Origin of the sequence: Burkholderia lata, from assembly GCF_902499335.1 — a bacterium.
Lineage (GTDB): Bacteria > Pseudomonadota > Gammaproteobacteria > Burkholderiales > Burkholderiaceae > Burkholderia > Burkholderia lata_B.
Window position 1 is genome coordinate 1 of record NZ_CABVQK010000018.1, and the last position, 199,376, is coordinate 199,376.

Here is a 199,376-nt window from a genome sequence, read left to right on the forward strand (position 1 = left end):
ATTCCCGTGTGAAAGTAGGTAATCGTCAGGCTCCCTAAGCCAAGAACCCCCGCCCGAAAGGCGGGGGTTTTTGCATTGGCGCGGCGGAAATGTGCGTGGGATCGGGGTGGGCGGCCTGGCTGGAACTGGGCGCCGAATGTGCCAATTTAGGCGCTCGCCGTTCTCGAGCGATCCGCAGCTCTGCGCCGCTGATCAACCCGATCGAGCCGGCCCCGCGCTGACAGCTTGCGCTGACTGGAACCCACATTCAAACATCCATCCCCGCTGCTGACGACAATGACGGCCAGGTGGAGTAGCGACTCCATCAATACCTGACTACCTCTCGACGCAGATTTGAGCGTCGAGGTACGTGGGCCCGGTGTGGCATCGTCGGCCACCCGATTGCCGGCTATCGGGCACCGTTCGTTGGCGTATTGAGCTCATCTCCGGTCAAAAATCACCATTGCAATTCCGCGCCTATCGGGCATGTTTCACCGCTTCCGTCATCACGTGAGCCGTCAGCATGATCTGGCAACAGGTCGCGTCTATCGGATGTTTTGGCGTGTTCTTGCCTCGAGGGGTGGACGACCGTTGTCCATCGATCGTGCCAAGTGGGATATCACCCGGGATGGCATCGTGTAGTCATCCCGAGATTTATGAATCTCAATTCGTCGCATCTTCGCTCAAGTCAACCTGCGCGAGGAGGCGGGCGTGTGGAACCCGCCGGATGGAGAGGATCGGTGCGTAGCGCGAACCGGGTGCCTGCGAGTCCATGAACCGGATAGCCTCAGAAATCCGCGCTGTTCCTTTTGACGAGCACGGGCTGTCCGTCGCGCAACACATAGATTTCTTCAATGAGTGAATAGGCGGTGCCGCCAAAGCAGTCTCGCCCTTCGCCCATTAACGCAAAGCGCGTGCCACCGGCGTTGACGCCGGTCGATCGCACCGCGCATGCGGTACTCGGATCGCCGAGTGCGGAGCCGTCGCCAGGCGGAAACCGGCGCGTCGTGTTCCGCCCGTGATCTCGGGTTAGCACGACCAACGCAGGGCAACGACCGGTAGACACCGAAGGCTGGCTGTCGCACGCCAGATTTCCGGCGTCTTCGAGTGGGTGCGCTGCGGAGAACGCGCCGGCGTCGAATCCTACGCAGGTATTGGTGCCCAGCTGCACGAGGTGGGCATCGTACGGGCATACGGGATGTCGCGTGTATGCCGCGGATTCGCTGCGATAGGCCGACCAGATGCTGACGTTGGTCGGCTTGCACGACGGCGAGGTGCAGTGGGCGGCGCACTGCAGAATATTTGCCGAGATTGCTTCGACAAGCCTGCGCGGCAGCCCGGGGCGGGGCCGCATGTCGTCGCCAAGTAGTGGTTGCAATACGTCGATGCAGGCTGGGCTGCCGGATTCATTTGGCGATGTGTCATCGCCGGCGCTAGCGCCGACGAGGTACATGGAAGCATCGCTGAGCAGCCACGCATAGGCGATCGCATCCTGGCTCCACGGGTGCGCCGCGGTCGAACCGATATCCGCCGAACCGAGGCACCCCGCATCGAGCGCGGGCTTCAATCGGCTGTATGCGGCGAGCGATGCGGTTGCCGCTGCGCGTCCTGGGGCATGGCTGTCAGCCAGAGCCTGCTGGCGGACCCTGGCGATTGTGCTCGAGCGACACCGGGTGTCTGCCGGACCGGCGCCATGAGCGGTCAAAGTCATGAAGGCCATCAACAGGACGAGCAGGCGCATGAGGATCCGAACCAGAGGCGGGTAGGTAGCCCGGGATGGTATCGTGCCTGTCGCTGAAGTCGACAAAGGTCGGGCCGCATCCACGATTTCCCGTCGGAAGCGTCGGTCGAAGATCGGATGCAGTTGCCGGAGCGCGCGCGAAAGCCTTGTCACGGACATCGCCTGCGAATCGGTCCCGATACCCGTGATGCTGAAAATGGCGCCTTGCGAGATATCGGAAACAGACGAATGAACCCGCCCGGCACGAAATTTGCGGAAATTTTCGTTTACCCGCTTGGCAGAGTGCTAAAGAGGTCGTATGATGGCGGTCTTTCGTTTTCAGCGTAGATGCAGATCGACGTTGAGGGCGGAGTCTGACGAAGATGTGGCACTGATCGGTAGCACCCATGCTTGCCTTAGCCGGGCAAGGGCGGGAGATCGGTGGTCAAGACAGCGTCGGGAAGAGAGTGAAAATAATCTTCCGGATGTGCTTGACAGGAGTGCGATGCACCCCCATAATCGTCAGTTCTCTACGGAGGGGTGCCCGAGTGGCTAAAGGGGGCAGACTGTAAATCTGTTGGCTTACGCCTACGTTGGTTCGAATCCAACCTCCTCCACCAAGATTATCAGCGCAGTGAGCGGTAAGGAATCGTTTGTGGCCCGTGCGGGTGTAGCTCAATGGTAGAGCAGAAGCCTTCCAAGCTTACGACGAGGGTTCGATTCCCTTCACCCGCTCCAGACCGCGAAGTTGAAGCGTAAAGCGCCCATGTGGCTCAGTGGTAGAGCACTCCCTTGGTAAGGGAGAGGTCGGCAGTTCGATCCTGCCCATGGGCACCAGCAGTACAAAGTCAGTGTCTTGTTTGCGCGCGGCGCAACCTGTGAAATTCCTTTTGGGAGTCGAAAATGGCCAAGGGTAAATTCGAGCGGACCAAGCCGCACGTGAACGTTGGTACGATTGGTCACGTTGACCACGGCAAGACGACGCTGACGGCAGCGATCACGACGGTTCTGACGAAGAAGTTCGGCGGCGAAGCGAAGGCATACGACCAGATCGACGCGGCACCGGAAGAAAAGGCGCGCGGCATCACGATCAACACGGCACACGTCGAGTACGAAACGGCTAACCGCCACTACGCACACGTCGACTGCCCGGGCCACGCTGACTATGTGAAGAACATGATCACGGGCGCAGCGCAGATGGACGGCGCGATCCTGGTTTGCTCGGCAGCAGACGGCCCGATGCCGCAAACGCGTGAGCACATCCTGCTGGCGCGTCAGGTTGGCGTTCCGTACATCATCGTGTTCCTGAACAAGTGCGACATGGTGGACGACGCAGAACTGCTCGAGCTGGTCGAGATGGAAGTTCGCGAACTCCTGTCGAAGTACGACTTCCCGGGCGACGACACGCCGATCGTGAAGGGTTCGGCAAAGCTGGCGCTGGAAGGCGACACGGGCGAGCTGGGCGAAGTGGCGATCATGAGCCTGGCCGACGCGCTGGACACGTACATCCCGACGCCGGAGCGTGCAGTTGACGGCGCGTTCCTGATGCCGGTGGAAGACGTGTTCTCGATCTCGGGCCGTGGTACGGTTGTGACGGGTCGCGTTGAGCGCGGCATCGTGAAGGTCGGCGAAGAAATCGAAATCGTCGGTATCAAGCCGACGGTGAAGACGACCTGCACGGGCGTTGAAATGTTCCGCAAGCTGCTGGACCAAGGTCAAGCAGGCGACAACGTTGGTATCCTGCTGCGCGGCACGAAGCGTGAAGACGTGGAGCGTGGCCAGGTTCTGGCGAAGCCGGGTTCGATCACGCCGCACACGCACTTCACGGCTGAAGTGTACGTGCTGAGCAAGGACGAAGGCGGCCGTCACACGCCGTTCTTCAACAACTACCGTCCGCAGTTCTACTTCCGTACGACGGACGTGACGGGCTCGATCGAGCTGCCGAAGGACAAGGAAATGGTGATGCCGGGCGACAACGTGTCGATCACGGTGAAGCTGATCGCTCCGATCGCGATGGAAGAAGGTCTGCGCTTCGCAATCCGCGAAGGCGGCCGTACCGTCGGCGCCGGCGTCGTCGCCAAGATCATCGAGTAAGCCAGTTATTCGTTGATCGACAGTTTTGGGGCTGGTGACAGCCAGCCCCAACATGGTTTAGGGGTATAGCTCAACTGGCAGAGCGTCGGTCTCCAAAACCGAAGGTTGGGGGTTCGATTCCCTCTGCCCCTGCCAAAAAATAGCCACGTGTCCTACGTGGCATTTGTTTTAAGGTGTTATGGCGAATCCATCCGTCGAAACTGTAAATACCTCCGGCGATAAGCTGATGCTGGCCCTGGGCGTATTGCTGGTCTTGGCCGGATTCGTGGGCTTCTTCTGGCTGGCCAATCAGCAGTGGTATGTCCGCGGTGCCGCGTTGGCGGTAGGTATCATCGCCGGCGTGGCCGTCGGGCTGATGTCCGCACCTGGCAAGAGCCTCATCGCGTTTGCCAAGGATTCGTACAAGGAAGTCCGGAAGGTCGTTTGGCCCACCCGCAAGGAAGCAACGCAAACCACACTCGTCGTGTTCGGTTTCGTGCTCGTGATGGCGATTTTCCTCTGGTTGAGTGACAAATCGATCGAATGGGTGATTTTCTCGGCGATTCTGGGTTGGAAATGATATGAGCGATACTCCGGCATCCCCGAGCGGAAAGCGTTGGTACGTCGTGCACGCCTACTCCGGTATGGAGAAGAGCGTGCAGCGCGCGCTTCAAGAGCGCATCGAACGTGCTGGCATGCAGGATAAATTCGGTCAGATCCTGGTTCCGACCGAGGAAGTGGTCGAAGTCAAAGGCGGCCACAAGGCTGTGACCGAGCGTCGTTTCTTCCCCGGCTACGTGCTGGTGGAAATGGAAATGACGGACGAAACGTGGCACCTCGTGAAGAACACCGCGAAGGTCACCGGTTTCGTTGGCGGTGCGCGTAACCGCCCAACCCCGATTTCCCCGAAGGAAGTCGAGAAGATCATGTCGCAGATGCAGGAAGGCGTGGAAAAGCCGCGCCCGAAGACCCTGTTCGAAGTCGGCGAGATGGTGCGCGTCAAGGAAGGCCCGTTCACGGACTTCAATGGCACCGTCGAAGAAGTCAACTACGAAAAATCGCGCGTGCGTGTGTCGGTCACCATCTTTGGCCGATCCACACCGGTCGAACTCGAGTTCGGCCAGGTCGAAAAAGTTTGATCCCGATTCGGTGGGCAGCCTCGGCTGCCCACCTTCGCGCTTACGGCCCGCGTCATGGCCGTTGAGGAGCGTCAGTAGCCAGCGGCGAAAGCGCGTTACTACTCACCGAACGCCTCCCCTGGCGTTCCAATGAGGTTCACAAATGGCAAAGAAGATTATCGGCTTTATCAAGCTGCAGATCCCTGCAGGTAAAGCCAACCCGTCGCCGCCGGTCGGTCCGGCACTGGGCCAGCGCGGCCTGAACATCATGGAGTTCTGCAAGGCGTTCAACGCGCAGACTCAAGGCATGGAGCCGGGTCTGCCGGTGCCGGTGGTCATCACGGCATTCGCTGACAAGAGCTTCACGTTCGTGATGAAGACGCCGCCGGCGACCGTCCTGATCAAGAAGGCGGCGAAGGTGGACAAGGGCTCGAGCAAGCCGCACACCGACAAGGTCGGTTCGATCACGCGCGCTCAAGCTGAAGAAATCGCGAAGACCAAGATGCCGGACCTTACGGCAGCTGATCTGGACGCAGCCGTTCGCACCATCGCTGGTAGCGCACGCTCGATGGGCATCACTGTGGAGGGCGTGTAAATGGCTAAGATCTCCAAGCGCCGTCAGGCATTTGCCGCCAAGGTTGATCGTCAGAAGCTGTACGCGATCGAAGACGCACTGAGCCTCGTGAAGGAATGCGCGAGCGCGAAGTTCGACGAGTCGATCGACGTTGCAGTCCAGCTCGGCATCGATGCGAAGAAGTCGGACCAGGTCGTTCGTGGTTCGGTCGTTCTGCCAGCAGGTACGGGCAAGTCGGTTCGCGTTGCCGTGTTCGCGCAAGGCGAGAAGGCTGAGCAAGCTCGTGCAGCAGGCGCGGAAATCGTCGGTATGGAAGACCTGGCAGAGCAGATCAAGGCTGGCCAGATGGACTTCGACATCGTGATCGCTTCGCCGGACACGATGCGTATCGTCGGTACGCTCGGCCAGATCCTCGGCCCGCGCGGCCTGATGCCGAACCCGAAGGTCGGTACGGTCACGCCGGACGTCGCAACCGCCGTCAAGAACGCGAAGGCTGGTCAGGTGCAATTCCGTGTCGACAAGGCCGGTATCATCCACGCGACCATCGGCCGTGCATCGTTCGAGTCGACCGCACTGCGTTCGAACCTGTCGGCGCTGGTCGAAGCGCTGCAGAAGGCAAAGCCGGCAACGAGCAAGGGCATCTACCTGCGCAAGATCGCACTGTCGAGCACGATGGGCGTCGGCGTGCGTGTTGACCAGGCTACGCTGGCAGCACAGTAAGCAAGTATTCGGGCCGCTTCGTTCGCGAAGCGGCCTACATGGGCTTTGGGCGGTTGTTCGTGCAACAGGGCGGGCAACCGGTTATCAAAGACCGTTGGTGGGGCGCAGCAGTCAGGTGATCCCTTAATTCAAGCCAACGCAGATGGCGAACCCGAAAAAGTTTTGCAGTGGTGAAGCCGCAGGCCGTGAAGCGATTCCCGGCGTGAGGTGGAAATACTCCTAACGAGGTCGGACGCCGTTGTTGAACGAGGTACGCGAGGTTTCGTGCCGAACGTATCGTTTCTGGAGGCTAACCGTGCCGCTTAATAGAGAAGACAAGCAAGCCGTCGTCGCTGAGGTTTCCGCGCAAGTCGCGAAGGCCCAGACCGTTGTGCTGGCTGAGTATCGTGGAATTGCGGTTGGCGATCTGACCAAGCTGCGCGCGAAAGCGCGTGAGCAACAGGTTTACCTGCGCGTGTTGAAGAACACGCTGGCGCGTCGCGCTGTTGAAGGTACGCCGTTTGCTCCGCTGGCAGAGCAGATGACTGGCCCGTTGATCTACGGCATCTCGGAAGATGCAATTGCTGCTGCTAAGGTCGTCAACGACTTCAGCAAGAGCAATGACAAGTTGGTCATCAAGGCTGGTTCGTTCGATGGCAAGGTGATGGACAAGGCTGGCGTGCAAGCGCTGGCAAGCATCCCGAGCCGCGAAGAACTGCTCTCGAAGCTGCTGTTCGTTATGCAATCGCCTGTTTCGAGCTTCGCGCGCGCTCTGGCCGCGCTGGCCGAGAAGAAGCAAGCGGAAGCTGCGTAATCGAGCGTGCATCAGCGTCATTGATCGCTGGCTGTATCCGAATTCAATTTAGGAGTATTTCAAATGGCAATCGCAAAAGAAGACATCCTGGCAGCAGTCGAAGGGATGACCGTTCTGGAACTGAACGAACTGGTCAAGGCGTTCGAAGAGAAGTTTGGCGTGTCGGCAGCTGCAGTGGCAGTCGCTGGCCCGGCAGGCGGCGGCGCTGCTGCTGCTGCTGAAGAGCAGACCGAATTCACGGTCATGCTGCTCGAAGCAGGCGGCAACAAGGTTGCAGTCATCAAGGCAGTTCGCGAACTGACGGGCCTGGGCCTGAAGGAAGCGAAGGACCTGGTTGACGGCGCACCGAAGCCCGTCAAGGAAGCAGTGCCGAAGGCTGCTGCTGACGAAGCCAAGAAGAAGCTGGAAGACGCAGGCGCGAAGGCCGAAATCAAGTAAGTTTCGGCTCGTTGCGCGAAGGCTGGCGGTATTTTCACCGCCGGCCTTTTTGTGCTTTGTGGGGACGTTATTCTGGCACTCATTCGGGAGCCCGAATAATCGGCCCCAGAAGCCAAAGAAAACCGCCTGATCGTTGTCATTGGTCACGAATGGCGGTTCTCTTTGTCTTCTGAAGCGACTGCAGAAGGCAAGTTTGGTCGGGTAGCGGGCAACACAGGCATCCGCTGCCGTCAGCCAGCGGTTGGTAGCGGCCAACCACCAAGCTTCTCGGCTCGTTCAAGCCGTCGAACGGCCATCGGGTCTCAGTCGGTGAACACTCGGGTTTGAAACGTCAAGGTATTCCGCCTCGATAGCACCCGCCGTGATTCGGAGATCGTATGCAATATTCCTTCACCGAGAAGAAGCGCATTCGCAAGAGTTTCGCGAAGCGCCCCATCGTTCACCAAGTTCCGTTCTTGCTGGCTACCCAGCTTGAATCATTCAGCACGTTTCTGCAAGCCGATGTGCCGGCCACACAACGCAAGCCTGAAGGTTTGCAGGCCGCGTTCACATCGGTATTTCCCATTGTTTCGCACAACGGTTTCGCGCGCCTTGAGTTCGTGAGCTATGCGCTGTCCTCGCCGGCATTCAACATCAAGGAATGCCAGCAGCGTGGCCTGACGTACTGCTCCGCGCTGCGCGCGAAGGTCCGCCTTGTCATCCTCGACAAGGAATCGCCGAACAAGCCGGTCGTCAAGGAAGTGAAAGAGCAGGAAGTGTACATGGGCGAAATGCCGCTCATGACGCCGACGGGCTCGTTCGTCATCAACGGCACCGAGCGTGTCATCGTCTCGCAGCTGCACCGTTCGCCGGGCGTGTTCTTCGAACACGACAAGGGCAAGACGCACAGCTCGGGCAAGCTGCTGTTCTCGGCACGGATCATTCCGTACCGCGGCTCGTGGCTCGACTTCGAATTCGATCCGAAGGACATCCTGTACTTCCGCGTCGACCGTCGCCGCAAGATGCCGGTCACGATCCTGCTGAAGGCCATCGGCCTCACGCCGGAACAGATCCTCGCGAACTTCTTCGTGTTCGACAACTTCACGCTGATGGACGAAGGCGCACAACTCGAGTTCGTGCCCGAGCGCCTGCGTGGTGAAGTCGCGCGTTTCGACATCACGGATCGTGATGGCAAGGTCATCGTCCAGAAGGACAAGCGGATCAACGCGAAGCACATTCGCGACCTCGAAGCCGCCAAGACCAAGTTCATCTCGGTGCCGGAAGACTATCTGCTCGGCCGCGTGCTGGCGAAGAACGTCGTCGATGGCGATACCGGCGAAGTGATCGCGAGCGCGAACGACGAAGTCACGGAAAGCGTGCTCGAGAAGCTGCGCGAAGCGGGCATCAAGGACATCCAGACGCTCTACACGAACGACCTGGACCAGGGCCCGTACATCTCGTCGACGCTGCGTGTCGACGAAACGACCGACAGGACGGCCGCGCGCATCGCGATCTACCGCATGATGCGTCCGGGCGAGCCGCCGACCGAAGAAGCGGTCGAGGCACTGTTCAATCGTCTGTTCTACAGCGAAGAAGCGTACGACCTGTCGAAGGTCGGCCGTATGAAGTTCAATCGCCGCGTCAGCCGTGACGAGATCACCGGCCCGATGACGCTGCAGGACGACGACATCCTCGCGACGATCAAGATCCTCGTCGAGCTGCGCAACGGCAAGGGCGAAGTGGACGACATCGACCACCTCGGCAATCGTCGCGTGCGTTGCGTCGGCGAACTGGCGGAAAACCAGTTCCGCGCAGGTCTCGTGCGTGTCGAGCGCGCGGTCAAGGAACGCCTCGGCCAGGCCGAAAGCGAAAACCTGATGCCGCACGACCTGATCAACTCGAAGCCGATTTCGTCGGCGATCCGCGAGTTCTTCGGTTCGTCGCAGCTGTCGCAGTTCATGGACCAGACCAACCCGCTGTCGGAAATCACGCACAAGCGCCGTGTTTCCGCACTGGGCCCGGGCGGTCTGACGCGTGAACGCGCAGGCTTCGAAGTTCGTGACGTGCACCCGACCCACTATGGCCGCGTGTGCCCGATCGAAACGCCGGAAGGTCCGAACATCGGTCTGATCAACTCGCTCGCACTGTATGCGCACCTGAACGAGTACGGCTTCCTCGAGACGCCGTACCGCAAGGTCGTGGACAGCAAGGTGACCGACCAGATCGACTACCTGTCGGCGATCGAAGAAGGCCGCTACATGATCGCGCAGGCGAACGCCGCGATCGACGAGAACGGCCAGCTGATCGACGAACTCGTGTCGTCGCGTGAAGCCGGCGAAACGATGATGGTCACGCCGGACCGCATCCAGTACATGGACGTTGCGCCGTCGCAGATCGTGTCGGTTGCAGCTTCGCTGATTCCGTTCCTTGAACACGATGACGCGAACCGTGCACTGATGGGTTCGAACATGCAGCGTCAGGCCGTGCCGTGTCTGCGTCCGGAAAAGCCGGTCGTCGGTACGGGCATCGAGCGCACCTGCGCGGTCGACTCGGGTACGACGGTTCAGGCGTTCCGCGGCGGCGTCGTCGACTATGTCGACGCAGGCCGTATCGTGATTCGCGTGAACGACGACGAAGCGGTCGCAGGTGAAGTCGGTGTCGACATCTACAACCTGATCAAGTACACGCGTTCGAACCAGAACACGAACATCAACCAGCGTCCGATCGTGAAGATGGGCGACAAGGTCTCGCGCGGCGACGTGCTGGCCGACGGCGCCTCGACGGACCTGGGCGAGCTCGCGCTCGGCCAGAACATGCTGATCGCGTTCATGCCGTGGAACGGCTACAACTTCGAAGACTCGATCCTGATCTCGGAGAAGGTCGTTGCGGACGATCGCTACACGTCGATCCACATCGAAGAGCTGAACGTCGTTGCACGTGACACGAAGCTCGGGCCGGAAGAAATCACGCGCGACATCTCGAACCTGGCTGAAGTCCAGCTCGGCCGTCTCGACGAATCGGGCATCGTGTACATCGGTGCGGAAGTCGAAGCGGGCGACGTGATGGTCGGCAAGGTCACGCCGAAGGGCGAGACCCAGCTGACGCCGGAAGAGAAGCTGCTGCGCGCGATCTTCGGCGAGAAGGCTTCGGACGTGAAGGACACGTCGCTGCGCGTGCCGTCGGGCATGAGCGGCACCGTGATCGACGTCCAGGTGTTCACGCGTGAAGGCATCCAGCGTGACAAGCGTGCGCAACAGATCATCGACGACGAACTGAAGCGTTACCGTCTCGACCTGAACGACCAGCTGCGCATCGTGGAAGGCGACGCGTTCCAGCGTCTCGCACGCATGCTCGTGGGCAAGGTCGCGAACGGCGGTCCGAAGAAGCTCGCGAAGGGTACGAAGATCGACCAGGCTTACCTGGAAGACCTCGACCACTACCACTGGTTCGACATCCGTCTCGCGGACGACGAAGCAGCGGCGCAGCTCGAAGCGATCAAGAACTCGATCGAAGAAAAGCGTCACCAGTTCGACCTCGCGTTCGAAGAGAAGCGCAAGAAGCTCACGCAAGGCGACGAACTGCCGCCGGGCGTGCTGAAGATGGTCAAGGTGTACCTCGCGGTCAAGCGTCGCCTGCAGCCTGGCGACAAGATGGCAGGCCGTCACGGTAACAAGGGTGTCGTGTCGAAGATCGTCCCGATCGAAGACATGCCGTACATGGCCGATGGCCGTCCGGCAGACGTCGTGCTGAACCCGCTGGGCGTTCCGTCGCGGATGAACGTGGGTCAGGTTCTGGAAGTGCACCTCGGCTGGGCCGCGAAGGGCCTCGGCTGGCGTATCGGCGAAATGCTGCAGCGTCAGACGAAGATCGAGGAACTGCGCGTGTTCCTGACGAAGATCTACAACGACTCGGGCCGCCAGGAAGATCTGGAAAGCTTCACCGACGACGAGATCCTCGAACTCGCGAAGAACCTGCGCGAAGGCGTGCCGTTCGCAACGCCGGTGTTCGACGGTGCGACCGAGGAAGAAATGGGCAAGATGCTCGACCTCGCGTTCCCGGACGACATCGCGGAACAGCTCGGCATGAACCCGTCGAAGAACCAGGTCCGTCTGTACGACGGCCGCACGGGTGAAATGTTCGAACGTCGCGTGACGCTTGGCTACATGCACTACCTGAAGCTGCACCACTTGGTCGACGACAAGATGCACGCGCGTTCGACCGGCCCGTACTCGCTCGTCACGCAGCAGCCGCTGGGTGGTAAGGCGCAGTTCGGTGGCCAGCGTTTCGGTGAAATGGAAGTGTGGGCACTCGAAGCGTACGGCGCCTCCTACGTGCTGCAGGAAATGCTGACGGTGAAGTCGGACGACGTGAACGGCCGTACCAAGGTTTATGAAAACCTGGTCAAGGGCGATCACGTGATCGATGCAGGCATGCCGGAATCCTTCAACGTGCTCGTGAAGGAAATCCGCTCGCTCGGTATCGATATCGATCTCGACCGCAATTAATCGGACTACGGAGAGAAAGCAATGAAAGCTCTGCTCGATCTATTCAAGCAAGTCCAACAGGAAGAAGTTTTCGACGCGATCAAGATCGGTCTGGCCTCGCCGGACAAGATCCGTTCGTGGTCGTTCGGCGAAGTGAAGAAGCCGGAGACCATCAACTACCGTACGTTCAAGCCGGAACGCGATGGTCTCTTCTGCGCGAAGATCTTCGGGCCGATCAAGGACTACGAGTGCCTGTGCGGCAAGTACAAGCGTCTGAAGCACCGCGGCGTGATCTGCGAGAAGTGCGGCGTCGAAGTGACGCTGGCGAAGGTGCGCCGTGAACGGATGGGCCACATCGAACTGGCCTCGCCGGTCGCGCACATCTGGTTCCTGAAGTCGCTGCCGTCGCGTCTGGGCATGGTGCTCGACATGACGCTGCGCGACATCGAACGCGTGCTGTACTTCGAAGCCTATGTGGTGATCGAACCGGGCATGACGCCGCTGAAGGCGCGGCAGATCATGACCGAAGAGGATTACTACAACAAGGTCGAGGAATACGGCGACGAATTCCGTGCCGAAATGGGCGCGGAAGGCGTGCGTGAACTGCTGCGTGCGATCAACATCGACGAGCAGGTCGAGACGCTGCGCACCGAGCTGAAGAACACCGGCTCGGAAGCGAAGATCAAGAAGTACGCGAAGCGCCTGAAGGTCCTCGAGGCATTCCAGCGCTCGGGCATCAAGCCCGAGTGGATGATCCTCGAAGTGCTGCCGGTGCTGCCGCCGGAACTGCGTCCGCTCGTGCCGCTGGACGGCGGCCGTTTCGCGACGTCGGACCTGAACGACCTGTATCGCCGCGTGATCAACCGTAACAACCGGTTGAAGCGTCTGCTCGAGCTGAAGGCGCCTGAGATCATCGTCCGCAACGAAAAGCGGATGCTGCAGGAAGCCGTCGACTCGCTGCTCGACAACGGTCGTCGCGGCAAGGCGATGACGGGCGCGAACAAGCGTCCGCTGAAGTCGCTTGCCGACATGATCAAGGGTAAGGGCGGCCGTTTCCGTCAGAACCTGCTGGGCAAGCGCGTCGACTACTCGGGCCGTTCGGTCATCGTGGTCGGCCCGACGCTGAAGCTGCACCAGTGCGGTCTGCCGAAGCTGATGGCGCTCGAGCTGTTCAAGCCGTTCATCTTCAACAAGCTGGAAGTGATGGGCGTCGCGACGACCATCAAGGCTGCGAAGAAGGAAGTCGAGAACCAGACGCCGGTGGTGTGGGACATCCTCGAAGAGGTGATCCGCGAGCACCCGGTGATGCTGAACCGTGCGCCGACGCTGCACCGTCTCGGTATCCAGGCGTTCGAGCCGGTGCTGATCGAAGGTAAGGCAATTCAGCTGCACCCGCTCGTCTGCGCGGCGTTCAACGCCGACTTCGACGGTGACCAGATGGCCGTTCACGTGCCGCTGTCGCTCGAAGCGCAGATGGAAGCGCGTACGCTGATGCTGGCGTCGAACAACGTGCTGTTCCCGGCCAACGGCGATCCGTCGATCGTGCCGTCGCAGGATATCGTGCTGGGTCTGTACTACGCGACCCGCGAAGCGGTCAACGGCAAGGGCGAAGGCCTGTCGTTCACGGGCGTGTCGGAAGCAATCCGCGCGTACGAGAACAAGGAAGTCGAGCTCGCATCGCGCGTCAACGTGCGGATCACCGAAATGGTCCGCAACGAAGACACGTCGGAAGGCGCGCCGGAATTCGTGCCGAAGATCTCGCTGTACGCGACGACCGTCGGCCGCGCGATCCTGTCGGAGATCCTGCCGCACGGCCTGCCGTTCTCGGTGCTGAACAAGCCGCTGAAGAAGAAGGAAATCTCGCGCCTGATCAACACGGCGTTCCGCAAGTGCGGTCTGCGCGCGACGGTGGTGTTTGCCGACCAGCTGATGCAGTCGGGTTTCCGTCTTGCGACGCGCGCCGGCATCTCGATCTGCGTGGACGACATGCTCGTGCCGCCGCAGAAGGAAACGATCGTCGGCGACGCCGCGAAGAAGGTGAAGGAGTACGACCGTCAGTACATGTCGGGTCTCGTCACCGCGCAGGAACGCTACAACAACGTGGTCGACATCTGGTCGGCAACGTCGGAAGCGGTCGGCAAGGCGATGATGGAGCAGCTGTCGACGGAGCCGGTGACGGACCGCGACGGCAAGGAAACGCGCCAGGAGTCGTTCAACTCGATCTACATGATGGCCGACTCGGGCGCCCGGGGTTCGGCGGTTCAGATTCGTCAGCTGGCCGGTATGCGTGGCCTGATGGCGAAGCCGGACGGCTCGATTATCGAGACGCCGATTACCGCGAACTTCCGCGAAGGTCTGAACGTGTTGCAGTACTTCATCTCGACCCACGGTGCACGTAAGGGTCTGGCTGATACGGCACTGAAGACCGCGAACTCGGGTTACCTGACGCGTCGTCTCGTCGACGTCACGCAGGATCTGGTCGTGGTGGAAGACGATTGTGGCACGTCGAACGGCGTGGCGATGAAGGCGCTGGTCGAAGGCGGTGAAGTCGTCGAAGCGCTGCGCGACCGTATCCTCGGCCGCGTCGCGGTCGCGGACGTCGTGAACCCGGAAACGCAGGAAACGGTGTACGAATCGGGCACGCTGCTCGACGAAACGGCGGTCGAGGAAATCGAACGCCTCGGCATCGACGAAGTGCGCGTGCGCACGCCGCTGACCTGCGAAACGCGTTACGGCCTGTGCGCGGCCTGCTACGGCCGTGACCTCGGCCGCGGCTCGCTCGTGAACGTCGGCGAAGCAGTCGGCGTGATCGCGGCACAGTCGATCGGTGAACCGGGCACGCAGCTGACGATGCGTACGTTCCACATCGGTGGTGCGGCATCGCGTGCGGCAGTGGCTTCGTCGGTCGAAGCGAAGAGCAACGGTATCGTGCGCTTCACGGCGACGATGCGCTACGTCACGAACGCGAAGGGCGAGCAGATCGTCATTTCCCGTTCGGGCGAAGCGATGATCACCGACGACTTCGGTCGCGAGCGCGAGCGTCACAAAGTGCCGTACGGCGCGACGCTGCTGCAGCTCGACGGCGTGACGATCAAGGCAGGCACGCAGCTCGCCACGTGGGATCCGCTGACGCGTCCGATCATCACCGAGTACGGTGGTACGGTGAAGTTCGAGAACGTCGAGGAAGGCGTGACCGTCGCGAAGCAGATCGACGACGTGACCGGCCTGTCGACGCTGGTCGTGATCGACGTGAAGCGTCGTGGCTCGCAGGCTTCGAAGAGCGTGCGTCCGCAGGTCAAGCTGCTCGACGCGAACGGCGACGAAGTGAAGATTCCGGGCACGGAGCACGCAGTGCAGATCGGCTTCCAGGTCGGCGCACTGATCACCGTGAAGGATGGCCAGCAGGTGCAGGTCGGTGAAGTGCTCGCACGTATCCCGACGGAAGCGCAGAAGACGCGTGACATTACCGGCGGTCTGCCGCGGGTGGCGGAACTGTTCGAAGCGCGTTCGCCGAAGGATGCCGGCATTCTCGCGGAAGTCACCGGTACGACGTCGTTCGGTAAGGACACGAAGGGCAAGCAGCGTCTCGTCATCACGGATCTCGAGGGCAACCAGCACGAGTTCCTGATCGCGAAGGAAAAGCAGGTTCTGGTTCACGATGCTCAGGTCGTCAACAAGGGCGAAATGATCGTGGACGGTCCGGCCGATCCGCACGACATCCTGCGTCTGCAGGGTATCGAGGCGCTGTCGCGCTACATCGTCGACGAAGTGCAGGACGTGTATCGTCTGCAGGGCGTGAAGATCAACGACAAGCACATCGAGGTGATCGTTCGCCAGATGCTGCGTCGTGTGCAGATCACCGACAACGGCGATACGCGCTTCATCCCGGGCGAACAGGTCGAACGTTCCGACATGCTGGACGAGAACGATCGCATGATCGCCGAGGACAAGCGTCCGGCTTCGTACGACAACGTGCTGCTCGGTATCACGAAGGCATCGCTGTCGACCGACTCGTTCATCTCCGCGGCATCGTTCCAGGAAACGACCCGCGTGCTGACCGAAGCGGCGATCATGGGCAAGCGCGACGATCTGCGTGGCCTGAAGGAAAACGTGATCGTCGGCCGTCTGATTCCGGCCGGTACGGGTCTCGCGTTCCATAAGGCACGCAAGGCGAAGGAATCGTCGGATCGCGAGCGTTTCGACCAGATCGCAGCGGAAGAATCGTTCGACTTCGGCACGCCGAGCGCGCCGGCAGAAGAGCCGCAGCAACACCCGGCAGCCGAGTAAGTGCGGGCGGCGCGAGCCGCCACGCCTTACCTTGCTGTCACCGAAACCGCCCGGTTCCGCCGGGCGGTTTTTTTTCATCTGTCGTTCGCGCACATGACGGGCCTGCCGTGCAGCCGCCGCAGGCCCGTCATGCGCGCGAACGAATCCTGGCCGATCGGCCAAAACCGCACGATTCGCCACGCGTCGAGCGAGCGGGTTGTTAAAATTGCGGTCATCGTTTAGCCGTCCCAGCCCTCATTCATGTCCCGCGCCCTCGAAATCCTCGACGAAGTATTTGGTTATCCCGCATTTCGCGGCCAGCAGGGCGAGATCGTCGAACACGTCGCCGGCGGCGGCGATTGCCTCGTGCTGATGCCGACCGGCGGCGGCAAGTCGCTGTGCTACCAGATCCCGGCGCTGCTGCGCCGCGAGGCCGGGCAGGGCGCGGGCATCGTCGTGTCGCCGTTGATCGCGCTGATGCAGGACCAGGTCGCCGCACTGAGCGAAGTGGGCGTGCGCGCGGCATACCTGAATTCGACGCTGTCGGGCGCCGAGGCCGCGGCGACCGAGCGCGCGCTGCGCGAAGGCGAAATCGACCTGCTGTATGTCGCGCCGGAACGGCTGATGACGGGGCGCTTTCTCGACCTGCTCGAGCGCGCGAAGATCGGCCTGTTCGCGATCGACGAAGCGCACTGCGTGTCGCAATGGGGGCACGATTTCCGCCCGGAATACATCCAGCTGTCGGTGCTGCACGAGCGGTTTCCGTCGGTGCCGCGCGTCGCGCTGACCGCCACGGCCGATGCGATCACGCGCGACGAGATCATCCACCGTCTCGCGCTCGACGACGCGCGCGTGTTCGTGTCGAGCTTCGACCGCCCGAACATCCGCTACCGGATCGTCGAAAAGGACAACGCGCGTTCGCAGCTGCTCGATTTCATCCGCGCCGAACACACGAATGCCGACGGTACGACGGATGCGGGCGTCGTCTATTGCCTGTCGCGCCGCAAGGTCGAGGAAACGGCCGAATGGCTGAAGGCGCAGGGCGTGCGCGCGCTGCCGTATCACGCGGGGATGGAGTTCGAGGTGCGGCAGAAGCACCAGGAAATGTTCCAGCGCGAGGAAGGCATCGTGATGTGCGCGACGATCGCGTTCGGCATGGGCATCGACAAGCCGGATGTGCGCTTCGTCGCGCACCTGGATCTGCCGAAGAGCGTCGAAGGTTACTACCAGGAAACGGGCCGCGCCGGCCGCGACGGGATGCCCGCGAATGCGTGGATGGCGTACGGTCTCGGCGACGTCGTCCAGCAGCGCAAGATGATCGACGAGTCCGATGCGGACGACGCGCACAAGCGCGTCCAGACGTCGAAGCTCGACGCGCTGCTCGGGCTGTGCGAGACGATCTCGTGCCGCCGCGTGCGGCTGCTGAACTACTTCGGCGAGGAGAGCAAGCCGTGCGGCAACTGCGACACGTGCCTCGAGCCGCCCGATTCGTGGGACGCCACGCGTGAGGCGCAGATGGCGCTGTCCTGCGTGTTCCGCGCGCAGCGCGCGAGCGGCTTCAATTTCGGCTCGAGCCATCTGATCGAGATCCTGCGCGGCGGGCGCACCGAGAAGGTGTTGCAGCGCGGCCACGACCAGCTCACGACCTTCGGGATCGGCGCGTCGCTGTCGGAGCCCGAGTGGCGCGCGATTTTCCGGCAGCTCGTCGCGTACGGCTACCTGGCCGTCGATCATGGCGGCTTCGGCGCGCTCGTGCTGACCGAGGCCGCGAAGCCCGTGCTGAAGAACGAGGAGAAGGTCACGCTGCGCCGCTACGTGAAGCCGCAGCGCACGCGCCAGTCGTCGAGCCGCAGCGGTACGCGCGTCGATCCGACGGCCGGCATGGGCACGCGTGAGCGCGCGCGATGGGATGCACTGCGCGCATGGCGAGCGGAAACCGCGAAGACGGACGGCGTGCCGGCCTACGTGATCTTCCACGACGCGACGCTCGCCGAGATCGCACGCAACGCGCCGGAGACGATCGACGACCTGCGCCATATCCCCGGCATGGGCGTGCGCAAGCTGGAGCGCTTCGGCGACGAGATCATCGACGTCGTCGAGTCGGCCTGACACAGGCGTTCCGACCCTTCCGGTAAACCACGCGTCTGACCGGCGAATCACGCAAGCCGTTGACTTAGTTGGTATTTCCGGAATATCATGCTGGGTTCCGGTATTCGGCGGGCCGAGTTGCGTTCGAAAGTTCGCCCCGTTTCGCCGGTTCGGAAGTCAACTGTGCGCCGATTCTCGCTTTGCCCGAAATCGATGCGCAGATTTTGTTCAATTTCAGGAATAAACAATGCCAACCATCAACCAACTGGTTCGCAAAGGCCGTCAGTCGGAAACGACGAAGAGCAAGAGCCCGGCCCTGCAGGACTGCCCCCAGCGTCGCGGCGTGTGCACCCGTGTGTACACGACGACGCCGAAGAAGCCGAACTCGGCACTCCGTAAGGTCGCCAAGGTTCGTCTGACGAACGGCTTCGAAGTGATTTCGTACATCGGCGGTGAAGGCCACAACCTGCAGGAACACTCGGTTGTGCTGATCCGCGGCGGCCGTGTGAAAGACTTGCCGGGTGTGCGTTACCACATGGTTCGCGGCTCGCTGGATACCCAGGGCGTCAAGGACCGTAAGCAAGCGCGCTCGAAGTACGGCGCGAAGCGTGCAAAGGCTGCCAAGTAAGCAGTTTTTGATCAGGGATCGCCGTAGGGCGGTCAAGGCGGGAGTGCCGGATTGCCGGTGCTGTCGAGTAAGTGGTCACCCGGCCAAGCTGGTTAGTCGTGAAGATGTGATCGGGTTTGTTGGTGGCCGCGGAGCTGGAACCAGCTCCAACTGAACAAGTAAAGGAAGAATCATGCCGCGTCGTCGCGAAGTCCCCAAGCGGGAAGTGTTGCCGGATCCGAAGTTCGGTAACGTTGATGTAGCCAAGTTCATGAACATGCTGATGCTGTCCGGCAAGAAGTCGGTCGCAGAGCGCATCGTTTATGGCGCATTCGAACAAATCCAGACCAAGGGTGGCAAGGACCCGCTGGAAGTGTTCACGGTTGCGCTCAACAACGTCAAGCCGGTGGTCGAAGTGAAGAGCCGTCGCGTTGGTGGTGCCAACTATCAAGTTCCGGTCGAAGTGCGCCCGTCGCGTCGTATGGCATTGGCGATGCGCTGGCTGCGTGAGGCTGCGAAGAAGCGTAGCGAGAAGTCGATGGCCCTGCGCCTGGCAGGTGAACTCTCCGAAGCGGCCGAAGGCCGTGGCGGCGCGATGAAGAAGCGCGACGAAGTTCACCGCATGGCAGAAGCCAACCGCGCGTTCTCGCATTTCCGTTTCTAAGCGCCTGGCTGGGCTTTTAGCGGAAATAAATTCCGGGCGGGTGCGCTTTTCAGGCGCCTCGCCCGTTTGTGTTGAAGCATGATGCAGCTGGGCTGCATCGTGTCATCCCAGTAGAGGATCAAAGTGGCTCGCAAGACTCCTATCGAGCGCTACCGCAATATCGGTATTAGCGCTCACATCGACGCCGGCAAAACGACGACGACCGAGCGCATTCTGTTTTACACCGGTGTGAACCACAAGATCGGTGAAGTCCACGACGGCGCAGCCACGATGGACTGGATGGAGCAGGAACAGGAGCGTGGCATCACGATCACGTCCGCTGCTACCACCGCCTTCTGGAAGGGCATGGCCGGCGACCGTCCGGAACACCGTATCAACATCATCGACACCCCGGGCCACGTCGACTTCACGATTGAAGTTGAGCGCTCGATGCGCGTGCTCGACGGCGCATGCATGGTGTATTGCGCAGTGGGCGGCGTGCAGCCGCAGTCGGAAACGGTGTGGCGCCAGGCGAACAAGTACAAGGTGCCCCGTCTCGCGTTCGTCAACAAGATGGACCGTACCGGCGCGAACTTCTTCAAGGTCTACGACCAGCTCCGTCTGCGCCTGAAGGCGAACCCGGTTCCGGTCGTGGTGCCGATCGGTGCGGAAGAAGGCTTCAAGGGTGTCGTCGACCTGATCAAGATGAAGGCGATCATTTGGGACGAGGCATCGCAAGGTACCAAGTTCGACTACGTGGACATCCCGGCGGAACTCGTCGACACGTGCAATGAATGGCGTGAAAAGATGGTCGAAGCGGCTGCCGAGTCGAGCGAAGAGCTGATGAATCAGTATCTCGAAGCGGGCGACCTGGCCGAAGCCGAGATCTTGAAGGGTCTGCGTGACCGTACGATCGCGTGCGAAATTCAGCCGATGCTGTGCGGTACCGCATTCAAGAACAAGGGCGTGCAGCGTATGCTCGACGCCGTGATCGATTTCCTGCCGTCGCCGATCGACATCCCGCCGGTTACGGGTGAACTCGAAAATGGCGAGAAGACGGAACGCCGTGCGTCCGACGACGAGAAGTTCTCGGCACTCGCGTTCAAGATCATGACCGACCCGTTCGTCGGCCAGCTGATCTTCTTCCGCGTCTACTCGGGCGTCGTCAATTCGGGCGACACGCTGCTCAATGCGACCAAGGACAAGAAGGAACGTCTCGGCCGTATTCTGCAGATGCACGCGAACCAGCGCGAAGAAATCAAGGAAGTTCGCGCAGGCGACATCGCTGCTGCGGTCGGCCTGAAGGAAGCGACCACGGGCGACACGCTGTGCGATCCGGCACATCCGATCGTGCTCGAACGCATGATTTTCCCGGAGCCGGTGATTTCGCAGGCCGTCGAGCCGAAGACGAAGGCTGACCAGGAAAAGATGGGCCTGGCGCTCAACCGTCTCGCTCAGGAAGATCCGTCGTTCCGCGTGCAGACCGACGAAGAATCGGGTCAAACCATCATTTCGGGCATGGGCGAGCTCCACCTCGAAATTCTGGTCGACCGGATGAAGCGCGAATTCGGCGTGGAAGCGACCGTCGGCAAGCCGCAGGTGGCATACCGCGAAACCATTCGCAAGTCGGCCGCGGACGTCGAAGGCAAGTTCGTCAAGCAGTCGGGTGGTCGTGGTCAGTACGGCCATGCGGTCATTACGCTCGAGCGCAGCGAACTGGGCAAGGGCTACGAGTTCGTCGACGCGATCAAGGGCGGCGTGATTCCGCGTGAATACATCCCGTCGGTTGACAAGGGTATCCAGGAAACGCTGAAGAGCGGCGTGCTGGCTGGCTTCCCGGTTGTCGACGTGAAGGTCACGCTGACGTTCGGTTCGTACCACGACGTCGACTCGAACGAAAATGCGTTCCGCATGGCCGGTTCGATGGCGTTCAAGGAAGCGATGCGTCGTGCGGATCCGGTTCTGCTCGAGCCGATGATGGCCGTGGAAGTGGAAACGCCGGAAGACTTCATGGGTAACGTGATGGGCGACCTGTCGGGTCGTCGCGGCATCATCCAGGGCATGGACGACATGGTTGGCGGCGGCAAGATCGTGCGCGCCGAAGTGCCGCTGTCGGAAATGTTCGGCTACTCGACGTCGCTGCGTTCGCTGACGCAGGGTCGCGCAACGTACACGATGGAATTCAAGCACTACGCTGAAGCTCCGAAGAACGTTGCAGAAGCGATCATCAGCGCGAAGACGAAGTAATTCGTTATCACAATCGATTATTTTTGAAAGAAGAGAATCATGGCAAAAGGTAAATTCGAGCGGACCAAGCCGCACGTGAACGTTGGTACGATTGGTCACGTTGACCACGGCAAGACGACGCTGACGGCAGCGATCACGACGGTTCTGACGAAGAAGTTCGGCGGCGAAGCGAAGGCATACGACCAGATCGACGCGGCACCGGAAGAAAAGGCGCGCGGCATCACGATCAACACGGCACACGTCGAGTACGAAACGGCTAACCGCCACTACGCACACGTCGACTGCCCGGGCCACGCTGACTATGTGAAGAACATGATCACGGGCGCAGCGCAGATGGACGGCGCGATCCTGGTTTGCTCGGCAGCAGACGGCCCGATGCCGCAAACGCGTGAGCACATCCTGCTGGCGCGTCAGGTTGGCGTTCCGTACATCATCGTGTTCCTGAACAAGTGCGACATGGTGGACGACGCAGAACTGCTCGAGCTGGTCGAGATGGAAGTTCGCGAACTCCTGTCGAAGTACGACTTCCCGGGCGACGACACGCCGATCGTGAAGGGTTCGGCAAAGCTGGCGCTGGAAGGCGACACGGGCGAGCTGGGCGAAGTGGCGATCATGAGCCATGCCGACGCGCTGGACACGTACATCCAGACGCCGGAGCGTGCAGTTGACGGCGCGTTCCTGATGCCGGTGGAAGACGTGTTCTCGATCTCGGGCCTTGGTAGGGGTGTGACGGGTCGCGTTGAGCGCGGCATCGTGAAGGTCGGCGAAGAAATCGAAATCGTCGGTATCAAGCCGACGGTGAAGACGACCTGCACGGGCGTTGAAATGTTCCGCAAGCTGCTGGACCAAGGTCAAGCAGGCGACAACGTTGGTATCCTGCTGCGCGGCACGAAGCGTGAAGACGTGGAGCGTGGCCAGGTTCTGGCGAAGCCGGGTTCGATCACGCCGCACACGCACTTCACGGCTGAAGTGTACGTGCTGAGCAAGGACGAAGGCGGCCGTCACACGCCGTTCTTCAACAACTACCGTCCGCAGTTCTACTTCCGTACGACGGACGTGACGGGCTCGATCGAGCTGCCGAAGGACAAGGAAATGGTGATGCCGGGCGACAACGTGTCGATCACGGTGAAGCTGATCGCTCCGATCGCGATGGAAGAAGGTCTGCGCTTCGCAATCCGCGAAGGCGGCCGTACCGTCGGCGCCGGCGTCGTCGCCAAGATCATCGAGTAATATCGACGATCCGCGGATCCCTACGGGGTCCGCGATTCCGCGGTATGCAGTCCGTACCGTCGAAACCGGGTGTCCAGCTTGCGCTGGCACCCGGTTTTGTTTTTCCGCCACGCCGAAGCGCGGGGCGAGAAGTTCGCGCCATCGCTCCAGAATTTCGTGTAGAATCGCGGGCTTAGCAGTGGAAGTACCGTCCGGAACCTGATGTCTCGCTCCCCGCAGGCGTCATGTTTCACGTTCTTTTAGTGTTCGGCGATGCAACATCGCCTCGCTCTTTCCAGGGAATTGTCATGCAGCAACAGAAAATCCGCATTCGCCTGAAGGCTTTCGACTATCGTCTGATCGATCAATCGGCTGCCGAAATCGTCGATACCGCAAAGCGGACTGGCGCAATCGTCCGTGGCCCGGTGCCGCTGCCGACGCGCATTCAGCGTTTTGACATCCTGCGTTCGCCGCACGTCAACAAGACGTCGCGCGATCAGCTCGAAATCCGTACCCACCAGCGCCTGATGGACATCGTCGATCCGACCGACAAGACGGTTGACGCGCTGATGAAGCTCGATCTGCCGGCTGGCGTCGACGTGGAAATCAAGCTGCAGTAAGGCTTCCAGCGCCAATCGGCTTGTCGGGCGGCGCTAAGTCTTTGATTGCTTGCGGAAAACGCGAGGGCGGGCTATAATGCTTGGCTTTTCGCGTATTCGCGTAAAAAAGTTGGGCCTTGCGTGCCCGGCATTTTGTAAATCAGCCCCGACCAATCGCAGTCGGGAATGGAGAAAATGATGAGCCTTGGACTCGTAGGTCGCAAGGTTGGCATGACCCGTATCTTCACGGCGGAAGGGGATTCGATTCCCGTCACCGTGCTGGACGTGTCGGACAACCGCGTGACGCAGATCAAGACTGTTGAAACCGACGGCTACACGGCCGTGCAGGTTGCATTCGGCTCCCGTCGTGCCTCGCGCGTGACGAAGCCGCTGGCAGGTCATCTCGCCAAAGCCGGTGTTGAAGCCGGTGAAATCCTCAAGGAATTCCGCATTGACGCGGCCAAGGCAGCTGAGCTGTCGAATGGCGCCGTGGTCGGTGCTGATCTTTTCGAAGTGGGCCAGAAGGTCGACGTGCAAGGCGTGTCGATCGGTAAGGGCTACGCCGGTACGATCAAGCGTTACAACTTCTCCTCCGGCCGTGCTACGCACGGTAACTCGCGCTCGCACAACGTGCCGGGCTCGATCGGTATGGCGCAGGATCCGGGTCGTGTTTTCCCGGGTAAACGCATGACGGGTCACATGGGTGACGTGACGGTGACGGTGCAGAACCTCGAAATCGCTCGTATCGACGCAGAGCGCAAGCTGCTGCTCGTGAAGGGTGCGATTCCGGGCGCGAAGGGCGGCAAGGTCTTCGTGACGCCGGCCGTCAAGACCAAGGGGGCGAAATAATGGAACTCAAGCTCCTGAACGAAAATGGTCAGGAAGGTGCAGTGGTCAACGCATCGGACGTCGTGTTCGGTCGTGACTACAACGAAGCACTGATCCACCAGGTCGTCGTCGCTTACCAGGCGAATGCTCGCCAGGGTAACCGCGCACAGAAGGACCGTGAGCAAGTCAAGCACACGACGAAGAAGCCGTGGCGCCAGAAGGGTACGGGCCGCGCTCGTGCCGGTATGTCGTCGAGCCCGTTGTGGCGTGGCGGTGGTCGTATCTTCCCGAATTCGCCGGAAGAAAACTTCTCGCACAAGGTCAACAAGAAGATGCATCGCGCAGGTCTCTGCTCGATCTTCTCGCAGCTGGCCCGTGAAGGCCGTCTGTCGGTCGTCGAGGACATCATCCTCGAAGCGCCGAAGACCAAGCTGCTGGCCGAAAAATTCAAGACCATGGGTCTCGACTCCGTGCTGATCATTACGGATACGGTCGACGAGAACCTGTACCTGGCTTCGCGCAACCTGCCGCACGTGGCGATTGTCGAGCCGCGCTACGCTGACCCGCTGTCGCTGATCTACTTCAAGAAAGTGCTGGTCACGAAGGCTGCGGTCGCCCAGATCGAGGAGTTGCTGTCATGAGCGAGATTCGCAAGAACGATCATCGTTTGATGCAGGTCCTGCTCGCGCCGGTGATCTCGGAAAAGGCGACGCTGGTTGCCGACAAGAACGAGCAAGTCGTGTTCGAAGTCGCACCGGATGCCACGAAGCAGGAAGTGAAGGCAGCTGTCGAGCTGCTGTTCAAGGTTGAAGTTGATTCCGTCAACGTGCTGGTTCAGAAGGGCAAGCAAAAGCGCTTTGGCCGTTCGATGGGCCGCCGCAAGGACGTGAAGAAGGCGTACGTTTGCCTGAAGCCCGGCCAGGAAATCAACTTTGAAGCGGAGGCCAAGTAATCATGGCAATCGTTAAAGTTAAGCCGACATCGCCGGGTCGCCGCGCGATGGTCAAGGTGGTCAACAAGAACCTGCACCAGGGCAAGCCGTTCGCGGCACTGCTCGACTCGCAGAGCTCGACCGCCGGCCGTAACAACAACGGTCGTATCACCACGCGTCACAAGGGTGGTGGTCACAAGCAACACTATCGTATCGTCGATTTCCGTCGCACGAAGGATGGCATCCCGGCAAAGGTCGAGCGTCTCGAGTACGACCCGAACCGTAGCGCGAACATCGCGCTGGTGCTCTACGCAGACGGCGAACGTCGCTACATCATCGCCCCGAAGGGCCTGACGGTCGGCCAACAGCTGATGTCGGGTTCGGAAGCGCCGATCCGTGCAGGCAACACGCTGCCGATCCGCAACATTCCGGTCGGTACGACGATCCACTGCATCGAGATGCTGCCGGGCAAGGGCGCGCAAATGGCGCGTTCGGCTGGTACGTCGGCCATGCTGCTCGCACGTGAAGGCGTCTACGCGCAGGTTCGTCTGCGTTCGGGCGAAATCCGCCGCGTGCACATCGAGTGCCGTGCAACGATCGGTGAAGTCGGCAACGAAGAGCATAGCCTGCGCCAGATCGGCAAGGCTGGCGCGAACCGCTGGCGCGGTATCCGCCCGACGGTGCGTGGCGTTGCGATGAACCCGGTTGATCACCCGCACGGTGGTGGTGAGGGCAAGACGGCTGCAGGTCGCGATCCGGTTAGCCCGTGGGGTACGCCGGCTAAGGGTTATCGCACCCGTAGCAACAAGCGCACGACGACGATGATCGTCCAGCGCCGTCACAAGCGTTAAGGAGTAGGCAATGGCACGTTCTGTTAAAAAAGGTCCGTTCTGCGACGCCCATTTGCTGAAGAAAGTTGAGGCGGCTGCAGCTTCGCGCGACAAAAAGCCGATCAAGACCTGGTCGCGTCGCTCGACGATTCTGCCGGATTTCATCGGCCTGACGATCGCTGTTCACAACGGCCGTCAACACGTTCCGGTGTACATCTCGGAAAACATGGTCGGCCACAAGCTTGGCGAGTTCGCACTGACCCGTACGTTCAAGGGTCACGCAGCCGACAAGAAGGCCAAGAAATAAGGGGCAATCAAGATGGAAGTGAAAGCAATTCATCGCGGTGCCCGCATCTCGGCGCAGAAAACGCGCCTTGTGGCTGACCAGATCCGCGGTTTGCCGGTCGACAAGGCGCTGAACGTTCTGACGTTCTCGCCGAAGAAAGCGGCTGGCATCGTGAAGAAGGTTGTGCTGTCGGCAATCGCGAATGCGGAGCACAACGAAGGCGCCGATATCGACGAGCTCAAGATCAAGAGCATCTACGTCGACAAGGCTGCATCGCTCAAGCGTTTCACCGCGCGCGCCAAGGGCCGCGGTAACCGCATCGAGAAGCAATCCTGTCACATCACTGTGACGGTCGGGAATTAAGGAGCCATACGATGGGACAGAAAATTCATCCGACTGGCTTCCGCCTGGCTGTCAGCCGCAATTGGGCTTCGCGTTGGTACGCGAACAACAACAATTTCGCGGCGATGCTGCAGGAAGACATCGGTGTTCGTGAATACCTGAAGAAGAAGCTGAAGAACGCTTCGGTCGGTCGGGTCGTCATCGAGCGTCCGGCGAAGAACGCGCGCATCACGATTTACAGCTCGCGTCCGGGTGTGGTCATCGGCAAGAAGGGCGAGGATATCGAGCAGCTGAAGACGGAACTGCAACGCCGCATGGGCGTTCCGGTTCACGTCAACATCGAAGAAATCCGCAAGCCGGAAACCGATGCTCAGCTGATCGCTGACTCGATCACGCAACAGCTCGAGCGCCGGATCATGTTCCGTCGCGCGATGAAGCGTGCGATGCAGAACGCGATGCGTCTGGGTGCCCAGGGCATCAAGATCATGAGCGCGGGCCGTCTGAACGGTATCGAAATCGCTCGTACGGAGTGGTATCGCGAAGGTCGCGTGCCCCTTCACACGCTGCGTGCCGATATCGACTACGCGACCTCGGAAGCGAAGACGACTTACGGGATCATCGGCGTCAAGGTGTGGGTTTACAAGGGCGATACGCTCGGCCGCAACGACGCACCGGTGGTGGAAGAAGTAGCCGAAGACAAGCGTCCGCGTCGCAATGCGCGTCCGGGCGACCGTCGTCCGCGCCGTGACGGCGAAGGCGGCGCTCCGGGTGCTCGTCGTGGCGCACCGCGCCGTGGCGCCGGCAAGCCCGAAGACGGCAAGACTGGAGAATAACGATGCTGCAACCGAAACGCAGAAAGTATCGTAAAGAGCAGAAGGGTCGTAACACCGGCAAGGCGACGCGCGGCAACGCAGTGTCGTTCGGTGAATTCGGCCTGAAGGCTATCGGTCGCGGTCGTTTGACCGCACGCCAGATTGAAGCGGCGCGTCGTGCAATGACGCGTCACATCAAGCGTGGCGGCCGCATCTGGATCCGGATCTTCCCGGACAAGCCGATTTCGCAGAAGCCGGCCGAAGTACGTATGGGTAACGGTAAGGGTAACCCGGAGTACTACGTCGCCGAGATTCAGCCGGGCAAGATGCTCTATGAAATGGACGGCGTAACCGAAGAACTGGCACGCGAAGCGTTCCGTCTGGCTGCAGCCAAGCTGCCGCTGAAGACGGCGTTCATCGTGCGCCAGCTCGGCGCCTAAGGAGAAAATATGAAGGCTTCCGAACTTCTCCAGAAAGACCAGGCCGCGCTCAACAAGGAGCTGGCGGACCTGCTGAAGGCGCAATTCGGCCTGCGCATGCAACTCGCGACCCAGCAGCTCACGAACACGAGCCAGCTGAAGAAGGTTCGTCGCGACATCGCACGTGTGCGGACCGTCATGACTCAGAAGGCGAACCAGAAATGAACGATAGCGTGAAAACCTCGCTGAAGCGGACGCTGGTCGGTCGGGTCGTCAGCAACAAGATGGACAAGACCGTCACCGTGCTGATCGAGCACCGCGTCAAGCACCCGATCTACGGCAAGTATGTCGTGCGCTCGAAGAAGTACCACGCGCATGATGAAGCGAACACCTACAACGAAGGCGATCTCGTCGAAATCCAGGAAACTCGTCCTGTTTCGAAGACGAAGGCCTGGACGGTGTCGCGCCTCGTCGAAGCAGCTCGCGTCATCTAAGCGGGTAGCGCAGTAGGCAGTAACAGGCACTTCTCCGCGAAGTGCTTGAAATCGCAAAGTATTTGCTTGCGTGACCAGGATTATTTGTTATAATCCTGGTCTTCCCTCTTTATGGGAGCCCCGTCGCGGGCGAAGTTGGTGGGGGAAGCGGACTGGCGCCTGCCTGTCCGAAAGATTCACCGAATTGCGATGGCGGGTTTCGTTTGCCGTCGCTGCTGTTCCAACCCAAGCAGCCGATTGGCTGACGGGACCAAGACTGACCGAATGCATCATGGTGGTGCATCCGGATTAAGTTGGGAAAGACAAACCATGATCCAGACCGAATCTCGGCTCGAAGTAGCCGACAACACGGGTGCACGTGAAGTCCTGTGCATCAAGGTGCTCGGCGGCTCGAAGCGTCGTTATGCCGGCATTGGCGACATCATCAAGGTGAGCGTCAAAGAGGCAACGCCGCGCGGGCGCGTGAAGAAAGGCGAAATTTACAACGCCGTGGTGGTCCGCACCGCCAAGGGCGTGCGCCGTCAAGACGGCTCGCTGATCAAGTTCGACGGCAACGCCGCTGTGCTTTTGAATAACAAGCTCGAGCCGATCGGCACCCGTATTTTCGGGCCGGTGACGCGTGAGCTGCGTAGCGAACGATTCATGAAGATCGTTTCGCTGGCGCCGGAAGTGCTGTAAGGAGTCGCGATGAACAAGATTCGCAAAGGTGACGAAGTCATCGTCGTCACTGGCAAGGACAAGGGCAAGCGCGGCGTCGTGCTGGCTGTCGGTGCAGAACATGTGACGGTTGAAGGTGTCAACCTCGTCAAGAAGCATGTGAAGCCGAACCCGATGAAGGGTACGACGGGCGGCGTGGAAGCGAAGACGATGCCCCTGCATATTTCGAACGTCGCACTGGTCGACGCGAATGGCAAGGCGTCGCGTGTTGGCATCAAGGTCGAGGAAGGCAAGAAGGTTCGCTTCCTGAAGACGACCGGTGCTGTACTGAGCGCCTGACGCAGCGGAGTAAAAAATGGCTCGTTTTCAAGAGTTTTACAAAGAAAAGGTTGTGCCCGGCCTGATCGAGAAGTTCGGTTACAAGTCGGTCATGGAAGTGCCGCGCATCACCAAGATCACGCTGAACATGGGTCTTGGCGAAGCGATCGCTGACAAGAAGATCATCGAGAACGCCGTTGGCGACCTCACGAAGATCGCTGGTCAGAAGCCGGTCGTGACGAAGGCACGCAAGGCAATCGCAGGCTTCAAGATCCGCCAGGGTTACCCGATCGGCGCGATGGTGACGCTGCGTGGCCAAGCGATGTACGAATTCCTCGACCGTTTCGTGACGGTTGCGCTGCCCCGCGTGCGTGACTTCCGCGGTGTGTCGGGTCGTGCTTTCGATGGCCGTGGCAACTACAACATCGGTGTGAAAGAGCAGATCATTTTCCCCGAAATCGACTACGACAAGATCGACGCACTGCGTGGGCTGAACATCAGCATCACGACGACTGCGAAGACCGACGACGAAGCAAAGGCTCTGCTCGCCAGCTTCAAGTTCCCGTTCAGAAACTGAGGTTACCGTGGCTAAACTGGCACTGATCGAACGTGAAAAGAAGCGCGCCCGCCTGGTCGCGAAGTTCGCAGCAAAGCGCGATGCGCTGAAGGCGATCGTCGAAGACCAAAGCAAGTCGGAAGAAGAGCGCTACGAAGCACGCCTTGAGCTGCAGCAACTGCCCCGCAACGCAAACCCGACCCGCCAGCGTAACCGCTGCGCGATCACGGGCCGTCCGCGTGGCACGTTCCGTAAATTCGGCCTCGCGCGTAACAAGATTCGTGAAATCGCATTCCGTGGCGAGATTCCTGGCCTGACCAAGGCGAGCTGGTAATAGGAGAAACGTAAATGAGCATGAGTGATCCTATCGCCGATATGCTGACTCGCATCCGCAACGGGCAGATGGTCGAGAAGGTATCGGTGTCGATGCCCTCGTCGAAAGTCAAGGTTGCAATCGCGCAAGTCCTGAAAGACGAAGGCTATATCGACGATTTCGCCGTTAAGGCGGAAGGTGCGAAGTCCGAACTGAATATCGCGCTGAAGTACTACGCTGGCCGTCCGGTCATCGAACGCATCGAACGCGTGTCGAAGCCTGGCCTGCGCGTGTACCGCGGCCGTAACGACATTCCGCAGGTCATGAATGGCCTCGGTGTGGCAATCGTGTCGACGCCGAAGGGCGTGATGACCGACCGCAAGGCGCGCGCTACCGGCGTCGGCGGCGAAGTCATCTGCTACGTCGCTTAAAGCCGAGGAGAGAGAAACATGTCTCGAGTAGGTAAGAGCCCGATCGCGCTGCAAGGCGCGGAAGTCAAGCTGGCCGACGGCGCAATCACCGTCAAGGGCCCGCTGGGCACCATCACGCAAGCGATCAATCCGCTCGTGAACGTGGCGAACAACGACGGCACGCTGAACCTGTCGCCGGTGAACGAAAGCCGCGAAGCAAATGCACTGTCGGGCACGATGCGCGCGATTATCGCGAATGCCGTGCACGGCGTGACCAAGGGTTTCGAGCGCAAGCTGACGCTGGTTGGCGTCGGTTATCGTGCGCAAGCGCAAGGCGACAAGCTGAACCTGTCGCTGGGTTTCTCGCACCCCGTGGTGCACCAGATGCCGGAAGGCGTCAAGGCAGAAACCCCGACGCAAACCGAAATCGTGATCAAGGGGATCAACAAGCAACAAGTCGGTCAAGTGGCTGCGGAAGTCCGCGGTTACCGTCCGCCGGAGCCCTACAAGGGCAAGGGCGTGCGCTATTCCGACGAGGTTGTGATCCTCAAAGAAACGAAGAAGAAGTAAGGGTGCGCAATCATGGATAAGACTCAATCTCGCCTGCGCCGCGCTCGCCAGACGCGTATCAAGATCGCTGAGCTGCAGGTCGCGCGTCTCGCCGTGCATCGCACGAACACGCACATCTACGCTCAAGTGTTCTCGCCCTGCGGCACCAAGGTGCTCGCCAGCGCGTCGACGCTCGAAGCTGAAGTGCGCGCTGAACTGGCCGACAAGTCGGGCAAGGGCGGCAACGTTAATGCCGCGACGCTGATCGGCAAGCGTATTGCCGAGAAGGCAAAGGCTGCCGGCATCGAATCCGTCGCCTTCGACCGCTCGGGCTTCCGCTACCACGGCCGCGTCAAGGCGCTGGCTGAGGCAGCTCGCGAAGCTGGGCTCAAGTTCTAAGGAAGGAATTCGTCATGGCAAAGATGCAAGCGAAAGTTCAGGCTGACGAGCGCGACGACGGCCTTCGTGAAAAGATGATTTCGGTCAATCGCGTGACCAAGGTCGTGAAGGGTGGCCGTATTCTCGGCTTCGCCGCACTGACCGTGGTTGGCGACGGTGATGGCCGCATCGGTATGGGCAAGGGCAAGGCGAAGGAAGTGCCGGTCGCTGTCCAGAAGGCAATGGAACAAGCTCGTCGCAACATGTTCAAGGTGCCGCTCAAGAACGGCACGTTGCAACACGAAGTGCACGGCAAGCATGGCGCATCCGCTGTCCTCCTCGCTCCGGCGAAGGCAGGTACGGGCGTGATCGCCGGCGGCCCGATGCGCGCAGTGTTCGACGTGATGGGCGTTCAGAACGTCGTGGCAAAGAGCCACGGTTCGACGAACCCGTACAACCTCGTTCGCGCCACGCTGGACGGTCTGCGCAAGCAGTCCACCCCGGCAGACATCGCGGCGAAGCGCGGCAAGTCCGTCGAAGAAATTTTGGGCTAAGCCCGGGTGGTCACCATGTCTGAAAAAACTGTCAAGGTTCAGCTCGTTAAGAGCCTGATCGGGACCCGCGAATCGCACCGCGCGACCGTGCGTGGCCTGGGCCTGCGCCGACTCAACTCGGTCAGCGAGCTTCAGGACACGCCGGCGGTCCGCGGCATGATCAACAAGGTCTCGTACCTCGTTAAGGTCATCGCGTAAGCGGCCCTACGGATCAAGGAGTTGATATGGAATTGAATAACCTGAAGCCGGCAGCTGGCGCCAAGCACGCCAAGCGTCGCGTCGGCCGTGGCATCGGTTCGGGCCTCGGCAAGACGGCTGGCCGTGGTCACAAGGGTCAGAAATCGCGTTCGGGCGGCTTCCACAAAGTCGGTTTCGAAGGCGGTCAGATGCCGCTGCAACGTCGTCTGCCGAAGCGCGGCTTCACGTCGCTGACGAAGGAATTCGTCGGTGAAGTGCGCCTGAGCGACCTCGAGAAGCTGCCGGTCGACGAGATCGATCTGCTCGCACTGAAGCAAGCCGGCCTGGTCGGTGAGCTGACGAAGAGCGCAAAGATCATCGCGACGGGCGAACTGAAGCGCAAGATCGTCGTGAAGGGTCTCGGTGCCACCAAGGGTGCGCGCGCTGCGATCGAAGCGGCCGGCGGTTCGTTCGCCGAGTGACACGCGTAGCGCGTCGTCACTTGCATTCATCGGAGAAGGTACTTGGCTAACAGCCCGAGTCTTGCAAAACCCGGTCGAAGCACGGCGAAATTCGGCGATCTGCGTCGGCGAGCGATGTTCCTGCTCCTGGCGCTGATCGTCTATCGCATCGGCGCGCACATTCCCGTGCCGGGCATCGATCCGGATCAACTGGCTAAGCTGTTCCAGAGCCAGGCGGGCGGCATCCTGGGCATGTTCAACATGTTCTCGGGTGGCGCGCTTTCCCGCTTCACGATCTTTGCGCTGGGGATCATGCCGTACATCTCGGCGTCGATCATCATGCAGTTGCTGGCGATCGTATCGCCGCAGCTCGAGGCGCTGAAGAAGGAAGGGCAGGCAGGGCAACGGAAGATCACGCAGTACACGCGGTATTTCACCGTGGTGCTCGCGACCTTCCAGGCGTTCGGTATCGCGGCTGCGCTGGAAAACCAGCCGGGCCTCGTCACCGATCCCGGCATGCTGTTCCGTCTGACGACGGTCGTGACGCTGGTTACCGGCACGATGTTCCTGATGTGGCTCGGCGAGCAGATTACCGAGCGTGGTCTGGGCAACGGTATCTCGATCATCATCTTCGGCGGGATCGCAGCAGGGTTCCCGAATGCCGTCGGTGGGTTGTTCGAGCTGGTGCGTACGGGTTCGATGAGCATCATTTCGGCGATCATCATCGTCGTTCTGATCGCCGCGGTGACTTACCTGGTCGTGTTCATCGAACGCGGTCAGCGCAAGATCCTCGTGAACTACGCGAAGCGCCAGGTCGGCAACAAGATCTACGGTGGGCAGTCGTCGCATCTGCCGCTGAAGCTGAACATGTCGGGTGTGATTCCGCCGATCTTCGCATCGTCGATCATTCTGTTCCCGGCAACGATTCTCGGCTGGTTCAGTACCGGTCAGCCGACGGGAAGCTGGATTTCCAATACGTTGCATAACGTTGCGGAAGCGCTTAAGCCGGGCCAGCCGGTCTATGTGCTGCTGTACACGCTGGCAATCGTGTTTTTCTGCTTCTTCTACACCGCGCTGGTGTTCAACAGCAGGGAAACCGCAGACAACCTGAAGAAAAGCGGCGCGTTTGTTCCGGGCATCCGTCCGGGCGATCAGACCGCACGATATATCGACCGCATCCTCACGCGTCTGACGCTGGCCGGTGCGATCTACATCGTCTTCGTGTGTCTGCTGCCAGAGTTTCTGGTGCTGCGCTGGAACGTGCCGTTTTATTTTGGTGGAACGTCGCTGCTGATCATTGTCGTCGTCACGATGGACTTTATGGCGCAGGTGCAGTCGTACGTTATGTCGCAACAGTATGAGTCACTGCTCAAGAAGGCGAACTTCAAGGGCGGCAACATCCCGATGCGTTAAGGACTATGGCCAAAGACGATGTAATCCAGATGCAGGGTGAGGTGATCGAAAACCTCCCGAATGCGACCTTCCGTGTGAAGCTGGAAAACGGCCATGTCGTGTTGGGGCATATTTCCGGAAAGATGCGGATGCACTACATCCGCATCCTACCCGGCGACAAGGTGACGGTTGAATTGACGCCTTACGATCTGTCTCGTGCGCGGATCGTGTTCCGGGCGAAGTGATTTGAAAAAAGGGTATTATCATGAAAGTGATGGCATCGGTTAAGCGCATTTGCCGCAATTGCAAGATCATCAAGCGCAAAGGCGTCGTTCGCGTGATCTGCAGCTCGGATCCGCGCCACAAGCAGCGCCAAGGCTGACCGCGCGTTTGTTTGCGCTTTTTGTTTGAGGAAAAACAATGGCTCGTATCGCAGGGGTTAACATCCCGAATCACCAGCACACCGAGATCGGCCTGACGGCAATCTTTGGTGTCGGCCGCACCCGTTCGCGCAGCATCTGCGTGGCAGCTGGCGTCGATTTTTCGAAGAAGGTCAAGGACTTGACCGACGCAGACTTGGAAAAGCTGCGTGAAGAAGTGGGCAAGTTTGTCGTCGAAGGCGATCTGCGCCGCGAAGTGACGATGAACATCAAGCGCCTGATGGACCTCGGTTGCTACCGTGGTGTTCGTCATCGCAAGGGCCTGCCGATGCGCGGTCAGCGTACGCGTACGAACGCACGTACTCGCAAGGGTCCGCGTCGTGCAGCGCAAGCGCTGAAGAAGTAAGCGGAACTGACAGTTACAGGAAAACGTAATGGCTAAGGCTTCGAACACCGCGGCGCAACGCGTTCGCAAGAAGGTTAAGAAGAACGTCGCTGAAGGCGTGGTTCACGTTCACGCGTCGTTCAACAACACGATCATCACGATCACCGATCGCCAAGGCAACGCACTGGCATGGGCGACGTCGGGCGGTCAGGGCTTCAAGGGCTCGCGCAAATCGACGCCGTTCGCTGCCCAGGTCGCAGCCGAGTCGGCTGGCCGCGTCGCGATGGAATACGGCGTGAAGAATCTGGAAGTGCGGATCAAGGGCCCGGGCCCGGGTCGTGAGTCGGCAGTGCGCGCACTGCACGGCCTCGGCATCAAGATCACCGCGATTTCGGACGTCACCCCGATTCCGCACAACGGCTGCCGTCCGCCGAAGCGTCGTCGTATCTAAAGGTGTGCTGGCACGTTCGTGCTAGCACATTGCCTGTCGCCGCGTAGCGTCGACGGGCGTTGCTTTTTTGATTGACTAAGCCCACCGTTCGCCCCAAAGGGCGCGAACTAGCGCGGATTCAGATCTGCGTGACTGATTGATAGAGGAATGCAAAGTGGCACGTTATATCGGCCCCAAGGCCAAGCTGTCCCGCCGTGAAGGCACCGACCTGTTCCTGAAGAGCGCACGCCGCTCGCTCGCCGACAAGTGCAAGCTCGACAGCAAGCCGGGTCAGCACGGCCGTACCTCGGGCGCACGTACGTCCGACTACGGTACGCAGCTGCGCGAAAAGCAGAAGGTCAAGCGTATCTACGGCGTGCTGGAGCGTCAGTTCCGCCGCTACTTCGCTGAAGCCGACCGCCGCAAGGGCAACACGGGTGAAAACCTGCTGCAACTGCTCGAGTCGCGCCTCGACAACGTCGTGTATCGCATGGGCTTCGGCTCGACCCGCGCTGAAGCGCGTCAGCTGGTGAGCCACAAGTCGATCACGGTGAACGGCGTCGTCGCGAACGTCCCGTCGCAGCAAGTGAAGGCAGGTGACATCGTCGCGATCCGCGAAAAGGCGAAGAAGCAGGCGCGTATCGTTGAAGCGCTGTCGCTGGCCGAGCAAGGCGGCATGCCGAGCTGGGTTGCAGTCGATGCGAAGAAGTTCGAAGGCACGTTCAAGCAAATGCCGGAACGCGTTGACATCGCAGGCGACATCAACGAAAGCCTGATCGTCGAATTGTATTCGCGTTAATCCGATTGACGGCCGAGGTACCCCGATTGCGTTGCGCAAGGAGGGGCCTCGGCTGTTTATTTTCTGGTTGTTACCGGTCAGCCTTATCGGTGTAACGAGCCGAGGGTATTGAAAAGGAAAGCCCATGCAAACCAGTTTGCTGAAACCCAAGATCATCGCCGTGGAATCGCTGGGCGAGAACCACGCGAGGGTGGTCATGGAACCGTTCGAACGCGGTTACGGCCATACCTTGGGCAATGCGCTGCGTCGCGTGCTGCTGTCGTCGATGGTTGGCTACGCGCCGACCGAAGTGACGATCGCGGGCGTGGTGCACGAGTACTCGACGCTGGATGGCGTGCAGGAAGACGTCGTCAACCTGCTGCTGAACCTGAAGGGCGTGGTGTTCAAGCTGCATAACCGTGACGAAGTGACGGTTACGCTGCGCAAGGAAGGTGAAGGCGTTGTCACGGCCGGCGATATCGAGCTGGCTCACGACTGCGAAGTCATCAACCCGAATCACGTGATTGCGCACCTGTCGAAGGGCGGCAAGCTCGACGTTCAGATCAAGATCGAAAAGGGTCGCGGCTATGTGCCCGGCAACGTCCGTCGCTACGGCGAAGACACGGCCAAGATCATCGGCCGCATCGTCCTCGACGCATCGTTCTCGCCGGTTCGCCGCGTGAGCTACGCTGTCGAAAGCGCACGTGTCGAGCAGCGTACCGACCTCGACAAGCTCGTGATGAACATCGAGACGAGCGGTGTGATCACGCCGGAAGAAGCGATCCGTCAATCGGCCCGCATCCTGGTTGACCAGCTGTCCGTGTTCGCGGCGCTGGAAGGCACGGAAACGGCAGCCGAAGCGCCGTCGCGTGCACCGCAGATCGATCCGATCCTGCTGCGTCCGGTGGACGATCTCGAGCTGACGGTCCGTTCGGCGAACTGCCTGAAGGCCGAGAACATCTACTACATCGGCGACCTGATCCAGCGCACGGAAAACGAGCTGCTGAAGACGCCGAACCTCGGTCGCAAGTCGCTCAACGAGATCAAGGAAGTGCTCGCTTCGCGCGGTCTCACGCTGGGCATGAAGCTCGAAAACTGGCCGCCGGCTGGTCTCGACAAGTAAGCCTGGTTGAAGCTGTAGTTGGCAAAGATGCGGATTTTCCTTTAAAATCCGCATCTTGCTTTTTTTCGTTACCGGCCCGTGCACCCATCGAGGTGCGATAGAAGAGCTGGATCAAAACTTTGAATCAAGGAAACTGAAATGCGCCATCGTCATGGTCTGCGGAAACTGAACCGCACGAGCAGCCACCGTCTGGCTATGCTCCGTAACATGTCCAACTCGCTGATCGAGCACGAAGTCATCAAGACGACGCTGCCGAAGGCGAAGGAACTCCGTAAAGTCGTCGAGCCGCTGATCACGCTCGGCAAGAAGCCGTCGCTGGCAAACCGTCGCCTGGCGTTCAACCGCCTGCGCGATCGTGACTCGGTGGCGAAGCTGTTCGACGTGCTCGGTCCGCGTTTCGCGAACCGTCCGGGCGGCTACCTGCGCGTGCTGAAGTTCGGCTTCCGCGTGGGCGACAACGCACCGATGGCACTGGTCGAGCTGCTCGATCGTCCGGAAGTCGACGAAACGGAAAACGTGCAAGAAGCTGAATAAGCTTCCGGTACGCAGCAGTATCTGAAAGGGGCCGAGCAATTGCTTGGCCCTTTTTGTTTTTCAGGCGCCGGCTGCGATCGATTGTCGCAGGGCGGTGTCGGCAGCGTTGTGCGGGGTGCGCTACGATACGGGGCAGCCGGCGCGCTCCCCAGGTGGGCAATCCGCGTCGGCAGGAGCCGATAGACCAGCCAGGAGGGCGCGGATGATAGTGGTGCTGATGCTGACGACGGTGCCCGACGCCGAGACCGCCAACGCGCTTTCAGACGGTGCGCTCGATGCGCGGCTTGCCGCGTGCGTGTCGGAGCTCGGTGCGATCAAGTCGCGCTACCACTGGCAGGGCAAGGTCGAAACGGCCGACGAGATCCAGTTGCTGTTCAAGACGAGCCCCGTGCGGGCGCTCGAACTGGAGCGATTTATTGTCGCGCATCATCCTTACGAGACGCCCGAAATCGTCTCGTGGCAGACGACGGCATCGGCCGCGTACGGTCAGTGGGTGACCAGCGAAACTCAACGTCTATTTCATGTTTAACGGTATGGCGCTTCCCGTGCGCGTGCGCGCGCTGCGGTTCCTCGCAGTCCTGTTGTCGTTCATGCTCGTGCTGGGCGGCCTGTCGGTCGCGCGCGCGGCCGACGATTTCCTCGATCCGTCGGTTGCGTTCAAGTTCAGCGCGAGCGAATCGCCGGGACAGGTGGACGTCCGCTTCAAGGTCGCCAACGGCTATTACCTGTACCGCGAGCGGTTCGCATTCGCGGTGAAGAACGGGCAGGCGGCGCTCGGCGATCCGCAATTCCCGGCCGGCCACGTGAAGTTCGACCAGACGTTCCAGAAGGACGTCGAGACCTACCGTGACGAAGTCGTCGTGCACGTGCCCGTCAAGCAGGCGTCGGGCCCGTTCGAGCTCGCGGTGACGTCGCAGGGGTGCGCGGACGAGGGCATCTGCTATCCGCCGGCCGAGCACGTCGTGAAGGTTGACGGCGCCGCGCTGGGCGCCGCCTCGTCGTCCGGCGATACGGCTGCCGCGGGCAGCTGGTTCGACAAGGTCACGAGCGCCGATTTCGCGCAGTCGCTGCTCGAAGGGCACGGTTTCTTCACGATCGTCGCACTGTATTTCGTCGCGGGCGTCGTGCTGAGCCTGCTGCCGTGTTCGTACCCGATGATCCCGATCGTGTCGGCGATCATCATCGGCCAGGGCACGCGTGCGACGCATGCGCGCGGCTTTGCGCTGTCGCTGACCTATGTGGTCGGCATGGCGCTGGTTTATACGGTGCTCGGCATCGCCGCGGCGCTGGTCGGCCAGAGCCTCGGCGCGTGGCTGCAGAACCCTTGGGTGCTCGGCGCGTTCGGCGTGCTGCTGACCGCGTTTGCCGTGTCGCTGATCTCGGGCCAGGACATCGCGCTGCCCGCACGCTGGCAAAGCGGTGCAGCCGACGCATCGAGCGCGCGCCAGGGCGGCCATTTCGTCGCGGTCGCGGCGATGGGTGCGCTGTCCGCGCTGGTCGTCGGCGCATGCATGACGGCGCCGTTGTTCGCGGTGCTCGCCTTCATCGCACACACGGGCAATGCACTGCTCGGCGGTGCCGCGCTGTTCGCGATGGGGCTCGGGCTTGGCGTGCCCCTGCTGGTCGTCGGCGTCGGTGCCGGGACGGTGCTGCCGCGCGCCGGTGCATGGATGGACGGCGTGAAGGTGTTCTTCGGCATCGTGCTGCTCGCGGCCGCGCTGTGGATCGTGTGGCCGGTGCTTGCCGGTAGCCTGAAGATGGTGCTCGCGGCGTTGTGGCTGCTGATCGCGGCCGCGGCGCTCGGCCTGTTCACGCCGAATGCCGACGCTGCGTCTATCTGGCGTCGCCTCGGTCGTGGTGTCGGCGCCGCGCTCGCGATCTGGGCGGCCACGCTGCTCGTCGGCCTGGCCGCGGGATCGACCGATCCGGTCAGGCCGTTGGCGGTGCTTGCGGCACGCACGGTTGCGTCAGGCGGCGCTGCGACGGCAGGCGCGGCCGCTGCGCAGGACGGGCCCGCGTTCGCATCGGTGCGCTCGAGTGGTGAGCTCGACACGCTGCTCAAGACGGCAGGCCAGCCCGTGATGCTCGACTTCTACGCCGACTGGTGCGTGAGCTGCAAGGAGATGGAGCATCTGACGTTTACCGACGCGCGTGTGCAGGCGCGGCTCGCGCAGCTTCACCTCGTGCGCGCGGACGTCACCGCGAACAACCCGGACGATCAGGCGCTGCTGAAGCGTTTCAACCTGTTCGGGCCGCCGGGCATCATCTTCTTCGATCGCAACGGCAACGAGATCGGGCGCGTGGTTGGCTATCAGGCCGCCGAGACGTTCCTGCGCAGCCTCGACCGGGCTGCGGTCCCGACGGTATGACCATGCCCGTCGGGTGCTTGCCGGTGGCGAACCGGCGCGCTTGCGCGGCATGAGGTGACGATCGACAGGGGCAGGCGGCCACGATCGACGGCAAACAAAAAACGGCGGGACACCGAAGTGTCCCGCCGTTTTTCTTTCCGCCTGCAGGCGGGCAATCAGCGTTGCGCTTTCAGCAGACGTGCGGCGTCGAGTGCGAAGTACGTCAGCACGCCGTCGGCGCCCGCCCGCTTGAACGCGAGCAGCGATTCGAGCACGACCTTGTCGTGGTCGAGCCAGCCGTTCATCGCGGCGGCCTTCAGCATCGCGTATTCACCGCTTACCTGGTACACGTAGGTCGGGAAGCGGAACTCGTCCTTCACGCGGCGCACGATGTCGAGGTACGGCATGCCGGGCTTGACCATCACCATGTCGGCGCCTTCGTCGATGTCCAGGCGCACTTCGCGCAGCGCTTCGTCGCTGTTCGCTGGATCCATCTGGTAGGTCATCTTGTTGCCCTTGCCCAGATTCGATGCCGAACCGACCGCGTCGCGGAACGGGCCGTAGAACGCCGATGCGAACTTGGCCGAATAGGCCATGATCCGCGTGTGGATATGGCCGTCGCTTTCCAGCATTTCGCGGATGGCGCCGATGCGGCCGTCCATCATGTCCGACGGCGCGACGATGTCGACGCCGGCTTCTGCCTGCACACGCGCCTGATCGATCAGGATCTCGATCGTGTCGTCGTTGATCACGTAGCCGTTCTCGTCGAGCACGCCGTCCTGGCCGTGGCTCGTGTACGGATCGAGCGCGACGTCGGTCAGCACGCCGAGCTCGGGGAAGCGCTTCTTCAGCTCGCGCACCGCGCGCGGGATCAGGCCTTCCGGATTGGCCGCCTCGCGGCCGTCAGGCGTCTTCACCGACGGGTCGATGGCCGGGAACAGCGACAGCACGGGCACGCCGAGTTCGACGCACTGCTCGGCGACGTGCATCAGCAGATCGACGGACACGCGTTCGACGCCCGGCATCGACGGCACCGGCTGTCGTTCGTTGGTGCCTTCGACGACGAACACCGGATAGATCAGGTCGTCGGTGGTCAGGCGGTTTTCGCGCATCAGGCGCCGGGAGAAGTCGTCGCGGCGCATCCGGCGCGGACGATGAAGCGGATGGAAGCTCATGGCGATTGGGTAGAAATCAGGGCAGTAAGACCTTACGGAACCCTTAGGTCATTTTCGGGAGCGTTGGTATATGATAGCGATCGAGCGGCACGCGTCGCGTGCAGCTCCCCGCTTCTCCTCCCTGAGCGGGTGCCTGTCGTTTTTCGATTAGGCTGTTTGACCCGCCGTTCAACGGCGGGTTTTTTTATGAGCCGGCCGAATCCGCAGGCGCCGTCAGGTGCGCGCCGCCGTTCCCGGCCGCGCGTTGCCCGATCATTGTGCTACAGGCGCGCTTTCTTCGTCGGCGACGGACGGCCGCAGCCAGCTCTCGATCAGCTCGTGCGCCTCGTCGAGCCCCGTGCGCTTCATGGCCGAAAACAGCTGGACCGTCAGCTTGCCCTGGACGCCCTGGTCACGATACGCATCGAGCCCCTTTTGCGTGGTCCGCAGCGCGTTGATGCTTTCCTGCCGCGTCAATTTGTCGCACTTCGTCAGCAGCGTGTGGATCGGCTTGCCGGTCGGCACGAACCACTCGATCATGCGGCGATCGAGATCGGTCAGCGGACGGCGCGAATCCATCATCAGGATCAGGCCGCAAAGCTGCGAGCGGGTCGCGAGGTAGGACGACAGCAGCATTTCCCAGTGCGCCTTGGCGGCACCGGGCACTTCCGCGTAGCCGTAGCCGGGCAGGTCGACGAGATTCGCGACGGGCTCGGCGGCCGGGCCGACGGAGAAGTAGTTGATATGCTGCGTGCGGCCGGGCGTCTTCGACGCGAAGGCGAGCCGCTTCTGGTTGCACAGCACGTTGATCGCCGTCGACTTGCCGGCATTCGAGCGGCCCGCGAACGCGATTTCCGGCTGGACCGTCGGCGGCAGGTCGCGCAGATGGTTGACGGTCGTGTAGAAGCGGGCTTGATGGAGCAGAAAGGCCATGGGAACCGGAAGGACGGGCGGCGCGAGCCGCTTGGTGGAGGCGGGGTAGCCCCGATAGGCGCGGGAGCTTTCAACACGATATTGTACAATACGGCGGTTTTGCCGAAGGCTACCGGGCGCCTGCCTCGCGCTTTTATGTAGCTTCTGCGGTAGACTGAACGCCGTCGTTTTTTGCAGAACCTCAAATTCCCACAAGACGAAACAGGGTGTGCGAATGAATCGACTGTGCAAGTCTCTGATGGTGCTTCAGGTTGCAGCAGGGTTCGTAGGTTTCGTAGCGGAGGCAAACGCGGCGGATGCGGCAAAGCCGGATCTCGACCGTGGCAAGGCAATTGCCGGGCAGGTATGCGCGTCGTGTCACGGCGCCGACGGCAATAGCGCGTCGGGCAGTTTCCCGAAGCTTGCCGGCCAGCATCCCGAATATCTGGTCAAGCAGTTGAACGACTTCAAGGCGCAGCCGGGCGCGAAGGGGCCGGTGCGGAACAACGCGGTGATGGTCGGATTCGCGAGCGCACTGAGCGCGGACGACATGCGCAACGTCGCCGCGTACTACGGAGCGCAGACGACGAAGCTCGGCACCGCACGCGATGCGGCGACCGTGCCGATCGGCCAGAAGATCTATCGCGGCGGCATCGCGGAGAAAGGCGTACCCGCCTGCGCGAGCTGCCACGGGCCGACCGGGCAGGGGCTTCCGGTTCAGTACCCGCGTCTGTCGGGGCAATGGGCCGATTACACGGTCGCGCAGTTGACCGCGTTCCAGCAGGGTGCCGGCGCGCGCAACAACAACGAGGCGATGCATCAGATCGCGACGCGGTTGTCGGACAACGAGATCAAGGCCGTCGCGGATTACATCGCGGGCCTGCGTTGAGCGGTCAGCCGCGAGAATAACCGGGCGCCCGAAGGGCGGCCGGCGTCAGAACAAGAAAAGGGTGGGGCGCCGCACTATTGCGGTCGCCTTACCCTTTTTTGTTGTCAGCACTCGCCGGGCCGAGCCAAGCCAGCCAGGATGAAGAGGCATGCTGGGAATGGGGGGCTGCGCCCCTCAAAGCGAACATAGTGAGCGTTGGGGGCTGTTTCCCCTTAGTCGGAGTTTGAATGAGCGTTACCACGTCGGGGTTGCAGTCGAAGTCGGGTCAGGGTGCGTCGAAGCGCGCGGTCGAGCTGCTGAGCTCGATGCGCTTCGCAATTGCGCTGCTGGTGGTGCTGTCGATTGCGAGCATCATCGGCACGGTCCTGACCCAGGACGATCCGTATCCGAACTACGTGAACCAGTTCGGGCCGTTCTGGGCGGACATCTTCCGCTCGCTCGGCCTGTACAACGTGTACAGCGCGTGGTGGTTCATGCTGATCCTGATCTTCCTCGTCGTGTCGATCTCGCTGTGTGTGATCCGCAACGCGCCGAAGATGCTCGCCGATGCGAAGAGCTGGAAGGACAAGGTTCGCGAAGGCAGCCTGCGCGCGTTCCACCACAAGGCCGAATACACGACTTCCGGCACCCGCGCGACGGTCGCGGCGACGCTCGCCACGTTCGTCACCAAGGCCGGCTACAAGCACATCGTGCGTGAGAACGACGGCGCGACGCTGATTTCCGCGAAGCGCGGCGCGATGACCAAGTGGGGCTACATCTCCGCGCACCTGGCGATCGTCGTGATCTGTATCGGCGGCCTGCTCGACAGCAACCTGCCGATCAAATTCCAGATGTGGATGTTCGGCAAGAGCCCGGTCAACACGAGCGCGACGATCAGCGAGATCTCGCCCGACCATCGACTGTCCGCGTCGAACCCGACGTTCCGCGGCTACGCGTGGGTGCCCGAGGGGCAGTTCGTGTCGACCGCGATCCTGAACCAGCCGAGCGGCTCGCTGATCCAGGACCTGCCGTTCTCGATCCAGCTCAACAAGTTCATCGTCGACTACTACACGACGGGCATGCCGAAGCTGTTCGCGAGCGATATCGTCGTGATCGATCGCGAGACCGGCCAGAAGATCCCGGCGCGCGTCGAGGTCAACAAGCCGTTCACGTACAAGGGCGTGTCGATCTACCAGTCGAGCTTCCAGGACGGCGGCTCGCAGATGCAGATGACGGCCTACCCGATGACGGGCGGCAACGCGAAGACCTTCCCCGTGAAGGGCACGATCGGCAGTTCGGCGCCGCTGCAGATGCCGGGCAACGATGGCGACACGATCGAGTTCTCCGATTTCCGCGCGATCAACGTCGAGAACATGGCCGACGCGAACGGCAAGCCGGACGTGCGCGGTGTCGCGACGACGAGTTCGCTGAAGGAAGTGTTCGACGAACGCCTCGGCTCCGGCGCGAAGACGTCGAAGCCGACGCAGCTCCACAACATCGGCCCGTCCGTGCAGTACAAGATCCGCGGCAAGGACGGCCAGGCGCGCGAATTCAACAACTACATGCTGCCCGTCGACATGAAGGGCGAGCGCGTGTTCCTTGCCGGCGTGCGTGCGAGCCCGAACGACCCGTTCCGCTACATGCGGATTCCGGCCGACAGCCAGGATTCGATCGGCGAATGGATGCACCTGCGCGCCGCGCTCGAGGATCCGTCCGCGCGTGCCGAAGCCGCTGCGCGCTTCGCGCAGCGTTCGCTGCCGGGCACCGACGCATCGCTGCGCAGCCGCCTGCAGGACAGCGCATTGAAGGTGCTGACCCTTTTTGCGGCGAGCGACGACAGCGTGGGCCGCGGCGCTGATGGCCAGCCGATCGGCGGCTTCCAGGCCGTGGCGACGTTCATCGACCGCTCGGTGCCCAAGGCCGAGCAGGAGAAGGCCGCGAGCCTGCTGCTGCGCATGCTCGAAGGCTCGATGTGGGAGGTCTGGCAGATCGCGCGCGAGCGTGCGGGCGAGCCGGCGGCGCAGCAGGGCACCGACACGATCCGCTTCGTGCAGAACGCGATCAACGCGCTATCCGACAGCTTTTTGTATGGATCGCCGGTCTATTTGCAGCTTGATTCATTCAAGCAGGTGCAAGCTTCGGTATTTCAGTTGACGCGCGCACCCGGCAAGAATCTGGTGTATCTTGGCAGCCTGCTGCTGGTCGCCGGCATCTTCTCGATGTTCTACGTGCGCGAGCGGCGCCTCTGGTTCTGGCTGAAGGACGCCGGTTCGGGCGTCGATGTGGTGATGGCAATGTCCTCGGCCCGCAAGACCTTCGATTTCGAGAAAGAATTCGTGCAGACGCGCGACGCGGCCGGTGCCGCCTTGCACGCCGCACCTCGCGACGCCGCGCCGGCCGGTGCGGCATCGACGGCCCGTCCGCCTGCCGGCGGCGGTTCCGATTCCGAGAATTCCACCCGGTAACATCATGGATCTCACGCAAGTTTCCTCTTCCCATCGGGCGTCGGCCCAGGCTCCGGTTACGGCGCCGCTGTTCGACGACCGTCCGTTCCTCGCGCGCCTGTCGCTGCTCGACTGGCTGTTCGCACTGGCGCTCGTGGTGGGCGCGGGCTATGCGCTCGTGCACTACAACGAGCACATGGATTACTACGACAAGGCGGTGATGATCGGCACCGCGCCGGCGCTCATCGCGCTCGGCTGGCGCTGGAAGCCCGCGCGGCTGATGATGGCGTCGATCGCCGTGCTGGCGCTGCTGTCGATCCAGATCTATCAGGGCGATCTCGCGCGCGCCGATTCGGCGTTCTTCCTCAAGTACTTCCTGTCGAGCCAGTCCGCGATCCTGTGGATGAGCGCACTGTTCGTGCTCGCGACGATCTTCTACTGGATCGGCTTGCTCGCGCGCTCGGAGTCGGGCTCCGCGATCGGCCAGAAGCTCACGTGGGTCGCCGTGCTGATGGGCTTCACCGGCCTGATGGTGCGCTGGTACGAGTCCTACCTGATCGGTGCGGACGTCGGGCACATTCCGGTGTCGAACCTGTATGAAGTGTTCGTGCTGTTCAGCCTGATCACCGCGCTGCTCTATCTGTATTACGAAGGCCACTACGGCACGCGCGCGCTCGGCGCGTTCGTGCTGCTGGTGATCAGTGCGGCCGTCGGCTTCCTGATGTGGTACTCGGTCGCGCGCGACGCGCAGCAGATCCAGCCGCTCGTGCCGGCACTGCAGAGCTGGTGGATGAAGATCCACGTGCCGGCGAACTTCATCGGCTACGGCAGCTTCGCGCTGTCGGCGATGGTGTCGGTCGCGTACCTGATGAAGGAGCGCGGCGTGCTCGCGGATCGCCTGCCGACGCTCGAGGTGCTCGACGACGTGATGTACAAGTCGATCGCGGTCGGTTTCGCGTTCTTCACGATCGCGACGATCCTCGGCGCGCTGTGGGCCGCCGAAGCATGGGGCGGCTACTGGAGCTGGGACCCGAAGGAAACCTGGGCGCTTATCGTGTGGCTCAACTACGCGGCGTGGCTGCACATGCGCCTGATGAAGGGGCTGCGCGGCACGGTGGCCGCATGGTGGGCGCTCACGGGCCTGCTCGTGACGACCTTCGCGTTCCTCGGCGTCAACATGTTCCTGTCCGGGCTGCACAGCTACGGCAAGCTGTAAGATTTCCGCTGTTCGTCCGACTATGAAACCGCCGGTGCACTGCGTGCCCGGCGGTTTTCTTTTGTAACGGGCGGGCGGTCCGGGCGTCGAACGGCGCAAGACGGGTCGGGTCGAACGCTCATGAAGCTGCGCGCGGCGCATGCAGGAGGAGCAGTACGATGTGGATCAAACGCCCTTTGCGAAACGTACTGACCGGCGGCGATATCGCACCCGGCGAAATCACGCCGCGTGCGGTCTTCGAGAACCGGCGGCGCGTATTGCAGGCGGCCGGCCTCGCTGCGGCGGGCGGGCTGCTCGGCGGCAGCGGCGCAGCATTGGCCGCCTATGCGTCGCCCGATGCGCGGGCCGCGAAGCTCGCGGCGAAAACGAATCCGAAGTTCGTCGCGGCCGACAAGGTGACGCCGTTCAAGGACATCACGTCCTACAACAACTTCTACGAATTCGGCACCGACAAGAGTGATCCCGCGCAGAACGCCGGCACGTTGCGGCCGCGCCCGTGGCGCGTGAGCGTCGAGGGCGAGGTGCTGCATCCGAAGGTGTTCGATCTCGACGAACTGCTGAAGCTCGCGCCGCTCGAGGAGCGTGTGTACCGGCTGCGCTGTGTCGAGGGATGGTCGATGGTGATCCCGTGGGTCGGCGTGCCGCTGTCCGAGTTGATCAAGCGCGTGCAGCCGACCGGCAACGCGAAATACGTGCAGTTCATCACGCTGGCCGATCCGTCGCAGATGCCCGGCCTCTCGACGCCCGTGCTCGACTGGCCGTACTCGGAAGGCCTGCGGATGGACGAGGCGATGAATCCGCTGACGCTGCTGACGTTGGGCGTCTACGGTCAAGTGCTGCCGAACCAGAACGGCGCGCCGGTGCGGATCGTCGTGCCGTGGAAGTACGGTTTCAAGAGCGCGAAGTCGCTCGTGAAGATCCGCTTCGTCGACAAGCAGCCGAAGACGAGCTGGAACACGTACGCGTCGAACGAGTACGGCTTCTATTCGAACGTGAACCCGAACGTCGATCATCCGCGCTGGAGCCAGGCGACCGAGCGGCGCATCGGCGAGGACGGCTTTTTCACCCCGAAGCGCAAGACACTGATGTTCAACGGCTACGGCGATCTCGTCGCGTCGATGTATCAGGGCATGGACCTGAAGAAGAATTTCTGAGGGCGACGGTGAGAAACGACATGCCTCCTTCGACGCTGACGGCCGCGCCCACAGCCGGCGCCAGCCCGGCTGCACGTGCCGCGCGGGCCGGTGCGGTCCGTCCCGCTGCCCCACGCTGGCTCGCGCCGGCCAAGGTGCTGGTTTTCGCGGCCGGCCTTTATCCGCTCGCGCGTCTCGTGCTGTTCGGGCTGACCGACCGGCTCGGCGCGAATCCGATCGAGTTCATCACCCGCTCGACGGGCCTCTGGACGCTCGTGATGCTGTGCGTCACGCTCGCCGTCACGCCGCTTCGGCGCATGACCGGGTTCGCCACGCTGTTGCGCTTTCGCCGGATGATCGGGCTGTTCGCATTCTTTTACACGACGCTGCACTTCACGACCTACCTGTGGTTCGACAAGTGGTTCGACGTCGTTGCGATCCTGAAGGACGTCGGCAAGCGCCCGTTCATCACGGTCGGTTTCGCCGCGTTCGTACTGCTGATTCCGCTCGCGGCAACGTCGCCGCGAGCGATGGTGCGCCGGCTCGGCCGCCACTGGGCGACGCTGCACAGCGCGATCTACGCGATCGTGCTGTTCGGTGTGCTGCACTTCTGGTGGATGAGGGCCGGCAAGCACAATCTCGCGCAACCGAAGCTGTATGCGGTGATCGTCGCTGTGCTGCTCGGCTGGCGGCTCATTGCATGGGGATGGCGGCGCGTGCGCGCGTGACGGTGCGCCTGAAAAACAAAAGGCGATGACCGGGAAGTCATCGCCTTGTTTCGTGAGCCGTGCAGGCGGCGCGTCGTTACTTCGCGACGGCCGGGCTCGACGCCGGAGCGGGCATGGACGATGCCCCGCTCGACAATTCGGGTGACAGCGTGAGCGGCGTACCGGACGAATCGGGCACACTGTCGGACGACGCGTTTTCATCGGTCGGCTTCACGTCCGACGGCGGTGCGTCCTGCTGCTGAAGTGGCTTGGGCATCGGAGGCACGGTGGGCAGGTAGAGCGCGCCGCTTTGACCGCAGCCGGCAAGAATCGCCAAAGCCGCTACAATCGCGCTCATCCGGAAAACGACTCGCATGATCGTCCCTGAACAATTGAACCGATAGAGTTTAGCATGTCCGATACCGAATACCTGACCCGTGCCGAGGCCGTACTGGCGGCCGTCGAGCGTACCGTCGACGACGCCAACGACGGCGATCACGACATCGATCTGGAGCGCAACGGCAGCGTCCTGACGCTGACGTTCGAGAACGGCTCGAAGATCATCGTCAACCTGCAGCCGCCGATGAAGGAAGTGTGGATCGCCGCGAAGGCGGGCGGTTTCCACTACCGTTTCATCGACGGCGAATGGCGCGATACGCGCACGGGTACCGAGTTTTTCTCGGCGCTCACCGAATTCGCGACGCAGCAGGCCGGCCTGCCGATCACGTTCAGCGCGCCGTAACAGCCCGGGCCGAAGCCGGGGCCGCGCCCCGACGCGTCGTGCCAAAGAAAAAGCGCCCCGCGGGGCGCTTTTTTCATGTCCGTGCCGGTGGTCAGTGCGCGAACAGGTTCATGATGTCCTGCTTTTCCTGCTCGTCGACGTGCGGCACGGTTGCGTCGACGTTCTGCGCGGCCGGTGCTTGCGGTACGCCAACCGTCGACACGAAGCCGTGGCCCGGCGCGAACTCGGTGAAGTACAACTCGCCGCCGAGCGATTCGACGCCGTCCGGTACCGTCGGCTTGAACTCGGGCACGCCCTTCAGCGCGGCGCCCATGTAGTCGATCCAGACCGGCAGCGACAGGCCGCCGCCCGTTTCGCGATCGCCGAGGCTGCGCGGGTTGTCGTAACCGATCCACGCGATCGCGGCGAGCGTGTGCTGGTAGCCGGCGAACCACGCGTCGTGCGAGTCGTTCGTCGTGCCGGTCTTGCCCGCGAGGTCGGTGCGCTTCAGCACGTTGGTCCGTGCGCCCGTGCCGCGCTGCGCGACGCTCTGCAGCAGGCTGTTCATCACGTACGCATTGCGCGGGTCGATCGCACGCGGCGCGTTCTGCTCGGCGACGAGCGGCTGCGCGCGCACGACGATCGCGCCGTTCGGATCGGTGACTTCGGCGATCAGGTACGGATTGACGCGGTAGCCGCCGTTCGCGAAGACCGAGTACGCGCCCGCCATCTGCAGCGGCGTGACCTGGCCCGCGCCGAGTGCCATCGGCAGGTAGGCCGGATGGCGTTCGGCGTCGAAGCCGAAGCGCGTGATGTACTGCTGCGCGTACTTCGTGCCGATGTGGTTCAGGATCCGGATCGACACGAGGTTGCGCGAGCGCTGCAGCGCGGTGCGCATCGACATCGGGCCTTCGAAGCCGCCGCCGTAGTTCTTCGGCTCCCACGGCTGGCCACCCGTTTCTGCCGCGCTGAAATACAGCGGGCCGTCGTTGATCACGGTTGCCGGTCCGAGGCCCTTGTCGAGCGACGCCGAATAGATGAACGGCTTGAACGACGAACCCGGCTGCCGCCACGCCTGCGTGACGTGGTTGAACTTGTTCTTGTTGTAGTCGAAGCCGCCGACGAGCGAGCGGATCGCGCCGTCCTGCGGGACGATCGACAGGAACGCGCCCTCGACCTGCGGCAACTGCGTGATCGACCATTTGCCGGTGTCGTTCTTCACGACGCGGACGATCGCGCCCGGGCGGATGCGGCGATTCGGCTGCGCGTTGGCCGACAGCGCGCCCGACGCGAAGCGCAGGTTGTCGCCTTCGATCGTCGCATTGCTGCCGTCGATGAACGCAACCGTGATCTGCCGCGGGCTGGCGGCCGTGACGACCGCGGCAATCAGTTCGCCGTTGTCGGGGTGTTCGAGCAGCGCATCGTCGATTGCCTGTTCGCGGTCGTCGGCACCGGCCGGCAATTCGATGAAGCCTTCCGGCCCTCGATAGCCGTGCCGGCGTTCGTAATCCATGATGCCCTTGCGCAGCGCGGTGTACGCGACCTGCTGGTCCGCGGAGTCGATCGTCGTGACGACGTTGAAGCCGCGCGTGTAGGTTTCCTCACGGTACTGCGCGTACATCATTTGTCGGACCATTTCCGCGACGTACTCGGCGTGCACGCTGAAATCGCGGCCCGGCCCCTTGACGACGAGCGGCTGTGCGACGGCCTCGTCGTACTGCTCGCGCGAGATGAAGTTCAGCTCGAGCATCCGTTGCAGGATGTATTCCTGGCGCACCTTCGCGCGCTTCGGGTTCACGACCGGGTTGTACGCGGACGGCGCCTTCGGCAGCCCGGCGAGCATCGCGGCTTCGGCGAGCGTGATGTCCTTCAGGTCCTTGCCGAAATAGACCCGCGCGGCGCTCGCGAAGCCGTACGCGCGCTGGCCGAGATAGATCTGATTCATGTAGACCTCGAGAATCTGATCCTTCGTCAGCGCACGCTCGATCCGGTACGCGAGCAGCATCTCGTAGATCTTGCGCGTGTAGGTCTTCTCGCTCGACAGGAAGAAGTTGCGCGCGACCTGCATCGTGATCGTGCTCGCACCCTGCGACGCATGGCCGTTCGTCAGCGCGACGATGCCGGCGCGGACGATGCCGGTGAGGTCGACGCCGCCGTGATCGTAGAAGCGCGCGTCCTCGATCGCGAGGATCGCCTTCTTCAGCGAGTCGGGCACGTCCTTGAAATGGACGACGTCGCGGCGCTCTTCACCGAATTCGCCGATCAGCACGTGATCGGACGTATAGATGCGCAGCGGCACCTTCGGCCGATAGTCGGTCAGCGCGTCGAGCGACGGCATGTTCGGCCACGCGACGACGAGCGCGTAGCCGAGCACGAGGCCGCCGGCCACGACGAGCGCGACGCACATCGTGGCGAATCCGAGCAGGACTTTTTGCCACCAGGGCCGCTTCTTCGGCTCCGGGGCGGGAGGCGGGGACGTAGGAGTCGTGGATTGCATAGGCATACCGGAAAACAGTCCCGCGATTATAGCTGCCCGGTAAGACCGGTCCTGACGCGGGGGCCGCCCGCCCCGAAGCCGCGGGCTGGCGTACTTCCAGCATAGCCCGCGCGAGGCCGTCGGAAGCGGATGCTGGCCGTTAGGCCGACTGTCGGCCGCACGCGCCGCTTTGCAGAATCAGGTCTCGGAAACGCGGCATGGGCCGCGACGATTTCGGGAGGCTGGGATGGCGGGACGATGGGGAGCGCGGTTTGCGCAGGGCGGGCACCGGTCGACGGGAATCGACGTCGGTGCGGACGAGGTGAGGGTGGTCGTGCTGAGCCGGCGCGGCCGGGGCGCTCAGGTGTACGTCGAGGGGCTCGAGCGGGAGCCGGTCGGGTTGGCGGGCGGGCCCGAGGATGCGCGCTGGGCGGCGGTCGCGCGTGCGCTGGCCGCAGCCGTGTCGAGGCTCTCGGCGGCCGGCGTGCGTTGCGACGCGCGCGGCGTGATGGCGTTGCACGATGACGAGATGCGCACCGCGACGCTGGACCTGGCCGGGCGGGACGACATCGAGGACGCCGCGCGGCAGGCGGCCGAACGCATCTCGGGGCTGGCACCGGACAGTCTCGCGTTCGACTGGCGGCAGGATGGCGGCGCGGGGTCGGGCGAAATCGAAATTGCCGTGGCCCCGCTGGCGCTGCTCGAACGGCGGATCGACGTAGCCGCGCAGGCCGGTGTCGACCTGACGGTGGTCGACGGCGAGTCGGCCGCTGCGTTGCGTGCGTTGCGCCATGCCGCGCAATTCGAACCCGACGCGCAGGCTGGCCCCTACGCGGCGCTCTGGTTTCATGACTCGGGCGTGCACGGCTGGCGCATCGACGGCCCGTTGGCCGTACCGGTGCTGACGCTGTCCGGCGCCGTGCCGGGGGCGTTTCCCGATGCATTGCGCCGGCGCTCGCTCGGGGCCGTGTGTTGCGTGCTCGTGGCCGGGGACGAGCGGTGTATCGCCCGTTTCGATACGTCCGTCGCCGAGATCGGCGACGTGCTCGGCGCGGTTGCGGTGCCGTTCGACTGTACGGGCTGGAACGGGCAACCGTGCCCGCCCGCCGGCACGCCGGGCGGCCCGGCATTGGCTGTCGCATTCGGGCTGGCATTGCGCGGGGTGTGGGAATGACGGCCTGTCGTGCGGAGCCGGGCGGCTTCAACCTGTTGCCGTACCGCGAGCGGCTCGCGCAGGCGTTGCGACGTCGTCGGGCCGCGCAGTGCGGTACGGCGATTCTGTCCGGCGTGCTCGGCGCCACCCTGTGGACGGGCGCCGCCGCGGGGGCGCGGTGGCGGGTGGATGCCGAGCGCGCAAGCGTGGAGGCGCGGCTGCGGCAGTTGCAGCCGCAGGTGGGCGCCGCGACGCGCGCTGCCAACGCAGCGGCCGTCGCCTCGCAGCGTGACGCGCAGGCGGACGCGCTTGCCGTTCCCTACCGGCACGTCGCGGGGCTGCTGGCCATGTTGGCGGAGGTGCGCGACGGCACCGTGCGGCTCGACGCGCTGCGCACGACGTCGGCCGGTGCCGTGCTCGATGCACGCGCCGCGAGCTACCGGGCGGCCGCGCGATGGCTCGCGGGGATGGCGCGCGAGCAGCGTGGCTGGCGGATCGACATCGATGCGTTGAAGCCTGCCTCGGATGCTCCAGTCGCCACGGGCGGGATGCCTTTCCGGTTCTCGGTTCAACTGCGCTGGCACGACGCGATGCCGCCTCGGCAAGCCCCGGGAGGTGGCGCATGATGGCGGCGCTCGCGCATCGGCCCGCACGGCGTGGCGATGAATGGCTGGGCCGCATGTGGCGCATGTCGCCGGCGGCTGCACACATCGCAGGCTGCATGCTCGCGTTCGCGGCCGTGCTGGCGGGCGGCATTCATCTGGCGAATGCCGCCGATTGGAGCGGGCTTGCGCACAGCCGCGCGTTGCTGGCGGCGGCGCGGATGCGTGAGGCCGACGCGCAGCGTGTTCTGATGGCCGCTGCCCGGCAACGCGACGGGCATCCGGCGGCGGCACACGGCAATCGCTCGTCGCGTGCGCCTGAATGGGCCGCGTTGATGCTGGAACTGGCTGATCGCGCCGAGTCGAGCGGGCTGCGCGACGTATCGATCGAGCCGTTGCGCGCCGATGGTGCGGTACCGGACGGCCGGCGCACGGTGCGCATCGTCGCGGATGGCGGCTTTCGCGCGTTGCGGCAGATGGTCGGCGGGCTGGCGCGTTTCCCGGTGCTGGCGGTGCCGACCGTGTTGCGTGTCGAACGGGGCAAGGACGCCGCGCGCGTGGAAATGTCTGTCGACGTGTTCCCGGGGTTGCCGGCGGTCATGTCCACGGGCGGGGAGACGCCGGTTCTGGCCGATGCGCCCGGTGCCGATCCGTTCGGCGAGGCTGATTCGTCTGAAGCGACTGGGGCGGCGGCCCGCCTGGCCGGCACGATTCGCGATGGGCGCACCGGTCTCGCGTTGTTCGACGACGGTGGCGGCGCGTTCACGGCCGTGGTGCCCGGCGAAACCCTCGGGGCAGCGCGGGTGGTGCGAGTCGATCTCGCCGCCGTGACGCTCGAGACGGCGGACGGTGCATACCGAGCTACCCTGGAAGATGGGAGGCGGCCATGATGAAGCACGGATGTCGGGTGCTCGCCGTCTGGGCCGGCTTGAGCGCGGCCGGCGCAAGTGCCTCGTTGCCGCCGCTGCCGGCCGTCTGGCCTGCAGCATCGACGGATAGGCCGGTGCCGGGCCTGCCGCTGCCGCAAGGAGCGGTGGACGGTGCGGACAACGCCGTGTCGACGGAGGCCGGCCCGCCGCCGTTCGACCAGGCGGCTCGCGCGGCGCTTCAGGCGGAGGCCGCCGCCCCGGCACCCGGGCTGGAGGGGCCGCCGATCCCATTGGCGCCGCCGGCCCGGATGGGCGACGCTGCTGCCCGACACCCGGGCGATGCGGACGACGCACGGCGGATCTCGCTGAATCTGCAGGGCGCGGGGCTCGCGGCCGCGTTCGACGCGTTCGCGCGGTTCACCGGACTCAATATCGTCGTCGGCGAGCAGGTGCGCGGCACCGTCACGTTACGTCTGAACAATGTGCGCTGGCGCGATGCCTTTGACACGCTGCTCGATACGCACGGGCTCGCGATGTCCCGGCGGGGCAACGTGATATGGGTCACGCCGGCGGCCGAGCTGGCCGCGCGCGAACGCGAGCGCTTCGAAATGCACGCGCGGGCCGCCGATCTGGAGCCACTTTCGAGCCGTACGTTCGTGCTGCACTATCCGCGCGCGCAAGACGTGCAACGGCTGCTGGCCGGTGCCACCGGCCAGCGCCTGCTGTCGAAGCGCGGCGCCGCGGCGGCCGATCCGCGCACGAATCTGCTGTTCGTCACCGATCTCGCGCCGCGTCTCGACCAGGTCGCGAGCCTGATCGATGCGATCGACCGGCCGTCGCGGCAGGTCCGGATCGAGGCCCGCATCGTCGAGGGCGAGCAGGGTTTTTCGCGCAATCTCGGTGCACGCGTCGCGCTGCGGGCGCAGGAGCGGCCGCCATCGGGCGAGAGCGGCACGTTCACGGCCGGCGCGCGCAACGCGCTCGACCTTGCTGCGCGGCCGCTCGGCGGCTTCGAAGCGGCAACCGCTGGCTTCACGCTATTCGCCGCGCCGCTCAGCCGTGTGCTCGATGTCGAACTGAGCGCGCTCGAGGCGCAGGGGCGGGGCCAGATCGTTTCGAGCCCGCGCGTGGTGACCGCCGATCGCGTCAAGGCCATCGTGGAACAGGGTTCGGAGCTGCCGTACCAGGCGAAGGTCGGCAACGGCGTGAGCGGCGTGCAGTTCCGCCGGGCGACGCTCAAGCTCGAGGTCGAGCCGCAGATCACGCCGGACGGGCGCGTGGTGCTCGACCTGGATGTGACGAAGGACAGCATTGGCGAGCCGACGGCGGCCGGCCCGGCGATTCATACGAAGCACGTCCAGACGCGCGTCGAGGTCGAGAACGGCGGGACGGTCGCGATCGGCGGGATCTATGAGCAACTGAACAGGAACGATGTGACGCGCGTGCCGCTCTTGGGCAAAATACCATTTCTGGGCGCGCTTTTCCGGCACCGCGCGCAACGCGACCAACGCAACGAACTGGTCGTCTTCATCACGCCGACCGTCGTCGATGCGCGCTGCAATGCGCGCGGCGCGGTCAGCGCGGATGCCGAAAAAACAGGGCCGGAAGCCGCCGGCGCAGGCTCGACAAGGCAGCCGCTTTGCCAGTAAGCTGCGCCACACCAGCAAGATTGAAGCAGAGGAAGCCGTTGCAAGCGCGGGACCCACATGCAAACGTATTTTTCGTCGGCCTTATGGGAGCGGGTAAGACCACCGTGGGCCGTGCGGTCGCGCGTCGTCTCGACAGGACGTTCTTCGACTCCGACCACGAAGTCGAAGCCCGCACGGGCGCGCGCATTCCGGTGATCTTCGAGATGGAGGGCGAGGCCGGGTTTCGCGATCGCGAATCGCAGGTGATCGCCGAGCTCTCGCAGCGCGAGAACATCGTGCTCGCGACGGGCGGCGGCGCGGTGCTGCGCCCGGAAAATCGCGACTGCCTGAAAAACGGCGGCATCGTCGTCTACCTGCGCGCCAATCCGCACGATCTGTGGCTGCGCACACGCAAGGACAAGAACCGCCCGTTGCTGCAGACCGAAGATCCGAAAGGGCGGCTCGAAGCGCTGTACGAGGTACGCGACCCGCTGTACCGCGAATGCGCGGATTTCGTCATCGAGACCGGCCGTCCGTCGGTCAACGGTCTCGTCAACATGGTGCTGATGCAACTCGAACTGGCGGGCGTCATCGCCAAGCCGCTACAAGCATGATTACTGTCAACGTCGATCTGGGCGACCGCGCCTATCCGATTCACATTGGCGCCGGCCTGATCGGCCGCGCCGAGCTGTTCGCGCCTCACATCAAGGGCTCGTCCGTCACGATCGTCACGAACACGACGGTCGATCCGCTCTACGGCGACGCGCTGCGCGCGGCGCTCGCGCCGCTTGGCAAGCGCGTGTCGACGGTCGTGCTGCCGGACGGCGAGGCGTACAAGAACTGGGAAACGCTGAACCTGATCTTCGACGGCCTGCTGACCGACCGCGCCGACCGCAAGACGACGCTCGTCGCGCTCGGCGGCGGCGTGATCGGCGACATGACGGGCTTTGCGGCCGCGTGCTACATGCGCGGCGTGCCGTTCATCCAGGTGCCGACGACGCTGCTGTCGCAGGTCGACTCGTCGGTCGGCGGCAAGACGGGCATCAATCACCCGCTCGGCAAGAACATGATCGGCGCGTTCTACCAGCCGCAGGCCGTGATCGCGGACATCGGCGCGCTGACGACCCTGCCCGACCGCGAGCTGGCGGCCGGCGTCGCCGAGATCATCAAGACCGGCGCGATCGCCGATGCGGAATTCTTCGACTGGATCGAAGCGAACGTCGACGCGCTGAACCGTCGCGACCCGGCTGCGCTCGCGCACGCGGTGAAGCGCTCGTGCGAGATCAAGGCGAGCGTGGTGGCTGCCGACGAGCGCGAAGGCGGCCTGCGCGCGATCCTGAACTTCGGCCACACGTTCGGCCATGCGATCGAGGCCGGCCTCGGCTACGGCGAGTGGCTGCACGGCGAGGCGGTCGGCTGCGGGATGGTGATGGCCGGCGACCTGTCGGTGCGGCTCGGCCTGCTCGACGAAGCGTCGCGGCAGCGTCTCGATGCGGTGATCGCGGCCGCGCACCTGCCGACCCACGGGCCCGCGCTCGGCGACGCGCGCTACATGGACCTGATGCGCGTCGACAAGAAGGCGGAGGCCGGCGCGATCAAGTTCATCCTGCTGAAGCGATTCGGCGATACGCTGATCACGCAGGCGCCGGACGAAGCCGTGTTCGCTACACTGGCACAGACGACCCGCTAACGGCCGCCCGGATGCACCGGCGCCCCTGACCTGGAGGAGACGTGAGCGAGACATCCAGCAGCACATTGCCCGAAGCCGGCCGCGCATCCGCTGCGCCGGTGGCCGAGCCGCCGACGCTGGCGGCGCTGGAAGCCCATCTCGCTCCGTATGCCGCACACGCGTTGCAGTCGCGCGGCCGCCGCCATCCGGAAACCCCGCCGGCGGCGCGCACCGAATTCCAGCGCGACCGCGACCGCATCGTTCATTCGACCGCGTTTCGCCGTCTCGAATACAAGACGCAGGTCTTCGTCAATCACGAAGGCGACCTGTTCCGCACACGCCTCACGCACAGCCTCGAAGTCGCGCAGATTGCGCGCTCGGTCGCGCGCAACCTGCGCCTGAACGAGGATCTCGTCGAGGCGATCTCGCTCGCGCACGATCTCGGTCATACGCCGTTCGGCCATGCCGGGCAGGATGCGCTGAATGCCTGCATGCGTGAGCATGGTGGCTTCGAACACAACCTGCAGAGCCTGGCGGTGGTTGATGAGCTCGAGGAGCACTACGGCGCGTTCAACGGGCTGAACCTGTGCTTCGAGACACGCGAAGGCATCCTGAAGCATTGCTCGCGCGAGAATGCGCGCAAGCTCGGCGCGCTCGGCGAGCGCTTCCTGCAGGGCCGCCAGCCGTCGCTCGAAGCGCAGCTTGCCAACATCGCGGACGAGATCGCGTACAACAACCACGACGTCGACGACGGCCTGCGCTCCGGCCTGATCACGATCGAGCAGCTCGCGGAAGTCGAGCTGTGGCAGCGCCACTACGAGGCGGCGCTCGCCGAATTCCCGCACCTCGAAGGCCGCCGTCTCGTGCACGAGACGGTGCGCCGCATCATCAACACGCTGATCGTCGACCTGATCGACGAGACGACGCGCAATCTCGCGCGCGTCGCACCTGCGTCGCTCGACGACGTGCGCGCCGCGCCGCCGCTCGTGTCGCACAGCGAATCTGTTGCCGCGCAGGCGGCCGCCCTCAAGCGTTTCCTCTTCAAGAACCTGTACCGCCATTACAAGGTGATGCGCATGGCGAGCAAGGCTCAGCGCGTCGTCACCGGGCTGTTCGAGGCGTTCATCGACGATCCGCGGCTGCTGCCGCCGCCGTACCAGTCCGACGACGCCGCGCAGCAGCCGCGTCTCGTCGCGCACTACATCGCCGGCATGACCGACCGCTTCGCGCTGAAGGAGTATCAGCGCCTCTTCGTCATCAGCGACAACTGACTGTCACAAACGATCACTAGACTTCGCCGGTTCAATGGCGACGGGAATGTTGCACACGCTGTTGGTAACGTTTTCATAGGAGAGAGGTCGATGAAGAAGAAGCCTGCGGGGACACTGGTTCGTTCGATCGCGCTGGGCGGCGCGCTGATGTTCGGGGTACAGCACGTGGCGCTCGCCGCGACGGAAATCCAGTTCTGGCATGCGATGGAGGCCGCGCTCGGCGAGCGGGTCAACGCGATCGCCGACCAGTTCAACGCGTCGCAGAGCGACTACAAGATCGTGCCGGTCTTCAAGGGCACCTACGACCAGGCGCTCGCGGCCGGCATCGCCGCCTATCGCAGCGGCAACGCGCCGGCGATCCTCCAGGTCTATGAAGTCGGCACGGCCACGATGATGCAGGCGAAGAAGGCCGTCGTGCCCGTCTACGACGTGTTCAAGCAGGCCGGCGTGCCGCTCGACGAAAAGGCGTTCGTACCGACCATCGCGAGCTACTACAGCGACGCGAAGACGGGCCATCTCGTATCGATGCCGTTCAACAGCTCGACGCCGGTGCTGTACTACAACAAGGACGCGTTCAAGAAGGCCGGCCTCGATCCGAACCAGCCGCCGAAGACGTGGGCCGACGTGCAGGCCGACGCCGAGAAGCTGCGCAAGTCGGGAATGGCCTGCGGCTTCACGACCGGCTGGCAGGGCTGGATCCAGCTCGAGAACTACAGCGCCTGGCACGCGCTGCCGTTCGCGAGCCGCAACAACGGCTTTGACGGCGGCGACGCGGTGCTCGAATTCAACAAGCCGCAACAGATCGCGCACGTCTCGTTCCTGCAGCAGATGGCGAAGGACGGCACGTTCACGTACGCGGGCCGCAAGGATGAGGCGTCGGCGAAGTTCTACAGCGGCGACTGCGGGATCCTGACGACGTCGTCGGGCGCGCTCGCGAACGTGCAGAAATTCGCGAAGTTCAGCTACGGCACGGGCATGATGCCGTACGACGCGAACGTGAAGGGCGCACCGCAGAACGCGATCATCGGCGGCGCGAGCCTGTGGGTGCTGGCGGGCAAGGATCCGGCGACCTACAAGGGCGTCGCGAAATTCCTCGCGTACCTGGCCTCGGCGCCCGTCGCCGCGAAATGGCACCAGGACACGGGCTACCTGCCCGTGACGACCGCCGCGTACGACCTCACGCGTCAGCAGGGCTTCTACGCGAAGAACCCGAGCGCCGAAACCGCGATCAAGCAGATGCTGAACAAGCCGCCGCTGCCGTACACGAAGGGGCTTCGCCTGGGCAACATGCCGCAGATCCGCACGGTGGTCGACGAGGAGTTCGAACAGGTCTGGGCGCAGAAGAAATCGCCGAAGGACGCGCTCGATTCGGCCGCGTCGCGCGGCGACGAACTGCTGCGCCGCTTCGAGAAGTCGGGCGGCTGAGCCTGCATCGCACCGTGCCGCCGGCCGCGTCGCATCCCGTACGGATGCACGCGCCGGCCGGCGGCATGGCCATCTTTCCGTTGCGCCTGACCGGATATCCGCGATGCAATCCCGTTCCCGTTTCGGTACGAGCCTGTTGCCGTACCTGCTGATCGCGCCGCAGCTCGCGATCACCGCCGTGTTCTTCCTGTGGCCGGCCGGCGTCGCGCTGTGGCAGTCGACGCAGATGCAGGACGCGTTCGGCACGTCGAGCGAATTCGTCGGCCTCGCGAACTTCACGCACCTGTTCGCCGATCCGCTGTATCTCGATTCTTTCCGCACGACGCTCGTGTTCAGCTCGCTCGTCACGGTGGGCGGGCTCGTCGTGTCGCTGCTGCTCGCCGCGTGCGCCGACCGCGTGATCCGCGGCGCGCGCGTGTACCGCACGCTGCTGATCTGGCCGTACGCGGTCGCGCCGACGATCGCCGCCGTGCTGTGGGCGTTCCTGTTCAATCCGAGCATCGGCCTGATCACCTATGCGCTCGCGAAGAGCGGCATCGTGTGGAACCATGCGCTGAACGGCGGGCAGGCGATGTTTCTCGTCGTGCTGGCATCGGTGTGGAAGCAGGTGAGCTACAACTTCCTGTTCTTCTACGCGGGCCTGCAGGCGATCCCGCGCTCGCTGATCGAGGCGGCCGCGATCGACGGCGCCGGGCCGGTGCGGCGCTTCTTCAACATCGTGCTGCCGCTGCTGTCGCCCACCAGCTTCTTCCTGCTGGTCGTGAACCTCGTCTACGCGTTCTTCGACACGTTCCCGGTGATCGATGCCGCCACCGGCGGCGGCCCGGCGCAGAGCACGAAGATGCTGATCTACAAGATCTTCGCGGAGGGCTTCCAGGGGCTCGATATCGGCAGCTCGGGCGCGCAGTCGGTCGTGCTGATGATCATCGTCGTCGGGCTCACGGTGATCCAGTTCCGCTTCGTCGAACGCAGGGTGCAATACGCATGATCGAAAATCGCAAGGGCTTCGACCTGTTCTGCCACGCGGTGCTGATCGCGGGCGTCGTGCTGATCGTGTTTCCCGTCTATGTCGCGTTCTGCGCGGCGACGATGAACGCGCAGGAAGTGTTCACGGTGCCGCTGTCGCTCGTGCCGAGCACGCACCTGTTCGAGAACGTCGCGTACATCTGGGGGCACGGCAGCGGCGGCACGACGGCGCCGTTCGGCCGCCTGCTCGTGAACAGCTTCGCGATGGCGCTCGGCATCTCGGTGGGCAAGATCGCGGTGTCGATCCTGTCCGCGTACGCGATCGTCTATTTCCGCTTCCCGTTCCGCAACACGGCGTTCTGGCTGATCTTCATCACGCTGATGTTGCCGGTGGAAGTGCGGATCTTCCCGACCGTGCAGGTCGTGTCGACGCTGCACCTGACGAACACCTATGCGGGGCTCACGCTGCCGCTGATCGCATCGGCGACCGCGACGTTCCTGTTCCGCCAGTTCTTCATGACGCTGCCCGACGAGCTGATGGATGCCGCGCGCATCGACGGCGCGGGGCCGCTGCGGTTCTTCTGGGACGTCGTGCTGCCGCTGTCGAAGACGAGCATCGCGGCGCTGTTCGTGATCACGTTCATCTACGGCTGGAACCAGTATCTGTGGCCGATCCTGATCACGACGGAGGCATCGCTGTCGACGGCGGTGGTGGGCATCAAGACGATGATCGCGAGCGGCGACGCCGCGACCGAATGGCAATACGTGATGGCGGCGACGCTGCTGGGAATGATCCCGCCGCTCGTCGTCGTGCTGGCGATGCAGCGCTGGTTCGTGCGCGGCCTCGTCGATTCCGAGAAATAAATGACGGACGGCAAACGGGAGAAAGACCAAGAATGGCTGCGCTGAGCTTGAAGGGCGTCAGGAAATCCTACGACGGCAAGCAGCACGTGCTGCATGGCATCGACGTGGAGATCGCCGACGGCGAATTCATCGTGCTGGTCGGCCCGTCGGGCTGCGGCAAGTCGACGTTGCTGCGGATGATCGCGGGGCTCGAGACGGTGACGGACGGCGAGATCGCGATCGGCGAGCGCGTCGTCAATACGCTGGAGCCGAAGGATCGCGACATCGCGATGGTGTTCCAGAACTACGCGCTGTACCCGCACATGACGGTTGCGCAGAACATGGGCTACGGGCTGAAGATCCGCGGGATCGAGCGCGCGACGATCGATTCGCGGGTGGCCGCGGCCGCGAAGATCCTCGAACTCGAGCCGCTGCTCGCACGGCGGCCGCGCGAGCTGTCGGGCGGCCAGCGGCAGCGCGTCGCGATGGGGCGCGCGATCGTGCGCGAGCCGTCGGTGTTCCTGTTCGACGAGCCGCTGTCGAACCTCGACGCGAAACTGCGCGTGCAGATGCGGCTCGAGATCCAGCGGCTGCATGCGCGGCTCGCAACGACGAGCGTCTACGTGACGCACGACCAGATCGAGGCGATGACGCTCGCGCAGCGTGTGATCGTGATGAACCGCGGCTACGCGGAGCAGATCGGCGCGCCGGTCGACGTGTACGAGAAGCCGGCGACGGTGTTCGTCGCCGGCTTCATCGGCTCGCCGGCAATGAACCTGATGCACGGCCGGCTGTCGGACGACGGCGCGACGTTTACGGTTGCGGGCGGCGGCCCCGCGCTGCCGGTCGCAGGTGCCCCCGGCATCGGCGCGGCGATCGCCACCGGGCGCGACTGGGTGCTCGGCGTGCGTCCCGAACACATGACGCCGCAGCCGGGCGTCGCGCAGGCGACGCTGCCGGTCGACTCGTGCGAGCTGCTCGGTGCGGACAATCTTGCGCACGGCCGCTGGGGTAATCACGACGTCGCTGTGCGCCTGCCGCACGCGGACCGTCCCGCACGCGGCACGGCGCTGGCAGCCGCGCTGCCCGCGCACCGGCTGCACTTCTTCGATCCCGAGACCGGCAAGCGTGCCGGCTGAACCTGCTGCCCTTGCCAAGAGACAGACGATGACGACCCGTACCGACTGGCCCTATCCGCGCGTCGTCGCCCATCGCGGCGGCGGCACGCTTGCGCCGGAGAACACGCTCGCCGCGCTCGACGAGGGCGCGCGCCGCGGCCACCGGATGGTCGAGTTCGACGCGAAGCTGTCGGCCGACGACGTGACGTTCCTGCTGCACGACGACACGGTCGACCGCACGTCGAACGGTCGGGGCGCAGCGGCGGGCATGCGTTACGAGGCGCTGGCCGCACTCGATGCGGGCGCGTGGCGCGATGCGCGCTTCGCGGGCGAGCGGATGCCGACGCTGGAGGCAGCGGCGGCGCGCTGCATCGCCCACGGGCTGGCCGCCAATGTCGAGATCAAGCCGTGCCCGGGGCGCGAGCGCGAGACGGGGCAGCGCGTGGCGGCCGATGCGGCCGCGTACTGGCGTGATGCCGCGGTCCCGCCGCTCCTGTCGTCGTTTTCGTTCGATGCGCTGCAACAGGCGCGCGTGACGGCGCCAGCGCTGCCGTGCGGGATGCTCTACGAGGCAGTTCCGGACGACTGGCATGCGCAGGTTGTCGGTGCGCTCGGCTGCGTTTCGTTGCATGCAGACCACAAACAGCTCGACGAACCGCTCGTGCGCGCGATCAAGGCGGCCGGGCTGCGCATCCTGGTTTACACGGTAAACGACCTCGAACGGGCGCGCGAACTCGCCCGTTGGGGCGTCGACGCGGTCTGCACGGACCGGATCGACCTGATTGCCCCCGATGCGCTGGACGATATCGCCATCGCCTGACGGTCGCACCGGCGGCCGGAGAAACCCGTGTCGGGAACGTGCCTGACGCGAAAAAACGACGCCCCGGCGGGATTCCCGCCGGGGCGTTTTGCATCGTGGAGACGTTACGTCAGGAAAATTCCGCTACAAATTGCAGCAGGATTAACCATTCCCCAAATATTCGACTACGCTTAGAAGCGGTAGCCGACGTTCAGGTACGTCACGATCGGGTTCAGCGAGATGTGAGCCTTCGACGTTTCCGTCAACGTACCGACCGGCGTCCGGCGGGCCGTCGTGAAGGTCGCGGTCACGCTGACCGGGATGTACGACATCGAGAAGCCGGCGAACCAGTGTTTCGTGAAGTTGTACGTGAAACCGGCGTTGAACACGGGCGCCCACTGGTTGCTGGTCTGCGCGCTGGTCGGGCCGCCGAGCACGCCGTTCTCGAACGCGCTGTTCGTGATCTTCGCACCGGTGAACCAGATATACGTTGCGCCGACGCCGACATACGGACGGAACTTCGCGTTGGCGTCGTTGAAGTAGTACTTGAGGAGGAGCGCGGGGCTCCACTGGTACGCGCGGCCAAGCGTACCAAAATTCGAGAACTGGCCCTTGCCGGTGATGTCGAACTTCGGCGGAATGCCGGCAATGAACTCGGTGGCGATGTGGTCGGTCACGAAGTAACCGGTCGCCAGTGCGAGCGTGTCGGCGTCGCTGATGCCGGCGCCCGTGTTGGGCACCGATTGGTTGATGGGCGTGCCGCCGACGCCGTAGAGGAACAGCGGGTCGCTGCTGTCCTGCGGCGCAAGGTGCAGCCAGCCGGTGCTGACGTAGAAATCACCTGCGGATTGTGCGTGTGCCGTACCGCCCGCGAAAGCGAATGCGAGCGCTGCGGCCCCCGTAATGGCCAGTTTTCGTTTCATTGTGTCTCCTCCGATCAAAGGCGTGCTCATTATGACGACTGCGTTTAAAACCAAACAAGCTCGTAAGTTAGAGTTTTCTCCCTAGGTTGCGTACGACCGTACGCTTTCGCGCGCTGCTGGGACGGGCATTCTACGCAGGTGCGCACTTTCGGACCCCCGGGTATTTCCTAACGCGTTCAAACGGACATTCAGCATGGCACGGTTAGCACGACTCTACGTTCCCGACCAGCCGCAGCACGTGATACTGCGCGGCCTGGATCAGCAACCCGCGTTCGTCGACGACCAGGACTACGAACTCTTCATCGATTGCCTGAAGGCCGCCGCGCGCGATCATCACCTGTCGGTGCACGCCTACGTGCTGCTGCCGCGCCAGGTGCAACTGCTCGTGACACCGAGCGACGAGGCGAGCCTGCCGAAAGCGATGCAGGCTGTCGGCCGCCGCTACGTCGCGCATTTCAACCGGCGCTATTCGCGGCGCGGCACCCTGTGGGAAGGCCGCTATCGCGCGACCGTGATCGAAGGCGAGCGCTATTTCCTGCTCGCGAGCCGCGTGGTCGAGATGAGCCCGGTGCGCGCGCAGCTCGTCGCGACGCCCGAGGCCTATCGCTGGTCGAGCTATCGGCACCATGTCGGGCTCACCGTCGACAGCCTGATCACCGACCATCCGCTCTACTGGGCGCTCGGCAATACGCCGTTCGACCGCCAGCGCGCGTACAAGGAGCTGTGCGAGCAGCCGCTCGACGAGCGGCAGGCCGACCAGTTGCAGCAGGCGACGTTGAAGGGCTGGGTGCTTGGCGGCGAGAATTATCGCGAGTGGGCGGCGCGTGCCGCGAACCGGCGCGTGTCGCCGCTGCCACGTGGACGCCCCAGAAAGGTGCGTGAAAACACGCCGCCGATCCAGCAGTAACGCAGGAACGGCGGTTCAGGAGGCGGCGCTGCGGGCGCCGCTTCTTTTTGCACCAAAACGATACGTCCCCAATAAAACGGCACCAGATCGAGGCATCCATTTAAATGGGGTTAGATCAAACGGTTTTTGTTGCTATTCCTTTGATTCGTCGCGTATATTCCGAATTCCGGTGGCCCGGGCGAAGCTTGCCCATCCACTGTCGGCCGCGCCGTCTCCCGTCGGGAGCGGGATCGACGGCAACAAGAAAATGGTTCAACGGCCTCCAGGCCCCCTTTACGACGGTGTCCCCATGAACGACCACCAGCAGCCGCTCGCCGCGGTGCCCGCCGCACAAGGTCTGTATGACCCGCAAAACGAACACGACGCCTGCGGCGTCGGCTTCGTCGCTCACATCAAGGGCAAGAAGAGCCACGAGATCATTCAGCAGGGTCTGAAGATCCTCGAGAACCTCGATCACCGTGGCGCGGTCGGCGCCGATCCGCTGATGGGCGACGGCGCAGGCATCCTGATCCAGATTCCGGACGCGTTCTATCGCGAGGAAATGGCGAAGCAGGGCGTGAATCTGCCGCCGGCCGGCGAATATGGGGTCGGCATGATCTTCCTGCCGAAGGAAAACGCATCGCGTCTCGCGTGCGAGCAGGAGCTCGAGCGGACGGTGAAGGCCGAAGGCCAGGTCGTGCTCGGCTGGCGCGACGTGCCGGTCGACCATGCGATGCCGATTTCGCCGACCGTGAAGGCGAGCGAGCCGCTGATCCGCCAGATCTTCATCGGCCGCGGCAAGGACATCATGGTGACGGACGCGCTCGAGCGGAAGCTGTACGTGATCCGCAAGACGGCGAGCCACCGCATCCAGGCGCTGAAGCTCAAGCACGGCAAGGAATACTTCGTGCCGTCGATGTCGGCGCGCACGATCGTCTACAAGGGCCTGCTGCTCGCGGGCCAGGTCGGCGTGTACTACCGCGACCTGCAGGACGCGCGCGTCGTGTCGGCGCTCGCGCTCGTGCACCAGCGCTTCTCGACCAACACGTTCCCGGCGTGGGAGCTGGCTCACCCGTACCGGATGATCGCGCACAACGGCGAGATCAACACCGTGAAGGGCAACGTGAACTGGCTGAACGCGCGTACCGGCGCGATCGCGTCGCACGTGCTCGCCGACGATCTGCCGAAGCTGTGGCCGCTGATCTACCCGGGCCAGTCGGATACCGCATCGTTCGACAACTGTCTCGAGCTGCTGGTGATGGCCGGCTACCCGCTCGTGCACGCGGTGATGATGATGATCCCGGAAGCGTGGGAACAGCACACGCTGATGGACGAGAACCGCCGCGCGTTCTACGAATACCACGCCGCGATGATGGAGCCGTGGGACGGCCCGGCCGCGATTGCGTTCACCGACGGCCGCCAGATCGGCGCGACGCTCGACCGTAACGGCCTGCGCCCGGCGCGCTACATCGTGACCGACGACGACCTCGTCATCATGGCGTCGGAAGCCGGCACGCTGCCGATCCCCGAATCGAAGATCGTCAAGAAGTGGCGCCTGCAGCCGGGCAAGATGTTCCTGATCGACATGGAACACGGCCGCATCATCGACGACAAGGAATTGAAGGACAACCTCGCGAACGCGAAGCCGTACAAGAGCTGGATCGACGCCGTGCGCATCAAGCTCGACGAGATCGAGCCGAAGGCCGAGGAAGTCGCGGCCGGCCGCACGCAGGGCGCCGCGCTGCTCGATCGCCAGCAGGCGTTCGGCTATACGCAGGAAGACCTGAAGTTCCTGATGGCGCCGATGGCGCAGCAGGGTGAAGAAGCCGTCGGTTCGATGGGCAACGACTCGCCGCTCGCGGTGATGTCGAACAAGAACAAGACGCTCTATCACTACTTCAAGCAGCTGTTCGCGCAGGTCACGAACCCGCCGATCGACCCGATCCGCGAGAACATGGTCATGTCGCTCGTGTCGTTCATCGGCCCGAAGCCGAACCTGCTCGACACGAACAACATCAACCCGCCGATGCGTCTCGAAGTGTCGCAGCCGGTGCTCGACTTCAAGGACATCGCGAAGATCCGCGCGATCGACCAGTACACGGGCGGCAAGTTCAGCGCATACGAACTGAACATCTGCTACCCGGTCGCCTGGGGCAAGGAAGGCATCGAGGCGCGCCTCGCGTCGCTGTGCGCGGAAGCCGTCGACGCGGTGAAGTCGGGCTACAACATGCTGATCGTGTCGGACCGCAAGACGGACGCCGAGCATGTCGCGATTCCGGCGCTGCTCGCCACGTCGGCGATCCACTCGCACCTCGTCCAGCAAGGGCTGCGCACGAGCACGGGCCTCGTCGTCGAGACGGGCTCCGCGCGTGAAACGCACCACTTCGCGCTGCTCGCGGGCTACGGCGCGGAAGCCGTGCACCCGTACCTCGCGATGGAAACGCTCGCGAAGATGGCCGAAGGGCTGTCGGGCGACCTGTCGCCGGAGAAGGCCGTCTACAACTTCACGAAGGCGGTCGGCAAGGGCCTGCAGAAGGTGATGTCGAAGATGGGCATCTCGACGTACATGTCGTACACGGGCGCGCAGATCTTCGAAGCGCTCGGCCTGTCGAGCGACCTCGTCGAGAAGTACTTCAAGGGCACGGCGTCGAAGGTCGGCGGCATCGGCCTGTTCGAAGTCGCGGAAGAGGCGATCCGCCTGCACCGCGACGCATTCGGCGACAACCCGGTCCTGCGCGACATGCTCGACGCGGGCGGCGAGTACGCGTACCGCGTGCGTGGCGAAGACCACATGTGGACGCCGGATTCGATCGCGAAGCTGCAGCACGCGACGCGCAGCAACTCGTACCAGACGTACAAGGAATACGCGCACCTGATCAACGACCAGACCAAGCGTCACATGACGTTCCGCGGCCTGTTCGAGTTCAAGGTCGAGCCGACCAAGGCGATCCCGATCGACGACGTCGAATCGGCGAAGGACATCGTCAAGCGCTTCGCGACGGGCGCGATGTCGCTCGGTTCGATCAGCACCGAAGCGCACGCAACCCTCGCGGTCGCGATGAACCGGATCGGCGGCAAGTCGAACACCGGCGAAGGCGGCGAGGACCAGAAGCGCTACCGCAACGAACTGCGCGGCATTCCGATCAAGACGGGCGAGACGCTGAAGTCGGTGATCGGCGACGAGATCGTCAGCGACATTCCGCTGAAGGACGGCGATTCGCTGCGCTCGAAGATCAAGCAGGTCGCGTCGGGCCGCTTCGGCGTCACCGCCGAGTACCTCGCGTCGGCCGACCAGATCCAGATCAAGATGGCGCAGGGCGCGAAGCCGGGCGAAGGCGGCCAGCTGCCGGGCCACAAGGTGTCCGAATACATCGGCAAGCTGCGTTACTCGGTGCCGGGCGTCGGCCTGATCTCGCCGCCGCCGCACCACGACATCTACTCGATCGAGGATCTGGCGCAGCTGATCCACGACCTGAAGAACGTGAACCCGAGCTCGAGCATCTCCGTGAAGCTCGTGTCGGAAGTGGGCGTCGGCACGGTCGCGGCCGGTGTCGCGAAGGCGAAGGCCGATCACGTCGTGATCGCCGGCCATGACGGCGGCACGGGTGCGTCGCCGCTGTCGTCGGTCAAGCACGCGGGCACGCCGTGGGAGCTGGGCCTCGCCGAAACGCAGCAGACGCTGGTGCTGAACCGCCTGCGCGGCCGCATCCGCGTGCAGGCCGACGGCCAGATGAAGACGGGCCGCGACGTCGTGATCGGCGCGCTGCTCGGCGCGGACGAGTTCGGCTTCGCGACGGCACCGCTCGTCGTCGAAGGCTGCATCATGATGCGCAAGTGCCACCTGAACACGTGCCCGGTCGGCGTCGCGACGCAGGATCCGGTGCTGCGTGCGAAGTTCCAGGGCCAGCCCGAGCACGTCGTGAACTACTTCTTCTTCGTCGCCGAGGAAGTGCGCGAGATCATGGCGCAGCTCGGCGTCGCGAAGTTCGACGACCTGATCGGCCGCGCCGACCTGCTCGACACCCGCAAGGGCATCGAGCACTGGAAGGCGAAGGGCCTCGACTTCTCGCGCGTGTTCTACCAGCCGGAAGAGTGCGAGGACGTCGCGCCGCGTCACGTCGACGTGCAGGATCACGGCCTCGAGCGCGCGCTCGACCACGTGCTGATCGAGAAGGCGAAGGCCGCGATCGAGAACGGTGAGCATGTGTCGTTCATCCAGCCGGTGCGCAACGTGAACCGTACGGTCGGCGCGATGCTGTCGGGCGTGATCGCGAAGAAGCACGGCCACGACGGCCTGGCCGACGACGCGGTGCATATCCAGCTGAAGGGCACGGCCGGCCAGAGCTTCGGCGCGTTCCTCGCGAAGGGCGTGACGCTCGACCTCGTCGGCGACGGCAACGACTACGTCGGCAAGGGCCTGTCGGGCGGCCGGATCATCATCCGTCCGACCAACGACTTCCGTGGCAAGTCCGAGGAAAACATCATCTGCGGCAACACGGTGATGTACGGCGCGATCGAAGGCGAATCGTTCTTCCGCGGCGTCGCGGGCGAGCGCTTCTGCGTGCGCAACTCGGGCGCGACGGCGGTCGTCGAAGGCACGGGCGACCACGGTTGCGAATACATGACGGGCGGTACGGTCGTCGTGCTCGGCGAGACCGGGCGCAACTTCGCGGCCGGCATGTCGGGCGGTCTCGCGTACATCTACGATCCGGAAGGCACGTTCGCGGCGAAGTGCAACAAGTCGATGGTCGCGCTCGAGCCGGTGCTGCAGCAGGCCGAGCAGGAGCGCACGGTCGACCGCGCACTCTGGCACGCAGGCACGACGGACGAAGCGCTGCTCAAGGGGCTCGTCGAGCGTCATTTCCAGTTCACGGGTTCGCCGCGCGCGAAGTCGCTGCTGGAAAACTGGGACGCGGCGCGCCGCCAGTTCGTGAAGGTGTTCCCGCACGAATACAAGCGCGCGCTGGGCGAGATCGGTGCGAAGAAGGCGGCGAAGGAAGAACTGGCCGCCTGAGCGACGAACGACATAGCGAATGCCGCGCGCGCATGACTGCCGCGCGCGGCTCCCCCACCCGATACACCGAACAGAAGAGCACCTTATGGGCAAGGCAACCGGTTTTCTGGAGTTCGAACGCCGCCACGAGGCGTACGAAGCACCGCTCACGCGCGTGAAGCACTACAAGGAATTCGTCGCGGCACTGACCGACGCGGACGCGAAGGTCCAGGGCGCGCGCTGCATGGATTGCGGCATCCCGTTCTGCAACAACGGCTGCCCGGTCAACAACATCATTCCCGACTTCAACGATCTCGTTTACCGCCAGGACTGGCAGCAGGCGATCGAAGTCCTGCACTCGACCAACAACTTCCCGGAATTCACGGGCCGCATCTGCCCGGCGCCGTGCGAGGCCGCGTGCACGCTCGGGATCAACGACGACCCGGTCGGCATCAAGTCGATCGAGCACGCGATCATCGACAAGGCCTGGGCGGAAGGCTGGGTGAAGCCGCTGCCGGCCGAGCACAAGACGGGCAAGAAGGTCGCGGTCGTCGGTTCGGGCCCCGCGGGCCTCGCCGTCGCGCAGCAGCTCGCGCGCGCGGGCCACGACGTGACGGTGTTCGAGAAGAACGATCGCGTCGGCGGCCTGCTGCGTTACGGGATTCCCGACTTCAAGCTCGAGAAGTGGCTGATCGACCGCCGCATGCGCCAGATGGAAGCGGAAGGCGTGACGTTCCGCACCAGCGTGTTCATCGGCAAGGATCCGCTGCCCGAGTCGATCGGCAGCCTCGCGAAGGAAACCATTTCGCCGGACACGCTGAAGGAAGAATTCGACGCAGTCGTGATCGCGGGTGGTTCGGAAACGCCGCGCGACCTGCCGGTGCCGGGCCGCGAACTCGCGGGCGTTCATTACGCGATGGACTTCCTGCCGCAGCAGAACCGCGTGAACGCGGGCGACAAGCTCGTCGACCAGCTGCTCGCGAAGGGCAAGCACGTGATCGTGATCGGTGGTGGCGACACGGGTTCGGACTGCGTCGGCACGTCGAACCGTCACGGCGCGAAGCACGTCACGCAGTTCGAGCTGCTGCCGCAGCCGCCGGAAGAGGAAAACAAGCCGCTCGTGTGGCCGTACTGGCCGATCAAGCTGCGCACGTCGTCGTCGCATGACGAAGGCTGCGAGCGCGACTGGGCGGTCGCGACGAAGCGCCTCGAAGGCAAGAACGGCAAGGTCGAGAAGCTGATCGCGGTGCGCGTCGAGTGGAAGGACGGCAAGATGCAGGAAGTGCCGGGGTCCGAGTTCGAGATGAAGGCCGACCTCGTGCTGCTCGCGATGGGCTTCACGCAGCCGGCGGCACCCGTGCTCGAGGCATTCGGCGTCGCGAAGGATGCGCGCGGCAATGCGCGCGCGGCGACGGAAGGCGATCGTTCGTACTACACGTCGGTCGACAAGGTGTTCGCGGCGGGCGACATGCGCCGCGGCCAGTCGCTCGTGGTGTGGGCGATCCGCGAAGGCCGCCAGTGCGCACGCTCGGTCGATGCGTACCTGATGGGGCATTCGAACCTGCCGCGTTAAGCCGAATATCGCGAGCGGGTTTCGACGAAAGACGGGCGTCCGGAAGGGCGCCCGTTTTTTTATGCGTGCGCCGGATGGCCGTTGCCGCTTAACATGCGCGAAACAGGGTGCAGGCCTTGGCCGATCGACGGCCGAAGCCTGTTTCAGCCACGAACGTGTCGCGCAGTCCATGTCTCGAGAAAACGCCCCGGAAATCACCCGACCGTGCCTGACGGACGACGGCCAGCGCGTCCGGCTGGACGAGGTCGTCGCGCTGCTGCTTTCGTTCGGACCCGGTCTTCACGTCGAGGATCACGCATTCGTCGGACAGCAGCGGCCGATTGAAGTCGAGCAACGCATTGCCGACGCGATCCACGCCCGGGTGGCGCTGGAGGGCTTCGCCCAGTTCACTCCGAGCGACGACGTGCGGCGCACCCTTCCGCTCGCGGCGATGCGCGGCATGGTGACGAACCTCGTGCAGGCCGGCATTCCGCCGGTGTTCGCGTTCGTGTGCGACGAATTCTGGCTCACGTACTGGCGGTTGCACCGGATCGTCCAGGCGGCGCTGGGTGCCGACACCTACCAGTTGATGCCGGATTTCTGGGTATGGCACGTCCTTGCGAATGCGGGGCAGGCCGGCTGGAGCATGCATCGCGATGCGGGGGCGAGGTCGCTGCTGCCGGACGGGCGCGCCGGCGCGCTGTCGCTGTGGATCCCGCTGACGCCCGTCGATTCGACCACCGGTTGCGTGATGCTGCTGCCGAAGCATCGCGATCCCGACTATGGAACGGATCGCGTGTCGCAGGCCGATTTCGACGTGCGGGACATCCGCGCGCTTCCCGGGCTCGCCGGCGACCTGATGATGTGGAGCCAGGCCGTACTGCACTGGGGCAGTCGCGGCAGCCCGCTGTCGGACATGCCGCGGATCAGCATGTCGATGGGCGTGCAGGTCGACAGCCTGGGCCCGCTGAACCCGCCGCTGCTGAAATCCGATGTGTTGCCGGACGCCGGGCTGCGGCTCGAACTGATCGCCAAGCAGATCCTGCAGTACGAGCGATTCGCGTCGATCGAACCCGCCTGGGCGCATTTTGCGCGCGTGTTGCTCGCCAGCGGATTATCCGGGCTGGTCTTTGATATTCCGGCCGAATGGAGGCCTCACTGACGCAGTGGAGCGTGCCGCGTCGTCCGGACAAGCGACGCCGGGTCACTCACCAGATATCTTTCATTTTGTAATGTTCCTTGCGAACTGTCATATCATGTCGCCCCTCGGGCCGCATTCGCGGCGGCTGCATGTGACTGACCCTATTGACAAGGACTCTGGATGGAAGCATTCGTGCAAGGGCTGATCGACGCCGTCAACGGCGTGCTGTGGAACTACGTGCTGATCGCGCTGCTGCTCGGCGTGGGCGTGTGGTTCACGTTGCGATTCCGGATGATCCAGCTGAAGGCGCTGTTGCTCAGCGTGAAGCTGGTCGGCAGCAAGGGCGAGCCGGGCAGCATCTCGTCGTTCCAGGCGTTCGCGACCGGGCTCGCGAGCCGCGTCGGCACCGGCAACATCGCCGGCGTCGCGGTCGCGCTGACGGTCGGCGGGCCGGGCGCGATCTTCTGGATGTGGATGACGGCGCTCGTCGGGATGTCGTCCGCATTCGTCGAGGCGACGCTCGCGCAGATCTTCAAGGTGTCGCACCCGGACGGCAGCTATCGCGGCGGCCCCGCGTACTACATCCAGACGGGCCTGCGCTCGCGCGGCTTCGGCGTGCTGTTCTCGCTGTCGCTGATCCTCGCGTTCGGCTTCGTGTTCAACGCGGTGCAGGCCAACGCGATCGCGGATGCGTTCGACACGTCGTTCGGCTGGAGTCGCGCGACCGTTGGTCTCGGGCTCGTGCTGCTGACCGCGCCGATCATCTTCGGCGGGATCCGCCGGATCGCGGCGGTTGCGCAGGTGATCGTGCCGCTGATGGCAATCGGCTACCTCGCGCTCGCGGTCTACGCGGTTGCGACGCATATTGCGCTGGTGCCGGGCGTGATCGCGCTGATCGTGAAGAGCGCGTTCGGTCTCGAGCAGGCGGCGGGCGGCCTGACCGGCTATGCGGTCAGCCAGGCGGTCGCGATGGGCGTGAAGCGCGGGCTGTTCTCGAACGAGGCCGGCATGGGCAGTGCGCCGAATGCGGCGGCAACCGCCAGCACGCGGCATCCGGTCGTGCAGGGGCTGATCCAGATGCTCGGCGTGTTCGTCGACACGATCGTGATCTGTAGCGCGACCGCCTTCGTGATCCTGCTGTCGGGCCAGTACGAGCTGGGCACCGGCATGGAAGGCGCGGCGCTCACGCAGCGCTCGATCGCGAGCCACGTCGGCGACTGGGGCGGCATCTACATGGCGTTCGCGATCTTCTTTTTCGCGTACTCGTCGGTGATCGGCAACTACGCGTATGCGGAAGGCAACGTCGAGTTCATCACGAAGCGGCGCGGCGTGCTGCCGCTGTTCCGTGTCGCGGTGCTCGCGATGGTGATGTTCGGCAGCGTCGGGCAACTGCCGCTTGTGTGGGCGATGGCCGATACGAGCATGGGGCTGATGGCGATCATCAACCTGGTCGCGATCCTCGCGCTCGGCAAGTACGCACATGCAGCATGGCGCGACTATCGCCGCCAGCGCGCGGAAGGCGTTGCCGATCCGGTGTTCACGCGCAACACGATTCCAGAACTCGCGAACGTGCTGCCGACCGATGTGTGGGGCGAGCATGGCCCGCTGCCGCAACGTCCGGCCGTGGCAGATCCGGCGCGCGTGCCGCGCGCGGTGGCGAGCGAGTCATGAACGGCGACCGGCTGCGCGTGTTCGTCGCGCTGATGCCCGATGCGGCATCGCGCGATGCGCTGCACGCGTTGCCGGTTACCCGTGGCGCGCGGCGTCCGCTGCCCGCGCAACTGCATGTGACGCTCGCGTTCGTCGGCGCGATCGAGCGGGTGTGCTGCGATGAACTGGCCACGTGCCTGCCGGCACTCGCGGCCGCGCATGCGCTGCCGTTGATGCCGGTCGAACGGATCGCGTGGTGGCCGAGCCTGCCGCGCGCGCGGCTGATCGTCGCGGAACTGGCCGCCGAGCCGGCGTGTGCTGCGTTGAATGCCGCGCTATCGGCGAAGCTGCGCGAGCTCGGCGTGCCGGCTGACCGGCGGCCGTTCCGTCCGCACGTGACGCTCGCACGGCTGCCGCACGATGCGGTCGGGCAGCCGGCGCACGGCGGGGCGGTGAAGCGGCCGGTCGCGCTGCGGTTCGACGCGCTCACGCTGTTCGAAAGCCGGTTGTCGCACGAAGGCGTGTCGCATCGGCCGATCGTGTCGGCGCCGATTGCGCGGGCGGACGGCGAGGCGGCGGATTGAGCCGTTCCGGGGAGGCCTGGCAACGGCCGGCCGCCGTCGTTGCCATGCCGCATGCGGGCTTGCCGCTGCATCGCTGCGGCGACATCGAGCAAACTCCAGCCTGCTATCCGTAGCGCGCGAGCGTCAATCCCGACAGATCGATTTCCGGTTCCCGCCCTGTCACGAGATCTGCCACCACCTTCCCCGATCCCATCGACATCGCCCAGCCGGTCGAGCCGTGGCCGACGTTGAGCCAGAGCCCGTCGACCCCGCTCGCGCCCAGCAGCGGCGGGCCGTCGGGCGTCATCGGCCGGCGGCCGACCCAGAAGCGTGCCGATGCCCGATCGGCCGCGTGCGGGAACCAGTCGTCGAGCACCTTCATCAGCGTATCGAGCGCCTGCTGGCGCAGCGCGGCGTGCCGGTTGCCGAGTTCCGCGGTACCCGCGACGCGTAACGTCGGGCCGAAACGCGTGATCGCCGTCTTCAGCGATTCGTCCATCAGCGCGGCGCGCGGTGCTTTGCCGTCGTCGACGACGGAGAGCGTCGCCGAGTAGCCCTTGACCGGATACAGCGGCACGTCGATGCCGTGCGGCCGCAACAGGCCGGCGCTGTCGACGCCGAGCGCGACGACGATCGCGTCGGCGGCGAGCCGCGCGTCGCGGTGCCGGCCGCCGGCGTTCGATGCGTGCGAATTTGGGCGTGCCCGATCCTGCGTATCGCCACCCTCATCGCCGTTACCGGCGATCCGCACGCCGCGCACCTGGCCGGCTTCGACGTCGAGCGCCTGCACTTCCGTGCGAAAGCGGAACGTCACGCCGCTTGCTTCGCACAGCGCCCGCAGTTCGCGCGTGAAGCGTGCACAGTCGCCGGCTTCGTCGTCGGGCAGGTAGATGCCGCCGACGGGCGCCTGCCGCGCCCAGCGCAGGCCCGGCTCGATCGCCGTGCAGCCGGCCGCGTCGAGTTCGCGAAACGCGATGCCGGCGTCGCGCAGCACCTTCAGCGCGGGCTGCACCATCTCGACGTCGAACGCGCCGCGCAGCAGTTGCAGGTAGCCGCGGCTCGCACCGTAGTCGAACGGATGGCGGTCGCGAAACGCGTGCAGGCACGTACGGCTGTAATACGCGATGCGCTGCATCCGCTGCTTGTTCACGCGGAACCGCTCGAATTCGCATTCGCGCAGCCAGCGCGCGATCCAGCGCCACTGCGCGACATCGAGCGTGGGCCTGAAGATCAGCGGCGACGCGGGCTTGAACAGGTACTTGAGGATCTTGCCGGGCATGCCGGGCGCGGCCCACGGCGTCACGTAGCCGGGGGCGATCACGCCCGCGTTGCCGAGGCTCGTCGCCTGGGCGACGTCGTCTTCGCGCTCGATCACGGTGACGTCGCAGCCTGCTTCGCGCAGGTGCCAGGCGGTGGTGACGCCGATCACGCCGGCGCCGAGAACGATCACGTGCATGCGGTTTCCGGAACGAAGCGGTTGCTCAGGACGCGACGGCCGGATCGTCGACGAGCGACTTGCCGCGCGTTTCCGGCAGGACGAGCGCGGCGACGATCACGAGCAGGTAGCCGCCGCCCGCGACGAGGCCGATCGCCTTCACGAGCGACATCGACTGCGACAGCGAGCCGACGAGGATCGGGAAAAACGAGCCGAGCCCGCGCCCGAGGTTGTAGCAGAAGCCCTGGCCCGAGCCGCGGATCGCGCCCGGATACAGCTCCGACAGATAAGCGCCGACGCCCGCGAAGATGCCTTGCACGACGATGCCGAGCGGGAAGCCGAGCAGCAGCATCGCGGTGTCGGTGATCGGCAGCATCGTGTACGCCATGCCGAGCGTGAACGAGCCGATCGCGAACAGGATGAACGACGCGCGGCGGCCGAGCCGGTCGGACAGGATCGCACCGACCACGTAGCCGACGAACGAGCCGACGATCAGCACGACGAGATAGCCGCTCGTGTTGAACACGGACAGGTGGCGGACGGTTTTCAGGTACGTGGGCAGCCACGTCGTGATCGCGTAGTAGCCGCCGAGCATTCCGGTGCACAGCGCGCTGCCGAACAGCGTCGCGCGCAGGTGCGGCGGCGAGAAGATCTCGAGGAAGTGACCGGACACGCGGCCTTCGTCTCGCGCGCGGCGGGTGGCCGTGTAGATGTCGGGATCGCTGACGTTGCGGCGGATGTACAGGATCCACAGCGCGGGCACGATGCCGATCCAGAAGCACGCGCGCCACGCGACCTGCTCGGGCAGCAGCGCGAAGAACGCCCAGTAGAGGATCGCGGCCGCGCCCCAGCCGAACGACCAGCTGCTCTGCACGGTGCCGACCGCTTTCGCGCGATGCTCGGGCGAGCGGATCGTCTCGGCCATCATGATCGTCACGACCGACCATTCGCCGCCGAAGCCGAAGCCCTGCAGCGTGCGCGTCGCGAGCAGCTGCCAGAACGAATGTGTGAAGCCGGACAGGCACGTGAACAGCGCGAACGTCGCGATGGTCCACTGCAGCACGCGCACGCGGCCGTAGCGGTCGGCGAGGATGCCGGCGACCCAGCCGCCGAGCGCCGACGAGATCAGCGAGCTCGTCGCGATCATCCCGGCCTCGCTCTTCGTCATGCCCCAGGTGGCAATCAGCGTCGGAATCAGGAACGAATAGATCATGAAGTCGAACGCATCGACCGCGTAGCCGCCGAAGCCGGCATACAGCGTCCTGCGCTCGCGCGTCGACAATTCGTTGAACCACTGGAATGCCTGCATGCTTGCCGCCCCCTCTCTTGTCTCGTCTCGTATCGCGCAGCCGTGTGGCGGTTATTTTACGGGCGGGGCGCGGGACGCCAAAAAGGCGGGAGCAGGTGCGTGGTGGTGCGGCGGGCGGTGAGGGTGACGCGGAGCGTCGGGCGTGCGGGGAGGGGGCGGCCGCCGATTGCGATCGAGCGCCATGCAGGTGCCGGCGGCCGCGACGACCCGCGCGCCCGAACGGCGCTCGAGCGCTCGCTTCAGAGCGTCAGGCCACCGTCGACATGAACGACCTGGCCGGTGATCTGCCGCGCGGCGTCCGACAGCAGGAACGCGATCAGCGCGGCGACGTCGTCGGGTTCGGCGATCCGGCCGAGCGGTGTCGCCTGTTCGGCCTGTGCCCACGCGGCGGCGTTACCGGCGCTCGGCCCGTGGTCCTTGCGCGTGAAGCCCGGCGCGACCGCGTTGACGGTGATGCCGCGCGCGGCAAATTCGGCGGCGGCGGTGCGCACGAGCGATTCGAGCGCGGCCTTTGCAGCGGCGGTGGCGGCGAACGGCGCATCGGCGCGGTAGCGGTGCGCGACGAACGAGCTGACCGCGACGATCCGCGGCGCGGTCGACGCCTCGAGCAGCGGCTGCGCGCGGCCCGCGAGCGCGGAGAACGCGCCGGGCATCGCCGCGAACGCGGACGCGAGCGTGTCGGCGGAGAGACCGGAAAAGGATTGCCGTGCGGCGAAGCCCGCGTTGGCGACGAGATGATCGAGCCCGCCGAAGTGCGTGGCGGCTGCATCGACGAGCGAGGCGGCGACGCCTGGTTCACCGAGATCGCCGGTGAGCGTGACGCACTCCGCGCCGGCCGCCGTGCACGCGTGGGCGACGTCGGCGAGCCGGGTGCGCGCCGCTTCGTCCGCGCCGCGCGCGTGCAGCGCCAGCGCGACGCTGGGCGCCGCGAGCCGTCGCGCGAGCGCCGCGCCGATCCCCGAACCCGCACCGGTGATCAGCGCGATCCGCGCGATGTGCGCGGCGCGTTTGGTCACGCCGCGACCTTGTCGCTGGCGTTCACGCGCTCGACGTTGATCGTGCCGACATGGAACGCGGCCAGCGACTCGCGGTGCGCGATGCTGACGATCGCGGCCTTCGGCAAGCGTTCGGCGAACAGGTGATACAGGCGTGCTTCATTGTCGGCGTCGAGCGCGCTGGTCGCTTCGTCGAGGAACAGGAAGTCGGGCTTGTGCAGCAGCACGCGCGCGCCGGCAAGGCGCTGCTGTTCGCCCGGCGACAGCACGCGGGTCCAGTGCGCGGTCTCGCCGAGGCGGTCGACGTAATCCTCGAGGCGGCAGGCGCGCAGCGCGTCGCGGCAGGCTTCGTCGCTGAACGTGTCGGCCGTCGCCGGATAGGTGAGTGCAGCCTTCAGCGTGCCGATCGGCAGATAGCTCGTCTGCGGCACGAACATCATCCGCGCGCCGACCGGCGCGTCGATCGCACCGTCGCCGAACGGCCACAGGCCCGCGAGCGCACGCATGAACGTGCTCTTGCCGGAACCCGACTTGCCGATCACGAGCCAGCGCGAGCCGGGCTCGATCGTGACGCTGCCGATGTTCGCGAGCGCGTTGCCGTTCGGCAGCGCGAGCTTGAGCGACGACGTCGACAGCTTCTCCGCGTCGACGTAATGCAGGTTGATGCCGCCGTGCTCGGTCGCGGGCGACAGGCTTTCCTTCAGGTGCGACGTGCCCATCACGCGCTTGAATTCGCGCAGACGGTTGACGGTGGCGCGCCATTCGACGAGGGTCGAGTAACTGTTGATGAACCACGAGAACGAATCGCTGACGGTGCCGAACGCGGACGAGATCTGCATCAGCACGCCGAACGAGAACGCGCCCGCGAAATAGCGCGGCGCGGCGACGACGAGCGGGAAGATGATCGCGATCTGCCCGTAGAAGCTCAGCACGAACGTGAGCCGCTTCGTGTACTTCATCACGCGCCACCAGTTGTCGCGGATGCGCAAGAAGAGGTTCTGCGCGTTGCCGGTCTCGGTCTTCTCGCCGTCGTAGAACGCGATCTGCTCGGCGTTCTCGCGCACGCGGATCAGCCCGAAGCGGAAGTCGGCCTCGACGCGCTGCTGCTGGTAGTTGATCGACACGAGCGGATGGCCGACCTTCTGGATGATCAGCGAGCCGACCACCGCATACAGCGCGGCCGCCCACACCATGTAGCCGGGAATCGAGATCGGCGTTGCACCGAGCGTGAACGTCAGCGCGCCGGCGAGTGACCACAGGATCGTGATGAACGACACGAGCGTGACGACCGTCGACAGCAGGTCGAGCGACAGCGCGAGCGTGGTCGTCGCGAACGACTGGAGGTCGTCGGTGATCCGCTGGTCGGGGTTGTCGGCGAGACGGTCACGCTCGATCCGGTAGAACGCGCGATCGCCGAGCCACTGGCCGAGAAAACGGTCGGTGAGCCACTGGCGCCAACGGAAGCCGAGCATCTGCCGCAGGTAGCGGCCGTACACGGCGAGGATGATGAAGGCGAACGCGAGCGCGGAGAACTGCATCAGCAGGTTCGGGAAGTCGTGGACGTCCTTCGACTGCAGCGCGTTGTAGAACTCGGCGTTCCACTTGTTGAGCCGGACGTTGATCCAGACCACGCAGAGGTTGATCGCGATGATCGTGACCAGCAGCCCCCACGCGATTTTCCATTCGGACGATACCCAGTAGGGCTTGATGAGGCTCCATGCGGATACCGGGCGCTCGTCCTGCGGCGCGTCGGAGGCGGAGCGGACGGGATCGATCGATTGGGTCATGTGCTTCCTGATGAGTAGCCGGCGCGCGGGCCGGGCGAAGCCGGGCGCGCGCCGCGATACGGCATGCCGGGACGCGGCGCCGACTGACGGCGGGCGTCCGGATGGTCGCCCGCGCGTCTTAAACGGCACTTAAGGCCGGCGGTGACGCGGCAACCGGCCGCTCGCGCGGCCGGCCTGCGGGCATTGTGCCAGAGCGGCACGGCACGACGGCGAAATTGCCGCAAGGGGACAGTTTGCGGCGCTTTCCGCTTTTATGGTCTAATGGCCGACGACGAAACAGGGGTGCTTCGTGGCGCGGCCGGCAGATGTTCCGGGCAGCGCGATGAGGCTGAGAAAAACCCTTTGCACCCGATCCGGGTAATACCGGCGAGGGAAGTTTCTGAACCCGCCGGGCCGCGCTGGCTGCCATCCCACATGGTCAGCGCCCTTGTTCCGCCCGGCCGGCCTTTGCTGCCGGTTTCGTCCTTTTGGGTACGCGCATTGCGCGTTACGGAAGGAATGATGACCGCACAATCTTCAGTCTTTTACATGGTTCCCGGCCCGATGTCGCGTGTGTTCGCACGCGGCGGCGTGTTCGTGTCGACGTTCGTCGTGCGCGCTCGCGCGAAGGGGGCGCGATGAACGTCCGGGATTCCCGACCCGATTTCGCGGTGCTCGGCGGCGGCCTCGTCGGCCGCCTGATCGCCTGGCGGCTCGCGGGCGACGGGCATCGCGTCGCGCTGTACGAGCGCGGCGGCCCGGACGGCGAGCAGTCCGCCGCGTGGATCGCGGCCGCGATGCTCGCGCCGCTCGCGGAAGCGGCGAGCGCGGAGCTGCTGATCACCGAGTTGGGCGCCGCGTCGCTCGCACGCTGGCCGCAGTGGCTCGCGGAACTGCCCGAACCCGTCTTCTTCCAGCATCACGGCACGCTCGTCGTCTGGCATCACGCGGACCGCGCGGAGGCGCCGCTGTTCGAGCGGCGCGTGCGCGCGAACGCGCGGGCCGACCTGTTCGACCGCGGTTTCGTGACGCTCGCCGGCGCGCAGGTCGATGCGGCCGAGCCGGTGCTCGCGGGTCGCTTCGCGCGCGGCCTGCTGCTGCCGAACGAAGGCCAGCTCGACAATCGCCAGGCGCTGCGCGCACTCGCGGCGGGCCTCGCCGAGCGCGCCGTCGACCTGCACTGGCACGTCACGATCGACGATGCGAATCTGCCCGCCGCGCATTTCACGATCGATTGCCGTGGGCTCGGCGCGAAACCCGCGCTGCCCGCGTTGCGCGGCATCCGTGGCGAAGTCGCGCGCGTGCGCGCGCCCGGCATTGGGCTCACCCGGCCCGTGCGGCTGCTGCATCCGCGTTATCCGCTGTACATCGCGCCGAAGCAGGACGATCTCTATGTGATCGGCGCGACCGAGGTGGAGGGCGAGGACATGTCGCCCGTCAGCGTGCGCTCCGCACTCGAACTGCTGAGCGCGGCGTTCTCCGTGCATCCGGCGTTCGGCGAGGCGCGCATCCTCGAACTCAACGCGCAGTGCCGGCCGACGCTGCCCGATCATCGCCCGGCGGTGATCTGGGACGGCGCGTTGACGCTCGCCGTCAACGGCCTGTACCGGCACGGCTTCATGATCGCGCCGGAAGTCGCGCACGCGGCGGTCGCGGTCGCCGAAGCCGCGCTCGGCGGCGCGTTCGGCGATGCCGACGCGTTCGCCGCGTGGCGCGACGCCGCGCGCTGGCCGACGCTCCTTCATCACCGCAACGACGCGCGCCAGCCGGCCTGACGCGCGCCGCCGACCGAATTCGACGAAGCCTCATGGATATCCAGATCAACCAACAGACCCTGACCGTGCCCGACGGCGCAACGGTGGCCGACGCGCTCGCCGCGTACGGCGCGCGTCCGCCGTACGCGGTCGCGCTGAACGGCAACTTCGTCGCGCGCACGCAGCACGCGGCGCGGGCGCTCGCGGCGGGCGACAAGCTCGACGTCGTGCACCCCGTCGCGGGCGGCTGAGCGCCGCCGGATCGTCCCCGCTCTTCCAGGAAAACGACATGACGTCCCTCACCTCCGCCGACGCGTTGACGCTGTACGGCGAAACCTTCGCAAGCCGCGTGCTGATCGGCACGTCGCGCTATCCGTCTCTGCAGTCGCTGTCCGATTCGATCGCCGCGTCGCGTCCCGGGATGGTGACGGTCGCGCTGCGTCGCCAGATGACGGGCGGCACGGCCGAAGCCGGCTTCTTCGACCTGCTCAAGCGCCACGCGGTGCCGCTGCTGCCGAACACGGCCGGCTGCCAGACCGTCGCCGAAGCCGTGACGACCGCTCACATGGCGCGCGAGGTATTCGGCACCGACTGGATCAAGCTCGAACTGATCGGCGACGACTACACGCTGCAGCCCGACCCGGTCGGCCTGATCGAGGCGGCCGCGCAACTGGTCAAGGACGGTTTCAAAGTGCTGCCTTATTGCACCGAGGATCTGGTGATCGGTCGGCGCCTGCTCGACGTCGGCTGCGAGGCGCTGATGCCGTGGGGCGCGCCGATCGGCACGGGCAAGGGCGTCGTGAACCCGTACGGCCTGCGCGTACTGCGTGAGCGGCTGCCCGACGTGCCGCTGATCGTCGATGCGGGGCTCGGCGTGCCGTCGCATGCGTGCCAGGTGATGGAGTGGGGCTTCGACGGTGTGTTGCTGAACACCGCCGTGTCGCAGGCCACGCACCCGGAAATCATGGCGCGCGCGTTTGCACAGGGCGTCGAGGCCGGCCGTGCCGCGTATCTCGCCGGGCCGATGGACGCGCGCGAGACCGCGCACGCGAGCACGCCGGTCGTCGGGATGCCGTTCTGGCACCAGGACGGGGGCGGCGCATGAGCGAGCGTTTCGCGGATGCATTCTGGCCGCCGGCCGACGAACTGGCCGAAGCGGCCGAACGGATTCGCGCGCGGCTCGGCGACTGGCCGGGCGGCGCGGCGCCGTGGCGGCTCTGCGTCGCGATGCCCGATGTGCCGGCCGATGGCGATGTGCTGATCGTGTCTGCCGGCGACCGCGCCGCGCAGGCGCGCGCATCGGCTGCATCGCGGCCCGCGGCGCCCGGCGCGGTCGCGGTCGAATTCGACGAGCAGGGCGCGGTGCTGCACACGGCGGGCGCGCGCTACGCGCTCGACGCCGCGCATCCGCTCGGGGACGACTGGATCGCCGCGCTCGCCGCGTTCCTCGATTGCGGCTTTGCACCGGTCGACGCGCTGGTGCTGGCGCTGGCCTGGCGCGACGGCGATGAAACGCGCGCCGCCGATGCGTGGCCGGTCGACGCCGCACAGTTCCCGCGTGTCGCCGGGCTGCCGGCCGCACCCGAACCTGCGTTCGCACCGTGCCCCGCGCAACTCGGCCTCTATCCGGTCGTGCCGGACGCCGAATGGGTCGAGCGCGTGCTCGATTGCGGCGTCCGAACCGTGCAACTGCGCGTGAAAGGCGCGGCGCCGGATGTGATGCGACGGGAAATCGCCCGCGCGGTCGCGGCCGGGCGCCGCTATCCCGATGCGCGCGTGTTCATCAACGATCACTGGCAGATCGCTGCAGAAGAGGGGGCGTACGGCGTTCATCTGGGCCAGGAAGACCTCGAAACGGCCGATCTGGCCGCAATCGCGCGCGCGGGCCTGCGGCTCGGACTTTCGAGCCACGGTTATTACGAAATGTTGCGGGCGCTGCACGAGCGCCCGAGCTACCTCGCGCTCGGCCCCGTGTACGTGACCGCGACCAAGGCCGTTGCGGCGCCGCCGCAGGGCCTCGCGCGGATCGCCCGCTATGCGCGCTTCGCCGGCGCGCGGGCGCCGCTCGTCGCGATCGGCGGGGTGGGGCTCGACGCGCTGCCGGCCGTACTGGCGACGGGCGTCGGCAGTGTCGCGGTAGTCAGTGCGGTGACGGGCGCGGCCGACTATCGAGCCGCGCTTATTGCGCTGCAGCAATGCTTTGCCGGACAATTTGACAATCATTGACCGCAGGGCCCGGAACGGCGTCACGACATCATTCCAAGGCAGGCCCTATAATTCGGCGTTCTGCGTAAAAGGACTGTCCGCTCCGTGAGCCCCACTCCTACCGACACACTGCTGGAACTTCGCGACGTCGACTTTGGCTACGGCGACCGCCTCGTCCTGTCCAACCTGAACCTGCGCTTCGGGCGCGGGCAGGTCGTTGCGGTCATGGGCGGGTCGGGTTGCGGCAAGACGACCGTGCTGCGCCTGATCGGCGGGCTCGTGCGCGCGCGCCGCGGCCAGGTGCTGTTCGACGGCGCCGATGTCGGCGCGCAAACGCGCGACGGCCTGTACGCGCTGCGCCGCAAGATGGGCATGCTGTTCCAGTTCGGCGCGCTGTTCACCGACATGTCGGTATTCGAGAACGTCGCGTTCGCGCTGCGCGAGCATACCGACCTGCCCGAAGACCTGGTCCGCGACCTCGTGCTGATGAAGCTCAACGCGGTCGGGCTGCGCGGCGCGCGCGACCTGATGCCGTCCGAGGTGTCGGGCGGGATGGCGCGCCGCATCGCGCTGGCACGCGCGATCGCGCTCGATCCGCAGCTCATCATGTACGACGAGCCGTTCGCGGGCCTCGATCCGATCTCGCTCGGCATCACCGCGAACCTGATCCGCACGCTGAACCAGGCGCTGGGCGCCACCTCGATCCTCGTCACGCACGACGTGCCGGAATCGTTCGCGATCGCCGACTACGTGTATTTCCTGGCCAACGGCGGCGTGCTCGCGCAGGGCACGCCCGACGAGCTGCGCGCATCGACCGATCCGAGCGTGCGGCAGTTCATCGACGGCGCGCCGGACGGCCCGTTCAAATTTCATTACACGAGCCCGCCGCTCGCAGCGGATTTCGGGCTCGGCGGAGGGCGCGCATGATCAGCGCGATCGGACGTTTCGTCATTGGCGGCCTAGAGCGCGCGGGCTACGGCACGCGGCTGTTCGTGCGCCTCGTGCTGGAATTCTTCCCGCTGCTGCGCCGGCCGCGGCTTGTCACGAAGCAGATCCACTTCCTCGGCAACTATTCGTTCGTGATCATTGCCGTGTCGGGGCTGTTCGTCGGCTTCGTGCTCGGCCTGCAGGGGTATTACACGCTGAACCGCTATGGTTCCGAGCAGGCGCTCGGCCTGCTGGTCGCGCTGTCGCTCGTGCGCGAGCTCGGGCCGGTCGTCACCGCGCTGCTGTTCGCGGGCCGCGCGGGCACGTCGCTCACGGCCGAGATCGGCCTGATGAAAGCCGGCGAGCAGCTCACCGCGCTCGAGATGATGGCGGTGGACCCGATCAAGAACGTGATCGCGCCGCGCATGTGGGCGGGCATCATCGCGATGCCGCTGCTCGCCGCGATCTTCAGCGCGGTCGGCGTGCTCGGCGGTTATATCGTCGGCGTCGTGCTGATCGGCGTCGATCCGGGTGCGTTCTGGTCGCAGATGCAGGGCGGCGTGCAGGTCTGGGCCGACGTCGGCAACGGCGTGCTGAAGAGCATCGTGTTCGGGTTCGCCGTGACCTTCATTGCGCTGTTTCAAGGGTATGAAGCGAAGCCCACGCCCGAGGGCGTGTCGCGCGCGACCACCAAGACGGTCGTGTTCGCGTCGCTCGCCGTACTCGGCCTCGATTTCCTGCTGACCGCGCTGATGTTCAGCTAAGCCTCAGCCAAGCCAAATTTTGGGATGACGATGAAAAAGACTGCTCTCGACTTCTGGGTCGGCCTGTTCGTGGTGGTGGGCTTCCTTGCGGTGCTGTTCCTGGCGCTGAAGGTCGGCAACATGAGCTCGCTGTCGTTTCAGCCGACCTATTCGGTGAAGATGAAATTCGACAATATCGGCGGGCTGAAGCCGCGTGCGGCCGTGAAGAGCGCGGGTGTCGTGGTCGGCCGCGTGAAGACGGTCGGCTTCGACACGAACACGTACCAGGCGCTCGTCACGATCGATATCGACGGCCAGTTCCCGTTCCCGAAGGATTCGTCCGCGAAGATCCTGACGTCAGGCCTGCTCGGCGAGCAATATATCGGTCTCGAGCCGGGCGGCGACACCGAAATGCTGAAGGCGGGCGATACGATCACGATGACGCAATCGGCGATCGTGCTCGAGAACCTGATCGGCCAGTTCCTGTATAGCAAGGCCGCCGATGCGGGCGGTGCGAAGCCGGCAGCCGGTGCGCCGGTCGCGGTACCGGCGTCGGCGTCGGCGTCGGCGGTGTCCGCCGCGTCCGGTTCGGCGGCCCAATAACCACACGAGAGAAAACAAGAGGGTAATGACCATGCAGACGATCCGCATCAGGCACGCCGCGATGGCGGTAGCGGCAGTCGCCGCGTTGAGCGGCTGCGCGACCGTGCAGACGCCGACCAAGGGCGATCCGCTCGAAGGCTTCAACCGCACGATGTACAAGTTCAACGACACGGTCGACACCTATGCGCTGAAGCCGGTCGCGCAGGGCTACCAGTACGTGGTGCCGCAGCCGGTGCGCGACAGCGTGACGAACTTCTTCTCGAACATCGGCGACGTCTACATCGCGGCGAACAACATCGTGCAGCTGCGGATCGCGGACGGCGTCGGCGACCTGATGCGCGTGGTGATCAACACGGTGTTCGGCGTCGGCGGCCTGTTCGACGTCGCGACGATCGCGAAGCTGCCGAAGCACACGGCCGACTTCGGGATCACGATGGGCCGCTACGGCATGCCGTCGGGTCCGTATCTCGTGCTGCCGCTGCTCGGCCCGAGCACGCTGCGCGACACGGCCGGCCTCGGCGTCGACTACGTCGGCAACCCGCTCACCTACGTGAAGCCGGATGGCCTGAGCTGGGGCCTGTTCGGCGTCAATCTCGTCAACACGCGTTCGAACCTGCTCGGCGCGGGCGACGTGCTGGATGCCGCGGCACTCGACAAGTATTCGTTCGTACGTAACGCGTACCTGCAACGCCGCCAGATGCTGATCAGCAACGCGCGCGGCGAGGCGGCCGCGACGTCGAGCAACGACGCGCTGCCGAAGTACGACCTGCCGGACGACGGCGCGGCACCGGCGGCGGCCGGTGCGGCGGGCGCGGCAGCGGTGGGTGGTGCGACGGCGCCGGCAGGCGCATCGGGCGCGGCGGTGGCCGCACCGGCTTCGGGCACGGCCGAATCGCCGAACCCGGCCAGCGAAACGAACGTGCCGCCGATGCAGGTGGCGCCGCCGTCGCCGGGCGGGTTCCGCTTCCCGAGCATCCGGCTGCACTGACGGATTTACATTCGTTACAGCCGGAAACGATTCAGTCGGTAGCGTGCGCGAACTTGCGCGTAAGCTACCTGCTCCAACCTACGCATCGACTCATACGCAGGTCACCATGATGAAAAAACTGTTCCTGATCCCCGTTTTCGCGGCGCTGTTCTCGTTCGGCAGCGCAGCCCACGCGCAAGTCGACCAGTCGAACCCGCAGGCGCTGATCAAGACCGCGACGCAGCAGGTGCTCGACGAAGTCAAGCAGCAGACGATCAAGCAGGGCGACACCAATCGCATCATTACGATCGTCAACAAGGACATCCTGCCGTACACCGATTTCCGCCGCACCACGCAGCTCGCGATGGGCCGCAACTGGCGTACCGCGACGGCCGAGCAGCAGCAGCAGGTTCAGGAGCAGTTCAAGCTGCTGCTGATCCGCACGTACTCGGGCGCGCTGGCGCAGCTGAAGCCGGACCAGCAGATCCAGTACCCGCCGTTCCGCGCCGATCCGGCGGATACCGATGTCGTCGTCAAGACGCTCGCGATGAACAACGGCCAGCCGGTCCAGATCGATTACCGCCTGTACAAGACGGCGAACGGCTGGCGGGTGTATGACCTGAACGTGCTCGGCGCGTGGCTGATCCAGACGTACCAGCAGCAGTTCAACGAGAAGATCCAGCAAAGCGGCGTGGACGGCCTGATCCAGTTCCTCACGCAGCGCAACCAGCAACTTGCCGCCGGCAAGCAAGCGTCGTGAGCGGCTTCGAAGCCGGCTCCTCGCTGACCGTCGCGAGCGCGAAGTCCGCGCTCGCGGACGGTCTTGCGCGCATCGGCGCGGGTGCGACCGCCGTCGATTGCGCGGCGCTGACGCAGTTCGACTCGTCCGCGCTCGCCGTGTTGCTCGCATGGCAACGTGCCGCCAAAGCGCGCGGCGCGACCCTCGACATCAACAATCTCCCCCCGAAGCTCGCCAGCCTCGCGCGCGCCTACGGCGTCGACGCGCTCATCGAAGGCACCGGGCGACATTGACCCTGTCCGACCGGAGCCTGCCGCGCCGCCCGGCGCGCGCACGCTTCAGGCCGCGTGCCTCCGGCACCGGCTCCACCAGCCGGTTTGCCCTATAATCAAGCGTTTTGCGGGGCAGCCAATCGGCGTCCGGCCCCCATTTTCTCAGCAAGCACAGAATAGGCGTCGCGGCCCTGGTGTCGCGCACAGTCATGTCAGCCATAGAAATCCGTCACGTCAAGAAGCGCTACAAGTCGCTTCAGGCGCTCAAGGGCGTCAGCCTGTCGGTCGAGGAAGGCGAGTTTTTCGGTCTGCTCGGCCCCAACGGCGCAGGCAAGACCACGCTCATCAGTATCCTCGCCGGGCTCGCCCGGGCCGACGAAGGCAGTATCTCGGTGCGTGGTCACGACGTCGTCAAGGACTTCCGTGGCGCGCGCCGTGCACTCGGCGTCGTGCCGCAGGAACTCGTGTTCGATCCGTTCTTCACCGTCCGCGAGACGCTGCGGATCCAGTCCGGCTATTTCGGGCTGCGCCGCAACGACGACTGGATCGACGAAGTGATGGCCAATCTCGACCTCACCGAGAAGGCCGACGCGAACATGCGCGCGCTGTCGGGCGGGATGAAGCGCCGCGTGCTGGTCGCGCAGGCGCTCGTGCACCGGCCGCCCGTGATCGTGCTCGACGAACCGACCGCCGGCGTCGACGTCGAATTGCGCCAGACGCTGTGGAAATTCATCTCGCGCCTGAACCGCGAAGGCCACACGATCGTGCTGACCACCCACTACCTCGAGGAAGCCGAGTCGCTGTGCGACCGCATCGCGATGCTGCGCCGTGGCGAAGTGGTCGCGCTCGACCGCACCGACGCGCTGCTGCGCCGCTTCGCGGGGCTGCAGCTCTACCTGCGTCTTGCGACCGGCGCGCTGCCGTCCGAGCTGCGCGGGCTGGAGTCCGACCCGGCCGCCCGCGCGCCGGGCGAGCACCTGCTGCGCCTGACGAGCTACGACGATGTCGAGCGGATCCTCGCGCAATGTCGCGCGGCAGGTTGCACGTTCGACGAGATCGAGGTCCGCAAGGCCGACCTCGAGGATGTGTTCGTCCAGGTGATGAACGGGGCAGACGTCATCGAGGGATTGGCATGAGCGGGTTTCAAACGCTGTTCTACAAGGAACTGCTGCGTTTCTGGAAGGTGTCGTTCCAGACGGTGTGCGCACCGATCGTCACGGCGCTGCTGTATTTGACGATCTTCGGCCATGCGCTGTCGGGCCGCGTCGAGGTCTATCCGGGCGTCGAGTACGTGAGCTTTCTCGTACCGGGCCTCGTGATGATGAGCGTGCTGCAGAACGCGTTCGCGAACAGCTCGTCGTCGCTGATCCAGTCGAAGATCACCGGCAACCTCGTGTTCATGCTGCTGCCGCCGCTGTCGTACCGCGACATCTTCGGCGCGTACGTGCTCGCGTCCGTGGTGCGCGGCCTCGCGGTCGGCACGGGCGTGTTCGTCGTGACGATCTGGTTTATCCCGATGCATTTCGCGGCGCCGCTGTTCATCATTGCGTTCGCGCTGCTCGGCTCGGCGATCCTCGGCACGCTCGGCCTGATCGCCGGGATCTGGGCCGAGAAGTTCGACCAGCTCGCCGCGTTCCAGAACTTCCTGATCATGCCGCTGACGTTCCTGTCCGGCGTGTTCTATTCGACGCACTCGCTGCCGCCCGTGTGGCGCGAGATCTCGCGTCTCAATCCGTTTTTCTACATGATCGACGGCTTCCGTTTCGGGTTCTTCGGCGCGTCCGACATCAACCCGTTCGCGAGCCTCGCGATCGTCACCGGTTTCTTCGTGCTGCTCGCGCTGATCGCGATGCGGCTGCTCGCGACCGGCTACAAACTGCGTCATTGATATCGACAGGCAGCGGCCGCCATCCAGGCGGCGCGCGCCGACAGGAGCCTTACACCATGTTGCCGACTCCCGAACAGGTCAAGCAATACATCGCCGGCGGTCTCGCCTGCACGCATCTGGAAGTCGAAGGCGACGGCCAGCATTTCTTCGCGACGATCGTGTCGGCGGCCTTCGAAGGCAAGCGTCCGATCCAGCGGCACCAGCTCGTCTACGCGGCGCTCGGCGATCGCATGAAGCAGGAAATTCACGCGCTCAGCATGAAGACGCTGACGCCCGCCGAATGGCAGAACGCATAAACGGAAATCACTGAGTGCAAGTCACCGTCAACGAGCGCGACGCCGTCCAGAGCGTCGCCACGGCACACCCGGCCGCCAACGGGGAATCGCATGGCCATGGGATGGACAAGCTCGTGATCGAAGGCGGCCACCGCCTGTCGGGAGAGATCGTCGTGTCGGGCGCGAAGAATGCCGCGCTGCCGATCCTGTGCGCGGGGCTGCTCACCGCCGATCCGGTCGATCTCGACAACGTGCCGAATCTCAAGGACGTGCGTACCACGCTGAAGGTGCTGAACCAGATGGGCGTGAAGAGCGAGACCGACGGCTGCCGCGTGCAGCTCGACGCGTCGCGCGTCGACAACCTCGTCGCGCCGTACGAACTCGTGAAGACGATGCGCGCGTCGATCCTCGTGCTCGGGCCGCTGCTCGCGCGCTTCGGCGAGGCGAAGGTGTCGCTGCCGGGCGGCTGCGCGATCGGCGCGCGTCCGGTCGACCAGCACATCAAGGGCCTGCAGGCGATGGGCGCCGAGATCAGCATCGAGCACGGCTTCATCGAAGCCCGCGCGAAGCGCCTGAAGGGCGCGCGCATCGTGACCGACATGATCACGGTGACGGGCACGGAAAACCTGCTGATGGCCGCGACGCTCGCTGATGGCGAGACGGTGATCGAAAACGCCGCGCGCGAGCCTGAAGTGAGCGATCTCGCACACTTGCTGGTCGCGATGGGCGCGAAAATCGACGGCATCGGCACCGATCGCCTCGTGATCCAGGGCGTCGAGCGGCTGCACGGCGCGCGCCATTCGGTGATCCCCGACCGCATCGAGGCCGGCACGTTCCTGTGCGCGGTCGCGGCGGCGGGCGGCGACGTGATGCTGACGGGCGTGCGCCCGCACATCCTCGACGCGGTGATCGACAAGCTGCGCGAAGCCGGCGTGTCGATCGAGGAAGGCGACAGCTGGCTGCGCGTGAAGATGGACCGCCGGCCGTCGGCGGTCACGATCCGTACGTCGGAATACCCGGCGTTCCCGACCGACATGCAGGCGCAGTTCATGGCCCTCAATACGGTCGCGACGGGTACCGCGCAGGTCGTCGAAACCATTTTCGAGAACCGTTTCATGCACGTGCAGGAGCTGAACCGGCTCGGCGCGAACATCACGATCGACGGCAACACCGCGCTCGTGACGGGTGTCGATAAGCTGTCGGGCGCGAACGTGATGGCGACCGACCTGCGTGCGTCGGCGAGCCTCGTGATCGCGGGGCTGCGTGCCGACGGCGAAACGCTCGTCGACCGCATCTATCACCTGGACCGCGGCTACGACCGCATGGAAGCCAAACTGACCGCCGTCGGCGCGAACGTGCGCCGCCTTTCCGGGAGCCAAGCATGACCGCGCCGCTGACCCTTGCCCTGTCGAAGGGCCGGATTTTCGAGGAAACCCTGCCGCTGCTGGCCGCGGCCGGCGTGCAGGTCACCGAGGATCCGGAAACGTCGCGCAAGCTGATCCTGCCGACGACGAACCCCGACCTGCGCGTGATCATCGTCCGCGCGAGCGACGTGCCGACCTACGTCGAATACGGCGCGGCCGACTTCGGCGTGGCCGGCAAGGACGTGCTGGTCGAGCATGGCGGCTCGGGCCTGTACCAGCCGATCGATCTGAACATTGCGCGCTGCCGGATGTCGGTGGCCGTGTCGGCCGGTTTCGACTATGCGAGCGCCGTGCGCCAGGGCGCGCGCCTGCGCGTCGCGACGAAGTACGTCGAAACCGCACGCGAACACTTTGCCGCGAAGGGCGTGCACGTCGACCTGATCAAGCTGTACGGCTCGATGGAGCTTGCGCCGCTGGTCGGGCTGGCCGACGCGATCGTCGACCTCGTCAGCTCGGGCGGCACGCTGAAGGCGAACAATCTGGTCGAGGTCGAGGAGATCATGGCGATCTCGTCGCGCCTCGTCGTGAACCAGGCTGCGCTGAAGTTGAAGCGCACGGCACTCAAGCCGATCCTCGACGCGTTCGAACGCGCGTCGCAGAATGGCGGTTGAGCGCATCACCGTAACGGAACTCCCATGTCCATCACCATCCGCAAGCTCGATTCGACGAGCGAAGGCTTCGGCGCCGCACTGCGCGCGCTGCTCGCATTCGAGGCGAGCGAAGACGCGGCGATCGAGCAATCGGTCGCGCAGATCCTCGCCGACGTGAAGTCGCGCGGCGACGCCGCGGTGCTCGAGTACACGAACCGCTTCGACCGGCTGAGCGCAAATAGCGTCGCCGCGCTGGAGCTGCCGCAGGACGCGCTGCAGACGGCGCTCGACGGCCTCGCGCCGAAGGCGCGCGCGGCACTGGAAGCGGCTGCTGCGCGGGTGCGCGCATACCACGAGAAGCAGAAGATCGAGTGCGGCACGCATAGCTGGCAGTACACGGAAAGCGACGGCACGGTGCTCGGCCAGAAGGTCACGCCGCTCGACCGCGTCGGCCTGTACGTGCCGGGCGGCAAGGCCGCGTATCCGTCGTCGGTGCTGATGAACGCGATTCCCGCGCGCGTCGCGGGTGTCGGCGAGATCGTGATGGTCGTGCCGACGCCGGACGGCGTGAAGAACGACCTCGTGCTCGCCGCGGCGCTGCTCGGCGGCGTCGATCGCGTGTTCACGATCGGCGGTGCGCAGGCGGTCGGCGCGCTCGCATACGGCACGGCGACGGTGCCGGCCGTCGACAAGATCTGCGGCCCCGGCAACGCGTACGTCGCATCGGCGAAGCGCCGCGTGTTCGGCACGGTCGGCATCGACATGATCGCCGGGCCGTCCGAAATCCTCGTGCTGTGCGACGGCACGACCGATCCGAACTGGGTCGCGATGGACCTGTTCTCGCAGGCCGAGCACGACGAACTCGCGCAATCGATCCTGCTGTGCCCGGACGGTGCGTTCCTCGAGCGCGTCGAAAAGGCGATCGACGAGCTGCTGCCGTCGATGCCGCGCCGGGACGTGATTCGCGCGTCGCTCGAAGGCCGCGGCGCGCTGATCAAGGTGCGCGACATGGCCGAGGCCTGCCGGATCGCGAACGACATCGCGCCCGAGCACCTGGAGATTTCGGCGCTGGAGCCGCAGCAATGGGGCAAGCAGATCCGCCATGCGGGCGCGATCTTCCTCGGCCGCTACACGAGCGAGAGCCTCGGCGACTACTGCGCGGGCCCGAACCACGTGCTGCCGACGTCGCGCACCGCGCGTTTCTCGTCGCCGCTCGGCGTGTACGACTTCATCAAGCGCTCGAGCCTGATCGAGGTCAGCGCGGAAGGCGCGCAGACGCTCGGCGAGATCGCCTCCGAGCTTGCGTACGGCGAAGGGCTGCAGGCGCACGCGAAGAGCGCCGAGTTCCGGATGAAGCACTGACCGCACGCTGCGCGGGGCCGCGGCTGGCGCTGATGTGCCGCCCGGCCTGCCCCTGAAGGCCGGGGCTGGAGACACCTGTGCAGGGCGGCAGCCGCCGCTCTGCCGACCCATTGACGCCGGCGCGACGCACGCCGGCTTGAGACCATGACGACGCCACAAGACATCATCCGCCGCGACGTGCTCGCGATGACGAGCTACCCGGTGCCGGACGCGAGCGGGTTCGTGAAGCTCGACGCGATGGAGAACCCGTACCCGCTGCCCGAACCGCTCGCCGCGGCGCTCGGCGAGCGTCTCGCGCAGGTCGCGCTGAACCGCTACCCGGCGCCGCGCCCGGCCGCGCTGCTCGACAAGCTGCGCCACGCGATGGGCGTGCCAGCCGGCTGCGACGTGCTGCTCGGCAACGGCTCGGACGAAATCATCAGCATGATGTCGGTGGCCTGCGCGAAGCCGGGTGCGAAGGTGCTCGCGCCGGTGCCGGGCTTCGTGATGTACGAACTGTCCGCGAAGCTCGCGCAGCTCGAATTCGTCGGCGTGGCGCTGAAGGCCGACCTGACGCTCGACGTCGACGCGATGCTCGCGGCGATCGCCGAGCATCGTCCGGCGATCATCTATCTCGCCTACCCGAACAACCCGACCGGCACGCTGTACGACGATGCCGACATCGAACGGATCGTCGCGGCCGCGCGGCACAGCCTGATCGTGATCGACGAGGCGTACCAGCCGTTCGCCGTTCGCTCATGGCTGCCGCGCGCCGCCGAATTCGACAACGTCGTCGTGATGCGCACGGTGTCGAAGCTCGGCCTCGCGGGCATCCGCCTCGGCTATCTGGTCGGTTCGCCCGCGTGGCTGACCGAATTCGACAAGGTGCGCCCGCCGTACAACATCAACGTGCTGACCCAGGCGACCGCCGATTTCCTGCTCGACCACCTCGACGTGCTCGACGCGCAGGCGGCCGACCTGCGTGCGGAACGCACGCGTCTCGCGCAGGAAGTGGCCGCGCTGCCGGGGGCGACGGTGTTCCCGAGCGCCGGCAATTTCCTTCTGGTGCGCGTGCCGGACGCGGCCGCCGTGTTCGACGCGCTGCTCACCGAGCGGGTTTTGGTCAAAAACGTGAGTAAAATGCATCCGTTGCTGGCGGAATGCGTGCGGCTGACCGTCGGTTCTCCCGACGAAAACGCGCGCCTGCTGGCCGCTTTGAAACTCGCGCTGCCCGGTTGAGCCTCTGGGCGCCGCAGCGCGAAGCGATCAATCCCCATTTACATCGACTCAGTCAAGGAATTGCCATGCGTGTGGCGGAAGTCGTTCGCAATACCAGCGAAACGCAGATCCGTGTGAAGCTCAATCTCGACGGCACGGGCCAGCAGAAGCTGGCCACCGGCGTGCCGTTCCTCGACCATATGCTCGACCAGATCGCTCGACACGGTCTGGTCGATCTCGAGGTTGAAGCGCATGGCGATACGCATATCGACGACCACCACACGGTCGAGGATGTCGGCATCACGCTCGGGCAGGCCGTCGCGAAGGCGATCGGCGACCGCAAGGGCATCCGTCGCTACGGCCATTCGTACGTGCCGCTCGACGAAGCGCTGTCGCGCGTCGTGATCGACTTCTCGGGCCGGCCGGGCCTCGAATTCCACGTGCCGTTCACGCGGGCGCGGATCGGCACGTTCGACGTCGACCTGTCGATCGAGTTTTTCCGCGGTTTCGTGAACCACGCGGGTGTCACGCTGCACATCGACAACCTGCGCGGGATCAACGCGCACCATCAGCTCGAGACCGTGTTCAAGGCCTTCGGCCGTGCGCTGCGCGCGGCGGTGGAACTGGACGAGCGTGCGGCGGGGCAGATCCCGTCGACGAAGGGCAGCCTCTGAACCTGAACTGACCGGACGGAGCGTCAACGACAACCTCACGGCTTCGGCGCGCGGCGCCGGCTTGCGATGGATCTGCTCAAATCGTTCATTTCGCTGCTGGCGCTGATCAACCCGGTCGGTGCGGTGCCGTTCTTCCTGAGCCTGACGGCGCAGCAGACGGATGCCGAGCGGCGGCGCACGATCCGGATCGCGTCGGTGTCGGTGTTCTGCGTGATCACGGTGACGACGCTGCTCGGGCAGCAGATCATCAACTTCTTCGGCATTTCGGTCGGGTCGCTCGAAGTGGGCGGCGGGATCATCATGCTGCTGATGGCGATCAACATGCTGAACGCGCAGATCGGCAACACGCGATCGACGCCGGAGGAGCGCCACGAGGCCGAGCTGAAGGACAACATCGCGGTCGTGCCGCTGGCGATTCCGCTGCTCACGGGCCCCGGCTCGATCAGCACGGTGATCATCTATGCGGCGAACTCGCATCACTGGTATGAGCGGGCCGGGCTGGTCGCGATCGGCGCGGTCCTGGCTTTTCTGTGTTTCGTCGCGATGCGGCTCGCCGAGCCGATCGCGAACTGGATCGGCCGCACGGGCATCAACATCGCCACGCGGCTGATGGGTCTGATGCTGTCGGCGCTGGCGGTGGAATTCATCGTCAATGGACTGAGGGCGCTACTGCCTGCACTGAGATGAAAACTTCGATTGCGATTGTGGATTATGGGATGGGCAACCTGCGCTCGGTCGCGCAGGCGCTCAAGAAGGCCGAACCGGCCGCCGACGTGGCGATCGTCGACACGCCGGCCGCGATCCGCGCGGCCGACCGTGTCGTGCTGCCCGGCCAGGGCGCGATGCCCGACTGCATGCGCTGCCTGGGCGAATCGGGCCTGCAGGAGGCCGTGATCGAGGCCTCGCGCACGAAGCCGCTGCTCGGCGTGTGCGTCGGCGAGCAAATGCTGTTCGACTGGAGCGCGGAGGGCGACACGAAGGGCCTCGGCCTGTTGCCCGGCAAGGTCGTGCGTTTCGAGCTCGGCGGCCGCCTGCAGGACGACGGCTCGCGCTTCAAGGTGCCGCAGATGGGCTGGAACCGCGTGCGCCAGTCGCAGCCGCACCCGCTGTGGGACGGCGTGCCCGACGACGCGTATTTCTACTTCGTGCACAGTTATTACGTGACGCCGGACAACCCGGCACATACGGTTGGCGAAACGGCCTACGGCGCGCCGTTTACGTCCGCGGTCGCGCGGGATAACCTCTTCGCGACCCAATTCCACCCCGAGAAAAGCGCGGAGGTCGGGTTGCGTCTGTATCGCAACTTCGTACACTGGAAACCGTGAACGTCGCGTGCGTGCCACAGTCGGCGGGCCGGAAAGGCCTGTCGCATGGGGCTCGCGCGCCTAAGCGCCGAAAGAGTTGTACTAAACTAGCGAGACGGCGCGGTACCGGATTGGCCGGTACGCGCCGGATTCTTTTCTTTTTCCACGACGACACCCGATTGCTATGTTGCTGATTCCGGCCATCGATCTCAAAGACGGTCAGTGTGTGCGCCTCAAACAGGGCGATATGGACCAGGCCACGATTTTCTCCGAGGACCCGGCGGCGATGGCCCGCAAGTGGGTCGATCTCGGCGCCCGGCGGCTCCATCTGGTTGACCTGAACGGCGCATTCGCTGGCAAACCGAAAAACCTCGAGGCCATCGAGGCGATCCTCGAAGAAGTCGGCGATGAAATTCCCGTACAGCTCGGCGGCGGCATCCGCAGCCTCGAGACGATCGAGAAATACCTCGACGCCGGCCTGTCCTACGTGATCATCGGCACGGCGGCCGTGAAGGATCCGGGCTTCCTGCAGGACGCGTGCACCGCGTTCGCCGGCAACATCATCGTCGGTCTGGACGCGAAGGACGGCAAGGTCGCGACCGACGGCTGGAGCAAGCTGACGGGCCACGAAGTGATCGATCTCGCGCAGAAGTTCGAGGACTACGGGGTCGAATCGATCGTCTACACGGACATCGGCCGCGACGGGATGCTGCAGGGCATCAACATCGAGGCGACCGTGAAGCTCGCGCAGGCGGTCGGCATTCCGGTGATCGCCAGCGGCGGCCTGTCGAACCTCACGGACATCGAGAACCTGTGCGAAGTGGAAGAGCAGGGCGTCGAAGGCGTGATCTGCGGCCGTGCGATCTACTCCGGCGATCTCGATTTCGCGGCCGCGCAAAAGCGCGCGGACGAACTGAACGGCGAACTCGACAACGCGTAAGCGCGGTTGTCCCGCTCGCCGGGGCTGCCAGCAGGCGGCCCCGACCGGAAGCCTCGCGCGAGGCTTTCCGCAACCGGCCGTCCCATCGCGGCATTTGGCGCAACATCATGGCTCTAGCTAAACGCATCATCCCCTGCCTGGACGTGACTGCCGGGCGTGTCGTCAAGGGCGTCAACTTCGTCGAGCTGCGCGACGCCGGCGACCCCGTCGAGATCGCCCGCCGCTACGACGACCAGGGCGCCGACGAACTGACGTTCCTCGACATCACCGCGACGTCCGACCAGCGCGACCTGATCCTGCCGATCATCGAAGCCGTCGCGTCGCAGGTCTTCATTCCGCTGACCGTCGGCGGCGGCGTGCGTGCCGTCGAGGACGTGCGGCGCCTGCTGAACGCGGGCGCGGACAAGGTCAGCATGAATTCGTCGGCGGTCGCGAACCCGCAGCTCGTGCGCGACGCGGCCGACAAGTACGGCTCGCAGTGCATCGTCGTCGCGATCGACGCGAAACGCGTGTCGGCCGACGGCGAGACGCCGCGCTGGGAAGTCTTCACGCACGGTGGCCGCAAGAACACGGGCCTCGACGCGATCGAATGGGCGCGCAAGATGGCCGAGCTCGGCGCGGGCGAGATCCTGCTCACGAGCATGGACCGCGACGGCACCAAGTCGGGCTTCGACCTCGCGCTCACGCGCGGCGTGTCGGACGCGGTGCCGGTGCCGGTGATCGCCTCGGGCGGTGTCGGCTCGCTGCAGCATCTGGCCGACGGCATCAAGGACGGCCGCGCCGACGCGGTGCTGGCCGCGAGTATCTTCCACTACGGCGAGCACACGGTCGGCGAGGCGAAGCGCTTCATGGCCGACCAGGGCATCCCGGTGAGGCTGTGATGAATACGGAAACGAATGCATTGCCCGCGTGGCTCGACAAGGTTCGCTGGGACGACAACGGCCTCGTGCCGGTGATCGCGCAGGAAGCGTCGACGAACGACGTGCTGATGTTCGCGTGGATGAACCGCGAGGCTCTGGCGAAGACGATCGAGACGCAGCGCGCGGTCTACTATTCGCGCTCGCGCAAGCGCCTGTGGTTCAAAGGCGAGGAGTCGGGCCACGTGCAGCACGTGCACGAGGTGCGGCTCGACTGCGACGAGGACGTCGTGCTGCTGAAGGTCGAGCAGGTGTCGGGCATCGCGTGCCACACCGGCCGGCATTCGTGCTTCTTCCAGAAATTCGAAGGCACCGTCGACAGCGGCGACTGGGTCGCGGTCGAACCGGTGCTGAAAGACCCCGAACACATCTACAAATGACGCAATCGACCGAAGACACGCTGCTGCGCCTCGCGGCCGTGATCGATAGCCGCAAGGGCGGCGACCCCGATCAATCGTACGTATCGCGCCTGTTCCACAAGGGCGACGACGCGGTGCTGAAGAAGATCGGCGAAGAGGCGACGGAAGTCGTGCTGGCCGCGAAGGACGTGCGCCAGGGCGGCGCGCCGACCGCGCTCGTCGGCGAGGTGGCCGACCTGTGGTTCCACTGTCTCGTGATGCTGTCGCATTTCGACCTGAGCCCGGCCGACGTGATCGGCGAGCTCGAGCGCCGGGAAGGGCTGTCGGGTATCGAGGAGAAGGCCCTGCGCAAGCGTCGCGAGCGCGAGGAAAACGGCGGGTGACAGGCCCTTGTCGCGAGATGGCCACAGTGCGGTAAGCTGTAAGAATTGTCATCTAACGGGGGTAGCATCATGACCGATACGCCAAGCCAGTTTCCGCCGCCGTCGGTGCCGGGGGCCGCGGACGCCGAGCGCCTGAACGGGCTGCGCACGCTGACTCACGTGCTCTATGGCCTCTATGCGTTTCATTGGCTGACGGGCGGTGTCACGGGCATCATCGCGATCATCATCAACTACGTGAAGCGCGACGATGTGGCCGGCACGCCGTATGCGGCGCACTTCGAGTGGCAGATCCGCACGTTCTGGCGCGCGCTGATCGCGTACGTGATCGGGTTCGCGCTGATGTTCGTGGTGATCGGATTCGCAGTGATGTTTGTCACATGGATCTGGACGCTGTACCGTATCATCAAGGGTTGGCTGTACCTGAACGACAACAAGCCGCTCGATCCGCAGGCCTGGTTCTGACCGGCCACGGGCGGGCGTCTGCAGGAGCAACATGAGTCACGATCCGAATTGCCTGTTCTGCAAGATCGCGGCAGGCGAGATCCCGAGCACGAAGGTGCACGAGGACGACGAATTCGTCGCGTTCCGCGACATCCGCCCGGCGGCCGAGACGCACGTGCTCGTGATTCCGCGCCAGCATCTGCCGACGCTGTCGGCGGCGAGCGACGCCGATGCGCCGATGCTCGGCCGGCTGATGCTGCTCGTGTCGCGTCTCGCCAGCCAGCTCGGCGTCGCGTATACGGGCGGCGAAACCGGTTTCCGTACGGTGATCAACACGGGCCCGGGCGGCGGGCAGGAGGTCTATCACCTGCACGCGCATATCCTGGCCGGCCCGCGCCCCTGGCAGCGGATGGGTTGACGGCGCGGGGCGTTTCCCCGTATCGATGGTCGAAGCCGGCGCGTTGCCGGCGATTTGCGCCGCGTAGCGGCGTGGTTGAGGAGAGGTTTCATCATGGGTGGATTGAGCATTTGGCACTGGCTGATCGTGCTGCTGATCGTCGCGCTGGTTTTCGGTACGAAGAAGCTGCGCAACATCGGCGGCGATCTCGGCAGCGCGGTGAAGGGTTTCAAGGACGGCATGAAGGACGGCGAAACGCCGGCCGACGCGCAGCAACTGCCGCGCTCGGGCACGGTCGACGTCAACGCGAAGGAAACGACGCGTTCCGACTCGAACAAGACGTAACGTCGGCACGCTGACAGGCATTCGCGATGCTGGATCTTGGTCTTTCGAAGATGGCGCTGATCGGCGTCGTCGCGCTCGTGGTGCTCGGCCCCGAGCGCCTGCCGCGCGTCGCGCGTACGGCAGGCGCGCTGTTCGGCCGCGCGCAGCGGTATATCAATGACGTGAAGGCCGAGGTCTCGCGCGAAATCGAACTCGACGCGCTGCGGACGATGAAAACCGATTTCGAATCGGCCGCGCGCAATGTCGAGACGACGATTCACGACAACCTGCGTGAGCACGAAAAGGAACTGAACGACACGTGGCATTCCGCGGTCGGCGGTCTCAACGAAGCGGCGGGTGACGCCGGTTCGTACGGTTCCGACACACCCGCCGCGCCGTCGTGGCGCGGCAGTACGGCCGCGCTCGCGCCGAAACGCCGCAACTGGCGTGTCAAGCAGGCGGCTGCGCCTGTCTGGTACAAACGCGCGACTACCCGCCGTACGCACGTGCAGTCGGGCGCCGCGCGTGTCGCGCGCCACCAGCCGGCCAGCCTGCGCCGGCCGACGCGCTTCTTCTGAGCCGAGCGCATGCTCGCTCGTCAATCCTACCGAGGGCCGGCGTGAGCGACCCCCAGCAGACCCCGGGCGACGCCCCGGAAGAAACCTTCATTTCCCATCTCGTCGAGCTTCGCGATCGCATCATTCGCGCGGGGGCGGCCGTGATCGTCGTGTTCCTCGGGCTCGTCTACTGGGCGCCCGACATCTTCCGGCTGCTCGCGCGGCCGCTGATGCAGAACCTGCCGAAGGACGGCAAGATGATCGTTACCGACGTCACCGGCTCGTTCTTCGTGCCGATGAAGGTCACGATGCTCGTCGCGCTCTTGATCGCGCTGCCGATCGTGCTGTACCAGATCTGGGCCTTCGTCGCGCCGGGGCTGTACCAGCACGAGAAGAAGCTTGTCGCGCCGCTCGTCGGCAGCAGCTACTTCCTGTTCCTGTGCGGGATGGCGTTCGCGTACTTCCTCGTGTTCCCGACGATCTTCCGCGTGATGGCGCACTACAACGCGCCGCTCGGGGCGGAAATGACGACCGACATCGACAACTACCTGAGCTTCGTGCTCGGGATGTTCATCGCGTTCGGGGTCACGTTCGAGGTGCCGATCGTCGTCGTGCTGCTCGTCCGGATGGGCGTGCTGTCGCTGAAGAAGCTGAAGGAAATGCGGCCGTACGTGATCGTCGGCGCGTTCGTCGTCGCGGCGGTCGTCACGCCGCCGGACGTGTTCTCGCAACTGATGCTCGCATTGCCGCTGGTCGTGCTGTTCGAGATCGGGCTGCTGGCCGCGCGGTTCTTCGTGCCGAAGAAGCCGGCCGAGGAAGGCGAGGCGGAGAACGGCGAAGCCGCCAGTTGACGGCCGAGCGCCGGGCGGTGCGCGGCGGCCGGGCTGCCGGCGTCAGGCTTGAGCAAAACCCGATGGCGTAGTCGGTCGGAAAGCGGGTGGCGAGGCCATCTTCCCGGCAACGATGGTCTTTCGATACAAAGCAAAAGGGCAGCCAAGCGGCTGCCCTTTTTCATTTCCGATGGTGCCCATCCGGAAGGCGGCGGTGCGCCGCCCGCCTCACGTCATTCGGTATCGCTGTCCTGCTCGTCGAGCGTCTGCTTCGGCGGCGGCGGGCGCTTGCCGATCACGACGCTCACATCGAGCTCCTTGCCCTTGCGCACGACGTGCACCTTGGTCGGCGTGCCCGGCTTGATCTGCGCGACGGTGTTCAGCAGCTTCGTCGTGTCGGTGATCTCATCGCCGTTGACCGAGACCAGGATGTCGCCCGGCTTGATGCCGGCCTTGTCGGCCGGGCCGCCCTGCAGCACGCCGGCGACGATCGCGCCCGATTTCTGCGTCAGCCCGAACGACTCGGCGATCTCCGGTGTGACGTCCTGCGGCTCGACGCCGATCCAGCCGCGCGTGACCGAGCCCGTCGTGATGATGCTTTCGAGCACCGTGCGCGCGGTCGACACGGGAATCGCGAAGCCGATGCCGAGCGAGCCGCCCGAGCGCGAGTAGATCGCGGTGTTGATGCCGAGCAGGTTGCCATTCACGTCGACCAGCGCGCCACCCGAGTTGCCGGGGTTGATCGGTGCGTCGGTCTGGATGAAGTTCTCGAACGTATTGATGCCGAGGTGGTTCCGGCCGAGCGCGCTGATGATCCCCATCGTGACGGTCTGGCCAACGCCGAACGGGTTGCCGATCGCGAGCACGACATCGCCGACCCGCGACTGGTCGGAGCGGCCGAGCGTGATCGTCGGCAGGTTCGTCATGTTGATCTTCAGCACCGCGAGATCGGTTTCGGGATCGCTGCCGATCACCTTCGCGGTGGCCGTGCGGCCGTCGGCGAGCGCGACTTCGATCTGGTCGGCGCCATCGACGACGTGCTGGTTCGTTAGAATGTAACCTTCAGGGCTCACGATAACGCCCGAGCCAAGGTTGGCGGCCGGTTCGTCCTGCTGCTTGCGGGCGTTGCGGTCGCCGAAGAAGTAGCGGAACAGCGGATCTTTCGCACGCGGGTCGGGCGGCAGCGAGCCGTCCTTGCTGGAGAACACGTTGACGACGGCCGGCATCGCCTTCTGTGCGGCTTCGGCGTACGACGTGGTCGCGGGCGCACCGCCGATGCCCGGCGCGACTTCCCGCAGCGCAACGATCGGCGTGGCGAGCTGCTTGCCGAGCTGTCCTTGCCGTTGCAGCCATTGCGGCTTGAGCGTCACGACGATGAACATCAGCGCGAGCAGCACGGTAACCGCCTGCGCGAAGAACAGCCAGAAGCGTCTAAGCATCTGAATGGATTAGAGGTTTATATGGATCGGATCGAACTTGAATTGTACTTGAACAATACCCTTGAAACCGCGCGCTTCAAGGACTATTGCCCGAATGGCCTCCAGGTCGAGGGGCGTCGCAAGATCGAGAAGATCGCCACCGGCGTGACGGCATCGGTCGCGTTTCTCGAAGCCGCGCTCGAATGGGGGGCAGATGCCGTGCTCGTCCATCACGGCTATTTCTGGCGCAACGAGCCGCCGCAGATCACGGGCCGCAAGTACCAGCGCCTGAAGCTGCTGCTCGCGAACGACCTGAACCTGTTCGCGTTCCACCTGCCGCTCGACGCGCATCCCGAATTCGGCAACAACGCGCAGCTCGGCGAGCGGCTCGGACTGATCGGCGAGCAGCGTTTCGGCGAAGGCGACCTCGGCTGGATGGCGACGCTGCCGATGCCCGTCACGCTCGAGCACTTCGTCGCGAAGGTCGAGCGCACGCTCGGCCGCACGCCGCTCGTGCTCGGCGATCTGGACATGCAGCTGCGCCGCATCGCGTGGTGCACGGGCGCCGCGCAAAGCTATTTCGACGCGGCGATCGACGCCGGCGCGGACGTGTTCCTGACTGGCGAGGTGTCCGAATACGTGACGCACACGGCCGCCGAGAGCGGTGTCGCGTTCGTTGCGGCAGGGCACCATGCGACCGAGCGATACGGAATCCAGGCACTTGGCGCCCACTTGTCCGAAGAATTCGATATCGAACACCTTTTTATCGATATCCATAACCCGGTCTGAATGCCGGATTTGCGGCAGTGCATCGAAATTTCGCAATGTAGCGGATGCTTAAAAGTGAAATGATTTAATCGCTCCGATAGTGGGGGAAAACCCTTAACTATCAATCACTTCGAAGGGATTTTCATCTCCGGGCCTTGTAAATGGCGGCTCCATTCGAGCAAACTAGCGGCGGAATGGAAAGTCGTGACGGAAAATCCAACTCAGAAGTGGGGCGTGTGATGCGAGACAAGGAAGAGAAACGCGTCGACAGCGGCCGCCGTACCTGGCTGATTGCGACATCCGTAGCAGGTGGCGTGGGAGGCGTAGCCACCGTCATACCTTTCGCGGCGTCGCTTGCGCCGTCCGCGAAAGCGAAAGCGGCCGGTGCACCGGTCGAAGTCGACATCAGCGGGCTGAAGCCCGGTGAAATGGTGACCGTGCCATGGCGCGGCAAGCCGGTGTGGATCCTGAACCGCACCGACTCGATGCTGGCCGATGTGGTCAAGGCCGACAAGGAAGTGGCCGATCCGACCTCTGAAAAGCCCTATACGATGCCGTTGCCCGCGTATTGCGCGAACGAATATCGCTCGCGGGCTGATCGCAAGAACATTCTCGTCGTGATGGCCGTGTGTACGCACCTCGGCTGCACGCCAAGCCAACGCTTCACGCCGGGTCCGCAGCCGAACCTGCCGGACGACTGGCCGGGCGGTTTCCTCTGCCCGTGCCATGGTTCGACCTACGACCTCGCCGGCCGTGTGTTCAAGAACAAACCGGCGCCTCAGAATCTCGACATCCCGCCCTACATGTTCACGTCGGCAACGACCCTCGTGATCGGCAAGGACGAGAAAGGAGAAGCGTGATGGCCGACAACAAGGAAGTCTCCACGACAGGTCTCACCGGCTGGATCGATCAGCGCTTCCCGCTCACGTCCACCTGGAAGAAGCACGTTTCCGAGTACTACGCGCCGAAGAACTTCAACTTCTGGTACTTCTTCGGCTCCCTCGCGCTGCTGGTGCTCGTCAACCAGATCGTCACGGGCATCTTCCTGACGATGAACTACAAGCCCGATTCGACGCTCGCGTTCGCGTCGGTCGAGTACATCATGCGCGAGGTGCCGTGGGGCTGGCTGATCCGCTACATGCACTCCACGGGCGCGTCGATGTTCTTCGTGGTCGTCTACCTGCACATGTTCCGCGGGCTGCTCTACGGGTCGTACCGCAAGCCGCGCGAACTCGTGTGGATCTTCGGCTGCGCGATCTTCCTGTGCCTGATGGCCGAGGCATTCTTCGGCTACCTGCTGCCATGGGGCCAGATGTCGTTCTGGGGCGCGCAGGTGATCGTGAACCTGTTCTCGGCGATCCCGTTCGTCGGCCCTGACCTGTCGCTTTGGATTCGCGGCGACTACGTCGTGTCGGACGTCACGCTGAACCGCTTCTTCGCGTTCCACGTGATCGCGATTCCGCTCGTGCTGGTCGGCCTCGTGATCGCGCACCTCGTCGCGCTGCACGAAGTGGGCTCGAACAACCCGGACGGCATCGAGATCAAGGCGAAAAAGGACGAGAACGGCATTCCGCTCGACGGCATCCCGTTCCACCCGTATTACTCGGTGCACGATTTCCTCGGCGTGTGCGGGTTCCTGATGGTGTTCGCGCTGATCATCTTCTTCTCGCCGGAGATGGGCGGCTACTTCCTCGAGGCGAACAACTTCGTCCCGGCGAACCCGCTGCAGACGCCGCCCGAGATCGCGCCGGTCTGGTACTTCACCGCGTTCTACGCGATGCTGCGTGCGACCACCGACCCGTTCAAGATCGTGCTGATGCTCGTGATCGCGCTGCTCGGCGTGCTCGCGCTGATTCGCGCGCGCGGCAAGTGGAAAGTGGGCCTGCCGGTGCTGGCCGCGGCGATCGTCGTGTTCATGTACCTGACGGAGTCGAAGTTCTGGGGTGTCGTCGTGATGGGTTCGGCGGTGGTCACGTTGTTCTTCCTGCCGTGGCTCGACCGCAGCCCGGTGAAGTCGATCCGCTACCGGCCGCTGTTCCACAAGGTGTTCCTCGGGATCTTCGTCGTGGCGTTCCTGACCCTCGGGTTCCTCGGCACGCGGCCGCCATCGCCGGCCTCGACGTTGATCGCGCAGGCCTGCGCGCTGATCTACTTCGCGTTCTTCCTCGGCATGCCCGTCTGGACGCCGCTTGGCACGTTCAAGCAGCCGCCGGAGCGGGTGCGCTTCAAGCCCCATTAACGTGAGCGAGGAGAGAACGACATGAAGAAACTGCTTTCGACACTCGCGCTGATCGGGGTGACCGCGTGTGCGCTGCTGGTGGCGCCGGCGGTTCGGGCGGAAGGTAATTTTCCGCTCGACCGGGCGCCCGATAACACGGAAAATCTCGTTTCGCTTCAGCACGGCGCGCAATTGTTTGTAAACTATTGCCTGAACTGCCACAGCGCGAACCTGATGCGCTACAACCGTCTGACGGATCTGGGCATATCCCAGAAGGAGATCGAAAAGAATCTCCTGTTCACGACCGACAAGGTCGGCAACACGATGTCCGTTGCGATGCGGCCCGAAGACGCGAAGAACTGGCTCGGCACCTCGCCGCCCGACCTGTCGGTCGAGGAGCGCGCGCGCGGCCGCGACTGGCTGTATACGTATCTGCGGAGCTTCTACCGCGACGATACGCGGCCGAGCGGCTGGAACAACGCGGTGTTCGAGAACGTCGGCATGCCCCATGTACTGTGGCAGTTGCAGGGGCAGCGCACCGCCAAATTCGAAGACAAGACGGACGAGGAGACGGGCGAGAAGGTCCATACGCTCGTCGGCTTCCAGCAGGTCACACCGGGGACACTGTCCGCGGTGGATTATGATTCTGCGGTTGCCGACCTGGTGGCGTACATGACCTGGATGTCCGAGCCGGCTCAGCAGACCCGCAAACGCCTCGGCGTATGGGTGCTGATCTTTCTCGGTGTCCTGACTTTCCTGGCCTGGCGGCTCAATGCCGCGTACTGGAAAGATATCAAGTAATCACGCCTGACCGGCGTGGGGCCGGCGCAAGGTGGAACTCCGGAAGGGGTTCGCCGCGTGCCGGCCCTCGGCTTTTTTGAGGAAACGCAAACATGATGGTTCTGTATTCCGGCACAACTTGCCCGTTCTCCCAGCGTTGCCGGCTGGTGCTGTTCGAGAAGGGCATGGACTTCGAAATCCGTGACGTCGACCTGTTCAACAAGCCGGAAGACATTTCGGTGATGAACCCGTACGGTCAAGTGCCGATCCTGGTCGAGCGCGACCTGATCCTGTACGAATCGAACATCATCAACGAGTACATCGACGAGCGCTTCCCGCATCCGCAACTGATGCCGGCCGACCCCGTGCAGCGCGCACGTGCACGCCTGTTCCTGCTCAACTTCGAGAAGGAACTGTTCGTCCACGTCAGCACGCTCGAGAACGAGAAGGGCAAGGCAGCGGAGAAGAACCACGAGAAGGCACGCCTCGCGATCCGCGATCGCCTGACGCAGCTCGCGCCGATCTTCGTGAAGAACAAGTACATGCTCGGCGAAGAATTCTCGATGCTCGACGTCGCGATCGCGCCGCTGCTGTGGCGTCTGGATCACTACGGCATCGAACTGTCGAAGAACGCCGCGCCGCTGATGAAGTACGCCGAGCGGATCTTCAGCCGTCCGGCATACATCGAAGCACTGACGCCGTCCGAAAAGGTCATGCGTCGTTGATGGTGCAATGAGTGCATGACGGAGAGGGCGGCGCGGCGTGCCGCGCCCCCGCTCCGGGTTCGAGGATTGTGATGCAAGAGATTTCAACGAAGCCTTATCTGCTGCGCGCGCTGTATGAGTGGTGCACGGATAACGGTTACACGCCGCATATCGCGGTGAGGGTCGACAACTCGACGCGCGTGCCGCGTCAGTTCGTGCGTGACGGCGAGATCGTGCTCAACATCAGCTTCGAGGCGACGAGCCAGTTGCAGATGGGTAACGAGTGGATCGAGTTCACGGCCCGGTTCTCCGGGAAGGCGCACAAGATCGAGATTCCGGTGGCCAACGTGCTCGCGATCTATGCGCGCGAGAACGGGCAGGGCATGGCGTTCCAGGTCGATGCGGTCGCGGGCGAAGGCGCGGATTCGGGCGCGTTCGACGAAGATGCAGCGCAGGCGGATGACGCGCAGCGCGACGAGTCGCCTGCTGCATTGACGCCGGTTGCCGATAGCGGCGCGAACGAGGAGCCTTCCGAAGGCGCGGAAGAGCCGCCAAAAACCGACGGCGATGGCGACGGTTCAAAAGGTGGCAGCAGACCCCGCCTCAAGATCGTGAAATGAGGTAGAATCTCGCGCTACGCCGGCTTAGCTCATCTGGTAGAGCAGTTGATTTGTAATCATCAGGTGGCGGGTTCGAGTCCTGCAGCCGGCACCATATTGAACGAAGGGCCGGGAGGTTTTCCTCCCGGCCCTTCGTCGTTTCAGCGTTCACATTCCCAGCCGGCGGAGCGTCGTTTGTTCCGAGCTGCGGGCGGGCAGGTGGCACGGTCCGTCGTATCGGCGTCGATTCGTCGAGTGAATCTCCATGCCAAGAACAATCGAATGATCGGGCCGGAAATCTGGGCAGGAGCGAAAGTGGCTTCTGCGCTGCAGTTGCTAGCCGGCAGGATGCGCGGCACTGCGATTGCCGCGGTGATCTGCGATTCGGGGTTGTAGCATCTGTCGATGGATCTCCGGAACGGATGATTGCGTGCAGGCGGCTGATTTCACGAGAGTCAACTGCACCTGCTGGTCACGTTTCGAAACAAAGGGCTGCGCGATGTTCGCGCAGCCCTTTTTCGTATTCAAGACCCATTTGACCGGGACTCGTCCTGAATATATATCCTGGATGCCTTTTCGGGAGCGCATTTGCGGATGTTTCATCTGATGCCTTTGCGAATTTTTAAATTATCGACAAGGTGAAGCATGGTCAATCTCGATATTGTTTCGTAGATGGGTTGTCGCGATGGGTATCATGTGCACGTCGAGTGTTTTCGCTGGACTTATGCTTCGTGATGAATTGAATGCGGAAGGCTGGATGAAGCGAATTTTGATAGTGCCGTCCCGGGTAGCAATGATGGCGTTTGTGGCGTCATCCATCATGGTGGTGACGCCCGCGCAAGCAATTGCCGCGACGCAGACGGATGCGACTGCTTTGAATACTAGCGAAAGTGTTGCACCGTTCGTAGCGCAAGTCGTCGGACTCGAGTGGCTCAACCCATTGCAGCGGCGCGACTATTCAACGCAATGGCAGATTCTCTGGACAATGGGGCTTGCTAAACCCAATAAAAACGACGACATGGTTCGGACGGATCCGAAGTCGTTCACGACACTTCAGTCAGTTGCTGGGGTGGCATATGGCAATCAAGGAACTGAAACCTTCAAAGGCTTCTATCACAAATACGTCCGTAAAGTGCTCGGACTGTTCGGTGATCGCTATGTGATGAACGCCAAGTATTTCTACACGGTCAAGTCCAAGAATAAGGATGACTGGCGTGAGCTGGCAGGCATCCGTGTCGAGTTTGCCGTGCCGGATAGATTGGACGCCGGTGAGGCTCAGACCTATCTGCAACAGAGCATCATCAGTGAGTTCAACATCGGGAATAAATATTTCCTGGATCTCTGGAGCAAAAACACGCCCCCCGACGTCCACGTCAACCAGGGCGGCGCAAACGCCGGCTTCACGTCGCTGAACCGCGCACTGGAGTACCTGCAGGCGAACCCGGACAAGAGCGCGTGGGTGATGAACTGGGACGCGCCGAGCTTCCCGCCGAAGGACGCGCAGATCAACGAGAACATGGTGGTGCTGTTTCTCGTCGGGCCGAACTTCAAGACGGAGCGCGAACCGCTGGCGTGGATCGGCCGAGCGGCGACGGGTAACGTCAGGGACTACGAGGCGAAGGCCGGCACCACGCGTGCGGTGCAGGCGTGGAAAGCCACGATCGACAGCGCGGCGCGCAATGCGGGCGTGACGGTGCCGTCGCTGAACTTCGTGGTGCATGACGCGGGCCGCGGCGGCGAGGCGGCGTCGGAGCGGATCGGCGCGTTGTCGCAGACGTTGACGGAAGTGCTACCGGACTACAACTTCAGCAAGCAGACGTTCAATACGCCGGCGCTGCTGGGCCCGATGGGTGCCGGTACGGCATTGACGGACGTGGTGCTGGCGATTGGGCGGGCGAATCACCTTGGCGAGAAGGTGCTGGTGGCGGGGACGACGGATGCGCAGCATCCGACGGCGGTGGTGGTGGTGCCGCCGTCGAAAGTCACGGCGATCGATCCGGACAAGGACTGGTTCCGCGCGCGGGGCGAGAACAATGCGTATCTGCCGTGGTGGGGTCGTCGCCACGACACCGACTACGGCATGCAGGGCTATTCCTACTGACCGGACTACCGACCATGCGAGGAATCATTCGAGTGGGCGACGTCCATAGCCACGGTGGCTATGTCGAAACGGGTGCGTCAAACAGCGATGTCATGGGGCGTGCGCCTGCACGTGTCGGCGACCGCTGCACGTGCCCGCTACATGGGCCGTGCGTAGTCGTCGAAGGCGATGGACAGTTCGACATCGAGGGGGCGCATGCGGCGTTCGAAGGTCACAAGACATCATGTGGCGCCGTGCTGATTTCATCGTTGCCCACGTCGGGGCGCTCGTGATTCGAACCACTCGGGCAATCGCGTCGAGGTGACGCAGGGGGCGACACGGTTTCCCGCCACACTTTCCAGCGAAGGGCTGCGCGATGCTTGCGCAGCCCTTCGTCATTTCCGGGCCGGTTTTCAGTTGGCCGACTGCGCCTGCGCCCCCGCACTCATCTGCACCACATGCGCGGCGCGGAGCGTATCGCCGAACATCTTCCCCATCGCCGCACCGCACTTCTTCGCGAGACTTTCGGAATCGAGACACGTCTCCCCATCGGCGCGCGCCTTGTAGATCGACTTGATCGTGTAGCGGGTACCGTCGGGCTTGTCGCCGGTTGCCGGGACAAGGGCTGTTGTCACCTTCGATACCTCCATTTGCCACGTCGCACTGATGGGCGTGCCGTGACGCGCCGTCGCGGACTCCGTGAACAGGCGGATCGTGTGACTCGGCCTCATGGCCTGCAGTGCCGCCGGGACCGGGTTCACGAACTTCATCTCGTCCAGTTCGACGATTTTCGTCGGCACACCGGCGAGTGCAGCCTGGATGCCATCACCCAGTCCGGCGAGATACGCACGCCCTTCGCTGCCGAACGCAGGCCCGTCGAATGCTTTGCCGTCCACGACGACCAGGATCGCGGTCGCTTCTGTCGGCGCGATGCCCGCAGTGTTTTCGCCGATGAGATTGGGCGTGGCGACGCAGCCGCTTACGAGCGCTGCAACCGCGCATGTTGTCAATCCACGCAGTGTTTTCATTGTTTTCATGGCGGGCCAGTGGCGGAGAGCGTCGTGCCGACTCGAGGCAATGCAGTCGTGCGCAACGTGATCGCGTGATTGTGTTGGATGTGGGGTGGTTTGCCAACGCATCGTCCACGATCTGTCAGAACGCAATCGTGTCGCCCGGGCCGCAAGCAAACGCCGATCACATCTGCCTGAACAACCCCGCATACGCACGACTGACCGGCAGCATCTCCCGCTGCCCATGCACGCGAATCCGCAGCCTTCCCAGCAAGTCACGCTCAACACGATCGATCGCTGCGTACGCAACGATCACGCCGCGATGCACCTGCGCGAAACGCTCCGGATCAAGCCGCTGCATCAGTTCCTTCAGCGGCGTGCGAATCACGAGCCGTTCGCCGGCCGTGACGACTTCCGTGTATTTCTCCGACGCCTGGAAGTACAGCACGTCGTCGACCGACACGAGCCGCGTCGCATCCTTCACGCCTACCGTCAGCCAGCGGATCGGTGCCGCCTCTCTCGCTTGCGCCGCCTCCGCGAGCGCATCGGCCTGCGCGAGCGCCGGCCCGCCGCGCTGCAGCTTCGCGATACAGCGCAGCAATCGCTCGTCCGTCACCGGTTTCAGCAGGTAATCGACCGCCGCACGATCGAACGCGTCGACCGCATATTCGTCGTAGGCCGTGACGAACACGACATGCACGTCAGGCGCCAGCGCAGCGAGCTTCAACCCGTCGATGCCGGGCATACGGATGTCGAGAAACGCGATGTCCGGTCGCGGCGATGCATTCAGCGCGGCCAGCGTTTCGATGCCGTTGCGCGGCATCGCGACGATGTCCAGTTCGGGCCAGAGCTGGCCCAGCCGCTGCGCGAGCGAGGCGGACAGGTTCGGTTCGTCGTCGGCGATGAGGGCGGTCGGCATGTCAGTCGATCGGAATCAGCAGGGTGGCGGTGACGCCATGCGCGGCGGCGGCGTTCGTCTCGACGCGGACGCGGCCGCGCTCGCCGTGCAGCGTCCGGATGCGCGCCGCGACGTTGGCGAGCCCGACGCCGCCGTGCAGGCGCGTGTCGCCTTTGCCGAGGCCGACGCCCGTATCGATCACGTTCAGTTCGAGGCTGTCGCCGCGCATCCTGCCGCGAATCACGATCACGCCGCCGTCGATCGACGGCTCGATGCCGTGCAGCAGCGCATTTTCGACGAGCGGTTGCAGCAGCAGTGGCGAGAACGGCAGCGCATGCAGATCCTCCGGCACGTCGATCGCATACGAAAGCCGTTCGCCGAGCCGGATCGACGCGATCTTCAGCAACGCTTCGACGAGTTCGAGCTCGTCGCCGAGCGTCGACGTCGCATCGCGCGTGCGTCGCAGGCTCGCACGCAGGTAACGGTTCAGGCTGTCGAGCATCGTCGATGCGCGCGCCGGATCGCGCTCGATCAGGCTCTGCACGTTCGCGAGCGTATTGAACAGGAAGTGCGGCTCGATCTGCGCCTGCAGCAGCGCCAGGCGCGCAGCCGTTTCGGCCTGGCGCGCTTCGGCGGCTTCGCGGCGCTCGGTCTCGAGCGTCGCACGCATGCGCATGGACTGCAGGAACAGCGACACGCACACGAACAGGATCGCCGAGATGAGAAACGACGGCCCGTAGTTGTCCCACGTTCCGATGCGGGCGCGCCCGAATATGTGTGGCACGTTCCCGCTCGTGAGCGCCGCTGAGATCTCGAAGCCGATGAGCACGCTGGCCGGTGCGATCACGACGGTCTTCAGCACGAGCCCCGGCTTGCGCGGCAGCAGGCGGTCGGCGGCATAGCTGAACAGCAGCGCGCAGAAACCGATCGCGTTGGAGACGACGAGGTAGGACGCCAGCGGTTCGTTGAAATGGAGGGCCCAGAAACCCAGCCCGACGACCGAGTTGAAGCACGCGAACGCGAGCAGCGCGGCCGGATCGCGCAGCAGCCGCGGCGGGGCGCCGGCGGGCGGCTGCTGAAGCGGCGAAGGGTCGGACGTGGCTCGCATGGTGTCGGGTGAGAGAGGGGCGCAATGCGCCGATGGCCTGACCTTATCGCCGGTCGGGCCGATTGCGTGCGCGTTGCGACGAACGGCGCGCGGCTTCGACGAAGCGCTTCGGCGGCCGACGGTTGGCCGGTTACAGTTACGAGTGTAGTGGACGGGACAACGGAAGAACACGGGGCGTTGCCGGTTGCGCGCCGAGCGCGAAGCGCCGGCTGGCGCGGTGAAGGCGGCCCTTTCGGTTCGGAAGTCGCCGGCCGCCGGGTTCGATGGCGTGTCAGTCGTCCCGATTCGCGACACGATCGTCGTCGCGACGCGCAACTCGTCCGCGAATTTCCGCCTCCCGTCGCAAGCCCCGCCGCCTGCCGGGATCGCGCAGTACGGTGTTGCCGTGTCCACTCCGATCAGGCGACTCCGACCATGTCCCCGCTCCTTCACCTGAAGTCCTATGTGTACGTCATGTTTTGCGTGCTGCTCTATATCGGCATCAAGCGCTGCTTCCCGCGCGAGGTGCCGGCTGCGCGACCGCTGATCTCGCCGGTCGCGTTCGGGATGCTCGGCATCGTCAGCCTGAATGGACGCTTTCCGCATGCGGGTATCGACGCGAATGCGATCGCGCTGGCGGCGGTCCTCGCCGGCGCGGCGCTGGGCTGGCTGCACGCGAGCCGGTGGCGGCTCGCGTACCGTCAGGCCCCCTCCGGCTTGCGCGTGCGCCTGCCCGGCGACGCGAGCCTGCTCGTCACGCTGATGCTGACGTTCGTCGCCGAAACCTGCATCCATTACGCGGTCGCCGTGCACGCGCCGTGGGCGGCGACGAGCGGCTTCGCGATGCTGTCGTTCGCGGTATGGGGCGTGCTTGTCGGGATGACGCTCGGGCGTGCGGTGAACGTGGTCGTGCGCTGCATGCGCCACGCGAGCGGATCGGGGCGTGGGGGTTTCCCTTATTCGGCCCATTCGCGATGACGGGCACGAAACAGCCGGCGAGCAGGTAACCGACGGCCAGACAGGCGATCCGACCCGTCTTCGTCAATCGTCGGGGCATTGAGCCGAAACGGCGTGTGACGCGCACCGATTTGCGCCCCGTTTTCCTGTCACGGTCACGTCACGGTGCGCCCATAACGTTGCACGTTCCCGTCGCGGCGGCACCGCCGGATTCGGGACGTGCGCAACCCGCTCGCGACGACGTGCCCCCGTCGCAGGCGGGCCGGCCGGGATCTCGCTCCCGGCGGCGCGGCGGTCATGCATCGCGCCATTTCATTCGAAAATACGATCGACGACGGTTCGAACCGGACCGCGGACGATCAGGAGACAGGGACCATGCTGAGCCCGCATGAATTCTCGCTGCTGTTGCGCATTGCGCGTGCGCCGGACAGCGTCGATCCGTCGAATCCGGCCTTTGCCGTGCTGGTCGAGAAGCGGCTGGTCGACGATACGCAGGTGCGCCTGAACGCCGTGGCCGCGCGCCCGGCGCTGACACCGATCGGCCAGATGCTGCTGGCGCGCTTCGACGAAGCGGCCTGAAGGGGCGCGTCACGCCCTCATCGAAACGAAGGGCGTGACGCGTTGAAGCGCCGGGCCGTTTACTGCGCGACCGGCACGGTCACGTCGCTGCCGAACCAGTGCATCGAGATCTTCTTCAGCGTGCCGTCCTTGCGCAGCGAATCGAGGGCGTCGTTGACCGCCTTCTCGAACTTCGGGTTGCCCTTGCGGAACGGGATCGCCATTTCCTGCTTGCCGCCGTTCAGCACTGCGCCCGCGCGCAGCGGCAGGTTCGACGTCTTGATCATGTACGGCAACATCAGGCGATCGTCGAGCGTCGCCTCGATCCGGCCCGCGGCGAGATCGCGCAGTTTCTCCGGCGCGCCCGGATACGTCTGCACCTCGATACCCGGCACGGTGCGCGCCATCTGGTCGTAGTTGGTGCCGAGCGTCACGCCGAGCTTCTTGCCCTTGAATTCGTCGAGCGACTTGAAGTTGCGCGTGTCGTCCTTGCGCTGGATCAGCTGCGCGGCCGAGTACGTGTACGGCTCGCTGAAGTCGAGCGCTTCCTTGCGTTGCGGCGTGATCGTGACCTGGTTGACGATCACGTCGAACTTGCCGGCCTGCAGGCCCGCGATGATGCCGCTCCATTCGGTCGGAATGAACTGCGTCTTCACGCCGAGCTTGCCGGCGACGGCATTCGCGACGTCGACGTCGAAGCCCTCGAGCTGGCCCGATGTGCCGCGCGAGTTGAACGGCGGATACGTGCCTTCGAGGCCGACGCGCAGCACGCCGGCTTTCTTGACCGAATCGAGCAGGTCGTCCGCCTGCGCGGCGACTGCCGTGAAACCAAGGGCCGACGCGAGCAGCAGGCCCGACAGCAGGAACTTCGAACGTTTCATCGCAGATCTCCAGTGGTCAGCGTGGTGTGGGGGGAGCGCCGGGCGCCGGTCGGGCGCGGCGGTCCGCAATACGGGCACGTAGACACTACTCGCAACCGAGGCGCACCGGAAGTCGAATTGGCCCTGATTGCACTCGATTTCATCGGAACCGGATGACGTGGCCGCGCAAGCGGAATAGTCTGACGAAAGCCGCCCGTTCGGGTGTGTCGAAGCCTTCGGGCCAGGAGCAGATCGCCATGGATTTCAGGTTCTTCGCCGACGTCGCAACGTACACCGTCGATGACGGCATTCACGTCGTCGGCTTCGCGGATCGCGATCCGCCAATCAGTTACGTGATCCTGCAGCGAGGCGTAGAGGACGATGCACAGGATCAAGCACTCGGCCACGACACGTATTACATGGAAGTTTGCGAGAACGGTGTGGCCGGTTATGGCGGCGTCGAATCCGTATCGTGGCGCGGCGAGATGCTGAATATCGAGCTGGCGCCGGATGCGGCGTGGGCGGAAGGGTTAGGGCTGGTCACGATCGTGGTGCGCGCCACCGACGGGCTCGAACAGGTGAAGCAGGGGCTGGCGGCGATCTTCTCGGGAACGCCGACGCGGCTTCGCGTCGATTGACGTGCACCGGCAGGCGGGCGGATCCGAAATTGGCATAATCACGGCCTGCCGCGAGGATCTCGCGGTCGAAGCAAGGCAATCAACCCGGATACCACTGCACTACCCATGTCGAATGACGCCGCGACCGAAGTGTCGTTGAAACATATTCTTGAACGCCCCGGCGACTTCTCCGGATGGCTCTACCTGCCGCCGATGCCATGGACGCCCGATACGGCGGGGGTATTCTCCGACGATGCCGGCGACGACGACGTCGCGGTGCCTGCCATCGCCCGGGAATCCGGCTGGAAGCTCACGCTCGACAGCGCGACGATCGAGGACATCGTGATCAACGCGCACGACCAGATCGACGAGCCGAGCATGGTCCAACTGTTCGACGCGTTCGTGTTCTACGTCGAAAACGACGCATTCATTCTTTTCTGACGGGGCCCAGGCCACTCACGCGCAGGACGCCGCGTTCAACTGGATGACACGATGGACGACATGAATCCGAAGCCGCGCGCCGCTGAACTGCACGACAGCGATTTCGACGTGATCTACGTTTATGCCGGCGATTCCGGCGACGGGCCGGTTCACGAGGAGCTTCCGGCACGCGACACGGGGCAGGGCGTCTACGAACTGCTGGCGTCGCCGGGCCTGGCGCTGAATCTCGCCAAGGGCGACCTCATCCGCATCGACGATCCCGATCGCCCGGCGACCGTGCTCGAGCGGGGCGGCAACTACTGCATCCAGATTTACGGAAGTGCGATTCCGGGCGATGAAATCGAACGGCTCGAATACGAGGTCGGGGCCGGACTGGGCGGAACGCTGGATGGTCGCCATGGCGGCTCGCTGGCGCTATCCGTTCCGGCGAAGGTTGGCGGCGAGCGAATTCGCGTCGTATTCGACGGCTTCACCGAGAGAACCGGTATCGCCTGGTACTACGCAAACATCTACCGCAACTTCGAGGATCCGGAGGATGAAACGCTGCTCGACTGGTGGCTCGATCGGTAGTGAAGCCACGCCAGCGCGTACTGCTAGCCGAATGGTGGGCGCAAGCGAACGACGTACCGCTATGCCGGCAAACAGGCTGCTGCGCCATAGGACACGAAGGGGATGATGAAAATGACTGACGATCCGGCCGAGCTGCGAGCGCGTCAGGAAGCTGTTTGTGCGCGATACGGCCTACCCGTTGTCGAACCGGACGACATGGTTGCCGTTGCGATGTCGACGCTCGGGAAAGCGCCGGTCTACGGCACGCGCATCGTGCTGTCCGAAGGTCACAACGTAAGCTGGTTTTTTCATTGCGGCGAATACTCGGATGCCGCTGATTTTTATCAGCCGCTGCATGCCGCGCATCTGTCTACGCACCTGCCGCTGGTCTTGCCTTATCTGATGCTGCCGGCCGGTGCACGTTTCATCATCGATGACACCGGCTATGAGGACATCTGGATGGATCTGTCCGATAACGCGGAGCCGCGTTGAGCGCACGGCAAATCTTTTGCAAGGCGTTGATGCTGCTCGATCGAGGAGGTCGTCCGCTGCCTCGACCATTTCGATCGCCACGACGCCTTCCTCGATCTGGGCCCGAACGGCACGCAGTCGCGAGCATGACTGAATGGCATGCCGCAATAAAAAAGGACCGCTCGGCGGTCCTTTTTCATCGTGAAGCGAGGCACGAACAACCTGCACCCCTCAAGGCAGCGAAATCGTCAAATTCGCCGACTCCGGGCCCACCTTGATCACCTGCGAATAAGGCGCCAGCGCCTGCAGCGTCTTGTCCTTCAGATACGTGTTGAGCCCGAGATACCCGAGCAGCGCAACCAGCGCGAACACCGCCCCGATCGCCCAGACCGGCACCTCGCGCTTCAGCCGATGCGCGATCTGATCCGGCAGCGGCCAATGCGGCGCGAACGGCGCCCGCTTGCCCTTCATGTGCGCGATCTCGTCCCCCAGCCGCGCGGTGAGGTAAGCCAGCTTCTCCGGCCCTTCGAGCAGATACTTGCCCTGGAACCCGAGCAGCAGGCACATGTGAAACACCTCGAGCGACTGCAGCCGCGCCGCGCCCTGCGCGCGGCAATCCTCGAGATACTGGAAGAACTTCTCGCCCGCGAGCTGCTCGCCGAACAGCACGAGCTGCAGCGGCCGGCGTTCCCAGTCCGTGCGGATCTTGAACTGCGACGACAGCACCATCTCGTCGATCGCCGCGCAGAACGCGAACTTCGCGCTGTACACATCTTCAGCGGCGATATTCAGCTTCTTCGCGCCGCGTTCGAAGTCCGACAGGAATTCCTGGATCCGCGTGCTGAACTCGCCCGCGCCCTCCGGCTCCCGCCCGTTCTTGAGCAGGAACAGCATGAAGAACCCGTCGTACAGAAGGTCGAGCAGCGAACGGGCCTGGAACGAGGCGTCCGTCGACGCCGGGGTATGCAGGGGAGGCGGCGCGTTGTCGCCGAACAGGGAAGGCGCGTAGCTCATGATGTGACCGCGATCAGTTCGAATTTCAGGTCATTGATGCCAGTCGGCGCGTAGATCATCGCGGACTGGGCCTGCAGCATGCGCTCGTACAGCGCGCCGCGCGAATCGAGCGCGAAGTAGCAGGCGCCGGGGCGCACCGGAATCGCGGGCGGCACCTGCGGCGTGTACGAGAGCCGCACGCCGGGCATCGCCGACAGCACGAGCTTGTCGACGTCGTCGGGCGCGCCGACCTTGAAGCGGGCCGGCACCGCATCGACGAGCTCGACGCTCGGCATGTCCGCGGACACCGCCAGGTAGAACTCGGTCTTGTCGTCGATCTTGCCGGAATCGAGGCGGCCGAGATGGAACGACGGGCGCACCTCGTCGAGCGTGATCGCGAAGTAGCGCGTCGAGATCACGGTGTCGAGCAGCTCGCGCAGCATCAGGTCGAGACGCGCAAAGCTCGGGCCCGGATCGTCGTGGCGATACACCGGTAGGTCGGCGAGCGTATAGCCCTTCGAGAACGTCATCAGCTGGCCCGCGAGGCGCAGCAGCTCCTGGAACAGCCGCTCCGGATGCAGCGCCGAGTGCTGGTGCAGGTGCGCGAGCGTTGCGAACGCGGCGTTCGCGGTGTGCAGCAGCCAGAACGACGCGATGTCGCCCGAGCGGAATTCGATGATGTTCTTCGACGGCTCGCGGTGGAAGCCGTACAGCGCGTTCACCTTCGCCTGCAGCGCATCGACGAGCTGGCGCAGCCGCTGATGCAGGATCGGCGATGCGTCGATCGCGAGGCAAGGCGGCACGAAACTGTCGTCGATCTCGAAACCGGACGTCGCGGTGCGGCGCACGCGTACGAGCGGCACCGACAGCAGCTGGTCGCGCGGTTCGCTGTGCGCGATCAGCTTGACCTGTGTCTTCAGGAACGTGATGTCGGCTTCGGCGGCGTCGGTGAAGTTGTCGGCGATGCTCGTCTGCTCGCTGACGAAACGCGTCATGAAGCCGGCGGCCGGATCGTCGCTGTAGTTGGTGCCGTTCTCGCGCAGCGGGTGCAGCGCGAGATAGAACACGAATTCGTTGATGCCGTCAGGCAGCGTGTCGAGCGCGATCGGCGGCGGCAGGTCGTCGGCCTGCGGCGCGGCATACAGCGCGCCGTCCGGGAACACGAGCGCGAGCTCGGCCACCCGCAGCACGTTGCTGCCGAGCGCATCTCGGTCGATGCGCACCGAGCGCACGCCCCAGTTGTACGGCTGGATCGCCTGGATCGATTCGAACAGGCGCGCTTCGTGGTACGCGTCCTGTCGCTGAAAGTGTTGAGGCCGGAGGAACAGCCCTTCCCCCCACAGCACCTTGGCCGAATAACTCATGTCAAATCCGGTTAATGTCGCGTTGCGATGTAATCGATTCGTTCGTGCCCGAATTAAATCGCCAATTGTTAACTCTTGTTAATTGACATTCGTGCGTCATGTTTAACCGCAGGACACCGAAGAAAGCAAATTCAGCGGTTGCGAAGGCGCACCCTGTTGCGGTGCAATGACGGTGCCGTCGGTGACCGTCATCGCGCAATTATGCAGGCCGATGATTATGCCGGATTTCTCCGACTTCACCGGATCGAACGTCAGTTTCCATCGTTGTAGTGCGGGATCGCGGAACAGCGCGACGATGCCGAATGCCTGCGCTTCGCGTGAAACCTTCTCGGTTGCCGTATAGCGCTGGCCCGGAATCAGCGTGATTTCACGCACGTTCAGCAGATCCGCGCCCAGTGCGGCTTTTTCCTTGGTCGGATCCGTAAATGCGTCGAACGGCGCCTGCTGGAACGACGTCGGGTCCTTCAGCGTATAGAGCCGCACGACGAGCGCGAGCGGCTTGTTGTCGGTCGCGGCATTCAGGTTCGGTGCCGCGGCGAGCGTGAGGCCGAGGTTGCGCGGTGGCTTCTGCGCGTCGGGCAACTCGGGCTTGCCGATGCCGGCCGCGGACATCACGGCGCTTGCGGCCGAGCCGAGCAGCGGGGCGGCCGCGCATCCGGCCAGAAGGGCGCAGGCAACCAGTGGCAGCGCGTAGCGAATCATCAACGATCTCATCGTATTTCCGGCGTGCCGCCTTTATCCCTGTCAAATCTGCCGGGTATTTCCGCGTTCGCTGCGTATCCCCGGCATTGCACCGTTCAACTATTAAGCACGCCCGCGTCATGGCAGGCGTCCGGAAATTTTTTCCGCCATCCGGGCGGCGCGTCGCGCAACCAGTAAAACTTGCCCAATCCGGCCGAAAGAAAAATCGCTGCGAGCCCGCTGCGAGAGGCCATTGGAGGGGGTAGCGCCCGGTTTTAAAAGGAATTACTCTTCACACGACGATTGAATTATGAAAAATTGATCGGTACTATACCCGCGCGCTTCTTGCAAAGCAAAAGAACCAGATTCTCAACGATTTAAAACTCACGCGCCGGTGGATATAACGATGAAAGACCGTCTCTTCGCAAAACTGTCTGGGGTAGTAGTGGCTTGCGGCGTGATCGCCGGTTGTGCGAGCCAGCCTCCCGCACCGCCGACTGCCGAAGTGTTCAACAAGTCGCTGGCGGATGCGGACGCAGTTGCGAAGGCGGGGGACCAGGACAAGGCGCTCGGCCTGTATCAACAGCTCGCGAAGTCGGATCCGACGCGCGAAGAGCCGTGGTCGCGCATTGCGCAAATCCAGTTCGCCCAGAACCACTACGGCCAGGCAATCGTTGCCGCGCAGGAAGCGCTGCAGCGCGACGCGACCGACCGTCAGGCGAAGAGCGTGCTGGCCGTGGCCGGCCTGCGGATCGCGACGCAGTCGCTCGGCGAGCTGCGCCAGGATTCGTCGCTCGCGGGCGACGCGAAGTCGGATGCGCAGGCACTCGCGAAGCAGCTGCGCGATACGCTGGGCGAATCGGCGCTGTTCCCGCCGGAGACGAAGGCCGTGAAGCCGCGTCCGCCGCGCCGGGTCGTTCATCGTCCGAAGGCCGGCGCTGCACCGGCGGCCGAAGCAGCGGCGACCAGCACGCCGACGCCGCCCACCACGCCGCAGAAGGGCGGCGCGGATCCGTTCGGCGCACTGCGCAACTGACCGCAAAACTGACGCGATAACCACAACTAACCTGGGAGCCGTCGAGATGGCCAAGAAAGAAAGCATTCAGAAAAGCTTGCAGAAAATACGGCCGCCGCGCGTCCAATTGACCTACGAGGTCGAGAAGGGCGACGCGATCGAGGTGAAGGAACTGCCGTTCGTCGTCGGGGTCGTCGGCGATCTGGCGGGCCAGTCCGAAATCGAGCAGCCGAAGCTGCGCGACCGTAAATTCGTCAACATCGATCGCGACAATTTCGACGACGTGATGAAGGCGATCGAGCCGCGTGCCGCGTTCCAGGTGGAAAACCGCCTGAGCCCGGAAGGCGGCAAGTTCGCGGTCGACCTGAAGTTCCGATCGCTGTCGGATTTCAGCCCGGACGAAGTCGTCGAACAGGTCGAGCCGCTGCGCCGCCTGCTCGAGGCGCGCTCGAAGCTCGCCGACCTGCGCAACAAGCTTGCCGGCAACGACAAGCTCGAGGATCTGCTGTCCGAGGTGCTGAAGAACACGCAGCAGCTGCAGGAGCTCGCGAAGGGCACGGGCGGCGACAAAGACGGCGAATGACGACGGAGTGTTGAGATGAACCAGCAAACGGCTGCGGCCCAAGCGAGCGGCGCGGACTACGCCGCCGGGACCTCGCTGCTCGACGATATCGTCGAGAAGAGCAAGGTCGCGAAATCCGATTCCGAGCATGCGCGTGCGAAGGACCTGATCGGTGAACTCGTGCACCAGGTGCTCGACGGCACGGTGATCGTGTCGGACAACCTGTCGGCCACGATCGACGCACGCGTCGCGGAACTCGACAGCCTGATTTCCACGCAGCTTTCCGCAGTGATGCACGCGCCGGAGTTCCAGCGCCTCGAAAGCACGTGGCGCGGGATGGATTACCTGGTCAAGGAAAGCAACACCGGCCAGACGATCAAGATCAAGGCGCTGCACGCACCGAAGCGCGACCTCGTGCGCGACTTCAAGGGCGCGAGCGAGTTCGACCAGAGCGCGCTGTTCAAGAAGGTCTACGAAGAAGAGTTCGGCACGTTCGGCGGCTCGCCGTTCGGTGCGCTGATCGGCGATTACGAGATCTCGCGCCAGCCGGAAGACATGTACTTCATCGAGCAGATGTCGCACGTTGCAGCGGCCGCGCATGCGCCGTTCATCGCGTCGGCGTCGCCGGAGCTGCTCGGCCTCGAGTCGTTCTCCGACCTCGGCAAGCCGCGCGACCTCGGCAAGGTGTTCGATACGGTCGAATATGCGAAGTGGAAGTCGTTCCGCGACGCCGAAGATTCGCGCTACGTCGGCCTGACGCTGCCGCGCTTCCTCGGCCGCCTGCCGTTCAATCCGAAGGACGGCCAGACCGCGGAGAACTTCAACTTCGTCGAGGACGTCGACGGCACCGACCACGACAAGTACCTGTGGTGCAACGCCGCGTGGGCGTTCGCTGCGCGCCTGACGGCCGCATTCGACGACTTCGGCTGGTGCGCGGCGATCCGCGGCGTCGAAGGCGGCGGCCTCGTCGAGGACCTGCCGACCCACACGTTCAAGACCGACGACGGTGAAGTCGCGCTGAAGTGCCCGACCGAAATCGCGATCACCGATCGCCGCGAGAAGGAGCTGAGCGACCTCGGCTTCATCCCGCTCGTCCATTGCAAGAACTCAGATTACGCCGCGTTCTTCGCTGCGCAGTCGGTGCAGAAACCCAAGAAATACAGCACCGACAGCGCGAATGCGAACGCCGTCCTGTCCGCCCAGCTTCAGTACATCTTCTCGGTATCGCGCGTTGCGCACTACCTGAAGGCGATGATGCGGGACAAGATCGGCAGCTTCGCATCGGCGCAGAACGTGGAGACTTTCCTCAACCGGTGGATTTCGCAGTACGTCCTGCTCGACGACAACGCCTCGCAGGAACAGAAGGCGCAATTTCCGCTGCGTGAGGCATCCATACAAGTGTCGGAGATTCCGGGCAAGCCGGGCTCGTATCGTTCGGTCGCGTTCCTGCGCCCGCACTTTCAGCTCGACGAACTCTCGATTTCTCTGCGACTTGTCGCTGATCTGCCCAAACCGGCAAATTCATAAGCGAGTAAATCGCCCGGGCGGGCCGCCTGGGTAGGACGTTAAAACCACCTCTTTGGGGAGTCGAAGGGCCATGTTACATATGCACTTGCAGTTTGGTAGTCCCGCGGTGAAGGGCGAATCCGCGGACAAGGACCACCAGGGCTGGATCGAGCTGAAATCGTGGGATCACTCGATCGTTCAACCGCGTTCGGCAACCGCATCGACCGCTGGCGGTCACACGATGACGCGTTGCGAACACGGCGACATGATTTTCACGAAGGAAATCGATTCGTCGAGCCCGCTGCTGTACCAACACGCTTCGGGCGGCACCACGTTCGACGAGGTGACGGTCCATTTCTCGCGCGCTGACGGTGAAGGCAAGCGCGTGCAGTATCTGGAAGTCAAGCTCAAGTACGTGATCATCTCGAGCATCGCCCCGAGCGTTCGCGAAGAAGGTCTGCCGCTCGAGACGTTCTCGCTGAAGTACGCAGCTGTGCAGTGGAAGCAAACCCAGCAGAAGATCGGCGGCAACCAGGGCGGCAACACGCAAGGCGCCTGGAGTCTGACGAAGAACGACAAGACCTACGCGGTCTAAGGTCGGTTGCGGCAACGGGGCGCGCAGCGTCCCGTTGCCGTTTTCGCTGTGAACACCGGCCGATGAAACGATTCGAACCCAGTTTTCTCGACAAGCTGTTCGACGACGAACCGCACCTGCCGGCCTCGGCAGCGATGCGGCAATTGTCGCTGGACGAGCTCAAGAACACGGTCGCCCGCGACGTCGAGGCGATCCTCAATACCCGTATCGCCCACACCGAAATCGAGCTGGCCGCGCTGCCGGAGTGCCAGAAGTCGGTGCTGACCTACGGGCTGAACGATTTCGCGGGGCTGAGCCTGGCGAGTCACTACGACCGCGCGTTCATCTGCAAGTCGATCCAGCAGGCCATCGCGCGCCACGAGCCGCGCCTGCAGCAGGTGCAGGTGACGTTCGAGCTGAACGAGCAGGCCACCAACGCGCTCTACTTCGCGATTCAGGCGCTGCTCGTCGTGCACCCGGCCGAGGAGCCGGTGAGTTTCGACGCGATGCTGCAGCCGTCGACGCTGCAGTATTCGGTCACGCGCGCACGCGCCGCAAGAATGCAGTAAATCAAGCCGCCGAGCGGGCCGGACCGCCCGGTGGTGGATCAGGGTCCGGCAGGAAATATTGAGGTTCGGGGTCGTCGATGGAAGAATTGCTGCCGTATTACGAGCGCGAATTATCGTTTTTGCGGCGCTATTCGCGCGATTTCGCCGAACGCTATCCGAAGATCGCGGCGCGGCTCGCGTTGTCCGGCGAGCATTGCGAGGATCCGCACGTCGAGCGGATGATCGAGTCGTTCGCGCTGCTCGGCGCGCGCATCAACAAGAAGCTCGACGACGACTACCCCGAATTCACCGAAGCGCTGCTGGAAGTGCTGTATCCGCACTACCTGCGGCCGTTCCCGTCTTGCTCGATCGCGCAGTTCACGCCGGCGTCGCCCGGCCAGCAGACCGAACCGGTCGTGATCGGTCGCGGCACCGAGCTGAAGAGCCGCCCGGTTCGCGGCGTGCAGTGCCGGTTCCGCACTGCCTATGACGTGACGCTCGCGCCGATCCGCATCTCGGAAGCACGCTACATGCCGGTCGCGCTCGCGCCGAGCGCGACGGTGCTGCCGTCGAACGCGACGGGCGTGATCTCGATCACGTTCGAATCGCTCGCCGCGCAGCTCGATCTTGGCGCACTGAAGCTGCCGACACTGCGCGCGCACCTGCACGGCGAGCAGTCGTTCGTCGCGGCGCTGACCGACTGCCTGTTCGTCAACGTGCTCGGCGCGTATGTCGAGCCGGAACGCAACGGCCGCTGGACCGCGCTGCGCAAGCTGCCGATCGCGCACGCCGGTTTCGACGAGGACGACGCGCTGATCGACTACCCGGCGAAATCGCATCCCGCGTATCGCCTGCTCACCGAATACTTCGCGTTCCCCGACAAGTTCGATTTCGTCGATTTCGACATCGCGGCGATCGCGCGCGCGAGCGGCCGCTGCCAGCGCGCGACGCTGCACCTCGTGCTGCAGGACGTGCGCAGCGATTCGCATGTCGCGCGGCTGCTCGAACTGCTGACGGCGAGCCATTTCCGGCTGTTCTGCACGCCGATCGTCAACCTGTTCCGCCAGCACGGCGAGCCGATCCGCATCACGCACCGCGCGGTGTCCTACCCGGTGATCGCCGAGGCGCGGCGCGCATTCGCGTACGAGGTGTATTCGATCGACTCGGTGAAGCTTGTCCGGCAGCAGGCGCACGAGGAATCGGTGATCGAGTTTCGGCCGTTCTATTCGCTGCATCACGGCGAATCGGCGCGGATCGGCCATTACTGGTTCGCGCGCCGCAACGACTGGGTCGCGCAGAAGAGCCCCGGCTATGAAACCGAAATCTCGATCGTCGACATCGATTTCGAGCCGACGTCGCCGCAGACCGACACGCTGAGCCTCGGCCTCACCTGCACGAACCGCGACCTGCCGGCGATGCTCGCGTTCGGGCTCGAAGGCGGCGACCTGTTCCAGGAAGGCGGCGCGCAGACCAGCGGCATTTCGCTGCTGCGCCGCCCGACGCAGAGCGTGCGCTTCGAGCGCGGCCGCGCCGCGCACTGGCGGCTCGTGTCGCACCTCGCGCTCAATCACGTGTCGCTGGTCGCGCACGGGCTCGCGCCGCTGAAGGAAATGCTGACGCTGTACGACCTGCGGCGCACCGCCGTGTCGATGCGCCAGATCGACGGCCTCGTCGGCGTCGAACAGCGCGGCGCCGTGCAGTGGCTGCCCGGCAAGCCGTTCGCGACCTTCGTGCGCGGCATCGAGATCCGCCTGACGATCGACGAGGAGCACTTCGTCGGCGCGAGCCTGGCCTCGTTCGTGCGCGTGCTCGACAGCTTCTTCGGGCTGTATGTGCACCTCAACAGTTTCGTTCAACTAGTCGTCGTGTCGAAGCGCACCGGCGAGGAGATCATCCGATGCAAGCCCCGGACCGGCGAATCGATCCTGGCGTAGTCGACGCGCTGCTCGACGAACCGCACCGCTTCGAGTTCTTCCAGGCCGTGCGCGTGCTCGAAGGGCTGTTCGCGCGGCAGGCGTCGGACGCGCCCGGCGCGTGGCGGCAGGGCGACGTGGTCGCGCAGCGCATCGAATTCCGCAACACGCTGTCGCTCGGCTTTCCGCCGAGCGAGATCGAGGGCGCGCGCTCGTTCGACGACGACGGCACCCAGCTCAAGACGGGCGAGGCGCGCGGCGCCGCGCTCGCGGCCGGCGAGCTCGGCCACGTCGAGCTGACGCCCGCGTTCTTCGGGCTGCTGGGCGGGCAGGGCGCGCTACCGCTGCACTACACCGAGCAGATCGTCGCGCGCGAGCACCTGAAGCGCGACCATGCGGCGCGCGCATTCTTCGACGTGTTCTCGAACCGCGCGACCGCGCTGTTCTACGCCGCGTGGAAGAAATACCGGCTGCCGTTCCATTACGAGCTCGACCGCGACGAGCGCTATCTGCCGCTGCTGCTCGCGATCGCCGGTGTGCCGAGCGATGAGGTGCGCGACAGCCTCGCGGCCGGCGCGGGCGGCGTGCTCGACGAGGCCGTGGCGGGCTATGCGCTGGCCGCGCGGCACCGGCCGATGTCGGCCGCGTACCTGCAGCGCACGCTGTCCGACTATTTCCGCGTGCCGGTGAAGATCGACCAGTTCGTCGGCAAGTGGTACGACGTGCCGCCCGACCAGCTGAGCGTGCTCGGCGAAGTCAACGCGGTGCTCGGCGCGACGGCGCTCGTCGGCGAACGTGTATGGCAGCGCGACATGCGCGCCCGAATCGTCATCGGCCCGCTGTCCAAGCGCGACTACGAGGCGTTCCTGCCCGGCGGCGCGCAGGCCGTCGCGCTGGAGCGGATGCTGACGCTGCTCGCCGGCGTCACGCTCGAATACGAGGTGAAGCTCGTGCTCAAGCGCACCGAGGTCGGCGCGAGCGTGCTCGGCGCGGGCTCGCGGCTCGGCTGGGACGCGTTCCTGTGCACGCGCGATGCAATCGAGGACCGCTCCGATGCCCGCTACGAACTGCACGTGATTCACTGATTCCGAACGACAACAAACACGCAATCGAACCTGAGACTGAGATCGACGCCATGAGCACGCCTCTGAAGACCCTGATCACGAAACTGAACCCGCTGTGCCGCCACGCGACCGAGCGTGCGGCGAGCGCGTGCCTGGCGCGCGGCCATTACGAGGTCGATCTGGAGCACCTGTTCCTCGCGTTGCTCGACGAAGCGACGGGTGACCTGCCGCTCGCACTGCGCGCGAGCCGCGTCGATCCGCACGCGCTGCACGCCGATCTCGAGCGCGAACTGACGCGCCTGAAGACGGGCAACACGCGCACGCCGGTGTTCTCCGTGCACCTGATCGCGCTGTTCGAACAGGCATGGCTGATCGCGTCGCTCGACTCGCAGCTCGGCCGCATCCGTTCGGGGCACCTGCTGCTCGCGCTGCTGACCGCGCCCGATCTCGCGCAGTTCGCGCAACGGATGTCGTCGCAGTTTGCGGAAATGAACGTGACGGATCTGAAGCACAAGTTCGACGAGATCATGGCCGGCTCGAGCGAAGCCGAGCCGCGTCAGGCGGACGACGAGGGTAGCGACGTCGCGCCGGCCGCCAACGGCATGGCACCCGCGGCCGGCCCGTCGAAGACGCCCGCGCTCGACACGTACACGACCAACCTCACGCAGCGCGCACGCGACGGCAAGATCGACCCGGTGATCGGCCGCGAAGCCGAGATCCGCCAGGCGATCGACATCCTGATGCGCCGCCGCCAGAACAACCCGATCATGACCGGCGAGGCCGGTGTCGGCAAAACGGCGGTCGTCGAGGGCCTCGCGCTGCGCATCGCGGCCGACGACGTGCCGCCGCCGTTGCGCGGCGTCGCGCTGCACGTGCTCGACATGGGGCTGCTGCAGGCCGGCGCGAGCGTGAAGGGCGAGTTCGAGAACCGCCTGAAGAGCGTGATCGACGAGGTGAAGAAGAGCGCGCATCCGATCATCCTGTTCATCGACGAGGCGCACACGATCATCGGCGCGGGTGGCCAGGCCGGCCAGAACGACGCGGCGAACCTGTTGAAGCCGGCGCTGGCGCGCGGCGAGCTGCGCACGATCGCCGCGACGACGTGGAGCGAATACAAGAAGTACTTCGAGAAGGATGCGGCGCTTGCGCGGCGCTTCCAGGTGGTGAAGGTCGAGGAGCCGAGCGAGCCGCTCGCGGCCGCAATGCTGCGCGGGATGTCCGGCCTGATGGAGAAGCACTTCAACGTGCGGATCCTCGACGATGCAATCACCGAGGCCGTGCGCCTGTCGCACCGCTACATCAGCGGCCGCCAACTGCCGGACAAGGCGATCAGCGTGCTCGATACCGCATGCGCGAAGGTTGCGCTTGCGCACAGCGCGACGCCGGCGGCGATCGACGACACGAAGAAGCGCATCGAGCGGATCGACGTGGAAATCGCGTCGCTTGAGCGCGAGGCGGCCGGCGGCGCGTCGCACGACGAGCGGCTCGGCGAGCTGCGTGGTGCGCGCGACACGGCACTCGAACAACTCGCGAAGGACGAAGCGCGCTATGAAGCCGAGCGCGTGATCGTCGCCGAGATCACCGAACTGCGCGAAGCGCTCGACAAGGCACGCGGCCCGTCGGAAAACGGCCAGCCGGTCGACGTGCAGGCCACCCGCGACAAGCTCGCCGAACGCGTCGCGGCACTGCACGCGCTGCAGGGGGGAGAGCCGATGGTGCCGCTGCAGGTCGACGGCCACGTAGTTGCCGAGATCGTCGCCGCATGGACGGGCATTCCGCTCGGCCGGATGGTGAAGGACGAGATCGACACCGTGCTGAACCTGCAGCCGCTGCTCACCGCGCGCGTGATCGGCCAGGACCACGCACTCGACGCGATCGCGCAGCGCGTGCGCACCGCGACCGCGAACCTCGAGGATCCGAACAAGCCGCGCGGCGTGTTCATGTTCGTCGGGCCGTCGGGCGTCGGCAAGACCGAGACGGCGCTCGCGCTGGCCGACATCCTGTACGGCGGCGAGCGCAAGATGGTCACGATCAACATGAGCGAGTACCAGGAAGCGCACAGCGTGTCGGGCCTGAAGGGCTCGCCGCCGGGCTACGTCGGCTACGGCGAAGGCGGCGTGCTGACCGAGGCCGTGCGCCGCAACCCGTATTCCGTCGTGCTGCTCGACGAGGTCGAGAAGGCGCACCCCGACGTGCTCGAGATGTTCTTCCAGGTGTTCGACAAGGGCGCGATGGACGATGCGGAAGGGCGCGAGATCGACTTCCGCAACACGCTGATCATCCTGACGTCGAACGTTGGCTCGTCGGCCGTGATGCAGGCGTGCCTGAACAAGCCGGCCGAGGAGCTGCCCGATCCGGACGCGCTCGCCGAGACGCTGCGCCCGCAGTTGTACAAGACCTTCAAGCCCGCGTTCCTCGGGCGGATGAAGGTCGTGCCGTACTACCCGATTTCCGACGACGTGCTGGCCGAGATCATCGAGTTGAAGCTCGAGCGGATCCGCCGCCGGATCGAGGCGAACCACAAGGCCGCGTTCGAATGGGACGAGTCGCTCGTCGAGGCGGTGCTCGCGCGCTGCACCGAGGTCGACTCGGGCGCCCGCAACGTCGACCATATCCTGAACGGCACGCTGCTGCCGGAGATCGCGGGCCATGTGCTCGGCCGGATCGCCGACGGCGAGGCCATCGCGCGCATCGCGGTGCGCGCGGACGAGGCCGGCGAATTCACGTACACCGTCGAATGAGCGCGGCCGTGCAACACAAGCATTTGATGAACTGACCGAATCATGCCGATCAATCTCCCCGAGCTGCTGACGCCGATCAGCGATGCGTCGCCCAGCGGCGACGACCTGCTGTTTTCGAACGAATTCGACGCGATCCAGGACGCGCGGCGCTATGACGATCCGACGCTCGACCAGGGCGAATGGGTGACCGAGATCAAGGAGGCCGACTGGGGCTTCGTGGTCGACCATGCGGGCGAGCTGCTGCGCACGCGGACGAAGGACCTGCGGCTCGCCGTGTGGCTGACCGAGGCGCTCGCGCTCGAGGACGGCATCACCGGCCTCACCGAAGGCTATGCGCTGCTCGAGGGCCTGTGCCGCGACTTCTGGGACACCGTGCACCCGCTGCCCGAGGACGACGACACCGAGCACCGGCTCGGCAACGTCGCGTGGCTGTCCGGCCGCACGGCCGAGCTGCTGCGCGCGGTGCCGATGACGGACGGCGCGTCGAACGCGTTCAGCACGCTCGACTGGGAAGTGGCGCAGCACGTCGCGCAGGCCATCAAGCGCGACCCCGAACACGCGGACGACATCGCACGCGGCAAGCCGTCGATCGAGCAGATCGATTCGTCGCGGCGCGTGACGTCGATCGCGTTCTACACGGCGTTGCTCGCGAACCTGAAGGCGTTCGAATTCGCGCTCGATGCGTTCGAGGAAAGGCTCGTCGAGCGCGCGGGCGATTCGGCGCCGAGCTTCCGGCAGGCGCGCGACGCATTCGAGACCGTGTACCGGCTCGCCGAGCGCTTTGCGCGCGAGCAGGGCTATACGGGCAACGCACCGCACACGCAGTCGGCACCGCAGGCGCAGCCCGAGCGCATCGAGCCGGTGTTCGGCAATCCGATCCAGACCGAGGAGACTCATGTGCAGCCGCAGTCCGTTCCGCGCGCCCCGGTGACGCAGATGATCGCCGGCATCCAGAACCGTGCGCAGGCCGTCGACCAGTTGCGCGCGGTCGCCCGCTATTTCCGTCAGACCGAGCCGCATAGCCCGGTCGCGTATCTCGCCGACAAGGCCGCCGAATGGGCCGACATGCCGCTGCACAAGTGGCTCGAGAGCGTCGTGAAGGACGACGGCTCGCTGTCGCATATTCGCGAGCTGCTGGGCGTGCGGCCCGACGAGCAGTCGTAAACGCAAAACGGGCGGCGCATCGCTGCAGCCGCCCGTTGCCCGGTGCCGGGGTGCGCCGCGCGGCGCACCCCGTTTCGTCCGTTACTGCCCCACCCGGAACTCGATCCGCCGGTTCCGTGCGCGTCCGTCCGCCGTATCGTTCGGCGCGATCGGCTGATCCGGCCCGACGCCCGTCGTCGTCATCTGCTGCGGCGGAATGCTCTTCGTGATCAGGTAGCCCTTCACCGAGTCCGCGCGCGCCTGGCTCAGCGCGATGTTCGACGTGCGGTTCCCCGAGTTGTCGGTGTGGCCGATGATGTCGACCGTGCGGTTCTGCATCTTCGAGAGTGCGGCCGCCATCTGGTCGAGGATCAGCTTGCCCTGCGGTGTGAGCGTCGCACTGCCGGTCTCGAACTCGATCGTCCGGTTCGCGAGCGTCTGGTCGAGCACGCCCTGTTCGGACGCCGACACTCGCAGCCCGTTCTTGATCGTATACGTCGGGTTCAGCGTATTCGCCATGTCACTCGCGAGCTGCTGGCGCTGCGCTTCGTTGTGCACCTCGCCCTTCATCTCGATCTGCGTGCCGTCGATCTTCAACTGCCCCTTGCTGATCTGCTTGAGCTGCGTGCCGAGCAGTTTCTGCACGTTCGCGCTCCAGTTCGGCGGCGTGGCGACGTCACCGACCTCGATCTGGTCGACGACGTTCGTCGCGCCGTAGGTATCGCGCAGTTTCTGCAGCACGGCGGCCTTGGTCGCCTCGTCGGGCACCTTGCCGCCGACGACCACCTGGCCGGGCGTCGCGGTCGCGGGCGGCGGCGTGACGGTGCTCGCGGTGCCGGCCGTGCCGTGCACGACGGCGCCGGAGGCCGTCCCCGGTGCGGCACCGGTGTTCGCGGACAGCGCGGTCGTCGTGACCGTCCCGTTGCCGACCGGCGTGACGGTCGCGCCGGTGTTCTGCGCGAAGGCCGCGCCACTGGCGAAGAGCCCGGCAGCGAGGAGGGCGGCGACGGCGGGCGAGAGCGCGAACGAAAGGCGCGCGCGCCGGACGTGAATCGTGCGATGCATCCCGTCAGCCTCCGATGAACGCTTCGCGGAACGCGTCGATGGCGACGCGCAGCGAGAGTTGCGGTTGGTCGAGGTAGCTGACGAGCTTGCTGATCTGGTGATCGTTTTGCGCATGGGCGTCGATCCACTCGGGATCGTCGATGTCGATGTTGTGGGCGGCGTAGGTCTGCGGGTCGACGACGCTCAGCAGCGTCTTGGCCGACGCGCCGTTGAAGCCGATGATGAGCCGTTCGCGCTCGGCGATCGTGCCGATGAAGATCGCGAGCTCGAAGTCGGCCTGCGCGACGAACGGTGCGATCAGTTCGAGCCAGAACGCGGCGACGAGGCTGCGGTAGAACGGATCGACCGGCAGCGGCAGCGTGAGGCCGCGCTCGATGTGCGACGTGCCGCTCTGCATCACCGGCCGCAGCAGCGAGCCGAGCGCGAGCATCGCGCCGCGCAGCCGCACGGGATGACCGCTTTCGAGCAGCATCTCCTGGAGGCCGTACAGCGACTGGTGTTCGACGAAATCGTTGAAGGTGCCGTCATGCGACGTGCCGGGGCCGCCGACGTCGATCGGCACCTGCGTGTCGCCGAGCGCCTGCAGCGCGCCGGGCGGCTCGTCCTTGCCGAGCAGCGGCGGGATCTGCGCGGCGACGCGCGACCACAGCCGCGCGAACGCGAGCGGGCTGCGCGCGAGGAACGCGAGCGGCCGGTCGACCTCGAGCGCGGTGGCGCCGAGGAACGGGAAGCGGCGCATCGACACGTCGTGGCTCGCGACCATGTGGCCCGCGATCGCGAGCTTGCTGCGCGAGCCGAGGAACGCGAAATGCATCGGCTTCGCATCCTCGTAGACGAGTTTCCAGCGCGGATCTTCCGCGAGCAGTTCGAGCGCCTGCGCGATCCAGCGGTCGAGCGTCTGCAGCAACTGCGGGTTGTGCGGGCTCTTCACGAAGTCGCCGCGCGACGGAATCTTGCCGAAGTAGGCGATTTGCGCCTGTACGGTTTGCGTCATTGCGCCCCCTGGGCATTCGTTGCGTTGGCGGCCGCGACGGCCGGCGCTGCCGCCGGCGTGCCCGTGCCGGCGGACTGGGTCGCGTTCTGCGCGGCGCCCGCGCTCGCGTCGGCGACCGACGACGGCAGCCGCAGGCCGCGCAGGCTCTGCTGCTGCGGCTGGTCACCGCCACCGCCGGACGGCTGCGACGTGCTGATGATGCGCATCGTCACCGACACGTTCACGCTGCCCTGTACCCACGTCAGGTCGAAGGTGCCGTCCGGACGGCGCTTGCGTTGCGCCGAGTTGATCAGCTTCTCGAGACCGTAGCGGCCCGGCTCGTTGACGAGCTGCACCGTGCGGCCGTCGAAGGTCGTCGCGGACAGCGTCGCGCCCGGCGAGCCCTGCGGGTTCGGCCACACGAAGTTGGTCCACTGCGGCGGCGTGTTGCGGTAGCGCAGTTGCTGGCCGTCGATCGCGATCGTGTATTCCGTCGTGCCCGTGCTCGGCTGCGGCAGGATCTGGAACACGGTCTGCGGCTCGGACGACGCGGCGGCGCTGCCTGCCGCACCGCCGGCGAGCGGCGCGACCCAGCGTGCGAAGCCGCTCGTGAAGTCCGGCGTGAGGCCGATGCCCATGTCGCCCCACGTGCGGGCGGCGAGGGTGTCGCCGCGGCGCACTGCGAGCGGCCCGAGCGTCGTGCCGACGAACTTCGCGATCGAGCCGTCCGGACCGAACACCTGCGCGATTTCACCGGCGCCGGCCTCGACCTTCGCACTCGCCGCGAACGGGTACTTCGTCGCGAGCGAGTTCTGGAACGGCTGATAGACCTGCGCGTTCCACACCTTGTTGACTTCGGCGCTGGCCGGCTGGATCACGACCGCGAACGCCTGCATCAGCGGCCGCACGAGCAGCGGACGCAGCGACTTGCGTTGCGAATCCGTGAGGCCCGTCAGCATCTGCTCGTCGACGAGCTTCAGCGAATCGGCAAGCTCCGAACCGTTGCCGTCGAGCGTCTGCTGCATCAGCTGGCGCGCGCCCGGCCCCGGGTCGCCCTGGTTCTTGATCACGTTGAAGCGCGTGCGGACCTTCGACAGCGAATCCATGTAGCCCTTGAGCATCGACGTGCCGTCATGCACCGCGACGATCCGCGCGAGCCCGATGAACTCCTGGCCGATCGGACCCATCGGCACCTCGGCCGGATTGCCGTTGATGTCGATGTTGGCGGCCGCCACCTGGCCGGCCGGCGAGCGCGAGAACAGTTGCTTGACCCAGTTCACGACGCCCGTCTGCGCCTTCTTGATCGTCACGTTCGCAAGCGACGGGTTGTCCCACGACGTCTGGTCGTACGCGGTCTCGAGGATCTTGCGGATCGGCGAATCCTGCGGGTCGCCGAGGCGGTTCATCCCGTCGACGGCCTGGCCGAAGCTGCTGAAGCCCTGCACCGCGATGCCCTGCATGAACTTCTGCCAGTGCTGCGCGTACTCGGTCTTGTACATGCCGACGAGCGTCTTCTGGATCTGCTCGGGGCTGCCCTCGAGCGTCAGGTCGTCCTGCGTCGACGTGTTCAGCACCCAGTCCTTCGCCTGCAGTTCCTTGGTCGCCGCGTCGCGGATCGCCGGCTGCACGTAGTCGAACCACGCTTCGCGCGTGAACGTGCCCGGAATCGCATAGCTGCCTGCCACGAGCCCCTGGTTGCCGTCGCCGACGATGCGCGCGATGGTCATCGGCGCAAAGCGGGTCGATGCGCGTGCCTTGATTTCCTCGTACACGCGCTGGCGGGCCGGCATCCCGCGCACGACGTGGCGCAGGTTCTCGCGGGTCTGGTCGACCAGCGCGAGGTTCGCGTCGATCATCGGCCAGTCGTTGTCATTCACGCGCGACAGGTAGAACGAGATCATGCGCTCCGCGCTCTTGATCATCTCGTCGCGCGGCATGTTGCCGCGATTCGTCTCGAGCCAGCCGCGCCAGAAGCGGGCGAGCTGATCGGTCAGGTGCGCCTGCTCGACGTGGCGCTTGTCTGACAGCATCAGGTACGTCTTGAGCGCGTTGTACGCGTCCTGCACGTTGGTCGGCGACGCGTCGCTGTAGAGGCCGCCCTGCGGTGCGGCCGGCTGCTGCGGTGCGGCGGCCGGCGCGGTGCCGGACGCGGCCAGAGCGGCACCGGCCTGCGGCACGGCGCCGGCCGCGTTCGTCGAGACCGGCATCGCGCCACCCTGCACGGCGCCCGATTCGGGCGGGCGCGTCATCGGCACGAGCTGTTCGGGGTGCGCGTTCACGTCCTTCATGAACGACGCGAGGTTCTGCGACACGGGGGCCAGCAGGATCTGGCGCACGCCGTTGTAGTACTCGGTCAGCAGGTGCTGCTCGAGACGGTCGCCCTGGTACAGGCCGAGCGACACCGACAGCGGCTTGTCGCGGCGGAACTGCTCGAGCTGCTCGATCCGGTCCTCGAGGATGTCCATCGCCTGCAGGCGCGACTGCAGGTCGTTGCGGCCCTGCTGCAGGCGCGTGACGTTGTCGAGGTCGGCCTGCACGTTCGAGACGAGCTGCTGGTTGCCGATCGTCGACCAGGTCCAGCCACCGAGCGCGAGCGCGAGCGCCGCGACGAAGCCGAAGAAGGTCGCGTAGCGCAGCCGCGTCTTGGTCGGGCTCGCGAACTGGCGCACCGTCTGGCGGTCCGCGAAGATCACCTTCGAGAACAGGTCGCGCAGGAAGAAGCCGTTCTTCGAGAATGCACTGTGCGGCTTCGGCAGCGCGGCGCCGTCGAGGCCGAAGCGGTGCGCGATGCGCTGCGCGGCCGCGCTGTTGGTTTCGCCTTCCTGCAGCGCGCTGGTGAAGTAGAAGCCGCGGAAGATCGGTTTGTACTGGAACGGGTTGTTCTCGAACAGCGTCGCGAGGAACGCACGCAGCGACGGCTTGATCGTCGAGAATTCGAGCGGGAAGCTCAACTGGCCCGGCGACAGCTGGTTGCCGCGCGACAGTGACAATTGTGCGACGCTGATTTCCTTCAGCCCTTCGTAGAGTTCCTCGAAGTGCGTGTCGAACTGCGCGACGACGTCGCGCTTGTCGTCGGGCTCGTAGGGCAGGGTGGCGCCCCACACGCGGTCGTACTCGTGCTTGTCGCTGCTGCTGAAGAATTCGGTGAAGCCGGTGATCAGGTCGGCCTTCGTGAACATCACGTAGACCGGCGCGAACACTTCGAGCTTCTCCGTCAGCTCCTGAACGCGCTGGCGGAGGTTTTTCGCGAGGTTGATCGCGAATTCGGGGCGGTTGCCGGTGAGTTCGGCGATGCTCGCGGTGACGATGATGCCGTTGATCGGCGCTTTCGGGCGATAGCGCTTGAGCAGGCCGAGGAAGCCGAGCCATTCGCTGCGGTCTTCTTCATGCACCGAATAGCGGCCGGCCGTGTCGAGCAGGATCCCCTCGGTCGTGAAGAACCAGTCGCAGTTACGCGTGCCGCCGATGCCGTGGATCACGGCGCTGTTCTTGTCCGCGAACGGGAACTGCAGGCCGGAATTGAGCACGGCGCTGCTCTTGCCCGCGGCCGGGTTGCCGATCACGATGTACCACGGCAGTTCGTACAGCGCGGAGCCGCCCGACACCTGGCCGATCTTCGACGTCTTGATCGTCTTCACCGCGTCCGACAGGCGCGTGCGCAGCACGTCGAGGTCGGCCGTCTTCGCGTCGGGAGCGAGCGCGGCGGCGGCGGGCGCGGCGATCTTGCCGGTTTCCGCCTGCTCTTCCAGTATCTGGCCGAGCTGCTGGTTTGCGCGCTTCACGCGCCAGCGGCGCCACAGCGCGACGACGAGCCACAGCGCGAGGATCGCCGCGAATGCGATCGCCGCCCACAGGAGCGGCAGCTGCAGCATGTCGGCGACGATGAAGAGAATGGCCGCTAGCGCGACGATCCCGACGATCGAGAGCGTACGCGGATGAGTCAGCACGTTGAGGATGCGTTGCATAGGACGTTCAGGTTCCGGTGCGATTCGGTGAGGCGACGCAGGCGCGCCGAGCGGCAAGGGTGGCGCCGCGATGTGTCGCCATGCTGTCAAACGGGATGAAGGGAGCCGGCATCAATGCGCCCGCGGCATCGGAGAGGGCGCGCGCATTAACGAAAGGACGCTGTGAGATTTAAAACGGAAGCGGCGGCCGGAAAAAATCGCGCACCGGAATGCATGATTTTTTGCGCCGCCCATATCGTTTCCTTCCGGGATATTAAAAAGCCCCATGCCGCCCTCATTATTTCCTGTCCGGCAGCCCTGGCTAGCTGCCGCGTCCCAGTTTAAAACCGGGTTTATGGTATTCCACGTGCCCGAGATCCATCATTTTCCAGCGGCCCCCCCAGGTCAGGCCAACCTGTTCGGCGACCTGGCCATACAACTGGTAGCCGCGCATCGCCCACGGATCTTTCTCGGAAATGACCAGCTTGCCGTCGCGCAGGAATGCGTTATCGGCCGCCAGCCCGAATTGGTGATAACTCTGGAAGGCTGCCGCGTTGGTCACGTTGCTGCCCATCTGCGCCAGCCGGTTCTGCCGTTCCGGGCTCCGATAACCTTCCAGCAACGCCATTTCATAACCATATTGTTCGTGCATGATCTTGTAGACCAGCAGCAAACGCGTACGGAAATCCGGGTCCAGCAGGTTCCAGTCGCGGCTCGCATCCTTCAGCGCCGGACGTACCTGTTCGACTTCCTTGGTGGCGAAGACTTCCGGCGGCAGCGGCGGGGGCGGCACGAGTTGTTCGCCCTGCAGCAGCGCGGCGATCTTCTCGTCGGGCACGCGCGCCGTGTCGTCGTACTGGAACAATTGCCGGCCGCGTAACGCAATGGCGACCAATGGCGGCGTCGCAAGAATACCTGCCGATACCATAATCATCAAGCGCCGGCGAACCAGTAAATTTTGCACATCGTTTAAAGCGCCGCGCGTAACGCTTGCCGATTTAACAATCTGACTTCGCGTACGCGCGGCGCGATCGTTCGCGCGGCGCGTTAGACGGCCGTGAAACTGGGCGACGGATTCGAAAACGGTCGCGCGGATACCCGGTAAAAGCAACAGTGCCGCAACGGCTACGGCAAGGGCGAAATAGGCGATGAGTGCGACGGCAATCAACGAAATCCCCGGAAATTGGAATTGATTGTGTTTTGCAATGCTTGCTCTTAGAATCAGGCTGCTTCGAGAGGCCGGGCTATATTATCGCGGTGAATTAAACCAGGATTCAATGAGACGCTGAATGAGTGCGCCGGAAAATTCAAATTCGAAAACTCCGCCCAGCCTGCTGTCCGATACTAAACCGGCAGGCGACGGAGGAGCTCAGCAGTCGCGCATTCTCGCGAATCTGGAAGGACGTGTCACGCCGCCGGCCGAACCGCCGCGCCGTTCGCTGAAGGCGCCGATCGCCGCCGTCGTGGCCCTGGTGGTTGCCGTCGGTGGCTGGGGCGCGTGGCGCGTGCAGCATTCGGGCGAGCAGGTCCCCGCCGTCGCCGTCACGGCCGAGGCCGCGCCTGCAGCCGCCGCACCGGCGAAGGCCGCAGTGGCCAGCGATGCCGCCGTGCAGGTCGCGCAGAATGCCGCGTCCGCCGCTTCCGCCGTGCAACCGGCCACGATCGTCAACGACGACACGGCTTCCCGAACCGTTGCATCCGCATCGTCCGCGTCCGCCGCGGACAACAGCCGCCTGTCGCGCGCGCTCGCCAGTGGCGCCGACGACGCATCGGGCGCGGCCACGGCCGGTGCGGCGGCCGCCGCCGCTGCTGCGACGACCAAGTCCGCGAAGGCCGACGCCGCGAAGGGCGCGAAGGTTGCGGCGCACGGCAAGGCCGATGCGAAGGCCGACACGAAGGCAGATGCGAAGGCCGAGGCCCGCAAGCATCGCAAGGAACAGCAGGCCGAGCTCGCGCAGGCGAAGAAGCAGCATCGTGACGCGACGCCGGCCCGTACCGCGAAGGCTGCCGGGAAGGACGATCCGGATGCGGATCTGCTCGCCGCGCTGGTCGCGCGCACGAAGCCGGCCGACAAGAAACTCGCCGCGCAGAAGGCGCAGGCCGTGCCGACCAAGACGGCCGCGACGACCGGCTCGCTGGCGTCGCGCGTGAAGGAGTGTTCGGAGCGCGGCTTCTTCGAGGATCAACTGTGCCGCTGGCGCGTCTGCGAAGGCCACTGGGGCAAGGATCCCGCGTGCCCGAGCGCCGCACAGTCGGAGACGCGGCAGTAACGCGTCTTGCGCATGCCGCCCGCCGCACCTGCGCCGCCCGTTGGGCGGCGCGTTGCTTTGGGGGCAGGGAATCCGGACGGTATGATGCGGCGTGACGCTGTCACCGGCGCGTCACGCCCGTCGGGCATACGTCTCCTTTCCCTTTCCGGCGCGGGCTCGCGACCCGCTATGCGCGGTGCGCCGCGCGCCGCACGACCTTCGACACGATGGACCTGATCGTACAGACTTACGGCGCCGATACGTCCGGCATGGTGTGCGGATTCCGCTTCGTTCCGGGCGGATCCGGCGCGACGCTCGATGCGGACGCGGCCGCCGCATGGCTGCGCACGTGCCGCGAGCACGATGCCGCGTCGGGCGATTTCGTCTGGCTGCACTTCAATCTCGCGCACGGCGCGAGCGAGCGCTGGATGCGCACGCATCTCGGACTGCCCGACAGCTTCTTCGAATTCCTTCACGAAGGATCGCGCTCGACGCGCATCGAGCAGGAAGACGGCGCATTGCGCGCGATCGTCAACGACGTGATGTTCAACCTTGAACTGACGCCTTCGGAGATCGCGACGCTGTTCGCCCACGTCGAGCGGCGCATCATGGTCACCGCGCGGCTCAAGCCGCTGCGCTCGGTCGACACGCTGCGCGCGTGCGTGCGCGACGGCGAGCAGTTCAGGTCGCCCGCGGAACTGCTCGTGCACCTGCTGCGCGACCAGGCCGACCTGCTGATCCAGATCATGCGGCGCACGAGCGTCGACGTCGACCGCATCGAGGATCGCTTCCTGTCGCAGCGGCTCACGTCGAGCCGCATCGAGCTCGGTGCGATGCGCCGTACGCTGACGCGCCTGCAGCGCATGCTTGCGCCCGAGCCCGGGTCGATCTTCCGGCTGCTCGCGAAGCCGCCCGCGTGGCTGCACGTGGAAGACGTGCAGGAGCTGCGCGAATCGACCGAAGAGTTCTCGCTGGTGCTCGCGGATCTGGCGGGGCTCAACGAGCGGATCAAGCTGTTGCAGGAAGAGATCGGTTCGCGTCTCGACGAGCAGAACAACCGGACGCTGTTCACGCTGACGCTCGTGACCGTGATCGCGCTGCCGATCAACATCGTCGCCGGCTTCTTCGGGATGAACGTCGGCGGCGTGCCGTTCTCGGAGAACAAGCACGGCTTCTGGCTGATGGTGCTGCTCGTCGCGGGCTTCACGGGGCTCGCCGCGTGGTGGGCATTCCGCCGGCGCGACGACCGCTAGCGCCACCGGCGCCGTATCGCCGCGTCAGCGTAGCAGCGCGATCGCGCGTTCGCCGATCACCATCCCGAGCAGGCCCACGAGCGCGACGAGCGGCGGGGCCGGCGAGCGCACGTGCAGCAGCGCGTACAGCACGCCGACGCCGAGGCCCACCGCGAGCGAAGTCACATAATCCATCATGGCGGTCTCCCGTGTGGTCCGGCGTCAGGGCTTGAGGATGACGCGCTCGCGCGCACCGGCCAGCACCGCGCGATACGCGTCATGCGCGCGCTCGAGCGGGTACACGTAGTCGTCACCGATCGGGAATGGGCGCAGCGTGCCGTTGCCGAAGCCGGGCGCGAGCGTGTCGAGGATCTGCGCGACCGCGGCGCCGCCGAGCTGCAGCGAATCGATGCCCACGAACGTGTGCTGGCCGCGATAGAACGCGAAGATGTCGAACGGCACGCTGCGGTCGATCGTCGAGATGAAGATCTGCCGCGCCCCGATCGCCATCGACGCATTCGCCGCTTCGAAGTACGGGCTGCCGACCGTGTTGTAGACGATGTCCGCACCATGGCCGCCGGTCACCGCGCGCACCGTGTCGGCCACCGGTTCTTTCGACGCATCGATCATGTGCACGTCGCCCGATGCGTGGCCGCGATAGCCGCCGGCACTGCGCTCGACGCCGATCACGGTCGCGCCGTGCGCGGTCGCGAGCTGGATCGCGGCCTGGCCGACCTTGCCGTTCGCGCCGAACACGAGCACGACATCGCCGGCCGTCGGCATGCCGGCGCGGCGCAAGCCTTCGTAAGCGGTGACGAACGGCACGCCGACGCCGGCCGCTTCGTCGAGCGTCAGCACCGCGGGCTTGCGGCGCACCAGGGCCGCGTCGAGCACGAGCCACTCCGCATGCGAGCCGTCCCGATGCACGCCGAGATCGCCGCCCGAGCCCCACACCGGCGCGCCGATCCAGCCGTCCGGGCCGCTGCGCACGATGCCGGCCCAGTCGCGCCCGGGCGTGCGCGGCCATACCGCGTGCGGCATGCGGCCGAGTGCGGCCTTCACGTCGCTCGGGTTCACGCCGGCCGCGCGCACCTCGATCAGCATCTGGCCGTCGGCCGGGACGGGCGTGTCGATTTCCCTGACGCGCGCGTCGAGCGACTCGATGTCGGCGGCGGGGGCGTCGAAGCGGATGCTGCGCATGATGATCTCCGTGGCGGATGGCTGCCGCGCGGCCCGGCGGGGCGGTGCGTGCAGCGGGTGAAAAGGATGAATGCAGTCTAGTCGGCCCGGTTTGACGCGGAAACGTGCAAAGGCGGATGATTGTTTTGCGATAGACGCATAGCCCAATCCGAAGGCCCTGAATGGACGACTTCCTTTCCCCGCATCTGGCGCTGTTCGTCGACGTGGTCGACCAGCAGAGCTTCTCCGCAGCCGCGCGCCGGCTGGGTGTTGCCGCGTCGTCGGTCACGCGGCGCATCGACCGGCTCGAGACGCAGCTCGGCATCCGTCTCCTGCATCGCACCACGCATGCGCTGCGGCCGACCGAGGCCGGGCAGTTGCTGTACGGGCGCGCGACGCGGATGCTGGCCGAGCTGCGCGGCCTGCAGGAAGACCTGCACAGTCAGCACGACGAGCCGAGCGGGCTGCTGCGCGTCGACTGTCCGGCGCCGTTCGGCCGGCGGCACCTGATGGCCGCGCTGGCCGCGTTCATGCAGCGTCATCCGGCGCTGCAGGTCGACCTGGTGCTGACCGACAGCATGGTCGACCTGCAGGGCGCGCGGCTTGGCTCCGACGTCGATCTCGCGGTGCGCATCGGCCCGCTCGAGGACACGCGCTTCGTCGCGACCGTGCTGGCGCCGCAGCGGCGCGTGCTGTGCGCGAGCGCCGCGTATCTCGCGCGGCGGGGTGAGCCCGAGTCGCCCGACGCGCTCGCCGGACACGACTGTCTCGCGTGGCACGGTGCGCCGCCGCCGGGCGCGTGGCGCTTCGGCGAGCGCCGCCACGTGCCGGCGCAACCGCGGTTTCGCAGCAATCATTCGGAAGCGTTGCTCGAAGCCGCGATCGACGGGCTCGGTCTCGCGCACCTGCCGACCTGGCTCGCGGGCGACGCGCTGCGCGACGGACGCTTGCGCGCAGTGCTGCCGCAGTTCGCGGCGGCGCCCGAGCCGGCGACGATCCACGTATTGCGCCAGCAGGCGCGCGGCACCGCACGCGCGTCGCGGCTCGTCGCGTTCCTCGCGACCTGGTTCGCGCAGCCGGCGTGGGATGCCGCGTGGGCGTGACGGCGGCGGCGGGCGGCGCGCCGCGCGGCCGGCCGAACGCCGGACATGAAGGCGCCGCGCATAAAAAAGGGCCTCGCATGCGAGGCCCGTCAAAGGTCGGAGAAGCCGGTACGCCGGCCGGCAGCCGCAGGCTGCGCGGCACCGGCCGGATGCGCACCGTTACTGCGTCACTACCTTGCGCGGCTTGAAGATGCCCTGGTATTGCCGTGCCGGGCGTTCCTTCGTCACCGGCTCGATGCCGCCGAAGGTCGGCGTCTGGCGCAGCTTCATTGCAGCCGGCGAAGCGACCGAGCCGATCGACGTCGAGCGCGACGCCGGCGCGAGGTTGTTCGCGACGAGCAGGGCGGCTTCGCTCTTCAGGTTCGCGAGCAGCACCGGATCGGTGGAGCCGTTGACCTGCGTGAGCAACCCGCTCCAGGCCGCGTCGCTGTAGTTCACGACGTAGTAGTCGAGCCCGCTCGGGTCGGCGACCACGCCCGTGCAGCCGTCGATCCGCGTTTGCGTCTGCGTATCCTTCAGCGCGAGCGTCGTGCGTTTCGCGAGACCCTGGCCATACGCGAGCGTGATCGGCACCGTCCACTGCAGGCCCGGATACGCGTTCTTGTTCGGGAACGGCTGCTGTTTCAGCGTGATGACGGTCTGGTTCTTCGTCAGGTCGCACTGCGTGTCGAGCGAGATCAGCGGCACGCCGGTCTGGCGTACGTAGCTGTCGCCGATCGCGCCGATCGCCTGGCCGCTTTCCTTAGACAACGCATCCCACAGGCGCTTCGGCGTGCCGTTGCCGAACGAGTAGTCGACCAGGTACTGCTGCAGACCCTTGCGGAGCGTCTGTTCGCCGAGATAGTTTTCGAGCGTCTTCAGCACGTGGCCGCCCTTGTCGTACGTGAACGCGCTGGCGCTCAGCACGAAGTCGTTCGACGCCCAGCCGTTGAAGTTCGGCGCGACCGGGAACGCGTTCGGGCCGATGTCACGATTGATCACGCGGTACTTGTTCTTCACCTGGTCGAGCCAGCTGAACTCGTTGGGGAAGAACTGGATCGTCGTCTTCGTCTCGAAGAACGTCGCGAACGACTCGTTGAGCCACACGTTGTCCCACCAGTCGGTCGTGACGAGATCGCCGAACCACTGGTGCGCGACTTCGTGCGTCAGCACTTCGTTGCCGTAGTGCGACATCGGCTGGCCCGGCTGCGGCAGGATGTCGTCGGCGAACTCGAGGATCGACCCCCAGTTCTCCATCCCGCCGAAGTTCAGGTCCTTCTGCTCCTTGAACGCGTCGTTTGCGGCCACCGTGTCGAACTTAGTGAGCGGCAGGGCAATGCCCGTGTAGCGGTAGTAGAAGTCGAGCGCCTGCTTGGTGCGGTCCATCGCCGGCTTCGCCCAGTCGCTCATGCCCGGCGGCGTGAACACGCGCAGGTGCAGGCCGCCCTTGCCGCCCGGCAGCGGGCTCGTGAAGTCGTCCTCGTAGGTGTCGAACAGGCCGCCGCCGAAGAACAGCAGGTACGACGGCATCGGCGGGGTCTTCTCGAACTGCACGAGCTTGTAGCCGCCGCCGACGTTGGTCGACGGCTTCTCGGCCGCGTTCGACACGACACGCCAGCTCTGCGGCACTTCGGCCGTCACTTCATAGGTCGGGCGGAATGCCGGTTCGTCCCAGCCGGGGAACCATTGGCGCGACAGGTTGGTTTCGCCTTGCGTGAGGATCGCGCCGCTCGTCTTGCCGTCGGTGCCCTTCAGGTCAACGCGGAAGACGCCTTCCGCGGCCGAGCAGCCCGGATACGGATCGTCGCCGCAACTGCCGCCGGTGTGGTTGACCGGATCGTCATACGACTTGAAGTTGATGATGCCCGACCATTCCATGTGCAGCGAATAGTTGCCCGGCGAGATCGTGCCGCTCACGGGGCGCAGCTGGTAGAAGTCGCCCTTGTCCTGCGGCGTCGCGATCAGCTGGATGTTGCCCGGCTGCAGCGTGATGCGGCCGTTCGTGAACTTGATCCGGTGGCCGGCGATCACGATGTTGTTGACCGGCTTCAGCACCTTGATCTCGACGTCGGCGCGGCCGTCGAACGCGTTCAGCGCGTCGTTCGGGCGGAACCACAGCCGGTAGTTCACCGGTACCACGGTGTCCGGCAGCTCGACAGGCGATACGCTCTTGTCGACGTTGGATGCGCTTGGCGGCGCGGTGACGGTGGGCGACGAGCCCGAGTGCGGCGCGCCGGCGGAGCTGAGCGCGGAAGCCGAGCCCACGCCGCCGTCGTCGCCGCCGCACCCGGCTAGCGCGAGTGCGGCGACGATCGGCAGATAACGCATCTTGCGAATGTTGATCGACATGACTGAAACCTCGATTGTTGAAAGAATCGTTCAGTGCTGCGAAAACGCCGGCAAAGACAATCCCCTCGCCGTTAATCAACAGCGATGAAAATGACAATGACGGATTATTCGAAAAGACGGTGGCCGACTACGTGAAGGTAATCATGGTTTACTGCCCCCTATGGATTTCCGGATGTCGGTTAACTTGCCGGTTCAAAATGGCCAGGCGCGTGTTGTACTGAATTGATTTCGCGCGCACGACACGGAGCGGCACGCCCTGAGCGGGCGCGCTTTCCCCTTTGAACAGACGACCTACGGGGCTGGCCGGGCCTGGTCGCAGGATGGCAGGAAGGCGTGTCGCCGTTCCGTAAAATCACCGTCATGCGGCTTCAAGGTTTGTCGGCTTGCTCGAAGGATGCGTAAATATACTTGATGGTTTTAGGTAAAGGAAACGAAAAATTTAGAAATTGCATCTATTGAATTCGTCGCGCTTCATTGAATGCTGGAAAGCATTAATGCGCATTCTGTTTAACTGCTATTTTCGTAGTTTTAATCTATTAACGATCTCGCGCGACCGCGAAAACTACGAATCCCGGCGTACGGAAGCGCGCTCGGTACAATGCAGCGACGATCCGCTCACCGATTGCCGCGAGGAGGCCTTCCCATGCCACGAACCCTGTTGTATCTCGCGCCGCTGCGCGCCGTGCTGCTGATGTTCGCCGCCGTGTTCCTGCTCGGCGGTTGCGCGGGGCTGACTCGCGATCCCGTGCGCGTGTCGGTCGTCGGGCTCGATCCGCTCGTCGGGCAGGGCCTCGAGATGCGTTTCAGCCTGAAGCTGCGTGTGCAGAACCCGAACGATGCGCCGATCGACTACGACGGCATCTCGGTCTCGCTCGACCTGAACGGCACGCCGTTCGCGAGCGGCGTCAGCGATCGCTCGGGCACTGTGCCGCGTTTCGGCGAGGCCGTGCTCGATGTGCCCGTTTCGGTATCGGCCTTCGCCGCCGCGCGGCAGGCGTGGAACCTGCCCGGCGCGGCCGCGAACGGCGAGCTGCCGTATGCGCTGCGCGGCCGGCTCGCGGGCGGCGTGATCGGTACCGTGCACTTCAACGACGCGGGCACGCTGCGCCTGCCCGCGATGCCGGCGTGGGGCGGTTGAGCGGGGCGATTCCCATGGAAGTGCAGGGAAAATTTCACTAATTTTCACCTTTTAACGCTTATTGACGTTTACTTCTGCGATCTGTCGATTTTTCTGACGTTATGCCTACACTGACCCCGTCCGAGGGTCGGACGTTTCTTATAGGAGAAAACATGTCGGCAAAATTCGAAATCGCGAAGGCCACGAACGGCCAGTATTTCTTCCACCTGAAGTCTGCGAATGGCGAAATCGTCCTGGCCAGCGAGCGGTACGTGACGAAGGACGGCGCGAAAACCGGCATTGCGTCGGTGCAGCAGAATGCGCCGCTGGACGTGCGTTATGAGCGCAAGATCGCGCGCAACGGCGAGCACATGTTCAACCTGAAGGCCGCGAATCACGAAATCATTGGCACAAGCGAAACCTACAAGACCGAGCAAGGGCGCGAGAACGGCATCGCGGCGGTCAAGCGCGACGCGCCCGGCGCGCCGGTCGTCGATCTGGCTTGAGTGACGATAGCGCCGCGACCGACGTTTTCGGACGGACGTCGCGGCGCGTGTTTTGCCGCGCGGCGCAAAGCGCGGTATGGTGTGATCCGCGCGGCGCGACGCCGCCCGTTGAAGCCAACCGTAACCGAGTACGCGTGACCGATTTCCCTGTTTTCCACTGGACCGACGCCGACGGCGCCGATCATGCCGTGCGCTGGCGCTCCGAAGCCGGTGTGCAACCGCCGAAGCGCGCGGTGCCCGCCGACGACCGCCTCACTGCCGACGCGGCCTACCGCCTTGCATGCGAGGGCACCGCGCTCGTCTGGCAGGGTGATTTCCAGAATGCGCGTCAGCTCGTGCAGGCGATGGCGCGCCGTGTCGAGCGCAAGCCGAAGAAGGCGAAAGCCGCGGCCGGCGTCGACGCATTCAACCTGCATCGTCTCGCGCAGTCGCAGCGCGCCCGCACGCTCGGGATGCTGCTGATCCCGCTCGATGCCGACTACACGATCCCGCTGCGCCGTGCGCCTGACGTGCGTGCCGCATGCGAAGAGGCGTACGGGCCCGGCGGCGCACCGTCGGTCGTGTCGTTGCGCGAACTGCTCGGTCTCGTCGGCGCGCACGAATGGCGCAAGAAGGGCGTGCCGATCCCGGCACTCGGCGGCGCGCCGATCCATCCGCACTACGGCGTGTTCTCGCCGGTGCGCGGCGAATACGTCGAACTCGTCGCACGCGCGCCGCTGCCGGCGACGTCGCTCGCGTTCGATATCGGCACGGGCACCGGCGTGCTGGCGGCCGTGCTTGCGTCGCGCGGCGTCGAGCGTGTCGTTGCGACCGACCAGGACGCACGGGCGCTCGCCTGTGCGCGCGAGAACGTCGAACGGCTTGGCCACGCGAGTCGCGTCGAGATCGTCGAGGCCGATCTGTTCCCGGCCGGCCGTGCGCCGCTCGTGGTCTGCAACCCGCCGTGGGTGCCGGCCCGGCCGAGCGCGCCGATCGAATACGCGGTCTACGATCCGGACAGCCGCATGCTGCGTGGTTTCCTCGCGGGGCTCGCCGAGCACCTCGAGCCGGGTGGCGAGGGCTGGCTGATCCTGTCCGATTTCGCCGAGCATCTCGGCCTGCGGCCGCGGGACACGCTGCTGCAATGGATCGACGAAGCGGGCCTCGTCGTGCTCGGCCGCGACGACATCCGCCCCGCGCACCCGAAGTCGATGGATGCCGACGATCCGCTGTACGCGGCACGCCAGGCCGAGGTCACGTCGCTCTGGCGGCTCGGCGCGCGAGCCTGACCGCGCATTTTCGGTAAACTACCGCCATTCCTCACGAATTCCCGCCGCCGGGCCGTGGTCGACCGACCGTGGTCCGGCGCCGCTTCACGATGTCGAACAAGACCCACGAAATCCGCCCGGAGCAGTCCGTCGAGCTCCTGAAGGAACTGCACATCCTCACCCGCGACGGGAAGCTGAACCAGGACAGCCGCCGCAAGCTGAAGCAGGTCTATCACCTGTTCCAGTTCATCGAGCCGCTGCTCGCCGGCGTGCAGGCCGACCGTGGCAGCGTGACGCTCGTCGACCACGGCGCCGGCAAGTCGTATCTCGGCTTCATCCTGTACGACCTGTTCTTCAAGCAGCAGGCGGGGCACGGCACGCCGGCGTTCGCGTCGCACGTGTACGGGATCGAGACCCGCGAGGAGCTCGTCACGCGTTCGGCCGAACTCGCCGCGCGGCTCGGGTTCGGCGGCATGTCGTTCCTGAACCTGTCGGTCGCCGATTCGATCACGTCGCCGAAACTGCCTGAAACGGTCGATGTCGTTACCGCGCTGCACGCGTGCGACACGGCGACCGACGACGCGATCCGCTTCGCGCTCGCGAAGCGCGCGCAGCACATCGTGCTCGTGCCGTGCTGCCAGGCGGAAGTCGCGGGCGTGCTGCGCAAGAACAAGGGCAAGTCGCTCGCGAGCGCGCTGACGGAAGTGTGGCGACATCCGCTGCATACGCGCGAATTCGGCAGCCAGATCACCAACGTGCTGCGCTGCCTGCAGCTCGAAGCGCATGGCTACCAGGTCAGCGTGACCGAGCTGGTCGGCTGGGAGCATTCGATGAAGAACGAGCTGATCATCGCGCAGTACAAGAACCTGCCGCGCCGGCGGCCCGGCGAGCGGTTGAACGAGATCCTCGGGATGTTCGGGCTTGCCGAGCTGAACGCACGTTTCTTCGTGCCGGAAGCCGCGGCGGCGGGCGGTGAGGCCGTCGAACCGGCCGCTAGCTGACTGACGCGGGCGGGTGTCGGCCGCGCCGCGTGGCGCACGTTGCACGCCGCGTCAGACGTCGTCGCCCGGCCTGCGCATCCATTCGCGCCAGCCGTCGTGGCCGAGGCGGCGCAGCGTTTCCTGATTCTTTTCGTAGATCGCGGACGCGTCCGGGAACGCGTCGACCGCGCGCGCGATGCTGTCCTCGCGCAGCAGGTGCAGGATCGGATACGGCGCGCGGTTCGTGTAGTTCTCGATGTCGTCGGGCTCGCTGCCCTCGAACCGGTAGTCCGGATGGAAGCTCGCGATCTGCAGCACGCCGTCGAGCCGCAGTTGCCGCACCAGCCGGTCGGCAAAGAACAGCGCATCGTTGTAGTCGATGAAATCGGCGAACGCATGCGGAAAGATCACGAGTGTCGTGTCGACCTGCTGCGGATCCGCGGCGTCGAGCGCGCGCAGCTCCGTTTCGAGTTCGGCGAGCGCGTCTTCCAGCGTCGTCGCTTCGCTGATCGCGTAGCGCACCTGATCCTTCACATAGACGCTTTTCGCGAACGGGCACAGATTGAGCCCGATCACCGCGCGCGCGAGCCAGTGCCGCGTGGCGGCGAGGATGTCGTCGTGCGATTCGGGGCGGGTGTCGGTCATCGTGAAGCCAGTCGGGCGGAAGGGCGGTGAGGGCCGCATTGTAGCGGGCGTGCCGTCACGCGCATGCGGCCTCGATCAACTGCGTGACGAGCGCGGGAGCGACGCCGATCGGCGTTTCGCCGTGCCGATAGGTCTGGCTTGCCGCGTAGATGCCTTCGATCACCAGCGCGAGCGAGTCGGCGAGCGCCTGCGGCTGCCGCACGCCGGCGTCTTTGCACAGTGCGACGAGCCGCTTCATCAGCTGTTCCTTGTTCTGCGCGACGCGCTCGCGCGCCGGGTGCGACGCATCCGGGAATTCGGCCGCGACGTTGACGAACGGGCAGCCGCGGTAATCCTTCTGCGTCGCGCGCTCGGCGAGATCGACGAAATACTGGATCAGCTGCGCTTTCGGCTGGCCCGGGTGCTTCGCGACGCTCGTATTGAAGCGGTCGAAGAAACACGCATCCATCCGCTCCAGATACGCGAGGATCAGCTCGTCTTTCGACGAGAACTGGCGATACAGGCTCATTTTGTTGACGCCCGCGCGTTCCACGACCGCCTCGACGCCCACCGTACGAACGCCTTCCTTGTAAAACAGCTCCTCGGCGGCGCGCAGCAGGTGTTCCTGCGCGGTGGCGCCGTCGATCGGCCGGCGCGTGCGGCGCGCCGCCGGTTTGGCGATCTCGATGCCCGACATGATGACCCTCGTCTGCATATTGAATTGCTTGACATGTTACCGATTGGTCACTACGATCGCAACACACTTGTGACCGGTCGGTAACAAAGCGGCTGGATCAACAGACAAATGCCAAGCGTCGGCCCGGGTCAGCCGATGCAGCGTGCGGCGGAGGTGGCCTGGCTGGGTGGGGCGGAGCGGGTGCGCAGGCGCGCGAGCCGCCAACTGGAGAACGCAAAGATGAACTGGGCGGTGACACGAATTGGCGGGCGTTTCCACTACGGATGGCTCGCGGCGGCGGTGGTATTCCTGATCCTGCTGGCGGCGGCCGGCACGCGCGCGACGCCGAGTGTGCTGATGGTGCCGCTCGAACGCGAGCTCGGCTGGAGTCGCGCGGCAATTTCGCTGGCGATTTCGGTGAATATTGCGCTGTACGGACTGACGGGCCCGTTCGCGGCCGCGGCGATGCAGCGCTTCGGGCTGCGCCCGACCATTCTCACCGCGCTCGTGACGATGAGCGCGGGCGTCGCGCTGTCGTCGATGATGACGCAGAGCTGGCAGATGGTAGTGATCTGGGGCCTGATGGTCGGCTGCTCGACGGGCGTGGTCGCACTGACGTTGTCCGCGACCTTCGTTACGCGCTGGTTCCATGCGCGGCGCGGCCTCGTGATGGGGGTCCTGACCGCGAGCACGGCCACCGGCCAGCTCGTGTTCCTGCCGATGCTCGCAGCGATCGCGCAACACCATGGCTGGCGGCCGGTCGTCCTTGTCGTCGCAGTCGCGGCTGCGATCGTGATTCCGCTCGTGGCGTTCCTGTTGCCCGAACGGCCGGCCGACGTGCAACTGCGCCCGTACGGCGAGCCGGCCGATACGCCGCCCGCGCCCGAGGCGGCGAAGGAGAACCCGCTCGCGGTCGCGTTCCGTACGCTGCTGATGGCGAGCCGTTCGCGCGATTTCTGGCTGCTGTTCTTCAGCTTCTTCATCTGCGGCGCAAGCACCAACGGTTATGTCGGCACGCACCTGATCGCGATGTGCAGCGACTACGGGATGACGGAAGTGCAGGGCGCGTCGCTGCTCGCGGCGATGGGCGTGTTCGACCTGTTCGGCACGACGTTGTCGGGCTGGCTGTCCGATCGCTACGACAATCGCGTGTTGCTGTTCTGGTACTACGGGCTGCGCGGGCTGTCGCTGATCTACCTGCCGCACGCGTTCGGGATCGATTTCTTCGGGCTGCCGCTGTTCGCGATGTTCTACGGGCTCGACTGGATCGCAACCGTGCCGCCTACCGTGCGGCTCGCGACCGACGTGTTCGGCAAGGCCGCGGCGCCGGTCGTGTTCGGCTGGATCGTCGCCGGCCACCAGCTCGGCGCGGCGTTCGCGGCGCTCGGCGCGGGGCTGCTGCGCGCGAGCCTCGGCACGTACACGATCGCGTCGATGATCTCGGGCGGGCTGTGCATCATCGGTGCGCTGATCGTGCTGCGGATCAACCGCGGCCCGTCGCGCGCAGCCGCGCAGGCGGCCTGACCGCGGCAATCCGGCAGCCCCGCCGGCCGCGCGGCGGGCGGCCGGCCAATGCATGCACGGCGATTTGCATAGCGCGGGAGGATCGGGCGCGCATCGGCTCAAGCGGGTATGCTTGCGGTTCGCCAGGCGTTCGCGCCCCTTCTTCGATGTCAGCGAGGATCCGCATGTCCGTCAAACCTGCTCCCACCACCGTTTCGATTCACGATCTGATCGCGGGCCGCTGGAGCCCCCGCGCGTATTCGGATGAACCCGTCAGCGCCGGCGATCTGCACGCGGTGCTCGAAGCCGCCCGCTGGGCGCCGTCCGCCTACAACGCGCAGCCGTGGCGCTTCATCGTATTCGATCGCACGCAGGACGAAGACGCATTCAAGCGCGCGTTCGCGACGTTGGTGCCGTTCAACCAGGGCTGGAATGCGCCGGCGCCGGTGCTGATTGCAGTCACCGCGCATACGCTCACGTCGAAGGGCGAACCGGCGCCGACCGCGCTGTACGACGCGGGCGCGGCCGCGATGTCGCTGGTACTTCAGGCGCACGCGCTGGGCCTGGCCGCCCACCAGATGAGCGGCTTCGACGCGAAGGCATTCCGCGACGCGTTCGCGATCCCGGCCGACGTCGCGATTCCGGCGATCATCTCGCTCGGTCATTACGGCAACGTCGACAAGCTCGATCCCGTGCTGCGCGATCGCGAGAAGGCGCCGCGCACGCGCCATGCGATCGGCGAGGTCGTCTATGCGGGCGCATGGAAGAAGGGCTTCGACGCGGCAGCCTGACCTGCCTGGCGGACGGTCCGCACCCGCGCTCCCGCCCGCATGTCTCCCCGGCGCGCCGCCCGCGCGCCGCCGCCGCCGGGGCCCGTTACGCGGCACCGGTGGCTGGCCCCGGTTGTGATCCCGCGGGCTTCATGTTAAAAAGCCCGTCCTTTCCGTTTTCGCGCCGGCCCTGCTGCGGCAACTTCCCATGACTTACTGCGCGATCGATTTCGGCACGTCCAATTCCGCCGTGGCGCTGCCCGACGGCGATGGCATGCGCCTCGCGCCCGTCGAGGGCGACCACCTGACGCTGCCCACCGCGATCTTCTTCAACAACGACGAAGAGACGGTCGAATACGGCCGCGCGGCGCTGGCGTCCTATATCGACGGTTTCGACGGCCGGCTGATGCGCTCGATGAAGAGCATCCTCGGCTCGCCGCTCGCGGAAACGACGACCGATCTCGGCGACGGCAGCGCGATCGCGTACACCGAAATCATCGCGCGCTTCCTGACGCACCTTAAGCGCAAGGCCGAAGCCCGTGCGGGCGCGCCGATCGGTCGTGCGGTGCTCGGCCGGCCCGTGTTCTTCGTCGACGACGATCCGCGCGCCGACCGCCTCGCCCAGGACCAGCTCGAGGCCGCCGCGCGGTCGGTCGGCTTCAAGGATGTCCAATTCCAGTACGAACCGATCGCGGCCGCGTTCGACTACGAATCGCGCCAGCAGGCGGAGCGCCTCGTGCTCGTCGCCGACATCGGCGGCGGCACGTCCGACTTTTCGCTCGTGCGCGTCGGTCCTGAACGGATGGCGCGGCTCGAGCGCAAGGACGACGTGCTGGCGCATCACGGCGTGCACGTCGCGGGCACCGATTACGACCGGCGTGTCGAGCTGGCAGCGATCCTGCCCGCATTCGGCTACCGTTCGCTCGACCCCGAAGGGCGCGAGCTGCCGAACAAGATTTACTTCGATCTCGCGACCTGGCATCTGATCAACACGGTCTACACGCCGAAGCGGCTCGGCGAGCTGAAGCTGATGAAGCACCTGTACCGGGAGGTGCAGCAGTACGACCGGCTCACGAGCGTGGTCGAGCAGCGGCTCGGGCACGCGCTGATGGCGCGCGCGGAAGAAGCGAAGATCGGCGTCGCGGCGGGCGGGGAGACGATGATCGACCTGAACGACGTGGAAGAGGATCTGCAGATCGCGTTCGACGCCGACCGCCTCGTCGATGCGAGCCATGACGACACCGCGCGCATCGTCGATGCTGCGCGCGAGACGGTGCGGCTCGCGGGCGTTGCGCCGCGCGACGTCGGCGCGCTGTATTTCACCGGCGGCTCGACGGGGCTCGCGTTCCTGTCGGGCGCGCTCGCGGGTGCGTTCCCGGATGCACAGCCGGTGTTCGGCGACCGCCTCGCGAGTGTCGCGACGGGGCTCGGTATTCACGCGCAGCGATTATTCGGTTGAATACGGGCGGTTGAAAAGCCGCCATGCCGGGCAACCGGCGCCGAAAAACAAAAAGCCCCGCCGAAGCGGGGCTTTTTTTCACGAATTATCGCGCCAAGCTTAGACCGGACGGATGTTCGCAGCTTGCAGACCCTTCGGGCCCGTCTTCACTTCGAATTCAACCTTCTGGTTTTCTTGCAGCGTCTTGAAGCCTTCGACGCGGATTTCCGAGAAGTGCGCGAACAGATCGTCGCCGCCGCCTTCCGGGGTGATGAAGCCGAAGCCCTTTGCGTCATTGAACCACTTGACGGTACCGGTTGCCATGTTACTTGTTCCTAAAAAGATAAAACGGGGCCGAAGCCCATGGGGTGCGGAAAATCAAGGAAGGGGTAATAGGACCAACCGGAGTACCGTTGATGGGCGAACTACGAAAGAACCAATTCACTCGCCACTTGAAATCCTGCGAAGTCCTTTATACGGCTTATCCCCCGCGTGGTCAACCGTATTTCCGTGGACTCAGGGTTATTGCGGAGATCAGGTTTACAAAGCTTGCAAACGATGCGAATTTTTTGTAGGGGCCGAACGATTTTGGCGCCACGTTTCAGGTGCAACCGTTAAACTACGCGCCGCGTGGACGGGTTGCCCTGATCGGGTGGCTCGCCCCCCCAAAATTGCGTGCGCGGTGCAGTCCGAGCCGATCCCGGACCGCGGGCCGACCATGCTTTTTGAGACACAGGAGAGGATGTGAAGAGTTCTATTCAACGGAACATCGGCCCGTTTGCATTGATGCTGACGGGGCTGGGTTCGATTATCGGCTCGGGCTGGCTGTTCGGCGCCTGGAAGGCCGCGAAGATTGCCGGTCCGGCGGCTATCTGCGCGTGGATCATCGGCGCTGTCGTGATTCTCGCAATTGCACTGACGTATGCGGAACTGGGCGCGATGTTCCCCGAGTCGGGCGGCATGGTGCGCTACGCGCGCTACTCGCATGGTTCACTGGTCGGCTTCATCAGCGCCTGGGCGAACTGGATCGCGATCGTATCCGTGATCCCGATCGAGGCCGAGGCTTCGATCCAGTACATGAGCACGTGGCCGTATCCGTGGGCGCACGCGCTATTCGTGAACGGCGAGTTGACAGTACCAGGCCTGCTGCTGTCGGCCGTGCTGGTCGTCATCTACTTCATGCTGAACTACTGGGGCGTGAAGGCGTTTGCCCGTGCGAACACCGCGATCACGATCTTCAAGTTCCTGATCCCCGGCCTCACGATCCTCGGCCTGATGCTGACGAGCTACCATCCGGAGAACCTCGGCACCGCATCCAATGCAAGCTTTGCGCCGTACGGCTGGTCGGCGGTGCTGACCGCGGTCGCGACGAGCGGCATCGTGTTCGCGTTCAACGGCTTCCAGAGCCCGGTGAACCTCGCGGGCGAGGCGCGTAACCCGTCGCGCAGCGTGCCGTTCGCGGTGATCACGTCGATCCTGATCGCGCTCGTGATCTACGTGCTGCTGCAGATGGCGTATATCGGTTCGGTGAATCCGGCCGACGTCGCGCAGGGCTGGTCGCACTTCAACTTCAAGTCGCCGTTCGCCGAACTGGCGATCGCGCTGAACCTGAACTGGCTCGCGATCCTGCTGTACGTCGACGCGTTCGTGAGCCCGAGCGGCACCGGCACGACCTACATGGCGACGACCACCCGCATGATCTACGCGATGGAGCGCAACAACACGATGCCGAAGATGTTCGGCAATGTGCATCCGCTCTACGGCGTGCCGCGTCAGGCGATGTGGTTCAACCTGATGGTTTCGTTCATCTTCCTGTTCTTCTTCCGCGGCTGGAGTTCGCTCGCGGCGGTGATCTCGGTCGCGACGGTGATCTCGTACCTGACCGGCCCGATCAGCCTGATGGCGCTGCGCCGCGCGGCGACCGACATCGAGCGTCCGCTGTCGATTCCGCTGATGAAGCTGATCGCCCCGTTCGCATTCGTCTGCGCATCGCTGATCCTGTACTGGGCGAAGTGGCCGCTGACGGGCGAGATCATCCTGCTGATGATCGTCGCGCTGCCGGTGTACTTCTACTTCCAGTCGAAGTCGGGCTGGACCGGCTGGGGTGACGACCTGAAGGCCGCATGGTGGCTGGTCGCGTACCTGCCGACGATGGCCGTGCTGTCGCTGATCGGCAGCAAGGAGTTCGGCGGCCACGGCGTGCTGCCGTACGGCTGGGACATGCTGATCGTCGCGGCCATCGCGCTGGTGTTCTACTTCTGGGGCGTGAATACCGGCTACCGGACCAAGTATCTCGACGAGCGTGAATCGCACGACGAGATCCTCGAAGGGATCGGTGCCTGACGCGTGACCTGTCGCCGGATTCGGCGGCGGCAGCAAGCAGCGGAAAAAAGCCCGCCCGAGCGATGCTTGGGCGGGCTTTTTGTTTGGCGGTCGAACGGTTGCCGCGCGCCGCTCAGGCGGCCGTGCTCGCGAATACGTAGTTCGTCATCGCGAGCACACGCTGGTACGTGCCGAGCGACTGGATACCGAGCTGGTAGTCGTCGTCCGCCGCGCCGAGCGCCGTGAACACCGGCAGCAAGTGTTCGTCGGTCGGATGCATCAGCGCCGCGTGCGGCGCCTGCCGGCGGTAGTCGAGCAGCGCATCGACGTCGCGCGCGGCCAGCTTCGCCTCGAACCAGTCGGTGAATTCCGCGACGCGCGGGTCCGCATCCTCGGGGGCCGCACTGAAATCGGCGGCGCGCAGGTTGTGCGTGATCTGGCCCGAGCCGATCACCATCACGCCTTCGTCGCGCAGCGGTCGCAGCGCGCGGCCGAGCGCGAAGTGGTGGGCGGCATCCGCGCGCGGCTGGATCGACAATTGCGCCACCGGCACATCGGCTTCCGGGAACATCAGCAGCATCGGTACCCATGCGCCGTGGTCGAGGCCGTGCTCGGTCGTCGCGGTCTCGATGCCGGCCGCATTCAGCAGCCCGGCCGCGCGCTCGGCGACGTCGGGCGCGCCCGGCGCCGGGTAGCGGATGTCGTACAGCGCCTGCGGAAAGCCGTAGAAATCGTGGATCGTTTCCGGATGCGCGGCGACGCTGGCGACGGGGCGCTGCGTGCCCCAGTGCGCGGACAGCATCAGCACCGCGCGCGGGCGCGGCAATTCGGCGCCGAGGTGGGTGAACGCGCCGGACGGCAGCGTCGGGTCGATCGGCAGCGTCGGGGCGCCGTGGGACAGATAGAGCGAAGGCAAGCGGTTCATGGTGGTGGCCTGCAAAGGGATTTGCCTGTGACTATAGGCGCGCACCGGATATTGATAAATCCGCGCTGAGGAATTTAATTGACGCTTGTTTGTTGATAATCCGGGCGGCGCAGCGCGCTCTGCGGCACGTTGGCGCTGTATTCGTGAAATCGAATGAATTTGCAGTGTAATCGGCGAAGATGCGCGAAGAACGGGCCTGCGGAAGTGCGCTTACTGAGCGTGCCGGATGCCGGCCCACGGCGTTGTCAGCGGTGCGCTGAGCGCGAACAGGTCGAGCACGCGCGTGACGGTCTGATCGACGAGTTCCTCGATCGTCTTCGGCATCGCGTAGAACGCGGGTAGCGGCGGGAAGACGATGCCGCCCATTTCGGTGACGGCCGTCATGTTGCGCAGATGCGCGAGGTTGAACGGTGTTTCGCGCACCATCAGCACGAGGCGGCGGCGTTCCTTCAACGTGACGTCGGCCGCGCGCGTGATCAGGTTGTCGGACAGCCCGTGCGCGACGCTCGCGAGCGTCTTCATCGAGCAGGGCGCGATCACCATCCCGTCGGTCGCGAACGACCCCGACGCGATCGTCGCGCCGACGTCGCGCACCGAATGCACGACGTCCGCACGGCTTTCGACATCGGCCTTCGACAGCTTCAGTTCGTGCTGGATGTTGAGCCAGCCGGCGTTCGAAATCAGCAGGTGCGTTTCGACGCCGCCGGCAGCGCGCAGCAGGTCGAGCAGCCGGACGCCGTAGATCGCGCCGGTGGCGCCGGTGATCGCGACGATCAGCCGGCGTGGCGGCGCGCTGGGAGATGCCATCGAAAGGGGGCGTATTACGCGGCGGCGAACAGTTGCTGCAGTTCGCCCGACTGGTACATCTCCATCATGATGTCCGAGCCGCCGATGAATTCGCCCTTCACGTAGAGCTGCGGGATGGTCGGCCAGTTCGAGAATTCCTTGATGCCTTGGCGGATCTCGTCGTCTTCGAGCACGTTGACCGTCTTGAACTGGTCGACGCCGCAGGCTTTCAGCACCTGGATGGCGCGGCCCGAAAAGCCGCACATCGGGAATTGTGCGTTGCCCTTCATGAAGAGCACGACCTGGTTTTCGTCGACGATTTGCTTGATACGTTGTTGGGTGTCCATGACTGACCTTGCGTTAGCGGGGCGTTAGATCGAAATGATAGCGGATTTCAACCGGGCGGGCCGGGCATCAGCCCGGCAGGCGGCCGCCTGTCGTGCGTTCGATGGCGGCCAGATCGGCGAGCGATTCGACCGCGACGAAGCCGTGCGAGGCGAGCACCGCGCGCACGGCCTCGGCCTGGTCGTAGCCATGCTCGATCCAGAGCGTGCCGCCCGGTTTCAGGTAGGTGCCGGCGCCCGCGACGATCGTGCGGATCGCGCTGAGGCCGTCGGCATCGTCGGTGAGTGCGCCGCGCGGCTCGAAACGCAGGTCGCCCTGCGCGAGGTGCGGATCGTGCTGCGCGATATACGGCGGGTTGCTGACGATCGTGTCGAATGCGAGCGACGGATCGAGTGCCGCGTACCAGTCGCTCTCCAGCCAGTGCAGCGTGCCGCCGGGACGGTGCGCGTCGAGCAGCTTGCCGGCGTTGCGTTGCGCGACCGCGAGTGCGGCCGGCGAACGGTCGAGCGCCCATACGCGGGCATCGGGCCGCTCGGCGGCGATCGACACGGCGATCGCGCCGCTGCCGGTGCCGAGATCGAGCACGGCCGGATGCGGCAGTCCGTCGATCGCGTCGAGTGCGGCTTCGACGAGCAGTTCGGTCTCGGGGCGCGGGATCAGCACGTCCGGCGTCACGTCGAACGGCCGGCCGAAGAATTCGCGCATCCCGACGAGTTGTGCGACGGGCTCGCCGGCCATGCGGCGCGCCTCGAGCACGCGGTAGCGTTCGACCGCGGCCGCGTCGAGCGGCGCGTCGCCGCGTGTGATCAGCTGCGTTCGGGTCCAGCCGAGTGCGTGCGCGAGCAGCACGCGCGCATCGACCGCGTCGAGCGGGGACGCGCGCAGCAGGTCGTCGGCGGTCGTGTCGGGCATCGCGGCCTCAGTCGGCATCGCCGAGCGACGCGAGCAGCTCGGCCTGGTGCTCGCTGACCAGCGCGCGGATCAGTTCGTCGAGGTCGCCGTCCATGAGCGCCTCGAGCCGGTACAGCGTCAGGTTGATCCGGTGGTCGGTCATCCGGCCCTGCGGGAAGTTGTACGTGCGGATCCGTTCCGAGCGGTCGCCGGAGCCGATCAGGCTCTTGCGCGTCGCGGCTTCCTTCGCGTGCTGCTCGTGATACTGCTTGTCCTTGATGCGCGCGGCGAGGACCTTCAGCGCGCGATCCTTGTTCTTGTGCTGCGAGCGGTCGTCCTGGCACTCGACGACGATCCCGGTCGGGATGTGCGTGACGCGCACCGCCGAATCGGTCTTGTTGATGTGCTGGCCGCCCGCGCCGGACGCACGGAACGTGTCGATCCGCAGGTCGGCCGGATTGATCTCGACCTCGCCGATCTCGTCGGCTTCCGGCATTACCGCGACCGTGCACGCGGACGTGTGGATGCGCCCCTGCGTTTCGGTCGCGGGCACGCGCTGCACGCGATGGCCGCCCGATTCGAACTTCAGGCGCGAATACGCACCCTGGCCCGCGATCCGCACGATCACTTCCTTGTAGCCGCCGAGATCCGACGCACTCTCAGACATCATTTCGACCTGCCAGCGCTGGCGTTCCGCGAAGCGCAGGTACATGCGCAGCAGGTCGCCCGCGAACAGCGCCGATTCATCGCCGCCGGCGCCCGCGCGGATTTCGACGAAGATGTTGCGGTCGTCGTTCGGATCCTTCGGCAGCAGCATCTTCTGCAGCTCGGTCTCGAGGCGGGTCATGCTCTCGCGCGCGCTGCGGATTTCGTCTTCCGCGAAGTCGCGCATCGACAGATCGCCGAGCAGCTCCTGCGCAGCCGTCTCGTCGCTGCGCGACTGGCGCCACAGCGCGTACTGCTCGACCACCGGGCCGAGTTCCGCATGTTCACGCGTGAGCTTGCGGTACTGGTCGAGGTCGGCCGTGACGTTTTCGCGGCTCAGCAGGTCGTTCAGTTCGGCCAGCCGTGTGGACAGCTGGTCGAGCTTGCGTTGCATGCTCGTCTTCATGGTGTGGAGCGGCGCTCCCGGGCAAGGGGTATTCGGAAAGGATAGGCCGGCGCGCGGCCGGCGGCAGGGCGATCGGCCGGCGCTAGTGGCCGGACTGGTCGTTCGAGCGCGGTGCGTGCTGGTAGAAGCCGCGCATCAGGTCGATCAGCGAATCGCGATCGGCGCCGTTCACGCGGTTGAGCGCGCTCGTCGGGCCGTGGATCAGCTTGTTGGTCAGCGCCTGCGACAGCGCTTCGAGCACGGCGGCCGGATCGTCGCCGCGCGCGAGCAGCTTCTGCGCCTTGTCGACTTCGGCCCGGCGCAGCGCGTCGGCCTGCGTATGCATGTGACGGATCACCGGCACGACGCTGCGCGTGTCGAGCCATTGCATGAAATTCTGCACGCGCGTCTCGATGATCGCTTCGGCCTGCGCGACCGCAGCCTGGCGCGATGCGTTGCCTTCGCGCACGATCGCGCCGAGATCGTCGACGGTGTAGAGGAACACGTCCTTCAGCTTGCCGACTTCGGGCTCGATGTCGCGCGGTACCGCGAGGTCGACCATGAAGATCGGCCGGTGGCGGCGCGCCTTCACCGCGCGCTCGACTGCGCCGAGGCCGATGATCGGCAGCGTCGACGCTGTGCACGACACGATGATGTCGAATTCGTGCATGCGGGTCGGCAGATCCGCGAGCGGCATCGCGCGGCCGTTGAAGCGCTCGGCGAGCCGCTGGCCGCGTTCGGCCGTGCGGTTCGCGACGACGAGTTCGCGCGGACCTTGCGCGGCGAAGTGCGTCGCGCACAGCTCGATCATCTCGCCGGCGCCGATGAACAGCACGCGCTGATCGGACACTTTTTCGAAGATCCGTTGCGCGAGGCGCACCGCGGCGGCGGCCATCGACACCGACTGCGTGCCGATTTCGGTCGTGCCGCGCACTTCCTTCGCCACCGCGAACGTGCGCTGGAACAGCTGGTTCAGATAGGTGCCGAGCGCGCCGGCTTCCGTTGCGGTGCGCACGGCATCCTTCATCTGGCCCAGGATCTGGGTTTCGCCAAGCACCATCGAATCGAGGCCGGAGGCGACGCGGAATGCGTGCCGGACCGCTTCCGACTGCGGCAGCGCATAGACGTGCGGCGCGAGCTCGTCGACCGAAATCCGGTGATACTCCGACAGCCAGCGGACTGCGCCTTCGCGTGCTGCGCGATCGTCTGTCGCGCAATACAGTTCGGTGCGGTTGCAGGTGGAGAGGATCGCCGCTTCGGGCGTATTGGGCGCCTGGGGGCCGAGAAACACGTTCTTGAACGTGACGAGAGCCGGCTTGATCTGCTCGAGCGGAAACGCCACGCGTTCGCGCAGGGCGACAGGCGCAGTGTGGTGATTGATTCCGATCGTGAGGAGTTGCATGTCGAGGGCTATCGTTTAGCCCCATATTATAGCGTTTCAGCGATTTCCTCACTCGCCGCATACCGGGCATCAGCGTGGTGGGGCCGGGAATTTGGGGGCTCGATCGGCACGCGGTCGAGCTGATAGCCGTAGCCGTAGAGCGGCAGCAGCCGGTAGCCGCGCTCCGGAAGGAGATGCAGCTTGCTGCGCAGCCGGGACGCGTGGGTGTCGAGCGTGCGCGACTTCATGTCGCGGCGGCGCGCCCACACCGTTTCGAGAATATGGGCGCGCGACACGGGCCGCGACAGGTTCGCGAACAGCAACTGCGCGAAACGGAACTCCTTCGGCGTGAGTGAAACGATTGCGTCGCCGAAACGCACGAGGCAGTGCGTGGCGTCGAATGCGTATTCGCCATACATTTCGCGCGAGCGGGTGGGCGGCCGGCGGACGCCGGCGCGGCGGCTCAACGCGTTGACGCGCGCGAGCAGCTCGGGCCCGCTCACGGGGCGCACGAGGCAATCGTCGGCACCTGCGTGCAGGCACGATACGATTTCGCTTTCGCGCGGCAACTGCATCACGGCGATGGCCGGCAGCCCGGGCAGGATGGTCTGCGCGCGCGGAATGACTTCCTCGGCCGGCTGGTCGCCGGCCCAGTGGCCGGTGATCAGCATGTCGCAGGTGTCGGTGGCGAGCCACTCGAAGAACGCCGTGCTGGACGGAAACGCGTGGCACACATGACCGCCTGCAAAGAGCAGGCGGTTCAGGAGCGCGGCATGGCGCGCGTCCGGATCGATCAGAGCGATTCGCATAAGAATTTCTTCAATACGGCAGCCGGTGCGCGCTTGCCATAACGTCGAGTCGGCCCCTACACTCGAATGTTCGCGGCACCCGGCTGGTCTCGGGTTCGATGGATGAATCGATGCTAGCCGCTGGCAACGTTCACGCCTATGGGACGAATCTGAATTTATAGAAGGCGTCGAATGAACTGGTTTGGAATCCTTGTCCTGGGAGCGGCCGTCGGGCTGTTCGGCCGATGGCTGCATCCGATGCGGCGCACGGGCCGGCCGGCGTGGTGGATCGCGGTGCTCGCCGGCATCGTCGGCGCGGCCGCGGCCCGCATGGCCGGCAATCTCTCTGGACTGTTTTACGATGGCGAGACGCTCGAATGGCCGGTCTGCACCGGTGGCGCGTTCCTCGTCGTAGCCGTGACGGTCGCGCTGTCGGCCCGTCGCTGAATGCTCTCAGGTGAAATCATGAATTCCCGTCTTCCCGAAGTCTCGCCGGTGCCGGCCCGCCTCGCGCTGCTGCGTGGTGCCATGGCCCGCGAGGATCTGGCCGCCTATCTCGTGCCGTCCGCCGATCCCCATCTCTCCGAGTATCTGCCGGAGCGCTGGCAGGCTCGCCGCTGGCTGTCCGGCTTCACGGGCTCGGTCGGCACGCTGGTCGTGACGGCGGATTTCGCAGGGCTGTGGGTCGATAGCCGCTACTGGGTGCAGGCCGATACCGAACTGGCTGGCACGGGCGTGCAGCTGATGAAGATGACGGGCGGGCAGCAGAGCGCGCCGCACGTCGACTGGCTCGCGCAGAACGTGGCGGCGGGTATGACGGTCGGCGTCGACGGCGCCGTGCTCGGCGTCGCGGCCGCACGCGGGCTGACGGGCGCGCTGAACGCACGCGGCATCGCGCTGCGTACCGACCTCGACCTGCTCGACGCGATTTGGCCCGAGCGGCCGGGGCTGCCCGGCGACGCGGTGTTCGAGCATGCGGCGCCGCAGGCCGACACGACGCGCGCGAGCAAGCTGGCCGAAGTGCGCCGCGCGATGCGTGCGCAGGGCGCGCAGTGGCATTTCGTGTCGACGCTCGACGACCTCGCATGGCTGTTCAACCTGCGCGGTGCCGACGTCAACTTCAATCCCGTATTCGTTGCGCACGCAATGATCGGCGCCGATCGCGCGACGCTGTTCGTCGCCGACGGCAAGGTGTCGCCGGCATTGGCCGCGTCGCTCGCGCAGGACGGCGTCGACGTTCGTGCCTACGACGCCGCGCGCGCCGCGCTCGCGGCGCTGCCCGACGGCGCGACGCTGCTGATCGACCCGCGCCGCGTGACGTTCGGCACGCTCGAGGCCGTGCCGGCCGGCGTGAAGCTCGTCGAGGCCGTGAATCCGTCGACGTTCGCGAAGTCGCGCAAGACGTCCACCGAGATCGAGCACGTGCGCGTGACGATGGAACACGACGGCGCCGCGCTCGCGGAATTCTTCACCTGGTTCGAACAGGCCGTGAACCGCGAGACGATCACCGAGCTGACGATCGAGGAGAAACTCACGGCCGCGCGCGCACGGCGCCCCGGCTATGTGTCGCCGAGCTTCGCGACGATCGCCGGCTTCAACGCGAACGGCGCGATGCCGCACTACCACGCGACGCCCGCGTCGCACGCGACGATCGCCGGCGACGGGCTGCTGCTGATCGATTCGGGTGGCCAATATGTCACCGGCACGACCGACATCACGCGCGTCGTGCCGGTCGGCACGGTCAGCGACCTGCAGCGGCGCGATTTCACGATCGTGCTGAAATCGATGATGGCGCTGTCGCGTGCGCGGTTCCCGCGCGGCATCCGCTCGCCGATGCTCGACGCGATCGCGCGCGCACCGATGTGGGCGGCCGGGCTCGACTACGGCCACGGCACGGGGCATGGCGTCGGCTACTTCCTGAACGTGCACGAAGGCCCGCAGGTCATCTCGCACTACGCGCCGGCCGAGCCGTACACGGCGATGGAAGAGGGCATGATCACGTCGATCGAGCCGGGCGTGTACCGTCCCGGCCAGTGGGGCATCCGGATCGAGAACCTGGTCGTGAACCGCGCGGCCGGGCAGACCGAGTTCGGCGATTTCCTCGCATTCGAGACGCTGACGCTGTGCCCGATCGACACGCGCTGCGTGCTGATCGAAATGCTGCATGACGAAGAACGCGCGTGGCTGAATGCGTATCATGCAACGGTGCGCGAGCGCGTCGGCCGGCACCTGAGCGGCGATGCCAAGGCGTGGCTCGACGCGCGCACGCAGCCGCTCTGACGCAACATGCGATAACGGCCGGACAACGGTCAAACGACAAAACCGAGGGCAAGCAATGGCGGACACCGCAGTGATCGTGGTCGACATGCAGCGCGGGCTGGTGCAGCGGGCGCGGCCCGCTTACCGGCTCGATGACGTGGTAGCGGGCATCAACCGGTTGACGGCGGCGGCGCGTGCGGCGAATGCGCCCGTGTGCTTCGTGCAGCACGACGGCGATGCGGACGACGATGTCGTGCCCGGCACGCCGGGTTGGGAGCTGCATGCGGGGCTGGTCGTCGGGAACGACGACTGGCGCGTGCGCAAGCAGATGAGCGATTCGTTCCACGACACGCCGCTCGCCGCGCAGCTCGACCGCCACGGCATCCGTTCGGTGCTGATCTGCGGCTATGCGACCGAGTTCTGCGTCGATTCGGCCGCGCGCCGCGCCGCGCTGCTCGGCTACCGGACGACCGTCGTGTCCGACCTGCACACGACGAACGAGCGCGCGCACTTGGCAGCCGCGCAGATCGTCGCGCACCATCACTTCGTATGGCAAAACAATTCGCTGTCGGGCAACCCGGTGACGCCGCGCCCGCTCACGGACATCCTCGCGACGGAGTTCGCATGACGATCAAGGCCGTGGTGTTCGATTTCGGCGGCGTGCTGATCGACTGGAGCCCCGAGTACCTTTACCGGGAACTGATTCCCGACGATGCGGAGCGCCGCTGGTTCCTCACGCATGTGTGCGCGATGGACTGGGTGATCCGCCAGGACGGCGGGCAAACGATCGAGGAAGGCACGGCCGAGCTCGTCGCGAAGTTCCCGGAGCACGAAGCGCTGATCCGAGCGTTCTATGCGCGCTGGCACGAGATGATCGGCGGCGTACTCGAAGAGGGCGCGGCACTCGTCGACCGGCTGGAGGCACAGGGGATGCCGCTCTTCGGGCTGACGAACTGGTCCGCGCAGACGTTTCCGTATGCGTGGGACAACTTCCCGGTGCTGCGGCGTTTCAGGGAGATCGTCGTGTCGGGCCGTGTGAAGCTCGTGAAACCCGATCCGGCGATCTACCGCGAGATGCATGCGCGGATCGAGCCGCACCTGCCGGGCATCGCGCCGCACGAACTCGTGTTCATCGACGACAACGCGAAGAATGCCGCGGCCGCGACGGCGCTCGGCTGGCACGGCATCCATCACACGAGTGCGGCGGCGACCGAGGCGCGGCTGCGCGAACTGGGCGCGCTCGCGTAAGCGGCATGCGAACAGCAGCCATCGGATAAAAAAAGCGGGCCAGCGGCCCGCTTTTTTGTTGTGCCGCTCCTGAAGCGGCCACCCTCGGTGCCTGGCCCCGCGTTGCCGCAGCGCCGGGCCCCCGGGCCGAGCCGGTCAGCGGCTGATCGGCTTGTAGCGCAGACGCTTCGGCTTCGCGGCTTCCTCGCCGAGGCGTGCGCGCTTGTCGGCTTCGTACTCCTGGTAGTTGCCGTCGAAGAACGTGACCTGCGAATCGCCTTCGAACGCGAGGATGTGCGTTGCGATCCGGTCGAGGAACCAGCGATCGTGCGAGATCACCATCACCGAGCCCGCGAATTCGAGCAGCGCGTCTTCCAGCGCGCGCAGCGTTTCGACGTCGAGGTCGTTCGACGGTTCGTCGAGCAGCAGCACGTTGCCGCCGGAGATCAGCGTCTTCGCGAGGTGCAGGCGGCCGCGTTCACCGCCGGACAGGTTGCCGACGATCTTCTGCTGGTCGCCGCCCTTGAAGTTGAAGCGGCCGATGTACGCGCGCGACGGCGTTTCGTACTTGCCCACCGTCAGCACGTCGGCGCCACCCGAGATTTCCTCGAACACCGTCTTCGTGCCGTCGAGTGCGTCGCGGCTCTGGTCGACGTACGCGAGCTTCACGGTCGGCCCCATCACGACTTCGCCCGAATCCGGCTGTTCCTTGCCCGTCAGCATCCGGAACAGCGTCGACTTGCCGGCGCCGTTCGGCCCGATGATGCCGACGATCGCGCCAGCCGGGATCTTCAGGTTCAGGTTGTCGATCAGCAGGCGGTCGCCGAACGCCTTGCTGACGTTCTTGAACTCGATCACTTCATTGCCGAGGCGGTCGCCGACCGGGATGAAGATTTCCTGCGTCTCGTTGCGCTTCTGGTATTCCTGGCTGTTCAGCTCCTCGAAGCGCGCGATACGTGCCTTCGACTTCGCCTGCCGGCCCTTCGGGTTCTGGCGCACCCACTCCAGTTCCTTCTTGATCGCCTTCTGGCGCGCCGATTCCGACGCTTCTTCCTGCTTCAGGCGCTCTTCCTTCTGGTCGAGCCAGCTGCTGTAGTTGCCCTTCCACGGAATGCCGTGGCCGCGGTCGAGTTCGAGAATCCATTCGGCCGCGTTGTCGAGGAAGTAGCGATCGTGGGTGACCGCGACGACGGTGCCCGGGAAGCGCACCAGGAACTGCTCGAGCCAGTCGACCGATTCCGCGTCGAGGTGGTTGGTCGGTTCGTCGAGCAGCAGCATGTCGGGCTTTTCGAGCAGCAGCTTGCACAGTGCGACGCGGCGCTTTTCACCGCCCGACAGGTGTTCGATCTTTGCGTCCCACGCCGGCAGGCGCAGTGCGTCGGCGGCCACTTCGAGCTGCTGCTCGGGGCTGCCGCCGTCGCTCGACGCGAGGATCGCTTCGTACTTCGCCTGCTCGGCCGCGAGCGCGTCGAAGTCGGCGTCCGGCTCGGCGTACGCCGCGTAGATTTCCTCGAGCTTCTTGTTCGCCTGGAACAGGTCGCCGAGGCCGTCCTCGACGGCTTCGCGCACCGTCTTCGTCGGGTCGAGCTGCGGCTCCTGCGGCAGGTAGCCGATGTTCAGGTTCGGCATCGGCGTCGCTTCGCCTTCGATGTCCTTGTCGACGCCCGCCATGATGCGGATCAGCGTCGACTTGCCCGAGCCGTTCAGGCCGAGCACGCCGATCTTCGCGCCGGGAAAGAACGACAGCGAGATGTCCTTCAGGATCTGGCGCTTGGGCGGCACGATCTTGCCGACCCGGTTCATCGTGAAAACGTATTGGGCCATTTGGGTGTGAAAGTCAGAAGTGGTTGAGACTGCCGCGCAGCGCGCTGGCGTGGCGGCGTCGGGTGATTCGGTACGGAGCGTGCCGCGCGCGGCGCGGCTGCGTCGCCGCGTGTCGGCGGCGCGAGCGGCTATTGTACTTCGCCACCGGCTGCCGCTGGCGCGATCCCGGCCTTTTGGTCAGGCCCGTGCTCACAGCCACGCGGCGACGCCGCCGTGCCCCGAGCACGTACCGCGCCGGTGACGGCTGAAGCTGTACGTGCCGTCGCGACAGCGCGCGCTTGCGCCTTCGGGCACGCGGCCCGATTTCGAATGGGCGGGCGCGTGCACGGTTTCGCCGTCGCGGTTGCGATACGTGTCGTGTCGGTCGAGATCGGCTTCGTTGGCGTAGCCGGGCGGTGCGCGGTACGCGTGTGCCGGAAGGGGCAGCGCGGCGCACGCGACGAAGAATGCGGCGGACAGGGTCGCGATGCGCGTCGCGCGGCGGAGCAGGGCGGGCATGGTCTCTCTCGGTCTGTTGTTATCGGTTTGGGGCCGCATGTTAGCCGATCGGCAGGGGACCGGCGCCACGCGGCGGAGCGACGCTACGCCGCGCCCGACATCGATGCCGCGCCGTCGGCTTGCGCGGCGTCGAGGATCCATCGGCGGAATGCGGCGACCTTCGGCCGTTCCGCGTGATGCGGTGGATAGACGAGGTAGTACGCGAAATCGTCGAGCCACGCGACGTCGGCGAGCTGCACGAGCCGGCCGCTTGCCAGCTCGCCGCGCACCATCGCGGCGGGCAGCAGCCCGGCGCCCTGGCCGGCGACGATCGCCTGCAGCAACAGGCCCGAGTCGTCGAACGCGGGGCCGCGCGGCGGGCCGAAATCGTCGATCCGCTGCGCGCCGAACCAGATGTGCCAGCCCTTGCGCTCCGCGTCGTGCAGCTGTGGCCAGCCGACGAGCTCGGCCGGCGTCGCCGGCATGCCGAGCCGCGCAACGAGGTCGGGCGACGCGAGCGCGACGATCTCCACCGTCAGCAGGCGCTCGCTGCACAGCCCGATATAGCGCCCGAGGCCATGACGGATGGCGACGTCGACGCCGTCGCGCGAGAAATCCGCGAGCGCGTGGCTCGTGACGACCTGCAGGTCGACGTCCGGGCACGACTCGCGGAACTGCGCGAGGCGCGGGACGAGCCACGCGGATGCGAAGAACGGCGTGACGCTCACCGTCAGCACGCCGCTGTCGGCGGCGCCCGACACGCGCTGCGACGCATCGGCGATCTGCCTGAACGCGTTGCGCACCGGCGGCAGGTAGTCGCGGCCGGCCGCCGTGAGCAGGATGCCGCGGTTGACGCGCTCGAACAGCTGCACGCCGAGATGCGTCTCGAGCGTGCGGATCATCTGGCTCACCGCGCCGGGCGTGACCGACAGCTCCTCGGCGGCTGCCTTCACCGACAGGTGGCGGGCAGCCGCTTCGAATGCGCGCAGCGCGTTGAGAGGCGGCAAGCGGGAACGAATCATTCAGTTTTTCTAAATCGAAAGTCCGACGAAATATCGTTTGAGACGATACGTACGCACGAGTACCGTTGACGCATCGGAGTGCATGCGTCGCGACTGCCGGTCGGCGGCCGATGCGATCAACATAGTTCAACTATATCCATGAGGCAATCCGGACGCCGCCTGGCGGCCGGTGGAACCTGAGAGGAGCATCGTCATGAACCGCCCGGGCGCAGCGCGCCTTTTCTATGGCTGGTACGTGGTTGCGGCCGCGTTCGCCGTCACGTTCGTCGGTTTCGGCAGCGCGTACACGTTCAGCGCGTTCGTCGAGTCGCTGCAGCGGGATTTCGCCGCGTCGCGCGGGCAGATCTCGCTCGTGTTCTCGCTCGCTGGCTTCCTGTATTTCGGTTTCGGCATCGTCAGCGGGCCGCTGGCCGACCGCTTCGGTTCGCGGCGGCTGGCCATTGCCGGGATGCTGCTGACGGGCGCGGGGCTCGCGGCTGCCGGTGCTGCGCATACGCTGGTGCAGGTCTATGTCGCGTACGGTCTCGGTGTCGGTCTCGGCGTCGGCTGCGCATACGTGCCGGCCGTCGGCGCCGTGCAGCGCTGGTTCGTGCGCCGGCGCGGCTTCGCGTCGGGGCTCGCGGTCGCCGGGATCGGTGTCGGCACGCTGGTGATGCCACCGCTCGCGTCCGTGCTGATCGCGCACGCCGGCTGGCGCGGCGCGTATTTCACGCTGGCCGTGATCGCGGTCGTGATCGGCGCGGGGATGTCGCTGCTGATCGAGAACGATCCGTGCGGGCGGGGGCTGCTGCCGGACGGGGAGGCGGCGCATGAGCCCGTCGAAGGCAGCGGTGCGAAAGTCACCGTCACCGGGCGCGATGCGAGTGCTTCGGTGTCTGCCACCACCACGGGGCGCAAGCCGGCTGCCGCTTCGGCGCCTGCCGGCGCGACGGTGCGCGAAGCCGTCACGTCGCGTCCGTTCGCGAGCCTCTACGCGGCATGCCTCATCTGCTCGTTCGGTGTGTTCGTCCCGTTCGTTCACCTCGTGCCGTACGCGCTCGATCATGGCGTCTCGTCATCGACGGCCGTGCTGCTGCTCGGCGCGATCGGCGTCGGCAGCACGGCCGGCCGGTTTTTCCTCGGCGGCCTCGCCGACCGCTTCGGCCGCCGCACGTCGCTGCTCGCGATGTTCGCGGGCATGGCGGTCGCGCTCGTCGCGTGGGCCGGTGCCGGCACCGTCTCGACGCTTGCCGCGTTCGCACTCGTGTTCGGCGTGTTCTACGGTGGCTGGGTGGCCGTGCTGCCGGCGGTCGTGATGGACTACTTCGGCGGCCGCAACGTGAGCGGGATCATCGGCGTGCTTTACACGAGCGTCGCATTCGGCACGCTGATCGGGCCGACCGCGGCCGGCTTCATCTACGACGCGGGCGGCGGCTATCTCGTGCCGATCCTGGCCAGCGCCGCCGCGAATGCGATCGCCTTCGCGATCGTCGCGACGACGGGGCGTGTGTCGACGGTCGCACATGCGGCGCGCGGATAGGCGTGCTTCGGCCCGCGCACCGTCGCGAATTCCGGTAGGGTGGCCGGATCGTGAACCGAAGGCATGCAGCCGGGAGGCCCCATGACATTCGACGAAGTCCGGCAGATCGCATTGGCGTGGCGCGGTGTCGAGGAGGGCACGTCGTACGGCACGCCTGCACTCAAGGTGAAAGGCAAGATGCTCGCGCGGCTGCGCGAGGACGGCGACACGCTCGTCGTGAAGGGCGTCGGCCCCGACGAGCGCGCGTGGCTCATCGAATCGGAACCCGACGTCTATTACGTGACGGATCACTACGTCGGCTGGCCGATCGTACTGGTGCGGCTGTCGGTGGCCCATCCCGACGCCGTGAAAAACCTGCTTCTGCGAGAATGGCAGGCTGTCGTCCCCGCCAAATGGCGCGACGAGATGGCGCGCAGCGCGAACTGACACGCCGGTTGCGACTGGCTGCCCGACATCGCCGGGTGCCTGCGGCGCGCTCGCGAGCCACCGCGAACGGGTACAAGCGTTGCATCGATCGCCGTCGATGCAACAAGTGGTTCCATCGAAATTCTTCAATTGGTTCTTAGTGAAGAACCGTTTGATGCTTACACTCCTTCGCTTCGAAGGCAGCTGACGAAAGCCGACGGAATGGGCGCACGCGATGCGCCGGCGCCCTGCGCACCGCATCGCACCCGCAGCTTCGCAGAACTGCGTTGCGCACCCTTCCGGAACGGCCCCCGATCCGGCTGAGCGCCTGCATCCCGTGCACGCGCCGCGTCCGGCCCGGCTCAAGAACCACAATCCCCCGTGCTGCCTTCACGCGATACCCGGCCATACCGGAACCGTTTTTTGGAGAGAGACAGATGAGTGGAAGCAACACAGGCCTCGGTACGGGCCTGAAGCAGCGGCACGTGACGATGATGTCGATTGCCGGCGTGATCGGCGCGGGCCTGTTCGTCGGCTCCGGCCACGCCATCGCGGAAGCCGGCCCGGCGTCGATCCTCGCGTATGCGATCGCGGGTGTGCTGGTCGTGCTGGTGATGCGCATGCTCGGCGAGATGGCCGTCGCGCATCCGGACAGCGGTTCGTTCTCCACCTATGCCGATCGCGCGATCGGCCATTGGGCCGGTTTCTCGATCGGCTGGCTGTACTGGTGGTTCTGGGTGCTCGTGATCCCGATCGAGGCGACCGCCGCCGCGACCATCCTGAATGCGTGGTTCCCCGGCGTTGCAACCTGGGTCTTTGCGCTCGGCATCACGCTGGTGCTGACGGTGACCAACCTCTTCTCGGTCAAGAATTACGGCGAATTCGAATTCTGGTTCGCGCTGATCAAGGTCGTCGCGATCGTCGTGTTCCTGTGCATCGGCGGCGCGGCGATCGTCGGCATCATTCCCGCCCCCGCCGTGTCGGGCGTGTCGAACCTGTTCGTGCATGACGGCTTCATGCCGCACGGCGCAGGCGCGGTGCTCGCGGCGATGCTGACGACGATGTTCTCTTTCCTCGGCACCGAGATCGTGACGATCGCGGCCGCCGAATCGGACAACCCGCAACGCCAGATCGTGCGCGCGACCAACTCGGTGATCTGGCGCATCACGCTGTTCTATCTCGGCTCGATCCTCGTCGTCGCAGCCATCGTGCCGTGGAACGACCCGTTGCTGCCGAAGCACGGCTCGTATCAGCGCGCGATGGAGCTGATCGGCATCCCGAACGCGAAGGCGATCATCGACGTGATAGTGCTCGTGTCGGTCGCGAGCTGCCTGAATTCGGCGCTGTACACCGCTTCCCGGATGCTGTTCTCGCTGTCCAGGCGCAAGGATGCGCCCGCGTTCCTGCACCGTACCGATTCGACCGGCACGCCGCGCGCGGCGGTGCTCGCATCGACCGCGTTCGGCTTCCTGACCGTGATCGCGAACTACCTGATGCCGGAGCAGGTGTTCGGCTTCCTGCTTGCGACGTCGGGTGCGATCGCGCTGCTCGTGTATCTCGTGATCGCGATCTCGCAGTTGCGGATGCGCAAGACGCTCGAATCGAGCGGCGCGGACCTGACGCTGCGGATGTGGCTGTTCCCGTGGCTCACGTGGGCCGTGATCCTGTTCATCTGCGGCACGCTGACCGTGATGTTCGTCAGTGAGGATCACCGGATGGAAGTGGGTGCGACGGCCGTGTTGGCGTTGATCGTGCTGCTGGCGTCGTGGCTGAACAAGCGTGGTCGCGATGCGCAGGCGAGTGAAGGGCGGCGCGTGTCGGCGACTTGATGGCGTGAAGTGATGGCGGGCGGAACGTCCGCGTCACGAAAAATGGCCCGATCGGCGAATGCCGGTCGGGCCATTTGTTTTTCTGAACTCACCAGCGGATTTCAGCAGCGACACTCCGGCGTGCCGGCATCCTCGTATCAGGATGGTTTCCGCTCGCCAGTTGCCGACAATTTCTTCGCCATCTTCTTTGTCGATGCCGTTGCGCAGATCGCCTTCGCCGCAGGAAGCATCGAGCCGTCACCCCATTCCTTGTGAGCCGACTTTTCGCAGGATGCGTCTCGCGCCTTCTTCCATTTTGAGATCCGTGCCTCGAGCGACGCTTTACGATCCGGGTGTTCGCTGACCTGCTTGTTGACGACTTTCTGTAGTTCGCGCTCGGCGACGATCTGGTCGCGCCAGGCGCAGAAATTCATGCTGGCTTGGCTCGAGTCGCAGTTGTTGAGCAATGCGGCAACTTCGCTGGCCGGTAACCCGCTGCGCGCCGATATCTCGTCGGCTGGTGTCTGGTCTGCGAACGCCGTCGCCGACACCACCATGAACAGCAACAGGCAGTGCTTTTTCATCGCGTCCTCTGGGGTTGGAACGGCGCGGATTCCAGGCGTCGGCGGTTAACCAGGCCGTTCGATCGAATTGCGCGAAGGCGGCGCCCTTGGGCGTCGCGCGGGTGGATGTAGACGCGCTGGTTCATGTGCGATACGACACCGGTATCGTTGTTCTGATTCGCGGACTGCAGCGCCGCCAGTGCGCCGGTATTGCCTGCGTTATAGGTATAGCTGACCAGCTCATCGAATTGCGCCTGTGTGAGTTCGCGCTGTGTGACGCTCCTGCGCACTTGAGATTCTGCGGTGCTCACGCGGGCCGCCAACTGTGCATTGACCTGTGCTGGCGTTACCGGGCGGCGCAATTCCTCGGGTGTGCATGGTCCGCTGTGCGCGAGCGTTCCCACGCCGAAGGTACAGTTGTTCGCCTGATCGTTGTAATAGTGCATGACCGCTTGTTCGCGGTCACGCAGCGCCGCCCAGCCGGCTTCGCTCAGGCGCATGTTTTCGTTTGCCATCCTTGTCCTCTCAGTGCTTTTTTCTGGGCCCACGACGGTCACGAGGGCAGGGCACTTTATCATCGGGCTGTTACGACAAGAAGGTTGTGGCGCCCCGTGCTGCGCGGGCCGCTACGCTCGACCGTTGCAGGACACTCCACTTTCGGGGGCCGAGATGCTTGGTCTGGGTGACAATACCTTCGACAAGATGGTTACAGTCAGTCAACTCGAGTTGAACGACGCCGGACACATAAAAACAAAAAACCCCTTGCGGCGCCGAGGCCGCAAGGGGTTTTCCTTTCCGCGTATCGCAGTACGCCGGGGTTATTCGCTCAGACGTTGAACAGGAAGTTCATCACGTCGCCGTCGTGCACGACATATTCCTTCCCTTCCGCGCGCATCTTGCCGGCTTCCTTCGCACCCTGTTCACCCTTGTACGAGACGAAGTCGTCGAACGCGATCGTCTGTGCACGGATGAAGCCGCGCTCGAAGTCGGTGTGGATCACGCCGGCCGCCTGCGGGGCCGTGTCGCCGATATGGATCGTCCACGCGCGCACTTCCTTCACGCCCGCGGTGAAGTAGGTCTGCAGGCCGAGCAGCTTGAAGCCCGCGCGGATCACGCGGTCGAGGCCCGGCTCTTCCATGCCCATGTCGGCGAGGAACGCTTCCTTGTCCGCGTCGTCGAGATCGGCGATTTCCGCCTCGATCGCCGCGCACACGGCCACGACCGGCGCGTTCTCGCTTTCCGCGTACTTGCGCACCGCGTCGAGGTGCGGGTTGTTCTCGAAGCCGTCGTCCTTCACGTTGGCGACATACATCGTCGGCTTCGCGGTAATCAGGCAGAACGGCTTGAGCAGCGCCTGTTCGTCGTCCGACAGCGCGAGGCCGCGCACGGCCTTGCCCTGGTCGAGCTGCGCGCGCACCTTCTCGAGCACCGCGACGAGCTTCGCCGCTTCCTTGTCGTTGCCCGACTTCGCGGCCTTCGAGTAGCGCGTGAGCGCCTTCTCGACGGTGCCGAGGTCGGCGAGCGCGAGTTCGGTGTTGATCACTTCGATGTCGTCGATCGGGCTGACCTTGCCGGCGACGTGAATGACGTTCTCGTCCTCGAAGCAGCGCACGACGTGCGTGATCGCATCGGTTTCGCGGATGTTCGCGAGGAACTGGTTGCCGAGGCCTTCACCCTTGCTCGCGCCCGCGACGAGGCCCGCGATGTCGACGAATTCGACGACGGCCGGCACGACACGCTCCGGCTTGACGATCTCGGAGAGCGCCTTCAGGCGCGTATCGGGCACTTCGACGATGCCGACGTTCGGCTCGATCGTGCAGAACGGGTAGTTCTCGGCGGCGATGCCGGCCTTGGTCAGCGCATTGAACAGGGTGGACTTGCCGACGTTGGGCAAGCCGACGATGCCGCATTTGAGACTCATGGAATCCTTCGGACGGGTAAGGCGGCGCGGCCGGACAGGGCACGGCGGCGCGGGAAAAAAGGGCGGCCGGCGCTTGGGACGCGGCGGGCCGACGGTCAAAGTCGCTATTGTACCGTGCCGACGCCCTGGATTCCGGGCTGGCGCCGAACGGCCGATGCGGCGGGGCGCCGCGCTGCCGCATCGGCCTGCGATTCTGCTGATTTCCCGCAAAGTCCGGCCGCGTAAGGGTTTGGCCCCGCGGCTATAATGCCCGCCATGACTGCCCACCACACCTTCGACGTCGCCGTGGTCGGCGGCGGGCTCGTCGGCAAGACGGCCGCGCTCGCGCTGACCCAGTCCGGCTACAAGACAGCCTTGCTTGCCCAGCCGGCCACGCCGCGTCCCGCCGATCTCGCGTTCGACACGCGTGTCTACGCGCTGTCCTCCAGTTCGCAGGCGCTGCTCGAGCGACTGCGGGTCTGGCAGGCGCTCGATCACAGCCGGCTCGCACCGGTCTACGACATGCGCGTGTACGGCGATGCCCACGCGGAGCTGCATTTCTCCGCGTACCAGGCTTCCGTGCCGCAGCTCGCGTGGATCGCCGAATCGTCTCTGGTCGAGGCGTCGCTCGACGCCGCGCTGCGGTTCCAGCCGAACCTCACGTGGTTCGATGCGCGCGCGCAGGGCTTCGACGTGCGCGACGACGCGGCCGTGCTCACGCTGTCGTCGGGGCAGGTGCTGGAAGCGGACCTCGTCGTCGGCGCGGACGGCGCGCATTCGTGGGTGCGCTCGCAAATGGGGGCCAAAATCGAACGGCGCGACTACCGGCAGACGGGCGTCGTCGCGAATTTCAAGGCGTCGCTGCCGCACCGCGAGACGGCCTACCAGTGGTTCCACGAAGGCGAGATCGTCGCGCTGCTGCCGCTGCCGGACGGCCATGTGTCGCTCGTCTGGTCCGCGCATACCGCGCATGCGGACGAATTGCTCGCACTCGATCCGGCGCAGCTCGCGGCCGAGGTCGAGCGCGTGTCGCATGGCCAGGTCGGCACGCTCGACTGCGTGACGCCGGCCGCCGGCTTCCCGCTGGCGCTGCAGACGGTCGACAAGCTGATCGCGCCGCGCGTCGCGCTCGTCGGCGATGCCGCGCACCTGATCCACCCGCTCGCGGGGCAGGGGATGAACCTCGGGCTGCGCGACGTCGCGGCGCTTGCCGACGCGATCGCGGGCAAGGAAAGCTTCCGCAACCTCGGCGACACGGTGCTGCTGCGCCGCTACGAGCGTTCGCGCCGCGAGGACATCCGCGCACTGATGGTCGCGACCGACGGGCTGCAGCGGCTGTTCGCGGTGCCGGGCTCGCTCGCGAAGGCCGTGCGCAACGCGGGCATGGCCTTCGTCGGCGCGCAGCCGCTCGTGAAGCGCTGGCTCGTGTCGGCCGCGCTCGGCTGATCGAACCTTCGGCCGCTTCGCCGGTCGGACACGGTTCCGTTACGGCGTACACTGTGCCGTGCACACCGATTGAGCTGAAGGAAGATTTCGATGAAAAAAACGATCCGCATCGCGTCGCTGGCGCTGGCCGTCACGATGGCGACGCTTGGCTGCACCGCGCAGGCCGACCAGACCACCGACAAGCTGAAAGCTACGCTGCAGGCCCGCCTCGGCAGCGACGCGCCGATCAAGAGCGTGTCGAAATCGCCGGTCGCGGGCCTTTACGAAGTGAACCTCGGCTCGCAGATCATCTATAGCGATGCAGCCGGCGACTACGTGCTGCTCGGCGATCTCGTCGACACCAAGACGCACAAGAACCTGACCGACGCACGCCTGTCCGAAATCAACAAGATCGACTTCGCGAGCCTGCCGTTCGCGAATGCGATCAAGGTCGTCAAGGGCAACGGTGCGCGCAAGATCGCGGTGTTCTCCGATCCGAACTGCCCGTACTGCAAGAAGCTCGAGACGACGCTGCAGTCGGTCGACAACGTGACCGTCTACACGTTCCTGTACCCGGTGCTGTCGCCGGATTCGACCGCGAAGTCGAAGGCGATCTGGTGTGCGACCGACCGCGCGAAAACGTGGGAGGGCTGGATGCTCGACCACCGCGCACCGTCCGGCGCCGGCACCTGCGATACCACCGCGCTCGACAAGAACCTCGCGCTCGGCCGCGGGATGAACGTCACGGGCACGCCGACGATCTTCCTGCCGGACGGCCGTCGCCTGCCGGGCGCCGTGTCGGCCGACCAGCTCAACCAGGCGCTCGCCTCGAGCAAGTAACCGACGACACGCCGGGCCGCATGGCCTGGCCAGCGAGGGGCGCCCGCATCTGCCGGCGCCTCTCTTCGTTTCCGCCGCCGTATTCGACCGACCGATTGCCACGATGACCCAGCCGATCCGCTATTCGATTGTCCCGAAAGATCTTGCCGCGCACCTGTTCGAAGTGTCGGTGACGGTCACCGATCCCGACCCCGAAGGCCAGCGCTTTTCGCTGCCGGTGTGGATTCCGGGCAGCTACCTCGTGCGCGAGTTCGCGCGCAACATCGTGACGCTCGGCGCATTCAACGACGCGGGCCGCAAGGTGCGGATCGCGAAAACCGACAAGCACACGTGGCAGGCCGCGCCCGTGAACGGCGCGCTGACGCTGCGCTACGACGTATATGCGTGGGACCTGTCGGTGCGCTCCGCGTATCTCGACGAATCGGGCGGCTTCTTCAACGCGACGGCCGTGTTCCTGAGCGTCGCCGGCCGCGAGGACGCGCCGTGTGAAGTCGACATCGCAAAGCCGGCCGGCGCGGCGTTCCGCGCATGGCGCGTCGGCACCGCGTTGCCCGAGGCGCGCGGCACCAAGCGCTACGGGTTCGGCGCGTACCGTGCGTCGAACTACGACGAGCTTTCCGACCATCCGGTGACGATCGGCGAATTCGCGCTCGCGACGTTCGACGCGCACGGCGTGCCGCACGACATCGTGATCGCGGGGCGCGTGACACAGCTCGACATGGAGCGCCTGCGCACCGACCTGAAGCGCGTGTGCGAAGCGCAGATCGCGCTGTTCGAGCCGAAATCGAAGAAAGCGCCGATGGATCGCTACGTGTTCATGACGCTGGCGGTCAGCGACGGCTACGGCGGCCTCGAGCATCGCGCGTCGACCGCGCTGATCTGCAATCGCACTGACCTGCCGGTGAAGGGGCGGCCCGAAACGACGGAAGGCTATCGCACGTATCTCGGTCTCTGCAGCCACGAGTACTTCCATACGTGGAATGTGAAGCGCATCAAGCCGGCGGCGTTCGTGCCGTACGACCTGACGAAGGAAAATTACACGTCGCTGCTGTGGCTGTTCGAGGGCTTCACGTCCTATTACGACGACCTGATGCTGGTGCGCAGCGGGTTGATGTCGCAGGACGAATATTTCGCGGCGCTCGGCCGTACGGTCGGCGGCGTGCTGCGCGGCACGGGGCGCCTGAAGCAGAGCGTCGCGGAAAGCTCGTTCGACGCATGGATCAAGTATTACCGCCAGGACGAGAACGCGACCAACGCGATCGTCAGCTACTACACGAAGGGTTCGCTCGTTGCGCTCGCCTTCGATCTCGCGATCCGCGCGCAGACGCGCAACAAGAAGTCGCTCGACGACGTGATGCGCCTGCTGTGGCAACGCTACGGCCGTGACTTCTATCGCGGCAAGCAGGCGGGTGTCGAGGAAAACGAAGTCGAGGCGCTGATCGAGGAAGCGACGGGCGTCGCGCTCGGCCGCCTGTTCGCCGATGCCGTGCACGGCACGCGCGATCTGCCGCTCGCCGAACTGCTTGCACCGTTCGGCGTGACGCTCGCGCCCGATGTCGCGAACGGCGCGACCGCGAAGCCGACGATCGGGGCGCGCCTGCGCGGCGGCGCCGACTGCACGTTCGCGGCCGTCTACGAAGGCGGCGCCGCACATCGCGCGGGGCTGTCGGCCGGCGACACGCTGATCGCGGTCGACGGGCTGCGCGTCACGGGTACCAACCTCGACGCGCTGCTCGCGCGCTACCGGCCGGGTGACAAGGTCGAGGTTCACGCGTTCCGCCGCGACGAGCTGCGCACTGCGAAACTGAAGCTCGACGGCCCCGAGATCACGCGCTACCGGCTGACGGTGGCCGCGAAGCCGGCTGCGGTCTCGAAGGCCCGGGAGGCCTGGCTGAAGGGTTGAGCGTACCGAAGCGGGTATCGGGGCGCGATCACGGATTGTTCTGCTGTTGCAACAATCCGTCGCCCTGAACCCGCTTTTTCGCGGCCATGCGGCCACGCACAATGGCGTCACTCGCGCTACCAAAGCGCAACCCTACTGGAGCCTGACATGACGACCATTCTGCAAATCAATTCCGCTGCGCGTTCGCAAGGTGCGCAATCCACGCTGCTGGCCAACGAACTGACGGCAAAGCTGCAACAATCGAACCCCGGCGCGAAGGTCGTGGTTCGTGACCTGCTGGCCGATGCGCTGCCGCACCTCGACGAATCGGTGTTGGGCGCGTTCTTCACGCCGGCCGACCAGCGCACCGCGGAACAGAATGCGATCGTCGCGAAGAGCGATGCACTGATCGCCGAATTGCAAGCTGCCGACGTCATCGTGATCGGCGCACCGATGTACAACTTCGGCATCTCGTCGCAACTGAAGACGTACTTCGACTGGATCGCACGTGCAGGCGTCACGTTCCGCTACACCGAGAACGGTCCGGAAGGCCTGATCAAGGGCAAGAAGGTTCACGTGGTGACGGCCCGTGGCGGCAAGTACGCTGGTACGCCGAACGATAGCCAGACCCCGTACCTGCGCACGTTCCTCGGCTTCGTCGGCATGACCGACGTGAGCTTCATCTTCGCGGAAGGCCTGAACCTCGGGCCGGATGCGCAGAGCGCCGCGCTCGCCAGCGCACGCGAAGCGATCGCCGCCGCGTAAGGTCGATACGGGTGCGCCGCACCCGCTGCATCGTCCGATAAAAAAACGCCGCGTCCCGAAAGGGGCGCGGCGTTTTTCCATGCCGGCTGGCGAAAGAATCGCCGGCCGGGCGCGACCGTTATGCGAGCGTTTCGGCCACTTCCGGCAGGCGCCAGTCGATCGGTTCGCGGCCTGCATCGACCAGATAGTTGTTCGCGAGCGCGAAATGGCGGCAGCCGAGGAAGCCGCGATGCGCGGACAGCGGCGACGGATGCGGTGCCTCGAGCACGCAGTGGGCGCTTGCGTCGAACAGTGCGCGCTTCGCCTGCGCGTGTGCGCCCCACAGCATGAAGACGAGCCCGCGATGGCGGCCGGCGAGTTCGCGGATCAGCGTGTCCGTGCACTGTTCCCAGCCGCGCTTCGCATGGCTCGCGGCTGCACCGCGCTCTACCGTCAGCACCGTGTTGAGCAGCAGCACGCCCTGGCGCGCCCAGGTGTCGAGGCAGCCGTGGCGCGGCGTGTCATGACCGAAGTTCGCGGCGATTTCCTTGAAGATGTTGCGCAGCGACGGCGGGGTGCGCACGGCCGGTGGCACCGAGAACGCGAGCCCATGCGCCTGCGGCGTGCCGCGATCGTCGCCGTGGTACGGATCCTGTCCGAGGATCACGACCTTCACGTCGTCCGGGCTCGTCAGGCGCAGCGCACGGAACACGTCGGTCGGATAGACCGCCTTGCCGGCCGCACGCTCGTCATCGACGAAGCGGCACAGCGGCGCATATGCGTCGCTGTCGGTGAAGGGTTTCAGCACGTCGCGCCAGACGGTCGGCAGCGCGTCGAATTGCGCGGCGAGGTGCGGAACGTCGGCGGCAACGGGCTGTGGTGCCGTCGGGGCCGCAGCCGGAGCGGCGGCTTTTTTTGCGGGCTTGCGTCCGGCCGCGGGCGCGTCGGGCGCCGGGGACGGAATATCGGCCGGTGCCGTTTCCGGCACGGGATCGTCGAACAGCGACGCCTGTTGCGGCGCGCGGGAAGTCTTGCGGGTTGCCATGCGTGATGCGTGTTATTGCGCGCGCAGCCGGTAGCCGCGCTGCGCCTTGCTGATATTGTCGGGAGCGAGGCCCGGCAGCGCTTGCTGCAGTTCGGCGGCGAGCGTTGCGAGCGCCGCTTCCGGGCCGTCGATCAGTTCGAGTTCGATTTCGCTGATCGGTTCGCGGCGCGTTTCATGTTCCGCCTGGACGACGATCTCGCCGAGGTCCACTGCGGCTTCGACGGTTGCGCCACCGATTGCGATGCGCCACAGCGTACGCGAAAAATCCGTGCGGAACAGCGCCGACAGCGTGCCGGCCGCGTCATTCAGCGCGGCGGCGGCTTCCGGCACGTCGCAGGCCGCGACGAGCGCATCGATCTCGAGCGCGTCGCCGGCGACCGGCAATTCCCATTCGTGGCGGCGATGCAGGCCGCCTTCCGCGCTGCCGACCGTCTTGAACGTCTGCAGCCAGCCTTGCGGCGCGCGGCGCACGCGCACCGCGCTCTTCGAGCGGGCCAGCGCGAGATCGGGCGTGTCGTAATAGACGTTCGCGAGCGTGATGTCGTGACCGGGTTCTCCGGTCAGCGTCTCGAAGAAGCGTCGCGCGGCGTCGGCCTGGCCGGCCGGCAGCGCGAGCTTGATTTCCCTTTCGATCGCCATCAGAAGAACATCCGTGCGAGCTCTTCGCCCGGCTGATCGGCGCGCATGAACGCTTCGCCGACGAGGAACGTGTTCACGTTCGCCGCACGCATCGTGTCGACGTCGGTGCGCGACAGGATGCCCGATTCGGTCACGACGATCCGGTCCGCCGGAATCATGTCGAGCATGTCGAGCGTGGTCTGGATCGACGTCTCGAACGTGCGCAGGTTGCGGTTGTTGATGCCGAGCAGCGGCGTCTTGAGCGTCAGCGCCTGTTCCATCTCGTTGCGGTCGTGTACTTCGACCAGCACCGCGAGGCCGAGCGAGTGCGCATACGCTTCGAGATCCTGCATCAACGGTGTGTCGAGCGCGGCGGCGATCAGCAGGATCGCGTCGGCGCCCATCGCGCGCGCTTCGATGATCTGGTACGCGTCGACGATGAAGTCCTTGCGCAGCACCGGCAGCGTGCAGGCCGCGCGCGCTTCCTCGAGATAGCGGACGCTGCCCTGGAAGAACTGCTCGTCGGTCAGCACCGACAGGCACGCGGCGCCATGCTCCGCATACGAACGCGCGATGTCGGCCGGCACGAAATGCTCGCGCAGCACGCCTTTCGACGGGCTTGCCTTCTTGATTTCGGAAATCACCGCCGCATGGCCGGCCGCATGCTTCGCGCGCAGTGCGCCGACGAAGTCGCGCAGGTCGCGTGCGGATGCTTCCAGTTTCAGTGCCTCGAGCGGTGCGCTGCGCATGGCCGCCGCGACTTCTTCGCGCTTGACGGCGATGATTCGGTCGAGAATGTCGCTCATGTGGATTCCTGCTTGATTCGTAAGGGGAGTCAGCGCTTGAACTGCTGCGTGAAGCGCACGAGTTCGTCGACTTTCGCGCGGGCCTTGCCGCTCGCGATCGCTTCGCGGGCGAGCTGGATGCCGTCCGCGATCGATTCGGCGACGTTCGCCGCATAGAGCGCGGTGCCCGCGTTCAGCGTGACGATCTCGCGTGCGACGCCCGGCTGGTTGTCTAGCGCGCCGAGCAGCATCGTGCGGGATTCGTCGGCATTTTCCACCTTCAGCGTGCGGTTCGACACCATCTGCAGGCCGAAGTCCTCCGGATGGATCTCGTATTCGTGCACCTTGCCGTCGCGCAACTCGCCGACGAGCGTCGCCGCGCCGAGCGATACCTCGTCCATCCCGTCCTTGCCGTACACGACCAGCACGTGCTGCGCGCCCAGACGCTGCATCACGCGCACCTGGATGCCGACGAGGTCGGGGTGGAACACGCCCATCAGCTGGTTCGGCGCGCCGGCCGGATTGGTCAGCGGGCCGAGGATGTTGAAGATCGTGCGTACGCCGAGCTCACGGCGCACGGCCGCGATGTTCTTCATCGCCGGGTGATGGTTCGGCGCGAACATGAAGCCCATGCCCGTTTCTGCGATCGACGCGGCAACCTGGTCGGACTGCAGGTCGATGTTCACGCCGAGCGCCTCGAGCACGTCGGCGCTGCCGGACTTGCTCGATACGCCGCGGTTGCCGTGCTTCGCGACTTTCGCGCCGGCCGCGGCCGTGACGAACATCGATGCGGTCGAGATGTTGAACGTGTGCGAGCCGTCGCCGCCGGTGCCGACGATGTCGACGAAGTTCGAGTTGTCCTGCACCTCGACGTGGTTCGCGAATTCGCGCATCACGGTCGCGGCGGCGGCGATCTCGCCGATCGTCTCCTTCTTCACGCGCAGCCCGGTGATGATCGCGGCCGCCATCACGGGCGACATGTCGCCGCGCATGATGAGCCGCATCAGGTGCAGCATCTCGTCGTGGAAGATCTCGCGGTGTTCGATCGTGCGCTGCAGCGCTTCCTGAGGGGTAATCGTCATCGTGAGGCTCCCGTCAGGCGGCTTGCGCGGCTGCGGCGCGTGCCTGTTTCAGGAAATTCTCGAGCAGCGCATGGCCATGCTCGGACAGGATCGATTCCGGGTGGAACTGCACACCTTCGATCGGCAGCGTCTTGTGGCGCACGCCCATGATTTCGCCGTCGTCGGTCCACGCGGACACCTCGAGGCAGTCGGGCAGCGATTCGCGCTCGATCGCGAGCGAGTGATAGCGCGTGACGTCGAAGTGCTTCGGCAGGTCGGCGAACACGCCGTGGCAGTCGGTTTCGATCTTGCTCACCTTGCCGTGCATGATGGTCTTCGCGCGCACGACGCGGCCGCCGAATGCCTCGCCGATCGCCTGATGGCCGAGGCAGACGCCGAGGATCGGCTTCTTGCCCGCGAATTCCTTGAGCACGTCGAGCGTGATGCCCGCGTGCTGCGGGTTGCTCGGGCCGGGCGACAGGCAGATTGCGTCGGGATTCAGGCTCGCGATTTCGTCGAGCGTGATTTCGTCGTTGCGGTAGGTGCGCACGTCCTCGCCGAGTTCACCGAAGTACTGGACCAGGTTGTAGGTAAACGAGTCGTAGTTGTCGATCATGAGCAGCATGGTCAGTCTCCGGTCAGAAGTCGCTATCGAGGCCGTCCTGGACCTGTTCGGCCGCACGCAGCACCGCGCGCGCCTTGTTTTCGGTCTCTTGCCATTCGGATTCGGGCACCGAATCCGCGACGACGCCGGCCGCCGCTTGCACATACAGGTTGCCGTTGTGGATCAGGCCCGTGCGGATCGCGATCGCGAGATCCATCTCGCCCGAGAACGACAGGTAGCCGACGGCGCCGCCGTACAACCCGCGCTTGACCGGCTCGAGTTCGTCGATCAGTTCCATCGCACGTACCTTCGGCGCGCCGGACAGCGTGCCGGCCGGGAACGTCGCGCGCAGCACGTCGTAGTTCGTCATGCCGGGCTTCAGCTTGCCTTCGACCGAGCTGACGATGTGCTGCACGTGCGAGTATTTCTCGATGACCATCTGGTCGGTCACGTGCACCGAGCCGATTTCCGCGATGCGGCCGACGTCGTTGCGCGCGAGGTCGATCAGCATCACGTGTTCGGCGATTTCCTTCGGGTCGTTGAGCAGCTCGGTCGCGAGCTCTGCGTCGCGCTCGGGCGTGTTGCCACGCGGGCGCGTGCCGGCGAGCGGGCGGATCGTGACGATCTGGTCTTCGCCGCGCTTTTCCTGGCGCACGAGGATTTCCGGCGAGGCGCCGACCACGTGAAAATCGCCGAAGTTGTAGTAGTACATGTACGGCGACGGGTTCAGCGAACGCAGCGCGCGATACAGCGACAGCGGATTGTCGCGGTATGGCTTCGTCAGCCGCTGGCCGACCTGGATCTGCATCAGCTCGCCGGCCGCGATGTATTCCTTCGCCTGTCGCACGGCGGCCAGATAATCGTCCTTCTTGAACTCGCGGAACGTCTCGGTGCGCACGCTCGCCGACGTGACGGGCGGCTGCACGGTCGTGCGCAGGCGCTGCTTCAGTTCGCGCAGGCGCTGCTTCGCCTTCGTGTACGCCTCGGACTGGCTCGGGTCCGCGTAGATGATCAGGTACAGCTTGCCGGCCAGGTTGTCGATCACCGCGACTTCCTCGGTCAGCAGCAACTGGATGTCGGGCAGGCCGAGATCGTCGCGCGGCGCGGTGTTCGCGAGCTTCTTCTCGATGTAGCGCACCGCGTCGTAGCCGAAATAGCCGGCGAGACCGCCGCAGAAACGCGGCAGGCCCGGTCGCTGCGCCACCTTGAAGCGCGCCTGGAACGATTCGATGAACTGGAACGGGTCGCCGTCGTGCGTCTCGACGACCTTGCCGTCGCGCACGACTTCCGACACGCCGTTGCGGGTACGCACGAGCGTACGGGCGGGCAGGCCGATGAACGAATAGCGGCCGAAGCGTTCGCCGCCGACGACCGATTCGAGCAGGAACGAGTTGGCGCCCGAGCGTTCGGGCTGGGCCAGCTTCAGGTAGAGGGACAGTGGCGTTTCGAGATCGGCGAGGGCTTCCGCGATCAGCGGGATGCGGTTGTAGCCTTCGTTCGCGAGCGATTGAAATTCGAGTTCGGTCATGTTCCGGTCCTGTTCGGGACGAGCGGCGCGAGCGCCAGGGATCACTTGACGCTGCGCGGGTTGCCGTCGGCGAAAGGGCGGTCGATCGAGAAGTGCCTGTTGCCGGCCGGCACTCCGGGCGTGAACGTCGCGAGCCTGCAGCCGAGCCTGAACGCAAGCGTTCGGACGCGGTAGAACTCGAGGTGGTGCGACGATCGGCGCGCGGATGCGCAGCGAGATAAAAAACGGCGCTGAAGACGTGCTTCAGCGTACCTCATCGAAGAGGTTAGCGCGACCAGCGACGCCAGGGCCAGGCTCCCCGGTCGATGCTGCTCAGACTCCGTTTTTTATTCAGAAACATGCAGATGGAAGAAATAATCAGAGGGTTGGCCGGCCGGCGTTGTGCGCGGAGATCGCGCGAGCTGCGACCAGCAACGAATCGACTATACCATCCGAATTTATCGTTTGTATAGCTTTGCCGTGGTTGTAGCCGTACGGCACTGTCAGCGTCGCCATCCCGGCTGCGCGGCCTGCCAGCGCATCGTTTTCCGAGTCGCCGATCGCGACCGCCGCATCCGGTGCGACACCGAGCGCGTTGCAGGCCGTCAGCATCGGCAGCGGATCGGGTTTCTTGCGCGCGACGCTGTCGCCGCCGAGCACGATGCCGAAGCAATCGGCCAGCCCGTACTGCTCGAGCAGCTCGACCGCGAAGCGATGCGGCTTGTTCGTCACGCACGCGAGCCGGATGCCGGCCGCACGCAGCGCGTCGAGGCCGGCGGTCACGTCCGGATAGAGGCGCGCGTGGCGGCCGTTGATCTTCGCGTATTCGGTTTGATAGATCGCCAGCGCGTCGTCGAAGCGCGCGTGCGCTTCGTCAGCCGGGAAGCGCGGCTTCAGCACGCTCTGGATCAGGTGTTCGGAGCCCTTGCCGACATAGCCGATCACCTCGTCGCGCGACGTGGCCGGCGCGCCGAGCTGCGCGAGCATCCCGTTCAGGCCGGCCGTGAAATCGTCGGCCGTATCGACCATCGTGCCGTCGAGATCGATCAGCGCCGCGTCGATGCGCGGCGTGGCGAAGCGGATCGGGGCGGCGTCCGTTGCGGCCCCGGCCGGCGCATGGCCGGCGAGCGACGAGTCGGCCACGGCGTCAGCTCCGCTCGACGGTGGCGAGCGCGGCGCGCATCTCGTCGATCACCTTGCGGTAGTCGGGCTTGCCGAAGATCGCCGAACCCGCGACGAAGGTGTCGGCACCCGCTGCCGCGATTTCCGCGATATTGTCGGTCTTCACGCCGCCGTCGACTTCGAGCAGGATCTCGCGGCCGGTGCGCTCGGTGTACGCGTCGATGCGTGCACGTGCTTCGCGCAGCTTGTTCAGCGTTTCCGGAATGAACGACTGGCCGCCGAAGCCCGGGTTGACCGACATCAGCAGCACGAAGTCGAGGCGGTCCATCACGTGATCGAGGTAGTTCAGCGGCGTGGCCGGGTTGAACACGAGACCGGCCTTGCAGCCGTGGTCGCGGATCAGCGACAGCGTGCGGTCGATGTGATCGGAGCCTTCCGGGTGGAAGCTGATCAGGTTTGCGCCGGCCTTCGCAAAATCGGGCACGATCCGGTCGACCGGGCGCACCATCAGGTGCACGTCGATCGGCACCTGCACGTGCGGGCGGATCGCTTCGCACACGAGCGGGCCGATGGTCAGGTTCGGCACGTAATGGTTGTCCATCACGTCGAAGTGGATCCAGTCGGCGCCGGCGGCGACCACGTTGCGGACTTCTTCACCGAGCCGGGCGAAATCGGCTGACAGGATGCTGGGAGCGATGCGAAATTGGGTCATGGCAGGGGAACGGGGACGTTGCGGCGCAAAACCGCCATTCTACCGTCCGGCGACCCGGTGCGCGGCGGCGGGCCGTGCGGTCGAGGCCGGATTGCGCATAGAATGCCGAACCAATGCGGCGCGCCCGCGGCCCCGTTGCCCATGCCGGCACGGGCAGTCATCTTCCAGCGGAAACACCATGAGTCAGTATCAGTTCACCGTTTCGGTGAAAACCAGCTACTTGCCGGAACAATCCGACCCCGATCGCCGTCAATACGCATTCGCGTACACGCTGACTATCCGCAACACGGGACAGGTCGCGGCGCAGCTGATCGCGCGTCACTGGATCATCACGGACAGCGAGAGTCACGTGCAGGAAGTGAAGGGGCTCGGCGTCGTCGGGCACCAGCCGCTGCTGCAGCCGGGCGAGCACTTCGAGTACACGAGCTGGGCCGTGATCGCGACGCCGGTCGGCACGATGCGTGGCGAGTACTTCTGCGTGGCGGAGGACGGCGAGCGCTTCGAGGCGCCGGTCGACGAGTTCGCACTGCACATGCCGCGCACGCTGCATTAAGCGTGCGGAGCAGGTCAGCGCGTCAGCGCGGCTGGCGGTCGTTGTTGCGGGCGTGCTTCTTCCTGCCCGACGACGTCCACACGACGATGAAGATCAGCAGGGCAAGCGCTACGAAGGCTTCGAGCGCGAAGATGAGCATCGGATATTGGTCGAGAAAATCTGACATGGCGGTTTCCATCAAGAACGGACATTGTATTTGGTTTGGGCCCCGGGTGGCCGGGTGGGTTGCGGCGGCTGCCGCGGCGGCGCTGCTTGCGGCGTGCGGCGGCGCGCCGACGCGGACCTCGACGCTGAAGCCGCCGACCGGCACGGCGATCGTGCCGGGTCAGGTCGCCGCGAAGCGGCTCACGCCGGTTGCGTGGCAGCAAGTGCCGGGCTGGCAGGACGATTCGCTGATCGGCGCGACGGCCGCGCTGCGGCAGAACTGCGTGCGGCTCGCGCGCCAGCCGGCCTGGGCGCGTGCTTGCGCGGCTGCCGACCGGCTCGACGAGCTCGACGTCAGCAGCGCACGTACGTTCTTCGAAACGTATTTCACGCCGTTCCAGCTTGCGAACACCGACGGTACGCTCGACGGGCTCGTGACCGGCTATTACGAGCCGCTGCTGCATGGTTCGCGCGTGCGTCGCGGTCCGTATCAGTACGCGCTTTATCGCTGGCCGGCCGGTTATCGCGCGGGCGCTGCGCTGCCGGTACGCGCGCAGCTCGAACGCGCCGGCATTCTGAACGGCAACGAACTCGTGTGGGTCGACGACCCGATCGAAGCGTTCTTCCTGCAAGTGCAGGGCTCGGGGCGCGTGCTGCTCGACGACGGCTCGGTGATGCGGGTCGGCTTCGGCGGCACCAACAACCAGCCGTACCGCTCGATCGGCAAGTGGCTGCTCGATCGCGGCGAGCTGACGCCCGCTCAGGCGACCATGCAGGGCATCAAGGCGTGGGCGAAGGCGAACCCGACCCGCGTCGACGCGTTGCTCGACACGAACCCGCGGTTCGTGTTCTTCCGCGACATGCCGACCAAGGAAGATGCGCCGCACGGCGGCGCGGACGGCCCGATCGGCGCGCTCGGCGTGCCGCTGACGCCGGAGCGTTCGATCGCGGTCGATCCGTCGTCGATCCCGCTCGGCACGCCTGTGTTCCTGCAGACCACGCGCCCGCTGACGAATACGCCGATGAACCGGCTCGTGTTCGCGCAGGATACGGGCTCCGCGATCAAGGGTGGCGTGCGGGCCGACTATTTCTGGGGGCTCGGCGACGACGCAGGCGATCAGGCCGGGCGGATGAAGCAGGTCGGCCGGATGTGGCTGCTGTTCCCGAATTCGTGATGTGAGGCGGCGCGCGGGTTGCTGGCGGCGCCGACAATGCATCAGATGCGGCATTCGTGGGCGCGATGATGTGTGTTGTTCTGATCGCGAGTGCGCGAGTGCCGTGTCAGTTTTCGTGATGCGCCTGTCGCGTCGACGGGTGCCCCAACGGCGTCCCGGAATGAAACAGCCCGATCGGCGTTGGCCGATCGGGCTGTTTCATTTGCAGCAATGGACTCACCGTACGTAACGCACGCGCGGCGATTGTCGTCAGCCCTTGCGCTTGTCGACGACGCGTCGTGCCTTGCCGACCGAACGCTCGATCCCGTTCACGGGCAGCACGTTGATCACGGCCGTCACGCCGATCAGCGACTTGATGTCATATGCGAGCGCCTGTTTTGCCGCATGGATCGCCGCCGTATCGGGCGCGGTCTCGGGGCAAGGCTCGACGTTGAGCGTCAGCACGTCGAGCGGGCCTTCCTTCGTCAGCACGATCTGATAGTGCGGTGCGAGCGCGCGCTGCTTGAGCAACTGCTCCTCGATTTGCGTCGGGAACACGTTGACGCCGCGCACGATCATCATGTCGTCCGAACGACCCGTGATCTTCTCCATCCGGCGCATCGTGCGGGCAGTGCCGGGCAACAGCCGCGTGAGGTCGCGGGTCCGGTAGCGGACGATCGGCAGCGCCTCCTTCGTCAGCGACGTGAACACGAGTTCGCCGAGCTCACCGTCCGGAAGCACTTCGCCGGTTTCGGGATCGATGATCTCCGGATAGAAGTGGTCTTCCCAGATGGTCGGGCCGTCCTTGGTTTCGACGCATTCGGACGCGACGCCGGGGCCCATCACTTCGGACAGCCCGTAAATGTCGACCGCGTCGATGCCCATCCGCTGCTCGATCGCGACGCGCATGTCGTTGGTCCAGGGTTCCGCGCCGAAGATGCCGATCCGCAGCGAACTCTGCACGGGATCGAGGCCCTGGCGCTCGATTTCGTCGGCGATCGACAGCATGTAGCTCGGCGTCACCATGATGATGTCGGGCCGGAAATCCTGGATCAGCTGTACCTGCTTCTCGGTCTGGCCGCCGCCGAACGGGATCACGGTCAGCCCCGCGCGTTCGGCGCCGTAGTGCGCGCCGAGCCCGCCCGTGAACAAGCCGTAGCCGTAGCTGACGTGCACCTTGTCGCCGCGGCGCGCACCGGCGGCGCGGATCGAGCGCGCGACGAGATTCGCCCATGTGTCGATGTCGCGGGCCGTATAGCCGACGACCGTCGGCTTGCCGGTCGTGCCCGACGACGCATGAATGCGCGAGATCTGGTCCTGCGGCACCGCGAACATCCCGAACGGGTAACTGTCGCGCAGGTCGCTCTTCGTCGTGAACGGGAAGCGTGACAGGTCGGCGAGCGTCTTCAGGTCGTCCGGGTGGACACCCGCGTCGTCGAACTTGCGACGATAGACGGGGGAGTGCTCATACGCATGCCGGAGCGACCACTTGAGGCGCTCGAGTTGCAGCGCGGTCAGCTCGTCGCGTGAGGCGGTCTCGATCGGCTCGAGCGGTAGCGGGGTAGTCATGCATGTCTCCAGTGTTTGTTATGTGCGAGCCGTCGACGTCAGCGGTCTTCCGGAATGACCGTGCCCTTGATCTGGGCGGATTTGCCGCGAAACATCGCGACGGTTTCGCCGGTCTGGTTCGTGACGCGGATGTCGTAGATACCTTGGCGGCCGGCGCGCGCCTGCTCGATCGCCTCGGCCGTCAGCACGTCGTCGCCGTGCACGGGGCGCAGGAATTCGATCGAGCAGCCGGCCGCGACGGTGTTCACGTTGTACGAGTTGCACGCGAACGCGAACGTCGAATCGGCCAGCGTGAAGATGATCCCGCCGTGGCAGGTTTGATGCCCGTTCAGGAATTCGGGCCGCACGCGCATCTGCAGGCGCGCGTAGCCGGCGCGTACTTCGGCGATTTCCATCCCGAACGCACGGCTGCATGCGTCGGCGTCGTACATGGCCCGCGCGGTGGCGCGGGCGAGCGAATCGGGGTCGAGTGTGGCAGTGGCGTGCGTCATGTCAACGGCCCTCGAAGCGTGGCGCGCGCTTCTCGATGAATGCCTTCACGCCTTCAGAATAGTCGTGCGACTGGCCGAGCTTGCGCTGCAGGTCGCGTTCCACGTCGAGTTGCTGGTCGAGCGTGTTCGTGACGCTGGCGCGCATCGATTGCTTGATCGATGCGATCGCGAGCGTCGGCTGCTGCGCGAGCTGGGTGGCGAGCTGGCGGGCTGACGCAGCGAGGGTGTCGTCATCGACCGCACGCCAGATCAAGCCCCATTGCTCGGCCTGTTCGGCCCCGAGCTTGTCGCCGGTCAGCGCGAGCCCCAGCGCGCGTGCCATGCCGACGCGTTGCGGCAGGAACCACGTGCCGCCCGAATCGGGTACGAGCCCGATCTTGACGAAGGCCTGGATGAAACTGCTCGAGCGGGCGGCGAACACGAGATCACACGCGAGCGCGAGATTCGCGCCGGCGCCGGCTGCCGTGCCGTTGACGGCGGCGATCACCGGAATCGGCAGACGCTGCAGGCGACGGATCAGCGGATTGAAGTGCTCGTCGATCAGCGTGCCGAGGTCGGTGGACGCGCCCGGCGTGAAGTCGAGATCGGCCAGGTCCTGGCCCGCGCAGAAGCCGCGCCCCGCACCAGTCAGGATCAGCGCGCGCGCGCCGGCCGCCTCGACATCATCGAGCGCGGACTGCAGCTCGCGATGCATCGCCCGCGTAAAGCTGTTCAGCTTGTCGGGGCGGTTGAGGGTAATCGTGGCCACGTTCGACGCGTGATCGATATCCAGCTGAATCGCCTGATAGGACATGCAGTATCTCCTTCATGACTTCGTTATAGGCGCGCGGTGCGTGGGTTACACGCGTTCGATCGCGAGCGCGATACCCTGACCGACGCCAATGCACATCGTACAGAGCGCAAAGCGGCCGCCCGTACGCTCGAGTTGGTGGAGCGCCGTGGTCACGAGCCGGGCGCCCGATGCGCCGAGCGGATGACCCAATGCGATCGCACCGCCGTTCGGGTTCACGCGCGGATCGTCATCCGCAACGCCGAGCATTCGCAGCACCGCGAGACCCTGCGACGCAAACGCCTCGTTCAGTTCGATCACATCGAACTGGTTGATGGTCATGCCGAGCTGACGCAGCAGTTTCTGCGTGGCGGGTGCGGGCCCGATGCCCATCACGCGCGGTGCGACGCCGGCTGTTGCCATGCCGATCACGCGTGCGCGGCGGCGCAGGCTGTATTGGTCGGCTGCCTGCGCATTGGCGAGCAGCAGCGCGCACGCACCGTCGTTGACGCCCGATGCGTTGCCGGCCGTCACCGAGCCGTCCGGGCGCACGACGCCCTTCAGCTTCGCGAGCGCTTCGAGCGACGTCTCGCGCGGATGCTCGTCGCGCGAGACGACCAGCGGATCGCCTTTCTTCTGCGGAATCGTGACCGCAACGATTTCGTCGGCAAGCGTGCCGTCCTGCTGCGCACGCGCGGCCTTCTGCTGGCTGCGCAGCGCGAACAGGTCCTGGTCGGCGCGGCTGATGTTGTAGTCGACCGCGACGTTCTCGGCCGTCTCTGGCATTGAATCGACGCCGTACAGCTGTTTCATCAGCGGATTGATGAAGCGCCAGCCGATCGTCGTGTCGAAGATGTCGACCTGGCGCGCGAACGCGCTCGCGGCCTTGCCCATCACGAAGGGTGCACGCGTCATGCTCTCGACGCCGCCCGCGATCATCAGGCGGGCCTCGCCCGCCTTGATCGCGCGCGCGGCCGTGCCGACCGCGTCCATCCCGGAGCCACACAGCCGGTTCAGCGTCGTGCCGGGCACGTCGGTCGGCAGGCCCGCGAGCAGCGCCGACATGCGTGCGACGTTTCGATTGTCTTCGCCGGCCTGGTTTGCACAGCCGTAGATCACGTCGTCGATCGCCGTCCAGTCGACGTCGCGGTTGCGCTCGACGAGCGCCTTGAGCGGTACCGCACCGAGGTCGTCGGCACGGACATCATTCAGGGCGCCGCCGTAGCGGCCGATGGGGGTGCGAATCGCGTCGCAGATATAGGCGTCTGTCATGGGCGTATCGATGAGCAACGAACCCGCCGGGTGGCGGATTCGTTCATGGTAGAGAACGTGGCGGCGTTTGCACGTCGACCATTCGGGTTATGCCGGTTGGCCGGCTTCCGCGGGGGCCGCTTTCGGCGCAACATGGACGCGGCTTTGCACCACGCGGAACCGGTTGGCGACGAACGCCGGATCAGCCAGCGCCGCGTTGGCTGCCGGGTTCGCGCCCGTGCCGTGGAAATCCGAGAACGCTGCCGACTGGTTCACGAACACACCGCCCGTCAGGTTGATCGACAGCGCGACGCCACCGCGCACCGCCGCATCGTGGGCGGCGTCGACGATCGCATCGTCGGTGCTGTAGACGGAGAGCGTCAGGGCGCCATGTTCCGCTGCGATTTCCCCGGCGAGGTCGAGCGATTGTGCGGTCGAGTCGGTCGCGATCACGAACGAGATCGGACCGAACCATTCCTGCGTGAATTTCTCGCGATCGGCCACGTCGAGTTGCAGCACGAGCGGCGTGCGCACGCGGGCATCGGGGAACGCAGGGTGCTGGAGGGTAAGGCTGTCGGCGAGCACGCGGCCGAGCTGGCGGGCGTCGTCGATACGTGCGGTCACGCCTTCGTTCTGGATTGCGCCGATCAGTTCGACCGAGCGTGCCGGGTCGCCGGTCAGTTTTTGCACGGCAACGGCGATTGCCTGTGCGACCTCGTCGAAGCTTGCATGGCCGTCCGCCGTCCGGATGCCGTCGCGCGGCACGTAGATGTTCTGCGGCGCCGTGCACATCTGGCCGGAGTACAGCGCCAGCGAGAACGCGATGTTCTTGGCGGCGGCCTTCAGGTCGTCGGTCGAGTCGATCACGATCTGGTTGACGCCGGCCTTCTCGGTATAGACCTGTGCCTGATGGGCATGGCGTTCGAGCCACGTACCGTTTTGCGTGCTGCCGGTGAAGTCGATCAGCTTGATTTCAGGGCGCAGCGCGAGATCCTGAACGAGCGCGCCGTCGTTGGGTTCGGTCGCGAGGAGCGTGACGACGTTCGGATCGAAACCGGCTTCGCGCAGTACGTCGCGAGCGATCCGGACGGTGATCGCGAGGGGCAGGATCGCGCCCGGATGCGGTTTGACGATCACGGTGTTACCGGTTGCCAGATCGGCGAACAGGCCCGGGTAGCCGTTCCAGGTCGGGAACGTGCAGCAGCCGAGCACGAGTCCCGTGCCGCGCGGGACGATCGTGTAGCGCTTGTGCATCGCGAGCGGCGGGTTCTTGCCTTGCGGCTTTTCCCAGTGCGCGTCGGCCGGGATGCGGCGCAGTTCGTCCCATGCATACGCGACCGCCTCGAGCGCACGATCTTGCGCGTGCGGGCCGCCTGCCTGGAACGCCATCATGAATGCCTGCCCCGTGGTGTGCATCACGCCGTAGGCGATCTCGAAGCTGGCGCGATTCAGGCGCGCGAGGATTTCGAGGCTGACGCCGATCCAGGCGCTCGGGCCGGCTTCTCGCCAGGAGCGCTGCGCGGCGGCAGCGGCGGCGATCAGTTCGTCGGGCGTCGACTTCGGATACCGGATGCCCAGTGCAATGCCGTACGGCGACCGCTCTGCGCCGACCGTTTCTCCGGACGCCGGCTGGTCGAGCGCGAACGTCTTGTCGAGGTGCGACTTGAACGCGGCCTCGCCATCTGCGTTCGCGCTTTCCCCGTACACTTTGGGGCTCGGCATTTCGGCGAACGGGCTCCAGTACCCGCGGCTCTCGATGGCGGCGAGTGCGTGCTTCAGCGTGTCTTCGTGCTTCGTGAACAGTGCATGGGTCATGGCGGCAGCCTGATGGACGTTGAGAGGGGTTGGATCGATTAATTAACCGACCGGTTGGTCGGAGAATGGTAGCATCAAACTATTCGCATGTGCGAGGCGTTTCTCATTTCATTGATCGAGGAGAAATAGATGGCTTACGAGAACATCCTGGTGGAGACCCGGGGGCGTGTCGGGCTGGTTACGCTGAACCGTCCGAAGGCGCTGAATGCGCTGAACGATGCGCTGATGGATGAACTGGGTGACGCGCTGAAAGCGTTCGATGCGGACGACGGCATCGGCGCGATCGTCGTGACCGGGAGTGAGAAGGCGTTCGCGGCTGGCGCGGACATCGGCATGATGGCGACCTACTCCTATATGGATGTCTACCGGGGCGACTACATCACGCGCAACTGGGAGACGGTCCGCGAGATCCGCAAGCCGATCATTGCTGCGGTTTCGGGCTTTGCGCTGGGCGGTGGCTGCGAGCTGGCCATGATGTGCGACATCATCTTCGCGGCGGATACGGCCAAGTTTGGCCAGCCGGAAATCAAGCTGGGCGTCATGCCGGGTGCGGGCGGCACGCAGCGTCTGCCGCGCGCGGTGTCGAAGGCGAAGGCGATGGACATGTGCCTGACCGCCCGTTTCATGGATGCAGCCGAAGCGGAGCGTGCGGGGCTCGTGTCGCGCGTGCTGCCGGCCGACACACTGCTCGACGAAGCGATTGCCGCTGCGGCGACGATCGCCGAGTTTTCGTTGCCGGCGGTCATGATGGTCAAGGAGTCGGTGAACCGTGCGTATGAGACGACGCTGGCCGAAGGCGTCCACTTCGAGCGCCGGCTGTTCCATTCGCTGTTCGCGACCGAAGACCAGAAGGAAGGGATGGCGGCATTCGTCGAAAAACGGAAGCCGGTGTTCAAGCACCGCTGACCGGGCTCCTTGGGTAGTTGGCTGGCCACTGGTGGGTATCGGTTGTCAGCGGCGCCACTTGGCCCGTCGAGCCCGAAGCCCCCGTGCGCGGCAGCGCACGGGGGCTTTTTCAAAATATTTTCACAAAGGGGCTTGCGCAGTTGGGGGCGGGTGCTTAGAATCACGCCTCTTTCGCGCTAACGGAAACGCAACGCGGAAGGGGAAGCAGGGCTGGTGGTGTGCTGCAGTGTGGAGCGCGCAGCTGGCCTGGAAGTTGAGCCCCGCAGTCGCAACGATGTAGTGAAAAAAGTTGTTGACGATCTGCGAAACACGG

200 protein-coding genes, 5 tRNA genes and 1 riboswitch are annotated in these 199,376 nt (G+C 65.2%); of the genes, 151 read left to right on the plus strand and 54 right to left on the minus strand.

Annotated elements, in window-relative coordinates; translation table 11 throughout:
* Positions 1-766 precede the first annotated feature (766 nt).
* Complete coding sequence (locus tag BCO18175_RS34000; RefSeq protein WP_174987412.1) at positions 767-1,720, minus strand: hypothetical protein; 954 nt, start codon at positions 1,718-1,720, stop codon at positions 767-769.
* 513 nt (positions 1,721-2,233) lie between these two features.
* Here BCO18175_RS34000 and BCO18175_RS34005 point away from each other — a divergent pair.
* The 49 genes from BCO18175_RS34005 (at position 2,234) to dsbD (ending at position 40,243) form a co-directional block, all read left to right on the plus strand.
* A tRNA-Tyr gene (locus tag BCO18175_RS34005) sits at positions 2,234-2,319 on the plus strand.
* Positions 2,320-2,363: 44 nt separating this feature from the next.
* Positions 2,364-2,437 (plus strand) — tRNA-Gly (locus BCO18175_RS34010).
* 24 nt (positions 2,438-2,461) lie between these two features.
* Positions 2,462-2,536 (plus strand) — tRNA-Thr (locus tag BCO18175_RS34015).
* 66 nt (positions 2,537-2,602) lie between these two features.
* Positions 2,603-3,793, plus strand: coding sequence for an elongation factor Tu (gene tuf / locus BCO18175_RS34020; RefSeq protein ID WP_011350666.1), 1,191 nt, complete (start codon positions 2,603-2,605; stop codon positions 3,791-3,793).
* A gap of 59 nt (positions 3,794-3,852) precedes the next feature.
* Positions 3,853-3,928, plus strand: a tRNA-Trp gene (locus BCO18175_RS34025).
* A gap of 43 nt (positions 3,929-3,971) precedes the next feature.
* Positions 3,972-4,352 carry a preprotein translocase subunit SecE gene (secE, locus tag BCO18175_RS34030; RefSeq protein WP_006482892.1) on the plus strand — a complete coding sequence of 127 codons (381 nt, stop codon included), beginning with the start codon at positions 3,972-3,974 and terminating at the stop codon, positions 4,350-4,352.
* 1 nt (position 4,353) lies between these two features.
* Positions 4,354-4,911 (plus strand): transcription termination/antitermination protein NusG, encoded by a 558-nt coding sequence (nusG, locus tag BCO18175_RS34035; RefSeq protein WP_006400672.1) that lies wholly within the window; start codon positions 4,354-4,356, stop codon positions 4,909-4,911.
* Positions 4,912-5,053: 142 nt separating this feature from the next.
* A complete protein-coding gene (gene rplK, locus BCO18175_RS34040) occupies positions 5,054-5,485 on the plus strand; it encodes a 50S ribosomal protein L11 (RefSeq protein ID WP_006477201.1) in 432 nt (143 codons plus the stop codon).
* On the plus strand, positions 5,486-6,184 hold the full coding sequence (gene rplA / locus BCO18175_RS34045) for a 50S ribosomal protein L1 (RefSeq protein ID WP_174919026.1): 699 nt from the start codon (positions 5,486-5,488) through the stop codon (positions 6,182-6,184).
* Between the two features lie 295 nt (positions 6,185-6,479).
* Positions 6,480-6,977, plus strand: a complete 498-nt coding sequence (rplJ, locus tag BCO18175_RS34050) for a 50S ribosomal protein L10 (protein WP_128841625.1) — start codon at positions 6,480-6,482, stop codon at positions 6,975-6,977.
* A 63-nt stretch (positions 6,978-7,040) separates the two neighbouring features.
* On the plus strand, positions 7,041-7,415 hold the full coding sequence (gene rplL / locus BCO18175_RS34055; RefSeq protein WP_011350669.1) for a 50S ribosomal protein L7/L12: 375 nt from the start codon (positions 7,041-7,043) through the stop codon (positions 7,413-7,415).
* A gap of 377 nt (positions 7,416-7,792) precedes the next feature.
* Entirely contained in the window at positions 7,793-11,899 is a 4,107-nt protein-coding gene (gene rpoB / locus BCO18175_RS34060; RefSeq protein WP_174919025.1) for a DNA-directed RNA polymerase subunit beta, read from the plus strand.
* Positions 11,900-11,920: 21 nt separating this feature from the next.
* On the plus strand, positions 11,921-16,165 hold the full coding sequence (rpoC, locus tag BCO18175_RS34065) for a DNA-directed RNA polymerase subunit beta' (RefSeq protein WP_174919024.1): 4,245 nt from the start codon (positions 11,921-11,923) through the stop codon (positions 16,163-16,165).
* A gap of 240 nt (positions 16,166-16,405) precedes the next feature.
* On the plus strand, positions 16,406-18,253 hold the full coding sequence (recQ, locus tag BCO18175_RS34070; protein ID WP_174919023.1) for a DNA helicase RecQ: 1,848 nt from the start codon (positions 16,406-16,408) through the stop codon (positions 18,251-18,253).
* A 226-nt stretch (positions 18,254-18,479) separates the two neighbouring features.
* Positions 18,480-18,860, plus strand: a complete 381-nt coding sequence (rpsL, locus tag BCO18175_RS34075; RefSeq protein WP_006400662.1) for a 30S ribosomal protein S12 — start codon at positions 18,480-18,482, stop codon at positions 18,858-18,860.
* A gap of 172 nt (positions 18,861-19,032) precedes the next feature.
* Entirely contained in the window at positions 19,033-19,503 is a 471-nt protein-coding gene (gene rpsG, locus BCO18175_RS34080) for a 30S ribosomal protein S7 (protein ID WP_006477195.1), read from the plus strand.
* Positions 19,504-19,626: 123 nt separating this feature from the next.
* A complete protein-coding gene (gene fusA / locus BCO18175_RS34085; protein ID WP_122944197.1) occupies positions 19,627-21,729 on the plus strand; it encodes an elongation factor G in 2,103 nt (700 codons plus the stop codon).
* Between the two features lie 39 nt (positions 21,730-21,768).
* A complete protein-coding gene (tuf, locus tag BCO18175_RS34090) occupies positions 21,769-22,959 on the plus strand; it encodes an elongation factor Tu (protein WP_174987414.1) in 1,191 nt (396 codons plus the stop codon).
* 287 nt (positions 22,960-23,246) lie between these two features.
* Entirely contained in the window at positions 23,247-23,558 is a 312-nt protein-coding gene (gene rpsJ, locus BCO18175_RS34095; RefSeq protein ID WP_004199280.1) for a 30S ribosomal protein S10, read from the plus strand.
* A 177-nt stretch (positions 23,559-23,735) separates the two neighbouring features.
* A complete protein-coding gene (gene rplC / locus BCO18175_RS34100; protein ID WP_006482922.1) occupies positions 23,736-24,386 on the plus strand; it encodes a 50S ribosomal protein L3 in 651 nt (216 codons plus the stop codon).
* Positions 24,386-25,006 (plus strand): 50S ribosomal protein L4, encoded by a 621-nt coding sequence (gene rplD, locus BCO18175_RS34105; protein ID WP_011350675.1) that lies wholly within the window; start codon positions 24,386-24,388, stop codon positions 25,004-25,006. The genes rplC and rplD overlap by 1 nt, the downstream gene beginning before the upstream one ends.
* Positions 25,003-25,317, plus strand: coding sequence for a 50S ribosomal protein L23 (gene rplW / locus BCO18175_RS34110; RefSeq protein WP_004199275.1), 315 nt, complete (start codon positions 25,003-25,005; stop codon positions 25,315-25,317). The genes rplD and rplW overlap by 4 nt, the downstream gene beginning before the upstream one ends.
* A gap of 2 nt (positions 25,318-25,319) precedes the next feature.
* On the plus strand, positions 25,320-26,147 hold the full coding sequence (gene rplB / locus BCO18175_RS34115) for a 50S ribosomal protein L2 (RefSeq protein WP_006482900.1): 828 nt from the start codon (positions 25,320-25,322) through the stop codon (positions 26,145-26,147).
* Positions 26,148-26,157: 10 nt separating this feature from the next.
* On the plus strand, positions 26,158-26,433 hold the full coding sequence (rpsS, locus tag BCO18175_RS34120; RefSeq protein WP_004199273.1) for a 30S ribosomal protein S19: 276 nt from the start codon (positions 26,158-26,160) through the stop codon (positions 26,431-26,433).
* 12 nt (positions 26,434-26,445) lie between these two features.
* Positions 26,446-26,775 (plus strand): 50S ribosomal protein L22, encoded by a 330-nt coding sequence (gene rplV, locus BCO18175_RS34125; RefSeq protein ID WP_004199272.1) that lies wholly within the window; start codon positions 26,446-26,448, stop codon positions 26,773-26,775.
* Between the two features lie 11 nt (positions 26,776-26,786).
* Positions 26,787-27,587: a 30S ribosomal protein S3 gene (gene rpsC, locus BCO18175_RS34130; protein WP_006482899.1), complete on the plus strand. Its 801-nt coding sequence runs from the start codon at positions 26,787-26,789 to the stop codon at positions 27,585-27,587.
* 2 nt (positions 27,588-27,589) lie between these two features.
* Positions 27,590-28,006, plus strand: coding sequence for a 50S ribosomal protein L16 (gene rplP, locus BCO18175_RS34135; RefSeq protein ID WP_006482873.1), 417 nt, complete (start codon positions 27,590-27,592; stop codon positions 28,004-28,006).
* A gap of 9 nt (positions 28,007-28,015) precedes the next feature.
* Entirely contained in the window at positions 28,016-28,210 is a 195-nt protein-coding gene (gene rpmC, locus BCO18175_RS34140) for a 50S ribosomal protein L29 (protein WP_006400652.1), read from the plus strand.
* Positions 28,207-28,479, plus strand: coding sequence for a 30S ribosomal protein S17 (gene rpsQ, locus BCO18175_RS34145; RefSeq protein ID WP_006477189.1), 273 nt, complete (start codon positions 28,207-28,209; stop codon positions 28,477-28,479). The genes rpmC and rpsQ overlap by 4 nt, the downstream gene beginning before the upstream one ends.
* A 309-nt stretch (positions 28,480-28,788) precedes the next feature.
* Entirely contained in the window at positions 28,789-29,157 is a 369-nt protein-coding gene (rplN, locus tag BCO18175_RS34150; protein WP_006482918.1) for a 50S ribosomal protein L14, read from the plus strand.
* A 9-nt stretch (positions 29,158-29,166) separates the two neighbouring features.
* On the plus strand, positions 29,167-29,475 hold the full coding sequence (gene rplX, locus BCO18175_RS34155) for a 50S ribosomal protein L24 (protein ID WP_174987416.1): 309 nt from the start codon (positions 29,167-29,169) through the stop codon (positions 29,473-29,475).
* Between the two features lie 16 nt (positions 29,476-29,491).
* Positions 29,492-30,031, plus strand: coding sequence for a 50S ribosomal protein L5 (rplE, locus tag BCO18175_RS34160; RefSeq protein WP_006477186.1), 540 nt, complete (start codon positions 29,492-29,494; stop codon positions 30,029-30,031).
* Between the two features lie 7 nt (positions 30,032-30,038).
* Positions 30,039-30,344 (plus strand): 30S ribosomal protein S14, encoded by a 306-nt coding sequence (rpsN, locus tag BCO18175_RS34165; RefSeq protein WP_011350676.1) that lies wholly within the window; start codon positions 30,039-30,041, stop codon positions 30,342-30,344.
* A gap of 14 nt (positions 30,345-30,358) precedes the next feature.
* Complete coding sequence (gene rpsH / locus BCO18175_RS34170; RefSeq protein ID WP_011350677.1) at positions 30,359-30,754, plus strand: 30S ribosomal protein S8; 396 nt, start codon at positions 30,359-30,361, stop codon at positions 30,752-30,754.
* An 18-nt stretch (positions 30,755-30,772) separates the two neighbouring features.
* The gene (gene rplF / locus BCO18175_RS34175) at positions 30,773-31,303 is read left to right on the plus strand and encodes a 50S ribosomal protein L6 (RefSeq protein WP_085042828.1); all 531 of its coding nucleotides are present in this window, start codon (positions 30,773-30,775) and stop codon (positions 31,301-31,303) included.
* 12 nt (positions 31,304-31,315) lie between these two features.
* Positions 31,316-31,681, plus strand: coding sequence for a 50S ribosomal protein L18 (gene rplR / locus BCO18175_RS34180; RefSeq protein ID WP_006477183.1), 366 nt, complete (start codon positions 31,316-31,318; stop codon positions 31,679-31,681).
* 14 nt (positions 31,682-31,695) lie between these two features.
* Positions 31,696-32,214, plus strand: coding sequence for a 30S ribosomal protein S5 (rpsE, locus tag BCO18175_RS34185; protein WP_006482895.1), 519 nt, complete (start codon positions 31,696-31,698; stop codon positions 32,212-32,214).
* A gap of 15 nt (positions 32,215-32,229) precedes the next feature.
* Positions 32,230-32,412 (plus strand): 50S ribosomal protein L30, encoded by a 183-nt coding sequence (gene rpmD, locus BCO18175_RS34190; RefSeq protein ID WP_006400644.1) that lies wholly within the window; start codon positions 32,230-32,232, stop codon positions 32,410-32,412.
* Positions 32,413-32,438: 26 nt separating this feature from the next.
* Positions 32,439-32,873, plus strand: coding sequence for a 50S ribosomal protein L15 (rplO, locus tag BCO18175_RS34195; protein WP_006477180.1), 435 nt, complete (start codon positions 32,439-32,441; stop codon positions 32,871-32,873).
* 42 nt (positions 32,874-32,915) lie between these two features.
* A complete protein-coding gene (gene secY, locus BCO18175_RS34200; RefSeq protein WP_006482915.1) occupies positions 32,916-34,265 on the plus strand; it encodes a preprotein translocase subunit SecY in 1,350 nt (449 codons plus the stop codon).
* A gap of 5 nt (positions 34,266-34,270) precedes the next feature.
* A complete protein-coding gene (gene infA, locus BCO18175_RS34205; protein ID WP_004521905.1) occupies positions 34,271-34,489 on the plus strand; it encodes a translation initiation factor IF-1 in 219 nt (72 codons plus the stop codon).
* A 20-nt stretch (positions 34,490-34,509) separates the two neighbouring features.
* A complete protein-coding gene (gene rpmJ, locus BCO18175_RS34210) occupies positions 34,510-34,626 on the plus strand; it encodes a 50S ribosomal protein L36 (RefSeq protein ID WP_004199844.1) in 117 nt (38 codons plus the stop codon).
* A gap of 38 nt (positions 34,627-34,664) precedes the next feature.
* Positions 34,665-35,030, plus strand: coding sequence for a 30S ribosomal protein S13 (rpsM, locus tag BCO18175_RS34215; RefSeq protein ID WP_006477178.1), 366 nt, complete (start codon positions 34,665-34,667; stop codon positions 35,028-35,030).
* A 28-nt stretch (positions 35,031-35,058) separates the two neighbouring features.
* Positions 35,059-35,460 (plus strand): 30S ribosomal protein S11, encoded by a 402-nt coding sequence (gene rpsK, locus BCO18175_RS34220; RefSeq protein ID WP_004197937.1) that lies wholly within the window; start codon positions 35,059-35,061, stop codon positions 35,458-35,460.
* Between the two features lie 154 nt (positions 35,461-35,614).
* Positions 35,615-36,238, plus strand: coding sequence for a 30S ribosomal protein S4 (gene rpsD / locus BCO18175_RS34225; RefSeq protein ID WP_174987424.1), 624 nt, complete (start codon positions 35,615-35,617; stop codon positions 36,236-36,238).
* A 124-nt stretch (positions 36,239-36,362) separates the two neighbouring features.
* Entirely contained in the window at positions 36,363-37,340 is a 978-nt protein-coding gene (locus tag BCO18175_RS34230) for a DNA-directed RNA polymerase subunit alpha (RefSeq protein WP_006477176.1), read from the plus strand.
* A gap of 138 nt (positions 37,341-37,478) precedes the next feature.
* Positions 37,479-37,874 carry a 50S ribosomal protein L17 gene (gene rplQ, locus BCO18175_RS34235; protein WP_006477175.1) on the plus strand — a complete coding sequence of 132 codons (396 nt, stop codon included), beginning with the start codon at positions 37,479-37,481 and terminating at the stop codon, positions 37,872-37,874.
* Between the two features lie 202 nt (positions 37,875-38,076).
* Positions 38,077-38,403, plus strand: a complete 327-nt coding sequence (cutA, locus tag BCO18175_RS34240; protein ID WP_174987426.1) for a divalent-cation tolerance protein CutA — start codon at positions 38,077-38,079, stop codon at positions 38,401-38,403.
* Positions 38,396-40,243, plus strand: a complete 1,848-nt coding sequence (gene dsbD, locus BCO18175_RS34245) for a protein-disulfide reductase DsbD (protein ID WP_174987428.1) — start codon at positions 38,396-38,398, stop codon at positions 40,241-40,243. The genes cutA and dsbD overlap by 8 nt, the downstream gene beginning before the upstream one ends.
* Positions 40,244-40,398: 155 nt before the next feature.
* Here the strand turns inward: dsbD and hemB are convergent, their stop codons facing one another.
* A complete protein-coding gene (gene hemB / locus BCO18175_RS34250; RefSeq protein WP_174987430.1) occupies positions 40,399-41,397 on the minus strand; it encodes a porphobilinogen synthase in 999 nt (332 codons plus the stop codon).
* A 252-nt stretch (positions 41,398-41,649) separates the two neighbouring features.
* Positions 41,650-42,309, minus strand: a complete 660-nt coding sequence (gene yihA, locus BCO18175_RS34255; RefSeq protein ID WP_174919063.1) for a ribosome biogenesis GTP-binding protein YihA/YsxC — start codon at positions 42,307-42,309, stop codon at positions 41,650-41,652.
* 214 nt (positions 42,310-42,523) lie between these two features.
* Between yihA and BCO18175_RS34260 the strand changes: the two genes are divergently transcribed.
* The 5 genes from BCO18175_RS34260 to msrQ all read left to right on the plus strand — a co-directional run bounded on the left by BCO18175_RS34260 (position 42,524) and on the right by msrQ (position 48,677).
* Entirely contained in the window at positions 42,524-43,177 is a 654-nt protein-coding gene (locus tag BCO18175_RS34260) for a c-type cytochrome (RefSeq protein WP_174987623.1), read from the plus strand.
* A 227-nt stretch (positions 43,178-43,404) separates the two neighbouring features.
* Positions 43,405-45,621: a cytochrome c biogenesis protein ResB gene (locus tag BCO18175_RS34265; RefSeq protein WP_174987432.1), complete on the plus strand. Its 2,217-nt coding sequence runs from the start codon at positions 43,405-43,407 to the stop codon at positions 45,619-45,621.
* 4 nt (positions 45,622-45,625) lie between these two features.
* Positions 45,626-46,816 (plus strand): c-type cytochrome biogenesis protein CcsB, encoded by a 1,191-nt coding sequence (gene ccsB, locus BCO18175_RS34270; protein ID WP_174987434.1) that lies wholly within the window; start codon positions 45,626-45,628, stop codon positions 46,814-46,816.
* 158 nt (positions 46,817-46,974) lie between these two features.
* Positions 46,975-47,970, plus strand: coding sequence for a protein-methionine-sulfoxide reductase catalytic subunit MsrP (gene msrP / locus BCO18175_RS34275; RefSeq protein WP_174987436.1), 996 nt, complete (start codon positions 46,975-46,977; stop codon positions 47,968-47,970).
* 20 nt (positions 47,971-47,990) lie between these two features.
* Positions 47,991-48,677 (plus strand): protein-methionine-sulfoxide reductase heme-binding subunit MsrQ, encoded by a 687-nt coding sequence (gene msrQ, locus BCO18175_RS34280; RefSeq protein ID WP_174987438.1) that lies wholly within the window; start codon positions 47,991-47,993, stop codon positions 48,675-48,677.
* Between the two features lie 76 nt (positions 48,678-48,753).
* Here msrQ and lptM read toward each other — a convergent pair whose 3' ends face one another.
* A complete protein-coding gene (gene lptM / locus BCO18175_RS34285) occupies positions 48,754-49,032 on the minus strand; it encodes an LPS translocon maturation chaperone LptM (RefSeq protein ID WP_174919058.1) in 279 nt (92 codons plus the stop codon).
* A gap of 36 nt (positions 49,033-49,068) precedes the next feature.
* Between lptM and cyaY the strand changes: the two genes are divergently transcribed.
* Entirely contained in the window at positions 49,069-49,398 is a 330-nt protein-coding gene (gene cyaY / locus BCO18175_RS34290) for an iron donor protein CyaY (RefSeq protein WP_174987439.1), read from the plus strand.
* A 91-nt stretch (positions 49,399-49,489) separates the two neighbouring features.
* Here the strand turns inward: cyaY and BCO18175_RS34295 are convergent, their stop codons facing one another.
* Complete coding sequence (locus tag BCO18175_RS34295; protein ID WP_438820525.1) at positions 49,490-51,874, minus strand: penicillin-binding protein 1A; 2,385 nt, start codon at positions 51,872-51,874, stop codon at positions 49,490-49,492.
* Between the two features lie 226 nt (positions 51,875-52,100).
* On the opposite strand from BCO18175_RS34295, the gene BCO18175_RS34300 reads away from it, so the two are divergent.
* The 12 genes from BCO18175_RS34300 (at position 52,101) to ugpQ (ending at position 64,217) form a co-directional block, all read left to right on the plus strand.
* Positions 52,101-53,027, plus strand: coding sequence for a competence protein ComA (locus BCO18175_RS34300; RefSeq protein ID WP_174987441.1), 927 nt, complete (start codon positions 52,101-52,103; stop codon positions 53,025-53,027).
* Entirely contained in the window at positions 53,024-53,632 is a 609-nt protein-coding gene (locus tag BCO18175_RS34305; protein ID WP_174987443.1) for a fimbrial protein, read from the plus strand. The genes BCO18175_RS34300 and BCO18175_RS34305 overlap by 4 nt, the downstream gene beginning before the upstream one ends.
* Entirely contained in the window at positions 53,632-54,498 is an 867-nt protein-coding gene (locus BCO18175_RS34310; RefSeq protein WP_174987625.1) for a pilus assembly protein, read from the plus strand. Before BCO18175_RS34305 ends, BCO18175_RS34310 begins: the two co-directional genes overlap by 1 nt.
* Positions 54,495-56,126: a type IV pilus secretin PilQ gene (locus BCO18175_RS34315; protein ID WP_174987445.1), complete on the plus strand. Its 1,632-nt coding sequence runs from the start codon at positions 54,495-54,497 to the stop codon at positions 56,124-56,126. The genes BCO18175_RS34310 and BCO18175_RS34315 overlap by 4 nt, the downstream gene beginning before the upstream one ends.
* Positions 56,127-56,164: 38 nt before the next feature.
* Positions 56,165-56,719, plus strand: a complete 555-nt coding sequence (locus BCO18175_RS34320) for a shikimate kinase (protein ID WP_174987447.1) — start codon at positions 56,165-56,167, stop codon at positions 56,717-56,719.
* Entirely contained in the window at positions 56,716-57,795 is a 1,080-nt protein-coding gene (gene aroB, locus BCO18175_RS34325; protein ID WP_174987449.1) for a 3-dehydroquinate synthase, read from the plus strand. The genes BCO18175_RS34320 and aroB overlap by 4 nt, the downstream gene beginning before the upstream one ends.
* 41 nt (positions 57,796-57,836) lie before the next feature.
* Positions 57,837-59,045: a deoxyguanosinetriphosphate triphosphohydrolase gene (locus BCO18175_RS34330; protein WP_174987451.1), complete on the plus strand. Its 1,209-nt coding sequence runs from the start codon at positions 57,837-57,839 to the stop codon at positions 59,043-59,045.
* A 90-nt stretch (positions 59,046-59,135) separates the two neighbouring features.
* The gene (ugpB, locus tag BCO18175_RS34335; protein WP_174987452.1) at positions 59,136-60,470 is read left to right on the plus strand and encodes a sn-glycerol-3-phosphate ABC transporter substrate-binding protein UgpB; all 1,335 of its coding nucleotides are present in this window, start codon (positions 59,136-59,138) and stop codon (positions 60,468-60,470) included.
* Positions 60,471-60,573: 103 nt separating this feature from the next.
* Positions 60,574-61,458 carry a sn-glycerol-3-phosphate ABC transporter permease UgpA gene (ugpA, locus tag BCO18175_RS34340; protein WP_174987454.1) on the plus strand — a complete coding sequence of 295 codons (885 nt, stop codon included), beginning with the start codon at positions 60,574-60,576 and terminating at the stop codon, positions 61,456-61,458.
* Positions 61,455-62,300: a sn-glycerol-3-phosphate ABC transporter permease UgpE gene (gene ugpE / locus BCO18175_RS34345; protein ID WP_174918468.1), complete on the plus strand. Its 846-nt coding sequence runs from the start codon at positions 61,455-61,457 to the stop codon at positions 62,298-62,300. Before ugpA ends, ugpE begins: the two co-directional genes overlap by 4 nt.
* 32 nt (positions 62,301-62,332) lie before the next feature.
* A complete protein-coding gene (locus BCO18175_RS34350; RefSeq protein WP_174969748.1) occupies positions 62,333-63,418 on the plus strand; it encodes a sn-glycerol-3-phosphate import ATP-binding protein UgpC in 1,086 nt (361 codons plus the stop codon).
* A gap of 28 nt (positions 63,419-63,446) precedes the next feature.
* The gene (gene ugpQ / locus BCO18175_RS34355; protein ID WP_174987457.1) at positions 63,447-64,217 is read left to right on the plus strand and encodes a glycerophosphodiester phosphodiesterase; all 771 of its coding nucleotides are present in this window, start codon (positions 63,447-63,449) and stop codon (positions 64,215-64,217) included.
* A 170-nt stretch (positions 64,218-64,387) separates the two neighbouring features.
* Here ugpQ and BCO18175_RS34360 read toward each other — a convergent pair whose 3' ends face one another.
* Positions 64,388-65,119 carry an OmpW/AlkL family protein gene (locus BCO18175_RS34360; RefSeq protein ID WP_011350702.1) on the minus strand — a complete coding sequence of 244 codons (732 nt, stop codon included), beginning with the start codon at positions 65,117-65,119 and terminating at the stop codon, positions 64,388-64,390.
* Between the two features lie 193 nt (positions 65,120-65,312).
* Between BCO18175_RS34360 and BCO18175_RS34365 the strand changes: the two genes are divergently transcribed.
* From BCO18175_RS34365 to thpR, 6 genes are all read left to right on the plus strand, one after another.
* The gene (locus BCO18175_RS34365; RefSeq protein WP_174918464.1) at positions 65,313-66,026 is read left to right on the plus strand and encodes a transposase; all 714 of its coding nucleotides are present in this window, start codon (positions 65,313-65,315) and stop codon (positions 66,024-66,026) included.
* Between the two features lie 289 nt (positions 66,027-66,315).
* Entirely contained in the window at positions 66,316-71,019 is a 4,704-nt protein-coding gene (locus BCO18175_RS34370) for a glutamate synthase-related protein (RefSeq protein ID WP_174987460.1), read from the plus strand.
* Between the two features lie 85 nt (positions 71,020-71,104).
* Positions 71,105-72,571: a glutamate synthase subunit beta gene (locus BCO18175_RS34375; protein WP_174918462.1), complete on the plus strand. Its 1,467-nt coding sequence runs from the start codon at positions 71,105-71,107 to the stop codon at positions 72,569-72,571.
* A gap of 61 nt (positions 72,572-72,632) precedes the next feature.
* A complete protein-coding gene (locus BCO18175_RS34380; protein WP_174987463.1) occupies positions 72,633-73,712 on the plus strand; it encodes a phytanoyl-CoA dioxygenase family protein in 1,080 nt (359 codons plus the stop codon).
* A gap of 159 nt (positions 73,713-73,871) precedes the next feature.
* Positions 73,872-75,362, plus strand: a complete 1,491-nt coding sequence (locus tag BCO18175_RS34385; protein WP_174969745.1) for an alanine/glycine:cation symporter family protein — start codon at positions 73,872-73,874, stop codon at positions 75,360-75,362.
* Positions 75,359-75,925, plus strand: coding sequence for an RNA 2',3'-cyclic phosphodiesterase (thpR, locus tag BCO18175_RS34390; protein WP_174987466.1), 567 nt, complete (start codon positions 75,359-75,361; stop codon positions 75,923-75,925). The genes BCO18175_RS34385 and thpR overlap by 4 nt, the downstream gene beginning before the upstream one ends.
* A 103-nt stretch (positions 75,926-76,028) precedes the next feature.
* Here thpR and BCO18175_RS34395 read toward each other — a convergent pair whose 3' ends face one another.
* From BCO18175_RS34395 to BCO18175_RS34410, 4 genes are all read right to left on the minus strand, one after another.
* Entirely contained in the window at positions 76,029-77,360 is a 1,332-nt protein-coding gene (locus BCO18175_RS34395) for a D-amino acid dehydrogenase (RefSeq protein ID WP_174987468.1), read from the minus strand.
* A gap of 25 nt (positions 77,361-77,385) precedes the next feature.
* On the minus strand, positions 77,386-78,648 hold the full coding sequence (locus BCO18175_RS34400) for an MFS transporter (protein ID WP_174987470.1): 1,263 nt from the start codon (positions 78,646-78,648) through the stop codon (positions 77,386-77,388).
* A gap of 239 nt (positions 78,649-78,887) precedes the next feature.
* Entirely contained in the window at positions 78,888-79,664 is a 777-nt protein-coding gene (locus BCO18175_RS34405; protein ID WP_174987472.1) for an SDR family NAD(P)-dependent oxidoreductase, read from the minus strand.
* A complete protein-coding gene (locus BCO18175_RS34410; protein ID WP_174987474.1) occupies positions 79,661-81,430 on the minus strand; it encodes an ABC transporter ATP-binding protein/permease in 1,770 nt (589 codons plus the stop codon). Before BCO18175_RS34410 ends, BCO18175_RS34405 begins: the two co-directional genes overlap by 4 nt.
* 268 nt (positions 81,431-81,698) lie before the next feature.
* A riboswitch (TPP riboswitch) is annotated at positions 81,699-81,822 on the plus strand.
* Between the two features lie 225 nt (positions 81,823-82,047).
* On the opposite strand from BCO18175_RS34410, the gene BCO18175_RS34415 reads away from it, so the two are divergent.
* From BCO18175_RS34415 to tatC, 29 genes are all read left to right on the plus strand, one after another.
* Positions 82,048-83,184, plus strand: a complete 1,137-nt coding sequence (locus BCO18175_RS34415; RefSeq protein ID WP_174987476.1) for an FAD-dependent oxidoreductase — start codon at positions 82,048-82,050, stop codon at positions 83,182-83,184.
* Positions 83,185-83,216: 32 nt separating this feature from the next.
* Entirely contained in the window at positions 83,217-83,414 is a 198-nt protein-coding gene (thiS, locus tag BCO18175_RS34420; RefSeq protein ID WP_174987478.1) for a sulfur carrier protein ThiS, read from the plus strand.
* A gap of 38 nt (positions 83,415-83,452) precedes the next feature.
* On the plus strand, positions 83,453-84,268 hold the full coding sequence (locus BCO18175_RS34425; protein ID WP_011350714.1) for a thiazole synthase: 816 nt from the start codon (positions 83,453-83,455) through the stop codon (positions 84,266-84,268).
* On the plus strand, positions 84,265-85,389 hold the full coding sequence (gene thiE, locus BCO18175_RS34430) for a thiamine phosphate synthase (RefSeq protein WP_174987480.1): 1,125 nt from the start codon (positions 84,265-84,267) through the stop codon (positions 85,387-85,389). Before BCO18175_RS34425 ends, thiE begins: the two co-directional genes overlap by 4 nt.
* 84 nt (positions 85,390-85,473) lie before the next feature.
* Complete coding sequence (locus BCO18175_RS34435) at positions 85,474-86,295, plus strand: ABC transporter ATP-binding protein (RefSeq protein ID WP_174918454.1); 822 nt, start codon at positions 85,474-85,476, stop codon at positions 86,293-86,295.
* Entirely contained in the window at positions 86,292-87,059 is a 768-nt protein-coding gene (mlaE, locus tag BCO18175_RS34440) for a lipid asymmetry maintenance ABC transporter permease subunit MlaE (RefSeq protein WP_122944230.1), read from the plus strand. The genes BCO18175_RS34435 and mlaE overlap by 4 nt, the downstream gene beginning before the upstream one ends.
* A 24-nt stretch (positions 87,060-87,083) precedes the next feature.
* A complete protein-coding gene (gene mlaD / locus BCO18175_RS34445; RefSeq protein ID WP_174987482.1) occupies positions 87,084-87,641 on the plus strand; it encodes an outer membrane lipid asymmetry maintenance protein MlaD in 558 nt (185 codons plus the stop codon).
* Positions 87,642-87,672: 31 nt separating this feature from the next.
* Positions 87,673-88,629 (plus strand): MlaA family lipoprotein, encoded by a 957-nt coding sequence (locus BCO18175_RS34450; RefSeq protein ID WP_174987627.1) that lies wholly within the window; start codon positions 87,673-87,675, stop codon positions 88,627-88,629.
* Between the two features lie 109 nt (positions 88,630-88,738).
* The gene (locus BCO18175_RS34455; protein WP_174987631.1) at positions 88,739-89,368 is read left to right on the plus strand and encodes an MlaC/ttg2D family ABC transporter substrate-binding protein; all 630 of its coding nucleotides are present in this window, start codon (positions 88,739-88,741) and stop codon (positions 89,366-89,368) included.
* Positions 89,365-89,640: an STAS domain-containing protein gene (locus BCO18175_RS34460; RefSeq protein WP_174987484.1), complete on the plus strand. Its 276-nt coding sequence runs from the start codon at positions 89,365-89,367 to the stop codon at positions 89,638-89,640. The genes BCO18175_RS34455 and BCO18175_RS34460 overlap by 4 nt, the downstream gene beginning before the upstream one ends.
* Before the next feature lie 188 nt (positions 89,641-89,828).
* Positions 89,829-90,755 carry an ABC transporter ATP-binding protein gene (locus BCO18175_RS34465; RefSeq protein ID WP_011350722.1) on the plus strand — a complete coding sequence of 309 codons (927 nt, stop codon included), beginning with the start codon at positions 89,829-89,831 and terminating at the stop codon, positions 90,753-90,755.
* Complete coding sequence (locus BCO18175_RS34470) at positions 90,752-91,507, plus strand: ABC transporter permease (RefSeq protein ID WP_011350723.1); 756 nt, start codon at positions 90,752-90,754, stop codon at positions 91,505-91,507. Before BCO18175_RS34465 ends, BCO18175_RS34470 begins: the two co-directional genes overlap by 4 nt.
* Positions 91,508-91,563: 56 nt before the next feature.
* Positions 91,564-91,803 (plus strand): BolA family protein, encoded by a 240-nt coding sequence (locus tag BCO18175_RS34475; protein ID WP_006477131.1) that lies wholly within the window; start codon positions 91,564-91,566, stop codon positions 91,801-91,803.
* Positions 91,804-91,817: 14 nt separating this feature from the next.
* Entirely contained in the window at positions 91,818-93,167 is a 1,350-nt protein-coding gene (murA, locus tag BCO18175_RS34480; RefSeq protein WP_174918451.1) for a UDP-N-acetylglucosamine 1-carboxyvinyltransferase, read from the plus strand.
* Positions 93,164-93,817: an ATP phosphoribosyltransferase gene (hisG, locus tag BCO18175_RS34485; protein WP_011350725.1), complete on the plus strand. Its 654-nt coding sequence runs from the start codon at positions 93,164-93,166 to the stop codon at positions 93,815-93,817. The genes murA and hisG overlap by 4 nt, the downstream gene beginning before the upstream one ends.
* A 24-nt stretch (positions 93,818-93,841) precedes the next feature.
* Positions 93,842-95,158 carry a histidinol dehydrogenase gene (hisD, locus tag BCO18175_RS34490; RefSeq protein ID WP_174987487.1) on the plus strand — a complete coding sequence of 439 codons (1,317 nt, stop codon included), beginning with the start codon at positions 93,842-93,844 and terminating at the stop codon, positions 95,156-95,158.
* A 144-nt stretch (positions 95,159-95,302) separates the two neighbouring features.
* Positions 95,303-96,376 (plus strand): histidinol-phosphate transaminase, encoded by a 1,074-nt coding sequence (hisC, locus tag BCO18175_RS34495; RefSeq protein WP_174987490.1) that lies wholly within the window; start codon positions 95,303-95,305, stop codon positions 96,374-96,376.
* Positions 96,377-96,441: 65 nt separating this feature from the next.
* Positions 96,442-97,029 (plus strand): imidazoleglycerol-phosphate dehydratase HisB, encoded by a 588-nt coding sequence (hisB, locus tag BCO18175_RS34500; RefSeq protein ID WP_011350728.1) that lies wholly within the window; start codon positions 96,442-96,444, stop codon positions 97,027-97,029.
* A gap of 66 nt (positions 97,030-97,095) precedes the next feature.
* Positions 97,096-97,716 carry a YchE family NAAT transporter gene (locus tag BCO18175_RS34505; protein ID WP_011350729.1) on the plus strand — a complete coding sequence of 207 codons (621 nt, stop codon included), beginning with the start codon at positions 97,096-97,098 and terminating at the stop codon, positions 97,714-97,716.
* Positions 97,713-98,354 (plus strand): imidazole glycerol phosphate synthase subunit HisH, encoded by a 642-nt coding sequence (gene hisH / locus BCO18175_RS34510; RefSeq protein ID WP_174987493.1) that lies wholly within the window; start codon positions 97,713-97,715, stop codon positions 98,352-98,354. Before BCO18175_RS34505 ends, hisH begins: the two co-directional genes overlap by 4 nt.
* Positions 98,355-98,517: 163 nt before the next feature.
* A complete protein-coding gene (hisA, locus tag BCO18175_RS34515; RefSeq protein ID WP_174918448.1) occupies positions 98,518-99,273 on the plus strand; it encodes a 1-(5-phosphoribosyl)-5-[(5-phosphoribosylamino)methylideneamino]imidazole-4-carboxamide isomerase in 756 nt (251 codons plus the stop codon).
* A 107-nt stretch (positions 99,274-99,380) separates the two neighbouring features.
* Positions 99,381-100,154 carry an imidazole glycerol phosphate synthase subunit HisF gene (gene hisF / locus BCO18175_RS34520; protein ID WP_011350732.1) on the plus strand — a complete coding sequence of 258 codons (774 nt, stop codon included), beginning with the start codon at positions 99,381-99,383 and terminating at the stop codon, positions 100,152-100,154.
* Entirely contained in the window at positions 100,154-100,570 is a 417-nt protein-coding gene (gene hisI, locus BCO18175_RS34525; RefSeq protein ID WP_039366640.1) for a phosphoribosyl-AMP cyclohydrolase, read from the plus strand. Before hisF ends, hisI begins: the two co-directional genes overlap by 1 nt.
* Complete coding sequence (locus BCO18175_RS34530; RefSeq protein WP_006751798.1) at positions 100,567-100,932, plus strand: phosphoribosyl-ATP diphosphatase; 366 nt, start codon at positions 100,567-100,569, stop codon at positions 100,930-100,932. Before hisI ends, BCO18175_RS34530 begins: the two co-directional genes overlap by 4 nt.
* Positions 100,933-101,001: 69 nt before the next feature.
* On the plus strand, positions 101,002-101,394 hold the full coding sequence (locus BCO18175_RS34535) for a DUF4870 family protein (protein WP_011350734.1): 393 nt from the start codon (positions 101,002-101,004) through the stop codon (positions 101,392-101,394).
* Between the two features lie 31 nt (positions 101,395-101,425).
* Entirely contained in the window at positions 101,426-101,791 is a 366-nt protein-coding gene (locus BCO18175_RS34540; RefSeq protein ID WP_046544797.1) for a histidine triad nucleotide-binding protein, read from the plus strand.
* Between the two features lie 93 nt (positions 101,792-101,884).
* The gene (gene tatA / locus BCO18175_RS34545; RefSeq protein ID WP_174918447.1) at positions 101,885-102,115 is read left to right on the plus strand and encodes a Sec-independent protein translocase subunit TatA; all 231 of its coding nucleotides are present in this window, start codon (positions 101,885-101,887) and stop codon (positions 102,113-102,115) included.
* 26 nt (positions 102,116-102,141) lie between these two features.
* Complete coding sequence (gene tatB / locus BCO18175_RS34550; RefSeq protein WP_174918446.1) at positions 102,142-102,672, plus strand: Sec-independent protein translocase protein TatB; 531 nt, start codon at positions 102,142-102,144, stop codon at positions 102,670-102,672.
* A gap of 41 nt (positions 102,673-102,713) precedes the next feature.
* Positions 102,714-103,502, plus strand: coding sequence for a twin-arginine translocase subunit TatC (tatC, locus tag BCO18175_RS34555; protein WP_174987495.1), 789 nt, complete (start codon positions 102,714-102,716; stop codon positions 103,500-103,502).
* Positions 103,503-103,714: 212 nt separating this feature from the next.
* On the opposite strand, the gene BCO18175_RS34560 is transcribed toward tatC, so the two are convergent.
* Complete coding sequence (locus BCO18175_RS34560) at positions 103,715-104,920, minus strand: Do family serine endopeptidase (protein WP_039366626.1); 1,206 nt, start codon at positions 104,918-104,920, stop codon at positions 103,715-103,717.
* 21 nt (positions 104,921-104,941) lie between these two features.
* Between BCO18175_RS34560 and BCO18175_RS34565 the strand changes: the two genes are divergently transcribed.
* From BCO18175_RS34565 to BCO18175_RS34605, 9 genes are all read left to right on the plus strand, one after another.
* The gene (locus BCO18175_RS34565; RefSeq protein WP_043191752.1) at positions 104,942-105,688 is read left to right on the plus strand and encodes a Nif3-like dinuclear metal center hexameric protein; all 747 of its coding nucleotides are present in this window, start codon (positions 104,942-104,944) and stop codon (positions 105,686-105,688) included.
* Between the two features lie 218 nt (positions 105,689-105,906).
* Positions 105,907-106,527 carry a ubiquinol-cytochrome c reductase iron-sulfur subunit gene (gene petA / locus BCO18175_RS34570; protein ID WP_057924755.1) on the plus strand — a complete coding sequence of 207 codons (621 nt, stop codon included), beginning with the start codon at positions 105,907-105,909 and terminating at the stop codon, positions 106,525-106,527.
* On the plus strand, positions 106,524-107,906 hold the full coding sequence (locus BCO18175_RS34575) for a cytochrome b N-terminal domain-containing protein (protein ID WP_174918444.1): 1,383 nt from the start codon (positions 106,524-106,526) through the stop codon (positions 107,904-107,906). Before petA ends, BCO18175_RS34575 begins: the two co-directional genes overlap by 4 nt.
* Positions 107,907-107,927: 21 nt before the next feature.
* Positions 107,928-108,686: a cytochrome c1 gene (locus BCO18175_RS34580; protein ID WP_174987498.1), complete on the plus strand. Its 759-nt coding sequence runs from the start codon at positions 107,928-107,930 to the stop codon at positions 108,684-108,686.
* 92 nt (positions 108,687-108,778) lie between these two features.
* Positions 108,779-109,390 carry a glutathione S-transferase N-terminal domain-containing protein gene (locus BCO18175_RS34585; RefSeq protein WP_006400565.1) on the plus strand — a complete coding sequence of 204 codons (612 nt, stop codon included), beginning with the start codon at positions 108,779-108,781 and terminating at the stop codon, positions 109,388-109,390.
* Positions 109,391-109,461: 71 nt separating this feature from the next.
* On the plus strand, positions 109,462-109,989 hold the full coding sequence (locus BCO18175_RS34590; RefSeq protein WP_174987501.1) for a ClpXP protease specificity-enhancing factor: 528 nt from the start codon (positions 109,462-109,464) through the stop codon (positions 109,987-109,989).
* 18 nt (positions 109,990-110,007) lie between these two features.
* Positions 110,008-110,083, plus strand: a tRNA-Thr gene (locus tag BCO18175_RS34595).
* Between the two features lie 642 nt (positions 110,084-110,725).
* On the plus strand, positions 110,726-112,069 hold the full coding sequence (locus BCO18175_RS34600; RefSeq protein WP_174987503.1) for a virulence factor: 1,344 nt from the start codon (positions 110,726-110,728) through the stop codon (positions 112,067-112,069).
* Positions 112,070-112,083: 14 nt separating this feature from the next.
* A complete protein-coding gene (locus BCO18175_RS34605; RefSeq protein WP_080741844.1) occupies positions 112,084-112,341 on the plus strand; it encodes a PAAR domain-containing protein in 258 nt (85 codons plus the stop codon).
* Positions 112,342-112,461: 120 nt separating this feature from the next.
* On the opposite strand, the gene BCO18175_RS34610 is transcribed toward BCO18175_RS34605, so the two are convergent.
* The 3 genes from BCO18175_RS34610 to BCO18175_RS34620 all read right to left on the minus strand — a co-directional run bounded on the left by BCO18175_RS34610 (position 112,462) and on the right by BCO18175_RS34620 (position 115,064).
* On the minus strand, positions 112,462-113,076 hold the full coding sequence (locus tag BCO18175_RS34610) for a hypothetical protein (protein WP_174987506.1): 615 nt from the start codon (positions 113,074-113,076) through the stop codon (positions 112,462-112,464).
* A 166-nt stretch (positions 113,077-113,242) separates the two neighbouring features.
* Positions 113,243-113,977: a LytR/AlgR family response regulator transcription factor gene (locus tag BCO18175_RS34615; protein ID WP_174917430.1), complete on the minus strand. Its 735-nt coding sequence runs from the start codon at positions 113,975-113,977 to the stop codon at positions 113,243-113,245.
* A gap of 1 nt (position 113,978) precedes the next feature.
* Positions 113,979-115,064: a sensor histidine kinase gene (locus BCO18175_RS34620; RefSeq protein WP_174987509.1), complete on the minus strand. Its 1,086-nt coding sequence runs from the start codon at positions 115,062-115,064 to the stop codon at positions 113,979-113,981.
* Between the two features lie 414 nt (positions 115,065-115,478).
* Here BCO18175_RS34620 and BCO18175_RS34625 point away from each other — a divergent pair, with 414 nt between their 5' ends.
* Both BCO18175_RS34625 and BCO18175_RS34630 read left to right on the plus strand, forming a co-directional pair.
* Positions 115,479-116,021 carry a DUF6622 family protein gene (locus BCO18175_RS34625; protein ID WP_174987512.1) on the plus strand — a complete coding sequence of 181 codons (543 nt, stop codon included), beginning with the start codon at positions 115,479-115,481 and terminating at the stop codon, positions 116,019-116,021.
* Between the two features lie 354 nt (positions 116,022-116,375).
* The gene (locus BCO18175_RS34630; protein WP_085042962.1) at positions 116,376-116,579 is read left to right on the plus strand and encodes a hypothetical protein; all 204 of its coding nucleotides are present in this window, start codon (positions 116,376-116,378) and stop codon (positions 116,577-116,579) included.
* Between the two features lie 59 nt (positions 116,580-116,638).
* Here BCO18175_RS34630 and BCO18175_RS34635 read toward each other — a convergent pair whose 3' ends face one another.
* Positions 116,639-117,439: a transporter substrate-binding domain-containing protein gene (locus BCO18175_RS34635; protein WP_174987515.1), complete on the minus strand. Its 801-nt coding sequence runs from the start codon at positions 117,437-117,439 to the stop codon at positions 116,639-116,641.
* Positions 117,440-117,591: 152 nt separating this feature from the next.
* On the opposite strand from BCO18175_RS34635, the gene BCO18175_RS34640 reads away from it, so the two are divergent.
* The 4 genes from BCO18175_RS34640 to BCO18175_RS34655 all read left to right on the plus strand — a co-directional run bounded on the left by BCO18175_RS34640 (position 117,592) and on the right by BCO18175_RS34655 (position 119,517).
* Positions 117,592-118,056, plus strand: a complete 465-nt coding sequence (locus BCO18175_RS34640; protein ID WP_174987518.1) for an Imm10 family immunity protein — start codon at positions 117,592-117,594, stop codon at positions 118,054-118,056.
* A gap of 105 nt (positions 118,057-118,161) precedes the next feature.
* Positions 118,162-118,476 (plus strand): DUF7716 domain-containing protein, encoded by a 315-nt coding sequence (locus BCO18175_RS34645; RefSeq protein ID WP_174969724.1) that lies wholly within the window; start codon positions 118,162-118,164, stop codon positions 118,474-118,476.
* A gap of 60 nt (positions 118,477-118,536) precedes the next feature.
* Positions 118,537-119,046: a DUF4265 domain-containing protein gene (locus BCO18175_RS34650; protein ID WP_174987521.1), complete on the plus strand. Its 510-nt coding sequence runs from the start codon at positions 118,537-118,539 to the stop codon at positions 119,044-119,046.
* Positions 119,047-119,148: 102 nt separating this feature from the next.
* Positions 119,149-119,517 carry an immunity protein Imm33 domain-containing protein gene (locus tag BCO18175_RS34655; RefSeq protein WP_254608217.1) on the plus strand — a complete coding sequence of 123 codons (369 nt, stop codon included), beginning with the start codon at positions 119,149-119,151 and terminating at the stop codon, positions 119,515-119,517.
* A gap of 210 nt (positions 119,518-119,727) precedes the next feature.
* Here the strand turns inward: BCO18175_RS34655 and icmH are convergent, their stop codons facing one another.
* The 3 genes from icmH to tssJ all read right to left on the minus strand — a co-directional run bounded on the left by icmH (position 119,728) and on the right by tssJ (position 122,567).
* Positions 119,728-120,510 carry a type IVB secretion system protein IcmH/DotU gene (gene icmH / locus BCO18175_RS34660; RefSeq protein ID WP_174969723.1) on the minus strand — a complete coding sequence of 261 codons (783 nt, stop codon included), beginning with the start codon at positions 120,508-120,510 and terminating at the stop codon, positions 119,728-119,730.
* Complete coding sequence (gene tssK, locus BCO18175_RS34665; RefSeq protein WP_174969722.1) at positions 120,507-121,853, minus strand: type VI secretion system baseplate subunit TssK; 1,347 nt, start codon at positions 121,851-121,853, stop codon at positions 120,507-120,509. The genes icmH and tssK overlap by 4 nt, the downstream gene beginning before the upstream one ends.
* Positions 121,854-121,955: 102 nt before the next feature.
* Positions 121,956-122,567: a type VI secretion system lipoprotein TssJ gene (gene tssJ, locus BCO18175_RS34670; RefSeq protein ID WP_174969721.1), complete on the minus strand. Its 612-nt coding sequence runs from the start codon at positions 122,565-122,567 to the stop codon at positions 121,956-121,958.
* Between the two features lie 373 nt (positions 122,568-122,940).
* Between tssJ and BCO18175_RS34675 the strand changes: the two genes are divergently transcribed.
* From BCO18175_RS34675 to tssA, 9 genes are all read left to right on the plus strand, one after another.
* A complete protein-coding gene (locus BCO18175_RS34675; protein WP_174969720.1) occupies positions 122,941-123,570 on the plus strand; it encodes a tetratricopeptide repeat protein in 630 nt (209 codons plus the stop codon).
* A gap of 46 nt (positions 123,571-123,616) precedes the next feature.
* Positions 123,617-124,132, plus strand: a complete 516-nt coding sequence (tssB, locus tag BCO18175_RS34680; RefSeq protein WP_006484395.1) for a type VI secretion system contractile sheath small subunit — start codon at positions 123,617-123,619, stop codon at positions 124,130-124,132.
* A gap of 15 nt (positions 124,133-124,147) precedes the next feature.
* Positions 124,148-125,638 carry a type VI secretion system contractile sheath large subunit gene (tssC, locus tag BCO18175_RS34685; protein WP_174917419.1) on the plus strand — a complete coding sequence of 497 codons (1,491 nt, stop codon included), beginning with the start codon at positions 124,148-124,150 and terminating at the stop codon, positions 125,636-125,638.
* Between the two features lie 70 nt (positions 125,639-125,708).
* Positions 125,709-126,212, plus strand: coding sequence for an Hcp family type VI secretion system effector (locus BCO18175_RS34690; RefSeq protein WP_006477093.1), 504 nt, complete (start codon positions 125,709-125,711; stop codon positions 126,210-126,212).
* A 62-nt stretch (positions 126,213-126,274) separates the two neighbouring features.
* On the plus strand, positions 126,275-126,760 hold the full coding sequence (gene tssE / locus BCO18175_RS34695) for a type VI secretion system baseplate subunit TssE (RefSeq protein ID WP_043191646.1): 486 nt from the start codon (positions 126,275-126,277) through the stop codon (positions 126,758-126,760).
* 77 nt (positions 126,761-126,837) lie between these two features.
* Positions 126,838-128,673, plus strand: coding sequence for a type VI secretion system baseplate subunit TssF (gene tssF, locus BCO18175_RS34700; RefSeq protein WP_174987524.1), 1,836 nt, complete (start codon positions 126,838-126,840; stop codon positions 128,671-128,673).
* Entirely contained in the window at positions 128,637-129,737 is a 1,101-nt protein-coding gene (tssG, locus tag BCO18175_RS34705; RefSeq protein ID WP_174969718.1) for a type VI secretion system baseplate subunit TssG, read from the plus strand. Before tssF ends, tssG begins: the two co-directional genes overlap by 37 nt.
* Before the next feature lie 50 nt (positions 129,738-129,787).
* A complete protein-coding gene (gene tssH / locus BCO18175_RS34710; RefSeq protein WP_174987527.1) occupies positions 129,788-132,457 on the plus strand; it encodes a type VI secretion system ATPase TssH in 2,670 nt (889 codons plus the stop codon).
* 42 nt (positions 132,458-132,499) lie between these two features.
* The gene (tssA, locus tag BCO18175_RS34715; RefSeq protein ID WP_174969716.1) at positions 132,500-133,621 is read left to right on the plus strand and encodes a type VI secretion system protein TssA; all 1,122 of its coding nucleotides are present in this window, start codon (positions 132,500-132,502) and stop codon (positions 133,619-133,621) included.
* Positions 133,622-133,702: 81 nt separating this feature from the next.
* Here the strand turns inward: tssA and BCO18175_RS34720 are convergent, their stop codons facing one another.
* From BCO18175_RS34720 to BCO18175_RS34735, 4 genes are all read right to left on the minus strand, one after another.
* Complete coding sequence (locus tag BCO18175_RS34720; protein ID WP_174987530.1) at positions 133,703-134,665, minus strand: OmpA family protein; 963 nt, start codon at positions 134,663-134,665, stop codon at positions 133,703-133,705.
* A 4-nt stretch (positions 134,666-134,669) separates the two neighbouring features.
* Positions 134,670-135,659, minus strand: a complete 990-nt coding sequence (gene tagF / locus BCO18175_RS34725) for a type VI secretion system-associated protein TagF (protein ID WP_174987533.1) — start codon at positions 135,657-135,659, stop codon at positions 134,670-134,672.
* The gene (tssM, locus tag BCO18175_RS34730) at positions 135,656-139,603 is read right to left on the minus strand and encodes a type VI secretion system membrane subunit TssM (RefSeq protein ID WP_174987536.1); all 3,948 of its coding nucleotides are present in this window, start codon (positions 139,601-139,603) and stop codon (positions 135,656-135,658) included. The genes tagF and tssM overlap by 4 nt, the downstream gene beginning before the upstream one ends.
* Positions 139,604-139,904: 301 nt before the next feature.
* Positions 139,905-140,750: a M15 family metallopeptidase gene (locus BCO18175_RS34735; protein ID WP_174987539.1), complete on the minus strand. Its 846-nt coding sequence runs from the start codon at positions 140,748-140,750 to the stop codon at positions 139,905-139,907.
* Positions 140,751-140,871: 121 nt separating this feature from the next.
* Between BCO18175_RS34735 and BCO18175_RS34740 the strand changes: the two genes are divergently transcribed.
* Positions 140,872-141,852: a phage tail protein gene (locus BCO18175_RS34740; protein ID WP_174987542.1), complete on the plus strand. Its 981-nt coding sequence runs from the start codon at positions 140,872-140,874 to the stop codon at positions 141,850-141,852.
* Between the two features lie 206 nt (positions 141,853-142,058).
* Positions 142,059-143,084, plus strand: coding sequence for a transporter (locus BCO18175_RS34745; protein WP_174987545.1), 1,026 nt, complete (start codon positions 142,059-142,061; stop codon positions 143,082-143,084).
* Between the two features lie 24 nt (positions 143,085-143,108).
* Here BCO18175_RS34745 and BCO18175_RS34750 read toward each other — a convergent pair whose 3' ends face one another.
* Positions 143,109-143,261, minus strand: a complete 153-nt coding sequence (locus BCO18175_RS34750) for a DUF1427 family protein (RefSeq protein ID WP_081051886.1) — start codon at positions 143,259-143,261, stop codon at positions 143,109-143,111.
* A 24-nt stretch (positions 143,262-143,285) separates the two neighbouring features.
* Complete coding sequence (locus tag BCO18175_RS34755; protein WP_174987548.1) at positions 143,286-144,263, minus strand: quinone oxidoreductase family protein; 978 nt, start codon at positions 144,261-144,263, stop codon at positions 143,286-143,288.
* A gap of 161 nt (positions 144,264-144,424) precedes the next feature.
* On the opposite strand from BCO18175_RS34755, the gene BCO18175_RS34760 reads away from it, so the two are divergent.
* A complete protein-coding gene (locus tag BCO18175_RS34760; RefSeq protein ID WP_089424369.1) occupies positions 144,425-145,345 on the plus strand; it encodes a LysR family transcriptional regulator in 921 nt (306 codons plus the stop codon).
* Positions 145,346-145,504: 159 nt separating this feature from the next.
* On the opposite strand, the gene BCO18175_RS34765 is transcribed toward BCO18175_RS34760, so the two are convergent.
* Positions 145,505-147,673: a M1 family metallopeptidase gene (locus BCO18175_RS34765; RefSeq protein WP_174987550.1), complete on the minus strand. Its 2,169-nt coding sequence runs from the start codon at positions 147,671-147,673 to the stop codon at positions 145,505-145,507.
* A 643-nt stretch (positions 147,674-148,316) separates the two neighbouring features.
* Between BCO18175_RS34765 and BCO18175_RS34770 the strand changes: the two genes are divergently transcribed.
* From BCO18175_RS34770 to BCO18175_RS34785, 4 genes are all read left to right on the plus strand, one after another.
* Entirely contained in the window at positions 148,317-148,811 is a 495-nt protein-coding gene (locus BCO18175_RS34770; protein ID WP_174987554.1) for an LEA type 2 family protein, read from the plus strand.
* A gap of 152 nt (positions 148,812-148,963) precedes the next feature.
* Positions 148,964-149,296, plus strand: a complete 333-nt coding sequence (locus BCO18175_RS34775; RefSeq protein WP_174987557.1) for a YegP family protein — start codon at positions 148,964-148,966, stop codon at positions 149,294-149,296.
* A 134-nt stretch (positions 149,297-149,430) separates the two neighbouring features.
* On the plus strand, positions 149,431-150,564 hold the full coding sequence (locus BCO18175_RS34780; protein WP_174987560.1) for a methyltransferase: 1,134 nt from the start codon (positions 149,431-149,433) through the stop codon (positions 150,562-150,564).
* Between the two features lie 89 nt (positions 150,565-150,653).
* The gene (locus tag BCO18175_RS34785) at positions 150,654-151,544 is read left to right on the plus strand and encodes a class I SAM-dependent methyltransferase (RefSeq protein ID WP_174987563.1); all 891 of its coding nucleotides are present in this window, start codon (positions 150,654-150,656) and stop codon (positions 151,542-151,544) included.
* A 51-nt stretch (positions 151,545-151,595) separates the two neighbouring features.
* Here the strand turns inward: BCO18175_RS34785 and BCO18175_RS34790 are convergent, their stop codons facing one another.
* On the minus strand, positions 151,596-152,168 hold the full coding sequence (locus BCO18175_RS34790) for a DUF1415 domain-containing protein (protein ID WP_174969706.1): 573 nt from the start codon (positions 152,166-152,168) through the stop codon (positions 151,596-151,598).
* Between the two features lie 55 nt (positions 152,169-152,223).
* A complete protein-coding gene (locus BCO18175_RS34795; RefSeq protein ID WP_174969762.1) occupies positions 152,224-152,844 on the minus strand; it encodes a TetR/AcrR family transcriptional regulator in 621 nt (206 codons plus the stop codon).
* Between the two features lie 219 nt (positions 152,845-153,063).
* On the opposite strand from BCO18175_RS34795, the gene BCO18175_RS34800 reads away from it, so the two are divergent.
* The 3 genes from BCO18175_RS34800 (at position 153,064) to BCO18175_RS34810 (ending at position 156,555) form a co-directional block, all read left to right on the plus strand.
* Positions 153,064-154,347 carry an MFS transporter gene (locus BCO18175_RS34800; protein ID WP_174917399.1) on the plus strand — a complete coding sequence of 428 codons (1,284 nt, stop codon included), beginning with the start codon at positions 153,064-153,066 and terminating at the stop codon, positions 154,345-154,347.
* A 164-nt stretch (positions 154,348-154,511) separates the two neighbouring features.
* Positions 154,512-155,117: a nitroreductase family protein gene (locus BCO18175_RS34805; RefSeq protein ID WP_174917398.1), complete on the plus strand. Its 606-nt coding sequence runs from the start codon at positions 154,512-154,514 to the stop codon at positions 155,115-155,117.
* Positions 155,118-155,304: 187 nt separating this feature from the next.
* On the plus strand, positions 155,305-156,555 hold the full coding sequence (locus BCO18175_RS34810) for an Hsp70 family protein (protein ID WP_174987565.1): 1,251 nt from the start codon (positions 155,305-155,307) through the stop codon (positions 156,553-156,555).
* 99 nt (positions 156,556-156,654) lie between these two features.
* On the opposite strand, the gene BCO18175_RS34815 is transcribed toward BCO18175_RS34810, so the two are convergent.
* Positions 156,655-156,858, minus strand: coding sequence for a cold-shock protein (locus tag BCO18175_RS34815; protein WP_006477070.1), 204 nt, complete (start codon positions 156,856-156,858; stop codon positions 156,655-156,657).
* A gap of 420 nt (positions 156,859-157,278) precedes the next feature.
* Between BCO18175_RS34815 and BCO18175_RS34820 the strand changes: the two genes are divergently transcribed.
* Positions 157,279-158,877: an APC family permease gene (locus BCO18175_RS34820; protein ID WP_174917396.1), complete on the plus strand. Its 1,599-nt coding sequence runs from the start codon at positions 157,279-157,281 to the stop codon at positions 158,875-158,877.
* Positions 158,878-158,989: 112 nt separating this feature from the next.
* Here the strand turns inward: BCO18175_RS34820 and BCO18175_RS34825 are convergent, their stop codons facing one another.
* The 7 genes from BCO18175_RS34825 to BCO18175_RS34855 form a co-directional block, all read right to left on the minus strand.
* Positions 158,990-159,781, minus strand: a complete 792-nt coding sequence (locus BCO18175_RS34825) for a DODA-type extradiol aromatic ring-opening family dioxygenase (protein ID WP_174917395.1) — start codon at positions 159,779-159,781, stop codon at positions 158,990-158,992.
* 210 nt (positions 159,782-159,991) lie between these two features.
* Positions 159,992-160,588: a UbiX family flavin prenyltransferase gene (locus BCO18175_RS34830; RefSeq protein WP_048251007.1), complete on the minus strand. Its 597-nt coding sequence runs from the start codon at positions 160,586-160,588 to the stop codon at positions 159,992-159,994.
* Between the two features lie 14 nt (positions 160,589-160,602).
* Positions 160,603-160,914 (minus strand): Grx4 family monothiol glutaredoxin, encoded by a 312-nt coding sequence (gene grxD / locus BCO18175_RS34835; RefSeq protein WP_021161789.1) that lies wholly within the window; start codon positions 160,912-160,914, stop codon positions 160,603-160,605.
* Positions 160,915-160,981: 67 nt separating this feature from the next.
* On the minus strand, positions 160,982-161,824 hold the full coding sequence (gene prmC, locus BCO18175_RS34840) for a peptide chain release factor N(5)-glutamine methyltransferase (RefSeq protein WP_174987568.1): 843 nt from the start codon (positions 161,822-161,824) through the stop codon (positions 160,982-160,984).
* Between the two features lie 7 nt (positions 161,825-161,831).
* Complete coding sequence (gene prfA, locus BCO18175_RS34845; protein ID WP_174987571.1) at positions 161,832-162,914, minus strand: peptide chain release factor 1; 1,083 nt, start codon at positions 162,912-162,914, stop codon at positions 161,832-161,834.
* Between the two features lie 82 nt (positions 162,915-162,996).
* Entirely contained in the window at positions 162,997-164,295 is a 1,299-nt protein-coding gene (hemA, locus tag BCO18175_RS34850) for a glutamyl-tRNA reductase (protein ID WP_174917392.1), read from the minus strand.
* 26 nt (positions 164,296-164,321) lie between these two features.
* The gene (locus BCO18175_RS34855) at positions 164,322-165,083 is read right to left on the minus strand and encodes a response regulator transcription factor (RefSeq protein ID WP_174987574.1); all 762 of its coding nucleotides are present in this window, start codon (positions 165,081-165,083) and stop codon (positions 164,322-164,324) included.
* 171 nt (positions 165,084-165,254) lie between these two features.
* Between BCO18175_RS34855 and BCO18175_RS34860 the strand changes: the two genes are divergently transcribed.
* Genes BCO18175_RS34860 through BCO18175_RS34875 form a run of 4 tightly spaced genes read left to right on the plus strand, consistent with a single transcriptional unit; the run spans position 165,255 to position 168,569 of the window.
* Positions 165,255-165,509, plus strand: coding sequence for a hypothetical protein (locus BCO18175_RS34860; protein ID WP_174987577.1), 255 nt, complete (start codon positions 165,255-165,257; stop codon positions 165,507-165,509).
* An 18-nt stretch (positions 165,510-165,527) separates the two neighbouring features.
* On the plus strand, positions 165,528-167,342 hold the full coding sequence (locus BCO18175_RS34865; RefSeq protein WP_174987579.1) for an aminopeptidase P family protein: 1,815 nt from the start codon (positions 165,528-165,530) through the stop codon (positions 167,340-167,342).
* Between the two features lie 55 nt (positions 167,343-167,397).
* Complete coding sequence (locus tag BCO18175_RS34870) at positions 167,398-167,949, plus strand: isochorismatase family protein (protein ID WP_174987581.1); 552 nt, start codon at positions 167,398-167,400, stop codon at positions 167,947-167,949.
* Complete coding sequence (locus tag BCO18175_RS34875; RefSeq protein ID WP_174969698.1) at positions 167,946-168,569, plus strand: HAD family hydrolase; 624 nt, start codon at positions 167,946-167,948, stop codon at positions 168,567-168,569. The genes BCO18175_RS34870 and BCO18175_RS34875 overlap by 4 nt, the downstream gene beginning before the upstream one ends.
* 135 nt (positions 168,570-168,704) lie before the next feature.
* Here the strand turns inward: BCO18175_RS34875 and ettA are convergent, their stop codons facing one another.
* From ettA to gcvA, 3 genes are all read right to left on the minus strand, one after another.
* The gene (ettA, locus tag BCO18175_RS34880; RefSeq protein ID WP_014898224.1) at positions 168,705-170,372 is read right to left on the minus strand and encodes an energy-dependent translational throttle protein EttA; all 1,668 of its coding nucleotides are present in this window, start codon (positions 170,370-170,372) and stop codon (positions 168,705-168,707) included.
* Between the two features lie 189 nt (positions 170,373-170,561).
* A complete protein-coding gene (locus BCO18175_RS34885; RefSeq protein ID WP_174987584.1) occupies positions 170,562-170,870 on the minus strand; it encodes a DUF3761 domain-containing protein in 309 nt (102 codons plus the stop codon).
* 83 nt (positions 170,871-170,953) lie between these two features.
* On the minus strand, positions 170,954-171,871 hold the full coding sequence (gcvA, locus tag BCO18175_RS34890; RefSeq protein ID WP_174987587.1) for a transcriptional regulator GcvA: 918 nt from the start codon (positions 171,869-171,871) through the stop codon (positions 170,954-170,956).
* Between the two features lie 193 nt (positions 171,872-172,064).
* On the opposite strand from gcvA, the gene BCO18175_RS34895 reads away from it, so the two are divergent.
* The 3 genes from BCO18175_RS34895 (at position 172,065) to gabP (ending at position 175,624) form a co-directional block, all read left to right on the plus strand.
* Positions 172,065-173,390 carry an MFS transporter gene (locus tag BCO18175_RS34895; protein ID WP_174987590.1) on the plus strand — a complete coding sequence of 442 codons (1,326 nt, stop codon included), beginning with the start codon at positions 172,065-172,067 and terminating at the stop codon, positions 173,388-173,390.
* 81 nt (positions 173,391-173,471) lie between these two features.
* The gene (locus tag BCO18175_RS34900; RefSeq protein ID WP_174987593.1) at positions 173,472-173,816 is read left to right on the plus strand and encodes an MmcQ/YjbR family DNA-binding protein; all 345 of its coding nucleotides are present in this window, start codon (positions 173,472-173,474) and stop codon (positions 173,814-173,816) included.
* Between the two features lie 416 nt (positions 173,817-174,232).
* Entirely contained in the window at positions 174,233-175,624 is a 1,392-nt protein-coding gene (gabP, locus tag BCO18175_RS34905; RefSeq protein WP_174917383.1) for a GABA permease, read from the plus strand.
* A 137-nt stretch (positions 175,625-175,761) separates the two neighbouring features.
* Here the strand turns inward: gabP and BCO18175_RS34910 are convergent, their stop codons facing one another.
* From BCO18175_RS34910 to ychF, 3 genes are all read right to left on the minus strand, one after another.
* On the minus strand, positions 175,762-176,187 hold the full coding sequence (locus BCO18175_RS34910) for a lysozyme inhibitor LprI family protein (protein WP_174987596.1): 426 nt from the start codon (positions 176,185-176,187) through the stop codon (positions 175,762-175,764).
* Positions 176,184-176,681 carry a lysozyme gene (locus BCO18175_RS34915; protein ID WP_174987599.1) on the minus strand — a complete coding sequence of 166 codons (498 nt, stop codon included), beginning with the start codon at positions 176,679-176,681 and terminating at the stop codon, positions 176,184-176,186. Before BCO18175_RS34915 ends, BCO18175_RS34910 begins: the two co-directional genes overlap by 4 nt.
* Before the next feature lie 311 nt (positions 176,682-176,992).
* Positions 176,993-178,087 carry a redox-regulated ATPase YchF gene (gene ychF / locus BCO18175_RS34920; RefSeq protein ID WP_174987602.1) on the minus strand — a complete coding sequence of 365 codons (1,095 nt, stop codon included), beginning with the start codon at positions 178,085-178,087 and terminating at the stop codon, positions 176,993-176,995.
* Positions 178,088-178,333: 246 nt separating this feature from the next.
* On the opposite strand from ychF, the gene BCO18175_RS34925 reads away from it, so the two are divergent.
* The 4 genes from BCO18175_RS34925 to BCO18175_RS34940 all read left to right on the plus strand — a co-directional run bounded on the left by BCO18175_RS34925 (position 178,334) and on the right by BCO18175_RS34940 (position 182,978).
* On the plus strand, positions 178,334-179,512 hold the full coding sequence (locus BCO18175_RS34925; RefSeq protein WP_174917380.1) for a UbiH/UbiF family hydroxylase: 1,179 nt from the start codon (positions 178,334-178,336) through the stop codon (positions 179,510-179,512).
* A gap of 90 nt (positions 179,513-179,602) precedes the next feature.
* On the plus strand, positions 179,603-180,331 hold the full coding sequence (locus BCO18175_RS34930; RefSeq protein ID WP_046544850.1) for a DsbC family protein: 729 nt from the start codon (positions 179,603-179,605) through the stop codon (positions 180,329-180,331).
* A 103-nt stretch (positions 180,332-180,434) separates the two neighbouring features.
* Positions 180,435-182,234, plus strand: coding sequence for a M61 family metallopeptidase (locus BCO18175_RS34935; protein WP_174987605.1), 1,800 nt, complete (start codon positions 180,435-180,437; stop codon positions 182,232-182,234).
* A 147-nt stretch (positions 182,235-182,381) separates the two neighbouring features.
* Entirely contained in the window at positions 182,382-182,978 is a 597-nt protein-coding gene (locus BCO18175_RS34940) for an FMN-dependent NADH-azoreductase (RefSeq protein WP_174917377.1), read from the plus strand.
* A 118-nt stretch (positions 182,979-183,096) separates the two neighbouring features.
* Here BCO18175_RS34940 and BCO18175_RS34945 read toward each other — a convergent pair whose 3' ends face one another.
* The 8 genes from BCO18175_RS34945 to rpe all read right to left on the minus strand — a co-directional run bounded on the left by BCO18175_RS34945 (position 183,097) and on the right by rpe (position 190,411).
* Positions 183,097-184,002 carry a uracil-DNA glycosylase gene (locus tag BCO18175_RS34945; RefSeq protein WP_174987608.1) on the minus strand — a complete coding sequence of 302 codons (906 nt, stop codon included), beginning with the start codon at positions 184,000-184,002 and terminating at the stop codon, positions 183,097-183,099.
* Positions 184,003-184,014: 12 nt separating this feature from the next.
* A complete protein-coding gene (locus tag BCO18175_RS34950; RefSeq protein WP_174987611.1) occupies positions 184,015-184,641 on the minus strand; it encodes a CYTH domain-containing protein in 627 nt (208 codons plus the stop codon).
* Positions 184,641-185,426, minus strand: coding sequence for an indole-3-glycerol phosphate synthase TrpC (gene trpC, locus BCO18175_RS34955; RefSeq protein ID WP_174974576.1), 786 nt, complete (start codon positions 185,424-185,426; stop codon positions 184,641-184,643). The genes BCO18175_RS34950 and trpC overlap by 1 nt, the downstream gene beginning before the upstream one ends.
* A gap of 29 nt (positions 185,427-185,455) precedes the next feature.
* Positions 185,456-186,487: an anthranilate phosphoribosyltransferase gene (gene trpD / locus BCO18175_RS34960; protein WP_043191545.1), complete on the minus strand. Its 1,032-nt coding sequence runs from the start codon at positions 186,485-186,487 to the stop codon at positions 185,456-185,458.
* 13 nt (positions 186,488-186,500) lie between these two features.
* The gene (locus BCO18175_RS34965; protein ID WP_174917372.1) at positions 186,501-187,091 is read right to left on the minus strand and encodes an aminodeoxychorismate/anthranilate synthase component II; all 591 of its coding nucleotides are present in this window, start codon (positions 187,089-187,091) and stop codon (positions 186,501-186,503) included.
* Positions 187,092-187,104: 13 nt separating this feature from the next.
* On the minus strand, positions 187,105-188,598 hold the full coding sequence (trpE, locus tag BCO18175_RS34970; protein ID WP_174987614.1) for an anthranilate synthase component I: 1,494 nt from the start codon (positions 188,596-188,598) through the stop codon (positions 187,105-187,107).
* 357 nt (positions 188,599-188,955) lie between these two features.
* The gene (locus tag BCO18175_RS34975; protein WP_174974572.1) at positions 188,956-189,720 is read right to left on the minus strand and encodes a phosphoglycolate phosphatase; all 765 of its coding nucleotides are present in this window, start codon (positions 189,718-189,720) and stop codon (positions 188,956-188,958) included.
* Positions 189,721-189,724: 4 nt separating this feature from the next.
* Positions 189,725-190,411 carry a ribulose-phosphate 3-epimerase gene (rpe, locus tag BCO18175_RS34980; protein ID WP_011883156.1) on the minus strand — a complete coding sequence of 229 codons (687 nt, stop codon included), beginning with the start codon at positions 190,409-190,411 and terminating at the stop codon, positions 189,725-189,727.
* A gap of 178 nt (positions 190,412-190,589) precedes the next feature.
* Between rpe and apaG the strand changes: the two genes are divergently transcribed.
* Together apaG and mltA are read left to right on the plus strand one after the other, a co-directional pair.
* The gene (gene apaG, locus BCO18175_RS34985; protein ID WP_085042899.1) at positions 190,590-190,964 is read left to right on the plus strand and encodes a Co2+/Mg2+ efflux protein ApaG; all 375 of its coding nucleotides are present in this window, start codon (positions 190,590-190,592) and stop codon (positions 190,962-190,964) included.
* Between the two features lie 86 nt (positions 190,965-191,050).
* Positions 191,051-192,283 carry an MltA domain-containing protein gene (mltA, locus tag BCO18175_RS34990; protein ID WP_174974570.1) on the plus strand — a complete coding sequence of 411 codons (1,233 nt, stop codon included), beginning with the start codon at positions 191,051-191,053 and terminating at the stop codon, positions 192,281-192,283.
* A 249-nt stretch (positions 192,284-192,532) separates the two neighbouring features.
* On the opposite strand, the gene paaK is transcribed toward mltA, so the two are convergent.
* The 5 genes from paaK to paaN form a co-directional block, all read right to left on the minus strand.
* The gene (gene paaK, locus BCO18175_RS34995; protein WP_174917368.1) at positions 192,533-193,831 is read right to left on the minus strand and encodes a phenylacetate--CoA ligase PaaK; all 1,299 of its coding nucleotides are present in this window, start codon (positions 193,829-193,831) and stop codon (positions 192,533-192,535) included.
* 38 nt (positions 193,832-193,869) lie between these two features.
* Complete coding sequence (paaI, locus tag BCO18175_RS35000) at positions 193,870-194,322, minus strand: hydroxyphenylacetyl-CoA thioesterase PaaI (RefSeq protein ID WP_174917367.1); 453 nt, start codon at positions 194,320-194,322, stop codon at positions 193,870-193,872.
* Position 194,323: 1 nt separating this feature from the next.
* Complete coding sequence (gene paaG / locus BCO18175_RS35005) at positions 194,324-195,115, minus strand: 2-(1,2-epoxy-1,2-dihydrophenyl)acetyl-CoA isomerase PaaG (RefSeq protein ID WP_174917366.1); 792 nt, start codon at positions 195,113-195,115, stop codon at positions 194,324-194,326.
* A gap of 45 nt (positions 195,116-195,160) precedes the next feature.
* The gene (gene pcaF / locus BCO18175_RS35010) at positions 195,161-196,363 is read right to left on the minus strand and encodes a 3-oxoadipyl-CoA thiolase (protein WP_174987617.1); all 1,203 of its coding nucleotides are present in this window, start codon (positions 196,361-196,363) and stop codon (positions 195,161-195,163) included.
* An 87-nt stretch (positions 196,364-196,450) separates the two neighbouring features.
* Positions 196,451-198,157, minus strand: a complete 1,707-nt coding sequence (gene paaN / locus BCO18175_RS35015; protein ID WP_174987620.1) for a phenylacetic acid degradation protein PaaN — start codon at positions 198,155-198,157, stop codon at positions 196,451-196,453.
* 129 nt (positions 198,158-198,286) lie between these two features.
* On the opposite strand from paaN, the gene BCO18175_RS35020 reads away from it, so the two are divergent.
* The gene (locus tag BCO18175_RS35020) at positions 198,287-199,063 is read left to right on the plus strand and encodes an enoyl-CoA hydratase (RefSeq protein ID WP_059688475.1); all 777 of its coding nucleotides are present in this window, start codon (positions 198,287-198,289) and stop codon (positions 199,061-199,063) included.
* Positions 199,064-199,376: the final 313 nt, after the last annotated feature.

Excerpts from the sequence above, each read along its gene's own strand:
- BCO18175_RS34000 (WP_174987412.1), bottom strand. The coding sequence starts at position 1,720 with ATGCGCCTGCTCGTCCTGTTGATGGCCTTCATGACTTTGACCGCTCAT.
- tuf (WP_011350666.1), top strand. The coding sequence starts at position 2,603 with ATGGCCAAGGGTAAATTCGAGCGGACCAAGCCGCACGTGAACGTTGGT.
- secE (WP_006482892.1), top strand. The coding sequence starts at position 3,972 with ATGGCGAATCCATCCGTCGAAACTGTAAATACCTCCGGCGATAAGCTG.
- nusG (WP_006400672.1), top strand. The coding sequence starts at position 4,354 with ATGAGCGATACTCCGGCATCCCCGAGCGGAAAGCGTTGGTACGTCGTG.
- rplK (WP_006477201.1), top strand. The coding sequence starts at position 5,054 with ATGGCAAAGAAGATTATCGGCTTTATCAAGCTGCAGATCCCTGCAGGT.
- rplA (WP_174919026.1), top strand. The coding sequence starts at position 5,486 with ATGGCTAAGATCTCCAAGCGCCGTCAGGCATTTGCCGCCAAGGTTGAT.
- rplL (WP_011350669.1), top strand. The coding sequence starts at position 7,041 with ATGGCAATCGCAAAAGAAGACATCCTGGCAGCAGTCGAAGGGATGACC.
- rpoB (WP_174919025.1), top strand. The coding sequence starts at position 7,793 with ATGCAATATTCCTTCACCGAGAAGAAGCGCATTCGCAAGAGTTTCGCG.
- rpoC (WP_174919024.1), top strand. The coding sequence starts at position 11,921 with ATGAAAGCTCTGCTCGATCTATTCAAGCAAGTCCAACAGGAAGAAGTT.
- recQ (WP_174919023.1), top strand. The coding sequence starts at position 16,406 with ATGTCCCGCGCCCTCGAAATCCTCGACGAAGTATTTGGTTATCCCGCA.
- rpsL (WP_006400662.1), top strand. The coding sequence starts at position 18,480 with ATGCCAACCATCAACCAACTGGTTCGCAAAGGCCGTCAGTCGGAAACG.
- rpsG (WP_006477195.1), top strand. The coding sequence starts at position 19,033 with ATGCCGCGTCGTCGCGAAGTCCCCAAGCGGGAAGTGTTGCCGGATCCG.
- tuf (WP_174987414.1), top strand. The coding sequence starts at position 21,769 with ATGGCAAAAGGTAAATTCGAGCGGACCAAGCCGCACGTGAACGTTGGT.
- rpsJ (WP_004199280.1), top strand. The coding sequence starts at position 23,247 with ATGCAGCAACAGAAAATCCGCATTCGCCTGAAGGCTTTCGACTATCGT.
- rplC (WP_006482922.1), top strand. The coding sequence starts at position 23,736 with ATGAGCCTTGGACTCGTAGGTCGCAAGGTTGGCATGACCCGTATCTTC.
- rplD (WP_011350675.1), top strand. The coding sequence starts at position 24,386 with ATGGAACTCAAGCTCCTGAACGAAAATGGTCAGGAAGGTGCAGTGGTC.
- rplW (WP_004199275.1), top strand. The coding sequence starts at position 25,003 with ATGAGCGAGATTCGCAAGAACGATCATCGTTTGATGCAGGTCCTGCTC.
- rplB (WP_006482900.1), top strand. The coding sequence starts at position 25,320 with ATGGCAATCGTTAAAGTTAAGCCGACATCGCCGGGTCGCCGCGCGATG.
- rpsS (WP_004199273.1), top strand. The coding sequence starts at position 26,158 with ATGGCACGTTCTGTTAAAAAAGGTCCGTTCTGCGACGCCCATTTGCTG.
- rplV (WP_004199272.1), top strand. The coding sequence starts at position 26,446 with ATGGAAGTGAAAGCAATTCATCGCGGTGCCCGCATCTCGGCGCAGAAA.
- rpsC (WP_006482899.1), top strand. The coding sequence starts at position 26,787 with ATGGGACAGAAAATTCATCCGACTGGCTTCCGCCTGGCTGTCAGCCGC.
- rplP (WP_006482873.1), top strand. The coding sequence starts at position 27,590 with ATGCTGCAACCGAAACGCAGAAAGTATCGTAAAGAGCAGAAGGGTCGT.
- rpmC (WP_006400652.1), top strand. The coding sequence starts at position 28,016 with ATGAAGGCTTCCGAACTTCTCCAGAAAGACCAGGCCGCGCTCAACAAG.
- rpsQ (WP_006477189.1), top strand. The coding sequence starts at position 28,207 with ATGAACGATAGCGTGAAAACCTCGCTGAAGCGGACGCTGGTCGGTCGG.
- rplN (WP_006482918.1), top strand. The coding sequence starts at position 28,789 with ATGATCCAGACCGAATCTCGGCTCGAAGTAGCCGACAACACGGGTGCA.
- rplX (WP_174987416.1), top strand. The coding sequence starts at position 29,167 with ATGAACAAGATTCGCAAAGGTGACGAAGTCATCGTCGTCACTGGCAAG.
- rplE (WP_006477186.1), top strand. The coding sequence starts at position 29,492 with ATGGCTCGTTTTCAAGAGTTTTACAAAGAAAAGGTTGTGCCCGGCCTG.
- rpsH (WP_011350677.1), top strand. The coding sequence starts at position 30,359 with ATGAGCATGAGTGATCCTATCGCCGATATGCTGACTCGCATCCGCAAC.
- rplF (WP_085042828.1), top strand. The coding sequence starts at position 30,773 with ATGTCTCGAGTAGGTAAGAGCCCGATCGCGCTGCAAGGCGCGGAAGTC.
- rplR (WP_006477183.1), top strand. The coding sequence starts at position 31,316 with ATGGATAAGACTCAATCTCGCCTGCGCCGCGCTCGCCAGACGCGTATC.
- rpsE (WP_006482895.1), top strand. The coding sequence starts at position 31,696 with ATGGCAAAGATGCAAGCGAAAGTTCAGGCTGACGAGCGCGACGACGGC.
- rpmD (WP_006400644.1), top strand. The coding sequence starts at position 32,230 with ATGTCTGAAAAAACTGTCAAGGTTCAGCTCGTTAAGAGCCTGATCGGG.
- rplO (WP_006477180.1), top strand. The coding sequence starts at position 32,439 with ATGGAATTGAATAACCTGAAGCCGGCAGCTGGCGCCAAGCACGCCAAG.
- infA (WP_004521905.1), top strand. The coding sequence starts at position 34,271 with ATGGCCAAAGACGATGTAATCCAGATGCAGGGTGAGGTGATCGAAAAC.
- rpmJ (WP_004199844.1), top strand. The coding sequence starts at position 34,510 with ATGAAAGTGATGGCATCGGTTAAGCGCATTTGCCGCAATTGCAAGATC.
- rpsM (WP_006477178.1), top strand. The coding sequence starts at position 34,665 with ATGGCTCGTATCGCAGGGGTTAACATCCCGAATCACCAGCACACCGAG.
- rpsK (WP_004197937.1), top strand. The coding sequence starts at position 35,059 with ATGGCTAAGGCTTCGAACACCGCGGCGCAACGCGTTCGCAAGAAGGTT.
- BCO18175_RS34230 (WP_006477176.1), top strand. The coding sequence starts at position 36,363 with ATGCAAACCAGTTTGCTGAAACCCAAGATCATCGCCGTGGAATCGCTG.
- rplQ (WP_006477175.1), top strand. The coding sequence starts at position 37,479 with ATGCGCCATCGTCATGGTCTGCGGAAACTGAACCGCACGAGCAGCCAC.
- cutA (WP_174987426.1), top strand. The coding sequence starts at position 38,077 with ATGATAGTGGTGCTGATGCTGACGACGGTGCCCGACGCCGAGACCGCC.
- dsbD (WP_174987428.1), top strand. The coding sequence starts at position 38,396 with ATGTTTAACGGTATGGCGCTTCCCGTGCGCGTGCGCGCGCTGCGGTTC.
- hemB (WP_174987430.1), bottom strand. The coding sequence starts at position 41,397 with ATGAGCTTCCATCCGCTTCATCGTCCGCGCCGGATGCGCCGCGACGAC.
- yihA (WP_174919063.1), bottom strand. The coding sequence starts at position 42,309 with ATGGCCTTTCTGCTCCATCAAGCCCGCTTCTACACGACCGTCAACCAT.
- BCO18175_RS34260 (WP_174987623.1), top strand. The coding sequence starts at position 42,524 with ATGAATCGACTGTGCAAGTCTCTGATGGTGCTTCAGGTTGCAGCAGGG.
- BCO18175_RS34265 (WP_174987432.1), top strand. The coding sequence starts at position 43,405 with ATGAGCGTTACCACGTCGGGGTTGCAGTCGAAGTCGGGTCAGGGTGCG.
- ccsB (WP_174987434.1), top strand. The coding sequence starts at position 45,626 with ATGGATCTCACGCAAGTTTCCTCTTCCCATCGGGCGTCGGCCCAGGCT.
- msrP (WP_174987436.1), top strand. The coding sequence starts at position 46,975 with ATGTGGATCAAACGCCCTTTGCGAAACGTACTGACCGGCGGCGATATC.
- msrQ (WP_174987438.1), top strand. The coding sequence starts at position 47,991 with ATGCCTCCTTCGACGCTGACGGCCGCGCCCACAGCCGGCGCCAGCCCG.
- lptM (WP_174919058.1), bottom strand. The coding sequence starts at position 49,032 with ATGCGAGTCGTTTTCCGGATGAGCGCGATTGTAGCGGCTTTGGCGATT.
- cyaY (WP_174987439.1), top strand. The coding sequence starts at position 49,069 with ATGTCCGATACCGAATACCTGACCCGTGCCGAGGCCGTACTGGCGGCC.
- BCO18175_RS34295 (WP_438820525.1), bottom strand. The coding sequence starts at position 51,874 with ATGCAATCCACGACTCCTACGTCCCCGCCTCCCGCCCCGGAGCCGAAG.
- BCO18175_RS34300 (WP_174987441.1), top strand. The coding sequence starts at position 52,101 with ATGGCGGGACGATGGGGAGCGCGGTTTGCGCAGGGCGGGCACCGGTCG.
- BCO18175_RS34305 (WP_174987443.1), top strand. The coding sequence starts at position 53,024 with ATGACGGCCTGTCGTGCGGAGCCGGGCGGCTTCAACCTGTTGCCGTAC.
- BCO18175_RS34310 (WP_174987625.1), top strand. The coding sequence starts at position 53,632 with ATGGCGGCGCTCGCGCATCGGCCCGCACGGCGTGGCGATGAATGGCTG.
- BCO18175_RS34315 (WP_174987445.1), top strand. The coding sequence starts at position 54,495 with ATGATGAAGCACGGATGTCGGGTGCTCGCCGTCTGGGCCGGCTTGAGC.
- aroB (WP_174987449.1), top strand. The coding sequence starts at position 56,716 with ATGATTACTGTCAACGTCGATCTGGGCGACCGCGCCTATCCGATTCAC.
- ugpB (WP_174987452.1), top strand. The coding sequence starts at position 59,136 with ATGAAGAAGAAGCCTGCGGGGACACTGGTTCGTTCGATCGCGCTGGGC.
- ugpA (WP_174987454.1), top strand. The coding sequence starts at position 60,574 with ATGCAATCCCGTTCCCGTTTCGGTACGAGCCTGTTGCCGTACCTGCTG.
- ugpE (WP_174918468.1), top strand. The coding sequence starts at position 61,455 with ATGATCGAAAATCGCAAGGGCTTCGACCTGTTCTGCCACGCGGTGCTG.
- BCO18175_RS34350 (WP_174969748.1), top strand. The coding sequence starts at position 62,333 with ATGGCTGCGCTGAGCTTGAAGGGCGTCAGGAAATCCTACGACGGCAAG.
- ugpQ (WP_174987457.1), top strand. The coding sequence starts at position 63,447 with ATGACGACCCGTACCGACTGGCCCTATCCGCGCGTCGTCGCCCATCGC.
- BCO18175_RS34360 (WP_011350702.1), bottom strand. The coding sequence starts at position 65,119 with ATGAAACGAAAACTGGCCATTACGGGGGCCGCAGCGCTCGCATTCGCT.
- BCO18175_RS34365 (WP_174918464.1), top strand. The coding sequence starts at position 65,313 with ATGGCACGGTTAGCACGACTCTACGTTCCCGACCAGCCGCAGCACGTG.
- BCO18175_RS34370 (WP_174987460.1), top strand. The coding sequence starts at position 66,316 with ATGAACGACCACCAGCAGCCGCTCGCCGCGGTGCCCGCCGCACAAGGT.
- BCO18175_RS34375 (WP_174918462.1), top strand. The coding sequence starts at position 71,105 with ATGGGCAAGGCAACCGGTTTTCTGGAGTTCGAACGCCGCCACGAGGCG.
- BCO18175_RS34380 (WP_174987463.1), top strand. The coding sequence starts at position 72,633 with ATGCGTGCGCCGGATGGCCGTTGCCGCTTAACATGCGCGAAACAGGGT.
- BCO18175_RS34385 (WP_174969745.1), top strand. The coding sequence starts at position 73,872 with ATGGAAGCATTCGTGCAAGGGCTGATCGACGCCGTCAACGGCGTGCTG.
- thpR (WP_174987466.1), top strand. The coding sequence starts at position 75,359 with ATGAACGGCGACCGGCTGCGCGTGTTCGTCGCGCTGATGCCCGATGCG.
- BCO18175_RS34395 (WP_174987468.1), bottom strand. The coding sequence starts at position 77,360 with ATGCACGTGATCGTTCTCGGCGCCGGCGTGATCGGCGTCACCACCGCC.
- BCO18175_RS34400 (WP_174987470.1), bottom strand. The coding sequence starts at position 78,648 with ATGCAGGCATTCCAGTGGTTCAACGAATTGTCGACGCGCGAGCGCAGG.
- BCO18175_RS34410 (WP_174987474.1), bottom strand. The coding sequence starts at position 81,430 with ATGACCCAATCGATCGATCCCGTCCGCTCCGCCTCCGACGCGCCGCAG.
- BCO18175_RS34415 (WP_174987476.1), top strand. The coding sequence starts at position 82,048 with ATGAACGTCCGGGATTCCCGACCCGATTTCGCGGTGCTCGGCGGCGGC.
- thiS (WP_174987478.1), top strand. The coding sequence starts at position 83,217 with ATGGATATCCAGATCAACCAACAGACCCTGACCGTGCCCGACGGCGCA.
- BCO18175_RS34425 (WP_011350714.1), top strand. The coding sequence starts at position 83,453 with ATGACGTCCCTCACCTCCGCCGACGCGTTGACGCTGTACGGCGAAACC.
- thiE (WP_174987480.1), top strand. The coding sequence starts at position 84,265 with ATGAGCGAGCGTTTCGCGGATGCATTCTGGCCGCCGGCCGACGAACTG.
- mlaE (WP_122944230.1), top strand. The coding sequence starts at position 86,292 with ATGATCAGCGCGATCGGACGTTTCGTCATTGGCGGCCTAGAGCGCGCG.
- mlaD (WP_174987482.1), top strand. The coding sequence starts at position 87,084 with ATGACGATGAAAAAGACTGCTCTCGACTTCTGGGTCGGCCTGTTCGTG.
- BCO18175_RS34450 (WP_174987627.1), top strand. The coding sequence starts at position 87,673 with ATGCAGACGATCCGCATCAGGCACGCCGCGATGGCGGTAGCGGCAGTC.
- BCO18175_RS34455 (WP_174987631.1), top strand. The coding sequence starts at position 88,739 with ATGAAAAAACTGTTCCTGATCCCCGTTTTCGCGGCGCTGTTCTCGTTC.
- BCO18175_RS34465 (WP_011350722.1), top strand. The coding sequence starts at position 89,829 with ATGTCAGCCATAGAAATCCGTCACGTCAAGAAGCGCTACAAGTCGCTT.
- BCO18175_RS34470 (WP_011350723.1), top strand. The coding sequence starts at position 90,752 with ATGAGCGGGTTTCAAACGCTGTTCTACAAGGAACTGCTGCGTTTCTGG.
- BCO18175_RS34475 (WP_006477131.1), top strand. The coding sequence starts at position 91,564 with ATGTTGCCGACTCCCGAACAGGTCAAGCAATACATCGCCGGCGGTCTC.
- hisG (WP_011350725.1), top strand. The coding sequence starts at position 93,164 with ATGACCGCGCCGCTGACCCTTGCCCTGTCGAAGGGCCGGATTTTCGAG.
- hisD (WP_174987487.1), top strand. The coding sequence starts at position 93,842 with ATGTCCATCACCATCCGCAAGCTCGATTCGACGAGCGAAGGCTTCGGC.
- hisC (WP_174987490.1), top strand. The coding sequence starts at position 95,303 with ATGACGACGCCACAAGACATCATCCGCCGCGACGTGCTCGCGATGACG.
- hisB (WP_011350728.1), top strand. The coding sequence starts at position 96,442 with ATGCGTGTGGCGGAAGTCGTTCGCAATACCAGCGAAACGCAGATCCGT.
- BCO18175_RS34505 (WP_011350729.1), top strand. The coding sequence starts at position 97,096 with ATGGATCTGCTCAAATCGTTCATTTCGCTGCTGGCGCTGATCAACCCG.
- hisH (WP_174987493.1), top strand. The coding sequence starts at position 97,713 with ATGAAAACTTCGATTGCGATTGTGGATTATGGGATGGGCAACCTGCGC.
- hisA (WP_174918448.1), top strand. The coding sequence starts at position 98,518 with ATGTTGCTGATTCCGGCCATCGATCTCAAAGACGGTCAGTGTGTGCGC.
- hisF (WP_011350732.1), top strand. The coding sequence starts at position 99,381 with ATGGCTCTAGCTAAACGCATCATCCCCTGCCTGGACGTGACTGCCGGG.
- hisI (WP_039366640.1), top strand. The coding sequence starts at position 100,154 with ATGAATACGGAAACGAATGCATTGCCCGCGTGGCTCGACAAGGTTCGC.
- BCO18175_RS34530 (WP_006751798.1), top strand. The coding sequence starts at position 100,567 with ATGACGCAATCGACCGAAGACACGCTGCTGCGCCTCGCGGCCGTGATC.
- BCO18175_RS34535 (WP_011350734.1), top strand. The coding sequence starts at position 101,002 with ATGACCGATACGCCAAGCCAGTTTCCGCCGCCGTCGGTGCCGGGGGCC.
- BCO18175_RS34540 (WP_046544797.1), top strand. The coding sequence starts at position 101,426 with ATGAGTCACGATCCGAATTGCCTGTTCTGCAAGATCGCGGCAGGCGAG.
- tatA (WP_174918447.1), top strand. The coding sequence starts at position 101,885 with ATGGGTGGATTGAGCATTTGGCACTGGCTGATCGTGCTGCTGATCGTC.
- tatB (WP_174918446.1), top strand. The coding sequence starts at position 102,142 with ATGCTGGATCTTGGTCTTTCGAAGATGGCGCTGATCGGCGTCGTCGCG.
- BCO18175_RS34560 (WP_039366626.1), bottom strand. The coding sequence starts at position 104,920 with ATGCTTAGACGCTTCTGGCTGTTCTTCGCGCAGGCGGTTACCGTGCTG.
- BCO18175_RS34565 (WP_043191752.1), top strand. The coding sequence starts at position 104,942 with ATGGATCGGATCGAACTTGAATTGTACTTGAACAATACCCTTGAAACC.
- petA (WP_057924755.1), top strand. The coding sequence starts at position 105,907 with ATGCGAGACAAGGAAGAGAAACGCGTCGACAGCGGCCGCCGTACCTGG.
- BCO18175_RS34580 (WP_174987498.1), top strand. The coding sequence starts at position 107,928 with ATGAAGAAACTGCTTTCGACACTCGCGCTGATCGGGGTGACCGCGTGT.
- BCO18175_RS34585 (WP_006400565.1), top strand. The coding sequence starts at position 108,779 with ATGATGGTTCTGTATTCCGGCACAACTTGCCCGTTCTCCCAGCGTTGC.
- BCO18175_RS34590 (WP_174987501.1), top strand. The coding sequence starts at position 109,462 with ATGCAAGAGATTTCAACGAAGCCTTATCTGCTGCGCGCGCTGTATGAG.
- BCO18175_RS34600 (WP_174987503.1), top strand. The coding sequence starts at position 110,726 with ATGAAGCGAATTTTGATAGTGCCGTCCCGGGTAGCAATGATGGCGTTT.
- BCO18175_RS34605 (WP_080741844.1), top strand. The coding sequence starts at position 112,084 with ATGCGAGGAATCATTCGAGTGGGCGACGTCCATAGCCACGGTGGCTAT.
- BCO18175_RS34610 (WP_174987506.1), bottom strand. The coding sequence starts at position 113,076 with ATGAAAACACTGCGTGGATTGACAACATGCGCGGTTGCAGCGCTCGTA.
- BCO18175_RS34615 (WP_174917430.1), bottom strand. The coding sequence starts at position 113,977 with ATGCCGACCGCCCTCATCGCCGACGACGAACCGAACCTGTCCGCCTCG.
- BCO18175_RS34620 (WP_174987509.1), bottom strand. The coding sequence starts at position 115,064 with ATGCGAGCCACGTCCGACCCTTCGCCGCTTCAGCAGCCGCCCGCCGGC.
- BCO18175_RS34625 (WP_174987512.1), top strand. The coding sequence starts at position 115,479 with ATGTCCCCGCTCCTTCACCTGAAGTCCTATGTGTACGTCATGTTTTGC.
- BCO18175_RS34630 (WP_085042962.1), top strand. The coding sequence starts at position 116,376 with ATGCTGAGCCCGCATGAATTCTCGCTGCTGTTGCGCATTGCGCGTGCG.
- BCO18175_RS34635 (WP_174987515.1), bottom strand. The coding sequence starts at position 117,439 with ATGAAACGTTCGAAGTTCCTGCTGTCGGGCCTGCTGCTCGCGTCGGCC.
- BCO18175_RS34640 (WP_174987518.1), top strand. The coding sequence starts at position 117,592 with ATGACGTGGCCGCGCAAGCGGAATAGTCTGACGAAAGCCGCCCGTTCG.
- BCO18175_RS34645 (WP_174969724.1), top strand. The coding sequence starts at position 118,162 with ATGTCGAATGACGCCGCGACCGAAGTGTCGTTGAAACATATTCTTGAA.
- BCO18175_RS34650 (WP_174987521.1), top strand. The coding sequence starts at position 118,537 with ATGAATCCGAAGCCGCGCGCCGCTGAACTGCACGACAGCGATTTCGAC.
- BCO18175_RS34655 (WP_254608217.1), top strand. The coding sequence starts at position 119,149 with ATGATGAAAATGACTGACGATCCGGCCGAGCTGCGAGCGCGTCAGGAA.
- icmH (WP_174969723.1), bottom strand. The coding sequence starts at position 120,510 with ATGAGCTACGCGCCTTCCCTGTTCGGCGACAACGCGCCGCCTCCCCTG.
- tssK (WP_174969722.1), bottom strand. The coding sequence starts at position 121,853 with ATGAGTTATTCGGCCAAGGTGCTGTGGGGGGAAGGGCTGTTCCTCCGG.
- tssJ (WP_174969721.1), bottom strand. The coding sequence starts at position 122,567 with ATGAGATCGTTGATGATTCGCTACGCGCTGCCACTGGTTGCCTGCGCC.
- BCO18175_RS34675 (WP_174969720.1), top strand. The coding sequence starts at position 122,941 with ATGAAAGACCGTCTCTTCGCAAAACTGTCTGGGGTAGTAGTGGCTTGC.
- tssB (WP_006484395.1), top strand. The coding sequence starts at position 123,617 with ATGGCCAAGAAAGAAAGCATTCAGAAAAGCTTGCAGAAAATACGGCCG.
- tssC (WP_174917419.1), top strand. The coding sequence starts at position 124,148 with ATGAACCAGCAAACGGCTGCGGCCCAAGCGAGCGGCGCGGACTACGCC.
- BCO18175_RS34690 (WP_006477093.1), top strand. The coding sequence starts at position 125,709 with ATGTTACATATGCACTTGCAGTTTGGTAGTCCCGCGGTGAAGGGCGAA.
- tssE (WP_043191646.1), top strand. The coding sequence starts at position 126,275 with ATGAAACGATTCGAACCCAGTTTTCTCGACAAGCTGTTCGACGACGAA.
- tssF (WP_174987524.1), top strand. The coding sequence starts at position 126,838 with ATGGAAGAATTGCTGCCGTATTACGAGCGCGAATTATCGTTTTTGCGG.
- tssG (WP_174969718.1), top strand. The coding sequence starts at position 128,637 with ATGCAAGCCCCGGACCGGCGAATCGATCCTGGCGTAGTCGACGCGCTG.
- tssH (WP_174987527.1), top strand. The coding sequence starts at position 129,788 with ATGAGCACGCCTCTGAAGACCCTGATCACGAAACTGAACCCGCTGTGC.
- tssA (WP_174969716.1), top strand. The coding sequence starts at position 132,500 with ATGCCGATCAATCTCCCCGAGCTGCTGACGCCGATCAGCGATGCGTCG.
- BCO18175_RS34720 (WP_174987530.1), bottom strand. The coding sequence starts at position 134,665 with ATGCATCGCACGATTCACGTCCGGCGCGCGCGCCTTTCGTTCGCGCTC.
- tagF (WP_174987533.1), bottom strand. The coding sequence starts at position 135,659 with ATGACGCAAACCGTACAGGCGCAAATCGCCTACTTCGGCAAGATTCCG.
- tssM (WP_174987536.1), bottom strand. The coding sequence starts at position 139,603 with ATGCAACGCATCCTCAACGTGCTGACTCATCCGCGTACGCTCTCGATC.
- BCO18175_RS34740 (WP_174987542.1), top strand. The coding sequence starts at position 140,872 with ATGAGTGCGCCGGAAAATTCAAATTCGAAAACTCCGCCCAGCCTGCTG.
- BCO18175_RS34745 (WP_174987545.1), top strand. The coding sequence starts at position 142,059 with ATGGACCTGATCGTACAGACTTACGGCGCCGATACGTCCGGCATGGTG.
- BCO18175_RS34750 (WP_081051886.1), bottom strand. The coding sequence starts at position 143,261 with ATGATGGATTATGTGACTTCGCTCGCGGTGGGCCTCGGCGTCGGCGTG.
- BCO18175_RS34755 (WP_174987548.1), bottom strand. The coding sequence starts at position 144,263 with ATGCGCAGCATCCGCTTCGACGCCCCCGCCGCCGACATCGAGTCGCTC.
- BCO18175_RS34760 (WP_089424369.1), top strand. The coding sequence starts at position 144,425 with ATGGACGACTTCCTTTCCCCGCATCTGGCGCTGTTCGTCGACGTGGTC.
- BCO18175_RS34765 (WP_174987550.1), bottom strand. The coding sequence starts at position 147,673 with ATGTCGATCAACATTCGCAAGATGCGTTATCTGCCGATCGTCGCCGCA.
- BCO18175_RS34770 (WP_174987554.1), top strand. The coding sequence starts at position 148,317 with ATGCCACGAACCCTGTTGTATCTCGCGCCGCTGCGCGCCGTGCTGCTG.
- BCO18175_RS34775 (WP_174987557.1), top strand. The coding sequence starts at position 148,964 with ATGTCGGCAAAATTCGAAATCGCGAAGGCCACGAACGGCCAGTATTTC.
- BCO18175_RS34785 (WP_174987563.1), top strand. The coding sequence starts at position 150,654 with ATGTCGAACAAGACCCACGAAATCCGCCCGGAGCAGTCCGTCGAGCTC.
- BCO18175_RS34790 (WP_174969706.1), bottom strand. The coding sequence starts at position 152,168 with ATGACCGACACCCGCCCCGAATCGCACGACGACATCCTCGCCGCCACG.
- BCO18175_RS34795 (WP_174969762.1), bottom strand. The coding sequence starts at position 152,844 with ATGTCGGGCATCGAGATCGCCAAACCGGCGGCGCGCCGCACGCGCCGG.
- BCO18175_RS34800 (WP_174917399.1), top strand. The coding sequence starts at position 153,064 with ATGAACTGGGCGGTGACACGAATTGGCGGGCGTTTCCACTACGGATGG.
- BCO18175_RS34805 (WP_174917398.1), top strand. The coding sequence starts at position 154,512 with ATGTCCGTCAAACCTGCTCCCACCACCGTTTCGATTCACGATCTGATC.
- BCO18175_RS34810 (WP_174987565.1), top strand. The coding sequence starts at position 155,305 with ATGACTTACTGCGCGATCGATTTCGGCACGTCCAATTCCGCCGTGGCG.
- BCO18175_RS34815 (WP_006477070.1), bottom strand. The coding sequence starts at position 156,858 with ATGGCAACCGGTACCGTCAAGTGGTTCAATGACGCAAAGGGCTTCGGC.
- BCO18175_RS34825 (WP_174917395.1), bottom strand. The coding sequence starts at position 159,781 with ATGAACCGCTTGCCTTCGCTCTATCTGTCCCACGGCGCCCCGACGCTG.
- BCO18175_RS34830 (WP_048251007.1), bottom strand. The coding sequence starts at position 160,588 with ATGGCATCTCCCAGCGCGCCGCCACGCCGGCTGATCGTCGCGATCACC.
- grxD (WP_021161789.1), bottom strand. The coding sequence starts at position 160,914 with ATGGACACCCAACAACGTATCAAGCAAATCGTCGACGAAAACCAGGTC.
- prmC (WP_174987568.1), bottom strand. The coding sequence starts at position 161,824 with ATGCCCGACACGACCGCCGACGACCTGCTGCGCGCGTCCCCGCTCGAC.
- prfA (WP_174987571.1), bottom strand. The coding sequence starts at position 162,914 with ATGAAGACGAGCATGCAACGCAAGCTCGACCAGCTGTCCACACGGCTG.
- hemA (WP_174917392.1), bottom strand. The coding sequence starts at position 164,295 with ATGCAACTCCTCACGATCGGAATCAATCACCACACTGCGCCTGTCGCC.
- BCO18175_RS34855 (WP_174987574.1), bottom strand. The coding sequence starts at position 165,083 with ATGCGAATCGCTCTGATCGATCCGGACGCGCGCCATGCCGCGCTCCTG.
- BCO18175_RS34860 (WP_174987577.1), top strand. The coding sequence starts at position 165,255 with ATGAACTGGTTTGGAATCCTTGTCCTGGGAGCGGCCGTCGGGCTGTTC.
- BCO18175_RS34865 (WP_174987579.1), top strand. The coding sequence starts at position 165,528 with ATGAATTCCCGTCTTCCCGAAGTCTCGCCGGTGCCGGCCCGCCTCGCG.
- BCO18175_RS34870 (WP_174987581.1), top strand. The coding sequence starts at position 167,398 with ATGGCGGACACCGCAGTGATCGTGGTCGACATGCAGCGCGGGCTGGTG.
- BCO18175_RS34875 (WP_174969698.1), top strand. The coding sequence starts at position 167,946 with ATGACGATCAAGGCCGTGGTGTTCGATTTCGGCGGCGTGCTGATCGAC.
- ettA (WP_014898224.1), bottom strand. The coding sequence starts at position 170,372 with ATGGCCCAATACGTTTTCACGATGAACCGGGTCGGCAAGATCGTGCCG.
- BCO18175_RS34885 (WP_174987584.1), bottom strand. The coding sequence starts at position 170,870 with ATGCCCGCCCTGCTCCGCCGCGCGACGCGCATCGCGACCCTGTCCGCC.
- gcvA (WP_174987587.1), bottom strand. The coding sequence starts at position 171,871 with ATGATTCGTTCCCGCTTGCCGCCTCTCAACGCGCTGCGCGCATTCGAA.
- BCO18175_RS34895 (WP_174987590.1), top strand. The coding sequence starts at position 172,065 with ATGAACCGCCCGGGCGCAGCGCGCCTTTTCTATGGCTGGTACGTGGTT.
- BCO18175_RS34900 (WP_174987593.1), top strand. The coding sequence starts at position 173,472 with ATGACATTCGACGAAGTCCGGCAGATCGCATTGGCGTGGCGCGGTGTC.
- gabP (WP_174917383.1), top strand. The coding sequence starts at position 174,233 with ATGAGTGGAAGCAACACAGGCCTCGGTACGGGCCTGAAGCAGCGGCAC.
- BCO18175_RS34910 (WP_174987596.1), bottom strand. The coding sequence starts at position 176,187 with ATGAAAAAGCACTGCCTGTTGCTGTTCATGGTGGTGTCGGCGACGGCG.
- BCO18175_RS34915 (WP_174987599.1), bottom strand. The coding sequence starts at position 176,681 with ATGGCAAACGAAAACATGCGCCTGAGCGAAGCCGGCTGGGCGGCGCTG.
- ychF (WP_174987602.1), bottom strand. The coding sequence starts at position 178,087 with ATGAGTCTCAAATGCGGCATCGTCGGCTTGCCCAACGTCGGCAAGTCC.
- BCO18175_RS34925 (WP_174917380.1), top strand. The coding sequence starts at position 178,334 with ATGCCCGCCATGACTGCCCACCACACCTTCGACGTCGCCGTGGTCGGC.
- BCO18175_RS34930 (WP_046544850.1), top strand. The coding sequence starts at position 179,603 with ATGAAAAAAACGATCCGCATCGCGTCGCTGGCGCTGGCCGTCACGATG.
- BCO18175_RS34935 (WP_174987605.1), top strand. The coding sequence starts at position 180,435 with ATGACCCAGCCGATCCGCTATTCGATTGTCCCGAAAGATCTTGCCGCG.
- BCO18175_RS34940 (WP_174917377.1), top strand. The coding sequence starts at position 182,382 with ATGACGACCATTCTGCAAATCAATTCCGCTGCGCGTTCGCAAGGTGCG.
- BCO18175_RS34945 (WP_174987608.1), bottom strand. The coding sequence starts at position 184,002 with ATGGCAACCCGCAAGACTTCCCGCGCGCCGCAACAGGCGTCGCTGTTC.
- BCO18175_RS34950 (WP_174987611.1), bottom strand. The coding sequence starts at position 184,641 with ATGGCGATCGAAAGGGAAATCAAGCTCGCGCTGCCGGCCGGCCAGGCC.
- trpC (WP_174974576.1), bottom strand. The coding sequence starts at position 185,426 with ATGAGCGACATTCTCGACCGAATCATCGCCGTCAAGCGCGAAGAAGTC.
- trpD (WP_043191545.1), bottom strand. The coding sequence starts at position 186,487 with ATGACGATTACCCCTCAGGAAGCGCTGCAGCGCACGATCGAACACCGC.
- BCO18175_RS34965 (WP_174917372.1), bottom strand. The coding sequence starts at position 187,091 with ATGCTGCTCATGATCGACAACTACGACTCGTTTACCTACAACCTGGTC.
- trpE (WP_174987614.1), bottom strand. The coding sequence starts at position 188,598 with ATGACCGAACTCGAATTTCAATCGCTCGCGAACGAAGGCTACAACCGC.
- rpe (WP_011883156.1), bottom strand. The coding sequence starts at position 190,411 with ATGACCCAATTTCGCATCGCTCCCAGCATCCTGTCAGCCGATTTCGCC.
- apaG (WP_085042899.1), top strand. The coding sequence starts at position 190,590 with ATGAGTCAGTATCAGTTCACCGTTTCGGTGAAAACCAGCTACTTGCCG.
- mltA (WP_174974570.1), top strand. The coding sequence starts at position 191,051 with ATGAAGATCAGCAGGGCAAGCGCTACGAAGGCTTCGAGCGCGAAGATG.
- paaK (WP_174917368.1), bottom strand. The coding sequence starts at position 193,831 with ATGACTACCCCGCTACCGCTCGAGCCGATCGAGACCGCCTCACGCGAC.
- paaI (WP_174917367.1), bottom strand. The coding sequence starts at position 194,322 with ATGACGCACGCCACTGCCACACTCGACCCCGATTCGCTCGCCCGCGCC.
- paaG (WP_174917366.1), bottom strand. The coding sequence starts at position 195,115 with ATGTCCTATCAGGCGATTCAGCTGGATATCGATCACGCGTCGAACGTG.
- pcaF (WP_174987617.1), bottom strand. The coding sequence starts at position 196,363 with ATGACAGACGCCTATATCTGCGACGCGATTCGCACCCCCATCGGCCGC.
- paaN (WP_174987620.1), bottom strand. The coding sequence starts at position 198,157 with ATGACCCATGCACTGTTCACGAAGCACGAAGACACGCTGAAGCACGCA.
- BCO18175_RS35020 (WP_059688475.1), top strand. The coding sequence starts at position 198,287 with ATGGCTTACGAGAACATCCTGGTGGAGACCCGGGGGCGTGTCGGGCTG.